214 protein-coding genes, 1 tRNA gene and 1 pseudogene (1 of these 216 running past the window's edge) are annotated in these 225,422 nt (G+C 70.6%); 67 read left to right on the forward strand and 149 right to left on the reverse strand.

Annotation, left to right across the window (positions count from 1 at the left end; translation table 11 throughout):
* Both FHS23_RS11675 and FHS23_RS11680 read left to right on the forward strand, forming a co-directional pair.
* Positions 1 to 481, forward strand: the 3' portion of a protein-coding gene (locus tag FHS23_RS11675; protein ID WP_183653046.1) for a GNAT family N-acetyltransferase. 80 nt of this gene lie to the left of the window's left edge; the window shows 481 of its 561 coding nt (coding positions 81–561); the start codon falls outside the window, past its left edge; the stop codon is at positions 479 to 481.
* 293 nt (positions 482 to 774) lie between these two features.
* Entirely contained in the window at positions 775 to 1,314 is a 540-nt protein-coding gene (locus tag FHS23_RS11680) for a hypothetical protein (protein WP_183653049.1), read from the forward strand.
* 92 nt (positions 1,315 to 1,406) lie between these two features.
* Here FHS23_RS11680 and FHS23_RS11685 read toward each other — a convergent pair whose 3' ends face one another.
* The 11 genes from FHS23_RS11685 to FHS23_RS11735 all read right to left on the reverse strand — a co-directional run bounded on the left by FHS23_RS11685 (position 1,407) and on the right by FHS23_RS11735 (position 13,029).
* On the reverse strand, positions 1,407 to 1,874 hold the full coding sequence (locus FHS23_RS11685; RefSeq protein ID WP_183653052.1) for a hypothetical protein: 468 nt from the start codon (positions 1,872 to 1,874) through the stop codon (positions 1,407 to 1,409).
* Positions 1,871 to 2,626, reverse strand: coding sequence for a 4-hydroxy-tetrahydrodipicolinate reductase (gene dapB, locus FHS23_RS11690; RefSeq protein WP_183653056.1), 756 nt, complete (start codon positions 2,624 to 2,626; stop codon positions 1,871 to 1,873). The genes FHS23_RS11685 and dapB overlap by 4 nt, the downstream gene beginning before the upstream one ends.
* Positions 2,623 to 3,984, reverse strand: a complete 1,362-nt coding sequence (locus tag FHS23_RS11695) for a M16 family metallopeptidase (protein ID WP_183653059.1) — start codon at positions 3,982 to 3,984, stop codon at positions 2,623 to 2,625. The genes dapB and FHS23_RS11695 overlap by 4 nt, the downstream gene beginning before the upstream one ends.
* Before the next feature lie 100 nt (positions 3,985 to 4,084).
* Complete coding sequence (locus FHS23_RS11700; RefSeq protein WP_183653061.1) at positions 4,085 to 6,328, reverse strand: polyribonucleotide nucleotidyltransferase; 2,244 nt, start codon at positions 6,326 to 6,328, stop codon at positions 4,085 to 4,087.
* A gap of 311 nt (positions 6,329 to 6,639) precedes the next feature.
* Positions 6,640 to 6,909, reverse strand: a complete 270-nt coding sequence (gene rpsO, locus FHS23_RS11705) for a 30S ribosomal protein S15 (protein WP_183653075.1) — start codon at positions 6,907 to 6,909, stop codon at positions 6,640 to 6,642.
* 98 nt (positions 6,910 to 7,007) lie between these two features.
* Positions 7,008 to 7,532 carry an RNA 2',3'-cyclic phosphodiesterase gene (gene thpR / locus FHS23_RS11710; RefSeq protein ID WP_343053843.1) on the reverse strand — a complete coding sequence of 175 codons (525 nt, stop codon included), beginning with the start codon at positions 7,530 to 7,532 and terminating at the stop codon, positions 7,008 to 7,010.
* A gap of 25 nt (positions 7,533 to 7,557) precedes the next feature.
* Entirely contained in the window at positions 7,558 to 8,040 is a 483-nt protein-coding gene (locus tag FHS23_RS11715) for a helix-turn-helix transcriptional regulator (protein WP_183653078.1), read from the reverse strand.
* A gap of 189 nt (positions 8,041 to 8,229) precedes the next feature.
* Complete coding sequence (locus FHS23_RS11720; RefSeq protein WP_183653082.1) at positions 8,230 to 9,189, reverse strand: bifunctional riboflavin kinase/FAD synthetase; 960 nt, start codon at positions 9,187 to 9,189, stop codon at positions 8,230 to 8,232.
* An 87-nt stretch (positions 9,190 to 9,276) separates the two neighbouring features.
* Complete coding sequence (gene truB, locus FHS23_RS11725; RefSeq protein ID WP_183653085.1) at positions 9,277 to 10,167, reverse strand: tRNA pseudouridine(55) synthase TruB; 891 nt, start codon at positions 10,165 to 10,167, stop codon at positions 9,277 to 9,279.
* Positions 10,168 to 10,192: 25 nt separating this feature from the next.
* Positions 10,193 to 11,506 (reverse strand): MFS transporter, encoded by a 1,314-nt coding sequence (locus FHS23_RS11730; RefSeq protein ID WP_183653088.1) that lies wholly within the window; start codon positions 11,504 to 11,506, stop codon positions 10,193 to 10,195.
* Between the two features lie 218 nt (positions 11,507 to 11,724).
* Positions 11,725 to 13,029, reverse strand: a complete 1,305-nt coding sequence (locus FHS23_RS11735; RefSeq protein ID WP_183653887.1) for an MATE family efflux transporter — start codon at positions 13,027 to 13,029, stop codon at positions 11,725 to 11,727.
* A 94-nt stretch (positions 13,030 to 13,123) separates the two neighbouring features.
* On the opposite strand from FHS23_RS11735, the gene FHS23_RS11740 reads away from it, so the two are divergent.
* The 3 genes from FHS23_RS11740 to FHS23_RS11750 all read left to right on the forward strand — a co-directional run bounded on the left by FHS23_RS11740 (position 13,124) and on the right by FHS23_RS11750 (position 18,145).
* Positions 13,124 to 14,662, forward strand: coding sequence for an SDR family oxidoreductase (locus tag FHS23_RS11740; protein ID WP_183653091.1), 1,539 nt, complete (start codon positions 13,124 to 13,126; stop codon positions 14,660 to 14,662).
* Positions 14,663 to 14,780: 118 nt separating this feature from the next.
* The gene (locus tag FHS23_RS11745) at positions 14,781 to 15,821 is read left to right on the forward strand and encodes a TRM11 family SAM-dependent methyltransferase (protein WP_183653094.1); all 1,041 of its coding nucleotides are present in this window, start codon (positions 14,781 to 14,783) and stop codon (positions 15,819 to 15,821) included.
* A gap of 53 nt (positions 15,822 to 15,874) precedes the next feature.
* Positions 15,875 to 18,145, forward strand: coding sequence for an alpha-glucosidase (locus FHS23_RS11750; RefSeq protein ID WP_183653097.1), 2,271 nt, complete (start codon positions 15,875 to 15,877; stop codon positions 18,143 to 18,145).
* A gap of 36 nt (positions 18,146 to 18,181) precedes the next feature.
* Here FHS23_RS11750 and rbfA read toward each other — a convergent pair whose 3' ends face one another.
* The 6 genes from rbfA to rimP form a co-directional block, all read right to left on the reverse strand.
* The gene (rbfA, locus tag FHS23_RS11755; RefSeq protein ID WP_183653101.1) at positions 18,182 to 18,628 is read right to left on the reverse strand and encodes a 30S ribosome-binding factor RbfA; all 447 of its coding nucleotides are present in this window, start codon (positions 18,626 to 18,628) and stop codon (positions 18,182 to 18,184) included.
* Positions 18,629 to 18,723: 95 nt separating this feature from the next.
* Entirely contained in the window at positions 18,724 to 19,020 is a 297-nt protein-coding gene (locus FHS23_RS23200; protein WP_183653891.1) for a DUF503 family protein, read from the reverse strand.
* A gap of 74 nt (positions 19,021 to 19,094) precedes the next feature.
* Entirely contained in the window at positions 19,095 to 22,028 is a 2,934-nt protein-coding gene (gene infB / locus FHS23_RS11765) for a translation initiation factor IF-2 (RefSeq protein ID WP_183653104.1), read from the reverse strand.
* A 147-nt stretch (positions 22,029 to 22,175) separates the two neighbouring features.
* On the reverse strand, positions 22,176 to 22,457 hold the full coding sequence (locus tag FHS23_RS11770; protein WP_343053845.1) for a YlxR family protein: 282 nt from the start codon (positions 22,455 to 22,457) through the stop codon (positions 22,176 to 22,178).
* A 25-nt stretch (positions 22,458 to 22,482) separates the two neighbouring features.
* On the reverse strand, positions 22,483 to 23,544 hold the full coding sequence (gene nusA, locus FHS23_RS11775) for a transcription termination factor NusA (RefSeq protein ID WP_183653107.1): 1,062 nt from the start codon (positions 23,542 to 23,544) through the stop codon (positions 22,483 to 22,485).
* Entirely contained in the window at positions 23,541 to 24,107 is a 567-nt protein-coding gene (gene rimP, locus FHS23_RS11780; RefSeq protein WP_183653110.1) for a ribosome maturation factor RimP, read from the reverse strand. Before rimP ends, nusA begins: the two co-directional genes overlap by 4 nt.
* A 307-nt stretch (positions 24,108 to 24,414) precedes the next feature.
* Here rimP and FHS23_RS11785 point away from each other — a divergent pair, with 307 nt between their 5' ends.
* Positions 24,415 to 25,338: a DUF4439 domain-containing protein gene (locus tag FHS23_RS11785; RefSeq protein ID WP_183653113.1), complete on the forward strand. Its 924-nt coding sequence runs from the start codon at positions 24,415 to 24,417 to the stop codon at positions 25,336 to 25,338.
* Here the strand turns inward: FHS23_RS11785 and FHS23_RS11790 are convergent.
* The 4 genes from FHS23_RS11790 to FHS23_RS11805 form a co-directional block, all read right to left on the reverse strand.
* A complete protein-coding gene (locus FHS23_RS11790) occupies positions 25,321 to 25,932 on the reverse strand; it encodes a hypothetical protein (RefSeq protein ID WP_343053846.1) in 612 nt (203 codons plus the stop codon). The genes FHS23_RS11785 and FHS23_RS11790 overlap by 18 nt on opposite strands.
* Positions 25,933 to 26,300: 368 nt before the next feature.
* Positions 26,301 to 27,341: an aminotransferase class V-fold PLP-dependent enzyme gene (locus FHS23_RS11795; RefSeq protein ID WP_183653116.1), complete on the reverse strand. Its 1,041-nt coding sequence runs from the start codon at positions 27,339 to 27,341 to the stop codon at positions 26,301 to 26,303.
* Positions 27,342 to 27,391: 50 nt separating this feature from the next.
* Positions 27,392 to 28,918 carry a PH domain-containing protein gene (locus tag FHS23_RS11800; RefSeq protein WP_183653130.1) on the reverse strand — a complete coding sequence of 509 codons (1,527 nt, stop codon included), beginning with the start codon at positions 28,916 to 28,918 and terminating at the stop codon, positions 27,392 to 27,394.
* Entirely contained in the window at positions 28,915 to 29,373 is a 459-nt protein-coding gene (locus FHS23_RS11805; RefSeq protein WP_343053847.1) for a PH domain-containing protein, read from the reverse strand. The genes FHS23_RS11800 and FHS23_RS11805 overlap by 4 nt, the downstream gene beginning before the upstream one ends.
* 183 nt (positions 29,374 to 29,556) lie before the next feature.
* Between FHS23_RS11805 and FHS23_RS11810 the strand changes: the two genes are divergently transcribed.
* The gene (locus FHS23_RS11810) at positions 29,557 to 29,958 is read left to right on the forward strand and encodes a VOC family protein (RefSeq protein ID WP_183653150.1); all 402 of its coding nucleotides are present in this window, start codon (positions 29,557 to 29,559) and stop codon (positions 29,956 to 29,958) included.
* A 131-nt stretch (positions 29,959 to 30,089) separates the two neighbouring features.
* On the opposite strand, the gene FHS23_RS11815 is transcribed toward FHS23_RS11810, so the two are convergent.
* Positions 30,090 to 31,169: an MBL fold metallo-hydrolase gene (locus FHS23_RS11815; protein ID WP_343053848.1), complete on the reverse strand. Its 1,080-nt coding sequence runs from the start codon at positions 31,167 to 31,169 to the stop codon at positions 30,090 to 30,092.
* A gap of 199 nt (positions 31,170 to 31,368) precedes the next feature.
* Positions 31,369 to 32,865, reverse strand: coding sequence for an aminotransferase-like domain-containing protein (locus FHS23_RS11820; protein ID WP_183653153.1), 1,497 nt, complete (start codon positions 32,863 to 32,865; stop codon positions 31,369 to 31,371).
* 83 nt (positions 32,866 to 32,948) lie between these two features.
* Here FHS23_RS11820 and FHS23_RS11825 point away from each other — a divergent pair, with 83 nt between their 5' ends.
* Entirely contained in the window at positions 32,949 to 33,164 is a 216-nt protein-coding gene (locus FHS23_RS11825; protein ID WP_246381945.1) for a hypothetical protein, read from the forward strand.
* A gap of 82 nt (positions 33,165 to 33,246) precedes the next feature.
* Here the strand turns inward: FHS23_RS11825 and FHS23_RS11830 are convergent, their stop codons facing one another.
* Together FHS23_RS11830 and FHS23_RS11835 are read right to left on the reverse strand one after the other, a co-directional pair.
* Positions 33,247 to 34,014, reverse strand: coding sequence for an NAD(P)H-dependent oxidoreductase (locus FHS23_RS11830; protein WP_183653156.1), 768 nt, complete (start codon positions 34,012 to 34,014; stop codon positions 33,247 to 33,249).
* A 63-nt stretch (positions 34,015 to 34,077) separates the two neighbouring features.
* Positions 34,078 to 34,302, reverse strand: coding sequence for a hypothetical protein (locus FHS23_RS11835; protein WP_183653159.1), 225 nt, complete (start codon positions 34,300 to 34,302; stop codon positions 34,078 to 34,080).
* Between the two features lie 107 nt (positions 34,303 to 34,409).
* Between FHS23_RS11835 and FHS23_RS11840 the strand changes: the two genes are divergently transcribed.
* The 4 genes from FHS23_RS11840 (at position 34,410) to ligD (ending at position 38,756) form a co-directional block, all read left to right on the forward strand.
* Positions 34,410 to 35,426: a GlxA family transcriptional regulator gene (locus tag FHS23_RS11840; protein ID WP_221219338.1), complete on the forward strand. Its 1,017-nt coding sequence runs from the start codon at positions 34,410 to 34,412 to the stop codon at positions 35,424 to 35,426.
* 34 nt (positions 35,427 to 35,460) lie between these two features.
* Entirely contained in the window at positions 35,461 to 36,504 is a 1,044-nt protein-coding gene (locus FHS23_RS11845; protein ID WP_183653165.1) for a sigma-70 family RNA polymerase sigma factor, read from the forward strand.
* A 138-nt stretch (positions 36,505 to 36,642) separates the two neighbouring features.
* Entirely contained in the window at positions 36,643 to 37,728 is a 1,086-nt protein-coding gene (locus FHS23_RS11850) for an ATP-dependent DNA ligase (RefSeq protein WP_183653168.1), read from the forward strand.
* Positions 37,725 to 38,756 (forward strand): non-homologous end-joining DNA ligase, encoded by a 1,032-nt coding sequence (gene ligD / locus FHS23_RS11855; RefSeq protein ID WP_183653171.1) that lies wholly within the window; start codon positions 37,725 to 37,727, stop codon positions 38,754 to 38,756. The genes FHS23_RS11850 and ligD overlap by 4 nt, the downstream gene beginning before the upstream one ends.
* Positions 38,757 to 38,772: 16 nt before the next feature.
* Here the strand turns inward: ligD and FHS23_RS11860 are convergent, their stop codons facing one another.
* The 8 genes from FHS23_RS11860 to FHS23_RS11895 form a co-directional block, all read right to left on the reverse strand.
* Positions 38,773 to 39,171, reverse strand: coding sequence for a ChaB family protein (locus FHS23_RS11860; protein WP_183653174.1), 399 nt, complete (start codon positions 39,169 to 39,171; stop codon positions 38,773 to 38,775).
* Positions 39,172 to 39,243: 72 nt separating this feature from the next.
* Positions 39,244 to 40,626 (reverse strand): phosphotransferase family protein, encoded by a 1,383-nt coding sequence (locus FHS23_RS11865; RefSeq protein WP_183653179.1) that lies wholly within the window; start codon positions 40,624 to 40,626, stop codon positions 39,244 to 39,246.
* A complete protein-coding gene (locus FHS23_RS11870) occupies positions 40,623 to 41,879 on the reverse strand; it encodes an acyl-CoA dehydrogenase family protein (RefSeq protein ID WP_183653182.1) in 1,257 nt (418 codons plus the stop codon). The genes FHS23_RS11865 and FHS23_RS11870 overlap by 4 nt, the downstream gene beginning before the upstream one ends.
* A 100-nt stretch (positions 41,880 to 41,979) precedes the next feature.
* Positions 41,980 to 42,825, reverse strand: coding sequence for a crotonase/enoyl-CoA hydratase family protein (locus FHS23_RS11875; RefSeq protein WP_183653906.1), 846 nt, complete (start codon positions 42,823 to 42,825; stop codon positions 41,980 to 41,982).
* A 2-nt stretch (positions 42,826 to 42,827) separates the two neighbouring features.
* Complete coding sequence (locus FHS23_RS11880) at positions 42,828 to 43,610, reverse strand: enoyl-CoA hydratase-related protein (RefSeq protein WP_183653185.1); 783 nt, start codon at positions 43,608 to 43,610, stop codon at positions 42,828 to 42,830.
* An 87-nt stretch (positions 43,611 to 43,697) separates the two neighbouring features.
* Positions 43,698 to 44,792 (reverse strand): acyl-CoA dehydrogenase family protein, encoded by a 1,095-nt coding sequence (locus tag FHS23_RS11885; protein WP_183653189.1) that lies wholly within the window; start codon positions 44,790 to 44,792, stop codon positions 43,698 to 43,700.
* An 8-nt stretch (positions 44,793 to 44,800) separates the two neighbouring features.
* On the reverse strand, positions 44,801 to 46,060 hold the full coding sequence (locus FHS23_RS11890; RefSeq protein ID WP_183653192.1) for an acyl-CoA dehydrogenase family protein: 1,260 nt from the start codon (positions 46,058 to 46,060) through the stop codon (positions 44,801 to 44,803).
* Positions 46,061 to 46,069: 9 nt separating this feature from the next.
* Positions 46,070 to 47,608: an acyl-CoA synthetase gene (locus tag FHS23_RS11895; RefSeq protein ID WP_183653195.1), complete on the reverse strand. Its 1,539-nt coding sequence runs from the start codon at positions 47,606 to 47,608 to the stop codon at positions 46,070 to 46,072.
* A 105-nt stretch (positions 47,609 to 47,713) separates the two neighbouring features.
* Here FHS23_RS11895 and FHS23_RS11900 point away from each other — a divergent pair, with 105 nt between their 5' ends.
* The 3 genes from FHS23_RS11900 to FHS23_RS11910 all read left to right on the forward strand — a co-directional run bounded on the left by FHS23_RS11900 (position 47,714) and on the right by FHS23_RS11910 (position 51,076).
* The gene (locus FHS23_RS11900; RefSeq protein ID WP_183653198.1) at positions 47,714 to 48,484 is read left to right on the forward strand and encodes a TetR/AcrR family transcriptional regulator; all 771 of its coding nucleotides are present in this window, start codon (positions 47,714 to 47,716) and stop codon (positions 48,482 to 48,484) included.
* A 203-nt stretch (positions 48,485 to 48,687) separates the two neighbouring features.
* Positions 48,688 to 50,250 carry a long-chain-fatty-acid--CoA ligase gene (locus FHS23_RS11905; RefSeq protein WP_183653909.1) on the forward strand — a complete coding sequence of 521 codons (1,563 nt, stop codon included), beginning with the start codon at positions 48,688 to 48,690 and terminating at the stop codon, positions 50,248 to 50,250.
* Between the two features lie 58 nt (positions 50,251 to 50,308).
* Positions 50,309 to 51,076 carry a tyrosine-protein phosphatase gene (locus tag FHS23_RS11910; RefSeq protein WP_183653912.1) on the forward strand — a complete coding sequence of 256 codons (768 nt, stop codon included), beginning with the start codon at positions 50,309 to 50,311 and terminating at the stop codon, positions 51,074 to 51,076.
* 97 nt (positions 51,077 to 51,173) lie between these two features.
* Here FHS23_RS11910 and FHS23_RS11915 read toward each other — a convergent pair whose 3' ends face one another.
* The gene (locus tag FHS23_RS11915; RefSeq protein ID WP_183653201.1) at positions 51,174 to 51,791 is read right to left on the reverse strand and encodes a class I SAM-dependent methyltransferase; all 618 of its coding nucleotides are present in this window, start codon (positions 51,789 to 51,791) and stop codon (positions 51,174 to 51,176) included.
* Between the two features lie 115 nt (positions 51,792 to 51,906).
* Complete coding sequence (locus tag FHS23_RS11920) at positions 51,907 to 52,629, reverse strand: vitamin K epoxide reductase family protein (RefSeq protein WP_183653204.1); 723 nt, start codon at positions 52,627 to 52,629, stop codon at positions 51,907 to 51,909.
* A 171-nt stretch (positions 52,630 to 52,800) separates the two neighbouring features.
* Here FHS23_RS11920 and FHS23_RS11925 point away from each other — a divergent pair, with 171 nt between their 5' ends.
* Genes FHS23_RS11925 through FHS23_RS11935 form a run of 3 tightly spaced genes read left to right on the forward strand, consistent with a single transcriptional unit; the run spans position 52,801 to position 56,963 of the window.
* Complete coding sequence (locus FHS23_RS11925; protein ID WP_183653207.1) at positions 52,801 to 53,931, forward strand: MBL fold metallo-hydrolase; 1,131 nt, start codon at positions 52,801 to 52,803, stop codon at positions 53,929 to 53,931.
* Entirely contained in the window at positions 53,928 to 56,312 is a 2,385-nt protein-coding gene (locus FHS23_RS11930; RefSeq protein WP_183653210.1) for an acetyl-CoA acetyltransferase, read from the forward strand. The genes FHS23_RS11925 and FHS23_RS11930 overlap by 4 nt, the downstream gene beginning before the upstream one ends.
* A 33-nt stretch (positions 56,313 to 56,345) precedes the next feature.
* Positions 56,346 to 56,963, forward strand: coding sequence for a TetR/AcrR family transcriptional regulator (locus FHS23_RS11935; protein ID WP_183653212.1), 618 nt, complete (start codon positions 56,346 to 56,348; stop codon positions 56,961 to 56,963).
* A gap of 94 nt (positions 56,964 to 57,057) precedes the next feature.
* On the opposite strand, the gene FHS23_RS11940 is transcribed toward FHS23_RS11935, so the two are convergent.
* Both FHS23_RS11940 and FHS23_RS11945 read right to left on the reverse strand, forming a co-directional pair.
* Complete coding sequence (locus FHS23_RS11940) at positions 57,058 to 57,294, reverse strand: hypothetical protein (RefSeq protein ID WP_183653215.1); 237 nt, start codon at positions 57,292 to 57,294, stop codon at positions 57,058 to 57,060.
* A 320-nt stretch (positions 57,295 to 57,614) separates the two neighbouring features.
* On the reverse strand, positions 57,615 to 58,352 hold the full coding sequence (locus FHS23_RS11945; protein WP_183653219.1) for a GAP family protein: 738 nt from the start codon (positions 58,350 to 58,352) through the stop codon (positions 57,615 to 57,617).
* An 86-nt stretch (positions 58,353 to 58,438) separates the two neighbouring features.
* On the opposite strand from FHS23_RS11945, the gene FHS23_RS11950 reads away from it, so the two are divergent.
* The 3 genes from FHS23_RS11950 (at position 58,439) to FHS23_RS11960 (ending at position 61,344) form a co-directional block, all read left to right on the forward strand.
* Entirely contained in the window at positions 58,439 to 59,047 is a 609-nt protein-coding gene (locus FHS23_RS11950) for a TetR/AcrR family transcriptional regulator (protein ID WP_183653222.1), read from the forward strand.
* Between the two features lie 205 nt (positions 59,048 to 59,252).
* The gene (locus tag FHS23_RS11955; RefSeq protein ID WP_183653225.1) at positions 59,253 to 60,740 is read left to right on the forward strand and encodes a hypothetical protein; all 1,488 of its coding nucleotides are present in this window, start codon (positions 59,253 to 59,255) and stop codon (positions 60,738 to 60,740) included.
* 73 nt (positions 60,741 to 60,813) lie between these two features.
* Complete coding sequence (locus tag FHS23_RS11960) at positions 60,814 to 61,344, forward strand: glyoxalase superfamily protein (RefSeq protein ID WP_183653228.1); 531 nt, start codon at positions 60,814 to 60,816, stop codon at positions 61,342 to 61,344.
* A gap of 79 nt (positions 61,345 to 61,423) precedes the next feature.
* Here the strand turns inward: FHS23_RS11960 and FHS23_RS11965 are convergent, their stop codons facing one another.
* The 16 genes from FHS23_RS11965 to FHS23_RS12040 all read right to left on the reverse strand — a co-directional run bounded on the left by FHS23_RS11965 (position 61,424) and on the right by FHS23_RS12040 (position 81,694).
* Positions 61,424 to 61,981 carry a TetR/AcrR family transcriptional regulator gene (locus tag FHS23_RS11965; RefSeq protein ID WP_183653233.1) on the reverse strand — a complete coding sequence of 186 codons (558 nt, stop codon included), beginning with the start codon at positions 61,979 to 61,981 and terminating at the stop codon, positions 61,424 to 61,426.
* A gap of 84 nt (positions 61,982 to 62,065) precedes the next feature.
* Positions 62,066 to 63,064: an NrfD/PsrC family molybdoenzyme membrane anchor subunit gene (gene nrfD, locus FHS23_RS11970; RefSeq protein ID WP_221219339.1), complete on the reverse strand. Its 999-nt coding sequence runs from the start codon at positions 63,062 to 63,064 to the stop codon at positions 62,066 to 62,068.
* Entirely contained in the window at positions 63,061 to 63,990 is a 930-nt protein-coding gene (locus tag FHS23_RS11975; protein ID WP_183653236.1) for a 4Fe-4S dicluster domain-containing protein, read from the reverse strand. The genes nrfD and FHS23_RS11975 overlap by 4 nt, the downstream gene beginning before the upstream one ends.
* Positions 63,987 to 67,352, reverse strand: a complete 3,366-nt coding sequence (fdh, locus tag FHS23_RS11980) for a formate dehydrogenase (RefSeq protein ID WP_183653239.1) — start codon at positions 67,350 to 67,352, stop codon at positions 63,987 to 63,989. The genes FHS23_RS11975 and fdh overlap by 4 nt, the downstream gene beginning before the upstream one ends.
* 76 nt (positions 67,353 to 67,428) lie before the next feature.
* On the reverse strand, positions 67,429 to 68,265 hold the full coding sequence (gene folP / locus FHS23_RS11985) for a dihydropteroate synthase (RefSeq protein ID WP_183653918.1): 837 nt from the start codon (positions 68,263 to 68,265) through the stop codon (positions 67,429 to 67,431).
* 199 nt (positions 68,266 to 68,464) lie between these two features.
* Positions 68,465 to 69,511 carry an ATP-binding cassette domain-containing protein gene (locus tag FHS23_RS11990; protein WP_183653242.1) on the reverse strand — a complete coding sequence of 349 codons (1,047 nt, stop codon included), beginning with the start codon at positions 69,509 to 69,511 and terminating at the stop codon, positions 68,465 to 68,467.
* Positions 69,512 to 69,624: 113 nt separating this feature from the next.
* Positions 69,625 to 71,019, reverse strand: coding sequence for a YjiH family protein (locus FHS23_RS11995; protein WP_221219340.1), 1,395 nt, complete (start codon positions 71,017 to 71,019; stop codon positions 69,625 to 69,627).
* Positions 71,020 to 71,128: 109 nt separating this feature from the next.
* On the reverse strand, positions 71,129 to 72,286 hold the full coding sequence (locus FHS23_RS12000; protein WP_183653245.1) for an acyl-CoA dehydrogenase family protein: 1,158 nt from the start codon (positions 72,284 to 72,286) through the stop codon (positions 71,129 to 71,131).
* 16 nt (positions 72,287 to 72,302) lie between these two features.
* Positions 72,303 to 73,487: an acyl-CoA dehydrogenase family protein gene (locus FHS23_RS12005; RefSeq protein ID WP_183653248.1), complete on the reverse strand. Its 1,185-nt coding sequence runs from the start codon at positions 73,485 to 73,487 to the stop codon at positions 72,303 to 72,305.
* Between the two features lie 272 nt (positions 73,488 to 73,759).
* Positions 73,760 to 74,719 (reverse strand): LysR substrate-binding domain-containing protein, encoded by a 960-nt coding sequence (locus FHS23_RS12010; protein WP_183653252.1) that lies wholly within the window; start codon positions 74,717 to 74,719, stop codon positions 73,760 to 73,762.
* A gap of 22 nt (positions 74,720 to 74,741) precedes the next feature.
* Positions 74,742 to 75,566, reverse strand: coding sequence for an HpcH/HpaI aldolase/citrate lyase family protein (locus FHS23_RS12015; RefSeq protein ID WP_183653255.1), 825 nt, complete (start codon positions 75,564 to 75,566; stop codon positions 74,742 to 74,744).
* A gap of 167 nt (positions 75,567 to 75,733) precedes the next feature.
* Positions 75,734 to 76,909: a CaiB/BaiF CoA transferase family protein gene (locus FHS23_RS12020; RefSeq protein ID WP_183653258.1), complete on the reverse strand. Its 1,176-nt coding sequence runs from the start codon at positions 76,907 to 76,909 to the stop codon at positions 75,734 to 75,736.
* 42 nt (positions 76,910 to 76,951) lie between these two features.
* Positions 76,952 to 78,403, reverse strand: coding sequence for a GntP family permease (locus FHS23_RS12025; protein ID WP_183653262.1), 1,452 nt, complete (start codon positions 78,401 to 78,403; stop codon positions 76,952 to 76,954).
* Between the two features lie 182 nt (positions 78,404 to 78,585).
* Positions 78,586 to 78,939, reverse strand: coding sequence for an AtuA-related protein (locus FHS23_RS12030; RefSeq protein ID WP_246381949.1), 354 nt, complete (start codon positions 78,937 to 78,939; stop codon positions 78,586 to 78,588).
* Positions 78,936 to 80,276, reverse strand: a complete 1,341-nt coding sequence (locus FHS23_RS12035; protein ID WP_183653265.1) for an acyclic terpene utilization AtuA family protein — start codon at positions 80,274 to 80,276, stop codon at positions 78,936 to 78,938. Before FHS23_RS12035 ends, FHS23_RS12030 begins: the two co-directional genes overlap by 4 nt.
* Positions 80,273 to 81,694 (reverse strand): CitMHS family transporter, encoded by a 1,422-nt coding sequence (locus FHS23_RS12040; protein ID WP_183653267.1) that lies wholly within the window; start codon positions 81,692 to 81,694, stop codon positions 80,273 to 80,275. Before FHS23_RS12040 ends, FHS23_RS12035 begins: the two co-directional genes overlap by 4 nt.
* A 94-nt stretch (positions 81,695 to 81,788) precedes the next feature.
* On the opposite strand from FHS23_RS12040, the gene FHS23_RS12045 reads away from it, so the two are divergent.
* Positions 81,789 to 82,727: a LysR family transcriptional regulator gene (locus FHS23_RS12045; protein WP_183653270.1), complete on the forward strand. Its 939-nt coding sequence runs from the start codon at positions 81,789 to 81,791 to the stop codon at positions 82,725 to 82,727.
* A gap of 11 nt (positions 82,728 to 82,738) precedes the next feature.
* Here FHS23_RS12045 and FHS23_RS12050 read toward each other — a convergent pair whose 3' ends face one another.
* Positions 82,739 to 83,494, reverse strand: a complete 756-nt coding sequence (locus tag FHS23_RS12050) for an SDR family NAD(P)-dependent oxidoreductase (RefSeq protein ID WP_183653273.1) — start codon at positions 83,492 to 83,494, stop codon at positions 82,739 to 82,741.
* Positions 83,495 to 83,655: 161 nt separating this feature from the next.
* The gene (locus tag FHS23_RS12055) at positions 83,656 to 85,065 is read right to left on the reverse strand and encodes an MFS transporter (protein WP_343053850.1); all 1,410 of its coding nucleotides are present in this window, start codon (positions 85,063 to 85,065) and stop codon (positions 83,656 to 83,658) included.
* A gap of 281 nt (positions 85,066 to 85,346) precedes the next feature.
* Between FHS23_RS12055 and FHS23_RS12060 the strand changes: the two genes are divergently transcribed.
* Positions 85,347 to 86,654: a CaiB/BaiF CoA transferase family protein gene (locus FHS23_RS12060; protein WP_183653276.1), complete on the forward strand. Its 1,308-nt coding sequence runs from the start codon at positions 85,347 to 85,349 to the stop codon at positions 86,652 to 86,654.
* Entirely contained in the window at positions 86,654 to 87,394 is a 741-nt protein-coding gene (locus FHS23_RS12065) for a FadR/GntR family transcriptional regulator (RefSeq protein WP_221219341.1), read from the forward strand. Before FHS23_RS12060 ends, FHS23_RS12065 begins: the two co-directional genes overlap by 1 nt.
* A 118-nt stretch (positions 87,395 to 87,512) precedes the next feature.
* On the opposite strand, the gene FHS23_RS12070 is transcribed toward FHS23_RS12065, so the two are convergent.
* The 4 genes from FHS23_RS12070 to FHS23_RS12085 form a co-directional block, all read right to left on the reverse strand.
* On the reverse strand, positions 87,513 to 88,316 hold the full coding sequence (locus FHS23_RS12070; RefSeq protein WP_183653279.1) for an amidohydrolase family protein: 804 nt from the start codon (positions 88,314 to 88,316) through the stop codon (positions 87,513 to 87,515).
* 5 nt (positions 88,317 to 88,321) lie between these two features.
* Complete coding sequence (locus FHS23_RS12075; RefSeq protein ID WP_183653282.1) at positions 88,322 to 89,071, reverse strand: SDR family NAD(P)-dependent oxidoreductase; 750 nt, start codon at positions 89,069 to 89,071, stop codon at positions 88,322 to 88,324.
* Positions 89,072 to 90,241, reverse strand: a complete 1,170-nt coding sequence (locus FHS23_RS12080) for an acyl-CoA dehydrogenase family protein (RefSeq protein WP_343053852.1) — start codon at positions 90,239 to 90,241, stop codon at positions 89,072 to 89,074.
* Positions 90,242 to 90,458: 217 nt separating this feature from the next.
* The gene (locus FHS23_RS12085; protein WP_183653287.1) at positions 90,459 to 91,607 is read right to left on the reverse strand and encodes an acyl-CoA dehydrogenase family protein; all 1,149 of its coding nucleotides are present in this window, start codon (positions 91,605 to 91,607) and stop codon (positions 90,459 to 90,461) included.
* A 175-nt stretch (positions 91,608 to 91,782) separates the two neighbouring features.
* On the opposite strand from FHS23_RS12085, the gene FHS23_RS12090 reads away from it, so the two are divergent.
* From FHS23_RS12090 to FHS23_RS12100, 3 genes are all read left to right on the forward strand, one after another.
* Positions 91,783 to 92,988, forward strand: coding sequence for a thiolase family protein (locus tag FHS23_RS12090; RefSeq protein ID WP_183653290.1), 1,206 nt, complete (start codon positions 91,783 to 91,785; stop codon positions 92,986 to 92,988).
* A 76-nt stretch (positions 92,989 to 93,064) separates the two neighbouring features.
* Positions 93,065 to 93,823: an SDR family NAD(P)-dependent oxidoreductase gene (locus FHS23_RS12095; protein WP_183653293.1), complete on the forward strand. Its 759-nt coding sequence runs from the start codon at positions 93,065 to 93,067 to the stop codon at positions 93,821 to 93,823.
* 76 nt (positions 93,824 to 93,899) lie between these two features.
* Positions 93,900 to 94,682, forward strand: coding sequence for a crotonase/enoyl-CoA hydratase family protein (locus tag FHS23_RS12100; protein ID WP_183653295.1), 783 nt, complete (start codon positions 93,900 to 93,902; stop codon positions 94,680 to 94,682).
* A 129-nt stretch (positions 94,683 to 94,811) separates the two neighbouring features.
* Here FHS23_RS12100 and FHS23_RS12105 read toward each other — a convergent pair whose 3' ends face one another.
* The 6 genes from FHS23_RS12105 to FHS23_RS12130 all read right to left on the reverse strand — a co-directional run bounded on the left by FHS23_RS12105 (position 94,812) and on the right by FHS23_RS12130 (position 100,146).
* On the reverse strand, positions 94,812 to 95,978 hold the full coding sequence (locus FHS23_RS12105) for an acyl-CoA dehydrogenase family protein (protein WP_183653298.1): 1,167 nt from the start codon (positions 95,976 to 95,978) through the stop codon (positions 94,812 to 94,814).
* A gap of 67 nt (positions 95,979 to 96,045) precedes the next feature.
* Positions 96,046 to 96,504: a MaoC family dehydratase gene (locus tag FHS23_RS12110; protein ID WP_183653302.1), complete on the reverse strand. Its 459-nt coding sequence runs from the start codon at positions 96,502 to 96,504 to the stop codon at positions 96,046 to 96,048.
* A 27-nt stretch (positions 96,505 to 96,531) separates the two neighbouring features.
* Positions 96,532 to 97,449, reverse strand: a complete 918-nt coding sequence (locus FHS23_RS12115; protein ID WP_183653305.1) for an HpcH/HpaI aldolase/citrate lyase family protein — start codon at positions 97,447 to 97,449, stop codon at positions 96,532 to 96,534.
* A 20-nt stretch (positions 97,450 to 97,469) separates the two neighbouring features.
* Positions 97,470 to 99,122: an AMP-binding protein gene (locus FHS23_RS12120; protein ID WP_183653308.1), complete on the reverse strand. Its 1,653-nt coding sequence runs from the start codon at positions 99,120 to 99,122 to the stop codon at positions 97,470 to 97,472.
* Positions 99,122 to 99,940, reverse strand: a complete 819-nt coding sequence (locus FHS23_RS12125) for an enoyl-CoA hydratase/isomerase family protein (RefSeq protein WP_183653311.1) — start codon at positions 99,938 to 99,940, stop codon at positions 99,122 to 99,124. The genes FHS23_RS12120 and FHS23_RS12125 overlap by 1 nt, the downstream gene beginning before the upstream one ends.
* A gap of 8 nt (positions 99,941 to 99,948) precedes the next feature.
* Positions 99,949 to 100,146 carry a ferredoxin gene (locus tag FHS23_RS12130; protein ID WP_183653314.1) on the reverse strand — a complete coding sequence of 66 codons (198 nt, stop codon included), beginning with the start codon at positions 100,144 to 100,146 and terminating at the stop codon, positions 99,949 to 99,951.
* A 181-nt stretch (positions 100,147 to 100,327) separates the two neighbouring features.
* Here FHS23_RS12130 and FHS23_RS23730 point away from each other — a divergent pair, with 181 nt between their 5' ends.
* Entirely contained in the window at positions 100,328 to 101,578 is a 1,251-nt protein-coding gene (locus tag FHS23_RS23730; RefSeq protein WP_183653317.1) for a cytochrome P450, read from the forward strand.
* Positions 101,575 to 102,723 carry an NAD(P)/FAD-dependent oxidoreductase gene (locus FHS23_RS12140; protein WP_183653320.1) on the forward strand — a complete coding sequence of 383 codons (1,149 nt, stop codon included), beginning with the start codon at positions 101,575 to 101,577 and terminating at the stop codon, positions 102,721 to 102,723. Before FHS23_RS23730 ends, FHS23_RS12140 begins: the two co-directional genes overlap by 4 nt.
* A gap of 260 nt (positions 102,724 to 102,983) precedes the next feature.
* On the opposite strand, the gene FHS23_RS12145 is transcribed toward FHS23_RS12140, so the two are convergent.
* The 23 genes from FHS23_RS12145 to FHS23_RS12255 all read right to left on the reverse strand — a co-directional run bounded on the left by FHS23_RS12145 (position 102,984) and on the right by FHS23_RS12255 (position 126,068).
* Positions 102,984 to 104,024 carry an LLM class flavin-dependent oxidoreductase gene (locus FHS23_RS12145; RefSeq protein ID WP_183653323.1) on the reverse strand — a complete coding sequence of 347 codons (1,041 nt, stop codon included), beginning with the start codon at positions 104,022 to 104,024 and terminating at the stop codon, positions 102,984 to 102,986.
* A 34-nt stretch (positions 104,025 to 104,058) separates the two neighbouring features.
* A complete protein-coding gene (locus tag FHS23_RS12150) occupies positions 104,059 to 104,823 on the reverse strand; it encodes an SDR family NAD(P)-dependent oxidoreductase (RefSeq protein WP_183653326.1) in 765 nt (254 codons plus the stop codon).
* A gap of 57 nt (positions 104,824 to 104,880) precedes the next feature.
* The gene (locus tag FHS23_RS12155; RefSeq protein ID WP_183653329.1) at positions 104,881 to 106,377 is read right to left on the reverse strand and encodes an aldehyde dehydrogenase family protein; all 1,497 of its coding nucleotides are present in this window, start codon (positions 106,375 to 106,377) and stop codon (positions 104,881 to 104,883) included.
* Between the two features lie 111 nt (positions 106,378 to 106,488).
* Positions 106,489 to 107,259, reverse strand: a complete 771-nt coding sequence (locus FHS23_RS12160) for an enoyl-CoA hydratase/isomerase family protein (RefSeq protein WP_183653333.1) — start codon at positions 107,257 to 107,259, stop codon at positions 106,489 to 106,491.
* Positions 107,249 to 108,940, reverse strand: coding sequence for an AMP-binding protein (locus tag FHS23_RS12165; protein ID WP_183653336.1), 1,692 nt, complete (start codon positions 108,938 to 108,940; stop codon positions 107,249 to 107,251). The genes FHS23_RS12160 and FHS23_RS12165 overlap by 11 nt, the downstream gene beginning before the upstream one ends.
* A complete protein-coding gene (locus tag FHS23_RS12170; protein ID WP_183653339.1) occupies positions 108,937 to 109,665 on the reverse strand; it encodes an ABC transporter ATP-binding protein in 729 nt (242 codons plus the stop codon). Before FHS23_RS12170 ends, FHS23_RS12165 begins: the two co-directional genes overlap by 4 nt.
* A complete protein-coding gene (locus tag FHS23_RS12175; protein ID WP_183653342.1) occupies positions 109,658 to 110,452 on the reverse strand; it encodes an ABC transporter ATP-binding protein in 795 nt (264 codons plus the stop codon). The genes FHS23_RS12170 and FHS23_RS12175 overlap by 8 nt, the downstream gene beginning before the upstream one ends.
* Complete coding sequence (locus FHS23_RS12180; RefSeq protein ID WP_183653345.1) at positions 110,452 to 111,372, reverse strand: branched-chain amino acid ABC transporter permease; 921 nt, start codon at positions 111,370 to 111,372, stop codon at positions 110,452 to 110,454. Before FHS23_RS12180 ends, FHS23_RS12175 begins: the two co-directional genes overlap by 1 nt.
* Positions 111,369 to 112,259, reverse strand: a complete 891-nt coding sequence (locus FHS23_RS12185; RefSeq protein ID WP_183653348.1) for an ABC transporter permease subunit — start codon at positions 112,257 to 112,259, stop codon at positions 111,369 to 111,371. The genes FHS23_RS12180 and FHS23_RS12185 overlap by 4 nt, the downstream gene beginning before the upstream one ends.
* Positions 112,260 to 112,305: 46 nt before the next feature.
* Positions 112,306 to 113,493 carry an ABC transporter substrate-binding protein gene (locus FHS23_RS12190; RefSeq protein WP_221219342.1) on the reverse strand — a complete coding sequence of 396 codons (1,188 nt, stop codon included), beginning with the start codon at positions 113,491 to 113,493 and terminating at the stop codon, positions 112,306 to 112,308.
* A gap of 45 nt (positions 113,494 to 113,538) precedes the next feature.
* A complete protein-coding gene (locus FHS23_RS12195) occupies positions 113,539 to 115,218 on the reverse strand; it encodes an FAD-dependent oxidoreductase (protein ID WP_183653351.1) in 1,680 nt (559 codons plus the stop codon).
* Positions 115,219 to 115,310: 92 nt separating this feature from the next.
* On the reverse strand, positions 115,311 to 116,771 hold the full coding sequence (locus tag FHS23_RS12200; protein WP_183653354.1) for an aldehyde dehydrogenase: 1,461 nt from the start codon (positions 116,769 to 116,771) through the stop codon (positions 115,311 to 115,313).
* Between the two features lie 251 nt (positions 116,772 to 117,022).
* Positions 117,023 to 117,454 carry an acyl-CoA thioesterase gene (locus FHS23_RS12205; protein WP_183653357.1) on the reverse strand — a complete coding sequence of 144 codons (432 nt, stop codon included), beginning with the start codon at positions 117,452 to 117,454 and terminating at the stop codon, positions 117,023 to 117,025.
* Positions 117,447 to 117,956 carry a MaoC family dehydratase gene (locus tag FHS23_RS12210; protein ID WP_343053854.1) on the reverse strand — a complete coding sequence of 170 codons (510 nt, stop codon included), beginning with the start codon at positions 117,954 to 117,956 and terminating at the stop codon, positions 117,447 to 117,449. Before FHS23_RS12210 ends, FHS23_RS12205 begins: the two co-directional genes overlap by 8 nt.
* Positions 117,953 to 118,441 (reverse strand): hypothetical protein, encoded by a 489-nt coding sequence (locus FHS23_RS12215; RefSeq protein ID WP_183653361.1) that lies wholly within the window; start codon positions 118,439 to 118,441, stop codon positions 117,953 to 117,955. The genes FHS23_RS12210 and FHS23_RS12215 overlap by 4 nt, the downstream gene beginning before the upstream one ends.
* Entirely contained in the window at positions 118,434 to 120,029 is a 1,596-nt protein-coding gene (locus FHS23_RS12220; protein WP_183653364.1) for an AMP-binding protein, read from the reverse strand. Before FHS23_RS12220 ends, FHS23_RS12215 begins: the two co-directional genes overlap by 8 nt.
* Positions 120,030 to 120,062: 33 nt before the next feature.
* Complete coding sequence (locus FHS23_RS12225) at positions 120,063 to 120,479, reverse strand: nuclear transport factor 2 family protein (RefSeq protein ID WP_183653367.1); 417 nt, start codon at positions 120,477 to 120,479, stop codon at positions 120,063 to 120,065.
* 78 nt (positions 120,480 to 120,557) lie between these two features.
* Positions 120,558 to 121,421, reverse strand: coding sequence for a nuclear transport factor 2 family protein (locus tag FHS23_RS12230; protein ID WP_183653370.1), 864 nt, complete (start codon positions 121,419 to 121,421; stop codon positions 120,558 to 120,560).
* Positions 121,422 to 121,433: 12 nt separating this feature from the next.
* Positions 121,434 to 122,552: an NDMA-dependent alcohol dehydrogenase gene (locus FHS23_RS12235; protein WP_183653373.1), complete on the reverse strand. Its 1,119-nt coding sequence runs from the start codon at positions 122,550 to 122,552 to the stop codon at positions 121,434 to 121,436.
* A 61-nt stretch (positions 122,553 to 122,613) separates the two neighbouring features.
* On the reverse strand, positions 122,614 to 123,069 hold the full coding sequence (locus tag FHS23_RS12240) for a nuclear transport factor 2 family protein (RefSeq protein WP_183653376.1): 456 nt from the start codon (positions 123,067 to 123,069) through the stop codon (positions 122,614 to 122,616).
* 1 nt (position 123,070) lies between these two features.
* Complete coding sequence (locus FHS23_RS12245; RefSeq protein ID WP_183653379.1) at positions 123,071 to 123,394, reverse strand: EthD family reductase; 324 nt, start codon at positions 123,392 to 123,394, stop codon at positions 123,071 to 123,073.
* Positions 123,395 to 123,413: 19 nt separating this feature from the next.
* Complete coding sequence (locus FHS23_RS12250; protein ID WP_183653382.1) at positions 123,414 to 125,030, reverse strand: flavin-containing monooxygenase; 1,617 nt, start codon at positions 125,028 to 125,030, stop codon at positions 123,414 to 123,416.
* A gap of 108 nt (positions 125,031 to 125,138) precedes the next feature.
* Positions 125,139 to 126,068 carry an alpha/beta hydrolase gene (locus tag FHS23_RS12255; RefSeq protein ID WP_183653385.1) on the reverse strand — a complete coding sequence of 310 codons (930 nt, stop codon included), beginning with the start codon at positions 126,066 to 126,068 and terminating at the stop codon, positions 125,139 to 125,141.
* A 328-nt stretch (positions 126,069 to 126,396) separates the two neighbouring features.
* Between FHS23_RS12255 and FHS23_RS12260 the strand changes: the two genes are divergently transcribed.
* From FHS23_RS12260 to FHS23_RS12270, 3 genes are all read left to right on the forward strand, one after another.
* The gene (locus FHS23_RS12260; RefSeq protein WP_183653388.1) at positions 126,397 to 127,146 is read left to right on the forward strand and encodes a FadR/GntR family transcriptional regulator; all 750 of its coding nucleotides are present in this window, start codon (positions 126,397 to 126,399) and stop codon (positions 127,144 to 127,146) included.
* A 113-nt stretch (positions 127,147 to 127,259) separates the two neighbouring features.
* Positions 127,260 to 128,093: an alpha/beta fold hydrolase gene (locus FHS23_RS12265; RefSeq protein ID WP_183653391.1), complete on the forward strand. Its 834-nt coding sequence runs from the start codon at positions 127,260 to 127,262 to the stop codon at positions 128,091 to 128,093.
* Positions 128,094 to 128,310: 217 nt separating this feature from the next.
* Positions 128,311 to 129,309 (forward strand): FAD binding domain-containing protein, encoded by a 999-nt coding sequence (locus FHS23_RS12270; RefSeq protein ID WP_183653394.1) that lies wholly within the window; start codon positions 128,311 to 128,313, stop codon positions 129,307 to 129,309.
* A gap of 7 nt (positions 129,310 to 129,316) precedes the next feature.
* On the opposite strand, the gene FHS23_RS12275 is transcribed toward FHS23_RS12270, so the two are convergent.
* A complete protein-coding gene (locus FHS23_RS12275) occupies positions 129,317 to 131,404 on the reverse strand; it encodes a xanthine dehydrogenase family protein molybdopterin-binding subunit (RefSeq protein ID WP_183653397.1) in 2,088 nt (695 codons plus the stop codon).
* Complete coding sequence (locus FHS23_RS12280) at positions 131,401 to 131,943, reverse strand: 2Fe-2S iron-sulfur cluster-binding protein (protein ID WP_183653400.1); 543 nt, start codon at positions 131,941 to 131,943, stop codon at positions 131,401 to 131,403. Before FHS23_RS12280 ends, FHS23_RS12275 begins: the two co-directional genes overlap by 4 nt.
* A 195-nt stretch (positions 131,944 to 132,138) precedes the next feature.
* On the opposite strand from FHS23_RS12280, the gene FHS23_RS12285 reads away from it, so the two are divergent.
* A complete protein-coding gene (locus tag FHS23_RS12285) occupies positions 132,139 to 132,420 on the forward strand; it encodes a hypothetical protein (protein WP_183653403.1) in 282 nt (93 codons plus the stop codon).
* Here the strand turns inward: FHS23_RS12285 and FHS23_RS12290 are convergent.
* Positions 132,398 to 132,835, reverse strand: coding sequence for a hypothetical protein (locus FHS23_RS12290; RefSeq protein WP_183653406.1), 438 nt, complete (start codon positions 132,833 to 132,835; stop codon positions 132,398 to 132,400). The genes FHS23_RS12285 and FHS23_RS12290 overlap by 23 nt on opposite strands.
* Positions 132,836 to 132,972: 137 nt before the next feature.
* On the opposite strand from FHS23_RS12290, the gene FHS23_RS12295 reads away from it, so the two are divergent.
* Positions 132,973 to 133,536, forward strand: coding sequence for a hypothetical protein (locus tag FHS23_RS12295; protein WP_183653409.1), 564 nt, complete (start codon positions 132,973 to 132,975; stop codon positions 133,534 to 133,536).
* Positions 133,537 to 133,745: 209 nt separating this feature from the next.
* Here the strand turns inward: FHS23_RS12295 and FHS23_RS12300 are convergent.
* Positions 133,746 to 133,818 (reverse strand) — tRNA-Asn (locus FHS23_RS12300).
* Between the two features lie 207 nt (positions 133,819 to 134,025).
* Between FHS23_RS12300 and FHS23_RS12305 the strand changes: the two genes are divergently transcribed.
* Entirely contained in the window at positions 134,026 to 134,226 is a 201-nt protein-coding gene (locus FHS23_RS12305) for a hypothetical protein (protein ID WP_183653412.1), read from the forward strand.
* Positions 134,227 to 134,270: 44 nt separating this feature from the next.
* Here FHS23_RS12305 and FHS23_RS12310 read toward each other — a convergent pair whose 3' ends face one another.
* From FHS23_RS12310 to dnaG, 3 genes are all read right to left on the reverse strand, one after another.
* A complete protein-coding gene (locus FHS23_RS12310) occupies positions 134,271 to 135,035 on the reverse strand; it encodes a trans-aconitate 2-methyltransferase (protein WP_183653415.1) in 765 nt (254 codons plus the stop codon).
* 124 nt (positions 135,036 to 135,159) lie between these two features.
* The gene (locus tag FHS23_RS12315) at positions 135,160 to 135,687 is read right to left on the reverse strand and encodes a hypothetical protein (RefSeq protein ID WP_183653418.1); all 528 of its coding nucleotides are present in this window, start codon (positions 135,685 to 135,687) and stop codon (positions 135,160 to 135,162) included.
* Entirely contained in the window at positions 135,684 to 137,582 is a 1,899-nt protein-coding gene (dnaG, locus tag FHS23_RS12320; RefSeq protein WP_183653421.1) for a DNA primase, read from the reverse strand. The genes FHS23_RS12315 and dnaG overlap by 4 nt, the downstream gene beginning before the upstream one ends.
* Positions 137,583 to 137,634: 52 nt before the next feature.
* Here dnaG and sigJ point away from each other — a divergent pair, with 52 nt between their 5' ends.
* Positions 137,635 to 138,570, forward strand: coding sequence for an RNA polymerase sigma factor SigJ (gene sigJ / locus FHS23_RS12325; RefSeq protein ID WP_183653424.1), 936 nt, complete (start codon positions 137,635 to 137,637; stop codon positions 138,568 to 138,570).
* Here sigJ and FHS23_RS12330 read toward each other — a convergent pair.
* The 6 genes from FHS23_RS12330 to FHS23_RS12355 form a co-directional block, all read right to left on the reverse strand.
* Positions 138,542 to 139,138: a carboxymuconolactone decarboxylase family protein gene (locus FHS23_RS12330; protein ID WP_183653427.1), complete on the reverse strand. Its 597-nt coding sequence runs from the start codon at positions 139,136 to 139,138 to the stop codon at positions 138,542 to 138,544. The genes sigJ and FHS23_RS12330 overlap by 29 nt on opposite strands.
* A gap of 90 nt (positions 139,139 to 139,228) precedes the next feature.
* On the reverse strand, positions 139,229 to 141,007 hold the full coding sequence (locus tag FHS23_RS12335) for a glycosyl transferase (protein ID WP_343053857.1): 1,779 nt from the start codon (positions 141,005 to 141,007) through the stop codon (positions 139,229 to 139,231).
* On the reverse strand, positions 141,004 to 142,131 hold the full coding sequence (locus FHS23_RS12340; RefSeq protein ID WP_183653430.1) for a serpin family protein: 1,128 nt from the start codon (positions 142,129 to 142,131) through the stop codon (positions 141,004 to 141,006). Before FHS23_RS12340 ends, FHS23_RS12335 begins: the two co-directional genes overlap by 4 nt.
* Positions 142,132 to 142,159: 28 nt before the next feature.
* Positions 142,160 to 143,602 (reverse strand): dGTP triphosphohydrolase, encoded by a 1,443-nt coding sequence (locus tag FHS23_RS12345; protein ID WP_183653433.1) that lies wholly within the window; start codon positions 143,600 to 143,602, stop codon positions 142,160 to 142,162.
* A gap of 88 nt (positions 143,603 to 143,690) precedes the next feature.
* Entirely contained in the window at positions 143,691 to 144,254 is a 564-nt protein-coding gene (locus FHS23_RS12350; RefSeq protein ID WP_183653942.1) for a YdcF family protein, read from the reverse strand.
* Positions 144,255 to 144,313: 59 nt separating this feature from the next.
* A complete protein-coding gene (locus tag FHS23_RS12355; protein WP_183653437.1) occupies positions 144,314 to 145,702 on the reverse strand; it encodes a glycine--tRNA ligase in 1,389 nt (462 codons plus the stop codon).
* Between the two features lie 263 nt (positions 145,703 to 145,965).
* On the opposite strand from FHS23_RS12355, the gene FHS23_RS12360 reads away from it, so the two are divergent.
* Complete coding sequence (locus tag FHS23_RS12360; RefSeq protein ID WP_183653440.1) at positions 145,966 to 146,397, forward strand: ArsR/SmtB family transcription factor; 432 nt, start codon at positions 145,966 to 145,968, stop codon at positions 146,395 to 146,397.
* Entirely contained in the window at positions 146,394 to 146,879 is a 486-nt protein-coding gene (locus tag FHS23_RS12365) for a Fur family transcriptional regulator (RefSeq protein ID WP_183653443.1), read from the forward strand. Before FHS23_RS12360 ends, FHS23_RS12365 begins: the two co-directional genes overlap by 4 nt.
* A 3-nt stretch (positions 146,880 to 146,882) precedes the next feature.
* Here FHS23_RS12365 and FHS23_RS12370 read toward each other — a convergent pair whose 3' ends face one another.
* From FHS23_RS12370 to FHS23_RS12460, 19 genes are all read right to left on the reverse strand, one after another.
* On the reverse strand, positions 146,883 to 147,629 hold the full coding sequence (locus FHS23_RS12370; protein WP_183653447.1) for a TIGR03943 family putative permease subunit: 747 nt from the start codon (positions 147,627 to 147,629) through the stop codon (positions 146,883 to 146,885).
* Positions 147,626 to 148,645 (reverse strand): permease, encoded by a 1,020-nt coding sequence (locus tag FHS23_RS12375; RefSeq protein WP_183653449.1) that lies wholly within the window; start codon positions 148,643 to 148,645, stop codon positions 147,626 to 147,628. The genes FHS23_RS12370 and FHS23_RS12375 overlap by 4 nt, the downstream gene beginning before the upstream one ends.
* Before the next feature lie 39 nt (positions 148,646 to 148,684).
* Positions 148,685 to 149,095, reverse strand: a complete 411-nt coding sequence (locus FHS23_RS12380; RefSeq protein ID WP_183653452.1) for a YbjN domain-containing protein — start codon at positions 149,093 to 149,095, stop codon at positions 148,685 to 148,687.
* On the reverse strand, positions 149,092 to 149,946 hold the full coding sequence (locus FHS23_RS12385; RefSeq protein WP_183653455.1) for an isoprenyl transferase: 855 nt from the start codon (positions 149,944 to 149,946) through the stop codon (positions 149,092 to 149,094). Before FHS23_RS12385 ends, FHS23_RS12380 begins: the two co-directional genes overlap by 4 nt.
* A gap of 14 nt (positions 149,947 to 149,960) precedes the next feature.
* Positions 149,961 to 150,926, reverse strand: coding sequence for a DNA repair protein RecO (gene recO / locus FHS23_RS12390; protein WP_343053860.1), 966 nt, complete (start codon positions 150,924 to 150,926; stop codon positions 149,961 to 149,963).
* Between the two features lie 444 nt (positions 150,927 to 151,370).
* On the reverse strand, positions 151,371 to 151,868 hold the full coding sequence (locus FHS23_RS12395; RefSeq protein ID WP_183653458.1) for a CD225/dispanin family protein: 498 nt from the start codon (positions 151,866 to 151,868) through the stop codon (positions 151,371 to 151,373).
* Positions 151,869 to 151,956: 88 nt separating this feature from the next.
* Positions 151,957 to 152,406, reverse strand: coding sequence for a DUF2752 domain-containing protein (locus FHS23_RS12400; protein ID WP_343053861.1), 450 nt, complete (start codon positions 152,404 to 152,406; stop codon positions 151,957 to 151,959).
* On the reverse strand, positions 152,403 to 152,792 hold the full coding sequence (locus FHS23_RS12405; protein WP_183653464.1) for a CD225/dispanin family protein: 390 nt from the start codon (positions 152,790 to 152,792) through the stop codon (positions 152,403 to 152,405). The genes FHS23_RS12400 and FHS23_RS12405 overlap by 4 nt, the downstream gene beginning before the upstream one ends.
* Positions 152,793 to 152,909: 117 nt before the next feature.
* The gene (gene era / locus FHS23_RS12410) at positions 152,910 to 153,833 is read right to left on the reverse strand and encodes a GTPase Era (RefSeq protein ID WP_183653945.1); all 924 of its coding nucleotides are present in this window, start codon (positions 153,831 to 153,833) and stop codon (positions 152,910 to 152,912) included.
* 86 nt (positions 153,834 to 153,919) lie between these two features.
* Complete coding sequence (locus FHS23_RS12415) at positions 153,920 to 154,255, reverse strand: cytidine deaminase (RefSeq protein ID WP_183653467.1); 336 nt, start codon at positions 154,253 to 154,255, stop codon at positions 153,920 to 153,922.
* Positions 154,248 to 155,582 carry a CNNM domain-containing protein gene (locus tag FHS23_RS12420; protein WP_183653470.1) on the reverse strand — a complete coding sequence of 445 codons (1,335 nt, stop codon included), beginning with the start codon at positions 155,580 to 155,582 and terminating at the stop codon, positions 154,248 to 154,250. The genes FHS23_RS12415 and FHS23_RS12420 overlap by 8 nt, the downstream gene beginning before the upstream one ends.
* Positions 155,579 to 156,130 carry an rRNA maturation RNase YbeY gene (gene ybeY, locus FHS23_RS12425; RefSeq protein ID WP_183653473.1) on the reverse strand — a complete coding sequence of 184 codons (552 nt, stop codon included), beginning with the start codon at positions 156,128 to 156,130 and terminating at the stop codon, positions 155,579 to 155,581. Before ybeY ends, FHS23_RS12420 begins: the two co-directional genes overlap by 4 nt.
* The gene (locus tag FHS23_RS12430) at positions 156,127 to 157,242 is read right to left on the reverse strand and encodes a PhoH family protein (protein WP_183653475.1); all 1,116 of its coding nucleotides are present in this window, start codon (positions 157,240 to 157,242) and stop codon (positions 156,127 to 156,129) included. Before FHS23_RS12430 ends, ybeY begins: the two co-directional genes overlap by 4 nt.
* A 120-nt stretch (positions 157,243 to 157,362) precedes the next feature.
* Positions 157,363 to 157,746 (reverse strand): histidine triad nucleotide-binding protein, encoded by a 384-nt coding sequence (locus tag FHS23_RS12435; RefSeq protein ID WP_183653478.1) that lies wholly within the window; start codon positions 157,744 to 157,746, stop codon positions 157,363 to 157,365.
* Between the two features lie 372 nt (positions 157,747 to 158,118).
* The gene (locus FHS23_RS12440; RefSeq protein WP_343053862.1) at positions 158,119 to 158,916 is read right to left on the reverse strand and encodes a 16S rRNA (uracil(1498)-N(3))-methyltransferase; all 798 of its coding nucleotides are present in this window, start codon (positions 158,914 to 158,916) and stop codon (positions 158,119 to 158,121) included.
* A gap of 2 nt (positions 158,917 to 158,918) precedes the next feature.
* Positions 158,919 to 160,085 carry a molecular chaperone DnaJ gene (gene dnaJ, locus FHS23_RS12445; RefSeq protein ID WP_183653481.1) on the reverse strand — a complete coding sequence of 389 codons (1,167 nt, stop codon included), beginning with the start codon at positions 160,083 to 160,085 and terminating at the stop codon, positions 158,919 to 158,921.
* A gap of 55 nt (positions 160,086 to 160,140) precedes the next feature.
* Complete coding sequence (gene hrcA / locus FHS23_RS12450; RefSeq protein WP_183653483.1) at positions 160,141 to 161,166, reverse strand: heat-inducible transcriptional repressor HrcA; 1,026 nt, start codon at positions 161,164 to 161,166, stop codon at positions 160,141 to 160,143.
* Positions 161,167 to 161,285: 119 nt separating this feature from the next.
* Positions 161,286 to 162,785 carry a CoA-acylating methylmalonate-semialdehyde dehydrogenase gene (locus FHS23_RS12455; RefSeq protein ID WP_183653486.1) on the reverse strand — a complete coding sequence of 500 codons (1,500 nt, stop codon included), beginning with the start codon at positions 162,783 to 162,785 and terminating at the stop codon, positions 161,286 to 161,288.
* Positions 162,786 to 162,835: 50 nt separating this feature from the next.
* Positions 162,836 to 164,152, reverse strand: a complete 1,317-nt coding sequence (locus FHS23_RS12460) for an aspartate aminotransferase family protein (RefSeq protein ID WP_183653490.1) — start codon at positions 164,150 to 164,152, stop codon at positions 162,836 to 162,838.
* Positions 164,153 to 164,261: 109 nt separating this feature from the next.
* Between FHS23_RS12460 and FHS23_RS12465 the strand changes: the two genes are divergently transcribed.
* From FHS23_RS12465 to FHS23_RS12490, 6 genes are all read left to right on the forward strand, one after another.
* Positions 164,262 to 165,917, forward strand: a complete 1,656-nt coding sequence (locus FHS23_RS12465; protein WP_183653493.1) for a PucR family transcriptional regulator — start codon at positions 164,262 to 164,264, stop codon at positions 165,915 to 165,917.
* Between the two features lie 36 nt (positions 165,918 to 165,953).
* Positions 165,954 to 166,355: an SSI family serine proteinase inhibitor gene (locus tag FHS23_RS12470; protein ID WP_183653496.1), complete on the forward strand. Its 402-nt coding sequence runs from the start codon at positions 165,954 to 165,956 to the stop codon at positions 166,353 to 166,355.
* Between the two features lie 186 nt (positions 166,356 to 166,541).
* The gene (locus FHS23_RS12475; protein ID WP_183653499.1) at positions 166,542 to 168,143 is read left to right on the forward strand and encodes an NCS1 family nucleobase:cation symporter-1; all 1,602 of its coding nucleotides are present in this window, start codon (positions 166,542 to 166,544) and stop codon (positions 168,141 to 168,143) included.
* The gene (locus FHS23_RS12480) at positions 168,094 to 168,936 is read left to right on the forward strand and encodes a nitrilase-related carbon-nitrogen hydrolase (RefSeq protein WP_183653502.1); all 843 of its coding nucleotides are present in this window, start codon (positions 168,094 to 168,096) and stop codon (positions 168,934 to 168,936) included. Before FHS23_RS12475 ends, FHS23_RS12480 begins: the two co-directional genes overlap by 50 nt.
* Positions 168,937 to 168,949: 13 nt before the next feature.
* On the forward strand, positions 168,950 to 170,347 hold the full coding sequence (gene hydA / locus FHS23_RS12485) for a dihydropyrimidinase (RefSeq protein ID WP_183653505.1): 1,398 nt from the start codon (positions 168,950 to 168,952) through the stop codon (positions 170,345 to 170,347).
* Between the two features lie 12 nt (positions 170,348 to 170,359).
* Positions 170,360 to 171,358 (forward strand): TIGR03842 family LLM class F420-dependent oxidoreductase, encoded by a 999-nt coding sequence (locus FHS23_RS12490; protein ID WP_183653508.1) that lies wholly within the window; start codon positions 170,360 to 170,362, stop codon positions 171,356 to 171,358.
* 84 nt (positions 171,359 to 171,442) lie between these two features.
* Here FHS23_RS12490 and FHS23_RS12495 read toward each other — a convergent pair whose 3' ends face one another.
* Positions 171,443 to 172,252: a siderophore-interacting protein gene (locus FHS23_RS12495; protein ID WP_183653511.1), complete on the reverse strand. Its 810-nt coding sequence runs from the start codon at positions 172,250 to 172,252 to the stop codon at positions 171,443 to 171,445.
* Between the two features lie 195 nt (positions 172,253 to 172,447).
* Between FHS23_RS12495 and FHS23_RS12500 the strand changes: the two genes are divergently transcribed.
* Both FHS23_RS12500 and FHS23_RS12505 read left to right on the forward strand, forming a co-directional pair.
* Entirely contained in the window at positions 172,448 to 174,130 is a 1,683-nt protein-coding gene (locus FHS23_RS12500; RefSeq protein ID WP_183653515.1) for a GMC family oxidoreductase N-terminal domain-containing protein, read from the forward strand.
* Positions 174,131 to 174,158: 28 nt separating this feature from the next.
* Positions 174,159 to 174,785, forward strand: a complete 627-nt coding sequence (locus FHS23_RS12505; RefSeq protein ID WP_183653518.1) for a TetR/AcrR family transcriptional regulator — start codon at positions 174,159 to 174,161, stop codon at positions 174,783 to 174,785.
* A gap of 34 nt (positions 174,786 to 174,819) precedes the next feature.
* On the opposite strand, the gene FHS23_RS12510 is transcribed toward FHS23_RS12505, so the two are convergent.
* The 3 genes from FHS23_RS12510 to FHS23_RS12520 all read right to left on the reverse strand — a co-directional run bounded on the left by FHS23_RS12510 (position 174,820) and on the right by FHS23_RS12520 (position 177,598).
* Positions 174,820 to 175,482 carry a histidine phosphatase family protein gene (locus FHS23_RS12510; protein WP_183653521.1) on the reverse strand — a complete coding sequence of 221 codons (663 nt, stop codon included), beginning with the start codon at positions 175,480 to 175,482 and terminating at the stop codon, positions 174,820 to 174,822.
* The gene (locus tag FHS23_RS12515) at positions 175,482 to 176,237 is read right to left on the reverse strand and encodes an SDR family oxidoreductase (protein WP_183653524.1); all 756 of its coding nucleotides are present in this window, start codon (positions 176,235 to 176,237) and stop codon (positions 175,482 to 175,484) included. Before FHS23_RS12515 ends, FHS23_RS12510 begins: the two co-directional genes overlap by 1 nt.
* Before the next feature lie 161 nt (positions 176,238 to 176,398).
* A complete protein-coding gene (locus FHS23_RS12520) occupies positions 176,399 to 177,598 on the reverse strand; it encodes a S8 family peptidase (protein WP_183653527.1) in 1,200 nt (399 codons plus the stop codon).
* A 223-nt stretch (positions 177,599 to 177,821) separates the two neighbouring features.
* On the opposite strand from FHS23_RS12520, the gene FHS23_RS12525 reads away from it, so the two are divergent.
* A complete protein-coding gene (locus FHS23_RS12525) occupies positions 177,822 to 178,733 on the forward strand; it encodes a hypothetical protein (protein WP_343053865.1) in 912 nt (303 codons plus the stop codon).
* A gap of 265 nt (positions 178,734 to 178,998) precedes the next feature.
* On the opposite strand, the gene FHS23_RS12530 is transcribed toward FHS23_RS12525, so the two are convergent.
* A complete protein-coding gene (locus FHS23_RS12530; protein ID WP_183653530.1) occupies positions 178,999 to 180,627 on the reverse strand; it encodes an acyl-CoA synthetase in 1,629 nt (542 codons plus the stop codon).
* 165 nt (positions 180,628 to 180,792) lie between these two features.
* Here FHS23_RS12530 and FHS23_RS12535 point away from each other — a divergent pair, with 165 nt between their 5' ends.
* Positions 180,793 to 182,481 carry a bifunctional 3'-5' exonuclease/DNA polymerase gene (locus FHS23_RS12535; protein WP_183653533.1) on the forward strand — a complete coding sequence of 563 codons (1,689 nt, stop codon included), beginning with the start codon at positions 180,793 to 180,795 and terminating at the stop codon, positions 182,479 to 182,481.
* A gap of 58 nt (positions 182,482 to 182,539) precedes the next feature.
* Here the strand turns inward: FHS23_RS12535 and FHS23_RS12540 are convergent, their stop codons facing one another.
* Genes FHS23_RS12540 through FHS23_RS12550 form a run of 3 tightly spaced genes read right to left on the reverse strand, consistent with a single transcriptional unit; the run spans position 182,540 to position 185,819 of the window.
* Entirely contained in the window at positions 182,540 to 183,532 is a 993-nt protein-coding gene (locus FHS23_RS12540) for a YncE family protein (RefSeq protein ID WP_183653536.1), read from the reverse strand.
* Positions 183,533 to 183,576: 44 nt separating this feature from the next.
* Positions 183,577 to 184,359: an SDR family NAD(P)-dependent oxidoreductase gene (locus tag FHS23_RS12545; protein WP_183653539.1), complete on the reverse strand. Its 783-nt coding sequence runs from the start codon at positions 184,357 to 184,359 to the stop codon at positions 183,577 to 183,579.
* Positions 184,356 to 185,819, reverse strand: a complete 1,464-nt coding sequence (locus FHS23_RS12550) for an aldehyde dehydrogenase family protein (RefSeq protein WP_183653543.1) — start codon at positions 185,817 to 185,819, stop codon at positions 184,356 to 184,358. Before FHS23_RS12550 ends, FHS23_RS12545 begins: the two co-directional genes overlap by 4 nt.
* A 413-nt stretch (positions 185,820 to 186,232) precedes the next feature.
* Between FHS23_RS12550 and FHS23_RS23545 the strand changes: the two are divergent.
* A pseudogene (locus FHS23_RS23545) lies at positions 186,233 to 186,370 on the forward strand (FCD domain-containing protein); the annotation flags it as partial.
* 26 nt (positions 186,371 to 186,396) lie between these two features.
* Here FHS23_RS23545 and FHS23_RS23735 read toward each other — a convergent pair.
* Complete coding sequence (locus FHS23_RS23735; RefSeq protein WP_246381954.1) at positions 186,397 to 186,555, reverse strand: hypothetical protein; 159 nt, start codon at positions 186,553 to 186,555, stop codon at positions 186,397 to 186,399.
* On the opposite strand from FHS23_RS23735, the gene FHS23_RS23550 reads away from it, so the two are divergent.
* Positions 186,496 to 186,633: a hypothetical protein gene (locus tag FHS23_RS23550; RefSeq protein WP_343053875.1), complete on the forward strand. Its 138-nt coding sequence runs from the start codon at positions 186,496 to 186,498 to the stop codon at positions 186,631 to 186,633. The two genes, FHS23_RS23735 and FHS23_RS23550, sit on opposite strands and share 60 nt — an antisense overlap.
* A gap of 349 nt (positions 186,634 to 186,982) precedes the next feature.
* Positions 186,983 to 187,753, forward strand: coding sequence for a GntR family transcriptional regulator (locus FHS23_RS23740; protein ID WP_183653545.1), 771 nt, complete (start codon positions 186,983 to 186,985; stop codon positions 187,751 to 187,753).
* A gap of 34 nt (positions 187,754 to 187,787) precedes the next feature.
* On the opposite strand, the gene FHS23_RS12565 is transcribed toward FHS23_RS23740, so the two are convergent.
* The 6 genes from FHS23_RS12565 to mrf form a co-directional block, all read right to left on the reverse strand.
* Complete coding sequence (locus FHS23_RS12565) at positions 187,788 to 188,957, reverse strand: alpha-hydroxy-acid oxidizing protein (protein ID WP_183653547.1); 1,170 nt, start codon at positions 188,955 to 188,957, stop codon at positions 187,788 to 187,790.
* Between the two features lie 205 nt (positions 188,958 to 189,162).
* Positions 189,163 to 189,987, reverse strand: a complete 825-nt coding sequence (locus tag FHS23_RS12570; protein ID WP_183653549.1) for an SAM-dependent methyltransferase — start codon at positions 189,985 to 189,987, stop codon at positions 189,163 to 189,165.
* A gap of 155 nt (positions 189,988 to 190,142) precedes the next feature.
* Complete coding sequence (ykgO, locus tag FHS23_RS12575; protein WP_183653551.1) at positions 190,143 to 190,265, reverse strand: type B 50S ribosomal protein L36; 123 nt, start codon at positions 190,263 to 190,265, stop codon at positions 190,143 to 190,145.
* A 2-nt stretch (positions 190,266 to 190,267) separates the two neighbouring features.
* On the reverse strand, positions 190,268 to 190,450 hold the full coding sequence (gene rpmF, locus FHS23_RS12580) for a 50S ribosomal protein L32 (RefSeq protein WP_183653553.1): 183 nt from the start codon (positions 190,448 to 190,450) through the stop codon (positions 190,268 to 190,270).
* The gene (locus FHS23_RS23560; RefSeq protein WP_281372472.1) at positions 190,450 to 190,572 is read right to left on the reverse strand and encodes a hypothetical protein; all 123 of its coding nucleotides are present in this window, start codon (positions 190,570 to 190,572) and stop codon (positions 190,450 to 190,452) included. The genes rpmF and FHS23_RS23560 overlap by 1 nt, the downstream gene beginning before the upstream one ends.
* Positions 190,569 to 191,834: a ribosome hibernation factor-recruiting GTPase MRF gene (mrf, locus tag FHS23_RS12585; RefSeq protein WP_183653555.1), complete on the reverse strand. Its 1,266-nt coding sequence runs from the start codon at positions 191,832 to 191,834 to the stop codon at positions 190,569 to 190,571. Before mrf ends, FHS23_RS23560 begins: the two co-directional genes overlap by 4 nt.
* A 117-nt stretch (positions 191,835 to 191,951) precedes the next feature.
* Here mrf and FHS23_RS23225 point away from each other — a divergent pair, with 117 nt between their 5' ends.
* On the forward strand, positions 191,952 to 192,353 hold the full coding sequence (locus tag FHS23_RS23225) for a hypothetical protein (RefSeq protein WP_246381957.1): 402 nt from the start codon (positions 191,952 to 191,954) through the stop codon (positions 192,351 to 192,353).
* A gap of 87 nt (positions 192,354 to 192,440) precedes the next feature.
* Here the strand turns inward: FHS23_RS23225 and FHS23_RS12595 are convergent, their stop codons facing one another.
* The 5 genes from FHS23_RS12595 to FHS23_RS12620 form a co-directional block, all read right to left on the reverse strand.
* Positions 192,441 to 193,160 carry a class I SAM-dependent methyltransferase gene (locus FHS23_RS12595; protein ID WP_183653557.1) on the reverse strand — a complete coding sequence of 240 codons (720 nt, stop codon included), beginning with the start codon at positions 193,158 to 193,160 and terminating at the stop codon, positions 192,441 to 192,443.
* A gap of 752 nt (positions 193,161 to 193,912) precedes the next feature.
* Positions 193,913 to 194,176, reverse strand: coding sequence for a DUF4235 domain-containing protein (locus FHS23_RS12605; protein ID WP_183653560.1), 264 nt, complete (start codon positions 194,174 to 194,176; stop codon positions 193,913 to 193,915).
* Complete coding sequence (locus FHS23_RS12610; protein WP_183653564.1) at positions 194,173 to 194,499, reverse strand: DUF3618 domain-containing protein; 327 nt, start codon at positions 194,497 to 194,499, stop codon at positions 194,173 to 194,175. The genes FHS23_RS12605 and FHS23_RS12610 overlap by 4 nt, the downstream gene beginning before the upstream one ends.
* Entirely contained in the window at positions 194,496 to 194,912 is a 417-nt protein-coding gene (locus tag FHS23_RS12615) for a phage holin family protein (protein ID WP_183653567.1), read from the reverse strand. The genes FHS23_RS12610 and FHS23_RS12615 overlap by 4 nt, the downstream gene beginning before the upstream one ends.
* A gap of 242 nt (positions 194,913 to 195,154) precedes the next feature.
* Positions 195,155 to 195,739 (reverse strand): helix-turn-helix transcriptional regulator, encoded by a 585-nt coding sequence (locus tag FHS23_RS12620; protein ID WP_183653569.1) that lies wholly within the window; start codon positions 195,737 to 195,739, stop codon positions 195,155 to 195,157.
* A gap of 110 nt (positions 195,740 to 195,849) precedes the next feature.
* Here FHS23_RS12620 and FHS23_RS12625 point away from each other — a divergent pair, with 110 nt between their 5' ends.
* The 4 genes from FHS23_RS12625 (at position 195,850) to FHS23_RS12640 (ending at position 199,640) form a co-directional block, all read left to right on the forward strand.
* A complete protein-coding gene (locus tag FHS23_RS12625; RefSeq protein ID WP_183653572.1) occupies positions 195,850 to 197,001 on the forward strand; it encodes an aromatic ring-hydroxylating dioxygenase subunit alpha in 1,152 nt (383 codons plus the stop codon).
* On the forward strand, positions 197,001 to 197,993 hold the full coding sequence (locus FHS23_RS12630) for a PDR/VanB family oxidoreductase (RefSeq protein WP_183653575.1): 993 nt from the start codon (positions 197,001 to 197,003) through the stop codon (positions 197,991 to 197,993). The genes FHS23_RS12625 and FHS23_RS12630 overlap by 1 nt, the downstream gene beginning before the upstream one ends.
* A 36-nt stretch (positions 197,994 to 198,029) precedes the next feature.
* Positions 198,030 to 199,364, forward strand: a complete 1,335-nt coding sequence (locus tag FHS23_RS12635) for an MFS transporter (protein WP_183653578.1) — start codon at positions 198,030 to 198,032, stop codon at positions 199,362 to 199,364.
* Between the two features lie 69 nt (positions 199,365 to 199,433).
* Positions 199,434 to 199,640, forward strand: coding sequence for an RNA-binding S4 domain-containing protein (locus tag FHS23_RS12640; RefSeq protein ID WP_183653581.1), 207 nt, complete (start codon positions 199,434 to 199,436; stop codon positions 199,638 to 199,640).
* Positions 199,641 to 199,745: 105 nt separating this feature from the next.
* On the opposite strand, the gene FHS23_RS12645 is transcribed toward FHS23_RS12640, so the two are convergent.
* Entirely contained in the window at positions 199,746 to 202,175 is a 2,430-nt protein-coding gene (locus FHS23_RS12645) for an FdhF/YdeP family oxidoreductase (protein WP_221219344.1), read from the reverse strand.
* Positions 202,176 to 202,449: 274 nt separating this feature from the next.
* Between FHS23_RS12645 and FHS23_RS12650 the strand changes: the two genes are divergently transcribed.
* Positions 202,450 to 203,664: a PucR family transcriptional regulator gene (locus FHS23_RS12650; protein WP_183653585.1), complete on the forward strand. Its 1,215-nt coding sequence runs from the start codon at positions 202,450 to 202,452 to the stop codon at positions 203,662 to 203,664.
* A 434-nt stretch (positions 203,665 to 204,098) separates the two neighbouring features.
* Positions 204,099 to 204,722: a GntR family transcriptional regulator gene (locus FHS23_RS12655; protein ID WP_246381959.1), complete on the forward strand. Its 624-nt coding sequence runs from the start codon at positions 204,099 to 204,101 to the stop codon at positions 204,720 to 204,722.
* 81 nt (positions 204,723 to 204,803) lie between these two features.
* Here FHS23_RS12655 and FHS23_RS12660 read toward each other — a convergent pair whose 3' ends face one another.
* Together FHS23_RS12660 and FHS23_RS12665 are read right to left on the reverse strand one after the other, a co-directional pair.
* Positions 204,804 to 205,967, reverse strand: coding sequence for an NAD(P)/FAD-dependent oxidoreductase (locus FHS23_RS12660; RefSeq protein WP_183653591.1), 1,164 nt, complete (start codon positions 205,965 to 205,967; stop codon positions 204,804 to 204,806).
* Positions 205,967 to 206,308, reverse strand: a complete 342-nt coding sequence (locus tag FHS23_RS12665) for a bifunctional 3-phenylpropionate/cinnamic acid dioxygenase ferredoxin subunit (protein WP_183653594.1) — start codon at positions 206,306 to 206,308, stop codon at positions 205,967 to 205,969. The genes FHS23_RS12660 and FHS23_RS12665 overlap by 1 nt, the downstream gene beginning before the upstream one ends.
* Before the next feature lie 349 nt (positions 206,309 to 206,657).
* Between FHS23_RS12665 and FHS23_RS12670 the strand changes: the two genes are divergently transcribed.
* A complete protein-coding gene (locus tag FHS23_RS12670; RefSeq protein ID WP_183653597.1) occupies positions 206,658 to 208,088 on the forward strand; it encodes an MFS transporter in 1,431 nt (476 codons plus the stop codon).
* A 228-nt stretch (positions 208,089 to 208,316) separates the two neighbouring features.
* Here FHS23_RS12670 and FHS23_RS12675 read toward each other — a convergent pair whose 3' ends face one another.
* The 6 genes from FHS23_RS12675 to FHS23_RS12700 all read right to left on the reverse strand — a co-directional run bounded on the left by FHS23_RS12675 (position 208,317) and on the right by FHS23_RS12700 (position 216,045).
* The gene (locus FHS23_RS12675) at positions 208,317 to 209,465 is read right to left on the reverse strand and encodes an aromatic ring-hydroxylating oxygenase subunit alpha (RefSeq protein WP_183653600.1); all 1,149 of its coding nucleotides are present in this window, start codon (positions 209,463 to 209,465) and stop codon (positions 208,317 to 208,319) included.
* Positions 209,466 to 209,741: 276 nt separating this feature from the next.
* Positions 209,742 to 210,611, reverse strand: a complete 870-nt coding sequence (gene purU, locus FHS23_RS12680) for a formyltetrahydrofolate deformylase (protein WP_183653603.1) — start codon at positions 210,609 to 210,611, stop codon at positions 209,742 to 209,744.
* A gap of 10 nt (positions 210,612 to 210,621) precedes the next feature.
* Positions 210,622 to 211,995, reverse strand: a complete 1,374-nt coding sequence (locus tag FHS23_RS12685; RefSeq protein WP_183653607.1) for an L-serine ammonia-lyase — start codon at positions 211,993 to 211,995, stop codon at positions 210,622 to 210,624.
* On the reverse strand, positions 211,995 to 212,912 hold the full coding sequence (locus tag FHS23_RS12690; RefSeq protein WP_425501116.1) for a bifunctional 5,10-methylenetetrahydrofolate dehydrogenase/5,10-methenyltetrahydrofolate cyclohydrolase: 918 nt from the start codon (positions 212,910 to 212,912) through the stop codon (positions 211,995 to 211,997). Before FHS23_RS12690 ends, FHS23_RS12685 begins: the two co-directional genes overlap by 1 nt.
* Before the next feature lie 5 nt (positions 212,913 to 212,917).
* Positions 212,918 to 213,538, reverse strand: a complete 621-nt coding sequence (locus FHS23_RS12695; protein WP_183653613.1) for a cyclodeaminase/cyclohydrolase family protein — start codon at positions 213,536 to 213,538, stop codon at positions 212,918 to 212,920.
* 41 nt (positions 213,539 to 213,579) lie between these two features.
* Complete coding sequence (locus FHS23_RS12700) at positions 213,580 to 216,045, reverse strand: GcvT family protein (protein WP_183653616.1); 2,466 nt, start codon at positions 216,043 to 216,045, stop codon at positions 213,580 to 213,582.
* Between the two features lie 444 nt (positions 216,046 to 216,489).
* On the opposite strand from FHS23_RS12700, the gene glyA reads away from it, so the two are divergent.
* From glyA to FHS23_RS12740, 8 genes are all read left to right on the forward strand, one after another.
* Positions 216,490 to 217,788, forward strand: a complete 1,299-nt coding sequence (glyA, locus tag FHS23_RS12705) for a serine hydroxymethyltransferase (protein WP_183653620.1) — start codon at positions 216,490 to 216,492, stop codon at positions 217,786 to 217,788.
* Positions 217,788 to 219,017: a sarcosine oxidase subunit beta family protein gene (locus FHS23_RS12710; protein WP_221219345.1), complete on the forward strand. Its 1,230-nt coding sequence runs from the start codon at positions 217,788 to 217,790 to the stop codon at positions 219,015 to 219,017. The genes glyA and FHS23_RS12710 overlap by 1 nt, the downstream gene beginning before the upstream one ends.
* A gap of 10 nt (positions 219,018 to 219,027) precedes the next feature.
* Positions 219,028 to 219,297 (forward strand): sarcosine oxidase subunit delta, encoded by a 270-nt coding sequence (locus FHS23_RS12715; RefSeq protein ID WP_183653623.1) that lies wholly within the window; start codon positions 219,028 to 219,030, stop codon positions 219,295 to 219,297.
* Complete coding sequence (locus FHS23_RS12720; protein WP_183653626.1) at positions 219,294 to 222,134, forward strand: 2Fe-2S iron-sulfur cluster-binding protein; 2,841 nt, start codon at positions 219,294 to 219,296, stop codon at positions 222,132 to 222,134. Before FHS23_RS12715 ends, FHS23_RS12720 begins: the two co-directional genes overlap by 4 nt.
* Positions 222,127 to 222,765, forward strand: a complete 639-nt coding sequence (locus tag FHS23_RS12725) for a sarcosine oxidase subunit gamma (protein WP_183653629.1) — start codon at positions 222,127 to 222,129, stop codon at positions 222,763 to 222,765. The genes FHS23_RS12720 and FHS23_RS12725 overlap by 8 nt, the downstream gene beginning before the upstream one ends.
* Positions 222,762 to 223,844, forward strand: coding sequence for an S-(hydroxymethyl)mycothiol dehydrogenase (locus FHS23_RS12730; protein WP_183653632.1), 1,083 nt, complete (start codon positions 222,762 to 222,764; stop codon positions 223,842 to 223,844). The genes FHS23_RS12725 and FHS23_RS12730 overlap by 4 nt, the downstream gene beginning before the upstream one ends.
* Before the next feature lie 175 nt (positions 223,845 to 224,019).
* A complete protein-coding gene (locus FHS23_RS12735; RefSeq protein ID WP_183653635.1) occupies positions 224,020 to 224,874 on the forward strand; it encodes a methylenetetrahydrofolate reductase in 855 nt (284 codons plus the stop codon).
* Positions 224,875 to 225,085: 211 nt separating this feature from the next.
* The coding region (locus FHS23_RS12740; protein ID WP_246381961.1) for a BCCT family transporter at positions 225,086 to 225,422 on the forward strand (337 nt) is incomplete at its 3' end.

Raw genomic sequence — 225,422 nt, forward strand, 5'->3', positions numbered from 1 at the left:
CGCGTACGCGGAGACCCTGGGCCAGGAGACGGTCGACGCGCTCGACGAGGCCGCGCTCGCCGATGAATGGACCCGCGCCGTCGACCACCCGGCGTCGACGGTCTACGTGGCCCGCGAAGGCGCGACGACCGTGGGGTTCTGCGCCGCCGGACCGGCGCCCGCCGACGACACGGCGGCCGCCGACGGTTCCCCTCCGGCCGACGCCGCCGAGGTCGCACTGATCGCCACGGTGCTCGTCGAACCGCGCTGGGGCAGGCGCGGGCACGGCGGCCGGCTGTTCGGCAGCGCCGCCACCGACCTGCGGTCGATGGGCCTCACCCGCGGCGTGACATGGGTCTCGCAATCCGATTCGGCGGCCCTGTCGTTCTTCCGCGGCATAGGCTGGAATCCGGACGGCACCGTGCGCACGCTCGACACGGGGCAGCAAACGGTGCGAGAACTCCGCCTCACCGGCGGCCTCGACGTCCGGTTCGACCACTGACGCCCGATCTCGGCGGCTCCGTGTCTCGAACCCCGCGGCCACGGAGCGCACCACACACGAAAACCGGCGGCCGATCGGTGCGACCCGTCACACGACGAGCGCGATGTCTGTCATAGTCGGACCGTCCGCGCCGCCGATCCGGTGACTCGTTCACCCGCCCGACACACGAAGCCTGCGATGCTGCGACCACCGAGGCGACGATGGTGGTGACGCCCCGGCGTCGCCGTCGCCCGGCCCACGGCCATCGCCGCCCGCCGGCTCCCGTCCACCGCCCCGACCGTTTCGGAGACACTGTGCTGACCTGGTTGTGCGTCGCCTTCGGTGTCGCCGTCGGGTCGGCGCTGCTGCCGGTCGTCAGCATCGAACTCTTCCTCATCACGCTGATGACCAGTGAGAGCGAGACCATCCCGTGGTTGCTCGTGGGTGCGGTCGTCGCGGTCGGCCAAATCATCGGCAAGCTGCCGTACTACCTCGCCGCCCGCGGGTCCATCCACCTGCCGCGTTTCCTGCACGACCGGCTGCACCGGCACCGCCAGGAGCGGCCGCCGACACCCCGCCGGGAACGCTGGCGCCGGCGGACGAAACGCCTCCGCGGCTGGTTGGAGGCGCTGCGCGAGCGGTGTCATCGGCACCCGCACTGGATGGCCAGCACCTACGGCATCAGCTCCGTGCTCGGACTGCCGCCGTACATGGCCACCGTCGTACTGGCCGGTTTCGTCAACATGCACCCGTCCTTGTTCGTGGGGGCGGGACTGGCGGGCCGGTTCGTCCGTTTCAGCCTGCTCGCCGCCTCCCCGGCCGTCGCGGCCGGGTGGTTCGGCATCCCGCTGTAGAGCATGTCGCGGGCCAGGGGGACGCCGGCGAAGTCCGACGCGCCCGCCTGCCTCAGCTCGCGCCCGCCTGCCTCAGCTCGCGCCCGCCTGCCTCAGCTCGCGCCGTCTGCGGCGCCGGCTTCGCGGGCTTCGAGCTCGACAGCCTTGTGCATCGTGGCGCGGGCACGCTTGCGGTCGCCCGCGATGTCGTAGGCGTAGGCCAGTCGGTACCAGCGGCGCCAGTCGTCGGGCTCCTGTTCGAGCTCGGCGCGGCGCTCGTCGAACCATGCATCGGCGGCCTCCCGGTCGACCCGCCCCGACGGCCGGCGCGGCAGGTCCGACACGTCGGGCAGCCCGCCTTCGGCCTCGAGCCGGCGCGCCAGCCGCTGGATCCGGTTCCCGGAGCGCCACGTCGTCCACAGCATCCAGGCGCCCAGCAGGGGCAGCACGAGCACGCCCACCCCGAGGAGCACGGCCACCGGCTTGCCTGTCCTGAGCAACGCGACGGCGCGGCCCGCCAACAGGACGAGGTACAGCGCCACCGCGGCTGTGAGCACGATGGCGACGTTGCGGGCCTTCACAGGTCGAGCACCTTCTCCAGCCCGACGGTCAGGCCGGGGCGCTTCGGCATCTCGCGGATGCCCAGCAGCACGCCGGGCATGAACGACGTCCGGTCCATGGAATCGTGCCGGATGGTCAGCGTCTCCCCCGCCGCGCCGAACATGATCTCCTCGTGGGCCACCAGGCCGGGCAGCCGCACCGAATGCACGCGGACGTCACCCAGGTCGGCACCCCGCGCCCCGTCCACTTCGGACACCGTCGCGTCGCCGCCCGGTTCGATCCCGGCCTCGGCGCGTGCCTGGGAGATCGTCCGTGCGGTGTGCGCCGCCGTGCCCGACGGCGCGTCGGCCTTGCGGTTGTGGTGCAGCTCGATGACCTCGGCCGAGTCGTAGAACCGCGCGGCCTGCTGCGCGAACCGCATCGCGAGCACGGCCCCGAGCGCGAAGTTCGGCGCGATGAGCACGCCCAGCTCGGGCCGGTCGGCCAGCCACGAACGCAGCTGGGCCAGGCGTTCGTCGGTGAATCCGGTCGTGCCGACCACGGCGTGCATGCCGTGCGAGAGCACGAACTCGAGGTTGCCCATCACCGTGTCGGGCCGGGTGAAGTCGACGACCACGTCGGCCTTCGCCTCGACGAGCGCCGCCGGGTCGTCGGAGGAGCCGACGGTCGCAACCAGGTCCATGTCCGGCGCGCCCTCGACCGCCCGCACGGTCTCCGCGCCCATCCGGCCCGTGTGGCCGAGAACGCCGACGCGAATCGGACTGCTGGTCATGCGATCACCTCGTGCAACTCGTCGGGAAGGTCCTCGTCGTGAGCGTACGGCCCGACGACCACGCCGCTCGTCACACCTCCCGGCCTGCGCAGGAGCGTCCGCGCCAGCTCGGCGACGTCCGCTCCGGTGACGGCGTCGATCCGCGCGACGTTGTCGTCGACGCTCAGATACCGGCCGTGGTTCAGTTCGTTCTTGCCCAGCCGGGTCATCCGCGCCGCCGTCTCCTCCATGCCCAGCACCAGCGCGCCGCGCAACTGGCCTTTCGCGCGCGCCAGCTCGGCGTCGCCGAGCCCGTCGGCGGCCACGTCCGCGAGCACGCCGGCCACGACGTCGGTGACCTCGCCGAGCCGGTCGGGCTGGCACCCCGCGTAGACCGACAGATGACCGCTGTCGGCGTAGGCAGCCACCGACGAGTAGACCTGGTACGCCAGCCCGCGGCGCTCGCGCACCTCCTGGAACAGCCGCGAGCTCATGCCACCGCCCAGCGCGGCGTTGAGCACCCCAAGCGCGTACCGGCGCTCGTCGTGCCTGCCCGGCGCCGGCATGCCGAGCATGAGGTGCGCCTGCTCGGTGTCGTCGCTGCACAGCTGCAGACTCCGGGTCCGGCGGGGCCGCGCACGGCCCGCACGCGGCGCCATCGGCGCGGTGTCACCGTCGAGCCTGCCGCCAAGGGCCTTCCGCACCAACCGCAGCACCGCACCGTGCGTGACGTTGCCCGCGACCGCGAGCACCATCCGGTGCGGCACGTACCGCGTGCGGTAGAACCCGCGCAGCGCCCGGCCCGACATGTGCCGGATGGACTGCTGGTTGCCGAGCACCGGCCTGCCGAGCGCGTGTCCGCCCATGACCTGCTCCACGAACGTCTCGTGGAGCAGGTCCTCCGGATCGTCGTCGCGCATGGCGATCTCTTCGAGGACGACGCTGCGCTCGGTCTCGACGTCGGCGTCGGTGCACCGGGCGGCGAACACGACGTCGGTCACCAGGTCGATCGCCACGGGCAGGTCCTCGTCGATGACCTGCGCGTAGTAGCAGGTGTGTTCCTTCGCCGTGAACGCGTTGAGCTCCCCGCCGACGGCGTCGACCTCCTCGGCGATCGTCGTCGCGTCACGGCGGCCGGTGCCTTTGAACAGCAGATGTTCGAGGTAGTGCGCCGCGCCCGCGACCGCGGGCCGTTCGTCGCGGGAACCGACGCCGACCCACAGGCCGACCGTCGCCGATCGCACGCCCGGGACCTGCTCGGTGATCACCCGCAGCCCGCCGGGCAGGACGGTGCGCTTGACCGGTCCGCCCGCGGAGCCCGGATCAAGGGTGCGGGTTGTGCCGACGGGCTGCTCGTGCCCGGGAATCTGCCGTGCCATCAACCTGCTTTTCGCCGATGTCACACGGCGACCCGCCGCGGCAGAATTGCCGTCGGCGGGTCGCCGTGGTGTCCGTTCGTCCGAGAAGAGCCGCAGCCGATCAGGCGTCGGCCGACTCGGCCTCCTCCTCCGACGCGGCACCCTCGTTGTCGCTCTCGCCGTCCTCGTCCACGACGACCAGGCTGATCTTGCCTCGCTGGTCGATGTCGGCGATCTCGACGCGCAGCTTGTCACCGACGTTGACGACGTCCTCGACCTTGCCGATGCGCTTGCCGTTGCCCAGCTTCGAGATGTGGACGAGGCCGTCCTTGCCGGGCAGCAGCGAGACGAACGCACCGAACGCGGCCGTCTTGACGACCGTGCCGAGGAAGCGCTCGCCGACCTTCGGCAGCTGCGGGTTGGCAATGGCGTTGATCTTGTCGATCGCGGCCTCGGCGGACGGGCCGTCGGCGGCACCGACGTAGATCGTGCCGTCGTCCTCGATCGAAATGTCGGCGCCGGTCTCCTCGGTGATCGTGTTGATCATCTTGCCCTTCGGGCCGATGACCTCGCCGATCTTGTCGACCGGGACCTTCACGGTCGTCACGCGCGGCGCGTACGGGCTCATCTCGTCCGGCTCGTCGATCGCCTCGGACATGACGTCCATGATCGTCAACCGCGCGTCCCGCGCCTGGTTCAACGCGGCGCCCAGCACGTCCGACGGGATGCCGTCGAGCTTGGTGTCCAGCTGCAGCGCCGTGATGACGTCCTTGGTGCCCGCGACCTTGAAGTCCATGTCACCGAACGCGTCCTCGGCGCCCAGGATGTCGGTCAGGGCGACGTAGCGCGTCTCGCCGTCGACCTCGTCGGACACGAGGCCCATCGCGATGCCCGCCACCGGCGCCTTCAGCGGCACACCGGCGTTGTACAGGCTCATCGTGGATGCGCAGACCGAGCCCATCGACGTCGAGCCGTTCGAGCCCAGCGCCTCCGAGACCTGGCGGATCGCGTACGGGAACTCGTCCCGCTTCGGCAGCACCGGCACCAGCGCACGCTCGGCGAGCATGCCGTGGCCGATCTCGCGCCGCTTCGGCGTGCCGACGCGGCCGGTCTCACCGGTGGAGAACGGCGGGAAGTTGTAGTGGTGCAGGTAGCGCTTGGACGTCTCCGGGGAGAGAGTGTCCAGCGTCTGCTCCATCCGCAGCATGTTCAGCGTGGTGACACCCAGGATCTGCGTCTCGCCGCGCTCGAACAGGGCCGAACCGTGGGCCCGCGGGATGACCGCGACCTCGGCGGCGAGCTGCCGGATGTCGGTGAGGCCACGACCGTCGATGCGCACCTTGTCACGCAGGATGCGCTGGCGCACCAGGTGCTTGGTCAGCGACTTGAACGCCGCGCCGACCTCCTTCTCACGGCCCTCGAAGGCCTCGCCCTCGCCGATGCCGATCTTCTCGAGCACCGCGGCCTTGACCTCGTCGGTGGCGTCGTCGCGGTCCTGCTTGCCGCCGATCGCAAGCGCCTTGGTGAGTTCGTCGGTCGCGATCGCGGCGACGGCGTCGTAGGCGTCCTGCTGGTAGGCCGGGAACAGCGGGTACTCACCGGTCGGCTTCGCCGCCACCTCGGCGAGCCGCTGCTGCGCCTCGCACAGCGCGCGGATGAACGGCTTGGCGGCGTCGAGGCCCTGCGCGACCGTGGTCTCGGTCGGCGCGGTGGCGCCCTCGGACACCAGGTCGAGCGTGTTCTCGGTGCCCTCGGCCTCGACCATCATGATGGCGACGTCGTCACCGACGACCCGGCCCGCGACGACCATGTTGAACGTCGCCTTCTCCAGCTGCGACCAGGTCGGGAACGCGACCCACTGGTCCTCGATCAGCGCGACGCGCACGCCGCCGATCGGACCGGAGAACGGCAGGCCGCCGATCTGGGTGGACGCCGACGCGGCGTTGATCGCCAGCACGTCGTACGGGTCCTCGGGGCTGAGGCTCTGCACCGTGATGACGACCTGGATCTCGTTGCGCAGGCCGTCGGCGAACGACGGGCGCAGCGGCCGGTCGATCAACCGGCAGGTCAGCACCGCGTCGGTCGACGGACGACCCTCGCGGCGGAAGAACGCGCCGGGGATACGGCCCGCGGCGTACATGCGCTCCTCGACGTCCACCGTCAGCGGGAAGAAGTCGAAGTGCTCCTTGGGCTGCTTCGAGGCCGTGGTGGCCGAGAGCAGCATGGTCTCGTCGTCCAGGTACGCCACGACGGAACCGGCTGCCTGCTTGGCCAGCCTGCCCGTTTCGAAGCGCACCGTGCGCGTGCCGAACCGGCCGTTGTCCAGTACGGCTTCGGTTTCGTGCACGGTGTCTGCGTCTGTCATGAAAGTGATTACTCCTCGTACTGCCGCACGCGACACGCACTTCCCCGCCCTTCGGGGCACGTCCGGGGTACGAGGCCGGCCATCGATCGAAGCCCACGGGAGGAACTCCCGGGAGCCACTACCGAGGACCGGCTGCGGCGTCCCCGCACGCGGCGCGCGTCGCCTGCGAAACTTCTGCCTGCGAAACTCTCTGGGGTTGTCTGCGGACGGCGGGCCGGGCGGTGCCCGTTCGCGCGTCCGTGGTGGAGCCTATTCCGGCTCCGATGGAGCGAAGGGGAGCGACCCGCGGGCCACTCCCCTTCGTCACGATGTCATCGGCGGAGGCCGAGTCGCTGGATCAGCGAACGGTACCGCGCGATGTCGACCCTCATCACGTAGTTGAGCAGCCGACGGCGACGGCCGACCAGCAGCAGCAGACCACGACGCGAGTGGTGGTCGTGCTTGTGGGTCTTGAGGTGCTCGGTGAGCCCGGTGATCCGCTTGGTCAGCAGGGCAACCTGAGCCTCGGGCGAACCGGTGTCCGACTCGTGCAAGCCGTACTCGGTGAGGATCGCCTTCTTCTCGTCGGTGGACAGCGCCACGCGTTCACTCCTTGTGTTCAGTGCCGTGTTCGTCATGTCGGTACCGGCCGCCACGGACTGCAGCCGGACTCGACTGTCCAGCCTATCAGCGGTCGCGGTCACCGCAGCGCACGGCCGAGTCCGAATCGCGACACCGGCGTGTACACGGGACCGGCCTGCCCGCGGTCGCTGCGCAGCAGGACGACGGCGGGTGGCCGCCAGGCGGGCCCGCGGTGGTCCGCCAGTTCCCGGGCCAGGGCGTCGAGCTCCGCAGCGGGGCCGCCGCGGGCCAATGTCACGTGCGCGCGGAACCTGCGGCGCTCACCCGGCGGCCGCACCGCCTCGGCGAGCGGGACGAGTTCGCCGGACTCGACCGTCACCCCCGCCCACAGCACCCCCGGGAAGACCCCGGCACCTGCCAGGCGCAGCACGGGTGCGGACAGGCCGTCGAGACGCCGGGCCAGCCAGTCGGTGCGGGCGTTCGGCTCGTCGTCGCCGTAGAAACCGAGCGTGATGTGCCATCCCCCGGGATCGGTCCAGCGCAGCCTCTCGTCCCGCGCCGCCTCCGACGAGGTCAGCCGCGCACGCAGCGGTGCCGCCGCCTCCTGCGGCACCGGCAGTGCGCTGAACAGCCGCACGCCCACGGCTACCGTCCTCGGCCGCCCGCCGTCATCGCGGATCCTTGCCCGCCCGCCGCAACAGGTCGGCGATCGCGGGGAAATCGGGGTCGAGGCGTTCCGCGGCGGCGATCAGGTTCTCGCCCTCGGCGACCTCGCGCAACGCCGTGAGCACGGGCTGGTCGTCCGTTCCCCCGGCGAGCGGCATGCTGTCGCGGCTCACCGTCGGCCGGGACTCCTTGACGTCCTCGAGCGCCGCCTGGATGGCCTCCTTGCTGCCGCCGGCCACCTCGGGCAGCAGTACCTTGCGCTCCAGCATGATCAGCCGCGCCAGCACGACCGGGTTGCCGATCTTGGCGCGCCTGCCACTCATCACCTGGCTGAGCATCGGCGCACTGATCCCCAGAACCTCGGCCAGGTACGCCTGTGACACGTCGAAGGCCACGACGAGCCTGCGCACGCGGTCGCCGAGCGGTTCCCCGTACCACTCGCGCTGCAACGAGACGTTGCGCTGGACGATCTTGTGGTCCTCCACGTCAGCCCCTGCTCCCCTCGAATGTCCGGCCCCCGGACGGCCCGGCGACCCCTGCCCGGCATCCTGCCAGGTCGCGCCCGGCATCCGGGCCGAAACGGACCGGGCGTTCACTATTGCACCCGCGCGAGCGCGCCCACCACCGCACGGTGTCCCCGCGGGCGCGGCTCCGGGGAGTGGCCGGCTGCGGCGTCAGGCCGTCCCGAGCAATCGCCTGGTCCGCTCGACGTCGTCGGCGATCTGTTCCACGAGGCCGTCCGGGCCGTCGAACGTGATCTGTCCGCGGATCCGCCCGACGAAGTCGAGCGAGACCTGCTGGCCGTAGAAGTCCTCGTCGACGTCGAGCACGAAGGCCTCGACGGTGCGTTCCCTGCCGGAGAACGTCGGGTTCGTACCCACCGACACGGCGGCGGGAAGCCGGGCGCCACCCGTGCGGACGAACCAGCAGGCGTACACCCCGTCGGCCGGGATCGCCGCGAACCGGGGCGGCGACAGGTTCGCCGTCGGGTAGCCGAGGTCGTGGCCCCTCCCGTCGCCGCGCACGACGATGCCGTCGAGCCGGTGCGGCCTGCCGAGGGCGTCCGCCGCGGCCACCACGTCACCCGCGTCGATGCAGGAACGCACGTACGTCGACGAGTAGGTGATCTCCTCGGCCTCACGGGCGCCGCCCGGCAACGCGGTGCCTTGCAACGTGGCGCCCTGGGCGGTGAAGCCGAACCGTTTGCCGAGCCGTTCCAGAGTCTCGACGTCGCCCGCCGCCTTGCGGCCGAACGTGAAGTTCTCCCCCACGATCACCGCCGCGGCGTGCAGCTTGTCGACGAGGATCTCGTGCACGAACTCGTCCGGTTCGAGCCGGGACAGCTCCGAGGTGAAGGGCAACACGCAGAACACGTCGACACCGCGCTGCTCGACCAGGTCGGCCTTGCGCCGCAGCGTCGTGAGCTGTGCGGGGTGCGACCCCGGACGCAGCACCTCCGAGGGGTGCGGGTCGAACGTCAGGACCACCGACGGCACGCCGAGCTCGGCGGCCGTCGCCACCGTCCGGTCGATGAGCACCTGGTGTCCCCGGTGCACCCCGTCGAACACGCCGATCGTGACGACGCACCGTCCCCAACCACCGGGAAGATCTGTCAAACCGCGCCAACGCTGCACAGTGCAGCAGCGTAACGACCGTCCGCGAGGACCGGATCAGCCGGGCGGGAGGGAGCGTCCGATCCGGACGCGCCCGCCCGCGTCCCGTCAGGCGGGCAGCAGGACGACCACGGGCTTGGCGACGCCGCCGCGGTCCTCCGCCAGCGCCAGCACCTCGCCGTCCGGCCCGAAGACGCCGTACGTACCGTCGATACCGGCCGCGGGCAGGCGCTGCCCGTGCCGGACGGCCCGCGCCTCGGCGGCGTCGGCGTCACGACGCGGGAACGCCGCGGCCACGGCCTCGCTCAGGTTCAGCGACAGTCCCGGCTCGGCATCCACGGCCTCGAGCGTGCGCGCGGCGGCCAGCGTGAACGGCCCGACCGTCGTGCGCCGCAGCTGCGTCAGGTGCCCGCCCACGCCGAGCGCGGCGCCGAGGTCGCGGGCGAGCGCGCGCACGTACGTGCCCGACGAGCAGTCGACCATCACGTCCAACGCGATCCGCCCGTCCGCGCGATGGGTTGCGAGCAGGTCGAACCGGTGGACGGTGACCGGCCGCGGCGGCAGGTCGACCTCCTCCCCGTCGCGCACCCGCGCGTAGGCCCGCTTGCCGTCGATCTTCACCGCGCTGACGGCACTCGGGACCTGTTGCAGCTCGCCGGTCAGACCCGCGATTCCCGCGGCGATCGCCCCGTCGGTGATCTCACTCGCATCCGCCTCGGTGAGGACGTCGCCTTCGGCGTCGTCGGTCGTCGTGGCGGCGCCGAGCGTGATCGTGGCGAGGTAGGTCTTGCGGTCGAGCGCGAGGTGGCCGAGCAGTTTCGTGGCACGTTCGACACCGAGCACGAGCACGCCCGTGGCCATCGGGTCGAGCGTGCCCGCGTGGCCGATCTTGCGGGTGCCGAGGAAACGGCGGGCCTTGGCGACGACGTCGTGGGACGTCATGCCTGCGGGCTTGTCGACGATCAGCAGGCCGGGAGGCGGCGCGGGCGGTCTGGACACGGCCGCCGACTGTAACGAGCGCCCGCTACGCGGTGGTGGCCAGGTCCCAGCGGGTGCGGGTGACCGGCACCGGCACGTACTCCCCGCGCTCCTGCGCGGCCAGCACCGCCGCCCGGGCGCGCCGGAACCACACCACCACACGCGACGTGCCGAACAGCAGCACCGCCACGATCGCCAGCAGCGCGATCCGGTAGTCGCCGCCGGTCACCTCCAGCAGCACGCCGACCAGCAACGAGGCCACGGTCGTGGCGCAGAACCCGCCCACGTTGACCGCACCCGTCGCAGTGCCGACGCGGGGCAGCGGGTTGTAGTCGCGCACGAGCGCGAACCCGACGGACGAGACCGGCGCACCCAGCGACATCAGGACGAAGGCCACCACCAGCGCCGCGATCGGCACCTGTCCCGGCCAGGCGAGCAGCGCCGCCCAGGTCACGGCCAGCAGCACGCCGTAGCCGAGCACGGTCGGCATGCGCAGGTCGGGCCTGCGGCTGAAGAAACCGCCCGCGAGCGGGTTGGACAGCATCGCGCCGACGACGAAGACCATCAGCAGCGAACTCGCGGTCGTGTCGGTGTAACCCAGCTCTTCGACCATGTAGGGCACGCCCCACAGCAGGGTCATCACGTTGAGGCTGAACGGCATCGAGAAGTGCGTCCAGAAGCCGAGCCGCGTGCCCGGCACACGCCACGCCTCGCGCAGGTCGCCGCCGACCTCGGAGAGGGGTTTGGCCGCCGCGGAGGCCGTCCGCCGCTCGGGGGTGTCGCGCACCGCGACCACCACCACGACCACGTAGACGAGCGTGACCAGGCCCGCAACGAGGAACGTCGGCGTCCAGCCCGGGCCGGACAGCAACAGCGCCAACGGCAGGGTCGCCGCGAGGTTGCCGACGAAGCCGAGCGACCCGGTGAGGGTCGTGACCAGGACGTACTGCCGTCCCGGGAAGTGGTTGGCCGCGAGCCGCAGCACCGACACGAACGCCAGCGCGTCGCCGACGCCCAGGATGCCGCGGGCCAGCAGGCCGAGCGCGTAGGTGTCGACGAGCGCGAGCAGCACCTGCCCGGAGCCGAGCATGACCGAGGCGGCGATCAGCACGGCCCGCGGGCCGAACCGATCGACGAGCAGGCCGGTCGGGATCTGCATCGCGGCGTAGACACCGACCTGCAGGACGGTGAACGTGCCCAGTGCAGCCGCACCGACGCCGAACCGCTCGGCCGCGTCCAGGCCGGCGACGCCGAACGAGGCCCGGTGGAACAGCGCGAGCAGGTAGACGAACGCCCCGGCGCCCCAGATCACCCACGCCCGGGCGGGCGCGGACGGATTCACCGGTCGGCTGGACTGCACCTGTCCTCCTGGTCACATCGCGTGGTGGACAGACGTCGGCGGCCGTCCGCTGTTCGTTCTCGTGCCGCTGTTCGTTCTAGTGCATCGCCCTCCCTGCCGGTACCCGCACCGGCCCCGGCGCAGCAGTGGAGTTGTTCACAGGCGGCTGGGTCGCCACCCGAGGTGCGGTTCGCGCGCCCGACGGTCGCGGCCGGTCGGGCGGGCCGCAGGAAGCATGGTCAGCCCCGCACCGCGCCGGTCACCGCCCACCGGGCACCGCGCCAGCGCACCACGACGAACACCAGGCGCAGCACCATGAACACCGTGAGGCCGGTCCAGATGCCGGCCAGTCCCCAGCCGAAGCCGAGCGAGGCCCAGATCAGCGGCAGGAAGCCGAGTAGTGCGCTGCCGAGGGTGGCGTTGCGCAGGTAGGCGGCGTCGCCCGCGCCGAGCAGTACGCCGTCGAGTGCGAACACCACCCCGGCCACGGGCTGCAACGCCACGAAGAACCACCAGGCGTGCGGGATCTGGCCGAGCACACCCGCGTCGGCCGTGAACGCCAGCGGCAGCACCTGCGACACGGCCGCGAACACGACGCCGAGACCGCAGCCCAATGTGAGGCCGTAACCGACGATCTGGCCCGCGATCCCCTGGGCCCGCCGTTTCGACTCGGCGCCCAGCGCGGCACCGATCAACGACTGCGCGGCGATCGCGACGGAATCGAGCACGAGCGACAGGAACGTCCACAGCTGCCACACCACCTGGTGAGCGCCGACCGCCTCGGTGGACGTCCGCGCGGCGACCGCCGTCGCCGACAGGAAGCACGCCTGGAAACCGAGGCTGCGCAGGACCAGGTCACGGCCGAGGATGAGCTGAGCCCACATCACACCCGGCCGCGGCCGCAGCCGCGCGTGTTCCGTGGCCAGCGCGCGCAGGAACAGGCCGCCCGCCACGGTCTGCGCGACGACGTTCGCGATCGCCGACCCCTCGAGTCCCCAGCCGAACGGGTAGACGAAGATCGGGCACAGCACGGCCGAGAGTCCGTTCCCGGCCAGCACGTAGCGCAGCGGGCGCACGGCGTCCTGCACCCCGCGCATCCACCCGTTGCCGGCCATCGTCACGAGGATCATGGGCGTGCCGCACAGCGCGATCCGCAACCAGGACACCGTCGCGTCGGTGATCCCGTCGTCGCCCGACATCAGACCCGCCACGGGCCGGGCCAGCAGCTGTCCGAGGCCCACGATGACGAGTCCGACAGCGAGTGCCAGCCAGGTCGCCTGCACGCCCTCCTCGACGGCCTCCCGTCGCCGACCCGCGCCGTGCAGGCGTGCCGTGCGCGCGGTCGTGCCGTAGGACAGGAACGTCAGCTGCGTCGACACGAGCGACAACAACGTGCCGCCCAGCGCCAGCCCCGCGAGTGGCAGTGCCCCCAGATGCCCGACCACCGCGGTGTCGACGAGCACGTACAGCGGCTCCGCCGCGAGCACGCCGAGCGCGGGGACCGCGAGCCCGAAGACCTTGCGCGCCGGGACGCGTTCCTCCATCACCTCGACCACGCACCGAGCCTAAAGGGACCCGCCGACAACCCGGTCACCTGACGGATGCCGTGATCGTCACAGGCGCCCTAGCGTCGCCTGCATGGCTGAGACGAACGAAACGGTGCTGGTGACAGGGGCGACAGGACATGTCGGCAGGCATGTGGTGGCCGGACTGCGGGACGTGGGGGTCCGGGTGCGGGCCCTGACGCGCGACCCGGCGGCGGCCGGCCTGCCGCCGGACGTCGAAGCGGTGCCGGGCAGCCAGCTCGAAGCGCCGGGCCTGCGGCGGCACCTCGATGATGTGTCGGCGGTCTTCTTCATGCTCCCCGGTTTCGACACCGACGCCCTCGCCGAGAGCGTGCGGGTCGTCGGCGACCACGTCGAGCGCGTGGTGCTGCTGTCCTCCGGCGCCGTGCACGACGGCGTGCCCGCTTCCGAACAGCCCGGGACCATCGCGCACGCACACGCGGTGGTCGAGGAGGCGATCCGCGCGACCGGGGTGTCGTGGACGTTCCTGCGGCCCTACGGATTCGCGGTCAACGCGCTGGAGTGGGCGGAGTCGATCCGGTCCCGGCGGCCGGTCGAGCTGGTGCGACCCGAGGTGGCTGCGGCTCCGGTCGACGAACGGGACATCGCCGCCGTCGCCGTCCGCGCGCTCACCGAGGACGGTCACGACCGGGCGCGTTACGAGCTCACCGGTCCCGAGCTCCTCAGCCCGGCGCGGCAGTTGGCGATCGTCGGGGAGGTCACCGGCCGGGACATCGCGTGGCGGGAGCGGTCCGCCGAGGCGTGGGCCCGCACACTCCTCGGACCGGACACTCCGGACGAGGTGGTGGCCGGCATGGTGGCCGGGCTGAACGACCGACCCGGAGCCCGCACCGACACGGTCGCTCGGGTGACCGGCCAGCGCGCACACACGTACCGGGAGTGGGTCGAGGCGCACACCGAAGACCTCACCGGCCCGCTGCCACCGGTCTCGCGGAAGGACACCGGCCACGTCCTCGTCGCGACCTGGCGGGTCGCCGACGCCGGCTCCCAACGCGCGGCCGCGGCGGCCGCGATCGACGATTGGCGCGACCGCCCGTGGCCCTCGGGCCTGCTCGCCCATTCCGTGCTGCTCGGCACCGACGGCCACACACTGGTGCACTATTCACAGTGGACCGACGAGGCGGCACTCGAGGACTTCCGCCGCAGCGGCTGCGGGGCCCGCAACGACGCGCTCGACGAGACGGTGCCCGGCATCGAACGGCTCGACGCCGTCGGCTACCGGTTGTATCGCGAGGCGCTGCCCGAGCGGCCGTTCGAACCGGGCGCCGTCGTGCTCGTGTCGTTCCGCACCGACTCCGCCGCCACGGGCGAACGGTTCGTCGACGAACTGCTGCTCCGGCACCCCGTGACCACCGGCGAGCAGTCGCCCGAGGGGATGGCGGGCAACCACTTCCACATCGCGGTCGACGGGAGCCGGATGCTCAACTGGGCGGAGTTCGCGACCGTCGAGGCGCACGAGCGTGTCGTCGCCGACCGGCTCCAGGCCGACGACGACGTCCCGCAATTGGTGGAACGGACCGAGGGGCTCGAACCGATCGGTTTCCAGCGATTCGTGCCCTATCGCACCGTCTACGGTCCGCCCGCCGACTGAGCCGCCGCCCGCCGGGCTCCGGCGCGCCGCTCGACCGTGTCACTACCGCGGCCGGGCCGGCCCCGCTCGCCCTGCCCGCAGCGTCCGGCGCGGGCAGGGCTCGCCTAGTCTTACGCCGATGTCCGAGTACGCGATTCTGATCCTGCCGTCGGCAAACCGGGTCTACACCGACACCTCGCCCCGCCTGCTGCAGGCCGAACTGACCGCGTTCGGCGACGCGGTGCTGTCCACGGAGGTGCGCGAGCCGGGTACGCGGTCGATCGGCGGCGCGTCCTACGTCACGTTCACCACCCCGGAACCGCTGACCGACGACGACATCGCGCTGTTGTCGAACCTGTCGTCGGCCTACGTGCTGTTCGAACTCACCGGCGAGCTGCTCCGGCCGCTGCCGCTGTCGCCCGCCGACGTGTTCGACTCGGACCTGCTGACGATCCAGAAGTACAGCGGCAAGACCAACGAGCTGTTCACCAAGCTGCTGCTGAACCTCACCGTGCTGGCCTCCGACCGGCCGCGCGGCGTGGTCGAGGGCGGGCTGCACGTGGTCGATCCGTTGTGCGGCAGGGGAACGACGCTCAACCAGGCGATGATGTACGGCTTCGACGCCACCGGACTCGAAACCGACGGCAAGGATTTCGAGGCCTACCAGCAGTTCATCAAGACGTGGCTGCGCACCAAACGTGTCAAACACAAGGCCGAGGCGGGGATGCTGCGCCACCGGAAGGCCCGACTCGGACGCAGGCTGGACATCGAGTACGCCGCGTCGAAGGAGCGATACAAAGCGGGTGAGACGCGGACCCTCTCGTACCTCAACTGCGACACGCTGCACACCGACGAGTTGCTGCGCCCCGGGTCGGCCGACCTCGTGGTCACCGACGCGCCCTACGGGGTGCAGCACGGGAGCCGCACGCCGGACCGCGTGCCCGCGCGGAGCCCGCGAGACCTGCTCGCCGCGGCGGTGCCGGGGTGGACGCGGGCGTTGCGGCGAGGGGGCGCACTCGGGCTGTCGTGGAACACGCACGTCGTGCCGCGGGACGAACTCGTCGACATTCTCGCGGGCGCCGGACTGACCGTCCGCGACGACGGCCCCTACGCGTCGCTGGCGCACCGCGTCGACCAGGCCATCGTGCGGGACGTCCTCGTCGCGACGAAGGACCGCTGACCGCTCCCGCCGAATCGCCTTCGCCGCGAACTCGCCTCTGACACGATGCGGGCGTGCCAGCATCGCGTTCCCGCCTGCGCCGGATCCGGATCCCGGCGGTGCTCACCGTCGTCGCCGTCCTCGTCGCGGCGGCGATCGTCACGTGGGCGCGCGTACCGCGCGACGACCTGGAGGTCCTCGAGCCCGGCGGGTTGCGGGTCTCCCCCGGAACCCCGGCCGCCACCACCGCGGGCGGGGTGACGGTGACGGTCCACTCCGGCGGCCCCTCCGGTGCGGGAGCACGGGTCGTCGTCGAGACCGAGCACGCCGCGGTCTGGAGCAGCGATCCCGGCCACGCGTTCCTCGGCGCGGGCCGCGGCACCCTCGAGTCCGAAGAGGACCGCGGCCATCTCTGGGTCCGCACCGGCCACGACCACCGGTGGACCGGCCAGCGGCTCGACCGCGTGACCACGAACGACCGCGGCGTCGTACTCACCGGGCGACTGGAGGATCTGGCGGGCACGCCGGGCCCGACCTGGCGCGCCGAGTTCACGGCCACCGAGCACGGGGTGAGGCTGGACGCACTGCTCGGCGGTGAGGGCGGCCCCACCTCGCTCGGGTTCTGGAGCGCCCGCGAGGGCCGGAGCGCGGTGCACGGGTTCGGCGAGCAGTTCACCGATTTCGACCTCGACGGGCGCGTCCTGCCGGTCGTCATCCGGGAACAGGGCGTGGGCCGCGGGGAGCAGCCGATCACGGCGCTGGCCGACGTCACCAACCACGGAGCGGGCGGCACGGAGGAGATGACCTATGCGGCCTGGGCGTCCTGGGTGACCGAGGACCTGCGCGGCGTCCGGCTGGACCCGACGCTGCGCACATCGCACGCGCCGGCCGTGGCCGACACGACCGCCGAGGGGCGGGTCGGGCTGGAGATCAGGGCCACGCGGCTGCGCGCCGAGCTGGTCACCGCAGACACGCCACTCGACCTCGTCGCCCGGCAGCACGCAGGGACCGACCGCCCCGCGCTCGCGGACTGGACCTCCGACGGTGCCGTCGTCGGCATCCAGGGCGGCACGGCGTCGGTCCGTCGGACGGTCGATTCGCTCCGGAGTGCCGGGACACGTGTCAGCGGCGTCTGGCTGCAGGACTGGACGGGACAGCGCACCACGTCCTTCGGCGACCGGCTGTGGTGGACCTGGCAGCTCGACCGGAAGCGCTACCCCCGCTGGGAGGAGCTCGTCTCCGACCTCGCCGCCGACGGCATCACCGTGACCACGTACGTCAACCCGTTCCTCGTCGATCCCGCGCGACAGCGCCCGGCGCCCGACCGGAACCTGTACGCCGAGGCAGCGGCCCGGGGATACCTGGTCACGACGGCCGGCGGCCGTCCGTACCCGCTCGACCAGGGCGACTTCGACGCCTACCTGGTCGACCTCACCGACGAGGCGGCCCGCGACTGGTACGCCGAGGTCATCGCCACCGAGGTCCTGACCGACGGCGTCCGCGGTGCCATGGCCGACTTCGGCGAGGGCCTGCCCCTGGACGCGGTGCTCGCCGACGGCGATGCCGTCACGGCCCACAACCGGTGGCCCGCGCTGTGGGCGGAGACCGTCCGGGACGCCTGTGAGCGCGCAGGCAAACCGGACTGCGTCACCTGGTTCCGCGCCGGATCGCTCGGGATGGCCGCGGACGCCCCGATGTTCTGGAACGGCGACCAACTCACCTCGTTCAGCGCTCACGATGGGTTGGCGTCAGTGCTGCGCGGCACGTTCTCCGCGGGCGTGTCCGGCTGGCCACTGGTGCACTCCGACGTCGGCGGGTACACGTCGATCGACGCGGTCGTGAAGGACTACGTGCGCTCACCGGAACTACTCGCCCGCTGGGCGGAGTTGGCCGCGTTCGGGGTCATGATGCGCACCCACGAGGGCAACCGGCCCGCGGCGAATGTGCAGGTCAACGACGCGCGGGTGCGCAAGCACTTCGCCCGGGCGACCCGGATCTACGCGGCGCTGGCCGACTACCGGCGCGAGGTCGTCGCCCATGCCACGGAGACCGGCGTTCCGGCGATCCGGCACGGGTGGCTGAACGTCCCGGGCACGGCGGCCGGCCGGGACGACGACCAGTTCTTCCTCGGATCGTCCGTCCTGGTCGCGCCGGTGATCACCGAGGGCGCCCGCGAGGTCGAGGTGACGTTGCCTCCCGGACGGTGGCGGCACCTGCTGACCGGGAAGGTCTACGACGGCGCCGCGACACGGACCGTCCCGGCGCCGATCGGCACCCCCGCGGCGTTCGTGGAGACCTCGGATCCGTGGGCGGATCGCCTCACCGACGCCGTGGCCTCCCGGTAGCGACCGTCCGGAGTGGACGCCGGCCGCCCGGAAGAGTCACTCCTCGTCGGCGTCCTTGGCAGGCTTGTACGGATCGGGCTCGCCCGCCGGCTCGGCGGTCGTGGCCTGCCGAGCGACCTCGGCGTCGGCCTCACGCGCCTTGGCGAGTAGCTCGTCGATGTTGCGCGCCTCGGACGGGATGTTGTCCGCGACGAACGCGAGCGTGGGCGTGTACCGCACTCCCGTGCCCTGTCCCACCTTGGTCCGCAACACCCCGCGGGCGGATTCGAGTGCTGCGGCGGCACCGGCGAAGTCCGGCGCCGCGTCGAGAGTTTCGCCGAGCACGGTGTAGTACACGGTGGCGTCGCGCAGGTCACCGGTGACGCGGGCGTCCGTGATCGTCACGTTGCCCAGTCGCGGGTCCTTGATCTCGTGTTCGATCGCGGACGCGACGACCTGTGCGATCCGCTTGGCCAGCCTGCGTGCCCGAGCCTTGTCAGCCACGGCCATCCCCTCACTCGTCCGAACGCCGGCACCTCACGACCCGGCGTACCACCCTGTTGTTCCGGCCCGGCCACCCGACGTCGGCGACCCGGCCGCTATTCATCGTCCGTGCCGTGCAGCCGCCGTCCGGCCGACAGCAACTCGACCTCCGGAAGCTCGGCGACGAACCGTTCACAGCCCTCCAGCACGTCACGTACGTGCGCGGCGTCGGCGGCGACCGCCGCGACACCGATGGTGACGCGGCGGTAGAGCTCACGCTGCCCGGCCTCGGCGACCGCGACGTCGAAACGCCTGCGCAGCTCGGCGAGGATCGGCCGCACCACGGAGCGCTTCTGTTTCAGTGAACGGACGTCCCCGAGGAGCACGTCCAGCTCCAGCGAACCCACGAACACCGCCACACCGCCCCACCGGAACGGACCACGCCGGTGGGGCGGAGCCGTGCCCCGCCCCACCGGCCGTGTCCGTCTTACACGCGCGGCTTCTCGCGCTGCTCGTACGTCTCGACGACGTCGCCGACCTTGATGTCGGAGAACTTGCCGAGCGTCAGACCGCATTCGTAGCCGTCGCGGACCTCGGTCGCGTCGTCCTTGAACCGCCGCAGCGACGCCACCGGCAGTTCCTCGCTGACCACGACCCCGTCGCGCAGCAACCGCGCCTTCGAGTTGCGCCGGATGATGCCCGAGGTGACGAGGCAACCGGCGATGGTGCCGAACTTCGAGGACTTGAAGACCTCGCGCACGTCCGCCTTGCCGAGCTCGACCTCTTCGTACACCGGCTTGAGCATGCCCTTCAGAGCCTGCTCGATCTCCTCGATGGCCTGGTAGATCACCGTGTAGTACCGGACGTCCACGCCCTCGCGGCTGGCCCGCTCGGTCGCCTTGCCCTGTGCCCGCACGTTGAACCCGATCACCACGGCGTCGGACGCCGTCGCCAGGTCGATGTCGCTCTCGGTCACACCACCGACACCGCGGTGCACGATGCTGAGCTCGACCTCGTCGCCCACGTCGATCTGGTTGAGCGAGCTCTCGAGCGCCTCGACGGTACCCGAGTTGTCACCCTTGATGATCAGGTTGAGGCTGTTGGTCTCCTTCAGCGCGGAGTCCAGGTCCTCCAGGCTGACGCGCTTGCGCTTGGCCGCGTTCTCGGCGTTGCGGATGCGGGCCTGGCGGCGCTCGGCGATCTGCCGTGCCACCCGGTCCTCCTCCACGACCAGGAACGTGTCACCGGCACGCGGCACCGACGTGAAGCCGATGACCTGCACCGGACGCGACGGGTCGGCCTCGGTGACGTCACGGTTGTGCTCGTCGACCATGCGGCGCACGCGCCCGTAGGCATCGCCCGCCACGACGGAGTCGCCGACCCGGAGCGTGCCGCGCTGCACCAGCACGGTCGCCACGGGACCACGGCCACGGTCGAGGTGCGCCTCGATCGCGACACCCTGCGCCTCCATCCGCGGGTTGGCCCGCAGATCCAGCGCCGCGTCCGCGGTCAGCAGGATCGCCTCGAGCAGCCCGTCGATGTTGACGTTCTCCCGCGCGGAGATGTCGACGAACATCGTGTCGCCGCCGTACTCCTCGGCCACCAGCCCGTACTCGGTGAGCTGCTGGCGGATCTTCTGCGGGTTGGCGCCTTCCTTGTCGATCTTGTTGACCGCGACCACGATCGGCGACTTGGCCGCCTGCGCGTGGTTGATCGCCTCGATCGTCTGCGGCATCACGCCGTCGTCGGCCGCGACCACGATCACCGCGATGTCCGTGGCCTGCGCACCGCGGGCACGCATGGCGGTGAACGCCTCGTGACCCGGGGTGTCGATGAACGTGATGGTCCGCTCGTCGCCTTCGAGTTCGGTCTCGACCTGGTAGGCACCGATGTGCTGCGTGATGCCGCCGGCCTCGCCCTCGGCGACCTTCGACTTCCGGACGGTGTCCAGCAGCCGGGTCTTACCGTGGTCGACGTGACCCATCACGGTCACGACCGGGGGCCGCACCTGCAGGTCCTCGTCGGTGCCCGCGTCCTCGCCGTAGGTGATGTCGAAGGCTTCGAGGAGCTCGCGGTCCTCTTCCTCCGGGCTCACGACCTGGACGTTGTAGTTCATCTCCGTGCCGAGCAGCTCGAGCACGTCCTCGGAGACCGACTGCGTCGCGGTGACCATCTCGCCGAGGTGGAACAGCACCTGCACCAGCGACGCCGGGTTGGCGTCGATCTTCTCGGCGAAGTCGGTCAACGACGAACCGCGGGGCAGACGGATCGTCTCGCCGCCGCCCTTCGGCAGACGCACGCCACCCACGGACGGCGCCTGCATGTTCTCCATGTACTCCTGGCGCTTCTGCCGCTTCGACTTGCGGCCCTTGCGCGAGGGGCCACCGGGACGCCCGAAGGCACCGGCCGTGCCACCGCGGCCACCACCACCGCGGCCGCGGAAACCGCCGCCACCGGGAGGGCCACCGGGACCGCCGCGGCCGCCACCGGGGCCGCCGCCTGCGGGGGGACCGCCGGGTCCACCGCGGCCGCCACCGGGAGGGCCACCGGGTCCACCACGACCGCCGCCGGGGCCACCACGACCGCCGCCGGGTCCACCACGACCACCGCCGGGACCACCACGACCGCCACCGGGACCGCTCGGGCGGGCCGGACGCGACGGCATCATGCCCGGGTTGGGACGGGGCGGCATGTTGCCGGGGCTCGGCCGATTACCGCCACCCTGCTGCTGACCGCCCTGCTGGCCGCCTTGCTGCTGGCCGCCCTGCTGACCGCCCTGCTTCTGGCCGCCCTGCTTCTGACCGCCCTGGCCACCGCCCTGCTGGCCGCCACCGGGACGGGGCTGGGCCGGGCGCGGCGTGGGCGAACCCGCACCGACGCCGAACGGATTGTTGCCGACCCGCGGCTGCTTCGGGCCGGGCTTGGGACCGGGCTTGGGACCCTGCGGCTTCGGCGGAACCACGGAACCGCCGGAGTCGTCCTGCTTGGGCGCCTCCTGCTCGGGGCTCGCCTTCGCGGCCGGCACCTGCTCGGCCGGTTCGGCGGGCTGTGCCGGTTTCGGACCGGGCTTGGGGCCCGGCTTCGGCCCCGGCTTGGGACCGGGCTTCGGCGCGGCCGACTGCGCCGCGTCCTGCTTGTCCGCCTGCTGCGGCGCGGACTGCGCCGGCGCGGCGGGCTGTGCCGGCGATGGCTGCGATTCGGTCGCACCACTGCCGGCGGCGGACTTGCCGCCACCCTTGCCGCCGCTCTTGTCTCCGGCCGCGCCGCCGTAGGCGTCGCGAAGACGCCGGGCGACCGGTGCCTCCACGGTGGACGACGCGGACTTCACGAACTCACCCTGCTCCTTGAGCTTGGCGAGTACTTCCTTGCTCGTGACACCGAGCTCTTTCGCGAGCTCGTGCACGCGGGCCTTGCCTGCCACTGCTCTCCTCAACTGAGGCCAGGCAGGCAGAGTACCCGCTGACCTCGTCTTATCGTCGCGCGTTCATGGCTTCAGCTTCACGGCTGACTCATGACGGGTCGACCTGCTTCCTTGTTTCCGACCAGGGCCCGGGGAGATCCCGGACCCTCATTCCTCGGTGGCGAACCGCTTCACGACACTCCGCACACCGGACGTGTCCAGCGGACCGGACACGCGCAGCGCACGAGGAAACGCTCGTTTCCGTTCGGCCTTGGCCAGGCAGGCCGGGTCGAAGTGCACCCAGGCCCCTCGACCGGAGAGGCGCCGCCGTTCGTCGGCGACGAGTTCTCCACCTGCCACGACCAGCCGAAGCAGCTCGTCGCTGCACGCCCGTCGACGACAACCGACGCACGTACGAACCGGGCCGGTCATCGACGTCGGGCGTTGCACCGATCCCAGTTTAGCCCCTGGTCTGTCACTCGGCGGAACCGGTTACCGCAGTGTGTGGTGAGTCCTCCGGCTGGGGGTCCGGAGAGGCCTCCTGCTGGGGGCCGGCATCGGGGGCGGCGTCGCTGCGGATGTCGATCCGCCACCCGGTCAGCCGGGCCGCGAGCCGGGCGTTCTGCCCCTCCTTGCCGATCGCCAGCGACAGCTGGAAATCCGGCACGACCACGCGCGCCGTCTTCGTCCGCTCGTCGACGACCGTGACCGACACGGCCTTCGCCGGGGACAGTGCGTTGCCCACGAAGTGGGCCGGGTCGTCCGAGTAGTCGATGATGTCGATCTTCTCACCACCGAGCTCGCTCATGACGTTGCGCACCCGTGCGCCCACCGGTCCGATGCAGGCACCCTTGGCGTTCACGCCAGGCACGGTCGAGCGGACGGAGATCTTGGACCGGTGACCGGGTTCCCGGGCGACGGCCGTGATCTCCACCGTGCCGTCGGCGATCTCGGGCACCTCGAGCGAGAACAGCTTGCGCACCAGGTTCGGGTGCGTGCGGGACAGCGTGATCTGCGGTCCACGGGCGCTGCGGGCGACCTGCCACACGTACGCCTTGATCCGCCCGCCGTGCGGGTAGTCCTCCCCCGGCACCTGCTCGGCGGCGGGCAGTACTCCCTCGGTGTCCCCACCGATGTCGACGACGACCATGCCTCGCGCGTTGGCGCGGGCGTCGCGCTGGACCACGCCGGCGACGATCTCGCCCTCCTTCGCGGAGAACTCGCCGTAGGTCTTCTCCTGCTCGGCGTCCCGCAGGCGCTGCAGGATGACCTGGCGCGCGGTCGTCGCGGCGATCCGCCCGAAGCCCTCGGGCGTGTCGTCCCACTCCTCGGCGATCTCGCCGTTCTCGTCGAGCGTGTGCGCCAGTACCCGCACGTAGCCGGTCTTGCGGTCGATGTCGATCTTGGCCCGGGGCTGGTGGCCCTCGGTGTGCTTGTAAGCCGTGAGCAGTGCGGACTCGATCGCCTCGAGCACCGCTTCGAACGGAATGTCCTTGTCCGCCTCGATGGCCCGCAGCGCGGCGATGTCGACGTTCACCTCGGCTCCTCCTCCGGTGCTGCCGCCGCGGCACCCTCGCTGTTGTCGTTGTCGCCCGCGGTGGCCTCACCTGCGTCGTCTTCCAGCAGCTTCAGCTCGCCTGCGGGCGGTTGCTTGAATTCGACCTCGAGCACGGCCTTCGCGACGTCGGCGTAGCGCACGTCGCGGATGGTGCCGGCGACGAGCAGCCGCACCGCGGTCTCGTCGGCCCGGCCCACCCGGCCGGTGAACTCGGCTCCCTCGGTCGGGGTCACCCTCACCTGGCGGAACTTCGCGCGGCGCCAGTGCCGCTGCGTGGTCAGGGGCCGGTCGACGCCCGGCGAGGTGACTTCCAGGGTGTAGGCGCCCGCGATCAGATGCTCGTGCTGGTCGAGTTCCTCGGACAGGACGCGGCTGACCTCGGCGACCTCGTCCAGGCCGACCCCGTCGTCGCTGTCGACGACGACCTTGACGAGCTTGCGCCGTCCGGCCTGCTGCACGTCGAGCGCGTCGAGATCGAAACCCGCGGCCGTGACGGCCTCGGCCACGATGGGCTCCAGCCGACTGGCGAGTTCGTTGGGCACCGTGATGCTCCCGTGAGTTGCTGTTGTCTATGGGTCTTGTCGGTATGAGGTTGTCGGTAGGGGTGTCGTGGATCGGGTACGGGTTGTCGTCGGGGACGGGGTTGTGGTCGGTGTCCTGCGGTGTCCGAGGTGGTGGTCCGTTCTCGAGGTCGTCCGAATGTACGGGTGCCGGCGCCCGTACGCTCGTCCGGACAGGGGTGGTCCAGCTTATCGTGTCGGGGCCGCCGTCCGCCGACCAGCGGGGTACGCGCGAGCCGCCGGGGCGAAGCGCCTGGCAGGATGACGTTCCGTGACCTCCCGTCGACCCGTGACTCCGCCGAACCGTCGTGCCGTGCTCCGTGCGGCCGCACTGGCCGTCCCGGCGGCAGTGGGCCTCGGGACGGTCGCGGGCTGTACGGACTACGACGACAGCCCGGACCCGCTGCTGCCGCTGCTCGACGCCGCGGAGGCCGACGCCCGGGCCGCACGTGACCTGGGCGGTTCCGAGGCCGAGCAGGTCGCCACCGTCCGCTCGGCGCACGCCAGGGCGTTGCGCCGCGAGGTGGACCGGCTCAACCGGCCTCGGCCGACGGCCACGTCGGCGCCACCCGCCACGGTCGCCGGCGCGGAGGCACTCGGGCAGCGACTCGGCGACGCGCGTGCTCAGGCCGCCCGCCTCGTACCCGAGCTGCCCACGCACCGCGCGGGCCTGGTCGGCGCGGTCGCCGCTGGCTGCGCCGCCGCGCAGCAGCTGGACGACGCGTTCGGCAAGGGCCAGCCGGAGCCACTTCGGCGGGTGTCGGCGGGGCCGCTCGACGACCCGGCCGTCGAGGCACTCCAGCAGGCCCTCGCGGCGGAACACGCCGCGGAGTGGGTGTACACGACGGTGACGGCCTTCCTGCCCGGGAGCTACGACAACGGACTGACCGAGGGCGGCGAGGCGCACCGGGACCGCAGGCTGGCGTGCGAGACGCTGCTGCGCAGGGCGGGCGCCACCCCGCGCGACGCCGAGGTCGCCTACCGCAGCCGCGCCGCGGACACGGTCTCCGACCAGGATTCGGCGACGCGGCTCGTGATCACCGCCGAGACGGACGCGGCCCGCGCCTGGCACGGCGTGCTCGAACGGACCGACGTGACCGGACTGCGGGATGTCGCCACGCAGGCTCTCGTCGGCTCGGCGACCCGCTGCACGAGCTGGCGGCTCGACGCGGGTGAGAACCCCGCGGTCGTCCCGCTACCGGGTCGCGGCTGACAGTCGCAGCGCATCATGGGCGATCTCGCCCAGGAGGTCCGGGGACCCGGGCGTGTCCGAGAAGAACTGCGTCTCGACGACCGTCAGGCGATTGCCGACGACCCGGGATGCGTATTCGCCCGTGGCCACGTTCGGCGCACCCGGCAGGTTCGCGGTGCCGTCACGGACGAGGTCGTTGACGTTGCCGGTGCCGTCGGTGTCGGTGGTGACCTTCAACTGCTGAGCGCCGGTTTGCCCCGGCATCGTCACGACGACGACCGACACGAGCGCACGGGCGTCCTGCGAGCGCGTCTCGTACAGCGACCGGTGCACCTGTTCGCAGGGATGCTCCCGGAACCAGCCGACGAGGTCGCCGTAGGAGTTGGCCGCGCAGCCCGCTGAGATCTCCGGTCCCGCCACCCGGGTGTAGTCGAACTCGCCACTCGTCAGCGGGTCCTCCTGCTGCGCCGTGGGCTGCGGGTCGTCGCCCACCGGTTCGTACCGGATCAGCCACCACACGAGCCCCGACACGAGCGCGATCGCGACGAGACCACCGCCGCGCAAAGCGGTCCGCAGCCGCGGCGACATCCCGGAGCCGGCGGAGCCGCCAGGCACCCCTGGCGGCTGTGACCGCGGGGATGGCGCCGGCGGTGCCGCCCCCGGCTGCGGCGCTGTGAATCCCGCCTGCGGCCCTGTGAATCCCGGCTGCGGCCCTGCGCCCCCGGCTGCTGCGGGGCCTCCGCGCACCGCGGGCCGTCCGGGCGCGACCGGCGGTCCGGCTGCTGTGGGCGTTCCGCGCGGAACACCGCCGGAGGGAGCGGCCGGGCCGGACGACCCCGACGGGCCCGCGGGAGCGGCCTGCGGTCCGGACCGCTGTGGATGCGGTCCGTGATGCCCGTAGACCGGTCCAGGCTGTTGTCCACTCGATCCGGGTAACTGCGGCTGCTGTCCTGGCACGGCCCGTGACGGTAGCCGATCCGGCGTCAGCGGAGGGCCGCAACCGCCAGATCGACGTCCTCCCACGTGTTGTACAGGTGGAATCCCAGACGGAACCTGCCCGCACGCATACTCCCGCGCAGGCCCGCGCGGGAGAGCCGCTCCGGCGTGGCACGGACGTCCACGGACACGATCGCACTGCCCGCGGGCGGCAGGCCGAGCTCACCGCGCAACGCGTCGGCGAGCCCGATGCAGTGCGCGTACACGGCGTCCCGGTCGAGCGAGGCGAGGTGGTCGAGCGCCGCTGCGGCGCCGATGAACGCCAGCCACGCCGGTGAGGCGTCGAACCGCCGAGAACCGGCGGCCAGGCGCAGCGGCAGACCGTACACCGTGTCCCACGGGTTCTCCCCCGCGTACCAGTTGGCGCCCACGGGCCTGCCGCGGTCGAGCGCCCGCGGATGCACGGCGAGCCACGCCGCACCGCGCGGGCTCAACAGCCACTTGTAGCCCGCACAGACGACCCAGTCGGCCCAGTCCAGTTCGAGCGGCAACCATCCGGCCGCCTGCGTGACGTCGAGCGCCACGGCGATCCCGGCCTCGGCGGTGGCGGCGCGCAACGCGGCGAGGTCGGCGACAGTACCGTCGGCGGACTGGACCACGGCGACCACCACGAGCTCGTGCCCGTCGACGGCCTCGGCGAGCTCGGCGACCGGCACCGTCTCGACGGTCACGCCGCGATGCTCCTGTGCGGCGAAGGGGAACGTCACGCTGGTGAACTCGCCGGTCGCGGCGAGCACCCGCGCCCCGTCGGGCAGACCCGCCGCCACCGGGGCGAGCAGCCCCGCGACGGTGGCGCCGACGGCGACCCGATCGGCCGGAACGCCCACCAGGTCGGCGAACGACGCGCGCGAGGCGTCGACGGCGGCGGTGAAGTCCGGCGGGTCGTCCGCGCCCGTGCGCCAGCGGTCGACGGCGGCCGCGACGGTGTCGGCCACGGTGGCGGGCGGAATGCCGATGCTCGGCGTGTTGACGTACCCGACGGGGACGTCGAACGCGGCGCCGAACGCGTGACGACGGGTAGCGCTCATGATCGTCACGCTACTCCCGCCGGGCGTCCGGTCCCACCGATGCGAACCGGTCAGGCGTGTTCGAGCAGCGGACCGAGCAGCCCCGGAACGGCCTCGTCCGCGAAAGCGAGGCCCTCGGCGGCGCCCACGTCGTGGACGGAGTATGCGCCGGAACCCGCTGCGGTCGTGGTGGTGATCGTCATCAGCCCGCGGCGACGCTGGAAGAGCGACTGGCGAGCGTTCAGTCCGATCACGCCACGGCGTTGCAGGGCGACGGTGCTGCGGCGCACGCTGCCGTGCCGTGCCACGAGGTAGTCACCGTTCAGGCCGTGGCCGAGGTTGCGATACGCGTCTACGGCGAGCGCGAGGGCTACCGGCACGCCGAGTACCGCACTGATCCACGCCAGGTGCAGCAGGACCGCCGACGACAGCAGTCCGCCGAGCACCGTCAGCGTGAGCACCGGGACCGCCGCACCGGCCAGCGCCCAACGGATGCGCCTGCCGCGTGCGGCCCGCGGATGCGGTGTCAGCGCAGCCGACGTCGGGCCGGTGCGCTCACGCAGCACGGCCGCGGCCACCCGGTCGGCCTCGCCACGGGGCGCGGCGGGGAGCAGGGTCTTACGGTCGGCCTTGTCGTCGTCGCCCCCTGACCGCAGACCGGTCGCGACCGCGTCGACCCGCGCCGCGCCCGCCGTGCGCACCCCGAGCGGTTCGACGAGCTCGACCCCACGGAGGCGTTGCTCCTCGAGGGAGATCGACCGCACCGTCAGCAGGCCGCGGCGGACCCGCAGCGTGCCGCCGGGTTCGCGGTCGAGGCGGAAGTTCCACCACATCTCGACGAACAGCGCGAGCGAGCCGACCACGCCGATCACCACACCGGCGGCGACGACCACGGCCAGGGCGCCGACGAGACCGAGTCCGCCCAGCAGACCCGCCGTCCAGGTGATCACACCCGCCTGCAGATCGAACCATTGCGCGACCTGCAACACGGCCCCGTAGGCGCCGGCACCGAGCGCGGGCGTGAGGACCGACAGCGGCGCGTACCGCACCCAACGGGGAGCGAACGTGGCGAGCCGTCCGTCGGCGGCGGGTTCGCCGTCGCCGCGTCCGCGGTCGAGGAGCTCGGCGCGCAGCCGCTCCCCCTCCTCGCGTCCCACGGCGTAGAGCGACACGGAACCGCCCGCGGATCCGCCCTCGCCGGTGTCGATCTTCACGGTGACGATGCCGAAGATCCGTACCTGTGGTCCCGCGGTGAGGTCCACGGTGCGGATGCGCTCACGGGACACCGACCTGCGGCTGCGCACGACGATGCCCTTGACGAGTTCGACCCGGTCGGCGGACACGCGATAGCGGGTCCTGCGCAGGCGCACGCGCTCGACGACCACCGTGGCGACCAGGGCGGCGGCCGAGGCGGGCAGCACCGTGACGAGTGCCCAGAACACCGACGCCGAGGCGATCCCGAGGCCGGTCGGCACCCCCGCGGCCACGCAGATCCCGGCGACGGTGACCACGCTCGCCCGGACGGTGCGGGCGTCGAGCCGTCGCCACCCGTACCGGGACGCGGGGTCGTCGCGTGCGGGGTCGTCGCGCCCGGTCATGTCGCGTCGCCCGGTGTCGCCTGGGTCGTCTCGGTGAGTTCCTGCACGAGGTCGGCGGCGACGCCGTGGTCCAGACCGGGGATCCGCAGCGCACCTCTCGCCGACGCGGTCGTGACGGTGAGGGTGGCCAGGCCGAAAAGCTGCTCGAGGGGTCCGCGATCGCTGTCGACCGTCTGGATGCGCGACATCGGTGCGACGCGCCACTCCTGCCACAGCGCGCCCGTCCGGGTGTAGACCGCGTCGCCGGTGACCTCCCAGCGGTGCACGCGGTACCACCACGCCGGCATCCCCACGGCCGTCACCACGGTCACGACGGCGAACCCGGCCGCGGGCACCAGCAGCCACGGCCGCACCACTCCGGGAAGCAGCACCGCCGCCACGACAAGCGCCGCGACGACCACCGCACCGGCGAGCAGGATTCGCGCACGCCACCACGTCACGGCGGTTCGATGCACGCGGTGTACCGGCGGCCGCAACCGCAGCTCCCCCGACCTGCTGCCCGATTCCCCCACGATCGCCCGCCTCCACACCCTGGACAGCCTGCCGCGCCGGACGCTAGCAGTATCTCCCCACCCGCGTGTCCTGCACTCGGGCACGCGCCCGCCGCCACGCTCCGGAGGACGGCCTAGCCTCTGCGCATGAGGTTGGGACTCGTGTCGCTCATCGTCGACGACTACGACGAGGCGATCGACTTCTTCGTGCGCGCCGTGGGATTCGACCTCGTCGAGGATTCGCCCGCGACCACGAACGACGGCAGGCCGAAACGCTGGGTGGTCGTGCGCCCGCCGCACGCGGAGACCGGCATCCTGCTCGCGCGCGCCGACGGCACGGAACAACGGGCCGCGGTCGGCGAGCAGTTCGCCGGCCGGGTCGGCCTGTTCCTCGACGTCGACGACGCCGAGGCCTTCGACGCGGCCTACGAGCGCATGCGTGCGGCCGGCGTCGAGTTCGTGCGTCCTCCTCGGACGGAGCCGTACGGCCGGGTGGCGGTGTGGCGTGATGTGTCCGGGAACCTCTGGGACCTCCGCAGCCCCGGGTGACCACGGGACCGGCTCCGGACGCGACGCCGCGGCACGCCGGCCCCGGAAACCACAACACGGTCCCTCGGAACTGCACCACGATCTCCCAGAACTGCAACACGGCTGTCCGGGTGCAGAACACGCGCGGCGGATCAGGCGAGGGGTTCCCACCACGGGTCGAGCTCGGGCGGGGACGCGACGTCGACGCGCTCGCCGGGTTTCGGCACGACGAGTGCGACGCCGCGCGCCACGGCCTCCTTGCGGGCGCGGTCGACGGGTTCGGCCCAGCCGTGCGGAGCGAGCTCGAACGTGCCCCAATGCACGGGCACGAGGAGCCTGCCGCCGACGTCCACGTGCGCGGCCACCGCCTGCTCGGGCGTCATGTGGATGTCCGGCCAGCTCGGCGCGTAGGCGCCCACCTGCACGAGGGTCAGGTCGAACGGGCCGTGGTCCTCGCCGATACGGCCGAAGCCGTCGAAGTAGCCGGTGTCCCCGCTGTAGAACACCCGATGCCGCTCCCCCGCGAGCACCCACGACGCCCACAGTGTGTTGTTGCGGGAGAAGGACCGCCCCGAGAAGTGCACGCCGGGCGTAGCCGTGATCCGCAGGCCCGCGAGGCGCGTCTCGTCGTGCCAATCGAGTTCGGTGACCCGCTGGGCAGGCACGCCCCACCGGCGCAGGTGCGCTCCGACGCCGAGCGGCACGACGAACACCGCGGTGGTCAGTCGCGCGAGATCGCGGACGGTGCGCATGTCGAGGTGGTCGTAGTGGTCGTGGGAGATGAGGACCACGTCGGGCTCGGGCAGCTCGGTCAGTGGCTGGGGCGGTGCGAACAACCTGCGCGGGCCGAGCCACCGCGACGGCGAGGCGCGGTCGCTCCACATAGGATCGACGAGCACGCGCGCGCCGTCGAGTTCGACGAAGGTGGAGGCATGGCCGAACCACGTCACGTACAGCCGGTCCTCCGGAGCGGGCCCGGAGAGGCCCCTGCGCGGCACGGATCCCGCCGGGCGCCGACTCCTGCGGCCGCGGATCATGTCGCCGACCGCCTCACGCACACTGCCCGGCGGCACCCAGTGCACCGGTTCGGGGTTGCGGAACGCACCGTCACGGAACTGCGGTGACCCGGGATAGCGACCGGGCTTGCCACCGAACGCGACGACGAGGTCGGCGGCGACGGCGGTCAGTCCGGCCGCGAATGCGGACACCGTCTGACGAGCGATTCTCGGCACCGGGCGGCTCCTCGAAGGCGGCGGGCGGATGTCGGGCGGCGGGCGCGTTCCCGCACCGGCCGGGACCAGGGTGCCCGGCGGGCCCTCCCGTGCAACGTCGCCGACCGCCCCACAGTTCCCTACGGCCTCGTGCGCGGCGCGAAACGGCCCGGCAACATCGCGGCGTTCGAACGGCGACGTCGACGACGGCGCCCGGGGCTCACACGATGGTGCGGGCGCGGGGCTCCTCCTCGCCGGGGCCGTGGCGCATCAGGTCGCCCCACGCGTCGGCGAGGCGGCGCACGAGCTCGTCGAGCACCTCGGGCTCCTGCATGAACGGCAGCCGCAGATAGTTGTCGTGCGCACCGGTGGGGTCCATCGTCGACCCCGGGATGACCTCGACCCCATGGCGGAGCGCGATCTGGGCGAACACGTCCGCGTCGCGCTCCGGCAGAGCGAGCCACAGCGACGACCCGCCGTCGGGCGTGCGCCACGTCCACCCGGGCAGGTGCTCGGCGAGCAACCGCTCGGCGTGGTCGCACCGCTCGGCGCGTTCGATCGAGCCGGTCTTGACGATCTCGGGCAGCCGCGGAAAGAGGCGTGCCGCGACGGCCTGTTCGATCAGCGGGCCCCCGAGGTCGGCGAGCGCCTTACGGCGGGCGCACCGCTGCAGCAGGCCGCGCGGTCCGCGGATCCAGCCGATCCGCAGGCCGCCCCACACCGCCTTCAGCGACTCCACGACGACCGATTCGGCACCCGCGGGCAGGTACGCCGACAGCGGCGCCGGGATCTCGGGTGGGTTCTCGCGGGCGAGGATGCAGCCTGCGTAGGCGTTGTCCTCGATGACGGCGACGTCGTACCGCGCGGCGAGCTCGGCGACGCGGCGGCGCCTGCGATCCGACATCAGCACACCGGCGGGGTTGTGGAAGGTCGGCATCACGTACAGCACCGACGGCCTGTGCTCGGCCAGCACCGCGGCGAGGCGGCGTTCGTCGATCCCTTCGTCGTCGAGCGGCACCGGCACGACGCCGGCGCCCGCGTCGCGGAACACGTCGAGGCACGGCTGCCAGCTGGGCGCCTCCACCGCGACGGTCGCCGCGCCGCGCAGGTACACCTCCGACAGCAACACGAGCGCCTGGTGAGCGCCGGTCGTGATCATCACTTCGTCCGGCGCGGTGGGCAGGCCCTGGCCGGTGTAGTACTCGGAGACGGCTTCGCGCAGCGCGGGCAGGCCGCGCACCTGGTAGCCCGGGTCGCCGAGCAGCGAGGGCAGGTCGTAACGGGCGACCTCCTCGAGCGCCTCGGCGACCTCGGGCACGCCGGCGTCGGCGGCGCAGGCGAGGGAGATGACCGAGCCGGGACCGTCGATGAGCCGCTGGAACGTCGCCGCCGCCCGGCCGCCGCTCACCCGACCGTCGGCCGGGACCGCACGGGCCGCCGCGCTGATCCGCGTGCCGCTCCCCTGCTTGCGTTCCAGCAGCTCGCGAACTTCGAGCTCCTCGTATGCGGCGACGACCGTGGCCCGGCTGACGGCCAGTAGTTTGGCCAGTTCGCGCTCCGACGGCAGCCGCCGTCCGGCTGCCAGCGCACCCTCGTCAACGGCGTGGGCCACCGCGTCCGCGAGTTTGCGGTACAGCGGCCCGTCGCCGGCAGTCCAGTCACCGAGCACGGCGACCAGCTCGCCCCCGCGAGAAAAACGGTCCAATTCTCGTGCCATTGGTACTTACTCCAGTCCAGTATTCGGAGCATTCTAGTCCATGACACCCCTATCGAGTACGACCCGCGAGGAGACGAGACGCAATGGTGACCACACTCCTGTTCATGCTGGGACTGGTCCTGGTGCTGGCAGGGATCGGGCGGACGGTGCGCTACCCGGGACTGCCGTTCGACGTGGAGCCGGCGTTCGCCCGCCACGTCGTGACCGGCATGGTGATCCTGTGGCACATCGGCCAGGCCAACGCGGACCGAATGGACCGGACGGCCGGAACCGTCGACCGCACCCCGATCGCACACTGACGTCCGGAACGCCTGCAGTGGCAGGCCGGCCCACTGGGATCCGGCCTGCCATCGACGCGGCCACCGTCTCTCCCGGAGGCGTTCACCGGTAGTGGACCGCGAGGCCGGATCGACCCGGGCTGAGTTCGGGCCGGAGCACCAGATCCTCGTCGTAACCACCGCCGTGTTCGCTCCGGTACGGCAGCGGCTCGTCGCAGGCCAGCCCGGCCAGGCGGCGCCGGAGCCGGGTCGCGGCGCGAGCCGCGGCGCCCTCGTCGGCGCGGTCGGCGCCGTGAATCGCCAGCGGCGGCAGAGCCGCCATGCCCGTGTACCAGAACACGCCGTGGTGCAGGGGGAACAGCACGTCCTCGAGATCGCCGTGAATGCCACGGGGACCGAACGAGCTCTCCCTGGCACCGATCGTCGTCACGACGAGACCACGTTTGCCCGCCAGCTCGCCGTCGCCGTAGCGACGGACACGGCCCGTCGCCGGGTCGGCGACCCCGAATCCGAAGCCGTGCACCAGCACGCGGTCCAGCCAGCCCTTGAGGATCGCGGGCGGCCCGAGCCACCACAGCGGGAACTGCAGCACGACCGCGTCCGCCCAGCGGAGCTTCTCCTGTTCGGCCGCGATGTCGGCACTGAGTTCGCCCGCGTCGTAGGCACGCCGGGAAGCCGAGCCCACCCGTAGCCGGCGGGCCGGGTCGTGCCCGAAGTCGGCCGCACCGACCACGGGGTTCCACTGCATCGCGTACAGGTCGGACACGGTCACGGCGTGGCCGGACTCGACGAGCGCATGCCTGCCCTCGGTGGCGAGCATGCCGCCGAGCGACCGCGGTTCGGGATGAGCGTGAATCCACAGTACGTTCATGCCCCCAGCCTCGACCGGTCCACTTTTCCAGTCCAGTGGCTGATCGGTCATCCCTCGAAAGAATCAAGCCATGTCGTCGGGGGCGACACGCCGTCGCGTCGCCTCGCCGTCGACCCGGTCGTGGACCTCGCTGCCGGCCAGCCCGATGCGCCAGAGGACCGCCACACCCGTCACGACGTGGCGGGCGAACGCCGGCTCCACAGCCACCGGAAGCCCAGGATGACGTACTGCCCGCCCGATCCCCGCCAGTACCAGGACCAGGCCCGCCACGAATAGAAGTGTGATCACCGTGTGTCTCCTCAGGAATCGTCGCCAGTAGGTGCGCCGGGCCAGAATGCGCCGGATTCGACGACGGAGTAAGTGACCCGAAGGCCACTATGTGGAAGAATCAGGCCATGTCAGCTGATGCGGAGCTCCGCCGCGATCGGCCGCACCGCGTCGCCGTACTCGTGCGGCCCGGAGTCATGCCGCTCGAACTCGGCCTCGTCCACCAGTTGTTCGGCTCGGCCCGCCGCCAGTCCGGCCCGGGCGCGGGCTCGCTGCTGTACGACGTCGTGACGTGCGCGACCGAGCCCGGCCCGGTTCCGACCAACGCCGATTTCCCCATCCACGTCTCGCACGGGCCCGAGGTGATCGACGCCGCGGGCACGGTGGTGGTGCCCGCGGCGGAACAGCCGGGGCAGCCGGAGACGGGTGGCCCGCTGGGCCCGGCCCTGGCGGCCGCGCTCGCCCGCGTCCGGCCCGGCGCCCGGATCGCCTCGATCTGCACCGGCGCGTTCGTGCTCGCCGCCGCGGGGCTGCTCGATGGCCGCCGCGCCACGACCCATTGGCAGTCCGCCGACGCCTTTCGCAGGCGGTTCCCGCACCTCGAACTGGATCCCCACGTGCTGTTCACCGACGGCGGCGACGTCCTCACGTCCGCGGGCGAGGCCGCCGGCATCGACCTGTGCCTCCACCTGATCCGGCGCGACCACGGCGCGGCGGTGGCGGCCGACGTGGCCCGGCGGACGGTCGTACCGCCGCACCGCGAGGGCGGGCAGGCCCAGTACGTGGCGCAGCCGGTGCCCGAGGCGGCCGGCGCCTCCACCGCCGCGGCGCGGGAGTGGGCGCTGGAACATCTCGACCGGCCCGTGTCGTTACGCGAGCTGGCGGACCGCTCGTCGATGAGCGTGCGCACGTTCACCCGCCGCTTCCGTGCCGAGGCCGGTTGCTCGCCCGGTCGGTGGCTCACCCGGCAACGTGTCGAACGCGCCAGGGTGCTGCTCGAGGAGACGGACCGGCCGGTCGACGTGATCGCCGGGGACGTGGGCTTCGGCACGGGCGCCTCGCTGCGGGCGCACTTCCGTGATGTGGTCGGCGTCTCCCCCGGCGTGTACCGCGCCACGTTCCGGGGCGGAATGCCACACGACTGACAAGCGTTGTCATAACGGAAAGAGGTGACAACGATTGGCAGAAGCCACCAAGACCCCGACCCGCCGCACGCGCGCAACGGGCAGCGGCGAGGCAGACGCCGACCTGGTCCGTGTCTACCTCGACGAGATCGGTAGGACGCCGCTGCTGACCGCCGAGCAGGAGATCGACCTGGCCAAGCGCATCGAGGCAGGCGTCTACGCCGCGGAACTGCTCCGCCGGGCCGACCGTGGTCACGACGACCGCGGCACCGCCGACACCTCGACGAGCCCGGACGGCGCCGCCACCCCGACGGCGCCGTCCGGGTCCACGGAGCTGCCCGCCGACCGTCGTGATCTGGAGCAGATCGTGCGGGACGGCGAGGCGGCGAAGGACCACATGGTGCAGGCGAACCTACGGCTCGTGGTCACGGCTGCGCGTAAGAACCGCAACTCCAACCTCTCCCTCCTCGACGCCGTGCAGGAGGGCAATCTCGGCCTGATCCACGCAGTCGAGAAGTTCGACTACGCCAAGGGCTTCAAGTTCTCCACGTACGCCATGTGGTGGATCCGGCAGGCGATTCAGCGTGGCAACGCGTTCTTCAGCGGCACGATCCGGCTGCCCATGCACACGGCCGAGCAGATCGCCAAGCTCGACCGGTTGCAGCGCACCCTCGAGGCGCAGGGGCGGCACAACCTGTCGGTGGAGGAACTCGCCCAGGCGGCGGACATGTCGGTCGAGCGTGTCCTTGCGCTGCGGCAGGCGGGACAGAGCACGGCCAGCCTCGACGTCCCGGTGGACGACGAGGGTGAGCTGACCCTCGGCGACCTGGTCACGGCGGGCTCGGTGCCCGGCGTCAGCGAGTCACTCGAGCATTCGTCGATGGTCGGCGAGCTCAACGCCGCCCTCGAGGCGCTGCCCGCCCAGGAGGCCACGGTGCTGGCGTTGCGGTACGGCCTCACCGACGGCGATCCGCACACCGTGCCGGACATCGCCCGGAGGCTGGGGCTGACGCGCAAACGGGTCCGCTCGCTCGAGGAGCGCGGCCTGGCGCAGCTCCGCTCGGAACACCACGGGTCGTTACTGGCCTGGGCCGGCTGACGCCCGGTTCGCCACCGGCCGCCTCCGGCGCACACCCACGCGCCGGAGGCGGCGGACCTGCCCCGCACACCGCCCGCCGCTCACCGCGTGCCGGCGGAACACCGTGCCGGACGGGCCCGGCGGTTCTACGATCGGTGCGTGCAGCTGCCCGTGATGCCGCCGGTCCGGCCGATGCTCGCCACGTTGGTGCGTGAGCTCCCCCGCGAACCCGGCCTGTACTACGAACCCAAGTGGGACGGGTTCCGGTGCGTCGTGTTCCGCGACGGCGACGAGATCGAACTCGGCTCCCGCAACGACCGGCCGTTGACGCGGTACTTTCCGGAGCTGGTCACGCTGCTCGGCGAGGCGTTGCCGCCGCGCTGCGTCGTGGACGGCGAGATCGTGATCGTCGGCGAGGGCGGGCTGGACTTCGATGCCCTCCAGCAACGCCTCCACCCTGCGGCCTCCCGGGTGCGCAAACTCGCGGCGGAGACGCCCGCCGGGTTCGTGGCGTTCGACCTGCTGGCGCTCGGTGACGAGGATCTGACCGAGGAGCCGTTCTCCCGACGTCGCGCGCGGCTGGAGGACATCCTCGACACCGCGCAGGCGCGCGTGCATCTGACTCCGCTGACCGGCGATGCCGACGTCGCGGAGGACTGGTTCACCCGCTTCGAGGGAGCCGGCTTCGACGGGGTCATGGTCAAGGCGGGAGACGGTCCGTACCGGCAGGACAAGCGGACCATGCGCAAGGTCAAGCACGAACGCACGGCCGACTGCGTCGTGGCCGGATTCCGCTGGCACAAGGACGGCGAGGGCGTCGGCTCGTTGTTGTTGGGCCTCTACGACGAGGCGGGCACGCTGCACCACGTCGGCGTGGCGAGCAGTTTCACCGCGGCGCGCAGGCGCGAGCTGGCCGACGAGCTGGAGCCGCTGCGGCCTGGCGCGCTGGACGGACATCCGTGGCGTGACTGGGCCGACCCCGCTGCGCAGGCCGCTCACGGTGGTCGGATGCCGGGCGGCCAAAGCCGGTGGAGCGCGGGCAAAGACCTGTCGTGGGAGCCGCTGCGGATCGAACGGGTCGCCGAAGTGCGCTACGAGCACCTGCAGGCAGGGCGGTTCCGCCACGGCGGCAGGCTGGTGCGGTTCCGGCCCGACCGCGACCCCGCCTCGTGCACGTACGCCCAGCTGGAGGAAGTGCCGCCCACCGAGCTGACGGCGCTGTTCGACGAGGCGGCTCCGGCATGAGCCCCGCCGCGAAGGACTCCGTGACCGTCGAGGTCCCGGGCCCGGACGGGCGGACCACGCCGGTCACGATCTCCAGCCCGGGCAAGGAGTTCTTCGCCGAACGCGGCGAGACGAAACTCGACCTGGTGCGCTACTACCAGTCGATCGCGGAGCCGCTGCTGGCGACGCTCGGTGGCAGGCCGCTGCTCATGGAGCGTTACCCGAACGGCGCAGGCGGCAAATCGTGGTTCCAGAAGCGCGTTCCCGCCTCGGTGCCGGACTGGCTCACCACGACGGTCGTGGCCACGCCGAACGGCACGACCAGTGACGCGCTGGTGGCCGCCGACCTCGCCCACGTGCTGTGGGCGGTGAACCTGGGCTGTCTGGGTTTCCACGTCTGGCCGTACCTCGCCGCGGCCCCGGAGGTGGCCGACGAACTGCGGATCGACCTCGACCCCTCCCCCGGTGTCACGTTCGCCCAGGTGCGTGAGGCGGCCGTGCGGGCACGTGCCCTGCTCGGCGAGCTCGGCATCGAACCGGTCATCAAGACGACGGGCTCGCGCGGACTGCACCTGTACGTGCGCCTGGAGCCGCGGTGGGACAGCTACGCCGTGCGCGCCGCCGCCGTGGCCCTCGCGCGTGAACTGGAACGGCGCCATCCCGAGCTGATCACGGCGCAGTGGTGGAAGGAGGAGCGAGGGCAGCGCGTGTTCGTCGACTTCAACCAGAACGCACCGCACAAGACGGTGTTCGGTGCCTGGTGCGTGCGTCCGGCTGCCCACGCCCCGGTGTCGGCGCCGATCACCTGGGACGAGCTGGCGAACGTCGACCCGCGTGAACTCACGATCGCGACGGTGCCCGGCATGGTGGCCGACCGCGGTGATCCGTGGGCCGGTGTCGGCGAGCGGCCGCAGTCTCTCGAACCGCTGATGGAGCTGTCGCGGCGGGACCTGGCCTCGGGTCTGATGGACGCACCGTGGCCCCCGGTGTATCCGAAACAGCCCGGCGAACCGCCCCGAGTGGCGCCGAGCCGAGCGAAGAAGACCTGACCCACCGCATCGCCGGTCACCGGGAGCGGGTGCGGCGTCCACTCTCCTTCTGGAGCGCGTCGACCAGCTCGCTCTTGCTCATGGTCGAACGGCCTTCGACGCCCAGTTCCTTGGCGCGTTCGTAGAGATGCTGCTTACTGGCGTTCGCATCGACGCCGCCCGCGGTCTTGTACTGCCGCTTCCGGCCCGCGCCACCCTTGTCGGCCTGCTTGTCGGACGGACCCTTGCCGCTCTTGGGCTTCCACCGGTCGCCGACCTTCTCGTAGCTGTGCTTGAGCGCGGCGAACGCCGTCTGATGAGCCCGCCTGCCCTCGCCGTACTCCTCGACGGCCGAATCGTGCGCCTTGATCCACGTGCGCTGCGCCTTCTCCGGCGACCGCCGCACCGTGTCGGGAAGTTCCTGACGTCCGGGCATCACCGCACCTCCTTGCCGTGTCCGTCCCGAGTTCTACCCGTGCCACGCCGGAGCAAACGTCCCGATCACACGTCACGGCCGGTCTCGGTATCGGGGGTTGGCCACGGCGAGCCGGTCGGCGACGTCACGGCGGACGACGTCGACCACGGCGTCGTCGAACGGGTCCAGGTCCCCGCGTCGCAGCGCCGCGGCGAACCCGCGGGAGTCGGTCACTCCGAGCGTGGCCAGCCTGCGGTCGTGGCGCTCCTGCTGCGCAGCGCCCAGGGCGAGCTCGCGCTGCACCATGCCGAGGACGTTCGCGGCCACCCGGGCGTGGTAGCCGCCGTCGGCGCCGAGGTACTCGCGCACCGCTTCCAGGAGTTCGGACGCGGTCGGCCTGCCGTGCAGGTCAGGCGCCGCGGACGAGGCCGCCGAACCGGGTTCGGCAGGGTCGGATTCGGCACGGTCGGATTCGGCGGCGCCGACGCCGAGGAGGAGCAGCAAGTCGTGCTCCTGTTCGCACACCCGGCGTCCCACCGCGGCGAGTTCGACCGATCGGGTGCTGCCCGACAGATGCCGCCGGGCCTGCACCCCGCACAGGACCGCCCACTTGGCCGTGCCGTAGACCTCCCACCAGTGGAGGGTCTGCTCGTCCGGCCTGAACCCGGCGACCTCGGCGTAGCCGTCGAGCAGCTCCGCGCGGGAGCCGAAACCGCCGACGGGGTGCGGCGCGCCGAAGCGCCACGCCTTGACGCACAGCCAGCCGAGGTCCTCCATCGGGTCGCCGCGGTGCACCAGTTCCCAGTCCAGTACGGCGCGGAGTCCGTCGGGGCCGACGATGAGATTGCCGTTGCGGAAGTCGCCGTGCACGAGCGTGTCCCCGGTGGGCGCGGGCCGGTGACGGTGCAGCCACCGCAGGGCGATCTCCACGGTCGGCAACGGTTCGTCGAGCGCGTCGCACTGCTCGGTGAGCCAGTCGAGCGGATCCGGCGCGGGCAGCCCGGGAACCTCGCCTGCCGGGACGCGGTGGATCCGCGCCAGCACGCGGCCCAGTTCGGCGGCCAGCCCCGCCCGCGCCCGCGCGTAGTCGTCGCCGCGCAGCAGCCGCCGCGGAATCGTCTCGCCGTCGACGTGGTCGGTGACCAGGTACGGCGTGCCCAGTCCGGTCCCGTCACCGCCGTCGATCCCAACGCCGCCGCTGCCGTGGTCGACCACTGCGGGCACCGGAACGCCCTGCCGCCGGGCCGCGGGCAGTACTGCGGCCTCCCGCGCCATCGTCTCGGGGTCCGGCCGCCCCGGCGGGTCGCGGCGCAGCACCAGCCGCACCGGTCCGGCGCCGGACGTGGTGGCGTCGAACGTCCACGTCTCGCGGCTCGCGCCGGTCGACAGCCGCCGTGGTTCACCGACCTCCACGTCCTCGGCCCAGACGGCCTGGAGCCGGAGCGCGAGCCGAGCGGCGAGGTCCTCCGGAGTCATGCCCGCCTACGCGGGCCCGCGTAGCCGAACAGGTACCCGGCGACCTTGCGCATCTGCACCTCCTCCGAACCCTCGGTGATGCGGTACCGCCGGTGGTGGCGGTAGATGTGCTCGAACGGCGTGTGCCGCGTGTATCCGAGCCCGCCGTGCACCTGCATCGCCCGATCGGCGGCCTCGCACACCAGGCGGTTCGCCCGGTAGTTGCACATCGACACCTTGTCACTGATCTCGGCCGCGGGCATCCGGTCGAGCTCCCACGCGGTCTTGTAGACCAGCGTGCGCACCAGTTCGGCGTCGGTCTGCAGCTCGACGAGCGGCCACTGGATGGCCTGCCGGGAGGCGAGCGGCCTGCCGAACGCCACACGTTCCCGGGCGTAGCCGACGCTGGCGTCGATGCAGTACTGGGCCGCGCCGACCCCGGAGGCCGCCTGCCGGATGCGGTTCTCGTGCACGAAGTGCTGCGCCAGCGCCAGACCCTCGCCGACCTCTCCGAACACCGCGTCGCCGGGCACCCACACGTCCCGGAGCGTCACCTCGGCGTGGTCGGTGGGCATGTTGAACGTCCACCAGTGGAAGTCGACCGAGAAGCCCGGGGTGCCGGTGGGGACGATGAACGCCGTGATGCCGTGGGCCGAACCGTCCTCACCGGACGTGCGGGCGAAGATCACATCGTGGGTGGCGGTGTGCAGTCCGGTGTTGAACCGCTTCTGCCCGTTGAGGATCCACCCACCGTCGCTCGGGACGGCCGTCGTCTCGAGCCACGTGGCGTCGCTGCCGTGTCCCGGTTCGGTCAGGCCGAACGCGATCCGCGCCTCACCGGTGATGCCGGCCTCGAGGAACGCCTCCCGCTGGGCGTCGGTGCCGAACTCGAGCAGCATGTGCACCAGCGGGAAGTTACCCACGACCGACGACTCGTTCTGGAGGTCGTTGTGCAGCCCCAGACCGGTGGCCGCGAGGTGCTCCCTGATCACGGCCATGTCCAGATTGGACCCGCCGCTGCCGCCCGCCTCCTGCGGCAGGCCGTACCGCAGCCACCCCGCCCGGTCGGCGCGGCGGGCCATCTCGGCGAGCAGTTCCTCCCACTCGGGGTTGGGTGTCCCGCCCGCCTCCAGGTCGGTGCGAGCGAACTCGCGGCGGTGGTCGAAAAAGCGTTCGTTGTCGTCGCTGTGCTGCAGGGGTGCGATCTCGTCGGCGACGAACTCGTCGAGTTCGGCCAGGAGCCGGTGCAGCCGCTCCGGCAACGCGAAATCCATGACGCTCCTTCGTGTCTCGGTGGGGTGTCCACAGGGGTGCCGTTGGCGATCGCGCAGGCGGAACGGGGTTGGCACGCACCGCTCGGATCCCACCGCCTGTTCAGGCCGGGTCGGTGAAGGCGGGCGCGCGCTCGGAGAGTTTGGCGCGCACGGCCTCAACCTGGTTGGGACTGCCGATGAGACGCCGGATCGCGGTCTGCTCGGCGGCGAATCCCTCGGCGAGTCTGGTCCGGCCCGCCAGGTTCACCAACCGCTTGGCGTGCCGGACGGCGTCGGGGTTCTTCCCGGCGACGTCCTCGGCCAGTGCCAGTGCCGCGGTGAGTGGATCGTCCTCGGTGCTGGTGACCAGGCCGAGCCTGTCGGCCTCCGCGGCGTCGACGACACGGCCGGTCAGTGTCAGCTCCATCGCGACGTCGCGGCCGACGAGTTCCGGCAGCACCTGGGTGCCGGTCATGTCGGGCACGAGTCCCCAGGCGATCTCCATGACCGACAGCAGCGTGCCCGGGGCGGCCAGCCGGATATCGGCGCCGAGCGCGATCTGCAGTCCGCCGCCGTAGGCGTGGCCGTGCAGCGCGGCGATCACCGGCACGGGCAGCTCCGTCCACACGTGGGCCGCGCGCTGTCCGAGCGCCTGGGCCGGCCCGCCCGCGGGACCCGCGGCCTCGGGCAGGGTGTGCTCACCGGTCGTCATCTCGTCGAACGCCGCGACGTCGAGTCCTGCGCAGAACGAGCGACCGGTGCCGGACAGCACGACCGCGCGCACCGACGAGTCGGCCCGCAGCGTCTCACCCACCCGCACGAGGCCGGTGAACATCGCGGGATCGAGCGCGTTGCGCTTGCCCGGCCGGTCGAGGCGGACGTCGGCGACGCCGCCGCGGACGGTGCACGACACCGGTTCGCCCGGCTCGTGCCCCGCCCCACCGTGGGCCGTCGGGTCGTCACCCATCGTCACGGACCTCCCCACTCGCCGGTGAACTCGGGGTCGGTCTTGTTCCGGAACGCCTCGAACGCCGCGCGCGCGTCGGTCGTCCCGAAGTTGACCGCCTGCGCCCGCGCCTCGCTCTCCAGCGCCTCGCGGAGCGTCGCATCGGCGCCCTCGTTCAACAGCGCCTTCGTCTGTGCGAGCGCGACCGGCGGTCCCGCGGCCAGCGCGGCCGCCGTGTCGTCCACGAACGCGTCGAGTTCGCCCGCCGGCTTGACCCACGTGACCAGCCCGAGCCGCTCGGCCTCCTCCGCTCCGACGAAATCGGCCAGCAGCGCGATGCGTTTCGCCTGCTGCAGCCCGACGAGTTTGGGCAGCAACCAGGAGCCGCCGAAGTCGAGGGAGAGACCGCGCTTGGCGAAGATCTGGCTGAACCGTGCCCGGTCGGAGGCCGCGACCAGGTCGCAGCCGAGGGCGAGGTTCCAGCCCGCGCCGACGGCGACGCCGTCGACCTTCGCGATCGTCGGCGTCTCCAGCTCGTGCAGCGTGACGGCCGTGCGGTTGACCAGGTGCATGCGCCGCAGCGGATGCAGTCCCGACTCCACCGACAGGTCGGCGCCCGCGCAGAAGTCACCGTCGGCACCCGTGAGCACGATGGCCCGGGTGCGCTCGTCGGCGTCGGCCTCCCGGAGCCGTTCGGCCAGCAGCGGCCACGTGCCCGCGTCGATCGCGTTCTTGCGGTGCGGGCGGTTGAGCGTGATCGTCGTGACGGCGTCACTGTGGGACACCAGTACGGTCGGTTCGTCCACGGATTTCCTTCCGGTACTCGGGTCGGGCGATGCGGCCCGGCTGCCGCTCCGCCTGCCCGGCCGCGGCCACGCCGCCGCCGGTCCGTCTCAGAGGGACAATGCGTCCGCCAGGCGCGCGCGGTGGTCGGCAGGGGTGCCCAGCAGCAGTTCGGAGGTCTTGGCGCGCTTGTAGTACAGGTGCGCGTCGTGTTCCCAGGTGTAGCCGATGCCGCCGTGCAGTTGCAGCCCGGAGGCAGCGGTATCGAACGCGGCCGGGCCGAGCACGACCTGCGCCAGGGCTGCAGCCTCCGGCAGCGCGGCCGGGTCGTGGTCCGCCGTCCACGCCGCGTGCCACAGCACCGCCTCGGCCTGCTCACACGACGCGTACAGATCGGCGCAGGCGTGCTTGACGGCCTGCTGGGACCCGATGGGCCTGCCGAACTGCACGCGCACCGTCGCGTACTCGACCGTGTCGTCGAGCACCCGCCGCATGCCGCCGAGCTGTTCCGCGGCGAGCGCCACGGCGGCGCGTTGCCACACCACCTCCAGGACCGCGGCGGGGTCGTTGCACGGCACCTGCCGCGCCGACGTCCCGGCGAACTCGGCCCGCGCCATCCGCCGGGTCGGGTCGAGTGTCCGCGACGGCCGCCACGACACCGCACCTCCGTCGACGACGAACCAGCCGTGGTCGGTGTAGACGAGAACATGGTCGGCGGTGCCGCCGTCGACCACGAACGCCGCCTCACCGGCGAGCCGCCAGTGGCCACCGTCCCGCGCCGCGCGCACGCTCTCGGCCGCCGAGCCCCACCGGCCGCCTGCGTCCGCCGCTGCCACCGCGGCGGTCTGCCGCCCCGCCGCGATCCCCGGGAGCAGCTCCTCGGCCAGGGCATCCTCCCCCAGTGCCAGCACGACGTCCGTCGCCAGTACGGCCGACGACAGGTACGGCACGGGTGCCAGCACGCCGCCCAGTTCGGCCAGCACGACACAGCGTTCGACGTGCCCGGCCTCCGACCCGCCGAACCGGTCGGGTGTGAGCAGCCCGGTCACGCCGAGCTTCGCCAACTGTGTCCATAAGGGACGATCGATGCCCGGACCGTCGTCGGCCATGACCTCACGGACCCGCTGCGGTGGGCAATGATCGGCGAGCAGGGCCCGGACGCTGTCAGCCAGCCTGGTCTGTTCCTCGTCGAGCAGCAGTCGCATCGCCGGATTCACCTCGCCTGCGTGCCGACGCGCAGCTCCCGGAACGGCACGTCGCGGTCGACCTGGGGTTCCTTCGGCATTCCGAGCACGCGGTCGCCGATGATGCCGCGTTGGATCTGATTCGTGCCGCCCGCGATACTGGACGCAGGCGTCGCGTTGATCGCCAGGGCCAGTTCGTCACCCGACGCGTCACCGGGTTCCCAGGCGATCGCGCGAGGGCCGACCACGAGGCCCGCCACCCGCACCGCCTGCCACAGCAGCTGCGCGCCCGCGAGCTTCGCCACCGACCCGCGCGCACCCGGCGCGATGCCGGCGTCGCTCTGCTGCCGCAGGCGGGAGTTGAACAGCGCCAACTTCCGTTCGGCCGCGTACAACTCGGCCAGCTCCGCGCGGACGACCGGATCGTCGGCCACACCCCGTGCACGGGCGGCCCGGCGGAGGTTGTCGAACGTCATGGGGTCGTACCGGCGGCGGACGGCACCGCCGATGGACACGCGCTCGTGCCCCAGCATCGTCACCGCGGCCGACCAGCCCGCGTCGACGTCGCCGATCACCGCGTCGGCCGGGATCCGCACGTCGTCGAAGTACACCTCGTTGAACGGCGCCGAGCCGGTCATGTCCTGCAACGGCCGGACGGTCACGCCGGGGGCACGCATGTCGACGACGAACATCGTCAGCCCCCGGTGCTTGACGGCGTCCGGGTTCGTGCGGGCCAGCAGTGCACCGAAGTCCGCGTACTGCGCACCCGAGGTCCATACCTTCTGGCCGTTGACGACCCAGGAGTCACCGTCGCGAACGGCGCGCGTTTGCAGGCTCGCCACGTCCGAACCGGCGCCGGGCTCGGAGAACAGCTGGCACCAGATCTCGTCGCCACGGAGCAACGGCGGCAGGTACCGCGTCTTCTGCTCGTGGGTTGCCAGATCCACCAGGGTCGGTCCGCACATGCCCATACTGATCAGGAACACGCCGGTCGGCAGGTCGTACCCGGCCGCCTCCTCCTGGAAGATCTGCTGCTCGGCTGCGGTCAGCCCCTGTCCGCCGTACTCGGCGGGCCAGGTGATCCCCGCCAGACCCGCGTCGTACAACGCTGCCTGGAACCGTCTGGCGGCGGCGAGTTGCTCCTCGGTCGGCGCGCTCTCACTCGCCTCCGGGACACGGTCGTCCCCGGAGGGCGCGTGTCCGGCCAGCCAGTCGCGGACACGGTGGCGAAACTCCGTCGTCCGGGAAGTCGTCGCCCGGGAAGCTGTCGTCCGGAACTCCCTCGTCATCGCCCTCCCTCATCCCGCGGCGACGGCGTAGCGTGCCGTGAGCTTGTGCTTGACCAGTTTTCCGGTGGGCGTGCGCGGCAGCTCGTCGATGAAGTCGACCGACTGCGGCGCCTTGTAGTGCGCGATCCGTTCCCGGACGTAGGCGAGCAGCTCGTCGGCGAGCTCCGGGCCCGCGTCCACTGTGGACGCCGGTTGGACGACGGCCTTCACCTGCTGGCCCATCTCGTCGTCCGGGACGCCGATGACCGCGACGTCGTAGACGGCCGGATGCAGCGTGAGCACGTCCTCCACCTCCTGCGGGTAGATGTTGACGCCGCCCGAGATGATCATGAATGCCTTGCGGTCGGTGAGGTACAGGTAACCCTCGGAGTCGACGTACCCGACGTCACCGCTGGTCGCCCAGTTGGGATGTTCGGGGTGTTGGGACTCGCGGGTCTTGTCCGGTTCGTTGTGATAGGTGAACGACACCTCGTCGCGTTCGAAGTAGACGGTGCCGATCTCCCCGGCGGGCAGTTCGGCGCCCTCGTCGTCACAGATGCGGACGACGCCGAGTCCCGCGCGGCCCACCGATCCCGGACGCTCGAGCCACTCCTGCGGCGAGATGAAGGTGATGCCGGCACCCTCGGTGGAAGCGTAGTACTCGTAGAGAATCGGCCCCCACCATTCGATCATCGCCTGCTTCACCTCGACCGGGCACGGCGCCGCCGCGTGGATCGCGACCCGGTGACTGGAGAGGTCGTAACGGCCGCGGGACTCGTCGGGGAGCTTGAGCATCCGCACGAACATCGTCGGCACCCACTGGCTGTGGGTGACGCCGTAGGTCTCGATGGCGCGCAGTGCGGCCTCGGGCTCGAATTTCTCCATCATCACGAGCGTCCCGCCCACCGCGTGCACGCACGCGCCGTACCGCAGCGGCGCCGCGTGGTACACCGGCGCGGGCGAGAGGTACGTGATCGTGTCGTCGAAGCCGTACATCAGCTGCAGCAACGGCAGCAGCGGGTTGCCGGGCTCGTCGATCTGCCGCTCCGGCAGTGTGACCTTGATGCCCTTCGGCCTGCCCGTCGTGCCGGACGAGTACAGCATGTCCGCACCGGCAGGCTGGTCCGCGGGCCGTTCGGGCGACGCGGCCGCCAGCGTGGCGTCGTAGTCGTCGTATCCCGCCGCGGCTCCTCCGTAGGCCAGCCGCAGCGGGACGTCCACCCGCTCGACGACCCGCGTGACGAGCTCCCCCAGCGGGGCGGACACGATCAGCGCCTTCGCGCCGGAGTCGGTGACGATGTAGGCGATCTCGTCGGCGGTGAGATGGCTGTTGACGGCGGTGATGTACAGACCGGAGCGCACGGCGGCCCAGTACACCTCGTAGGCGCGCAGCGAGTTGTCACTGAGCAAGGCGATGGTGTCGCCGCTGCGGAATCCGGCCCCGCGCAAGGCATTCGCCAGCCGGACCGAGCGCTCCTCGAGTTCGGCGTAGGTCAGCCGTTCACCGGAGCCCGCCATGATCACGGCGGGCTTGTCCGGTTGGGTGGCGGCGAAGGTACCCGGATACATGACGGCTCCTCCTTGAACCGAGACGTTGCCGTGAGCCTGCCCTGCCTCACCGCGAACAGTCAATGCCGACTGTTCCCGAACGCCGGCCGGCCTTACGCTGCGGACATGACCGATCGCGCCCGCCCTCCGGATGGAGGAACGCCTCGCGACCCGGCGCCCACCGCGACCCCCGGCCCGGGCACCGGCTCGCTGACAGCCCCGCGCACCTCCAAAACCCCGCGCGCTTCCAAGACACCGCGCACTTCCAAGACGGAGCGCGACCCCGACGGACCGCGCAGCCGTGAGGAACGCAGTGCGGGCAGCCGCGAACTGATCCTCGACGCCGCCGTCGACTGTCTCGTCGACAGCGGCTACGCGGGCGCGTCGACGCTCGCGATCCAGGCCAGGGCGGGCGTGTCCCGGGGCAGACTGCTGCACCACTTCCCCTCACGGGACGGGTTGCTCGTCGCCGCGGTACAGCACCTCGCCGGCCGGCGCCTCAGGGAGACCGAGATCCGCGTGTCCGATGCGCTGTCCGGCCATCCCGACGGTCCCGAACGTGTGGACCGGTGCATCGAACTGCTCTGGGCGACGTTCCACGAGCAGCATTTCTGGGCCGCGGTGGAACTGTGGACGGCCGCGCGCACCAACGAGGCGCTCGCGAACGCGTTGCGCCCGGCCGAACGGCAGCTGCGCGAGTCGATCCGCGCCGTCACCGATCGCATCTGGAGCTCGTCGGTCCGCGACCATCCGCGCTACGACGAGTTGCGCGAACTGCTGTTCACCAGCATGCGCGGCGCGGCGCTGCCGTACTCCTTCGAAACCCGGAACCCGGCCCACGACCGCCACGTCGCCGTCTGGAAATCCACCGCCCGGGCGCTGCTGTACGGCGAATAGCGATTAACCGTCACCTTGACCGTGACCGCCACGCCGGGCGACTATGGCGCCGGTCACAACGTGTCACCGTCACGCACTTCCGCGTCGCCGACGACGGCGACCCACCCAGGATGGCGAGGTCAACGATGTCCGCACCGTCTGCAGTCACCCCGGATTCCCGCCCCGCCCCGGCGATTCCCCGGATGCTGGGGCGGGGCATGACGATGGGCGACCAGCTCGCCCGGCACGCACGCACGATCGGTGACGAACCCGCGTTCGTCTTCGAAGGGACGGTGCGCACCTACCGTGAGCTCGACGCGCGCGTGAGCCGACTGGCCAACGCCCTGCGCGACAGCGGCGTCGGACAGGGCGACCGGATCGCCGTGCTGGGCCTGAACACGCTCGAGGTGATCGAGGCGTTCTTCGCCGCCACACGTCTCGGGGGCATCTGCGTACCCGTCAACTTCCGCCTCGCCGCCGGGGAGATCGCCTACGTACTCGGCGACAGCGGTGCCGCAGCCGCTGTGGTGCACGCGCCCCTGGCCGAGACGTACGCGCAGGCGGCGAGCGACCTCGCCGATCCGCCGGCGGCCCTCGTCTACGGCGACGACGCTGCCGCGGTCGGATCCGTGCCGGACGCGGTGGACTACGAACAGGCACTGGACACCGCATCGCCCGAGTTCGACGAGCTGCGCGTCGACGAGCACGACCCGGCGTTCATCATGTACACCTCCGGCACGACGGGGAAACCGAAAGGCGCGGTGCTGACGCACTTCAACCTCGTCATGCACGCGTTCAGCAATATGGCTACGGTCGGCATCACCGGCGAGGACCGCGTGTGGATGGCCGCCGCTCCCCTGTTCCACATCGCCGGGATGTCCGGCCTGCTGCCGACCCTGCTCATGGGCGGGCGCACCGTGCTGTCCCCGTCGGGACGGTTCGACCCGGTGGCCATGCTGGACACGTTCGAGCGCGAACGCGTGTCGTCGGTGTTCTTGGTGCCCGCGCAGTGGCAGGCGATTGTCTCGGTGCCGGACATCGACCGACGTGACCTGTCGTGCCTGAAGAAGATCTCCTGGGGCGCGGCTCCCGCCTCGACGACCCTGCTGCACACGATCATGGAGAAGTTCCCGCAGGCGGAGCTGTCGACGGCGTTCGGGCAGACCGAGTGCAGCCCGATCACGACGCTGCTGCGCGGCGAGGACTCGCTGCGCAAGATCGGCTCGGTGGGCACGCCGATGCTGGGCGTCGAGGTGCGCGTGGTGGACGACGACATGAACGACGTCCCGCGCGGCGAGGTCGGCGAGATCGTCTACCGCAGCCCTATGGTGATGAAGGAGTACTGGAACAAGCCCGCGGAGACCGCGGAGGTGTTCCGCGGCGGCTGGTTCCACTCCGGTGACCTGGTCCGGCAGGACGAGGACGGCTACTTCTACGTCGTCGACCGTAAGAAGGACATGATCATCTCCGGTGGGGAGAACATCTACTGCGCCGAGGTCGAGGACGTGCTCGCCGGCCACCCGAAGATCGCCGAGGTCGCGTTGATCGGCATGGCCGACGAGAAGTGGGGCGAGACGCCGCTGGCCGTGCTCGCGCCGCGTGAGGAGGGCGACCCGCCGACGGCGGCCGAGCTCGAGGAGTGGTGCACGCAACGGCTGGCCCGGTACAAACGGCCGCGGAAGCTGGCGGTCCTGCCCGCGTTGCCGCGCAATCCCAGCGGCAAGGTGCTCAAGACGACGCTGCGTGCCGACCGCGACTCCGGGGCGCTGCCGATCGAGTCGGTGTGAACGCCGCTCACGTTCTGGAAGACTGGACGATGTGACGCATCTGGCGAACCCCGAAGGCATCCTCTGGCTCGAACTCGACGGCGCGGTCAACATCCGCGACGTCGGCGGCATCCCGACCACCGACGGCACCACGACCGCCCGGAACCGGCTGCTGCGGGCCGACAACCTGCAGGACCTGTCGGCGGCCGACCTCGGCCTGCTCGTGGACACCATCGGCCTCGACACGGTCGTCGACCTGCGCACCGCGCACGAGATCGACTCCGAAGGGCCGGGGCCGCTGCGCGCCTACTCACGCGTGCGACACGTCCACCACTCGCTGCTGCCCGACGGCGGTGACGACGCCCTGCTCGCCCGCGCCGACGGGGACTCCGACTCCGATTCCGGCGACGTGGCCGGGTTCGACCGGGTGGTCGCGCACTACCTCGGGTACGTCGCCCACCGGCCGGACAGCATCGTGGGTGCGCTGCGGACGATCACCGACGCGCCGGGAGCCGCGCTGGTGCACTGCGCGGCCGGCAAGGACCGGACGGGCGTCGTCACGGCGTTCACGCTCGAGATCGCAGGCGTCGACCGGGAGGCGATCGCGGCCGACTACGCCGCCACCGCACACCGGATCGAGGCGATCATCGGCAGGCTGCGCCGTTCCGAGACCTACCGCGAGGACGTCGACCGCAAGACGATCGACGAACACCGGCCGCGCGCCGAGTCGATGGAGCGATTCCTCCGCGAGGTCGACGCCCGGCACGGCGGGGTGCGGCCGTATCTGCACACCCACGGTTTCGGCCGGGACGAGGCCGAGCGCCTGCGCGCCAAGCTGCGCGACTGACCTACCTGAGGCCGACCTACCTGCGGCTGACGGGCCCGCGGCTGACGGAGGCCGCGCCGCACAGTGACACCGGCCGCCCGGCGCACCCGCCGGTGAGTCAGAGGGGTGCGCGGGCGAGCAGCCGTGTCGTCGTGTCGGTCGCCTGTTCGGCCAGCACCGTGAATCCGGCGGGCAGGCGAGCCGACAGGCCCCCGTGCCGGACGCGGTACGGATGTGGCGATCCCGCACCGCCTTGGCCCGGCGGCTGAGCCTGCCGCGCCTGGTCGTGCAGCGGTTCGTCCTGCCGCAGCGCCTCCCAGCCGAGCAGTCCGCCCGGCGCGACAGCGGCCGCAGCCGCGGTGAACGCCGCCTCGTCCCAGAACCGGGTGGCGAGCACGAGCGCCCATCGTCCGGTGTGCGCCTCGCCGGTGAGCGTGGCCGTCGCGTCGGCGCACACGCGGTCGATGCGCGAGCCCAGTCCGCGCCGGGCCGCCTCGTCGCGCAGCTGGGCCAACGCCAGGTCGGAGACGTCGACGACGGTCACCGCGCGGCCCTGCCCGGCCAGCGCGAGCGCGCTTCCGGACCGGCCGCCGGCGAGTTCCAGCACCGGCCCACCGGGCAGCTCCGCGGCGAGTGCGTCCGCGACGAGCGGGTGCGGGGTGAAGGAAGGCCGCCGCGCCGCGTACCGCTCGTTCCACCGGCTCCGGTCCGCCGCGACGGCGTCGGCGTCACTCATGGCCCGCTCCTCGCTCATACCGGCCCCTCACGCCCCCTGACTCCGCGCTCAGCGTGTTCCGAGGACACCGCGGTTGAGGACACCGCGGTTCCGAGGACACCGCGATTCCGAGAGCTCACAGCAGGTCCGAGAAGTAGTCCCAGAAGCGCTGTACGACCAGGAACACGACGAGCGCCAGCCACAGCGCCAGCCCCCACAGGTGATGACGCACCGGCCTCGGAGCGATCCCCGGCAAGTGCCCGGCCGCGACGTTGTGGGCCGTCGTGTACCAGAAGACCGGGATGGTCACCGCCCACACGACGAGGCAGTACGGGCACAGCGCTCCGATCTCGTACAGGCTCTGGGTGATCAGCCAGTGCACGAACCCGACGCCGAACAGGGTGCCGGCCTGCATACCGAGCCAGAACCACCGCGGCAACCGAACCCGCGCGAGCACGGCCACGCCGACGGTGACCACGACAGGGAACGCCACCAGGCCGATCAGCGGATTCGGGAAACCGAACGCCGCAGCCTGGTCGCTCTGCATCACCGATGTACAGGAGACGGTCGCATCCAAGGTGCAGCTCGGCCGGTAGTCGGGATTCTCCAGCAGCGCGAGCTTGTCGAGCGTGAGCGCGAACGCGGCGGCCAGGCCGAGCAGTCCGCCGATCGTCAGCACCCAACCGGTGATGCTCCGCAGCCTGCCGCCCACCGGGCCGTCGGTGTCGCCCGACCCGCCTGCGATGTCGCCGTCCGGTCCGTCGGCCGCCCCGGCGTCACCGGCCGGACCCCCCGGGGTGTCGTCGACACCGACCGCTCCGGCCCGATCTCCGCTGTCGTCGCTGTTACTGCCGGACATGCCCCCGGTTTCCCCTTTCTCGACCCTTCCTGCCCGCACGGTACTCACCGCCGGGTGCGCCGCGCGTGAACGGGACGTGATCAAGCACTCGTTGAGTGGTGCCGACACAGCGGGATACGTTCGACGCGGCACTTGTGGACGACGACCGTCTAGGAAGCCGGTGAGTCAGCGTTGACGGACCCGACCAGCCGAACGAGCCCGCCCGAGGGCGTCACGGTCCTCGGCACCGCCCAGTGGACGGCGTGGCAGCGGCGCACGCTGCCACCGGTCGAGCGGGTGTCCGGCGGAATCTGGTCCGTGCCGGTGCCCATCCCCCACAACCCGCTGCGCTACACGCTCAGTTACGTCATGGAGGGCGACGGCGGGCTGCTCGTCGTCGACCCGGGCTGGGATTCGCAGGAGGGCTGGGACGCGCTGCAGGCCGGGCTCGCCGCGGCGGGCGCGGTGCCCGGCGACGTGGCCGGCATCGTGGCCACGCACATCCACCCCGACCACCACGGCCTGTCGGAACGGCTCCGCGAGCTGTCCGGCGCCTGGATCGCGATGCACCCGGCGGAGCGCGACACACTCCCCCAGCGCATGTCCGGTGTCCTCGGCGCGCACGGCACGCTCACCGCGTGGCTGCGGAACCGGGGTGCGTCCGACGAGGACGCCCACGCGCTCGGCGGGCCGTTCGACGCCCGCGACCCGGAGGCCGCCGCGATGGCCGAGCCGGACGTACTGCTCGAGGACGGGGACCTCGTCCCACTGGCCGGGCGGACGCTGCGGACCGTGTGGACGCCGGGGCACACCCCCGGCCACCTGTGCCTGCAGGCGGTCGACGAGCGATTGCTGCTCACCGGTGACCACGTGCTGCCACGCATCACCCCGAACATCGGGCTGTACCCGGGCGGAACCGGCTCTCCGCTGGCGGACTTCTTCACCTCGCTCGCGCGCACCAAGGACTTCGACGACCACGACGCGCTGCCGGCGCACGAGTACCGCTTCCGCGGACTCGGCGAGCGCACCCGCTTGCTGGCCGAGCACCACGAGCGGCGGTGCCAGGAGATCGTCGACGTGGTGGCCGGGCTGGGCACGCCGACGCCGTGGGAGGTCGCCACGCACCTGACGTGGTCCCGGCCGTGGGCCGAGGTGGGGCACATGCGGATCAGCGCGCTCGCCGAGACCGAATCGCACCTCGACCACCTCGTCACCGAGGGCAGGCTCGCGTGGCACGGCAGTCCCGGAAACGGTCCCGCACCGCCGGCCCGCGTCCGTCTCGCCGCATCCCCCACGCCGACCACCGCAAGGAGTACGACATGACCGCCGCGCCCACCGTCGACGATCTGGACCCCGCCACGCCGGTGCTGGTGGGCGTCGGCCAGGCCGCCGAACGCATCGACGACGCCGACTACCGGCGGCTCTCCGCCGTCGACCTGGCCGCCGAGGCCGCCCGTGCCGCACTGGCCGACACGGGCGCCGACGCCGACGCGGTCGCTGCGGCCGTCGACACCGCGGCGGGGATGCGCCAGTTCGAGCACTCGACACCCGGCGCGTTCCCTCCGCTGGGCAGTTCGGACAACTATCCGCGATCAGTCGCCGGGCGCGTGGGCGCCGACCCGGGCCGCGCGATCCTCGACGTCGTCGGCGGGCAGGGGCCGCAGCACCTGGTGAACGAGACGGCCGCCGCGATCGCCGCGGGCGAGGCCGAGGTGGCGCTGCTGTTCGGCTCCGAGGCGATCTCGACGGCGCAGCATCTCGCGTCGGCTCGGGACAAGCCCGACTTCACCGAGCACGTCGGCGGACAGCTCGAGGACCGCGGCCGCGGCCTGCAGGGCCTGATGACCCAGGAGCTCCTCGCCGCGGGGCTGGCCGATCCGGCGAGTCAGTACGCGCTGTTCGAGAACGCCCGCCGCGGCAGGCTGAAGTCGTCCCGCGAGGAGTACGCCCGCGCGATGGGCGAGCTGTTCGCTCCGTTCACGTCCGTCGCGGCGCGCAATCCGTACGCCGCGGCGCCGGTCGAACGTTCGGCCGCCGACCTGACGACGGTCACCGAGTCGAACCGGATGATCGCCGATCCGTATCCGCGCTACGTCGTCTCGCGCGACAAGGTCAACCAGGGCGCGGCCGTGCTGGTGACGTCGGTCGCGGCGGCCCGGCGGCTCGGGGTGCCGCGGGAGAAGTGGGTGTTCCTGCACGGCCAGGCCGATCTGCGCGAACGCGACCTCGTCGACCGGGCCGATCTGTCCGCCTATCCGGCGGCGGTCGCGGCGGTGCGGCACACGCTCGACGTCGCCGGGATCGGACTCGACGACGTCGCCGCGTTCGACCTCTACAGCTGCTTCCCCGTCGCCGTGTTCGCACTCTGCGACGGCCTCGGGATCGCGCCGGACGACCCGCGCGGGCTGACGCTCACCGGCGGGCTGCCGTTCTTCGGCGGCGCGGGCAACAACTACTCGATGCACGCGATCGCCGAGGCCGTGACGCTGCTGCGCGACCGGCCGGGCGAGTTCGGCCTCGTGGGCGCCAACGGCGGCATGCTCAGCAAGTACTCGGTCGGGGTGTACTCGACGACACCTGCGCCGTGGCGGCCCGACGACAGCGCCCGACTGCAGGCCGAGCTCGACGCCGCCGAGAAGCCGGGCCACGCCCGCTACGCCGACGGCTGGGCGACGATCGAGACGTTCACCGCCGTGTACGGCAGGTCGGGTTCGCCCAAGGGCGTCGTGGTGGGACGGCTGGAGTCCGACGGCACCCGGTTCGTCGCCAACACCCAGCGGGGCGACGACGAGCTACTGGACCTGCTCACGACCGGCGACCCGGTGGGCACCCGCGTGTACGCACGCTCGTTCGGCTACGGCAACCGCGTCACGGTGACCGAGGAGCGGATGAACGAGTTCCATCCGCCCCGCAGGCCTGCACTGCGCGAGTCCTACGAGCACGTGCTCGTCCGGCGCGACGGGCACGTGCTCGAAGTCACGATCAACCGGCCCGAGGCACGCAACAGCCTGCACCCGGACGCGAACGCCGAGCTGGACGAGATCTTCGACGCCTACTTCGCCGACCCCGACCTGTGGGTCGCGATCCTGACGGGCGCGGGCGACAAGGCGTTCTCGGCGGGCAACGACCTGAGCTACACCGCGTCCGGGAATCTGCCGTGGACGCCGAAGAACGGGTTCGCGGGCCTGACGCATCGTGAGCACCTGCCGAAGCCGGTGATCGCGGCCGTCAACGGATACGCCATGGGCGGCGGTCTGGAGATCGCGATGGCGTGCCACGTCATCGTCGCCGACGAGACGGCGCGGTTCGCGCTCAGCGAGGTCCGGGTCGGGCTCATCGCGGCGGCAGGTGGTCTGGTGCGGTTGCCGCGGACGATCCCGCCGAAGCTGGCGAACGAGATGATCCTGACCGGCAAACGCCTCGACGCCGACGAAGCCGCTCGACACGGGCTCGTGAACCGGGTGGTCGAAGCGGGCGGCGCCGTCGACGGTGCCCGTGAGGTGGCGGCCGAGATCCTCGCCGGATCGCCCACCTCGGTGCGCGCGTCGCTGCAGTTCATGGCCGAGACCGCGGGCGTGGCGGACACGGTGGAGGCCGTCAACCGGCCGTCGTCGGTCATGGACCATCTGCTGGTCGCCGAGGACACGATGGAGGGCATCATGGCGTTCACCCAGAAGCGGGAACCGCAGTGGAAGAACCGCTGACACCACGCCGACGACGCTGATCGGAGCCCGACGATGTCGGCACCCTCGCACCACGACCGAGCACACGCGAGCACCGGCAGGCCACGCGACCCGGAGGTCGACCGCCGGATCGCGCTGGCCGCCGTCGCCGTGTTCGGCGAGGCCGGCTGGGCGGGGTTCAGCGTCGAATCGGTGGCCCGGCAAGCGGGTGTCGGCAAGGCGTCGATCTACCTGCGCTGGGAGACGAAGGAACGGCTGCTGCTGGACGGGCTTGCCGCGCACGTGGCGCCCGTGGTCGACGCCGACACCGGCTCACTGCGTGGAGACCTGACGGCGCTGGCGCGACAGCTGGTCGAGCTGTACGCCGGTCCGAGCAGGCAGGCCGCGTTGCGGATGATGCTCGAGGCACCGATGATCCCCGGCCTCGCCGAGCGGTGCGACGAGCTGCGGCAGGCGCAGGTGAAGGCGGCGCGCGCCATGGTGCGCCGCGGCATCCGGCGCGGCGATCTACCCGACGACAGCTCGGTCACCCTGCTGCTCGACACGCTGTGCGGCGGCGTCATCGCGCACATCCTGTCGACTCCGCAGCACCTGGAGGACGCCGTCCAGGCCGGGCTGGACGAGTTCACCGAGAACCTGGTCGGCTTCCTGCTCGGCTCGACCCGCCCGTAGGGACACGGCCGGATCGGCGGCGGGCCGGGCAAACCCGGAGCGGACCTCTTCCTACCAGTGGTGCGCCTATCGGCGCCAGCAGTGACCGTCAGTGTCATCCCTCGGCCCAGTCGTCGGACTTTGCGGTTCCTCCTTGGCGCTGCTTCGCGTTCTTTCGTCCCAGCAGACTTCCACCGATCAGCGCCGCACCTACAGCGGCTGCTCCTATGTGGAGTGTCGTGAGGGCCGCACCGTCTGCGAAGCGGGACAGCAGCCCGAAGTCATCGTTCCACAAACCACCGATTCCGTTGATAACCAGAATTACTCCGACGATTTCTATTGCTGCCCGCATCAGATCTCACCTTTCGTTGATTGATTTTCGTTCCGACCCGGACTGCCGGTTACCTTCGGCCGCGCATTGGGAACACGGGTGATGTGCGCCTGATGTGGCCGCGGGGCCTGACTTCCCGGACATCGGGGTTCGAGGCCTCGTCGTTGGTTGCAATGACATGAGTGGCAACTTCGTTGGCCCTGAGGCTCAGGTTTCGCCGGTGCAGGCGAAGGACGTGGGTCTCTGTCATGGAACTCTCCAGAACTTCGGTGGGATTCAAGAGAAAAGGGAACGGTTCCGGCCGAGGAGCGCGGCGACAGCTGACGGCTGCGTGTTGCCCATCAGCCGATCCACTCCAGCGCGGATATGGCTCGCAGGGCGAGGATCGCGCCCACGATGCCGATGATCCATGCGGTCGTGGAGTGCGCATGCTTGGTGAGCCAGTGATCCAGCCTGCTCAGCGGCCTCGCAAGCACGGAGTGGGCGACGATACGTCCGAACGTCAGCACGAGGGCTGGGATGATCATGACGAGGCAGTACCCCGCCAACAGGACAGCGTCGCCGGGCCAGCCCGGCCCCCGGGTGGTGATGATTCCGATTGCCGCGAGGTAGGGGATCATCGTCGCGACTTCCACCAGAACCGCAGTGACCGCGAGCGCCATCAGGGCCGCTGCCGACCCGATCGAGACTGCGCCGTCACCCATCGCCGTCGCCCGCCACCGAGAGATGCGTCCTTCACCGTTCGCTGCACGCTCAGCAGCCCGCGCCCTCGCGCCCGTGTTGTCCATCCGGATGCTGACGACGAACAGGCCCAGTCCGATCGCGAGTTGGCCGATCAGGAATGCATCCGTCTCCCGGAGACCGTTGAACGTGTCGATCAGGGCGATGGCACCCACGAGCAGAGCCAGCCCGATGAGAAAGTAGGTCGCCGTTACGACGAGCAGGAACAGCAGGACGCGTCCCACTCGCACCCGACCCGGTGCCATCAGCAGCCAGACCGGGATGAGCAACGTGCCAAAACTCATCGAGTCGACCAATGCGAGCACGATCAACGTGCCCAGGCTCATGGTGTCGGGCATGAGCGCATGCCCTCACTTTCTGGTTTTAGTACGAGTGTGCTTCTATCTTTGACAGCAGCGTAGCACGACCGTGCTAGTATGTGTCCATGCCGCGAACGATGGACAGGGACGCACGTAAGGCTCAGCTCGCGGAGGCGGTGTGGCAGGTGATCCTCGACCAGGGCATCTCGGCGGTTTCGGTTCGTACGGTCGCCGAACATGCGGGTGTCGTCGTCGGTTCGCTCAGGCACGTCTTCCCGACGCGCTCGGAACTCGTGCAGTTCTCCGCCGAGCTCATGATGGAGCGCGTTACTGAGCGGCTTCTCACCGCTACGCCCCACGATGACTCACGCGAGTATGTGGTCGCGAAAATCAAGAACGTCCTTCCCCTCGACCCGGACAGCCGAGCCGAATACGAGGTGAATCTCGCACTCCTCGCCGAGCGTGCCGCAGTGCCGGGACTGCTGCAGGTACGCCTCGACGCACATCACCAGCTCGCCAAACTCTGCGTCCGCCTCGTCGAGATCCTGACAGGACAGTCCGGAACGCCGGCTGTGGCCTCACGGGCGCACCGACTTCACGCACTGATCGACGGGCTCGCATTCCACCTGTTTCATCAGCCCGTCGAGGCCGATACCACCTGGGCACTCGACATCGTCTGGAGCGAGGTGTCGGCTATCGCTGCCGACACGAACAGCGGCGAGATCACGCGCTGAGTCGACTATCCACGATTCATACTCCTGCCACGAGTCGCGAGCGGCTGTTACGTCGCGTCGATCTTCGTGACCTACTTGGACCTGTGGTCCGGGTGGCCTTTTTCGCCGGATCTTCTCAGACCTTTTCCCAGTCCATAATCTTCACATGAATATTAGAAGTCCGTAACCCAATGAGTGCGTCATATTCTCGAACACAGGAGAAAACATGTCCGAGACCACAAAGCTCACCCCCCACGCTTCGCTGCCCACGATCCCCGTTTCGCCCGACTGGTCCGCCGAAGGCCGCGCGGTGCGCACAGTCCTCACGACGCACGCCTGGACCGCGCCGCCCCTCGAGCGCGGCGCACCCGCGCACGACCGCGCTTTCGCCGCACTCAGCGACCTCCGGGTCGACTACGCGCGCTTTCTCCCGTGGTTCTCGCACCCACACGTCTCCGTGCCGGCGCTCGAGGAGCCGACGGACACGGCCACCTCGTGGGACTTCAGCCGGCTCGACCCCTACGTCGAGGATTTCGTCGACGCCGCGCAGGGCCGGCCCGTGGTGGCGAACTTCGCCACGATCCCGCATTGGATGTTCGTCGGCAGCGACGAAGTCTCGATCGGTGACGACCCCTATGAGATCCACTGGAATTACGAACAGGGCACGGTCTTCCGCGACGAAACCCTCGCCGAGGTCGCCGACTACTTCTACCGCCTCGCCAGTTGGTTCATCGCCGGCGGCTTCCACGACGAGCACGGCGCTTGGCACGAATCCGGCCACCACTACCGGTTCGCCTACTGGGAGGTGCTCTGCGAGCCTGACCTGAGACCCATGAGCCCCGAGCTGTACACACGCCTGTACGACGCCATCGTCGCGCGGCTCCGTCCCCTCGATCCCGAAATGCGCTTCATCGGGCTCTCCCTCAGCCACGTGCACCACAACCCGGAGTACTTTTGGCACTTCCTTGATCCCGCCAACCACGCGCCGGGCACCCCGCTCGACGCGGTCTCGATCCACTTCTATGGTGCGCCCGACATCGTGAACCCCTTCAGCTCGGAGGGTAACCCGCCGCCACAGACGTGGGCATCGACGTTCTTCGCTCAGGCCGACGGGTTTCTCGACCAGCTGCGGCTGATCTCCTCCATCGCGCGCCGGCTGTCCCCTGAGACGAGACTGCTCGTCAACGAGGTCGGCACCTATCCTCCGGATCTGATGAACCCGGCTCCGGAGATCCCCGAGGATTACTGGGCGCTCAGCGCCACCGTCCAGACCTACCTATGGGCTCGATGCCTGACGGAGGCGGTCGATCTTGTCGGGATCGCGGAGTTCGCCGGGTATCCCGAGATGATTCCAGGAGTCTCCCTTGTCGATTGGGACAGCGGCGAACCAAACGCTCGCTACCACGCGCTCAAGCTCATGGTCGATCACGTCAAGCCCGGCGACCGGCTCGTACCGACCACAGCAGGCTTTCCCGGCTACCCCGACGCACGCGTGCACGCGCAGGCAGTCGAGACCGCAACCGACCGGCGACTACTCGTACTGGTCAACAAGCGCGACCATCCGATCGATCTTCAGATCGCGGGCTGGGACGGAACCTCCACGCTCCATTCCGTCGAAGCATCGAACCCTGAAGGCACGCCGGTCAGTTACGCCGTACACGACGGCTACCTCACATTGCCCGCCCATTCGTCGGCCGTGCTGATCGACTCGTGAGACTTTCCGACGATTCGTGGAACTCCAACGCGGACACCGACCACGCTGACGGCACGGAGATGGCGACGAACGTATGTACTTCACGCTGAACGACGCCAAGATGGCCGCGCGAACACTGCAACACAATCTGACCGCGACCGAAGCAACCATCAGCCATAGCCGCGCACTGGAGATCGTCTCGCAACAACTCGGATTCACCGACTGGAACACGGCATCAGCACGGCTATCCACAGTCAACCCTGGTACGGGGTCACCAGTCCCGGTGCTGCGCATCCTCGACGAGACCCTGGCAAGGGAATTCTATCTGAACTATCTGGGCTTCAATGTCGAGTGGGAACTCCGTCTCGAACCAGGTATGCCTTCGTACCTGCGAATACGACGTGACGAGACGATCCTCGACCTCTCCGAACATCACGGTGACGGTATACCGGGAACCGTAGTCTGGGTGCCCATAGCCAACGCCGCCACCTTCCTTGCCGACATCTCCAGGCGATCGCACCCACGGCTCAACCCCGGCATCGACCACGACGCTCCCGGCGGGGCCACGATCGAAATCACCGACTCTTTCGGGAACGTCCTCCGCTTTTGCGAAACGCACGACTAAACGGAGTTCCACCGACCGGTTTCTCTGCCAGTCTGCCGATCCGCTCCGCGAGTCGAGAACCGCCCACACCACCTCGCACTCAGGGGGCGGCGCGGAGTTGCGCCGCGATGGTGGCGGCCAACTGCCTGCCCGTGGCCTCGTCGACCTCGGCGTGGCCGATCAGGAGCCGGTACCAGAGCACGCCGTAGACCTGGTCGACGGCGAGATCCGCCGCCACGTCGGGCAGCCATCGCTCGATGATCAGGTACAGCTGCTCCCGCCGGTCGGCGGTGAATTCGGCCAGCACCGCCGCGGCGTGCTCGTCCCTCAGCGCCTCGGACACGATCCCTCGTAGGGTGGCGGTGTACTCGGGCGTGCCCGCGGCGGCGAACGTGGCCGCGATGAACGCCTCGAGGTCGCCTTCCAGGTACCCGGTCGACGTCGTCGGAGCGAGACTCCGCGCCCGTTCGGTCATCGCCTCGAGCACGACCGCACCTTTCGACGGCCACCAGCGGTAGATCGTCTGCTTGCCGACCTGCGCCCGACCCGCGATCGCCCCGAGCGTCACGGGCTCGCCCGCGGCCAGCAGATCGGTGGCCGCCGTCAGGATCGCCGCCCTGGCCTCGTCGTTCCGACGGCGTCCGGTGTGTACACGCATGGGTTGACGGTACCAACGGTCTCGCCTACCCGGCGATCGGTGGCCGAGACCGTCGGTGTCGGCAGAAGCGCAGCCCGCGGCCCGTCAGGCCTGTTCGCCGCGGTCGACGCGCCGCCGCTGCGGCACGACGACGTACTTCGGGTCCCGGGTCGATTCGACACCGGCCTCGAAGATCCCGAACCGCTGCAACGCGCTCCCCGCGAGCAACGCCAACCCCGAGACGACCCCCGCCGTACGGCTCCGGCCGGCGAGCAGACTGGCCAGCGCTCCACCCGCGGTCAGATACTCCGACCACTGCCGCAATCGGTGCGCCTTGCCCGTCCGGTAGGCCTCGCTGACGATGCCGAGCCGCTCGTCCAGCTGGCGGGACGTGACCAGTTCGGTGACGGCGCCGACCGCGGCCAGTCTCCGCGCGGGTTCCGCCTCGTCGACGGGTGCGCAGACCATGCCGAACCCGCCGCCTGCCGCCGCGGCCGAGCCGGCGAACACGAAGGGCAGCCGGTCCCGGGCCTCGTTCCAGGCGGGCACCGCCGTGTGCGACAGCAGCACAGCCGTGTACGACGCCACGCCCGGCGCCAGCGCGGCCGACGCCAGACCGGCCGGGCGGGCCAACGCGCCCAGCAGTTTTCCGAGCCACGTCCGCCGCAGCCGGGACGGTAGAACCTCCGCCACCGCCGCGGCGCCGACACCCGGACCGTAGGCCACGAGCAGCCACGTGCCGACGCTCATCGGGGAGCTCGGCTTCGCCACGCGCAGCATGTGATGGAAGCGTTCGGGCCTGCCCAGATCGGCGATCAGCAGGTACGTGCTCGCGCCGAGACCGCCCAGCGCACCGAGGCGCGTGGCCTTGCGCAGCCGCGGCCGCCGCGTCAGGTCGGCCCCCGCGGCGAGCTCGGCGCACGCCGCCGACAATCCACCCGTGAACAGGTACGCGGGCACGAGCCACTCCCATACCGGCTCCTTCAGCACCCGCCTGCCGTAGTAGGAGCGGAAATCCCCGTCGGAGGCTGCATCCGACGCCGCGGCGGGCGCGGTTCGCTGTTGCGCTGCGTCGGCGCTCATGCGGCCCAGCGACCGGCTCATCGGCGGCTCCGTCCGAAGAAGACGGACACGGCCGTCGCGGCGAACGCCGCAGCGGCCACGCCCGCACGCGCCCACATCGACCCGGCGTCCCGCGTCGGCACCACCGGGTCGGGAGGCAGTCCGTACACCTCGGGCTCGTCCAGCAGCAGGAAGAACGCCCCGTCGCCACCGACGCCGTCGTTCGGGTCCTCGCCGTACAGCCGCGCCTCGGTGATGCCGCGATCGTGCAACGTCGCCACCCGCTCGCGCGCCCGCTCCCGCAGTTCGTCCAACGGTCCGAACTGGATCGAGTCGGTCGGACAGGCCTTGGCGCAGGCCGGCTCCAAGCCGTCGCCCAGCCGGTCGTAGCACATGGTGCACTTCCACGCCCTGCCGTCGTCCTCCCGACGGTCGATCACGCCGTAGGGACAGCCCGACACGCAGTACCCGCAGCCGTTGCAGATGTCGTCCTGCACGACGACCGTCCCGAACTCGGTGCGGAACAGCGCGCCGGTCGGGCAGACGTCGAGACAGCCGGCGTGCGTGCAGTGTTTGCACACGTCGGAGCTCATCAGCCACCGGAAGTCGGTTCGCGTCTCCTCGCCCGTCCCGGCTCCGGGCAGGTCGAACGACGGGAGTCCGAGGTCGACCGCGTCCGCCTCGCGCGCCGGGGCCGACTCGCGCGGAGGCGCGGGCTGTTCGATGAAGGCCACGTGCCGCCACGAGTTCGCGCTCAACTCGCCCGTGTTGTCGAAGGACATGCCGAGCAGGTCGAAGCCGTCGTCCGGGAGGAGGTTCCACTCCTTGCACGCCACCTCGCACGCCTTGCAGCCGATGCACACCGACGTGTCGGTGAAGAATCCGACCCGCTCCGGGTGCTCGGTGTACCCGGCATCACCCGAGACGTCGTCCAGCGGCCCGTAGAAGCTCTCCCGCGAGACGGTCATGCGTCCTCCTCCCGATCGGTCGTGCCCTGTGCTGTCGTGTGCGATCCGGTACTCCCCGGCGCCGTCGTGTCCGAAGTCGCCGCAGCATCCGACGCGGTCGTGTGCGCCGTCACCACGTGCGTGCCGGTCTCCACCGTCACCCCGGCACGCCTGCGGTACTCCGCCAGGTACTCCAACAGCTCGCATCCCCGTGGCCGCCTGCCGGGACGGATGTCGCACGTGGCGACCTTGCTCTCCTGGATCATCGTGTTCGGATCCAGGACCACGCCGAGCAGATCGTTGACGACGTCGCCGTCGACCTTGCCGCTCGGCCCCCAGTGGTACGGCATCCACACCTGGTGCACCACCCGGCCGTCGAGCCGCAACGGCCGCATGCGCTCGGTGACGAGCACCCGCGCGTCGACGGCCGCGCGGCTCGTGACCACGTGGGCCCAGTCGAGGTTCTCCAGCCCGCGCTCGGCCGCCAGCTGCGGCGAGACCTCCACGAACAGCGCGGGCTGCAGCTCCGACAGGTACGCCAACTGCCTGCTCATACCGCCGGCCGTGTGGTGTTCGGTCAGCCGGGCCGCGGTGAACACGAACGGGAACACGTCACCGCCGCCCTCCGGAGGCGCCGGGTTCGACGGGTTGTCCTCGCGCCCGTACACCTTGCGCGCCGGACTGCCCTGCTGGCCGTAGAGCAGGTTCGGCATCGGCGACTCGTGCGGTTCGTAATGCGTGGGTAGCGGGCCGTCGACGACGCCGCTCGGCGCGAACAGCCACGCCTTGCCGTCGGCCTGCATGATGAACGGATCGTCCCCGGCGAGCGCACCCGGACCCGCCTCGCCGTACTCGGGTTCGAACTCGGGCGGCGTGGTCTTCGGGAAGTCCGGCACGTCGTGGCCGGTCCACTCGCCGCGCTCGGCGTCCCACCAGACGAGCTTCTTGCGCTCGCTCCACGGCCTGCCCTGCGGGTCGGCGGAGGCGCGGTTGTAGAGCACCCGCCGGTTGGCGGGCCACGCCCAGCCCCATTCGAGCGCCGTCTCGTCCTGCTCGGTCCGCGCGGTGCGGTTGCGGGCGTGGTTGACACCGCCCGCGTAGACGCCGCTGTAGATCCAGCAGCCCGCGGCGGTCGTGCCGTCGGACGTGAGCTGTTGGTAGCTGTCGAGGAGTTCGCCCGTCGTCAGGTCCACCCCGTTGATGCGGCGCAGCACGTCGTCGGCCGAGGGTTCGGGGAACTCGCCGTCGCCCTCGGTGCGGTAGTCCCACGCCAGGTCCAGCAACGGCCGGTCCCGCTCGTCGGTCGAGGTGGCCAGCTTGCGCCGCAGGATCCGACCCAGGTGGTAGATGAACCACAACTCGGAACGCTGATCACCGCGCGGCTCGAGAGCACGGTCGCGCCACTGCAGCATCCGCTGGGTCTGGGTGAACGTGCCCTCCTTCTCCACGTGCGAGGCAGCAGGGAAGAAGAACACCTCGGTGCGGCACTGCTCGGCGGTGATCTCGCCGGTCTCGATCTCCGGCGCGTTGCGCCAGAACTCGGCGCTCTCGATCATCGTCAGGTCACGCACGACGAGCCAGTCGAGGTTGGCCATGCCGAGCCGCTGCAACCGGCCGTGCGCGGAGCCGACCGCGGGATTCTGACCGAGCAGGAAGTAGCCGAACACCTTCCCGTCGATCATGTCCATCACGGTGCGATACGTGCCGTGGTCGCCGTCGATGCGCGGCAGGTAGTCGAACCGGTAGTCGTTCTCCTCCGTGGCCGCCTCGCCCCAGTACTCCTTGAGCAGCGAGACGATGTAGTCGTCGGCGTTGTGCCAGTAGCCCTTCTGGTGCGTGCCGCGGATCGACTCGACGTAGTCCCGCTTGTCGGCGTGCCGCGCGTCGGGCATCGGCAGGTAACCGGGCAGCAGGTTGTAAAGCGTCGGGATGTCGGTCGAGCCCTGGATGCTCGCGTGCCCGCGCAGTGCCAGCACTCCCCCGCCGGGCCTGCCGATGTTGCCGAGCAGCAACTGGATGATCGCGCCCGCGCGGATGTACTGGGCGCCCATCGAGTGCTGCGTCCAGCCGACGCTGTAGACCAGCGCCGCGGTGTGTTCCCGTCCGGACGCGCTCGTCCATGCCCGGCACACTTCGAGGAAGTCCTCGCGGGAGACGCCGCAGATGCGCTCCACCATCTCCGGCGTGTACCGGGAGAAGTGGCGTTTCAGGATCTGGAAGACACAGCGCGGGTGCTCGAGCGTCTGGTCCGTCGCGATGCCGGTGCCGCTCTCGAGCTTCGGCCCGCCCGACCCGTGCTGCTCGCCCGCGGACTGTTCCCGGTGCCGCTCGCTCTCGACCGAGTCCTCGGGGAAGCCGTTCTCGTACTGCCACGTCGACGTGTCGTACGTGCCCGTCTCCGGGTCGTAACCCGAGAACAGTCCGTCGAGGTCCTCCGTGTCGACGAACTCCTCACCGACGAGGAACGACGCGTTCGTGTAGGCGCGCACGTACTCCCGGAAGTCCAGGTCGTTCGACAGGATGTGGTTGATCACCCCGCCGAGGAACGCGATGTCCGAACCCGCCCGCAGCGGGACGTGCTTGTCCGCGAGCGCGCTCGTCCGCGTGAACCGCGGGTCGATGTGCAGCACCTTGGCGCCGCGCGCCTTCGCCTCCATGACCCACTGGAAACCCACCGGATGGGCTTCGGCCATGTTCGAGCCCATGATGACGATGCAGTCGGCGTTGGCCAGGTCCTGCTGATAGTCCGTCGCGCCACCGCGACCGAAGGAGGCTCCCAGACCGGGAACCGTGGCGGAGTGTCAAATACGCGCCTGGTTCTCGATCTGCACCGCGCCGAGCGCCGTGAAGAGCTTCTTGATCAGGTAGTTCTCTTCGTTGTCGAGGGTCGCCCCTCCCAGGCTGGCGATGCCCTGCGTCCGCCGGAGCGGCTTGCCGTCGGCGTCGGTGTCCTGCCAGCCCTTGCGGCGGGCGTCGAGCACGCGGTCGGCGAGCATGTCCAGCGCCGTCGGCAGGTCCAACTCCTGCCACTCCGTGCCGTACGGCGCCCGGTACAGCACTCGCTCCTCACGGTGGTCACCGGTGACGAGCTGCTTGCTGGCCGACCCCTTCGGGCACAACCGCCCCCGTGAGATCGGACTGTCCGGGTTGCCCTCGATCTGCAGGACCCGCTCACCGCCGTCGTCACTGCCGACGTAGACGTTCTGGGAGCAGCCGACCGCGCAGTACGGGCAGACGGACGCCGTCACCCGGTCGGCGTCGGCGGTACGCGGTTCGCGCTCGCGGGACTGCGGCGACGCCGCGGCGTCGCCCCTGCCGAGCCGGTCGGCACCCGTGAGCTGGCGATAGACCGGCCAGGACCGGATCCAATCGCTCACACCCATGGACAATCCTCCACTCGGCCTCGTCGCTTACCCGAAGATCGTACCCCTCGTGCGGGGCTGCGTCAGCTCCGCACGATCACACCAGGCCGCGAATCACGTGAGCGGGTGGCCTCGTCCCCCGGATCACCGACACCATGTCGAGCGCCTGGCACGTCTCGGCCACGTTGTGCGCACGGAACACCGCCGCGCCCTGCCACGCACACACGGCCGTGGCGGCGAGCGTGCCGTACAGGCGCTGATCGACCGGCAGGTCGAGCGACTCACCGACGAAGTCCTTGTTGGACAGCGCCACCAGCACCGGCCACCCGGTGTCGACCAGCCGTCCCAGCTCGCGGGTGAGCGTCAGCGAATGCCATGTGTTCTTGCCGAAGTCGTGCGTGGGGTCGATCAGGAGCCCCTCGGCGGGGACGCCGATCTTGACCAGCGCCTCGGCCCGGTCGGTCACCTCGGTGATCACGTCGGCCACCACGTCGGGGTAGTTCACCCGGTGCGGCCGCGTGCGCGGTACCGCCCCGCCGGTGTGCGAGCAGACGTAACCGGCGCCGTACTCGGCCGCGACCTCCGCGAGGCCGGGGTCGGCGCCCGCCCACGTGTCGTTGAGCAGGTCGGCGCCCTCCTCGCACGCGAGCCTGCCGACCTCCTGACGCCAGGTGTCGACGCTGATCACCGCCTCCGGGAACCGCTCCCTCAGGCGCGCCACGAACGGCACCACGCGCCGCGTCTCCTCGTCGATGTCGACGTCCGCACCCGGCCCCGCTTTCACCCCGCCGACGTCGATGATGTCCGCACCGTCGGCGAGCGCCCGCTCGGCCGCCGCGACGGCCTCGTCGGCCGCGTAGGTCGCACCGCGGTCGTAGAACGAGTCGGGCGTGCGGTTCACGATGGCCATGACCAACGGCCGGTCCCGGCGCATCGCCCTGCCCCGGAAGCGGATCACGGAACCTGCGGAAGTCTCACCGGTCTGCACGCCTCCAACCTATCGCCTCCCGCTGCCCGGAATCGCGCACTCGCTCAGCCGCGGAATCACAGAGCCGCTGAATCACGGAGGCGCGGAAACACGCGGGGGCGGAAACACGCGGGGGCGGAATCACGCGGGGCGAAGTCGCGGACGCTCAGCGCGGCGGGGTGCCCGCGACCGTGCCGGCCCCGTGGGCGCCGTCGACGCCGTACCGGAGCCGGTCCTCCCCGGACAGCGACGCGGTGATGCCCCACTGCGCCTCGGGCGGCAACGTGTGCAGGAGCGACATCACCCGGTCCTTGCGCCGGATCGCCCCTTGCCGTTCCGGTAGGCCGGGTGTGGGCTGCAGCTGTGCGACGACGCCGCGGACGTCGTCGACCGAGCCGTCGTGGTGCCCCGCGGCGGCGTGGGCCTCCTCACGGGCGATCTGGGCCGAGTCCTTCTCCTCGCTCATTCCGATGGGCCCGCGCACGCGGCCGTTGAGGAACTGCTCGACGACCGGTTCGTCGGAGGTCAGCAGGACCTCGCGCGGGCCGAACATGACGAGTTCCTTGCGGAACAGCATGCCGATGTTGTCCGGCACCGTGCGCGCCACGTTGATGTTGTGCGTGACGATCAGGATCGTCGCGTCGATCTGCGCGTTCAGGTCCACCAGCAGCTGCGAGATGTAGGCGGTACGTACCGGGTCGAGGCCGGAGTCGGGTTCGTCGCAGAGGATGATCTCCGGGTCCAGCACGAGCGCCCGCGCGAGACCCGCGCGCTTGCGCATGCCGCCGGAGATCTCGCCGGGCAGCTTGTCCTCGGCGCCGGACAGACCGGTCAGCTCGAGCTTCTCGAGCACGATCCTGCGGACCTCGGTCTCCGACTTCTTCGTGTGCTCGCGCAGCGGGAACGCCACGTTGTCGTAGAGGTTCATCGACCCGAACAGCGCACCGTCCTGGAACAGCACACCGAACAGCTTGCGCGTCTCGTAGAGCTTGCGCTCCGAACAGCGCACGATGTCGGTGCCGTCGACCGTGCAGGACCCCTGGTCCGGTTTCAGCAGTCCGATCATCGACTTCAGGAACACCGACTTGCCGGTGCCGGACGGGCCGAGCAGGACCGACACCTCCCCCGGCGGCAGCGTGAGCGTCACGTCCCGCCAGATCGGCTGCCTGCCGAACGACTTGGACAGGCCTTCGACGACGACTTCGGCACCCACGTTGCCTCCTCGGAACCGCACCCCGATGAGCAGCTCATTGGAACACGTTCCACCCTGACACCGCAGTACAGCCTGGTCAAGCGACGCGAATTCCGATTAACAGCCACTCGGCGTCAGTGCAGCAGCAGCGCCACCGGGGTGGCCAGCAGGATCGTCAGGGCCACGCGCTGGAACCAGATGACGATCATCCGCGGCACGGAGATCGGGATGTCGGTCGCCAGCACGCACGGGACCAGAGCCGAGAAGAACACGATCTCCGAGACACAGACGACGGCCACGACGAACTTGACCACCGCCGTCGACCCGGCGACCACCAGTGCGGGCAGGAACATCTCGGCGATGCCCACGGCGGCCGCCTTGCCGATCAGCAGCGGCTCCGGGGCCTGCGCGATCCACGCGAACGGGTAGAAGAGGTAGCCGAGCCAGTCGAACAGCGGCGTGTACGTCGCGAGGACGAGGCCCAGCAGGCCGATCGAGAGGATCGACGGCAGGATCGCCATCGTCATGCGCATGCCGGAGGCGACGTTGACGGCGATGTTGCGCCCCAGCGACGGTGCCGCGGCCACCGTGGCACCCGCCTCCCGCCAGGCGAGCGCGAACCGGCGGCCGTCGGCGTCCTGTTCCGGCTGCGGGGTCACGCCGTCGGCACAGGTGTCGGGAACCCGTGACAGGGGCGGGATCCGGACGGTCACGGCCGTCACCACGAAGGTGATCACCAACGTGGTCCAGAAGTACGTGTTCCAGCTGCCCATCAGGTCCAGAGTGGACGCCACGACCACCATGAACGTCGCCGACACCGTCGAGAATCCGGTCGCGATGATCGCGGCCTCGCGGCCGGTGTACTTGCCCTGCCGGTACACCCGGTCGGTGATCAGCAGGCCCAGTGAGTAGCTGCCGACGAACGAGGCGACCGCGTCGATCGCCGAACGTCCCGGGGTGCGCCACACCGGCCGCATGACGGGGCGCAGCAGTACGCCGATGAACTCGAGCAGGCCGTAGCCGACGAGCAGTGCGAGGAACACCGCGCCGATCGGTACCAGCAGTCCCACCGGGATCACGAGGCTGTCCATCAGGAACGGCCCCATGTCCTCGTCGAACAGCCAGGCCGGGCCGAGGTGGAACACCAGCATGGCGCCGACGACGAAGCCGGCGACCTTGGCGATGGAGAACACCACCGACATCGCCGACCGGTTCCATGTCCGGGATGCGAAGGGATGTATCGCGCCGGCGAGGATGATGGCCAGCATCAGGTACGGCAGCGCTGCCGGGACCGCGGCCTCGACCGCGGTGACCAGGTGGTCCAGCAGGATCGAGCTCTCGCCACCGATCGACACCGGCACGAAGAACACGAACGCGCCGGCGACGCTGTAGACGAAGAACTTCCACATCGGAACGCGGCCGTGGACGTCGGCGCCGGGGCCCGGAAGGCCGGTACCGCCGCACGCGGTACCGCGGCCTTCCCGGCCGTGGCCGTTCGGATCGTCGCCGTGTCGCTGTTCGGTCGCCATCCGCCACCTCCTTTGGTGGCAGGCAGCGTCGCACCGCGCCGGGCCGGCCTGAACAGGTCAGCCCGACGAACAGTCTCGGATTTCAGACCGCCGGAACCGAGACCCGCCCCTACGCGTTGTTGAGCAGGGCGCTGGGAGCGCGCAGAGCGGACTCCGCGGCGACCGCCCTGCGCCGGGCCGCCGCCAGCCCACCGAAGCTCTCGGCGATCGCGGTCAACCGCGCGGCGTGGTGGGCGACCTCGGCCTCGTAGGTCATGCCGATGCCGCCGTGCAGTTGCACGGCCTCCTCGGCCACCGCCGTCGCGGTGTCACCGACGAACACGAACGCGTCGTCGGCGATCGCGGGGAGGTCGACGTCGGCACCACCGTCGATCGCCTCGACCGTCGCCGTGGCCCACAGCGCCATCGACCGTGCCAGTTCGACACGGGCGTACATGTCGGACGCGCGGTGCACGAGCGCCTGGAACGTCGCCAGCGGGACGCCGAACTGCTTGCGGTTCTTGAGGTATTCGACGGTGTGGCCGAGCGTGGACTCCATCAGCCCGACGGCCTCGGCCAGCACAGCCACACGCGCCCGCGCGACCGCGGCCTGCAGCGCGGCCGTCGCGTCGGTGCCGGTCGCGCCGAGCAGCGTGGCGGGGGTGCCCGCGAACTCGACCTGCGAGGCACGGCTCCAGTCTGCACTGCGCCCGTCGGTACGGGTGATGCCCGCGGCGGCCGCCTCCACCACGTACACGCCTGCGGTGTCCCCGTCCACGGCCGTGACCAGCAGCGTCGAGGCCTGGTCCGCGTGACGCACCGGTGACTTCACGCCGGACAGGACCACCGAACCGTCGCCGGAGTGGGCGGCCGCGACTGACGGCGCGCTTCCCCACGGCCTGCCGGGCTCGGCGTGGGCGACGGCGATCGTCGTGGCGCCCTCGGCGAGGGCGGGCAGCAACTGCTTGGCCTGCTCCCCGGTGCCCAGCGCGGCGATCAGCCACGACGGCAGGAACACGCCGTCCAGCAGCGGTTCGGCCGCGGCGTGCTTGCCCATCGCCTCCAGCGTCGCGTACACCTCGACCGGCCCTGCGCCGACGCCGCCGTGGTCGCCGTCGATCGTCAGCCCGGTCAGCCCCAGCTCGGCCAGTGTGTTCCACACGTCGTCGTTCCAGCCGCGCTCGGTGCTCGTCGCCTCGCCGCGGGCGCCCGCCGGGTAGCCGCGTCCCACGGCCGCGTCGACGGTCTCGAACAGCAGCTTCTGGTCTTCGTTGAACTCCAGGTTCATCGCCTATGCGCCCTTCTCACAGTCCGAGGATGGTCTTGGCGATCACGCCGCGCTGGATCTCGTTGGAACCACCGAAGATCGACAATTTGCGCTGGTTGAGGTACTGCGCCGCGGCGATCGTCGCGGCCTCGTCGGAGTGCAGCGACTCGGCCGCGTCGCCGTCCGGGGGCAGCAGCATGCCGTCGTCACCCGCGGCCCGCATGCGGAGCTTGCTCAACTCCTGCAGCGCCTTCGTGCCCTCCATCTTCAGTAGCGACGACACCGGGCTGGCCTGGCCGTTCTCCGACGCGCCCGTCACGCGCAGCTGCGTGGCCTCGAGGGCCAGCAGCGTCGTTCTCGCGCCGTGCATGGACGTGCGGAACTGCGGGTCGTCGGCGAGCGTGCCGTTCTCGGTCGGGATGCCTGCGGCCGCCTCGGCCAGGTCGGCGAAGACGCGCCGGCTCGTGCCGACCTGCGCGATGCCGTTGCGTTCGTTGCCGAGCAGGAACTTGGCGTAACTCCAGCCCTTGTTCTCCTCGCCGACGAGGTTCTCGACCGGCACGCGCACGTTGTCGAAGAAGAACTCGTTGACCTCTTCGCTGCCGTCGATGAGCGTGATCGGGCGGCGTTCGATACCCGGCGTGGTCATGTCGAGCAGCAGGAACGACAGGCCCTGCTGCTTACGCGGTGCGTCGGGGTCGGTACGGGCGAGCACGAACATCCAGTCGCCGTACTGGCCGAGCGTCGTCCAGGTCTTCTGGCCGTTGAGGACGTAGACGTCGCCCTCGCGGCGCGCGGTCGTGCGCAGCGAGGCCAGGTCGGAACCGGCCTCGGGCTCGGAGAAGCCCTGCGACCACCAGATGTCGAGGTTCGCGGTCGCGGGCAGGAACTGCCGTTTCTGCTCCTCGCTGCCGAACTCGGCGATGATCGGGCCGACCATGCTCACGTTGAACGCCAGCGGCTGCGGAACCGAATTGCGCTGAAGTTCCGAGGCGTAGATGTGCGATTGCGTCGGCGTCCAGCGCTTGCCGCCCCAGTCGACGGGCCAGTGCGGGACCGCGAGGCCGTGGGAGTTGAGGATGCGCTGGCTCGCGACGATGTCGTCGCGGGTCGTGCGGCTCAGCGCGTTCCGCCTCCGGATGTCCTCCGGAATCTCACGCGTGAACACCTCCCGCACACCGTCGCGGAATTCGATGTCCTCGGGGGACAACTCCAGATCCATGCAGTCTCCGTTCTCTCCGTCGTCGGCTCGAGCCCGCCCGCGCTCCGGCACCGCCACACGGCCCCCGCGCACCGGACGACTCCCACCATGATCATCCGGCGGCATCCCGCTGTCGAGCGGTGGGGTTGTCGAGCCACGAGGTTGTCGAACGGTAGGGCTGTCGGCCTGCGTACCTGCCGACCCACGCCGGGTCGACCGGCGTCTTCCGCGACTCTACGACCGATCGCCGGTCACCGGGCAGCGACGGCACCCGGCGAGCATCCGCACGGTGTTCACCCGATACCCGGCCACTGCCCTTCCGCGGCGAGCCGCTCGGTGACCTCGACGACACCGCGGCGCACCGCCACGACCGCCTCCCGCGGTTCGTAGGACTCGGTCGTGGTCCGCACGGCCACGTACCGGCGCAGGCCCGGTTCGACGATGCGGCGGACACCGAGGGCTCCGGCTTCGCGGTGTTCTCCGGCTTCGCGGTGTTCTCCGGCTCTGCCGTGGCCGGCGACCACCGACAACGGCAGGATCGTGCACGCCTGCCCACCCGCCGCGATCCGCAACATCGTGCCGAGCGACTCCACGTCTCCGACAACGGCGGGCCGTAGCCCCGCGGCGGCGAACGTGCGGTCGATCAGCGCGCGCAGGTGACTGTTCGGACCAGGGGTGACGAGCGGCACGGCATGCAGGTCGGCCAGGGCGACCTCGTGGTCCGACGGCGGTCGCGGCTCGGGCTGGCCCACCAGGTAGAGCTCCTCCGAGTACAGCGGCACCTCGCCGGCCCGTGGCGCGTCGTCCTCGCGGAACACCGCGGCCAGGTCGAGCCTGCCCGCCAACAGCAACTCGTGGATGTAGCCGCTCATCGACTCGAACAGCTGCAGGTGGATCCCCGGGTAGTGGTGCTTGACCCAGCCGAACAGGGCCGGGGCCAGCGGCGCGGCGACCGTGGTGGGCAGGCCGACCGCGACCGGCCCGTGCACGTGGTCGCGTTGGTCGGCGACGTCGTGGGCGAGCCGGTCGAACTGCCGCACGAGTTGCTGGGCGTCCCGGTAGAGCGCGGTGCCGGTGGGCGTGGGGCGCACGCCCCGTGGGCCACGAACCAGCAGCTGCACCCCCAACCGGGTCTCCAGCTGCGTCATGCGCTGGCTCAGCGCGGGCTGTGACACGTGCAGGCGGCTCGCGGCCGTGGACAGGCTGCCCGCCTCCACCACGCCGATGAAGTCCCGCAGGTGCGCGATGTCCACGTTCGCCCCGTCGCCGACCGCCTCAGTTACCGTCCCGTCGCCGCCGCCGCGCGATCCGCCGCGCACGTTCGACGACAGGCCGGTCGATCATCTCACCGTCCACCATGACGGCGCCGTCCGACTCGACGGCGAGTACTCGTTCGGCCCACTCCAGCTGGTCGGCCGAGGGTTCGAACGCGGCGTGCACGAGGGGCACCTGCGTGGGGTGGATGCACAGCTTGCCGCCGAATCCCCAGGCGAGTGCCCGCTCGGCGGAGCGGCTCACCGCGCCGGTGTCCCGGATCGCGGTGCTGACGCCGTCCACCGGCTGCGGCAGCCCGTGGGCCGCCGACCATCGGACGAGATCGCTGCGGGCGGTGTCGAGGGCGGCGTCATCGCTCACGCCGAGATCGAGCGCCAGGTCGACGCTGCCGAACAGGAGCCGCACGGTGTCGGCCGCGCCCGTGATGTCGGCGACGGACACCAGGCCGCGTGCGGTCTCGACCAGCGGCAGTACCGGCGCGCCCGATCGCTCCGCCGCCGCACGGACGTCGTCGGCGCTCTCGGTCTTGGGCAGCACCACCGCGTCCGGGCCGAGCCGCCGACAAGCCGCCAGGTCGGCGTCACCGTGCTCGGTGCGAAGATCGTTGACACGCACCACGACGACCCGGTCACCGCCCGGCCAGTGCCGCACCATGTCGTCCCGGGCCGCCTCCTTCTCCCCGGGACCGACGGCGTCCTCGAGGTCGATCACCACCACATCCGCACCGGCCTCCATGGCCTTTCCGAACCGGTCGGGGCGGGAAGCCGGCACGAACAGCCAGCTCACCGCCTCCTCGATCGCCGTCTGCTCGTCAGAGTCGCTCATCATTGTCCTCCACACCGCCTGCCGGTCCCACGACCCGGCGTACAAGCCTCGCCCTACCACAATCCGCTGCACGACAACCCGCCGTACGGCGGTCCGCAGGCGCGGATCCGGTCGTGCCCAGTCCTGTCACCGTGCCCGCGTGCGGTCCCGTCGTCGCGGGCGGGCCGTCACGCCACACCGTCGGCGACCAGGTCGTCGATCTCGTCGCCTGCCATGCCCAGTTCGCCCAGGATCGGCCGCGTGTGCTCACCGAGCGCGGGCACCGGGTCCATCCTCGGCGCGGGATCGGTGAGGCCCGGCGGCGCGGTCGCCCGCACGGGGCCCGCGGGCGTCGTCACCTCGTGCCACCGGCCGCGCGCCTCCAGCTGCGGGTGCTGCCACACCTCATCCACCGTGTTGACCCGGGCGTTGGCGACCGGGATCTCGTCCAACAACGCCATCACGGCGTCGCTCGACAGCTCGGCGAAGCGGCCGGAGACGATCCCGCCCAGCGCGTCCCGGTGCGCGTTGCGGTCGGCGTTGGTGGCGTAGTCCGGGTGGTCGGCCAACTCCGGACGCGCGAGGAACCGTTCGCAGAACGAGCGCCACTCGCGCTCGTTCTGCACGGCCATCATGACGACTTTGCCGTCGCCCGCGGTGAACGGCCCGTAGGGGTAGATCGTCGCGTGCGCCGCGCCCGCCCGCGGCGGCGGCTCGGCACCGTCGTAGGCGTAGTACATCGGAAATCCCATCCACTCCACAGTGGACTCCAACATCGAGACGTCGATGTGCGTGCCGACGCCGGTGCGGCCGCGTTCCAGCAGTGCCGCCAGCACGGAGCTGTAGGCGTACATGCCGGCGGCGATGTCGGACACCGAGATCCCCACCTTCGCCGCTTCCTCCGGCGTACCGGTGACCGAAACCAGGCCCGCCTCGCTCTGCACCAACAGGTCGTAGGCCTTGCTCGTCTCGTACGGCCCCGGCGAGCCGTACCCGGAGACGTCGCACACGATCATCCTGGGGTCACGCTCCCGCAGTGCCTCCGCGCCGAGTCCGGCCCGCTCCGCCGCGCCGGGTGCCAGGTTCTGGATGAACACGTCCGCCCCGTCGAGGAGCCTGCGCAACACCGCCATGCCGCGCGGATCCTTGATGTCGAGGGTGAGCGACTCCTTGTTCCGGTTCACCCACACGAAGTGCGAGCTCAGCCCCCGCACGCGCGAATCGTAGGAACGGGCGAAATCCCCGACACCGGGACGCTCCACTTTGATCACCCGCGCGCCCAGATCCGCCAGTTGCCTGCTCGCGTACGGAGCGGCGATCGCCTGTTCGAGCGATACGACAGTCACACCGCGGAGGGGTTGCATACCTGTGCCTTTCGCTGTTCGCCACCGGCTCCCGGCGGCACCTCAGACGACCACGCTCAGGATCATGACCAGCACCAGCGACAGCACCGACGCCAGCGACGTCACGAACGTCAGTGCCTTGAGCGCACCGCGGGTCGTGACTCCGAGCAGGGTCTGGAACATCCAGAAGAAGTTGCTGTTGAGCTGCAGTGCGAACAGCGCGCCCGAGCCGATCGCCAACGCGAGCACCTCCGCGGGAATGCCGAGGCTGCCCATGATCGGCGCCAGGATGCCGGCCGCGGCGATCCCGGCGACCGCGATGGAACCGATGGCGAGGTGCAGCACCGCGGCGACGAGCCACGCCAGCAGCACCGTCACCAGGGCGGGAATCCCGGCGCCTGCCGAGAACATGCCGGACAGCACGTCGTCGAGGTTGGTCTCACCGATGACGGCGCCGAGCGACCCGCCCACACCGGTCACGAGCAGGATCTGTCCGGTGGAGTTGAAACCCGACGTCATGGTCTCGCCGAGGGTCTCGGCGCCGAGTGCCCGGCGCGCGAGGACATAGGCCCCGACGAGGCCGGCGAACAACGCGAAGACAGGGTCACCGAGGAAGGCGAGCACATCGGACTCGACTCCTGCCGCCTTGGTGATCGCACCGGTCGCGATGAGCAGCAGCGGTACGACGATGGGCAGCAGCGAGACGGTCAGCGGAGGCAGGGCGCGTTCCCGGGCCACCGCGGTGGTGGTCGCACCACCCGCCGGCGCCGCGTCACCCGTCTCGCCACCGGGCTTCGGGGCGGCACCGGGGTCCGGGGCGGCACCGGAGACGTGGTCGGTCGCCCCCGCGTCCTCGGCGCCCGCCCGACCGTCCGGTGCGGACTCGACCTCGTCCTTCTCGGCGTTCCAGAAGCCCCGGGCCAGCATGCGGCCGTAGACGAACACGGTCAGCAGCGCCGTCACCGGGCCGAGGACGAAGCCGTAGAGCAGCATCGTGCCGAGCGGCACGTCGAGCAGGCCGGCGATGGAGATGGTGCCGAGTCCGGGCACGACGAACACGTACCCGACGAGGATGCCCGCGGTCAGCGATCCGGCCATCATCGCGAGGCCGTTGCGGCCGAGATGGGGTGCGGCGGACCGGGCCAGCGGAGCGGCGAGCACGAGCTGAACGTCGACGTAGATCGAGGGGAACACGGAGCTGAGGGCCACGGCGAGCGCGTACGGCAGCCGCCGCGGTCCCAGCGCCCGCAGCAGCTTCTCCACGACCTTCTGCAGCGCGCCCATCGCGTGCAACAACCCGCCCAGCAGCACGCCGAACCCGATGAGCAGCCCGACCTCGGCCATGATGTCGCCGAAGCCCGTGGCCACGGTTGTGATCGTCTTCTCGAAGCCGAGGCCCGACGCCAGGCCGAGGTAGAGCGACCCGACGACGAGCGCGATGACCGGCTCGACCTTGACGATCAGGATCAGAGCGATGACGGCGGCGATCGCCACCGCCGCGTGCAACACGACCATTGTGTTCCCGTTCTTCCCGGCTCAGCACTCGTCTTCTCGGCTCAGCACTCGCAGTCCGGCGCCCCGGAACCCTCGTGAGGTCCGAGCGTCCGGACGTGATCCAAACACGACGGCGCCGGTCCCGGTAGCCGGTGATCGCCGAGGCCCGTATAAGCGAGCCTTATAGCCGGCGGACGCGGTCGTCAGCCGAGCTCGAGTGTCAGCAGGCGGTAGCTCAGGGTCTTGCCGTGCCCGTCGAGGACGGCCGAGCCGGTCACTCCCCCGCCGAGCACGCCGGGCAGGCGGAAGACCAGTGCTGGAAGCCCGGGCACGACGCTCCTGCCCACCTCGCCGGTGACGAGCGGTGCGAAGTGTGCTGCCACCACGTCGGCGGTGAGGCGTCGTTCGAGCACGGTGAAGGCGACGTCGTCGCGGGGCAGCACCGCGAGCATGAGCGTGTCGCCCTTGTCGCCCGCCCGCACGTCGGCAAGCTCGTCCACCGTCATCGTCGCATCGTCCCCCGTCGCGCTGTCCGTCGTCCCTGTTCGCTCCGTCATCCGAGCACCGTCACCCGCGGGCGCACGTGCTCACGCGGCACCACGCACGAACGCACCGCCACGATCTCCGTGGCGCTCCTGCGTGCCCCGCCCCCACCTGCGGGACCGTTGGTGTACAGAGCCTCCACTTCCCAGCCGACGGCCTCGGCCGCCTCTGCGGACGGCACCCGCGCGGACACGCGCAACCGCACCTCCGTCGGATCGGACGCGGGGGCCAGGCCGCGGAACGCGGCGCCCGCACCGATGTACTCGACCTCCACGGCGTCCTCCGGCAGTCCGTGCACCGCGACGAGCCGCTCGCGCACGATGTCGGCTGCCATACGGGCCCGGTCGATGCAGCGCGGCCCGGCGTAGGTCAACTGCCCCTCGCCCAGCCAGCCTCCCCGGAAACCGAGCGTCACCTTGAGTCCGTCCGGGCGCGGCCCGCCCGTCGCGCCGCGCGCCGCGACCCGGTCCGTGCCGGCGTCGGTGAAGGTGACGCCGCTGAAGTCGGCGACCACGTCGGGGGTCACGTAGGCGCCCGGATCGTCCACTTCGTACAGCAATTGCTCACCGCAGGTCCGGCGGTCCAACCTGCCGCCAGAGCCGTCCGGCTTGCCGAACACGGCAGCGCCGTCAGGCCTGACGTCGGCGAACGGGAACCCGAGCCGGGCGGGGTCGGGCACCGGTTTGGTGACCGGGTCGGCGAAATAGCCGCCGGTGAGCTGGCCCGCACATTCGAGCAGATGACCCACGAGCGTCCCCTTGCCGAGCAGGTCGTGGTCTCCGACCCGCCAGCCGAACTCGTGGACGAGCGGGCCGAGATACAGCGCCGGGTCGGCGACCCGGCCGGTCACCACGACGTCCGCACCGGAGCCGACGGCCTCGGCGACCGGTTCGGCACCGAGGTAGGCGTTGGCGGAGAGCAGCTCGTCGCCGACCTCCGACAGCGGCGTGCCGGTCTCCCACACGACCGGGTCGAGCGTGCGTACCAGCTCGAGTACGTCGTCGCCGGTCACGACCGCGATCCGTGATCCGAGGCCCAGCTCGCCCGCCTCGTGCCGTGCGCACTCGCCCGCTGCTTCCGGGTTGGCCGCACCGGAGTTGGTGACGACCGTCGTCCCCGCGCTGTGACAGTGCGGCAGCACCGCCCGCAGTCGGGCCGCCAGCAGCGGATCGAACCCGGCGGCCGGGTCGGCGAGTCTGCGGGCGTGCCCTGCGGCGACGGTGCGCTCGCCGAGACATTCGAACACGAGGTAGTCCGGCCGGGCGCGGCGCGCGAGTTCCACGGCGGGGTCGATCCGATCCCCGGCGAATCCCGCACCCGCGCCGAGCCGCAGCGTCCCCGGCGCCCTCATGACGCCCACACCGGGATCGCACCGGTCGCCAACGCGACGGCCAGCATCACGAGACTGGCCAACCACGCCCAGCCGATGAGCGCGCGGATGTGCTTGCCGATCTCGACGCCTGCGAGACCGACCAACAGGTAGAAGGATCCGGTGAGCGGGCTGATCGGGAAGCCGAGCGTCTCCTGGCCCAGCAACGCGGCCTGTGCGAGCTCGGTTCCGGTGATGCCGAACTGCTCGCCGACGCCCGTCAACACCGGCAGCACGCCGAAGTAGAAGGCGTCGGGCCCGAACAACAGGCTCAACGGGACGCCGAGCACGCCCACGATCAGCGGCAGCGCCGGTGCGGCTCCGGCCGGAATGGCCTCGGCGGCCGCGGTCGCCATCGCCTCGATCATGCCGCTCGCCTCGAGAATGCCGAGGAACACACCCGCGGCCAGCAGCGTCGTGACCATGAGCATGGCGCCCTTGGCGTGCGCCTCGATGCGGTCGGTCTGCGCCTTGAGCCCCGGGTAGTTCACGATCAGTGCGATCACGAGTCCGGCCAGGAACACCGCCTCGGCGGCCGCGACGCCCGCAACGAGCCCGCCGATCACGGCGACCGTGAGCGCGATGTTGAACCAGAACAGCTTCGGCCTGCGCAGCGCCCCGGCATCGGTGTCGTCGCCGGCCGCTCCCGGCGAGACCGTCACGCGGCTCTCGTCCCGGTCCGTCGCGTCCGCGGTGTCGGCCGTGGTGACGTCGCCGCCCACCGCCGGGGTCGCACCGGGCCGATCCGGCCCACCGACGGCCGCGACGGCGACCGGCTCGGCCGCGGTGAGCCGCTTGCTCTCCCGCCTGCCGAGCCACCACGCGATCACCAGCACCGTCACCACACCGGCGATCTGGGCCGGGATCAACGGCACCCAGAGGTCGTTGACCGGCACGTCCGTCGTGCTCGCCGCACGGACCGCGGGACCACCCCACGGCAGCAGGTTCATCACACCCGCGCCCAGGCCGACGCAGGTGGCGAGCAGCAGCCGTCGCATGCCGAGTCCGTCGAACACCGGCAGCATCGCGGGGATCGTGATGAGGAACGTCGTCGCCCCTGCACCGTCCAGGTGCACAGCGCAGGCGAGCGCGGTCGTCGCCAGGCACACGGTGGCGGGCGCGTTGCCTGCGAACCCGACGATGCGATCGATGATCGGGTCGAACATGCCGGCGTCACGCAGCACGCCGAAGAAGGCGATGGCGAACACGAACATCGCGGCGGTGCCCGCGACATCGGCGATGCCGGCACCTGCGAACTCGCCGACCTCGGCGGGGCCGAACCCCGCGACGAAGGCAGCCACGATCGGCACACCGGCCAGCGCCACGACGGCGGCCACCCGGTTGGTCAGCAGCAACGCCAGGATGACACCGACGGTTGCAAAGCCCAGCCAAGACAACATTGTCCCAGGACCTCTCCACGGTTTCGGATCTGCCGAGAGTCTGGTGCCGCAACCGACTGTCGTCCAGCATTGATTCCGCATAGATTGATGCACCATGAGCATAGACATGTCGATCCGGCAGTTGCGTGCGATCGTCGCCGTGGCGGATGCGGGCGGCTACAGCGCCGCGGCGCGCCAGCTCCACATTGCACAGTCCTCTTTGAGCCGGTCGGTGCTGGAGATCGAGCGGCGGGTGGGCGTGTCGCTGTTCGAACGCACCACGCGCAGCGTCGTGCCGACACCGGACGGCGCGGAGTTCCTGACGATCGCGCGTGGGTTGCTGTCCCATGTCGACGCGGCGCTCAACCACTTCGAGGGATACCTGGCGGGCACGCGCGGTTCGGTCACGGTCGCCGCGCTGCCCTCACTCGCAGGCAGTATGCTCCCGGCGGCACTGGCCGATTTCCGCCACGACCGACCCGACGTGGCCGTCTCGGTGCGCGACGGCCTGGCGGACGAGGTGCTGGCACACGTGGTCGACGGCACGGCCGACATGGCGATCACCGTGGCGCCTTCCGTACCCGCCGGACTCAGCGCCCCGCGCATCGCCGTGGACCGGTTCGTCTGTGTCTTCCCTCCGGGCCACCGGTTCGGCGGTCGGCAACGGGTCGCGTGGCGGGACCTGGCGGGCGAGCCGTTCGTCGCATTCGACCGGGACACCAGCATCCGTACCTACGTCGACCGCACCCTCGCCGACGTCGGTGTCGAGGTGGGGCCGATCACCGAGGCGCGCAACATCGGCGCCGTCGCGGGCCTCGCGGCGGCGGGCCTGGGAGTGTCGATGGCCCCGGCGCTCGTCGTGCCCATGATGGGATTCGCCGGACTGGAGCACGCGACGGCGAGCGGGCCCGTGGTGGAGCGCGACATCCGGCTCGTCCACGACCCCGCCCGCCCGTTGTCACGTCCCGCCCGCGCCCTGATGGACACACTGCTCGGCGCCGCGGCACGCGAACTCGAACTGCCGGCCGGAGCACGGTGGACGACCGACGACTGAGGGGCGTCGCGTCAGCTCGCCGTGTAGCCGCCGTCGACGAGGTGGTAGCTGCCCGTGACGAAGCCGGCCGCGTCACCGGCCAGGAACGCGACGAGATGCGCCACCTCCTCCGGTTCGGCCATGCGCCCGAGCGCGTGCCGTCCGGCCAGGTCGCGCTGTGTCGCGTCGTCGAGCGCATTCGCCACGGCAGGGGTGTTGACGAACCCGGGTCCGACGGCGTTGACGCGAATCCCCCGTGCGCCGTACTCGAGCGCGGCGTTCTTCGTCAGGCCCTGCAGGGCGTGTTTGCTCGTCACGTACGCCGAGTTGCCGGGGAACCCGACCGAGCCGAGCATCGACGACATGTTCACGATGCTGCCGCCGCCGTGCGCCAGCATCGCGGGAATCTGCGCCTGCAGTCCGTGGAGGACACCGCCGAGGTTCAGGTCCAGCACGGCGTTCCACGAGTCCAGCGAGTAGTCGGCCAGCTCGGCGGCGCCTCCGCCGATGCCCGCGTTGTTGACCGCGATCCGTAGCGGCGCGAGCTTCTCCGCCTCCCCCACCGCGTCGACGTGGAGGTCCGCAACGGAGGCGTCGCCGACCAGGACGGCCGCCCTGCCGCCCGAATCGGAGATCTCCCCGGCCACGGCCTGCGCGGCGTCGCCGTCGAGGTCGGCCACGACGACCGCCGCCCCGTTGGCCGCCAGCAACCGCGCCACCGCACGTCCGATTCCACTACCTGCGCCGGTCACGATCGCCGACCGGTTCGCCACGTCGTAGGTCGCCATCGGTCCTCCCGTTCCCGGTGCGCGCACCGGATCGTCGGCTGTCACGTCGCGGCCGGCCCGGTGCCGATCACGGCGCCGTTCACCATGCCCGCCCGCGACGCGACGCGCCAGTGCGACCAGACGTCCCCCGGTACAGGCGTGCCGTGACGGAGCCGGCCGCGTCAGGCCGCGGACGTGACGGTCTCCACCGTGCGCGGTGCGGGGGTGACCAGCGCGATCGCACCGGCGAGCGCCGCGGCCCCACCGGCGATCAGGAAGATCACGGTGTACGCAGTGATGCCGGGATAGGTGGCGTCGCCGACCCGGACGACGATGCCCGCCGTCACCGTGGTGACGATGGCGCTGCAGCTGGACGTGCCGATCGACCGGCACAGGGCGTTGAGACTGTTGGCGGCGGCGGTCTCCGACTGCGGCACGGCACGCATGATCAGCGCGGGCACGGCGCCGTAGGCCAGAGCGGCGCCGACCGCCGGGACGGTGACGACCACGATCACGGCAGCGAGCCCGTCGTGGACCGTGACGCGCGCCAGGTTGCCCACCGCGAGCAGCGACGTGCCGAGCACGACCGTCACCTTCGGCCCCCATCGGCGGGAGATGACCGCCGACAACGGCGAGAAGGCCACCATAGCGCCGCCCACCGGCAGCAGCGCCAGCCCGCTGGCCACCAGCGAGAGGCCGAAGCCGTAGCCGGTGGCCGCGGGCGCCTGCAACATCTGCGCGCTGACCATGAACGAGGCGAACATGGCCACACCGATGAGCACGGAGGCGACGTTCGTGAGCAGCACGGCGGGCCGCGCCGACACCCGCAGGTCGACGAGCGGGCCGGTGGGCAGGCGCAGTTCGTACCAGCCCCAGCCGACGAAGATCACCAGAGCCGCGGGCAGCAGGAGCAGCACTTCCGGGCTGTCCCAGCCCCAGGTGCTACCCCGGGAGACGGGAAGCAGCAGGCACAGCAGGCCGGCCGACAGGCCCACCGCACCACCGAGGTCGAACCGGCCGCCGCTGCGCACCGGCGATTCCGGCACGAGCGCCGTCACCAGCACCAGTTGCAACGCCCCGAACACGGCCGCACCGGCGAACAACCAGTGCCAGTCGGCGTACTCGGCGACGAACCCGGTCAGCGGCAGTCCGATGGCGCCGCCGGCACCCAGGGTGGAGCTCATGACGGCGATGCCCGTACCGACCCGTTCGGGCGGCAGTTCGTCGCGCATGATGCTGATGCCGAGGGGGATGACGCCGATCGCCACGCCCTGCAACCCGCGCGCCGCCAACGCGAGGAGGAATTCGCTGCTCACCGCGCCGAGCGCGCTGCCCACGGTCATCGACGTCAACGCCACGAGCAGCATGCGCCGTTTGCCGTACATGTCGCCGAGCCTGCCGAGCACGGGCGCGCAGACGGCTCCGGTCAGCAGGGTGATCGTGATCAGCCACGCGGCGTTGGACGGTGTCGTGTCGAGCAGGCGCGGGAACGCGGGCAGCAGTGGCACGGCCAGCGTCTGCATCAGCGAGACGGCGATACCCGACGCGGAGAGCACGGCGACCACGGACCACGGCGCGGACGTTCGGGCCACGACCGGCGTCCTCCGTTTCACTCGATGGCCGGCGCGCGCACGACACGGTGCGCTCCGGCGAGGTCAGCCGACCGAGTAAACAGGTTCCGGCACGAGCGTGCAAGAAGAGTGGGGTGGACCACAACCCCGACAATGATGCTCATCATCCTGAGAGTTACCGTGGACCGTCTCGTGAAACCGTGGCTTGTAGGTGAACCTGACTGGGAACTCTGGACAGAATCACCTGTCGACCGGGTATCGTTGTGCTAATCTATCATCACCATTCGCATAGAGGAGACGACATGGCCACGGACACCGTCCCCTCCGACGCGCGGCCGCTGGCCGGTGTACGGGTGATCGAACTCGGCTCGATGTACGCGGCGCCGACCACCGGCCGTATGCTCCGCGACTTCGGTGCCGACGTCGTGAAGGTCGAGGACCCGTCCGCCGGCGATTTCGCCCGGCAGTGGCAGCCCGCCCACAACGGCACCGCCATCGGCTTCGCCCGGCTGAATTCGGGGAAGCGCTCCGTCGGGATCGACCTGCGCACGCCCCGTGGCCGTGAGGTCGTCACGCGGCTGATCGACGAGGCCGACGTCCTCATCGAGAACTTCCGTCCCGGACGACTCGAGAGCTGGGGCATGGGCTACGACGACCTGGCCGCCCGCAATCCGCGCCTGGTGATGACGCGGGTCAGCGGGTTCGGTCAGACCGGCCCCTACCGGGAGCGACCCGGTTTCGGCACGGTCGCCGAGACCGCCAGCGGCTACGCGTTCCTCAACGGCTGGCCCGAGACGCCGCCGACCGCTCCCCCGTTCGGATTCGCCGACTCGATCGCCGGCATCTCCGCGGCCTTCGGCACGGCCATGGCGCTGTACCGGCGCGAGCTGTCCGGCCACGGTTCCGAGGTCGACGTCGCACTGTACGAGCCGTTGATGTTCATCCTCGGCGACGCCGTGCTGAACTACACCTCGTCCGGCACGATCATGCAGCGGCACGGCAACGCCTCCGGTGCCGCCTCACCACGGGGCATCTATCAGGCCGGCGACGGCGGCTGGCTCTCGATCGCAGCGTCGAATCAGGCCATCGCGATGCGCCTGTTCGACGCCATGGGCAAGGCTGAGCTGAAGACCGACGAGCGCTACGCCACCAACACGGCACGCATGGCCAACAACGACGCACTCCAGGCGATCGTGCGCGAGTGGATCGGCGCCCGGTCCCGCGACGAGGCGCTGGCGATCCTCGACGAGTACGAGGTCGTGTCCGCGGCCGTCAACGACGCGAGCGACATCGCCGCCGACCCGCACTTCCTGCAGCGCACTCTGGTCGACCTGGCGGGCAGCGCACTCGGACCCGCCCTGATGCCGGGACCGGTACTGCACGTGCGCGACATGGAACGACCCGTGTACCAGGGCGTTCCCGAGGTCGGGGAGCACACGGGCCAGGTGCTGGCCGGCGAGCTGGGACTGCCCGCGGGCGAGCTGACCGCGTTGGCGGCCGACGGGGTGATCGGCGCCGTGGACGGCGACAGCGGCTCGACGGACCCGGCCGGCGCGTCCGTGGCGGGCACCGACGTCGGCACCGGGAGCAGGACCACCGGAGCGGCGTGATGACACAACCACCACTCCGGCCACGCAAGACGGCCATGCTCGTCGCCCAGCGGATCGTCGCCGACATCCACGAACGCGGTAACACGGTCGGCGAACGCCTGCCGCCGGAACGGGTCATGCTCGACGAGTACGCCGTGGGCCGCGGGACGCTCCGCGAGTCGCTGCGCTTCCTCGAGCTGCAGGGAGTGATCTCGCTACGGCCGGGTCCCGGCGGTGGCCCCGTGGTGGAACAGCCGGACGCCTCCAGCCTGGCGACGGCACTCACGCTGTTGCTGCAGTTCGAGAACGCGCCGTTCCGCACGATCGCGGAGGCCCGCACCGGCCTGGAACCGATGATGGCGCAGCTGGCGGCCGAGCGGATCGACGACGAGTCGCTCGGCCAGCTGAAACTCAGCGTCGACACGATGTACGACCAGCTCGACGACCAGCACGTCTTCCTGGCCGAGAACAAGCGGTTCCACGACATCATCGCCCACGGCAGCGGCAACGCGATGTTCGGCTACCTCGTCGACGCCCTGCTGGGGATTCTCGACGGCTCGGCGATCGGCATCGACTACCCGAAGGTGCGGCGCACCGCCGTGCACAAGGCGCACCTGCGCATCTACGAGGCGATCGCGACGCGGGACCCGCAGGCGTCGTCGACGGCGATGGCCCACCACATCGAGGAGTACGTCAAGTACGCCGAGCGGAAGTTCCCCGACATCCTCGCCGCGCCGATCACCTGGACCCATCTGACCTGAGCCCGGCCACGGTCCACGACCGCGCCGTGGTGGCCCCGCGTTCCGTGACGGCACCGGGGCCACCGCCTCCCCGCGCGGACCGCGTCACGGGCCCCGCGCCGGACTCCCCGCCGGTCCCTCAGCGCCAGGGTGAGTCGATGTCCAGCACTCGGGCGAGGGTGCCGCCGAGCACGGATTTGGTCTCGTCGTCGGTGAGGCCGAGGGCGTCGACGGCGGCGATCTCGTCGCCGGGATCGGCCATCGGCCAGTCCGAGCCGAACACGATGCGCTCGGCGCCGTGGTTGCGGATCAGCCGGCGGACCCGTTCCGGGCGCAGCGTGTTCAGCCCCGGTGGCCACGACGTCTCCAGCACCACGTCGGCACCGGAGAGCATCTCCTCGGCGTCGTCGAGAATCTTGTACCCGCCGAAGTGGCAGGCCATCAGCCGCAGGTCGGGGAACTGCGCCGCGATGTCGGCGATCATCCGCGGACTGGAGAGGCTGTTGGTCCGGGCGTCGGAGCTACCGGCGCCGACGTGGGTGATCACGGCGATGTCGGAGCCGAACGCCTCCAGAATCGACCACAGCCGCGGGTCGTCGAGCGCGTAGTTCTGGAACAGCGGATGGATCTTCACGGCACGGATGCCGTGCCTGCGCAGGCTCGCCAGGTTCTCCTCGACGGGCAGGTCCACGTGCACCGTACCGACGGGATAGTGCCGGTCGCTGGCCGTCCCGGCGACGAACCGGTTCACCGAGTCGACATGTCGCGCCTCGGCCGCGATGCCGAGGCAACAACTCATGTCGACGCCGCTGCCGGTCATGGTCGACGTCAGGCCGCCGACGGTGCCGTCGCCGCGGGCCGTCAACCCGGGAAGCCGATTGCCCGCGAGCGCCGCCGCGGCGATCTTGTCGGGCCAGACGTGCGTGTGCGCATCGATGATCATGGCTGTCACAACTTTCCGGATTCGCCGCCGTCGACCACGAAGACCGAGCCCGTGGTGAACGGCGAGCGGGCGGACACGAGCAGGCAGACCAGCGGCATCAGCTCCTCCGCATCGGCCATGCGGCCCGCGGGGATCTTCTTGACCCGCCGGGCCAGCAGATCGGGCGATTCGAGCACAGCGCTCTGGGCGTCCGTCGCGAACGCCCCCGGCGCGATGCAGTTCACCTGCACACCCTTGCCCGCCCACTCGGCGGCCAGGGACTCGGTCATCCGCACGACGGCGCCCTTCGACGTCGAGTAGCCCACCAGGTGCGGTTTGCCGCGCACACCGGTCGTGGAGGCGATGTTGACGATCCGGCCGCTGCCCTGGGCGAGCATGTGCCTGCCCGCCGCCTGAGCCAGCAGCATCGGCGCGATCACGTTGACCGCCATCGTCTCCTTCCACACGCCCGGATCCTGGTCGACGAACGTGCCGGCGGGCGCGATACCCGCGTTGTTGACGAGCGCGTCGATCCGGCCGTGGCGGGCGACCACGGTGTCGACGAGAGCTGTCACCGCGGCCTCGTCACGCATGTCGACGGCTTCCGCCGTGATCCGCCCCTCGCCCCGTGCGGCCACCTCGGCGAGCGCGTCCTTGGTGCGTGCCGCCGCGACGACCGTGGCTCCCTCCGCGGCGAGTGTCGTGGCCATCGCCGCGCCGAGCCCGCGGCTGGCGCCGGTGACGAGCACGACGGTGCCGTCCAGTCCGAAGTCCATTCAGGACACCTTCTTCCCGGCCTGCTTCTTCGCGGCCTCTTTTCCGAGCCTGCGGGCCAGCGAGTCGAGCAGCACCTCGGTCGCTCCCTCGTACACGCGCAACGGGCGCGCGTTGCGGTACAGCCGTTCGATCTTCGACCCGCGCACCAGGCCGAATCTCCCCATGCTCTGCACCGCCCGGTCGGCCGCACGGCCCGCCGCCTCGGTGGCGACGACCTTCGCGATCGACGAGTGGTCCAGATGCGACAGCGGATCGGTCCGGGCGAGCGACGCAGCGCGGTAGGTCATCGCCCGCGCGCTCTCGACGTCGGCCCACGAGGAGGCGATGTTCTGCCCGACCGCGCCCAGTTCCAGAAGCGGCCTGCCGAACTGGGTGCGCGTCGTCGCGTGCGCGGTCGCCTCGTCCACCGCGGCCTGCCCGAGCCCGACGCCCGAGCCCGCGACGGTCACCCGGAACACGGCGAGGGTCTGCAGCATCAGTGAGAACGCCTTGCCGGGTTCCCCGAGCCGGTGGGTCTCCGGCACGACCACGTCGTCGAACGTCAGCTCACCGAGGATGTGCGGCGCGATGATGTCGGCTCCCTGCTCGGCCGTCAGCCCGGCCGACGACGCGGGCACGAGCACCATCGAGTAGCCGTCGTCCTCCTTGCCGAGGACACAGTAGAACGACGCCGCACCGCCGTTGGTGATGAACGATTTGCGGCCGCGGACCACGAGGTCGCCGCCGCGACGTTCGATCGTCGTCGTGATCGCACGCAGGTCGGAACCGACGTCGGGTTCGGTCAGGGCCAGCCCGGCGATCGCCTCCAGCGCCGCCACCTTCGGCAGCCATTCGGCCTTCATCTCATCGGAACCGCCGACCGACAGCGAGTAGCTGCCCACGCCCTGCATACCGAACAGCGAGTCCAGGTGCGCCGAGCTGTACATGAGCGCTTCGCGTACGACGGCGAGCGCCAGCGGGTCGAGCGTCTCGGACTCCCCGCCGTACCCCGCGGGGACGACCTGCCGGGCCAGACCCGACTCCCGGAGCACGGCGGCGGTCCGCTCGTGCACGCCGGAGCTCTCGTCGGCCTCGGCGGCGAACGGTTCGACCGCCGCGGCCACGTCCCGGGCCACCTTCTGGATCGCGCGGTGCCCGTCGGACAGATCGAACAACTGCTCGGAAGCCACTGTCTTTCGCCTTTCTCTAGTGCGCACGTGTTGTGGGCAGTGACGACGTCGCTGTCGCCTGCCCGTCCGCCAGCCCGCACCACCGCAGGTTCTCAGCGTGGCTCTGGCGAGGACAGCGACGTGGTGAATCGGCATTCATGCGGAGGTGATCCCGGAGCCAGAGCCTCGGTGAGGTTCTGTCACCCGCGCCGCTGTGCAAGCCTGGCACGACATTCCGTCAGCGGCGTTGGTCGAAACGGCGGCCGAGCAGCTCGGACACGATGCGGGTGCGCTGCATGGCCGGTGTGCCACCTGCGATGGCCCAGCCGTGGGAGTCGCGGTGCAACCGTTCGAGCCCGTACTCCTCGGTGTAGCCGTTGCCGCCGTGCAGTTGCATGCCCAGATCGGTGACCCGTTTGGCCATCTCGTTGGCGGTGCACTTGGCGAGCGAGACCTTGAACGGGTCGGGCAGTCCGGTGTCCGCGCTGTCCGCGGCCTTCTCGAGCAGCGCCCTGGCGGCTTCCACCTGCAGGACCATGTCGGCCAGGTTCGTCTGCACACTCTGGAACTCCACGAGCGGTTTGCCGAACTGCTCGCGTTCCTGCACGTAGGCCGTCGTGCGGTCGAGCGCCGCCTGTGCGACGGCCAGGCTCATCGTGGTGTTGCCGAGCCGCTCGATGGAGAAGACGCCGAACAGCTTGCCGAATCCGCCCGCAGGCACGACGACGTTGTCGGCGGGCGCCACGACGTCGTCGAAGATGACGTCCGCCGAGGGGATGCCGCGGAAACCCATCAGTTTCTCCTGGGCGCCGAAGCTCAGTCCCGGTGTGCCCTTCTCGACGACGATGCCGCCGATGCCCTTCGACCCGGGCGCGTCGGACAGCCGGGTGTAGGTCAGGTACAGGTCGGCCTCGCCGCCGTTGGAGATCCACCGCTTGGTGCCGTTGATGACGTAGGTGTCGTCGACGGGCTTGGCCGAGGTGCGCATGTCGGTGGCCGCCGACCCGGCGTCCGGTTCGGAGATCGCGACCGCCATCGTCTTCTCACCCGCGACGATGTCCGGCAGCCAGCGCCTGCGCTGCTGTTCGGTGCCCAGATGGTTGATCACCTGGGCGGGGCCGGTGTTGGACTCGAAGACCTGGAAGGCCGCGGGCCGGCACACCTTGCCGAGTTCTTCGATGACGGCCAGCGCGTGACTGATCGGCGCCCCGGAACCGCCGAACTCCTCGGGCAGCGCGATGCCCAGAAAGCCCAGTTCGCCGAGACGCTTGCGTTCCTCGACCGGCAGCGGCCTGCGCTCGGCGTCCAGCTCGTCGGCCATCGGGGCGTAGACGTCCGCAGCCACCTGCGCGGCGAGCCGGCGGATCTCCCGGATGTCATCGGTCATCGTCGACCTCCTTGGTTGTAATCATTATCCTGGTTTATCCACCGCAGTTGTCAACAGGCGACCGGATGACGCCACCGAGACCGCCGAGAAACGGCCTCGACTCCGGCATTCCACCCACGTCCTCGCCGACGGCGAGCATGGACGTAGACATGCATATCATGATAAGTAATTAGTCATGATTCCAGCGCGGGAAGTCAGCGACGTCGTCATCGTCGACGCAGTCCGCACCCCGATGGGCAAAGGCAAACCCGGCGGCGCACTGGCCGGCGTGCACCCCGTCGATCTGCTGGCTCAGACACTCACCGGGCTCCTCGACCGCACCGGCGTCGACCCCGCGACCGTGGACGACGTGCTCATCGGCTGCGTCTCGCAGGTCGGCGAGCAGTCCGCCACCCCCGGTCGCATGGCCTGGCTGGCGGCGGGCCTGCCCGAGCAGGTTCCCGCAACGACCATCGACCGCAAGTGCGGCTCCGGCCAGCAGGCCGTCCACTTCGCCGCCCAGGCCATCATGGCCGGTTCCTACGACATCGCCGTCGCGGGCGGTGTCGAGTCGATGAGCCGCGTGCGTATGGGATCGGCACGCCTCGACGCCGACCCGTACGGCGACCGTGTCGCCGACCGCTACTCCCCCGGTCTCGTCTCCCAGGGCGTGGCCGCCGAACTGGTCGCCGCGACATGGAAGCTCGACCGGGCCGAGCTCGACGAGTACTCGGCACGCTCGCACCACCGGGCGGCGGCCGCACGCGAGGCCGGCGCGTTCACGCGCGAGATCGTCCCGATCGTCACACCCGACGGCACCGTCACCGAGGACGAGACGATCCGCCCCGGCAGCTCGGCCGAGAGACTCGGCGGCCTCGAACCGGCGTTCCGCACCGACGCGACGAGCGCCCGCTTCCCCGACATCGGCTGGCACATCACACCGGGTAACTCCTCACAGATCACCGACGGCGCGAGCGCACTGCTGCTGATGAGCTCCGAGAAGTGCACGCAGTTGGGCCTCACCCCGCGGGCACGCATCCGCGCGATGCACGCCTGCGGCGACGATCCGCTGCTCATGCTCACCGCCCCGATTCCGGCCACCCACCGCATCCTCGAGCGCTCCGGCATCGACCTCGCCGACATCGGCCACGTCGAGCTCAACGAGGCGTTCGCCCCGGTCCCGCTGGCCTGGTTGCGGGAGTTCGCCGGCTCGGGCGCCGACGAGGCACGACTCAACCCGCGTGGCGGGGCGATCGCCCTCGGACACCCGCTCGGAGCCTCGGGCGCCCGCCTCATGACGACGATGCTGTCCGCACTCGACGACGGCGGTCACCGCTACGGCCTGCAACTCATGTGCGAGGCGGGCGGCATGGCCAACGCCACCGTCCTCGAACGACTCTGACCCTCCGCCCGTGGCGTCCCGAGCGCCGCGGCCTCCCGGACAGCGCAGCTTCCCGCACGCGACAAGGAGAATCACCGTGGACCTGACCGACAGCTCCGTCGTCGTCACCGGCGGCGCCTCCGGCCTCGGACTGGCCAGTGCCACCCGGCTCGCAGACCGCGGCGCCCACGTGGTGGTGCTCGATCTGCCCTCCTCCGACGGAGCGGCGGTCGCCGACAAACTCGGCGGCACCTTCGCGCCCGCCGACGTGACCGACGCCGACCAGGTGGAGGCGGCCGTCGACACCGCGGCCGCTGCGGCACCGCTGCGCGCCGTCGTGCACTGCGCCGGGCGCGGCGGCGCGCTGCGGCTCGTCGACCGCGACGGCAACCCGGGGTCGTTGGACATGTTCGACACGGTCGTGAAGACCAACCTCTACGGCACCTTCAACGTCCTCCGGTTCGCCGCCGCACGGATGGCGCGCAACGAGCCGGTCGACGGGGAGCGCGGCGTCTGCGTCCTCACCGCGTCCGTCGCGGCCTACGAGGGCCAGATCGGGCAGCTTCCGTACGCCTCCTCGAAGGCGGGCATCGTCGGCATGACCCTGGTCGCGGCGCGGGACCTGGCGTCGAAGCAGATCCGCGTCACGACGATCGCCCCCGGCCTGTTCGACACGCCGATCCTGGCGCGCCTGCCCGAGGAGGTACGCGACTCCCTCGGCAAGACGATCCCGAATCCCAGCAGGCTCGGGGTCCCCGGTGAGTACGCTCAGCTGGCGGAGCAGATCATCGACAATCCCATGCTGAACGGCGAGACGATCCGCCTCGACGGTGCCCTCCGCATGGCACCGCGGTGACCGACCGAGCGGTGATCGACCTGGCAGTGATCGACCCCGCCGGCCGACCCGGCACCGAACACCTGTGGAGCGTGCAGTGACCGATTCCGTGACCGACGAACCCGAACTGCGGGTGACCGAGCGCGGCCGCGTTCTCGTGCTGACGATGAACCGGCCGAAGGCGAAGAACGCCGTGTCGCTGGCCATGGCCCGGCAGCTCGCCGAAGCCGTCGACGAACTGGACCGCAGGCCGGATCTGTCGGTCGGCGTCATCACCGGCGCGGGCGGCATGTTCTGCGCGGGCATGGACCTCAAGGGCTTCGCCCGCGGGGAGATCCCCGTCGTCGAGGGCCGGGGGTTCGCGGGCCTGGTGCAGCAGCCGCCGAAGAAGCCGCTCATCGCCGCCGTCGAGGGCTACGCCCTGGGCGGCGGGTTCGAGGTCGTGCTCGCGTGCGACCTCGTCGTCGCCTCCGACGAGGCCACCTTCGGCCTGCCCGAGGTCAAGCGCGGCCTCACCGCCGGTGCGGGCGGACTACTGCGCCTGCAGGAGCGGATTCCGTACCACCTCGCCATGGAGCTGGTGTTCACCGGCCGGATGTGGCCGGCCGCGGAAGCCGCCGACGCCCGGCTCGTCAACAAGCTCACCGGCGCGGGCGGGGCCCTCGACGGCGCGTTCGAACTCGCCGACACGATCGCCGAGAACGCGCCGCTGGCGCTGGCGGCGTCCAAACAGGTGCTCGTCCGTTCTGCGGACTGGCCGCTCGACGAGAAGTTCAGCAGGCAGAACGAGTTCCTCGACCCGGTCCGCAGGTCCGCGGACGCCAAGGAGGGGGCGACGGCGTTCGCGGAGAAGCGCAAGCCCGTGTGGAAGGGCGAGTAACGACCCACCACGAGGCCGAGACGACACGTCGTACCCGCGGCGAGCCGCCGATCCCAGCGGATCGGCGGCTCTTCCAGCTGTGGGCCCCCGCCCGCCGGCGTGCGGACCGCGGGCCGGCGGGCGGGGGTCTCAGTAGCTGCGGGGCAGGCCGAGGACGTGTTCGGCGACGTAGTTGAGCACCATTTCCTGGCTGATCGGCGCGATCCGCATCAACCGCGCCTCCCGGAAGTAGCGTTCGACGTGGTACTCCTGGGCGAAGCCGTATCCACCGTGGACGCTGATCGCCACGTCGGCCGCGTGGAACCCCGCCTCGGCGGAGAGGTACTTGGCCTCGTTGGCCTCCTTGCCGCAGGGGATGTCGTTGTCGATCATCCATGCGGCCTGCTTGCACATCAGGTCGGCGGCGTCGAGCTTGATCTTCGCCTCGGCGAGCTGGCCCGAGATGAGCTGGTTCTTGCCGATCGGCCTGCCGAACACGACCCGCTCGCCCGCGTAGTCGCACGCGCGAGCGAGCGCCGCACGGCCGAGGCCGATCGCGGCGTTGGCCGACAGCACGCGCTCGGCGTTCAATCCCGCCAGGATCGCCTTGAACCCTTCGCCGACCTCGCCGATGACGTCCTCGTCGGCGACGAACAGGTCGTCGATGAACAGCTCGTTCGTGTCGACGGCGTTGCGGCCGAGCTTGGGGATCGGCTTGATGTCGACGTGGTCGCGATCGACCTCGGCGAACATCAGCGTCAGCCCACGGGTGCGGCCCGAACCCTCCTCCCGCGGCGAGGTGCGGCAGAGCAGCATCATCCGCTCGGCCTCCTGGGCCTTGGTGATCCACACCTTCTTGCCCGACACACGGAAGCCGCCGTCGACCTTGCGCGCCGTGGTCGACAGGTTCAGCGTGTCCGTACCGGCGTCCGGTTCGGTCACCGCGAACGACGTGTGCAGGTCCCCGTCGACCAGCCGCGGCAGGAAGCGCTTCTTCAGTTCCTCACTGCCGTGCCGGATGAGCGGCTCGAAGCCGAAGATACCGATGTGGACACTGCTGCAGCCGTTCATGCCCGCACCGGAAGCGGAGATCTCCTGCTCGACGATCGCCGCCTCCGTGACGCCGAGCCCGCCGCCGCCGTACTCCTCGGGCACGGTCAACCCGAGCCACCCGCCTGCCACGACGGCCCGGTAGAACTCCCACGGGAACTCGTGCGACCGGTCGCGTGCGGCCCAGTACTCGTCACCGAAGCGGCCGCACATCTGCCGCACCGCCTGCCGGATGTCCTCGTGCGTCTCGTCGTAACCGAATCCCATCATGGCCTCCTGAGCCGGCAGCCGCGATCCCCGTTACCGCGGTCGTGGAAAGTCCGAAATGGACGAGTCACGCCTCCGCCGGGCGTTTCATCATCATGCCGGCGCGTTCGCACAGACAGACGACCTCGTCGCGCTGGTTGATGCCGCGATGCTCGAACCAGACGATGCCCGCGTCCGGCCGCGACTTCGACTCGCGCTTACGCAGGATCGTGCTACTGGCCCGGATCGTGTCGCCGTGGAACACCGGGTTCGGGAACTCGACCTTCTCGTAGCCGAGGTTGCCCAAGGTGGTGCCGTAGGTCAGGTCGTACACGATCATCCCGCCGACCAACGCCATCGTGAACAGGCTGTTCACCAGGCGGTGGCCGTGGATCGTGGTTTTGGCGAACTCCTCGTCCAGGTGCAGCGGCTGCGGGTTCATGGTGAGCGAGGTGAACAGGACGTTGTCCATCTCGGTCACCGTGCGCGTCATCGGATGGTCGTAGACCTCCCCTTCGACGAGCTCCTCGAAGTACAGTCCCGGCATGGTCGCTCCTTGCGCTCGGGTGGATGCTCACGCACGGCCGGTCACGCGGCGGGCGTGGGCGAGCCACTCCCGCGCCGTGTCGGCGTGCGCCTTGTCGATGTGGATGCCGCGATAGCGCACGGCGCCGTCGCCCCGTGCCGCCGCTTCCTCGAACGCGGCGACGAGACCCTCGCGGAACTCGATCTCCTCCGCGGTCGGTGAGAACACCTCGTTGATCGTCGCCACGTGGGAGGGGTGGATCGCGATCTGGCCGCGGAATCCGAGCTGCAGTCCGTAGTCCGCGAAGGCCTTCAGGCCATCCAGATCGGACAGGTCCTCCCACAGTCCGGTCAGCGCGTGCAGACCGTGCTCGCGGCAGGCCAACAACACGCGACTCCGCAGGTACAGCGTCTCGGTACCCTCCCGGCTCCACCGGTAGCCGACGGCGCGGGCGATGTCGGCGTGTTCGGCCGTCGGGCCGATCATCGCGCCCACGCGCGGCGAGGCGCCCGCGATCTCCCGGCAGTTCTGGATCGCCTCGACCATCTCGACCGGCACGATCAGCTCGAGGCCGGAGCCCGGTCCGACACCGGTTCCGGCGCCGGTCCCGGCACTGTTGCGGAGTTCGAACCAGTCGACCAGCGTCTCCCAGCGCAGGATGTCGTCACGGTCGCGCACCTTGGGCACGAACAGTCCGGTCAGCCCGGGGCACACGACGGCCTCGAGGTCCGCACCCGCCAACCCGGTGTCCAGGGCGTTCGGCCGGACGAACAGCCCCACCTCGTGACCCGCCTCCCGCACCCGGCCGACCGTGTCGGCCACGAGGCCGCGGGCCTCGGCCTTGCGGTCAGCGGGCACGGAGTCCTCGAGATCGAGGACGACGGCGTCCGCGCCGCTCGCGATCGCCTTCGTGACCCACTCCGGCTTGTGCGCGGGCACGAACAGCACGGATCGATAGGGATGCATCGGTGGTTCCCTCTTTCCGCTCAGCCCGCCGTCGCGGCGAGCGCGGTACGGTCGACGGTGTCCGCGGTGATACCCAGCTCGCGCAACTTCGCCTTCTGTACCCGCTGACTCGGCGTCTTCGGCAGCTCGTCGACGAACCGCAGGAACCGCGGCACCGCGAAGGCGGGCACCTTGCTGCCGCACCAGTCCCAGATCTCCTCCGCACTCACCGGCTCCTCGGTGATGAGGTACGCCATCACCTCGTCCTCGCCGGCCTCGGCGTCCGCGGGCACGGCGATGACGGCGCATTCCAGCACCGCGGGATGGCTCAGGAACGCCGTCTCCACCTCGTAGGAGCTGATGTTCTCGCCGCGTCGGCGCAGCGCGTCCTTGAACCGGTCGACGAAGTAGAACCACCCGTAGGCGTCCCGCTTGAGCGCGTCACCGGTGTGGAACCACAGGTTCCGCCACGCCTCGACGGTGCGGTCCGGCATGTTGAAGTAGCCCATGCTGCAGATCCACGGCACCCGCGGGCGCACGACCAGCTCGCCGACCGACCCGGCGTCGACCTCCTCGTCGGTGTCGGGATCCACCAGGCGCACGTCGAACCACTCGTCGGCCGCCAGGCCCGCGGCCCCTGCCGGCCGGTCCTCGCCGTAGGGCGAGAGGATCGGGGCCGACGTCTCGGTCAGGCCGAACACCTCGACGAACGCCTCGATGCCGTAGCGGCTCCTGAACTCGTCGACCAGCGACGCGGCGGTCGGCGCGGCGAAGACGCACCGCAGTACGTTGTCGGCGTCGTCCGGTCGCGGCGGTTGCTTCGACAGGAAGTCCATCATCACGCCGATGAAGTTGGTGACCGTGGCGCCGCTCTCGCGGATCTGGTCGATCCAGTTGCTGGCGCTGAACCGCGACCGCACCACCGCCCGCGCACCCGCCACCAGCGCCGGGTACACCGCCATGAACTGGGCGTTCCCGTGGAACAGCGGCGTGACCGTCATCCACGCGTCCTCGGCGGTCAGGCGCGTCAACGACACGCATTCGTCGCCGAAGAAGTACATCTGGCCGTGGGGCATCGCGACGCCCTTCGACGGCCCGGTCGTGCCGGAGGTGAAGAACACCGACGCCAGGTCGCCCGGTGACACCTCGGGCAGGTCGGTGGCTGCGCCCTGTTCGAGGGCCTCCCACGGTTCGGCCTCCCAGCCCGCGCCCCGCAGCGTGGCCACCGCGGCGTCGCGGTAGCCGGTGTCGATGACGTAGAACCGTGTGATGTCGGCGGCGGCGTCGGCCACGGCGGCGAACCGCTCGGCGTGCACGTCGTCGATGACGGCGATGCGCGCCTCGACGGTCCGCACCTGGTGGGCGAGGAAGTCGTGTTCGTAGGCCGTGTTGATCGGCACCTCGACGAGGCCGGCCACCGCGGTGCCGAGCCAGGTCCGGACGAAGCGCGACGAGTTGGCCGCCATGATCACCACGCGGTCTCCCGGCACGGTGCCTGCGGCGAGCAGGGCCCGACCTATCCGCTCGGCGGCCGCGAGCGTGTCGGCGTAGGTCCAGGTTGCCGACTCCTCCGGGGTGTCCAGGAACACCCGGTCGGGGGTGGTCTGCGCCCAGTGCCGCAGCACCGTCGGCAAGGCCCACTGCCCGCGGTCCGCGAACGTCGGCCGCAGCTCCGTGTAGTACCGCCGTGTCATCACGACCTCCGTGTTCCGGTGCCCGGGGGCGGGAACTCCGGGCGCCGCTTCTCGATGAAGGCCCGCGCACCCTCCCGCATGTCGTCGCTGCCGACGGCCTGCGTCAGCATGGCCAGGCCGCTGGACATCGAGTCCTGGCCGGTGTTCCACCACAGGTTCGAGCTGACCTTGCTGATCTCGAGGTACAGCGGACTCAGGGCCTTGAGCTCGTCGATCCACTCGCCGACACGCCGCTCGAGTCCGGCCACGACGTCACCGCCGTCGGCGGGCTCCTCGACGACCTCGTTGATCAGTCCCATCCGCAGGGCCTGCTGCGCGCTGTAGCGGCGGCACAGCAAGGTCAGTTCCTTGGCCTTCTTCTCGCCGATCTGCACCGCCATGTGGTTCGTCGCGCCGAGCACCGGCGCCGACCCCACCCGTGGGCCGGTCTGCCCGAACGTGGCGCGCGGGGTGGCGATCGCGAGATCACAGGCCACGACGAGCTCGTTGCCGCCGCCCGCCGCCGCGCCGTCGACGGCCGCGAACACCGGACGCGGGCAGTCGCGCACGGCCTGGAGCATGCGCGCCGAGGTGTGGAACAGGGTGCGCAGCAGATCCGGGTCGGGATCGTCGAGCTGGTCGAGTGCGCCGCCGGCGCAGAAACTGCCTCCCGAACCGGTGATGACGACGGCGTGGAGTTTCGTCGCCCGCTCGAGCGTCTCGATGATCGTGTGCGCCATGCCGATGTCGTAGGCGTTGCGCCGATCCGGGCGGTTGAGGCGGATCCACAGCGCCCCGTCGTGCTCACGAACCTCGACGTCGGAGGTGTCGTCTGCCATGCGGGCGCTCACTCGTCCGTGACCGACAGGGCGAGCTCCGGGCACGCCTCGGCGCCACGGACCGCGTCGTCCTCCAGGTCCGGCGGCACCTCCGGCGTACGAACGACGACGTGCCCGTCCTCGTCGGACAGGTCGAAGACATCGGGTGCGGTCATGTTGCAGAGACCGTGTCCCTGACACCGGTTCTCGTCAGCTCGGACCTTCATGACTGTCCTCCGTGCGACGCTGCTTCGGGAACGAACCGGAACCGCGCGGGCTCCGGGTGAGCACTCCGGCGTGCTCACGTTGTTCACATATAACCATTATCAGAGAACAGGCGAAAGGTCGAGCCTTGACTGGGGCAGTCATATAACTATTATCAGAGAAAGCCCAAAGGAGGGATGCGCTGTGACCGAGCAGGCTCGTAGTCCGATCGCCGCGTTCGACCACCACTCCCCGGAACACGCGGCGGATCCGGTCGGCACCTACCGCGCACTCCGCGCCGAACATCCGGTCGCCTGGACCGAGGCGCACGGCGGGTACTGGGTCCTCGGCGACTACGCCAGTGTCTTCGAGGCCTCGCGCGACGACGATCTGTTCTCCTCCGCGCGGCACGAATCCGGCGGCGAGGGGCTGGCGATCGTCATCCCGAAGGCCCCGACGGCGTTCCACATCCCCATCGAACTCGATCCCCCGACGTTCCGCGGCTACCGCAAGATCGTGAACAAGGTGACGGCCCCCGCGGCGGTCAAGAAGCTCGACCCCGTGATCGACCGCTTCGTCACCGGGTTCATCGACGAGATCATCGAGAGCGGAGAGGCCGACCTCGCCTTCGTCGCGGGGGTGCCCGCCGCGGTGACCGTCGACTGGCTGGGCCTCGACGCCTCGGAGTACAAGCGCTACGTCGACGCGATGCACACCCTCGTGTCGGCGGCGCCGGGATCCGAGGAGTACAACCACGCGCGCGACGTCGCCGTGCCGTGGGTCGAGAAGACGGTCCGCGCCCACATCGCGACGCGGCGCCGGAACCCGACCGACGACGCCACGAGCGAGTTCATCCGCGCCGAGATCGACGACAGGCCGATGACGGACGACGAGATCTACTCGATCCTCGAACTCCTCATCTCCGGCGGCGTCGGCACGACCGCCTCACTGGTGACACAGTCACTGGTGTGGCTGTACGAGCACCCGGAGCAGCGGCAGCGGCTCATCGACGACCCGAGCCTGCTCGACGTCGCGGTGGAGGAATTCCTCCGGGTCTTCTCCCCGACGCAGGCGCTCGCGCGCACGGTCACGCGCGACGCCGAGTTCCAGGGCGTCCACGTCCACGCGGGGGACCGCGCGTTGCTGAGCTGGGCGTCGGCCAACCGCGATCCCGAGCAGTTCGACGAACCGGACCGGGTCGACATCACGCGCTGGCCCAACCGCCACATGGCGTTCGGCCTCGGCGTGCACCGCTGTGCCGGTTCGCACCTCGGCCGGGCGATGGCGCGCGCGATGATCAGCCAGGTGCTGGAGCGGATGCCGGACTACGAGGTCGACCTCGACGGGCTCGTCACCTATCCGGATCAGGGCACCAACGCCGGGTTCCACTCGATCCCGTGCCGATTCACGCCCGGGCAGCGCCGCGGGGAGCCGTTGTTCGGCCCTGGCCGATGACCCGGATCGTCGTCGCCGGTGCCGGACTGGCGGCCGCCCGTGCCTGCGCGACCCTGCGACGCAAGGGATTCGACGGCGAGCTCGTCGTGCTCGGCGCGGAGCGGCATCCGCCGTACGACCGGCCCCCGCTGTCAAAGGCCGTGCTCAGAGGCGACCGCGACGACGTCCCGCTGCCGTTCGACGTCGACGCGCTCGGCGTACGGTTCCGGGCGGGCGTGACGGCCACCGGCTTGGACACCGCGGAACGCGTCGTGCGCACCGACAGCGGCGACGAGCCGTACGACGGTCTGCTACTGGCCACCGGCGCCGAACCGGTGCGCCTGCCCGGCGACGGTGAGCAGCTGACCGTGCGCACACTCGACGACGCGCTCGCGTTGCGCGCCCGGCTCACCGCGGGAGCACGAGTCGTGGTCATCGGGGCGAGCTGGATCGGTGCCGAGGTGGCCACTGCTGCCCTCTCGGCCGGCTGCCGGGTGACCTGCCTCGAGGCGGGCCCCGCTCCCCTCTCGGCCGCGCTGGGCGGTGAGGTCGGCGCCCTGTTCACCCCGTGGTGGTCCGACGTCGACCTGCGGCTCGACACCAAGGTCGCGTCGGCCGACCGCGGCGGCGTGCTGCTGGCCGACGGGTCGGTCGTGGCCGCCGACGTCGTGGTCACCGGCGTCGGCGTGCGGCCGGCGACCGGCTGGTTGACCGGGTCCGAGCTCGAGATCGGCAACGGAGTGCACGTCGACGAGCATCTCCGTACCTCGGCGCCCGGCGTGGTCGCCGTCGGCGACCTCGCCGCACGCTGGTCACCGCGCACGGGTGCGCGTTTGCGGGTCGAACACTGGGACGAGGCGGGCGCGGCCGCGTCGGTCGCGGCCCAGGTGCTGCTAGCCAGCGCCGCGGGAAGTTCCGATGCGGAGCTGCCCGTCCACGACCCGGTGCCGTACTTCTGGTCCGACCAGTTCGGCCGCAAGGTGCAGTACGTCGGCCACCACGGCCCGGCGGACCGCGCCGAGATCGACCCGGGCGACGACGGGACACCGGCCGTGCACTGGTACTCGCCCGGCGGCAGGCTCACGGCGTGGCTCGGCGTGAACCGGGTGAAGGAACTCGTCCCCGCCCGGAAACGAATCGCCGAGGCGACGCCCCCGATCCCCTGACCGCACCGCATGGCCTGCGCCCGGCCGTCCCCCGGTGTGGTCGTCAGCGTCCGAGGTCGAGGATCGCGTAGCCGAACCCGTCGACCGCCAGCCCGCGGCCGTTGACCCGCACAGCGTGGGCACGAACGGCCAGGTGAGCAGGAACGTCCACCCCGTGGGGAACTCCTCCGGTGTGCGCACACCGTCGTTGATCCGCGTGGCACTGTCGTGGTTGGCGATCGGCATCGTCGTGTACCCGGCGTCGCCGATCGTGTCTTCGCTCACCCGGCAGGCCGCTCCAGGAAGTCGGCGAACGACCGGGATTCGAGACGCCGCAGCGGTTGCACGATCTCTCTACCGACGTGGTCGAGGTAGGCCTCGGTCTGCTCGGCGTCCATCCCGGGCCAGTGCGGGCGCACCAGCAGCGGGCCGACCGGGAGGGCCGCCGCGATGTCGGCGATCTGCTTCCGGCACGCCTCCGCGTCGCCGAGGATCACGTGGTCGCGCACGGTATCGCCGAAGTTGCGCACCTCGTCGTCGCCGAGCAGTGTCATGCCGCGTCCTGCGTAGGCCTCGTACTTGCCCCGGGCGACCGCGGCGAACCGCGACACCGCGTCGTCGAACCCGTCACCGATCATCAGTTCCCGCCGCAGCGGCAGCGGGTTCAGCGGCAGTCCGCGGCTCCTGCGTTCGGCGGCGTAGGTGCGGATGAGCGCGTCGACCTGGTCCATCGTCTGCTGCGGCGTGATCGTCCAGACGTCGCCGTGGCGTGCGGCCCGCCGCACGCCCGTCTCCCGCATCGCCCCCAGCCACACCGGCGGCCGCGGTTGCTGCAGCGGATGCACGTGCGTCGGCAGGTCGTCGATCTGCCAGAACCGGCCCTGATGACTCACGCGGTCGGACGACCACAGTTTCGTCATCACCTCGATCAGCTCCTCCAGCAACCGATAACGCTGATCGAACGGCACGCCCATCGTGGCGTACTCCTGCGGCAGGTAGCCGGTGCCGAGCCCGACGACCAGTCGTCCGCCGGTGACGACGTCCAGTGTGGCCAGTTCCTCGCCGAGCACCACCGGATGGTGCACGGGTCCGATGAGGACGGTCGTACCGATCTTGACGTGCTCGTCGAGCTCGGCGGCAAGGCGCGCCAGCAAGGGCACGGGCTGGAACCAGCGGAACCCGTCGTAGAGGAAGTGCTGGCCGATCGTCAGATACGTGAAACCCGCCCGCTGCGCCGCCTCGGCCTTGCGCAGCATCAGGTCGAGGTGTTCCCGGGCCGACGACGCGACCGGCTGGTCTCCCATCAGGATTCCGAACTCCACGGTTCCTCCTTCGGTTGCCGCTGCTGCGGATTCGCTACTTGGCCGTCATGCCGCCGTCGACGGGGATCGTCACACCGGTCACGAAGCTCGCCATGTCGCTGGCGAGGAACAACGCGACCTGGGCGATCTCCTCCGGCTGGGACGGGCGGCCCATCGGGATCTGGGCGAAGAACGCCTTCTTCCGCTCGGCCAGCTCCTCCTCGGTGCTGGTGCGGAAGAACGCGGGCAGGCCCGGTGTGTCGACCGACCCCGGAGCGATGGCGTTCACACGCACCCCGTCCTGGGCGAACGCGAGCGCCAGCGAGCGCACCAGCGCGATGATGCCGCCCTTGGTGAACGAGTACAGCGGGCTGTACGGCGAGCCGACCAGTCCCGAACTGGAACTGGTGAAGATCACCGACGCGTTGCCCGACGCGCGCAACGCGTCGGTGAGGTAGTTGGTCAGGTAGAAGCTCGCGCGGGCGTTGATCTCGATGAGCGCGTCCCAGTCCTCGACCGACAGGTCCGTGCCCGCGGCGCCGGGTATACCGACGTTGTTGTACAGCACGTCGAGCGACCCGTGGTCGGACTGCACCCGCTCGGCGAGCGACTTCAGCGCATCCAGGTCGCGCACGTCGATGACCTCGGCACGCGCGCTGCCGCCTGCGTTCTCGACGGCGCCCACGACGTCCTTGGCGGCACCTTCGTCGACATCGACGACGATCACGTGCGCGCCCTGAGCGGCGAAGGCCTCCGCCGCGGCACGGCCCATACCCGAGCCGCCCGCGGTGATGAGCGCGGTCCTGTTCTTGAGCAGCATGACGAAAACTCCGATCTACGGCAGATGGTCCACTGTGGAATGTCGGGTCGGCGGCGGTCAGGTCCCCGGCGGGCGCGTCACGCCCGCGAGCGGCCACTGGATGTGTTTGACCTCGAAGAACTCGGCGAAGCCGTCCTCGCCGAGCTCGCGGCCGACGCCACTGCGGCCGGGGCCGCCCCACGGCGCGTCCGGGCGCATGCCGGCCCCGCCGTTGATCGTGACCGTTCCGGAGCGCACTCGTTCGGCCACGGGCATCGCCTCGTCCAGCGGACCGAAGACGTTGGCGGCCAGACCGTACGACGTCGCGTTGGCGATCCGCACCGCCTCGTCCACGTCGGAATACGGCAGTGCGATCGCGATCGGGGCGAACAACTCGGTCTGCGCGATCGGGGCATCGACGTCGACGCCGGTGAGGATCGCCGGGTTGAGGTAATGGCCGGTCGGCAGGTCGGGCCGCCCACCGCCCGCGACCACCGTCGCGCCCGCGGCCACGGCGTCGGACACCAGTCCTTCGACCTTCGCCCGGTGTTCGGCCGAGATCACCGGGCCGACGACCGTGTCGTCCTCCTGCGGGTCGCCGACGGCGATCGTCTTGATGAACGCATCGGCCTTCTCACAGAACTCGTCGAGGCGGTCCCGGGGTACGAGCACCCGGCTCCACGCCGCACAGCCCTGGCCCGCGTTGCGCGCGAACCGCAGGATCGACGGACCGACCGTCGAGTCCAGGTCCGCACCGGGCAGGATGATGTTGGGGCTCTTGCCGCCGAGTTCGAGGACGGCCTTCGACAGCGACCCGAGCGCGGACTGCGACATGACCTGCCCTCCGACCGCGTCCGAACCGGTGAACGACACGAGGTTCACGTCGGGGTGGCCGGTGAGCCGCTTGCCCACGTCCGGACCCCCGACGACGAGGTTCACCACGCCCGGCGGCAGGTCGAGTTCCTCGATCAGCTCGAACACGCGCAGTGTCGTCTGCATGCCCTGCGGCGACGGCAGCACGACGGTGGTGCACCCGCTGGCGAGGGCCCCGCCGAGCTTCCACGCCAGCAGGTTGATCGGATAGTTGTACGCGGGCAGCGCAGCCAGCACACCGGCCGGTTCGTACCGCAGCAGGCTCGTCGACAGCACCGGCTTGTCGTAGAGCGGCAGCGCGTGCGAGTACCCGCCGCGCGGGCCCCGTTCGGCCATCTCTGCGTACCACCGCAACGCCTCGACCGGGCCACCGACCTGCATGCCGCGGGCCGCTCCGATGGGTGTGCCGACCTCGTCGGCGATCAGTCGGGCCAGCGGCTCCGTGTTCTTCTCGAGCAGGTCGGCCAGCCGATTGACCACGCGCGCGCGGTCCTTCGGCCCGTACGCGCGCCAGGCGTCTCCCTCGAACGCCGCCCGCGCGCTCGCGACCGCGGCGTCCACCTGCTCCGGCGAACTCAGCTGCGCGGTGCCGACCGCCTGCTCGGTCGACGGGCTCCACGAGGTGTAGGTCTCGCTGGACTCCCCGTCGCGCCACGCGCCGTCGATGTAGGTGCTCTTACTTCGCGTGTCCAGGCCACTCATGCCGGCTCCTTCGTCCTCGTTGACAGCCGCTGACCGCCGGATGGATCGTAGGCACCCCGCGCGGCCGCGCGATAGTTGTTGTGTTGCTGGAAGAGCTCGGGTATGTGCGCATCACCTGCCTCGCGTTGCCCGGAACGTCCGCACCGCTGCCCTGTGGTCGTCGGTGTCGAACAGCAGGGCGGTCGCCTCCACCGACTCGGCGAAACCACCTGCCGTGTCGCGGTTGACGAACGCCTTGCCGACGCGCACCGCCAGCGGCGGATGCGCCGCCATGTCGCAGGCCAGCTCCACTGCCCGGTCGCAGAGCTCGCCGTCGGGGTGCACCTCCTGCACCAGGCCGATCCGCTCGGCCGTTGCGGCGTCGACGTCCCGGCCGCTGAGCGCCAGGTAACGCGTCCAGTGTCTGCCGATGACATCGGGACCGCGCACGATGCCGAAGCCCGGCATCAGCCCGACGGTGGGCTCCTTGAACGCGAACCGCGCCGACTCGCCCGCGAGTACGACGTCGCTCGCGAGTGCCAGTTCGGTGCCGCCGCCGTAGGCGACGCCGTTCACCGCGGCGATCACCGGCACCGCGCACCGTTCCACGGCGTGGAACGCGTCGTAGACGAGCCGCAGGTGGGGCCGCACCCGCGCGACGTCCCCGTCCAGGCCGGCGAACATGTCGATGTCGCCGCCCGCGGAGAACGCCCGACCCGACCCCGTCAGCACGACCGCCCGCACGTGGTCCTCGTCGCCGTGGCCGAACGTGTCCATCACGTCCCGCAGCTGCCGGAACCACGACTGGTCCATCGCGTTCAGTTTCGCCGGCCACGACATCGTCAGCACGACGACGCCGGGCCGCGGTTCGGTGCGCTCGAAGCGGGTGAGCTCAACGGCCATCGGGTCCCGCCTCCCGGTCGAACGTTCCCGGGGTCACGCCGTCGGCCCGTAGCTTGTACTTCTCCACCCGTTGACTCGGCGTGAGTGGCAGGCCCTCGACCACCCGCACGTACCGCGGGATCGCGAACGACGTCAGCCGCCCTGCGCAGTGCCGGAGCAGCGCGACCGGGTCCACGGTCGCGCCGTCGGCGGGCACCACGGCCACCATCACGTCCTCTTCGGACAGTTGTGACGGCACGCCGTACGCCGCGACGCCCGCCACCGACGGGTGCTCGGCCACGACGCGTTCCACCTCCCACGACGAGATGTTCTCCCCGCGCCGCCGCACCGTGTCCTTGAGCCGGTCGAGGAACGTCAGGTACCCGTCCTCGTCGAGGTAGCCGCGGTCCCCGGTGTGGAACCACAGGTTGCGCCAGCTGCGCGCCGTTTCGGCGGGCATGCCGTGGTAGCCGTCGAACATCCAGCCGGGCCTGCGTGGCCGCGCGACGATCTCCCCTGCCCGGCCGGGCGGCAGCGGCTCGTCACGCTCGTCCACGACGGCCACCTCGTAGTTGGCCGACGCCCGGCCGGAGGTGCCGATCCGGCGCCGCTGCGGTGGCATGTCGGTGACGATCGAGACCTCGGTGCTGCCGAAGATCTCGGTCAGCCGGACGTCGAACCGTTCCTCGAAGGCCGCGAAGATCTCCTGCGGGCACGGAGCGCCGAACGCCGCCCGGACGGGGTTGTCGGCGTCGTCGGGCCGCGACGGCTGTTTGAACAGGATGCTCATCATCGCGCCCTGGTAGTTGAACGCGGTGATGCCCTGTTCCCGGCAGACGTCCCAGAACCGACTCGCCGAGAACCGGCGGTGCATCACCAGCTCCGCGCCCGCCTCGAGCGCGGCCATGACGCTGCAGTACCGGGCGTTGCTGTGGAACAGCGGGAACACGCTGTAGAGCCGGTCGGCGGGGCTGTATCCCATGAGCGCGACCGTGTGCCGGGCGAGGTTCACGTTGGCCTGATGGCTGAGCACCACGCCTTTCGGCGGCCCGGTCGTGCCGGACGTGTACAGGATCACCGCGGGATCGCCCGGCGACACCGCACCCGGCGGCGGCGCGGCCGTCGTGCCTGCTTCCTCCAGATCGGACAACCGGTGCCGCGTCACCCGGCCCGGCATCGCTGCCGCGTCGTCGCCGGTGGTGCCGCCGTCGGTGGTGCCGTCGGTGGTGCCGTCGCCGGTGGTGCCGCCGTCGACCACGACGACGTGGCGCACCGATTCGGGCAGGCAGGCCCGCACGGCGGTCTCGTGGCGCTCGCCGCAGACCACGGCGGCGGCGCCGGAGTCGGCCAGGTAGTAGCCCAGTAGGTACCGGCCCGCCTCCGGGTTCAACGGCACCTCCACGATGCCGCGTCGGGCCAGGCCGAACCACACCGTGAGGAACTCGGGACAGGCGTCCAGTACGACACACACCCGCTCACCACGGCCGATGCCGAGTTCCGCGAACCCGGCCGCGACCCGGTCGGCGCGCGCGTCCAGCTCGCGGTACCCGATCCGGTCACCTTCGATCAGCACGCCGGCTCCCTCGGGCGCCGCGGCGGCGGCCTCCCCGAGCCACTCGCCCAGCGTGCGCGCGGCGGTCCGAGGGCGAGCGGCGACGTCGGCGGATCCGGAGCGTCGGGCGGGCCGGGCGGAGGCCGTCATGCCGTGCCCTCCTCGGCGAGTGCAGCATCCCCGAGCAGTGCGTGCACCACCGAGGCGTCCTGCCGCAACTCCTCCGCATCACCGCTGCGCACGACCTCGCCGCGCGCCACGATCGACACCGTGTCGGCAACGGCCAGGCCCGCGTCGACGTTCTGCTCGACCATCAGCACACCGATGCCGGAGTCGGCGATGGCGCGGACACGGTCCAGCACCGTGTCGACCATGCCCGGTGCCAGGCCCATCGACGGCTCGTCGAGCAGCATCACCCGCGGCTGCGCCATCAGCGCCCTGCCGAACGCGAGCATCTGCTGCTCACCACCCGACAGCAGGCCCGCGGGCATGTCCCGGCGCTGCGCGAGGATCGGGAACCGGTCGTACACCCCGTCGGCGAGGGCAGCGACCCTCGACCGCCCCGCCGTGTACCCCCCGATGCGGAGGTTCTCGGCCACCGACAGCGGCGCGAAGATGCGTCTGCCCTCCGGGACCAGACTGACGCCTTCCCGCACGATCCGGTGGGGCCGCTTCCCGAGCAGCTCCGCACCGTCCAGGCGCACCGAGCCACCGCCCGCGGGCTGCAGACCGCAGATCGCACGCAGGCTCGTCGACTTGCCCGCACCGTTGGCGCCGAGCACCAGTGTGATCCGCCCGGCTTCGGCCAGCAGCGACACGCCGCGGACCGCGTGCACCGGCCCGTAGCTGACATGCAGTTCGGAGACGTCAAGCATGTGCCCTCCCCTGCTTTCCCAGGTAGGCCTCCTGCACGGCCGGATGCCGCACGACCGCCTCCGGCTCGCCGTCGGCGATCAGCTCGCCGAAGTTCATGGCGAACAGGTGATCGCAGGCATCGACCATCATCTGCACGTCGTGCTCGATGAGCAGTTGGGTCAGCCCCTCGCCGCGCAGGTCGCCGAGCAGGCCGGTGATGTCGTCGCGCTCCTGCCGGTTCATGCCGGCCGTCGGCTCGTCCAGCAGCAACAGCGTCGGTTCGCTCGCGATCGCGCGTGCGATCTCCACGCGCCGCTGGTAGCCGTACGACAGTTCGTCCGGGCGGTGACGCTCCTTGCCCGCCAGCCCCGTGCGCTCGATCGCCGTCCGTGCCCGCTGTCGGGCACGACCGCGTTCCGCCTTGCCCGCCGAGCCGGCCGACTCGGCGCCGAGTGCGACGTTGTCGAACACCGTGCGACCGGGCAGGATCCGCACCGTCTGGAACGTCCGCGCGACACCGCGCGCGGCGATCGTGTGCGGCCGCACCGTGTCGTAGCGCCTGCCTTCGAACTCGAGGCTGCCCCGCGTCAGCGGGACGAGCCGGGTCAGCGCCGCCAGCAGCGTGCTCTTGCCCGAGCCGTTCGGACCGAGGACGCCGAAGATCCGTCCCGGGGTCAGTTCGATCGACACACCGTCGACCGCCTTCACACCTCCGAAGTGGACCGCGACGTCGTCGGCGCGCAGCACGCTCTCCGTCGCAGCGGTGTCGGCGGCACCGTCGACGTCCTCGATCGTGCCGGATGCCATCACGAATCACCTCCCACGCCGGCCGCCACAGGCTGCGGTGGCGGCCCGTCCGGCGGCGCGTCGGCCGCCTCCCGCCGTTTCCTGCGGTACGTCCGATAGCCGGCGACGGCGGCACCGGTGACGCCGCCGGGCAGGTACACGGCCGCCGCGGCCACGAGCACGCCGTACACGACGTCCTCCCATTCGCCCACGAACGCCAGCACCTCGGGCATCCACACGAAGATCACCGTGCCGACGAGCGCGCCGAGCCACGAGCGTGACCCGCCGACGATGATGATCGTCAGTGCCAGGACGACGAGATGGAAGTTGATGTCGTCCGGGGTGACCGTCGACCGCAACAGGACGGTCATCGATCCGGCCAGTCCGCCGAGCACCCCGCTGACGGCGAACGTGGCGCGCCGGTACCGGGCGACGTTGATGCCCATCGCCGAGGCCAGTTCCGGATCCTCGCGGACCGCCTCGACGCGCCGGCCCAGCGGGCCGATCTCGGTGAACGTCAGCGCGGCGACGACCACGACTGCGACGGCGAGCAGGTGCCCGGTGTCGAGCATCCCGAGCGCACCGAACAATCCCGCCGCGCCACCGGTGAGGTCGCCGCCGTTGACCACGAGAACCGAGATGATCAACGTGAACGCCACGGTCGCCATCGCGAGGTACAACCCGGTGAGCCGCTGGATCAGCAGGCCCAGCGCGTACGCCACGACCCCGCCGACCACGGCGGACAGCAGGATCGCCGTGGCGGTCGACAGTCCGTAGTGGACCATTCCGATCGCCGCGATGTAGCCACCGATGCCGTAGCATCCGACCCCGGCGAACGAGAACACCCCGGCACGCAACGGGACCTGCACGCTCAGAGCCAGTAGCAACGTCGTCAACGTGCTCTGGACGAGCACGATGTGGGAGAAATACCAGTCGATCATGTTCGCCGCACCTCCTTCCTGCCGAACAGGCCCTGCGGCCGCAGCAGGAGAACGACGAAGATCAGTCCGAAGGAGACGGCGTCGACCCAGGTGCCCTGGTTCATCGCCAGCACGAACGTCTCCGCTCCCGCCAGTACGAACGCTCCGACGATGACGCCGCCCATACTGCCGAGACCGCCGAGCACGACGATCGCGAACGCCTTGATGAGCAGTTGGTCGCCGCTCGCGGGCGAGATCGCGCCGAGCTGGAACGTCAGCAGTGCACCGGCGAGTCCCGCGAGTGCGCCCGACGTCGCCATCGTTCCGAGCGCGAGCGTCGACCGGTCGACACCCATCAACGAGGCCGTCTCGGAGTCGACACCGATCGCCCGCAGGGCAAGCCCCTGCCGCGACGTCGCCAGCCAGCGCCACACGCCGACTCCGATACCGATGCCGGCGACGACGATCACCAGCACGGTCGTCGTCATCCGCAGGCCGAAGACCTCGAACACCTGCGCCTGGTAGGTGCTGCCGCGGAACCCGAAGGGAGCGCTCGCCGTCACCCGCTCGGCGATCGCCAGTGGGATGGCGGCGACGCCGATCCCGCCGATGAGGATGCGCAGTTCCGCGGACCGGTGGTCGGTGGCTCTGCGCATGATCGGCCCGAACGCGAGCAGCTGGGTCAACGTCGCGATCAGCGCGCCCGCCGCGACCGCGATCAGCACCACGGCCGGCATCGGCAACGCGGCATGCTGGGTCACCACGTGGGCGGTGAACGCCGAGAACATGAACGTCGCACCGTGGGCGAAGTTCAGGATCCCGATCGTGCTCCACGACAGCGCCATGCCGAGCGCGAACACGAGGTACACCGACCCCAGGGCAACGGCGTTCAGGATGTGCTGTGCCACGGCCGGCACCTCCCTCCGGCGTGCGCGTGGTGTCCGATGCGGCCGGTCATGACGCACCGCCGTCCGACACGAGTTCCTCGCTCCTGCCGTTCCAGCGCACGAGTACGCCCGGCACGCGCATGTCGTTGCCCTCGAAGGTGAGCTCACCCATCACACCGTCGAAGCCTTCCTTCGCGACCTGCTGCAGCCCGCGCTTGATGCCCTCGCGGCTCGCCGATCCGGACGCCTTGATCGCCCGCGCCAGCCACCACATGCCGTCGTAACCCTCGGCGGCGTAGACGTCCGGTTTCTGCCCGAACCGCTCCCGGAAGGCCGCCACGAAGTCGCGGGCCTTCTCGCTCCTCAGCGCCGGGGAGAAGTCGGTCGGGTAGATCACGCCTTCGCCGTGTCTGCCCGCCTCCGTCAGGTTGCCGCCGCCCTGCACCGAGGTGCCCATGACCTGGCCGTCGTAGCCGGCCTGGCGCAGCTGTGTCAGCGCGGTGACGGACTGCGGTTCGGTCAGCAGCATCACCACCGCCTCCGGGTTCTCGCCCGCGATCGACCGCACCGGGGTCGTGAAGTCCTGGGTGGTCGACTGGACCGGCGTGCTGGAGACGATGTTCAGCCCGTGCCGGTCGGCCTGTTTCGGGAACGCTCCCTCGCCGATCTCCGCGAACGTCGGGTACGTCGCGTTGTAGAGCACGCTGACGTCGCGGAGTCCCTTCGCGGCGAGGTACTCGGTCGCCAGGTGGTAGTAGGAGGCCATCGGGGCCGTCGCCCGGAACGTGTAGTCGTTGATGACGACGCCGTCGGAACCGGCCTGTGTGAAGATCGTCGGCACCTGGGCGCGCTCCACCATCGGCGCGACCGTAGCGGCCTGCTGACCCTGGGTCGGCCCCATGATCGCGTGCACGGTCCGGTCGGCGGTCGCCTGCGCCATCTCGGCCGACGCCGTCTCGATCGATCCGGCGGTGTCGATCTCCTCGATGGTGAGCTTCACGCCGTCGCCGAGGAAACCGGAGCGGTTGATCTCGGTGATCGCGAGCTTGCCGCCGCGGGCACCGCCGATGCCGGCGTAGGCGACCGGTCCGGTCTGGTCACGCACGCCGAGGAGTTTGATCTCCTGCGGAATGCCTTCCTGGGTGGCGATGCCGCCCTCCGCCGCGTCGCAGCCGCTCATCACGACCGCGGCCACGGCCACGAGGGCACATGCGGTGGCGCGCCGCAGCCGGCGCCACCGGTGGGGAACCCGCATGCTCGTCCTCCTGCCTGTGTCGGTGGGGATGTCCGTGCCGAGGAACTACGGGACCGGGTGGCCGCTCAGTTCGCCTGCGACGAGGTAGGCCAGGGTCACGCCGCGGCCGAGGGCGAACCCGCTGTTGTAGCCGGTCCCGGTCGTGGTCAGCGCGGCGCACGAGCCCACCGCGTAGAGCCCGTCGATCACGGCGCCGTCGGGGTCGAGAACCCGCCCGTCGCCGTCGATGCGCACGCCGCTGGACCCGATTCCCGTGCCCACGAACTTCAGCCGCAGCCCGTGGAACGGCGCCTCGGTCAGCTGCCCGAGGACCGGACTCGGCGTGTTCTCCGGGTCGCCGGCGAACTTGTTGACGTAGGTGACGGTGCCGCGGCCGAAATCGGGGTCCTCGCCCCGGGCGGCGTAGTGGTTGAACCGCTCGGCCGTCCGGGTCAGCTGAGCCCCGTCGATGCCGAGCCGCTGGCCGAGCTCGGCGAGCGTCGGGGCGGACGTGACCCAGCCTTCGGGGTACTCGCCGCCCGGCGGGGTGGCGGCGAGGCCGTACTTCTGCCGATGCTGGTCGTCCCACACGAGGAAGAACGGCAGGTGCCGATCGCCGGGCGCGAGCGTCTTGGCGACGATGTCGACCCAGTAGGAGTCGTTGCAGAAGCGGTTGCCCGCCGCGTCGACGATCATCGTGTGCGGCATGGCGTACTCGGGGCCGTAGCCGTACCCGGTGCCGACCTGGGATCGCCATCCCGGCAGCATCGGCACGCTCGTGGCCGGGATCTTCGCGATGTCCGCGCCCACCCCACGCGCGAGTGTGATCCCGTCCCCGCGCAGCGACTCCGGCGCGACGCTGCCGAAGTCCTCCGGTTCGAGGTCGACCATCTCGCGGACGAGGTCGGAGTCCCAGTCGTAGGTGCTCGTCGCCAGCACGACGGGGCCGCGCACCTCGACCGGACCGCCGGGGCCGTCGGCGCGCACGCCCACGACCCGATCGCCTTCGGCGAGCAGGTCGGTCACTCGGTGGGAGGGGCGGATCTCGATCCGGTCCTCCTCCAGCACGCGGCGCAGGAAGCTCGCCACGACGCCGGTCCCGAACGTCAGCGGGTCGGTGCCCTCGGCCGCGTCGAACTCACGACCGTCGGCGATACCGAACGCGGGCACTCCCGCGTGGTCCGCCTTCTCCGGCCTCGACTCCTCGGAGTCCACATAGGTCGCCCGGCGGCCCTTCTCCATGAGTTCGTCGTAGGTCGTGCCGACCGGGAAGTACGGGCTGACGCGGAGCTTGTCGCGCCACGGGCCGAGCACGCTGCCGTCGATCACCTCGTTGGTGAGGTACCTCCCGACGGGCAGCGCACCGTCGGCCTCGTTGTGGTAATCGGCGAGACCGGGAATGACCTTCCAACGGATCGCCCCGAGTTCCTCCCAGTAGCGGATCGCGTCCGGACCGGTCCGGATCCAGCGCAGCATCGCCTTCTCGTCGAGCACTTCGGGTGCGTCGTGGGCGATGGCGCGGACGTAGGTCTCGGTGAGCTCCAGCGAGTCCTCGATGCCTTCCCGTGCGGCGACCGGGTTGGCGCCGATCCACACCTGGCCGCCCGAGTAAGCGGCCGCACCACCCACCTGGTCGGCCGCCTCGAACACGATCACGTCCCGGCCGCGAACCGCGACCCCGAGCGCCGTGGCCAACCCGGACAGTCCAGCACCGACGACGATCACCGGTTCGTTCGCATCAACCATCGGTCGTCCTTCCTTTCACGAGGTGTGGCCGCGGCGCGTCGGTACCGAGGTCGCAGCACGGGCGGCCGATCGGGCTTCCGGTCGGCGGTCGGTCAGGGACGCTGGATCAACTTCGTTTCGAGGTAGGCACCGAGACCTTCGACGTTGCCTTCACGACCGAGGCCCGACTGCTTGTAGCCGCCGAACGGCTGCACCACGCACATGTCCCAGCCGTTGACCGACACCTGGCCGCTGCGGATGCGACGGGCCATCCGCTCCCCCTCGGCGGCGTCGCGGGCGTACACCGCACCGGAGAGGCCGTAGTCCGAGTCGTTGGCGAGCGCGACGGCCTCGTCGACGTCGTCGAACGGGATGACGCAGATGACGGGGCCGAAGATCTCCTCCTGCGCGATGCGCATGTCGTTGCGCACGTCGGCGAACACTGTCGGCTCCACGAACCAGCCCCGGTCACGGCCGTCGGGCCTGCCACCCCCGGTGACGAGCCGCGCGCCCTCGTCGATACCGAGCTTGATGTAGCTCTCCACCCGGTCCCGCTGTCGCTCGGCGGCCAGCGGTCCCAGCACGGTGTCGCCGTCGGTCGGATCGCCGACCTTCAGGCCTTCGAACATCGGCACGAGGGCCGAGAGCAACTCCTCCTGGCGGCGGCGCGGCACGAGGATGCGGGTCAGCGCCGCGCACACCTGGCCGGAGTGGCCGATCCCGGCGAACGCCAGCGTCGGCAGCACCTCGTCGAGCGGCACGTCGTCGGCGATGATCGCGGCCGACTTCCCGCCGAGTTCGAGCGTCACACGTGTGATCCGCTCGCCGCACAGGCTCATGATCCGCCTGCCCGCGGCGGTACTTCCGGTGAACGCGACCTTGTCGACACCCGGGTGGGTCACCAGGTGCTCGCCGACCTCGCGGCCGCCGGGCAGCACACTGATCACGCCCTCGGGCAGGCCCGCGGCCTCCAGCGCCTCGGCGAGCAGGTACAGGCTCACCGGCCCTTCCGGGGCGGGCTTGAGCACGACCGTACAACCCGCCGCGAGCGCGGGGCCGATCTTCAGCGACGCCGTCGCCACCGGCCCGTTCCAGGGGATGATGGTGGCGACGACGCCGACCGGTTCACGGACCAGCACCCCGTGGCCGCCCTCCCAGGAACGCTCCTCCTCGAACGCGAACCGCTCGTGGAGGGTCGACGCGTCGGCCCACATCTTGAGCGCGTTCTGGTGGAAAGCCTCGCTCACCGCGGACGGGGCGCCGATCTCCGCGGTGAACGAGGCAGCCATGTCGCCGAAGCGCTTCTCGACCTCGGCGCCGACCCTGCGGAGCACCTCGGCGCGTTCCGCGGGCGTCATGCGGGGCCACGGCCCGTCGTCGAACGCCTTCCGCGCCGCGGCCACCGCGGCGTCGACATCGGCCGCCGTCGGGTCCGGCACCGTCGCGAGTCGCTCTTCGGTCACCGGCGACACGACGTCGATGACGCCCTCGCCCGCCGGATCGACCCATCGGCCGCCGATGAACAGCTTCGAAAAGCTCCGCACGGTCTCGGGTGCGTGCATCGTCGAGGTCATGGACGCGCTCCTTTGCGGTACCGAACCTGGCCGTCACCGGCGTCCGCGCGCGGTGACGTCGCTAACAACCTTGACCCGCGACCATGTCCAAGTCAATGCCTTTCATAGGATTTATTGTCATGAATTGCCGACCATGTCGAGCAGCGGTCCGAACCCGCCGGCACCGTGGCCCGCACACGAAAACGCCGCCGCGGTGGGGAGTTTCTCCCCACCGCGGCGGCGTGGTCCCGGCCCGGTTTCCGGCCGTCCCGTCACGACTCCGGGACGTCGAACCTCGGTGACGGCAACGTCCGCAGGACGCCGGCGAGCCGATCCGGCACGGGCGCCTTCGTGAACGACGAGTCCCGGCAGGCGTACGTCATGAACCCCCTCGTGACGAGCTCGTCGTCGCACGTGAACTCGTAGCCGACCGTGTACGACGAGGTGCCGATCCGGTCGAGCACCGCCTGGCAGACGAGCTCGTCGAACACCTCCGCCGTGCGGTGGTAGGTCGCGCCCGAGCTCACGCCGACCGTCACGATCCCCAGGTCGGGTTCGAGATCCCCGCTGCGCAGGCCGTGCGAGTACAGCCACGAGGTGTACGTGCGTTCCATCCACCGGTAGTAGATGGCGAAGTACGCGATGCCCACCGCGTCGCAGTCCCCGTAACTGAGCTGGAACACCAGCCGGTCCCGGTCACTCATCGTCGCTCCCCTCCTCCGGCAGCGCCACGGTCGCGGTGCCCGTCAGCACCGTGTCGCCGTCCACTACGGACAGCTCGATGTCGCAGTCGCACAGGGTCTCCCCGCTTGAGCCGTGCTGACGCGTGCGCACGCCGGTGACGACGCCGCCCGCCCGCAGCCGATCCCCCGCGCGCACGTTGCCGCGAAAGCGCACGCGCAATCTGCGCACCCGGTCGTGCCCGCCCGCGAACCCGGCCAGCATGTTCATCACGTACGCCATGTTCAGCGGCCCCTGGTTGATCGCACGATCGCCCATGCCGAGCGCCCGCAAAGCCGCGGTGTCCCAGTGGATCGGCGTGGGATCACGCAGCAGCGCCGCCGTAGTCTTCATCTTCTCGGCGTCGACCTCGGGCACCTCCCACTCGGGCAGCCGCATGCCCGCGGCGAGGGGCCCACCGCGATGAGCCACGGCAACGCCGTCTCCCGGATGCACCCCCACGCCGTCGTCACCCCGACCGCTCACGAGGACCTCCTCGGCAGGATCAGCGAGTTCCAGCAGTCGGCCACGTGGGCGCCGTTGTCCTCGTCGTGCAGCCGAAACGCATAGCCGATCACGTCGAACACCCCGCTACGGCCGGACTTGCGGTCGGCCGAAGTGATCTCACCGGACACGAGATAGGTGCGGCCCACGCGCATCGGCGCATGCCACACCGTCTCGTGCTCACCGAACATCGGCCCGTCGTCGGCGCTGGAACCGAACCACGCGAACAGCTCGTCCCACGTGACACCCATCGCCTGGGTCGCCGCCGTCCACGCCAGCAGCGGATGGGCGAGCTCGTCGCCCGCTCCGTCCGGCGCCGACGCGTGCGGCTGCTCCAGCGCCGCGTCGGCCAGCAGCCACGCGAACCACCGCTCGACGGTGAACCGCCCGCCGGGCAGCGCCCGGCCGACCTGCGCGGCGACGTCGTCGGCCGTCGTTGCGGCCGCCCCGCCCACCGGCTCAGACATCCCGCTCCCTGCCTGCCCAGTACGGCTCACGCAGCTCCCGTTTGAGGATCTTGCCCGTCGGCGCCTTCGGCAGCTCGGTCACGAAGTCGACCGACTTCGGCTTCTGGTACCCGGCCAGATGTGCCCGCGCCTGTTCGATGATCTCCTCCTCGGTCACCCGTTGCCCCGATTTGAGCACGACGACGGCCTTCACCGACTCGCCCCACTCGTCGTCGGGCACGCCGATCACGGCGCACTCCAGCACCGCCGGATGCCGCGCGATGGCCTCCTCGACCTGCACGCTGAAGATGTTCTCGCCACCGGAGATGATCATGTCCTTCGAGCGGTCGACGATGTAGACATAGCGATCCTCGTCCCACGTGGCGATGTCGCCGGTCCACATCCACCCGCCCCCGGCGGCGACGCCCCTGCTGTCGGGGGTACCCGCGCCCCGCAGCGTCTCGGCGGTCAGGTCGGGCCGGTTCCAGTAACCGAGCATGTTCGCCTCGGACCGGACGATGATCTGGCCCGGCGTGCGCCCGTCCTGCGGCACGTCCCGGCCGGTCTCGTCGACCACCCGCACCTGCGTGCCGAAGCCCTCCCGGCCACAGGACTGCAGCCGCTCCGGGCGGACACCCGCGACAGCGGACGCGTGATCCTCCTGCGACAGGAAGCACATCGTCGATCCCTCGGTCTGCCCGTAGCCCTGGATGAGGGTGCAGGGGAACGCCTCGAGTGCCTGGCGCACGATCGCCGAGGGCATCGGCCCACCGCCGTACTGGATGTTGCGCAGGCTCGAGAGGTCGTACCGCTCGAACCCCTCGACGGCCATCATCCAGTTCAGCATCGTGGTGATGCCGAGCAGTGCCGACACCCGTTCGGCCTCGATCACCTCCAGCGCCCGCTTCGCCTCGAAGTTCATCATCACGAGCGGGCAGCCGTGCTTGAGGTAGTTCATCGCGAGCACGACGGGAATGTGGAACAACTGCCCGGTCAGCAGGTACACGTCGGACGGCACGATGCGCTCGGCCACGGTCTGGTTCAACATCCCCGCGGCCGCGCTCCGGTGCGAGTGCAGGGCGCCCTTCGCCTGCCCCGTCGTGCCGCCGGTGTAGAGGATGAAGAACGGATCGGTGTCGCCGATCTTCGCCGAGAAGGCGGGTTCCTCGTCCGAGGCGGCCTCGACCAGCTCCTCCAGCCCGCCGTCGCCGTCCGGCCCGAACCGCAGCACGTGCGGCACGTCCACCGTCCGGCACAGTTCGTCGACCACGCCCGACCACTCGGCCTCGGCGACGAGCGCCCGCGGTGCGGCGTCGGCCACGATCGCGGCCAGCTCCGGCGCGGCGAGCCGCCAGTTCAGCGGCTGCAGCACCAGCCCGGCTCGGCCCGCGGCGAAGTACAGCGCCTGGTACTCCACGCAGTTGCGCGACAGCACGGCCACCCGGTCCCCCGGCGCCAGCCCACGGGCGAGCAGGCCGTTGGCCAACCGCCGCACGAGGTCGTCGAACTGCCGCCAGGTGAGCCTCCGCTCGGCGGTGACGTCGTAGATCGCCTGCCCGCCGGGCGTCAACGCCGCCCACTTGGCGGGGATCAAACCCTGATTGGCCACGGTTCCTCCGATCCGTCCCTGGACGCGGCCACGTCAGTACGGCAGGTCGAGCTGGACGTGCCGCCGGGCGAACCGCCAGGCACCGTTCTCACGGGCGAGCTCGTCCTCGTACCGCGCCGTCGACAGCACGGTCAGCGTCTGGCCTGCGATGGAGATCAGCGTCAGGTACGAGGTCACCGTGGCGGTGTCGTCGGTGAGATCACGTACGACGACGTTGGACACCAGGTGCCGCCGCTGGTCGTCCTGCGACGCGAGCGACTTCTCCATCAGGCCGACGATCTGGTCCCGGCCCTCGAACGGGCCGACCAGGTCGCCGTCGGCGACCCGCATCGACATGACGGCGTCGGCCGTGAAACAGCCGGCCATCGCAGTCATGTCGTTCTCGTCGTAGGCGAAGGTGTACACGCCGAGCAGGTTCTCGATCTCGGTACGTTCGTCGGCGATTCCCATGTCTTCGGGCCTCCTGGTTCTGGTGGGGACACGGAGTTCTCGAGCGGATGCGGGCGCGGACCGGACCGCGCACCTGCGTCAGAGCCCGGCCGGAGTGACCGAGCCCCCGAGCGCGACGACGAGCGGAATCGGGTCGAAGAACTCCGCGAAGCGGGCGATCCGATCGCCGCGCACCGTCACCCTGGCGATGTAGGCGTTGCGATACGGCAGCCCCGTGGTCCGCACCGAGGCGTCCGATGTGTACTCGGCGACGAACTCGCCCGGCACGTCGAGCTCGTTGATCCGGTACGACGCGAAGTTCATGGGCGTCACCAGGTCCGGCAGGCCCGAGTAGAACTCCGCGATCGCCGCGCGGCCCTGCAACGTCGTCGGGATGCCCTCCGGGGCGTACGGGATGTCGAGCACGCCGTCCTCGTGGAACAGGTCCGGAATCGCCGCGACGTCCAGGCTCCCCACCGCGTCGAGATACGACGTGATGAGCCTGCGCCCGATGTCGGTGTCGGCCGCCTGCGGTCCTGCCTCGAATCCCTCCAGCTCCGGCGGGGTGAGTGCGGAGATCACCCGGGAGGAGATCCGCCACCCGGCCGCGGTGCGGACATAGGTGTCCTCGTTGAGCGCGGCGGCCCGGAACTTCGCGCCCGAGGCCGAATGTCCCTCCGAGAACACGTAGTTCGTGCCGTGGGCGGTGTCCGGCCCGTCGAACTCGACGATGTGGTTGGTGATGATGTGGAATTGGTCGGCCACCGAGGCGGCGTCCCGTTCGAAGAAGCCGCGGATCGCCTCCCTGCCCTCGAACCGCTCGAGCCCCACCGGGGTCGCGTCCCACACGGCGTCGTCACTGAAGGCCGACAACGCCTCCGCCGGGTCGAAGCGGTCGAGACCGCGGGCGTACCGGTGGGACAGTTCCATGATCTCGTGCCGCGCGGCGGCCTGCTCGTTCATCGTCGGCCCGGCTCAGTCGTAGACGATGACGCCGCGGATGTTCTTGCCCTCGCGCAGGTCCTGGAAGGCGGTGTTGATGTCCTCCAGGGCGTAGGTGCGCGTGACCAACTCGTCGAGCTTCATCTCGTCGCGCCGATACAGGTCGGCGATCAGCGGGATGTCGTTGCGCGCGTTGGTGGAGCCGTAGAGCGTGCCCTGCAACCGCTTGCCCGACATCGCGAACGTGAACATGTCGAACTGCACGTCGCGCTGCAGGACGGGTGCGGCCGCGGTGAGCACCAACACTCCGCCGCGCCGCGTCATCGCCTGTGCGGGCTCGAGGATGGAGCCGTACGCGACGCCGACGGTGACGATCACCCGGTCGGCGCCCTGGCCGTTCGTCATGTTCTCGACGAGCTGCGCGGCCTCCGCCGCCGTGGCGGCGGTGTGCGTGGCACCGAACTCCGGCGCGCGATCCCGCTTGTAGTCCACCGGGTCGACCGCGATGATGGCCTTCGCGCCGCGGTGCCGGGCGCCCTGGACCGCGTTCATGCCGACGCCGCCGACACCGAAGATCACCACGACGTCGCCGAGCTGCAGGTCGGCCGCGTACATGGTCGATCCCCATCCCGTCGGCACGCCGCATCCGATGAGCGCTGCCTTGTCGAGCGGAATGTCTTTGTCGATCTTCACGAGTGCGTCCGTGGGCACCGTGACGTACGGCGCGAACGTGCCGAGGTACGACATCGCGCCGACGCCCTGGCCGCGGGCGTGGATCCGATGCGTACCGTCGGGCGAGGTGCCGGCGAGCACACCGGCGCCGAGCGCGCACATGTTGGCCTTGCCCGCGACGCACATCGAGCATTTGCCGCACGAGGGCAGGAACGAGCAGACGACGTGGTCGCCGACCTGCAGGTCGGCCACGTGGTCCCCGACCTCGGTGACCACCCCGGCACCCTCGTGGCCGCCGAGGATCGGCGCCCAGTCGAGCGGGATGTCGCCCGTGTCGAGGTGGTCGTCACTGTGGCAGATGCCCGACGCGGCGAGTTTCACCGTCGCCTCGCTCCTCTTCGGCGGGTCGAGTTCGATCTCCTCGACCGACCAGCCCGATTGTGTTCCCGGCTCCCACAGGAGCGCACCCTTGGTTTTCATCGATATCCTTTCGGTCCGGTGTGGAGAGTCGCCGACGACGGCGGCACGGGCCGCCCACGGGTCAGCTCGCGGGGTCCGCGACGGGGACGGCGCGGTGGATGTCGGTCTCGCGCTTGGCGATGCGCCAGCGGCCGTCGACCCGGCGCAGCAGGTCGCGGTAGGTCGCCGCGGTCTGCGCCCAGCCGTCGGCGGTGCCCGCCATCGCCAGCACATCGGTCACGGACGTGGCCGTGCCGCCGACCACGTCGACGTCGATCACCGAGTTGACCGACCAGTGGTGGGATGCGGGCACGGCCTCCCACAGACCGGTGACACCGGTGCGGATCCCGTCGCGACCCTCGAACACCGCATCGGGCCCGGGCGACCACGTCGCATTCTCGGCCCACAGCGAGAGGAACCACGGCAGGTCCCGCTTGTCGAACGCGTGCCCGTAGCCGTGCAGCACCCGCCGGATCTCTTCGAGCGCCTCCACGCGGTCCAGCCGGACGGCGAGGTCGTCGTCGATCGCGGTGCCCATGTCAGGCCCTCCCCGTCGGCTGGACGTCGACGACCTCGTGGAAGTTGACGTCGACGCCCGCTCCGGCGAAGTTGGCCATGTCCGCCTGGGCCGCCTGCCCCTCGGGCGAGGCGAACGCAGCGGCGCAGTCGTCTCGGCCGTCCCACTCCATGACGGCGACGAGAAAGTGCTCCGGCTTCGAACCGTCGAAGGTCGTCGCCGCGCCCCAGCCGTAGGAGCGCAGCCCCGGCAGCTTCGCAGCCAGCACGGCGTGCGTGGACCGGTAGTGCTCGAGGAACTTCTCCGGATCATCCGGGTGGTTGTAGTGCACGGTGATGCGGAACATCGATGTCTCCTCCCGGAGGTCACGCACTCAGTGCGAAGCCCTCGTAGTCGTTGGCCGCGACCTCCTGGCACTTCTGCCAGTACGGGCCGACCCCGCCGAGATAAGCCATGAGCAAACGGGGCTTACCGGGCACGTTCGCCCCCATGTACCAGGAATCGGTCTTCGGATAGAGCGTCATGTCGCCGACCTCGCGCACGTGGTCGGTCCACTCCTTCTCCGCCGTCTCGGTCGCCTCGACGGTCCGCAGCTCGCTGCTCCGCATGTGGTCGACCAGGTCGGTGATCCATTCGACGTGCTGCTCGATGGAGACGATCATGTTCGAGAGCACCGACGGGCTGCCGGGGCCGGTGATCGTGAACAGGTTCGGAAAGCCCGCCGGGTTCAGGCCCAGGTACAGCGCGGGCCCGTCCTGCCACTTCTCCCGGAGCGTCTGGCCGCCCCGGCCGCGGACGTCGATGTTCAGCAGCGCACCCGTCATGGCATCGAAACCGGTGGCCAGCACCAGACTGTCGACCTCGTACTCCCGGTCGCTGGTGCGCACGCCGCTGCCGGTGATCTCGACCAGCGGGGTTTCCTTGAGGTCGACCAGCTGGACGTGGTCGGAGTTGAACGTCTCGTAGTAGCCGGTGTCCAGGCACGGCCGCTTGGTGCCGAAGGCGTAGGTCTTCGGGCACAGCTTCTCGGCCGTCTCCGGGTCGTCGACGATCTCGCGGATCTTCCCGCGCACGAACTCGGCGGCCGTCTCGTTGGCCTCCTCGTCCGCGAGCAGGTCGGTGTAGGCCTGGAGCACACCGGTGAGGTTGCCGCGCCGCCAGCGCTCCTCGTAGTTGTGGTGCCGCTCGTCGGGGTCGACCTCGAGCGCCGACCGGGTGGGCGGTTCGATCGCGACGCCGAACCCGGACTGCCTGCTCTCCTCCCGGATCTCGCGGTATCGCGACTTGATGTCGGCGACCATCCCCTGGTCGATGGGCCCGTTGAACGTCGGCAGGCTGAAGTTCGGCGTCCGCTGGAACACCGTCAGTTCGGTCGCCTGCTTCGCGATGATCGGGATCGCCTGGATACCGGACGAGCCGGTCCCGATGACGGCGACCCGCTTGCCCGTGAAGTCCACACCGGACTCCGGCCAGTCGCACGTGTGGTACCAGTCGCCGCGGAACCGTTCGAGTCCGGGAACCTCCGGCTTCTTCGGCACGGACAGACAACCGACGGCCATGATGCAGTACCGCGCGCCGACCTCGTCACCGGACTCCGTGCGCACGGTCCACAGTGCACTGTCCTCGTCGTAGTGCGCTGCGGTGACCTTCGTGTCGAGCACGACGTCCTTGCGCAGGTCGTGCCGGTCGGCCACGTGGTGGATGTAGGACAGGATCTCGGGCTGGCTCGGGTACTTCTCCGTCCACTCCCACTCCTGTTCGAGCTCGGGGTCGAACGAGTAGGAGTAGTGCATGCTCTCGACGTCGCAACGGGCACCGGGGTACCGGTTCCAGTACCACGTGCCGCCGATGTCGGAGCCCGCTTCGACGACCTTCACGCGCATGCCCAGGTTCCGCAGCTTGTACAGCTGATACAGGCCGGAGAACCCGGCACCCACGATGACGGCGTCCAGCTCGGTCGGCAGTTTCCTGGTAGCAGACATGGAGCGATGTCCTCACATTCGACGGGAAGGCGGACGGAAGAGCAGCGGACAGGCGCCCGCGGGGGCGCTTCGAACCGGATCGGGGAAGTCGCAGGAACGGTCGCGGCGTCAGGCCGCGGCGGACAGGTGGCGGTCGATCTCCGAGGCGATGTAGTCGATCGCCTCCGCACTGCCCGGCAGCACGTTGACCATCGTGAAGAAACCGTGCATCTGGCCGGGGAACCGCCGGTGCCGGACCGGGACGCCCGCCGCCTCGAGCGCCTTCGCGTAGGCCTCGCCCTCGTCCCGCAGGACGTCGTGCTCGGCGGTCACCACGACCGCGGGGGCCTGGCCCGAGAGGTCACCGGCCCTCGCCGGGCAGGCGTCGGGGTTCGCGCGCTGGTCGGCGTCGGCGTAGTGGTCCCAGAACCAGATCATGGCGTCCCGGCTGACCATGAGCTGGTTCTCGGGATCGGCGTAGGAGGAGTTGTCGAAGTCGCAGTCGGTGACCGGGTAGACGAGTACCTGCTGGGAGATCTCCGGTCCGCCGGAGCGGGCCTTCTGGGCGACGATCGCGGCGAGGTTGCCGCCCGCACTGTCGCCCGCAGCGATCAACGGCACCCGTTTGCCCGCGATCTCCTCGAGGTGGGAGTCGACCCAGCGGAGCGAGTCCCACGCGTCGTCGGCCGCCGCCGGATAACGGTGCTCGGGTGCGAGCCGGTAGTCGACGAGCACCACGGCACACCCGGTCTTGTCGGCGAGCTGCCTGCCGAGGGTCTCGAACTCCTCGATCCTGCCGATCACCCAGCCGCCGCCGTGGTAGTAGACGATGACACCGCGCGGCGAGGCGTTCGGTACCAGGATCTGCACGGGAACCGAGCGGCCGGGAAGGTCGATCGAGCGAGTCTCGGCCCGCGCCATGTCCGGCCCGGGGCCGTACATCTCCCGCAGGGCCGCGGTGATGCCGCGGGCCTGCTCCGGATCCATCTCGTGGATCGGCGGCTGCCCGGATTCGGCGAGCTGGGCGAGCAGTGAACTGGTGGCCTCGTCTAGAGCCATGGGGCACCTCTTTGTGCTGCTGGCGAACGTTGGGACCGGCGGACGCGAGGCGAACCTCGTTCGAGGTGAGAGACCTGCGTCACATGCTCAGCAAGTATGCGGTGCCCCCATAATTCATGTCAAGGATTAGCATGGTCTCGGACGCAAAGCGGACAACGCGGAAGTCTGCGACCCAGGGCAGCGTCCCGTCGACCGACACGGAGGACCACCCCGCGGGCGCCAACCGAACGCGAATCATGCTCAGGAAATGACCGGCTGTCGACACGACACCCGGCGCTCGAGCAGGTCCTGCGCAGGGATTCAGGATCATCATCGGTATCGTCACCCCATGGACCAAGACGCGCTGGAACCTCGCCAGCGGCCGTACAAGCGGGGCGACAAGGTCGCGCAGGCCGTGGCACGGAGCATCATGCGGAAGATCCGCGCCGAGGGGCTCGAACCGGGCGCCCACCTGCCCTCGGAAGCGCACATGCTCAAGGAGTACGGCATCGGGCGCGGATCGCTGCGCGAGGCGCTGCGCATCCTCGAGGTCAACGGCCTGATCTGGCTCAAACCCGGGCCGGGCGGTGGGCCGATCGTCAGCGGCGCCCAGCCCGACCACTTCGGACAGATGGCGACGCTGTACCTGCAGGCACAGGGCACCACGTTCCGCGAGCTGATCGAGGCGCGACTCGCGGTCGAACCACTCATGGCACGGCTGGCCGCACAGCGCCAGGACCCGGCGTACATGGACGAGCTACGACGCGTCAGCGGATCGCTCAAGGTCGACGACGATGCCGCCTACCTCGAGTACACGGGCGATTTCCACCGGCTCGTCGCCGAGATGTCCGGCAACGGCATCCTCAGCCTGCTCGGCCAGTCGCTGTCGGACATCTTCCGCGACCGGGTCAGCGGCATCGTGTTCCCCAAGTCGCGACGCAAGGAGGTCTCCGACGCACACGTGGCGATCGCCAAGGCCATCGAGGACGGCGAGCCCGACGCGGCGCACGACCTGATGTACGAGCACATGGCCAAGTACGTCAACTACGTCAAGCGGGGACACCCGACGCTGATCAACGAGGTCGTCGACTGGCGCTGACGGGCACGCCCGCCTCCCGTCGCCGTCCGGCTCGCCGCGCGGCGCCGCTCCGCGCGGGCCGCCCGGCCGTGGTGGGGCCGCCCTCACCGGCGGCACCACCTACGATCACCTCCGTGCCTTACGCCCACGCGGCCGACGGGGTCGCCCTGTACTACGAGGTCCACGGCCCCGACGAGCGCCCACCCGACGCCGGCGGTCCCGAGTCGGAGCACGCCGGCCCGCCCGCGTTACTGCTCATCGCCGGGCAGTCCAACAGCAGGCGCTGGTGGGATCCGGTGCGTGGCGACTTCGAAGGCGCGTTCCGGGTGATCACGATGGACCATCGCGGTATCGGCCACAGCGACAAGCCGGACGACGACTCGTACAGCACTCGCGGATTCGCTGCGGACGCGGTCGCCGTACTCGACGCGGCCGGGGTGCGGCGCGCCCACGTCTACGGCACGTCGATGGGCGGGCGGGTCGCGCAGTGGCTCGCCGTCGACCATCCCGCGCGGGTCGACAGGCTGGTGCTGGGCTGCACCTCGCCCGGCGGGCCGCACGCGGCCGAACGGAGCGCCGGGGTGACCCGCAGCCTCGCCCAGCACGACGCCGCCGCGGTCCGGCGGGCACTGCTCGAGCTGATGTACACCCCGGAGTGGCTCGCCGCGCATCCCGGGCCGTACCGGACCATCGGCGAGCGCGGCACACCGCCGCACGTGCTGCGGCGGCACCGGCTCGCCAGCCACCGGCACGACGCGTGGGACGCGCTGCCGGCCATCACCGCGCCGACCCTCGTCGTGCACGGCGAGGACGACGTGTTCAACCCGGCGGCCAACGCTCCCCTGCTCGCCCACCGCATCCCCGGCGCGGCGCTGCAGCTGATTCCGGGTGCACGGCACGCCTACTTCGAGGAGCGCCGCGACGTCGCGAGTCCGCTCGTGCTCGGCTTCCTCACCGGGGCGACATAGAGCTCCGCGGGGCGCCTCGCACGCCGTCGGTCCGTCGAGGCCTGTCCGACCGCGCGGTCGGCGAGGGCGGTTCCGACCGGGAACTCGGCCGGCGTGCGACACCACCGCCCGGGGTACTCGCCGTTTAGCGCGGTGGCGGGGCGGGAAGGCCGGACAGGCGCGAGGCGCGCAGCCGCCCCGGCGCCGACCAGGGCCGTCACCGGAAAGGAAGACACCCGTGATCCCGTTCGAGTACCGGCGTGCCGACGACGTGTCGGCCGCGGTCGACACCGTGGCGCGGAACCCGACCGCGTCGTTCCTCGGCGGCGGGACGAACCTCGTGGACCATCTCAAGCTCGGCGTGGCCACCCCGGAGCACCTCGTCGACGTGTCTCGCCTGCCACTCGACGACATCGAGCCGGGCCCCGACGGGGGCCTGCGGATCGGCGCCACGGCGCGCAACAGCGACACCGCGGCCGACCCCGACGTCCGCTCGCGTTACCCGGTGCTGGCCGAGGCCCTGCTCTCGGGCGCCTCCGGCCAACTCCGCAATCTCGCCACGGTCGGCGGCAACCTGCTCCAGCGGACACGCTGCGCCTACTTTCAGGACGTGACCACCCCGTGCAACAAGAGGGAACCGGGCACCGGCTGCTCCGCACTCGAGGGATACCAGCGCTACCACGCGATTCTCGGCGCGTCCCGCCACTGCGTGGCCACGCACCCGTCCGACATGGCCGTGGCGATGGTGGCGCTGGACGCGACCGTCCACGTGCAGGGGCCGAACGGATCGCGGAGTCTGCCTGCCGAGGAGCTCCACCGGCTCCCCGGGGACGAGCCGGAACGTGACACGGTGCTCGAGCACGGCGAACTCATCACCGCCGTCGAGCTGCCACCGCTGCCGTTCGCGGCGAATTCGGCCTACCGCAAGGTGCGTGACCGCGCCTCGTACGCCTTCGCTCTGGTGTCGGTCGCCGCCGCGCTCGACGTCGACGACGCCGGCACGGTCCGCGACGTCCGGATCGCGTTCGGCGGCCTCGCGCACAAGCCCTGGCGTGCGCACCGCGCGGAGGCCGCGCTCCGGGGCGGACCCGCCACCGACGACCGCGCCGCCCGCGCCGCCGAGGCCGAGCTCGAGAATGCGGAACCGTTGGCCGGCAACGCCTTCAAGATCCCGATGGCCCGCGGCGCCCTCACCGCGACGCTGCGCAGGCTGAGCCCGCTGCCGACGACGCGGTGACGGCCGACTACGCGGTGAGGAACCGGTCGGCCGTGACCGGCAGTTCCCGCACGCGGACGCCGGTTGCGTGATAGGCGGCGTTGGCGACGGCAGCGGCCGTGCCGACGATCCCGATCTCGCCGATCCCCTTCGTACCCATGGGGTTGACGTGCGGGTCGTGCTCGTCGATCCACTCGGCCTCCACCGACGGGACGTCGGCGTTCGTCGCGACGTGATACTCGGCGAGGTCGTGGTTGACCACCATGCCGAGACGCTCGTCCATCACCCCCTCCTCGTGCAGAGCCATCGACAACCCCATGGTCATCCCGCCGAGGAACTGCGAGCGCGCGAGCCGCGGGTTGACGATCCGGCCCGCCGCGAACACGCCGAGCAGCCGGGGCACCCGAATCTCTCCGGTGTCCGCGCTGACGTGCACCTCGGCGAACTGCGCGCCGAACGCGTGCATGGCGAACCGTTCGGTGTCGGGATTCTCCGGGGCGCTCTCGGTGTGCTCGGAGCCCGCGGGCGGGTCGTCGTCGCCGAACCGCGCGCGGAAACCGTGCGCTGCGGCCACGATCGCCGACCCCCAGTTGGTCGTGCCCGACGATCCTCCCGCCACCGAGGCGAAGGGCAGAGCGGTGTCGCCGACCGTCACGACGACGTCCTCGCGGTCCACACCCAAGGCGTCCGCCGCGATCTGGCCGAGCACCGTCCACGCGCCCGTGCCGATGTCGACAGCGCCGACGCCGACGTGGTACCGCCCGTCCGCCCGCCGTTCGATCCGCGCAGCGGACCCGGGCGCATGGTGCACCGGGTACGTCGACGACGCCACCCCGGTGCCGATCCACCACTCCCCCTGCCGTGTCTGCCGGGGCGCAGCGGGCCTGGCATCCCACCCGAACCGGCGCGCGCCCCCACGCAGGCACTCCGCAAGGTTGCGCGTGGAGTAGGGCTTCCCGGTCTCGGGGTCACGGTCCGGCTCGTTGCGTAGGCGAAGCTCGATCGGGTCCAGACCACACCGCTCGGCCAGCTCGTCCATCGCGACCTCGGGGCCGAACATGCCGGGACACACTCCCGGGGCCCGCATCCACGAGGTCACCGGCACGTCCAACGCGGCCATCCGGTGGGTCGTGCGGCGGTGGGGAGCGGCGTACATCGTGCGCGAGGGAAGGGCGGTCTGCTCGGCGAACGCCTTGACACGGGAGGTCTGCTCCACCACGTCCACCGCGAGTGCATCGATCCGGCCGTCGGTGTCGGCACCCAGTGCGACCCGCTGCACGGTGGGCGTGCGATACCCGGCGAGCGTGAACGTCTGCTGGCGGGTCAGGGCGAGTTTCACCGGCCTGCCCGACATGCGTTTGGCCGCGAGCGCGGCCAGCACGACGTGAGCGTGGGCCGTGCCCTTTGACCCGAACCCACCGCCGACGTACGGCGCGAGGACGCGGATCCGCGACTCGTCCAGGTCGAAGACCTCGGCCACGGCGCTGCGCAACGAATGCACGCCCTGCGTGGAGTCGTAGAGCGTGAGCCCGTCGGCGTCCCACACGGCGACGGTCGTGTGCGGTTCGAGTGGATTGTTGTGATTCCGCGCGGTGCGGTACTCGGCCTCGACCCGCGCGGCGGCCCCGGCCAGCGCGGCGTCGACGTCCCCGTCCTCGGTGTCGGCCTCGTGACTCACCTCTCCCGGCCGGTACAGGTCGGGCCGGTCGCTCGCCAGGGTCACGTCGTGGTCGCGGCGCTCGTAGTCGACGGCCACGAGGTCGGCCGCGTGCCGCGCGGCCTCCGGGGTGTCGGCGACGACGCATCCGATGATCTGGCCGCGGAACGCCACGTCCGGGGCCTGCAGGATCTCGAGCTCGGCGTCCTGGCCCCGGCGCAGCGGCGGAGCGTTGTCCGGGGTCAGCACGGTGTGCACCCCGTCGACCGCGAGCGCTCGTGCGGTGTCGATCCCGCGGACCCTGCCCGCGGCGATCGTGGCCTGGATCGGGTGTGCGTAGGCGGGCCGTTCGACCGGATGTTCGTAAGCGTACGGGGCTTTCCCGGCGACCTTGGCCCTGCCGTCGACGCGTTCCGGAGCCGTGCCGACCGCGGCGACACGTTCGATCGACCGGGTCATCGGTTCGCCACCTCACCGCCGGCACGGCTGCCGTCGTGCTCGGCGACCTCGCGGACGGCCTCCACGATGCCGGCATAGGCGCCGCAGCGGCACAGGTTCCCGCTCATCCGTTCCCGGATCTCCGCCTCGTCGAGCTCCGGCTCGGCGCGGACGTCCTCGGTGACGGCGCTGGCCCAGCCGGCACCGGCCTCGTCGAGCATGCCGGCGGCCGAGCAGATCTGACCGGGGGTGCAGTAGCCGCACTGGAACCCGTCGTGATCGAGGAAAGCCTGGTGCAGCGCCTGGCCACGCTCGTCGGCCGCCAGTCCTGCGCTGGTGGTGACGTGGGCACCGTCGTGGGCGACGGCGAGTGCGAGGCAGGTCGTGGCTCTCCGCCCGTCCAGCAGCACCGTGCACGTCCCGCACTGGCCGTGGTCGCAGCCCTTTTTGGGCGAGAACACGCCGAGTCGGTCCCGCAGGGCGTCCAGCAGTGTCGTGCGCGTGTCCGTGACGAGCCGGTGCTGCTCACCGTCGACGGTGATCGTGATGTCGGCCTCCATGCTCGGAGCACGTACCCGTGTCCCGACCGCCGGAAACGTCCGTGCCCCCGTACGCGCGTGCCCCCGTACGCGGCGGCGACCCCGGGACGAAACACCGCGACGAAGTCCACTTCGGACACCCGTGGGTTTGTCGACGGTGGGGGTGCGGGTACGGCGGGCAACGAAGCCGACCGGACTCGAGGAGGAAGAACCGCGATGACACCCGAGACTCGCACCACGAAGGACCACGACGAGATCCGGCAGTGGGTCGAGTCCAACGACGGTGTGCCCGCATCCGTGCGCGGCACCGAAGACTCCGACGCGGCGGGCGTCCTCCGCTTCGACTTCCCGGGCGGCGCCGGCGAGGACGAACTCGAGCACATCACGTGGGACTCCTGGTTCGACAAGTTCGACAAGGAGGGCCTGGCGCTCGTCTACCAGAAGACCCGTGCCGACGGCGGCGGCAGCACGTTCTTCAAGGTCGTTGCCGACGACTGACATGCCGCCGCCCGCCACCCTGGAGAACCGCGCCGTACAGGATGTGATCGGCCGCGAAGGCGACCCGCTGTCCGACGCTTCCGCCGTGCCGGAAGCGGAGGCCGCTGAGTGGCACGACGAGGAACTCGAACCCGAGCCACAACACCACACCGTAGGCCGGCCCCGCCCCGGGGCGACTCCGCACGCGTTCCGGGATTCTGTCGAACACCACGCCGCCGGTGGCGCCGTAGGCCCAGTGGGCGACCACCACCAGCACGTCCCGGCCGCGGCGTGGCAAGCGCCGCACGGCGGCCGGAGCGTGCTCGTCGGTGATCATCTCCGGGGGTGTCGCCTCCACCAGGCCCGCCCGGACGGTGAGTTCACGCATGCCGCTCATGCACATCGCGGCGACGGCCCCGCGTACCGCCGCGACCATCGGCTGTCCGTCTCCGTGTCGATCCCGCATGTCCCGCGGGCTTGCCCCGACCGGCACCACCGAAACCGGGTCGGGGCCCGGCACCACGGGCACCGGCACCTGCCTTGTCCAAGACCCTGTCCGAAGGGAGCACCGTCATGACCGCGACCGACAGCGCCGCAGTGCTGGAGAACTGGCCCGACGAGTCGAGGGAAGCCGCGGAACTCGTCATCGACACGTACGGCCGACCCCACGAGAGCACACCGACCCTGCTGCGATGGTTCGACGTCGGGCCGTGGAAGCGGACCGAGGCGTCCAAGGAGTTCCACCGGCACCGGTTTCCCGTTCCGCACATCGACTCCGTGGAGTCGTTCCTCGACTACGACGTTCCGGTCGAGAAAGTGGAGACGCTCGCGCGGTTCGACGGAAGCGTCGTCGTCGACCGCACGATCGGGGAACTATCCGCGCGCTGCCACGACGAACAGGCGAACTTCCTGGCACTGAACCTCGCCCACGATCTCGTCACCGGACAGCGCACGGTCGACGGCGCGCGCGAACACTACGCCCGCGAGTTCCTCGACGTTCGGCGAGACAACCCGACTCCGTACATGGACGGGTTGGCGTTCGGGCCGAGCAGCTCCCGTGGCGACCCCGACACCCGCGTACTGTCCGATGAGGACCTCGAACGGGCCCAGCGGGAAGGTGAGGCCGGCGGCTCGTGACGGCCGCACCGCACCGGTGGACCATCCACCCGTGTGCCGCCGCATCCGGGGCGCGGCACCCGGGTGAGCGCCCGGCCGACGAGCCCTGCGCAGTGCTACGCGCCATCGCCGGGGTTCGGGGCCGCTCGGCGACGAGGAGACGTCCTGGCGAGCGAACCTGCGCATCACTCATGAAAACGAAACGCCCAGGCCTATGACCTGGGCGGATGCTCCCCCAGTTGGATTCGAACCAACAACCCTCCGGTTAACAGCCGAATGCTCTGCCGATTGAGCTATGGGGGAATGTTCTGTTGTCGCCGGATCTCTGCCCTCCGACGGATACCAACTATAGACCATGTCGGCGAGGCCGTGACACGGGGGTCCTGACCCCTGGGACCGCACCGAGTTCGCCCAGGTAGCGGACGCTGCACCCGGGTATCGCCCCGCCGATTGTCCGGACGGTGGACAATGGCCTCTTCAGTGAAACAGCCACGAGGAGGCTCACCCGCCATGAACAAGTTCCTGCTGGGCGCCGCCGTCGGCTATGTTCTGGGCGCTCGCGCCGGGCACGCCCGGTACGAGCAGATCGTGCGGACCTACCGCAAGGTCGCCGATCATCCCGCCGTGCAGGGCGCCGCGGGCGTCGCGCGTGCCAAGCTCGGCGAGAAGATGGGCGAGCGCGTGCCGTTCGGACGGTCGGCGCAGCGCTGAGCCGATGCCGGTCCGCCGTCGGCGCCGACGGCGGACCGATCCGGTCACGGCGTTCGCGCGACGACGAACACGCGCCGGAACGGGAACCACGTCGTCCCGTCCGCGCGCTGTGGGTAGGCCTCCGCGAGCAGCTCGGCGAGCTCACCGCGGAACGTCTCCCAGTCCGCGTCGGCGAGCGCCGCCCGGATCGGCCGCAAGGCCGTGCCCGAGATCCATTCCAGGACCGCGTCGTCACCCTCGAGTCGCTGGACGTACGTCGTCTCCCAGGCGTCGACCGTGCAGCCGGCGTCGGCGAGCAGGTCGGCGTAGTCCTCGGGGGCGCCGACCGCGTCCGCGCCGCGCAACGAAACGTCTGCCAACCTCGTGCGCCAGCGCTCGCTCGCGGCGAGCCTGCGCGTCAACACGTGGGAGGGCGCATCGAAGTTGCCGGGCACCTGCATCGCCAGCCACGCCCCCGACGGCAGTAGGCCGGCCCAGCGCCGCAACAGGTCCGCGTGGCCGGTGATCCACTGCAACGTCGCGTTGCTGACCAGCACGTCGGTGTCGGGCTCCGGCGTCCAGTCGACGACATCGGCGACCGTCGCGGCGATCCCCTGGGCCCGCGCCGCCTCCACCATCTCCGGCGAGCTGTCGAACGCCTCGACCCGCGCCGACGGCCACCTTCGCGCCAGCGTCACGGTGAGGTTGCCGGGCCCGCATCCCGCGTCGACCACCCGCCGAGGCCGCTCTGCCGGGATCCGCGCGACCAGTTCGTGGAACGGTCTTCCGCGCAGGTCGCCGTAGGTCAAGTACGCCGCAGGGTCCCACATACGGTACGACCGTACTGCTACAAGGGTGCGCTCACAACAGGCCCCCATCTCGACGGCCCGTCCTCTCGACGGCCCTGTCTGGACGGCCCTGTCTCGACGGCTCGTCTTCCCGACGACGCCGGACTCAGGAACCGCCGGACAGCTGTTCGGCGGCCTCCCGGGCCATGGCGCGCACCGCCTCGACGTCCGTGCCGGGGTCGGGTCGCGCCTGCAACATCACGCCGTCGGCTCCGGGCACCTTGCGCAGCACGAACCACGCTCCCCCGCCGTCGGCGAGGTCGGTGCGGTGGCGAGCACGGATCGATCCTTCGACCCGCCTCCGCACGAGCTCGGGGAGCCGCCCGGCACGCGGGACCGCCACTCGCACCGGCGGCAGGTCGCGCAGCAGCACCGCACCGCCCGCCTCCTCGGTCTCGACGGCCTCGACCACCGTGAGCGTGTCCGCGTCCCACGCGGCCTTGCTGACGAGGTGCCAGTCCACCCGTCGCGGACCGGTCTCGCCGGGCAGCCACAGCCCGAGTCGGGTCACGACGACGTGACCGTGGTCGGCCTCCGCGGCCGCGACGACGTCCTCGTCCGGATCCAGCGCCCCGCGCACGTCGTCCGGCACCGCCGGGCCGGAGATCCGGCGCCACCACCGCGACAGCGTCATTCGAATCCGCCCGCGGCCTGGCCCTTGAGCGCCTTCCGGTACTCCTCGAGTGCCACGAGGTCCCCGAACAGGTCTCGATACTCGTCCGGGGAGTCCACAGGCGACAGTCGCTGGAGTTTCGACTTCAGCTCGCCGACCTGCCGTCCGACGAGGTTCTCCTGCACGGCCGAGAACATCGACTGCACGTACCGCGCGTCGGCCTCCCCGACCGACTGGGGCGGTTCGACGGCCAGCTCCGACAGCAGCGACGTCACGCCCGGGTTCTCCGCGTGCTGCGCCGCCGCCTCGAGCAGCGCAGAGCCGGACAGGCCCGCGCTCGTCCCGCCCGCGGCCAGCACCGCACGGTGCACCGCCACGTAGGCGGGGTGGGTGAAGGCGTCCTCGGGCAACGTGTCGTACTGCGGGCCCGCGAGGGCGGGCTCCTGCAACGCGGCCTTCAGCACCTCACGCTGGGCCGTCCGCTCCGGGTCACGCGGGTCGGGCCGGGCGAACGCGGGAGCCTGCCCGTTCTCGGAGCCGGTCTCGCGCGACGGCGGCTTGCGCCCGGCCGCCTTCACCGGGGCGCCCGCGCTCTCGCGCACCCGCCGCACGACCATCGCCTCGTCCTGCCAGCCGGTCCACCAGGCGAGCTTCGTCGCGTAGCCGTCCCGTTTGGCCCGGTCCTTGATCTGCGCGACCAACGGGACGGTGCGCTGCAGCGCGGCGACCTGCCCGTCGACCGAGTCGAGGTCGTACTCGGCCAGCAGGCTGCGGATGGCGAACTCGAACAGCGGGATCCGCCGCGAGACCAGGTCGCGCACGGCCGTGTCGCCCTTGTTCAGCCGCAGCTCGCACGGATCCATGCCCTCGGGCGCGATCGCGATGTAGGTCTGGCCCGCGAACGTCTGGTCGCCCTCGAACGCCTTCAGCGCCGCCTTCTGCCCCGCCTCGTCACCGTCGAACGTGAAGATGACCTCGCCGCGGAACGCGTCGTCGTCCATCATCAGCTGGCGCAGCACCCGCATGTGCTCCTCGCCGAACGCGGTGCCCGACGACGCGACGGCGGTGGGCACGCCCGCCTCGTGCATCGCCATCACGTCGGTGTAGCCCTCGACGACGACCACCTGGTGCCGTTTCGCGATCTCCCGTTTGGCCAGGTCGAGGCCGAACAGCACCTGCGACTTCTTGTAGATCGGGCTCTCGCTCGTGTTCAGGTACTTGGCCTGGATCGGGTCGTCGTCGAACAGCCGGCGCGCGCCGAACCCGACGACGTCGCCCCCGCGGTCCTTGATCGGCCACACCAACCGCCGGTGGAACCGGTCGATCGGCCCGCTTCGGCCCTCCTTGGAGATCTGCGCCTTGTACAGTTCCGCCAGCTCGAAGCCCTGGTTCAGCAGATGCTTGGTGAGCTTGTCCCAGCCACCGGGGGCGAACCCGCAACCGAACCGGGCGGCCGCCGGCTGGTCGAAGCCGCGCTCCTTGAGGAACGTCCGCGCCGTCTCCGCCTCCGGCGTGGCGAGCTGCTCGGCGTAGAACGCCTGCGCCGCCTTGTGGACCTCGACGAGCCGCAACCGCGTCCCGCGGTTCTCCCTGCGCACGTCGCGGCCGCCGCCCTCGTAGGTCAGCTGCAGCCCGATGCGGTCGGCCAGCCGCTCGACCGCCTCGACGAACGGCAGGTGCTCGATCTGCATGATGAACTTGATGGCGTCGCCGCCCTCACCGCAGCCGAAGCAGTGGAAGGTGCCGTGCGTCGGGCGCACGTTCATCGACGGTGTCTTCTCCTCGTGGAAGGGGCACAGGCCCTTCAGGGCACCGCCGCCCGCACGCCGGAGCGCCACGTACTCGCCGACGACATCGTCGATCCGATTGCGTTCGCGTACCTGCGCGATGTCGCTGTCCCGGATCCGTCCCGCCACGCCCCCACTTTAGGCCAGGACCGCAGCGCCTCCGATCGGGCATACTCTGCGCATGTCCGACACTCCGGCGGAGGCGCCCGACGAGGCCGCCCGGTTCACCGAAGCACGCACCCACCTCATCGGCGTGGGATACCGGCTGACCGGCTCACTCGCCGACGCCGAGGACGCCGTGCAGGACGCGTGGCTGCGGCTGACCTCCCTCGACGAGGAACGGCGCGCGGAGATCCGCGACCTGACGGCGTGGCTGACGACCGTCGTCGCCCGGCTGTGCCTCGACCGCCTCCGGTCCGCGGTCTCCCGCCGCGAACGCTACGTGGGCCCGTGGCTTCCCGAACCGGTCGTCACCGCCACCGACGGCAGGCCCGATCCGCTCGACGCCGTCGTGGCCGACGACGGCGCCCGAATGGCCGCGATGGTCGTGCTCGACACACTGCCGCCCGAGCAACGGGTGGCGTTCGTGCTGCACGACGCGTTCGGCGTACCGTTCGCCGAGATCGCCGGGATCCTCGGCTGCGGCTCCGACGCCGCCCGGCAGTACGCCTCCCGGGGCAGGCGCGCGGCGCGCGAGGCGGATGCACCTGCCCGCGCGGGCGACGAACAACGACGGGTCGTCGAGGAGTTGCTGGCCGCCATGGCGACCGGCGACGTCGGGGCGGTCGCCCGGGTGCTGCACCCCGACGTGGTGCTCATCGGGGACTCCGACGGCAAGGCCCGCACCGCGCGGCGCGTCATGTCCGGTGCCGACCGGATCGCCCGGTTCTTCGCGGGCCTGCTCACCGTCTACCGGCCGGGGGCCTTCGCGGCCGCCCGGCCGGTGCTGGTCAACGGCGACCTCGGCATGCACCTGCCGCCCTCCCCGGGCGGCGACGGTTACCGCGACCTCGACGCCCACGTGCAGACCGTCGCCGTCTCCGGCGGCCGGGTCGTGGCGATCTACGACCAGGCCAACCCGGACAAGCTCACGCGCCTGCCGTTCCCTCCGGCCTGACCTCGCCGAGTTCTACCCGGCAGGCGTCGCCGGAGGTGAACCCCTGGTCGACGATCCCGAGCGCGGCGTTCGACCGACCGCGCATGTTCTCCAGGCCGATCTGCAGCGACAGTTCGACCACGCCCGCCCGGCCGAACTCGCGTTCCAGCTCGGCGACCTGCTCGTCGGTCACCGCGATCGGGGTGTCGGTCATCGCGTCGGCGTAGGCCAGGGCCAGCCGTTCGGGCCGCGTGTACAGCGGCGACTCGGCGTAGTCGTCGATGGCTTTCAGCCGGTCGATGTCGAGCCCGTCGTGCTGCTGCAGCATCGTGCCGAAGTCGATGCACCACGAGCAGCCCAGCCGCACGGCGACCCGGTAGACGGCGAGTTCGCGCACACTGGTCGGCAACACGGTGGAAGCGCGTTCGGCGAGCACCTCGAACACGCCGTAGGCACGCATCAGTTTCGGGTGATGGGCGGTGACGGCGAACGGTTCCGGCACGGCGCCGTACCGGCGTGCGACGACGCGGTACAGCACGCGGGTGACCGGACCCGCCTGGTCGGCGGTGACGACGGGAATGCGCGGCATGACGAATCCTCCTCGGAGTGCGATCGGTTCTCACCCGGAGGACGAGACCGCGCGCGGCGGTGTGACAGGACCCGCTTCCCGCTCCGCGGGTCAGGCGGACGTCAGTGACCGCACGTCCCAGATCCACATGTCGCCGCGGAGCCGTCCGGGGGTGCCGATCAGCCCCTCGACCGTGGTGCGCAGCGCCTCCACGTCGGGGTGGCCGGTGTTGAGCACGACGAGGTCGGTCCGCCACTGCCGCAGGTCGGCCACGGCCTGGCTGCGCTCGGCCCGCCCGACACCGACGGGGCGGCCCGTCTCGTCCACTTCGTCGAGGATCGACGACAGCAGCGTGCGCTGCGCCCCGTAGATGCCGGAACGGTCGTCGCCGGGGCCGACGAAGTAGCCCTCCGCGAGGGGGAAGCCCAGTCCTTGGCTGACCTGCCAATGCAGCGGGTCGGCGTAGCCGGTGTCGGGCAGCGGCACGACAGCCACGGATCGGCCCTCCCGCACGTGGTCGGCCCACTGGCCGGATGCGAGGAACTCGGGCACCGGATCGCGCTCACCCGTGGGCAGCTCGGTGGGCATGATCGGCACAAGGGCGACCAGCAGCGCGCCGAACCAGCCCACCCGCGCGAGGTAGGCCCATTCCCGCAGCCACGGCAGGCGCAGCACACGGTCGGTGGCCAGCGCGAGCAGGATCCCGCCCAGTGGTGCGCACGCCATCGCCAGCCGGGATTCCAGCACGGACGACACGAGCGGGGCGTCGACGAGAAGCATCCACGGGCCGGGAACCGACGTCGCCACACCGTTCACGACGAGCAGGACGCCCATCGACAGCCACGCCATCACCAGCATCGACACGGCGACGGCGCGCGCGGCCGCGACCCGCCACAGCGCGACCGTCACCGCCAGCAGCACCAGCACGAGTGGCCAGCCGAAGAACGCGTTCTCCTCGGTGCGGTTGAGCGACAGGTCCGCGGCGGAGGAGTCGCTGCCGGCCAGCGACGCCGTCGCGTACCCGGTGAACGCGGCGAGGTCGTTGCCCTGGAAGCCGTGCTCGATGCCCGTGTAGCTCTGCGGGCCCGCGAACTGCCACCACAGCGGTACCGCGACGAGCACGCCCGCGACGAGCGCTCCGACGCCGATGCCGGTGCCGAGCGGGCGCACCATGGGGCCGATCTCCGCCGGCCGCGACAGGGCGTACACGAGGGCGAACACCGTCAGCGCCAGCGCCGCGATCAGCAGCGGCTCCTCCCCCAGCAGCACCTGGTACGCCGCCAGCAGGCCGAGGATCACGCCGTTCACCACCGGCCGTTCACCCCGGGCCAGCAGGAGCAGGCGGTGCACCAGCAGCGGCACCAGCAGCAGTACGACGAAGTTGGGATGCGCGTTGGCGTGCGAGATGATCGGCGGGGCGAACCCCGCGAGTGCCGCACCGATCGCTGCGGCGCCACGGGAGGCGACGACATGCCGCGACAACAGCCAGTACCAGGCCACAGCCGTCCCCGCGAGCCCGCCGGTGAGCGTCAGCGCCCACGTCACGGTCGGTCCGAACAGGACGGTCACGGGAGTCAGCGGGATGCCCACTCCGAGCATCACCGTGTTGGCCATGAGATTGACGCCGAGCGGATGGTTCTGCAGGTCGGTGTGCAGCGGATTCGACAGCGTGAGCACGTTCTTCGCGGTGACGGCGAAGAACCACTCCCACATGTTCTGGTCCTGGCCGCTGTCGAGCAGGTAGCCGGAGTCGAGGTTCTGCCACAGGCCGCGGTAGATCAACAGCGCCGCGGCGAGACAGCCCAGCACGACGAGGACGTCGGCGATCCGGCCGCGGGCACGCGTGTCGAGCCGCACCCCGGCAGGGGCGGCGGAGGACGCGCGTGTCACGGCGTGACCACCCGCGCGGCGAAGTAGACGGCGCCCGTCGCGGCGTGACGCACCAGCAGCAGGAAGGGCCGGTTGACGTCGACCACGACGGGGTCACCGGTGGGCATCGCCACGAGGCGCATCGTGGCGGCCGTCGCCGCGGCACCCTCCAGGCCGTGCTCGTCGAGCCGCAGCACCGCCTGGTGCAGCACGTCGGACACGTGCAACCGCGCATCGCCGGAGAGGCCGCCGAAATCGGCCTGCGGGGTGAACATCCGCCGCACCCCCAGGCCGCGCAGCGCATCGCCCAATGGCACCGGCACGTCGAGCGACACCCGCGGCATCGTCAGCCGCACCTGCTCCGGGGCCAGCGACGCGAGCAGCTCCGCCAGCGCCGCGGCGTCCAGGGTCGCCTCCGCGTCGGCGAGCCTGCGGTCCGGCAGCAGGACGACCGCTTCGACCCCGCCGACCGCCGGCACCGCGACCGCCCGCCAGCCCGACGCCTCGCCGTAGCGCAGCCGCGCCGTCTGCCGCATCATCGGCACCGGCAGCGGGCCGTCCGGACCGTGGAAGTCGCCGTCGGCCGTCGCCTCCGCCGGGAACGGGTGGCGCCAGGCGCTGCGCAGATAGAGCGCGTTGACCAGGGCGGCGACCGTGTCCGGTCCGACCGCGCCCGGCGGCAGCAACTCGGGGATCAGGTTCCGGGTCGTGGCCGCCACGTCGGCGTTGATCTCGGTCCGGGCCGCCTCGGGGTCGTCAACGAACGGCGCCGCGGCGACACGTCCCGACGCCCGGCGTTCGAGGTCGGCGGCGTAGCCGTCGTCGACGGCCAGCCCGTCCCACGCCCACAACGTGTTCGACACCGCGAGAACCGGTTCGTCCTGCCCGGCGCGGGTGTCCAGTGCCGCGGAGGCCTCCAGCAGCCGGCGCTGTTCGGCGAGCGTCGACTCCGGCCCGGCCAGCACTGCAGCGATCTCGTCGGCGGTCTCACCGCGCGCGCCGTCGGCCACAAGGCCGAGCGCACCCGCCGCCGAGTATGGGGACACGCAGGCGTCGTCGGTTCCGGCGCCGGACGCGGTCGCACGATGCACGGCGAGCACGAACGTCAGATGTGCAGTTTCCGCCGGGTCCGTCGTGACCTGCATTCCGTGACCGTATCGTCATCCGGGGCGGTTACGCGTGCCGGCCCGTGTGCCAGGCGTGCCACGCGTGCGCCTGGGCGTCGGTCAGGGTCGCCACCTGGTCGATCACCGCACGCAGTCGCTCCGCGTCCCCCGCGGCGTCCGACCAGGCCTGCCGGAACACGGGTTCGAGCGCCTCCGGGGACCGCGCGAGCAGCACCTCGATCAGCTCGGCGAGCAGCTGTCGCTGACCCTCCTGCAGCGCCAGCCTGCGCCGGTCGCTCATGACGTAGCGCAGCGCCATCGCCTTCAGCAGCGCCACTTCCGCTGCTACCCGGGCGGGCACCCGCAGGTCGGCCTCGTAGCGGCGCACCGGGCCGTCGCCGTACTCGGCTTGCGTGGCGGTCACGGCCGCGGACGCGAACCGCCCGACGAGCTCGCTGGTGAGCCGTTTCAGCGCGACCTGCGCCCCGAGGGTCGAGTCGTAGCCGCGCGCGGCGAGCTCGGCCACGACCGGCAGGGTGAGCAGCTCGGCCGCCGCGTCCTCGACGGCCGACACGGGCTCGGCCGTGAAGTGCTTCGCCGCGAGTGCCGCGACGGCGACGCGTTCGTCCGGGTCGGCGAGCACCCCGAACGAGACGCGGCCCGCCCTCACCGCGTCCTCGACGTCGTGCACCGAGTAGGCGACGTCGTCGGCCCAGTCCATGATCTGCGCCTCCAGGCATCGCCGGTCGCCGTGTCCGGCGGTCCCGCCGTCGGTCCGGGTGCTGTTCGGGTGAGCGACTCCGGGGTGAGCGCCGCCGGGGTGAGCACTGTCGGGGTGAGCGCCGCCGGGGTGAGCACTGCCGCGGTGGGCACTGTCGGGGTGGGCACCGTCCACATCGGAGTCGCCGCCCCTGAGCCAGGTGAACACCGCCAGGTCGTCGGCGTAGACGCCGAACTTGGCCGTGCCGGGGCGCCGCGGCCACGGGTACTTGGTCGCCGCGTCGAGGCTGGCGCGCGTGAGGTTGAGCCCGCCGGTGATCTCGGCGGGCTCCGGGTCGCCGAACGGCCCCGTTCCCAGGATCTTCGGTTCGAGCCGGGTGAGGATGCGCAGCGTCTGGGCGTTGCCTTCGAACCCGCCGCACGGCTGCGCGGCGTCGTCGAGGGCGTGCTCGCCGTTGTGACCGAACGGCGGGTGGCCGATGTCGTGGGCCAGCCCCGCGGTGTCGACGATGTCGGGATCCGCGCCCAGATCCTCGGCGATGCCCCTGCCGATCTGCGCGACTTCGAGCGAGTGGGTCAGCCGCGTCCGCGGCACACCGCTGACCTCGGCTCCCTCCCCCGGCCCGACGACCTGGGTCTTGCCCGCCAGCCGCCGCAGCGCCGCCGAGTGCAGCACGCGGGCCCGGTCACGAGCGAACGGGGAGCGCGTGTCCGGCCGCGCGCCGCTCAGCGCACCGCCCTTGGCCGGTTCGGGATGCAACCGCGCGCGATCCTGCTCCGTGTACGACACCCGCGTCAGTCTACGAACCCGGCGGGCCCCGTCACGGGGGCTGTGACCCGACAGGCGGTCGCGCACCGGCTCGGGGCGGGGTCGCCGGTCAGGGCGACATGCTCTCCGCTGCGAACAGGTTGTGGTACAGCAGCGCGGCCGTCTCCCGCGCGATGTACCAGGCCTGCGTCTCCCGTGTCTGCACGATCGGCCCCGAGTGCGTCGGCGAGGTCCACGCCTCCAGGCCCGCGTCCTCGGCCATCGTGCGCGCCCGCAGCGAGTGCCACGGGTCGCTGACGACCACCGTCGTCGTCCACCCCCGGTCCCGCATCTCCTGCGACACCGCCCGCATCGAGTGCAGGGTGTCCGCGCCCTTCGGCACGACGAGGGTGTGCGACTCGGGGACGCCGTTCTCGGTCAGCCACTTGGCACCCGATTCGGCCTCGCTGTAGGTATCGCCGTCGGCACGGCCGCCCGTCGTGACGATGCGCGGCGCGACCCCCTGGTCGTAGAGCTCCTTGGCCTGCCCGAGCCGGTGCGCGAACACCTCCGACGGCCTGCCGTTGTACTGCGCGGCACCGAGCACCACGATCGCGTCGACGTTCGGCCGTTCGTCGGCCCGAGCCACGTACCAGACCCGCAGTGCCGTACCGCCGACCAGCACGAGCGCCATGATCACGGCACCGGCGACGGCGCGGCGGATCCACCGCGTCACCCCCACGGCAACGCCCCTCAGCAGCCGATGAGGCGGGCGGCCAGATAGGACTCCAGCTTGTCGATGGCGATGCGCTCCTGGTTCATCGTGTCGCGCTCGCGCACCGTCACGGCGTGGTCGTCGAGGGTGTCGAAGTCGACCGTGATGCAGAACGGCGTCCCGATCTCCTCCTGACGCCGGTAGCGCTTGCCGATGGACTGCGCGTCGTCGAAGTCGACGTTCCAGTGCTTACGCAGCGTCGCGGCGATGTCCTTGGCCTTGGGCGTCAGGTCCGAGTTACGCGACAGCGGCAGCACCGCGACCTTGTACGGCGCCAGTCGCGGGTCGATCTTCAGCACGGTGCGCTTGTCGACACCGCCCTTGGCGTTCGGCACCTCGTCCTCGGTGTAGGCGTCGAGCAGGAACGCCATCATCGGACGGCCGACACCCGCCGCGGGCTCGATCACGAACGGGCGGTACCGCTCGCCGCCCGCCTGGTCGAAGTACGACAGGTCGACCCCCGAGTGGTTCGAGTGCGTCGTGAGGTCGAAGTCAGTGCGGTTGGCGACGCCTTCGAGCTCGCCCCACTCCTGGCCCGCGGAGAACCGGAACCGGTACTCGACGTCGACGGTCCGCTTCGAGTAGTGGGAGAGCTTCTCCTGCGGGTGTTCGTACAGCCGCAGGTTCTCCTCACGGATGCCCAGGTCGACGTACCAGGCCTTCCGCTGCTCGATCCAGTACTCGTGCCACGACTCGTCCTCGCCCGGCTCGACGAAGAACTCCATCTCCATCTGCTCGAACTCGCGTGTGCGGAAGATGAAGTTGCCCGGCGTGATCTCGTTGCGGAACGACTTGCCGATCTGGCCGATGCCGAACGGCGGCTTCTTCCTGGCCGTGGTCTGCACGTTGAGGAAGTTCACGAAGATGCCCTGCGCGGTCTCCGGACGCAGGTAGTGCAGCCCTTCCTCGGACTCGACCGGGCCCAGGTGCGTCTTGAGCATCATGTTGAACTCGCGCGGCTCGGTGTACCGGCCGCGGTTGCCGCAGTTGGGGCACGGCACGTCGGAGAGATCGTTCTCGTCGATCTCGCCGCCGGTGCGCTCGGCGTAGTCCTCGGCGAGTTGGTCGGAACGGAACCGGCGGTGACACTCCAGGCATTCGACCAGCGGGTCGTGGAACGCGTTCACGTGCCCCGAGGCCTCCCAGATCTGGCGCGGGAGGATGACCGACGAGTCGATCCCGACGACGTCCTCACGGCCCTGCACCACGGTCTTCCACCACTGGCGCTTGATGTTGTCCTTCAGCTCCACGCCGAGCGGTCCGTAGTCCCACGCCGACCGGGTACCGCCGTAGATCTCCCCCGAAGGGAAGACGAAGCCACGACGTTTGCAGAGGTTGACGACGGTCTCGATGTTGTTCGCGGGCACTCCACGCTCCGTGGGAACTATCGCAGTGGTGGTTCGAAATGATGTGAGGCACCAGCCTAGCCTCACGCCGCGGGCGTCCCGCGAGGGGCGTCCGCGGCGCACCTCGACCGCCGCGCCGGGCGACCCGCAGGTGTCCGCGTGGGCCGGTACGCCCCGGCGGCGCACTAGGATGGAACGGCGGACGACAACCGGATCCGACCGCACGAGGAGATCATCAACGGCCGTGTGCCCGCACACGGCGGACGCAGGCTGGAGCATGCGACATGCCGACGGCGAGCTCGGACGCGGCGCACGCGGGCCCACCCGGCCCCGAGGAGGCGGGCGGGGACGGCCACGTCGACACCGGCCACGACCCGGCGGTGCACGACCACCCCGACGGCGCGGTGCCTCCCGCGCCGCCTCCCTCGCAGACCGCGCTGACCGACGCGGGTGAGCTGCTGCGGGCACTGGCCGCGCCGGTGCGCATCGCCATCGTGCTGCAGCTGCGCGACGGCGACCGGTGCGTGCACGACCTGGTCGATGCGCTGGACGTGGCCCAGCCGCTGATCAGTCAGCACCTGCGGGTACTCAAGGCCGCCGGCGTTGTACACGGTCAGCGACGCGGCCGTGAGGTCGCCTACCGGCTGGTCGACGATCACCTTGCCCATATCGTGGTTGACGCCGTCGCACACGTGCAGGAGGAGGCGAAACGATGAGCACTTCGACGAGCAGCTCGTCGGCCGACAGCACCTCGGCGGGCTCCACGGGGACCAGGGCGCCCGGCACGCCCAAGGCTCCCCTGCCGGGCCGGAGGGCGACCCGGCAGCGGGCCGCGGTCGTGGAGTTGCTGGCCGAGGTGGACGATTTCCGGTCGGCGCAGGAGCTGCACGACGAACTGCGCAACCGCGGCGAGGGCATCGGGCTCACGACCGTCTACCGCACGCTGCAGTCGCTGAGCGAGGCCGACGAGATCGACGTGCTGCGCACCGACTCCGGCGAAGCCCTGTACCGGCGCTGCTCGGAGCACCACCACCATCATCTGGTGTGCCGCAGCTGCGGTTACACCGTCGAGGTCGAGGGGCCGGCCGTCGAACGCTGGGCCGAGTCGATCGCCTCCGGCAACGGGTTCTCCGACATCAGCCACATGATCGAGATCATGGGCACCTGCTCCACCTGCGCCGCACAGCAGGCGAGCTGACACTCACGTCTCGTACGGCTCGTCGGGCCGGGGGATCTCCCGCAGGGTGCGCACGGCGAGGTCCGGTACGTAATCGCGTGCGCGCGTGTCGTCGGCGGGCACCAGCCTGCCGGTGACCTCGACCCAGGTGTCCGACGGCACCAGGTCGGCCCGCCCGCCGGTGAGTCCGGTGCGGACGGCGAACGCGTCGGCCGCGCAGCAACTGATGGTCAGCCTGGCCAACTGCGGACCACCGGTGGTCTGCACGACGAATCCGGTGAGCCGCACGATGCGCCCGTCGAGCGACTGCCGCTCGTCCCAGCCGGCGCGGTCGACGAAGTCGCTCATCGACAGCGACACGACGTCGCCGGGCGGGAGCGGGCCGAACTCGGTGTTGCCGGGTTCGGTGTTCTTCCTGGTCCGCAGCACCGAGTCGGCCCCGAGCGCCGGGGGCGCGACGAGCAGCACGGCGAGCACGGGCACGACGATCAGCCACGCCGAGCGCGCGGTGTGTCCGTGGTCGCCCTCCCCCGCGCACGCGTCGGCCGGGCCGGAGCGGTCGCGCCCGGTGTCGCCGGCCGCGGCACGCGCGCCCGCCCGGACGTCCCGCACGATCGCCACGCCCGCGAGCACGAGCACGACGAGGCCCGCACCGAACAGCCACGGCAGGTGGGAGGCCTTGACATAGCGCAGGTAGTCGCCGGTCACGGCGATCTTCAGCAGCGCCCCGCCGAGCAGGAGCAGGAGGATGTTCTGGGTCTCGCGCTTCATCGGACACCTCCCAGGAAGAGCAGCCCCGCCGCCACGCCGCATCCGATCGCCACGACGAACGTGACCGGCGCGAACCGCAGCGCGAACGCTCGCCCGAAGGTGCCCGCCTGCAGGGCGAACAGTTTCGCGTCGATGGCCGGTCCCACGACGAGGAACACCAGCCGCGGCAGCAGCGGCAACGCCGACAGCGACGCGGCGACGAACGCGTCGGCCTCGCTGCACAGCGACAGCACCACGGCCAGCACCGCCATGACCAGGATGCCGAGCACGATCTGCTCCCCGAGCGAGGAGAACCAGTCGCCGGGGATCACCACACCGAAGACCGCGGCGACCAGGGCACCCAGTACGAGGAAGCCGGCCGCGTCGACGAGGTCGGCCCTGGCGGTCTCGGCGAACACGCGCCACCGGTCGCGGCCCTCGGTGTCGGGCAGCCGCCGCAACGCCCGTTCGGCGATCCACTCGAGTTTGCCCCATCGCAGCCACAGCCAGCCCATGATCAGCGCCGTGGCGAGCGACCCTGCGAACCGGGCGGCGACCATGGCGGGCTCACCGGGGAACGCCACGGCCGTCGACACGAGCACGATCGGGTTCACGGCGGGGGCGGCCAGCAGGAACGCGAGCGCCGCGGCCGGAGCGACGCCCTGTCCGATCAACCGGCGTGCCACCGGCACCGAGGCGCATTCGCACCCGGCCAGCACCACGCCCGACATGCCGGCGACGCCGACGGCCGCCGAGTCGCGCCGTGGCAGCACGCGGCGCAACGCCCGCGCGGGCACGAAGGCGGCGATCGCACCGCTCAGCAGCACGCCGAGCACGAGGAACGGCAGGGCCTGGACGCAGATCGCCACGAACACCGTCGCCGCCGTCTGCAGCACCGGGGCGTCGAAGGCCTCGCGCAGCAGGTCCTGCCCGAGGATCGCCAGCACCAGCAACGCGCACAGCACCTGCATCGAGGTGATGCGCCACCGCCGGCCCGACCGACCGGCCCGGCCCGTGCCGTCGACAACGGTTTCCATTAGTGCGCCATCATGCCAGGCGCCGGCGCGGGTCCTTCCTCAGGCGTCGACGAGTTCCGAGCGCACCTGTGAGGCCGTCGAGACCACGAGCATCAGCAGCGTGCCGAGCGGTCCCGGGTCGAGCCCCTGCGCGGGGAACGCGTACCGCAGCGTGACGTCCATGCCGCTCTCGTTGTGCACGATGCCGAGCGTGCCGAACAGGCCCTGTCCGGCGCGCTCGGCGACGACCGCGGCCAGTTTCGGGTCGTCGGGCAGGTCCCACGCCACGACGCACGTCAGGCTCAGCACCAGCAGGCCGTCGGCCAACTGCATCGCCTGCACCACGCAGGGCACCTCGGAGTGCCGGAACGTGAGCGTGCCGTCGTCGTCGACCTGCACGTCGAGGTAGTTCTCGAGCGCTTCCTTGGCGGCGGCGAGCAGTTCGGCGGTGTCGGCGGCCTCGGAGGTCATGCGGTGTCCTTCCCGGGTTCGGCGGTGGTGTCGCTGGCGTCGGTGCCGTCGCTCTGGTCGACGGCGGCGCCGAACCGGCGGTCGCGCTTGGCGTACTCGAGACACGCGTCCCACAACTGGGTGCGGTCGAAGTCGGGGAACAGGGTGTCCTGGAAGACGAACTCGGCGTAGGCCGATTCCCACAGCAGGAAGTTCGACGTCCGTAGTTCGCCGGAGGGCCGCAGGAACAGGTCCACGTCCGGCATCTCCGGCTGGTACAGGTACTTGGCGACGGTGCGCTCGTCGACCTTCTCGGGGTTGATCCTGCCCTCGGCGGCCAGTCGCGCGATCCGCCGCGCCGCGTCGCCGATCTCGGCGCGGCCGCCGTAGTTGACGCACATGGTCATGTTCATGCGCGTGTTGTGCTTGGTCTTCTCCTCGGCCGCCTCGAGTTCCTTGATGACGCTCCGCCACAGCTTGGGCCTGCGGCCCGCCCAACGGATGCGCACGCCGATGGAGCCGAGATAGTCCACCTGACGGCGGATCGTGTCGCGGTTGAAGCCCATCAGGAAGCGCACCTCGTCGGGGCTGCGCTTCCAGTTCTCCGTCGAGAACGCGTACACCGACAGCCACTTGACGCCGAGTTCGACCGCGCCGCTGGCGACGTCGATCATCACCGACTCGCCGCGCTTGTGCCCTTCGATGCGCGGCATGCCGCGCTGATTGGCCCACCGGCCGTTGCCGTCCATCACCAGGGCGACGTGGTTCGGCACCAGCTCCTGCGGGATCCGGGGCGGCCGGGCGCCCGACGGGTGCGGGTCAGGGGCCCGCACCTCCTGGATGCGTTCCGCTTCGCGAGCCTTCCGCCGCACCTGTCACCTCCGCCTCACCGGGCGCACTGGCCCGTGCCGTGTCCGTCCACGCTCGTCGCAGCCGTCCCGGGCGTCGCTCCGCCGGTCGCGGATGGCTCGCCGCCGGCGTCCGTGTCCCCGGCGTCCTCGCCGCTGTCCACGCCGCTGTCCACGTCGCTGTCCACGTCGCTGTCCACGTCGCCGATGTCCGGTTCGCCGCCGTCGGGATGCGGGTCCGACCCTAACGCGGCGGTCAGCGGTGCCTCGCGGGCACGGCGTTCCACGAACGGCAGGGACCGCAGTCGCCGTTCCAGATGCCACTGCAGGTGGGCGGCGACCAGGCCGCTGACGTCGCGGCGCACGGTGTGGCTGCTGTCCTCGGCCAGGGGCCAGTCACCGTGCAGCAGCGCGGCCATCACGGCGAGCACCTCCGGGGCGGGATGCACCGAGCCAGGGATGCGGCAGCGCGGGCACAGCAGGCCGCCCGCCTGCACGTTGAACGCCGCGTGCGGACCGCGTTCGCCGCAGCGGGCGCACTCGGTGAGCGCGGGTTCCCAGCCGGCGAACGCCATGGCGCGCAGCAGGAACGCGTCGAGCACGAGCGACGGGTCACGCTGCCCACCCGCGAGCGCGCGCAACGCACCGACGACGAGGAGGTACAGCTTGAGCGCGGGCTCTTCCTCCTCGGCGGCCAGCCGGTCGGCGGTCTCCACGATGGCGGCGGCCGCCGTGTAGGCCTGGTAGTCGCCGACGATCGGTAGCGCGAAGGCGTCGACCGTCTGTACCTGGGTGACGACGTCGAGTGTGCGGCCCGTGTAGAACTGCACGTCGACGTGCCCGAACGGTTCGAGCCGGGCGCCGAACCGCGAGGTCGTCCGGCGCACGCCCTTCGCCACCGCGCGCACCTTGCCGTTGCGGCGCGTGAGCAGCGTGATGATGCGGTCGGCCTCGCCGAGCTTGTGCACGCGCAGCACCACGCCGGTGTCCCGATACAAGCTCACCGGTACATGATCCCACGCCGCGCCGACACGCCGTCACCAACGGCGCCGAGGCGTGGCCCCCGTCGCCGCGCGAGGCGCCGTGACCGCCGCTGCAGCCGGCACTCCGCACCCGGGTCAGCACGTCGGCTCGATGGAGATCACGTAGGTCTTCGCGTGTGCACCGTGCCGGCCACGGGCGTCAGGAACGCACGACGGTGGCCTGACCCGCCAGGAGCCCCGGTCGTGCACGTGGCCGGGCAACGACACGCGAAGGAGGCGCGTGCGGGGATGCGCGCGAGGGAATGCGCGCATCGGGAAACTGCCCTACTCCCCTCGATTCCACACCGGACTCGTCCACATCGGAGCCTGGCGTGACGGCGCCGTTCGGCGGGCGGACCCTACGGCCCGAATCGGAACACCGTCGACGCGGGCCGCTCGGACCCGGATCGACGGTGAGCCGTGTGATCAGTAGCCGTACGTGCCGACGTACGAGTCCACCGTGACGATGGAGATGATGACCATGATGATCGTGATGGCCCAGCCGATGGCACCGATGATCGTGGCGATCATGCACATCGTCTTGGTGCTGTTCGAGGCCTCCTGCGCGGCCGGGAGGTTGCCCATCCGCACGTTCGACTTGACCTCGTTCGACTTGATGATCGCGAAGATCGCGAGCGGCCAGAACAGGAAGATGCAGCCGATCGCCCAGCCGAAGTAGTCCTTGATCTCCTGGCCCATACCCGGCTGGCCCATGCCCGGCTGGCCGTAGGGCTGGCCGAACTGGCCGGGCTGCTGACCGAACTGGCCGTATGGCTGCTGACCGTATGGCTGCCCGTACGGCTGTTGCCCGTACGGCTGGGGTTGGCCCTGCGGCGGCTGGCCGAACTGGCCGGGCTGCTGAGCGGGCATACCGCCGGACGGCGGCTGGCCGTACCCCTGTTGATGTCCGTACGGATTGGTCATGGCGTGAGTCCTCCCCCGAACCGGGAACGTTGTCGCGCCGGGACTGTACCGCGCGGACCCGGCGTACGACGGCCGGACCCGAGAACCGCTAGACCGCCAGCGCGGAAAACGGACTTACCGGAATGTTCCGAACGACGAACCACGCGGCTACCACCGCGCCGGCGGCGACCGGCGCGAAGCGCAGGTCCTGCCAACTCCGCACCCGCCTGCCACGCCAGCGACCAGCGGTCCACGCGACCAGGCTCCACAGCAGCAGACCCGAGGCGACGAGCGCGACGGCGTTGTACCGCACCGCGGCACCGACATCCCCCTGCAGCAGGGTGTAGAGCATGCGCAGCGCGCCGCACCCCGGGCACACGACACCGAACAGGGCCTTCGTCGGGCACACCGGGATCGGACCGCCCGGCGTCGTCGGCTCGGCCCACAGCACCACGCACGACGCACCGACGACCAGGGCCGCGACGGCGGCGGGCGGACCCAACCGTCGCAGCAGGCCCGGCCGAGCCGGGGTCGCCGAGCCCGCGCGGGGCGGAATCACGTGGGTGTGACCTCGTCCAGGGACAGCCCGATGATCAGCAGGGCCACGACGACGAACAGGATGTAGAGGGCGAAGAAGATGCCCATGCTGATCGCCGACCACATCGCCCATTTCTTGGCCTGGTCGGCGGACTCCTGCGCCTCGGCGTACATGCCCTGGGCCCAGAGCGTCGTGACCTGGTTCGCCTTGACGATCGACACGATCCCGAGCGGCAGACAGCACAGGATGGTCGTGAGAATGCCCCACACCAGGTGGTTCTCGGGCGGGGGCGGCGGATACCCGTACCCGGGCGGCTGGCCGTACGCCGGCGGATACCCGTACTGCGGGTACTGCGGATGCGGCTGCTGCGGGTAGTCACCCGGATACGGCGGATACGGCCCCGACACTGTCCCCTCCTCGACACGGCGCCATCCTCGCGCTCCCCGCAGGATGACGGCGGGCCGAGGCTACCCGACATCCGTCGCCGCGCGTCGGCGAATGCCCGCGGTCGGTCCCCGGACGGACTAAAAGCCCAGGCGGCCCAGTTGTTTCGGGTCGCGCTGCCACTCCTTGGCCACCTTGACGTGCAGGTCGAGGTAGACCTTCGACCCGAGCAGCGCCTCGATGTGCTTGCGGGCAGTGGCGCCGACCTGTTTGAGCCTGCTCCCCTTGTGGCCCAGCACGATGGCCTTCTGGCTCGGCCGTTCGACGAACAGGTGCGCGTAGATGTCGACCATGTCGTCGCGGCCCTCGCGCGGGATCATCTCCTCGACCGTGACGGCGATCGAATGCGGCAGTTCGTCCCGCACGTCCTCCAGCGCGGCCTCGCGGATGAGCTCGGCGACGAGCCGCTGTTCCGGTTCGTCGGTCAGGTCGCCGTCCGGGTACAGCTGCGGCCCCTCGGGCAACTGACTCACCAGCACGTCGGCGACCGTGTCGACCTGGTAGTCGCCGGTGGCCGACACCGGCACGAGGTCTGTCAGCTCCATGACCTGCTGCAGCTCGAGGAGCTGCTCGGCGACGACCTCCGGCTTGACGAGGTCGGTCTTCGTGACGATCCCGACGACGGGTGTGCGCCGCGCGACCTTGGCCAGTTCCGCCGCGATGTACTTGTCACCGGGACCGATCTTCTCGCCCGCGGGCACGCAGAACCCGATCACGTCCACTTCGGACCACGTAGCGCGCACGACGTCGTTGAGGCGCTCCCCCAGCAGCGTGCGCGGCCGGTGCAGGCCCGGAGTGTCCACAATGATCAGCTGGGCGTCGTCACGGTGCACGATCCCGCGCACGGCGTGCCGCGTGGTCTGCGGCTTGTTCGACGTGATCGCGATCTTCGTGCCGACGAGCGCGTTCGTCAGCGTCGACTTGCCCGCGTTGGGCCGCCCCACGAAACAGGCGAATCCCGACCGGTGGTCGGCGGGAGTCTCCCGCCAGCCCGTGTCCTCGATCCCGGCCGCCCGCAGCTTCGCGGCGAGGTCGTCGCCCTCCGCCTCGTCCGTGCCGCCGTCGCTGCGACCGTGGTCGCCGGACTCGGTCACCGGAGGATCTCCTGCACGTCCCCGGCGAGGTCGGCGCGCAGCACCGGAGCCTCGGCCGTCAAGTCGCGCACAGCGTGCATCGACGCCTCCACCACGAGCGGTTCCGCCGTCACCACGGCCGCCGCCTCGAGTCCCTCGGCCCCACTCGACACCGCGGCCGCGACCGCGGCCTGCATCGCCGTGAGTTTCAGTGACGGCAGGTCGACGGTCGCCGCCGCGTAGGTCCGCCCGTCGGTGTCCCGCACCGCGGCGCCCTCGGCGGCCTGGATCCGCGCCCTCGTCGAGCGGGCCAGGATGACGATCTTCTCGTCCTCCGGGTCGAGGTCAGGCATGTTCGACGCTCCTATCGCTGTCGCTCTCGTCGCTTCCGTTGGTCCGCTGCGGCCGGTCGGCGTTCTCGTCGGTGGACCGCACGACGACCGTGGTGATCCGCATCCGGCCGCGGCGGTCCTTGCCGCCCTCGGCGCGCAGTCGCAGCTCGCCGATCTCCGCTTCGGCGCCGGGCAGCGGCACACGGCCCAGGCGCTGCGCCATCAGCCCGCCGACCGTTTCGACGTCGTGGTCGGACAGGTCGACGTCGAACAGTTCGCTCAGGTCGTCGACGCCCAGCCGCGCCGACACCCGCACCGCGCCGTCGTCCAGCTCCTCCACGTCGGGGCGTTCCTCGGTGTCGGACTCGTCGGTGATGTCCCCGACGATCTCCTCGAGGACATCCTCGATCGTCAGCAGCCCGGCCGTGCCACCGTACTCGTCGACCGCGATCACCAGGTGGTGCCGGGAGACCTGCATCTCCTTGAGGAGGCTGTCGAGCCGCTTCGAATCGGGCACGAACGCGGCCGGGCTCATGACGGCCGAGACCGGCCGGGCGTTGCCGCCTTCGGACATCGCGGCCTGCACCAGGTCCTTCAGGTTCACCACGCCGACGACGTCGTCTGCCGTGTCGCCGATGACCGGCAGCCGCGTGAACCCCGTCCGCATGGACAACGCCAGTGCCTGGCGCACGGTCTTGCCCTGCTCGATCCACACGATCTCGGTGCGCGGCACCATCACCCCACGGGCGACGGTGTCACCGAGCTCGAACACCGAGTGGATCATCTCCCGCTCGTCGGTGCCCACGACGCCGCGTTCGCCTGCGAGGTCGACGAGCTCACGCAGCTCGGCCTCGGTGGTGAACGGGCCTTCGCGGAACCCCTTGCCGGGAGTGATCGCGTTACCCAGCACGATGAGCAGCCTGCTGAGTGGCCCGAGGACCTTCCCCAGCACGCGCACCGGACCGGCCACGACCAGTCCCACACGATAGGGATGCTGCCTGCCGATGGTGCGCGGACCGACCCCGACCAGCACGTAGCTGACGACCACCATGATCACGCCCGCCCCGGCGACGGCGAACCAGTCCTGCTGGAACCAGCGGATACCGACGACCGTGACGAGCACGGTGGCCGTCAGTTCGCAGGCCAGCCGGAGCAGCATGAGCAGGTTGATGTGCCTACTGCGTTCGCCGATGACGGCCACGAGCTGGCGTGCGCCGGTACGGCCCGCGCGGACCATGCCTTCGGCCCGGGCCTGCGACACCGCACTCACCGCGGAGTCGGCCGCGGCGAACACCCCGCCCAGCAGTACCAGCACGACGGCCAGCAACAGGGCCGCGGTACTGCTCACGGCGTCTCCTGGTTCGTCCCTCCGTCGAGCCCGGCCGCGCCGAGCAGACGGTCGTCGACGCTCCGCTGCGCTTCCCGGCGGGACTCCTCCAACTGCGCCGCCTGGAAGTCGGCGAGGATGCGGTTCTGCAGGCCGAACATCTCGCGTTCCTCGGCGGGCTCGGCGTGGTCGTAGCCGAGCAGGTGGAGCGTGCCGTGAACGGTCAGCAGGTGCAGCTCGTCCATCAGCGAGTGGCCCGCCTTCTTGGCCTGGTCACGCGCGAAGGCCGGGCACAGCACGATGTCGCCGAGCAGCGCGGACGTGTCGTCCGGCGCGTCGGGCCTGCGGGTGCCCTCCATCTCGTCCATGGGGAAGGCCATGACGTCGGTCGGCCCCGGCAGATCCATCCACCGCTCGTGGAGGTCCTCCATCACGTCGAGGTTCACCAGCAGTACCGACAGCTCGGCGAGCGGGCTCACCTCCATCCGGTCCAGTGCGAACCGGGCCGCCGACACGATCGACTCCTCGTCGACGCCGACCCCGGACTCGTTGGCGATTTCGATGCTCACGCGCGATCCTCGCTGTGCTTGCCGTTGCCCGCGGCCCCGTCACGGCCGCGCCCCTCGCGACCGCCGTCACCGCGCCTGCCCGCGGCGCCGGAACCGGACGTCTCGCCCGCCTCGGCGTCCTGCGTGGCCTGCCACTTCTCGTAGGCGTCCACGATGTCGCCGACGAGCTTGTGCCGGACGACATCGGTGCTGGTCAGTGTCGAGAAATGCAGGTCGTCGACGCCGTCGAGGATCTCGCGCACGATCCGCAGTCCGCTGCGCTGCCCTCCCGGCAGGTCGACCTGTGTGATGTCGCCGGTCACGACGACCTTCGACCCGAACCCGAGCCGGGTCAGGAACATCTTCATCTGCTCGGGCGTGGTGTTCTGGGCCTCGTCGAGGATCACGAACGCGTCGTTGAGCGACCGGCCGCGCATGTAGGCCAGCGGGGCGATCTCGATCGTGCCCGCCTGCGTCAGCCGGGGGATCGACTCCGGGTCCACCATGTCGTGCAGCGCGTCGTACAGCGGCCGCAGGTACGGGTCGATCTTCTCGTTGAGGGTGCCGGGCAGGTAGCCGAGCCGCTCGCCCGCTTCGACGGCCGGGCGCGTGAGGATGATGCGGTTGACCTGCTTGGCCTGCAGCGCCTGGACGGCCTTCGCCATCGCCAGGTACGTCTTGCCGGTACCGGCGGGGCCGATACCGAACACGATCGTGTGCTGGTCGATGGCCTCGACGTAGCGCTTCTGGTTCAGCGTCTTCGGACGGATCGTGCGCCCGCGCCGCGACACGATGTCCATGCTCAGGACCTCGGCCGGCGACTCCGCGTTGCCCGCCGACAACATGCCGACGGTGCGGCGCACCGCGTCCGGGCCGAGCTGCTGGCCCTTCGAGGCGAGCGTGACGAGTTCACTCAGCGCACGCTCGGCGAACGCGATCTCGGCGGGCTCGCCGGTCAGCGTGACCTCGTTGCCCCTGACGTGCACATCGGCGTCGAGCAGCTCCTCGATGACGCGCAGGTTCTCGTCGCTCGACCCGAGCAGCGCCAGGGTGGCGGCGTCAGGAATCGGGAACTTCGAGCGCGCCTGGTTGCCGCCGGTCTCGGGGGTCTGCTGCGGAACGGTTCCGGCCACGTGGCCTCTGGCCTGCCTTCTGCACTCGTCGTGCCGGTCGATAACGGATGTCTACCTGTCATGCTAACGGCCGCACCGGCTCGAAGGCTCCCGGATTCCGGGCGCCCCACGGCCGGCGGGTCAGCCCGCGTCGGGCCCGTCCCCGTAACGCCCGAAGAAGCCGAGCTGTTCCCCGCCCAGCACGTGGGCGTGCACGTGGAACACGGTCTGCCCGGCGTCGGCGCCGGTGTTGAACACGACGCGGTAGCCGCTGTCGGTGAGGCCGTCGAGTTCGGCGACCCGGTGCGCGGTCGCGATCACGTCGGCCAGCAGCGCCGGGTCGGCGGCCGCGAGCTCGCCGACGTTGCGGTAGCGCGTCTTCGGCACGACCAGCACGTGGGTGGTCGCCTGCGGGGAGATGTCACGGAACGCCAGCGTGGTGTCGGTTTCGTGGACGATCTCGGCCGGGATCTCGCGCGCGATGATCCGTTCGAACAGGGTTTCCGAGGGGTCGGGCTCAGTCATGCGGGAACTGTAGCGGGCCGGGCGCGAGGGCCGGGGCCGTCCGGAGGGCGGGAGAACGAACGCCGGGGCGGTCGGAGGGCGCGAGCACGCCCGAAACGGAACCGCGATGAGCGGCTCGTCCGAGCGGGACCTGCCCCGTGGCGTGATCCGGGTGGAGTGATCCGGTGACCGAAACACCGCGGCGCAGGTGGAACGTGGGGGACGCGCGCCACCCGCGCCGCGGCTCCGCCGGGCCGAGGGGGAGGTGCCCGGCGTGGTCTCGGCAGATCGACCGCATGCAGGCGATCCGATCGATCGTTAACCAGCGTAACTGTTTCCGCGCAAACGAGCGACCGCCGCAACCGCTCGTCGAGTGAGCGTATCGGTGAGCGGTCACCAGCGTGCGGTCAGCGCGCCGAGTGTGCCGAGTGCCACCGCGCCCGCGGTCGACGTCCGCAGCACGGTAGGGCCGAGGCGCACGCCGACGGCACCCGCGGCCGTGAGTGCCGCCAGCTCCTCGCCGGTGACGCCGCCCTCGGGGCCGACGATCAGATACAGCTCGCCGCGTTCCGGCAGCGACACCTCCTTCAGCCCCGTCTCGGCGGTGGCTTCCAGCAGGTAGGCACCGTCGGCCTCGGCCACGCGCGCGGCCAGCCCGGCCGTGTCGACCGGCTCGGGCACGTCGGGCACGCGGCCGCGCCGGGCCTGTTTCGCCGCGGACCGCGCCGCCGTGCGCCAGCGGGCGAGCGCCTTCGCACCCCGCGGGCCGTCCTCCCAACGGGCGACGCTGCGGGCGGCGCGCCACGGCAGCACCGCGTCGGCACCGGCCTCGGTCGCCAGTTCGACGGCGAGCTCGCCCCGGTCCCCTTTCGCCAGCGCCTGCACGATCGTGACCCGCAGTCGCGGCGGCGGATCCTCGCGCCTGCCGCACACCGTCACCTCGAGCGAGGGATGCCTGCCCGGAGTGACAGCGTCGACGACGCAGTCGGCGAGCCCGCCCGCGCCGTCGGACAGCATCAGCCGCTCCCCCGCACGCGTGCGGCGCACGGTCACGGCGTGCCGCGCCTCCTCGCCGTCGAGCACGGCGCGGTCCCCCGGCGGGAGCGCGTCGACCAGGAACACCGGCGGTGTCGACCCCGGCGCCGGCTCCTGCCGTCCGGTGTCACCGCCGGCGTCGCCACCGCCGGCCACGGTCACTTCTTGGCGCGCAGCTTGGAGAACAGCCCACCGCGGTGGGCGCTGCTGCCCGCGAGCTCGGGCGCCTCCTCGCCGCGCAGCTTCGCCAGCTGCCGCAGCAGGTCCGCCTGCTCCTCGTCCACCTTCGACGGGACGACGACGTCGACGTGGACGTGCAGGTCACCGCGCCCGTCGACGCGGCCGGACGAACGCAGCCGCGGCATGCCCTTGCCGGTGAGCACCAGCTCCGTCTCGGGCTGCGTGCCCGGTTCGATCTCGACGTCGACCTCGCCGTCGATGAGTGTCTCCAGCGGCACGGAAGCACCGAGGGCGGCGCTGGTCACCGGGATCCGCAGGCGGCAGTGCAGTTCGTTGCCCTGACGTTCGAAGACCTCGTTCGGCTCCTCGTCGACCTCGACGTACAGGTCACCCGCGGGGCCACCGCCCGGTCCGACCTCACCCTGACCGGACAGCCGGATTCGCATACCGTCGCCGACACCGGCCGGGATCTTCGCCGTGACGTTGCGGCGGGCGCGGACGCGACCGTCGCCGCTGCACTTGCGGCACGGGTCGGTGATCGTCTCACCGAGTCCCTGGCACGCGGGGCACGGCCGGGCCGTGACGACCTGGCCCAGGAACGAGCGCTGCACCGACTGCACCTCGCCCTGACCGCCGCACGTGTCACACGTGGCGACCGAGCCGTTCTCGCCCATGCCGGCACCGCGGCACTCGTCGCACAGCACGGCCGTGTCGACGGCGATCTCCTTGTCGATACCCGTCGCGCACTCTTCGAGCGTCAACCGCAGCCGGATCAGCGCGTCGGAACCGGGCTGGACCCGGCTGCGCGGCCCCCGTCCGCGGCCACCGCCCGCGGCCGCCCCGAAGAAGGCGTCCATGATGTCGCCGAGCCCGCCGAAGCCGCCGAACGGGTCACCGCCGCCACGGGCACCACCCGCACCGGCGCCGCCGTCCATCGGGTCACCGCCCAGGTCGACGACCTTGCGCTTCTGGGGGTCGGACAGCACCTCGTAGGCCGTCGTGACCTCGCCGAACTTCTGTTGCGCGTCCTCGGACGGGTTGACGTCGGGGTGCAACTCACGCGCGAGCTTGCGGTAGGCCCGCTTGATCTCCTGGTCGCTCGCGTCTTTCGACACGCCCAGAGTTCCGTAGTAGTCCCTCGCCACCGTTTCGACGTCCTCCTAGTACCGCACCTGTCACCCGGACGGCTGCCATTGCGGATCAGCCGCCGGCCAGGATCCGGCCCACGTAATTGGCCACCGCGCGTACCGCGGCGATCGTCCCGGGGTAGTCCATCCGTGTCGGACCGACCACGCCCATGCCACCCAGCAACAGATCGTCGGACCCGTACCCGATCGACACGACCGACGTGCTCCGCATCTGCGCGTCCTCATTCTCCTCACCGATGCGCACCGTGACCGAACCGGGGTTGCGGGCGGCCGCGAGCAGCTTCAGCACGACGACCTGTTCCTCGAGCGCTTCGAGCACCTCGCGCAGCGAGTCGGGAAAGTCCGCGACACTGTTGGTCAGGTTCGCCGTCCCACCGAGCACGAGGCGGTCTTCGGGGTCCTCGACCAGGGATTCCACCAGCGTCGTCGCCACCCTGGTCATCACGTCGCGCAGCTCCGCCGGGCCCTGCTCGGGCAGGTCCGACACCTTCGCCGCCGCGTCCGCCAGTTTACGTCCCGCCAGTGCGTTGTTGAGCTGGTCACGCAGCATGGCCACGGATTCCTCGCCGAGGACATCGCCGAGGTCGACGTTGCGCTGGTCGACCCGCCCGGTGTCGGTGATCAGCACGAGCATCAGCCGCGCCGACGTGAGCGGCACGACCTCGACGTGCCGCACGGTCGAGTTGGTCAACGTCGGGTACTGGACGACGGCGACCTGCCGCGTGAGCTGGGCCAGCAGCCGCACCGACCGGCGCAGCACGTCGTCCAGGTCACTCGCGCCGTCCAGGAACCGGTGGATGGCCCTGCGCTCGGCGGTGGAGAGCGGTTTGATCTCCGAGAGCCGGTCCACGAACAGCCGGTACCCCTTGTCGGTGGGGATCCGGCCCGCACTCGTGTGCGGCTGGGTGATGTACCCGTCTTCCTCCAGCGCGGCCATGTCGTTGCGCACCGTGGCGCTGGACACGCTGAGATTGTGCCGGTCGACCAGAGCTTTGGAACCGACCGGCTCCTGCTCGGAGACGTAGTCGGCGACGATCGCGCGCAACACCTCGAACCGCCGCTCGTCCGCGCTGGCCACCGAGCACCTCCTCGCCCGTCGGGGAACCGGTTCGCTCCGGTGTCGCCGGCGGTTCACCCGCCGACGACACCGGAGCCTCTCATCCCTCCGAGTTTACGGTGCCCGAGCCGCCGAGCGGATCACGTGTTGCCGGGGAATCGCAGGTTGACACCGCCCGCCGCGGCGGTCGACGGGGACGGCCAGCGTGTGGTGACGACCTTACGGCGGGTGAAGAAGTGGAAGCCCTCGGGGCCGTAGGCGTGGCTGTCGCCGAACAGCGAGTCCTTCCAGCCGCCGAAGCTGTAGTAGCCGACCGGCACCGGGATGGGCACGTTGACGCCGACCATGCCGACCTCGACATCGCGTGTGAACCGCCGGGCGGCCGCGCCGTCGCCGGTGAACACGGCGGTGCCGTTGCCGTAGTGACCGGCGTTGATCAACTCCAGGGCCGCGTCGAGCGACTCCACCCGCACCACCGACAGCACCGGCCCGAAGATCTCGTCGGTGTAGATCGACATCTCCGGCCGGACGTGGTCGAACAGGGTCGGCCCGAGCCAGAACCCGTCGCCGTCGATGCCGGGCTCGCGTCCGTCGACGGCCAGCGTGGCGCCCGCCTCGGCGCCCGCATCGATATAGGACGCGACCCGTTCCCGGTGCGCGGCGGTGACCAGCGGCCCCATCTCCGAGTCCGGCTCCCTGCCGTCCCCGACCCGCAGGCTGCGCATCCGATCGGTGATCTTCGCCACGAGCTCGTCGCCGATCGGGTCGACCGCGACGAGCACCGAAACGGCCATGCACCGCTCCCCCGCCGAGCCGAAGCCCGCCGACACCGCCGCGTCGGCCGCGCCGTCGAGATCGGCGTCGGGCAACACGGCCATGTGGTTCTTCGCACCACCGAGAGCCTGGCACCGTTTGCCCGCGGCGGTCGCCGTCTCGTAGACGTACCGCGCGATGGGCGTGGAGCCGACGAACGAGACGGCTTCCACGTCGGGGTGTTCGAGCACCGCGTCGACCGCGACCTTGTCGCCGTGGACGACGTTCAGCACGCCGTCGGGCAGCCCCGCCTCGGCGAGCAGTTCCGCGATGAGCAGCGACGCCGACGGGTCCTTCTCGCTGGGCTTGAGGACGACGGTGTTGCCGCAGGCGATCGCGCCCGGCACGAACCACAGCGGCACCATCGCCGGGAAGTTGAACGGCGAGATCACACCCACGACCCCGAGCGGCTGGGGTGTCGAATGCACGTCGACACCCGTCGAGGCGTTCTCGCTGAACTCGCCCTTCAGCAACTGCGGCGCGCTGCAGGCGTACTCGACGTTCTCCAGGCCGCGGGCGACCTCGCCCGCGGCGTCCGAGACGACCTTGCCGTGCTCGGCGGTGATCAGCCGGGCGAGGTCGTCCTGCCGCTGCGCGAGCAACTCACGGAACCGGAACAGCACCCGCGACCGGCCCGCGAGCGAGGTGTCCCGCCACGCCGGGAAGGCCGCGGCGGCGGCGCGCACGGCCTCGTCGACCTCAGCGGGTCCCGCGAAGTCCACGTGGGCCTGCACCGTGCCGGTCGCCGGGTCGAACACCTCCCCGGTGCGCTCGGCGGTTCCGGTCCACGGCTTGCCCGCGATCCGGTGGGTGATGTGCTCGGTCACGGTGTACTCCTCGGCGTTCGTCGAGTGCGGTGTTTTCGTGTCGAGTGCGGTCACGCGGCGGCGATCGATTCGCCGAGGATGCCGAGCGCCTCGGTGGTCTCCTCGTCGGTGAGCGTCATGGGCGGGGCGAGGCGCAGCACGTTGCCGTGCAGGCCGCCCTTGCCGATGAGCAGGCCGCGCGCCTTGGTCTCCTCCAGGACTCGGCCCGCCGCGGCGGGGTCGGGCTCCTCGCCGCCGGGCCGCACCAGTTCGACCCCGATCATGAGGCCCTTGCCCCGGACGTCGCCGACCAGGTCGTGACGGCCCTGGATCTCCCGGAGGCCCGCCATGAGCGTGGCGCCCTGTTTGGCGGCGTTGCCCTGCAGGTCGTGGTCGAGCACGTAGTCGAGGGTCGCCTGCGCGCCGGCGGTGGCCACGGGGTTGCCGCCGAACGTCGAGATGGAGTTCGCACCGAGGCAGTCCATGATGTCGCCCCGTGCGACGACGCCGCCGATGGCGAGGCCGTTGCCCAGGCCCTTGGCGAAGGTCATGACGTCGGGCGTGACGCCGTGCGCGTCGATACCCCAGAAGTGTTCGCCCGTACGGCCCCAGCCGGTCTGCACCTCGTCGGAGATCAGCAGGATGCCGTGCTCGTCGAGCACGTCCTTGAACGCGCCGAACATCCCGTCGGGCGGCGTGGAGAACCCGCCGACGCCCTGGATGGGCTCGGCGATGAGTGCGGCCACGTCACCGGAGGTGGTGGTGCGCAGTACGTCGCGCAGGTCGTCGGTGCAGGCACGGATGTAGCCGGCGTCGTCGAGGCCGGCGAACGGGCCGCGATACCGGTATCCGCCGTGCACGTAGCTGACCTTCACCGGGGACAGCGAGCTGGCCGACCAGCCGCGGTTTCCGGTGATGCCGACCGTGCCGAACGCCCTGCCGTGGTACGAGTTCCGCAGCGCCAGGATCTGGTTGCTGCGGCGGTACTGCGTGGCGAGCATGAGCGCGGTCTCGTTGGCCTCGGTCCCCGAATTGGTGAAGAACACCTTCGCGTCCGGGATGCCGGAGAGCTCGGCGATCCGCTCGGCGAGCTCGACCTGCTTGCGGATCAGGTACAGGGTCGAGGTGTGCAGCACGCCCGTGTCGAGCTGCCGCCGCACCGCATCGGAGATCTCGGCGACGTCGTAGCCGATCGCGTTGGTGAGAATGCCGGCGAAGAAGTCGAGGTAGGTCCGGCCGTCGCCGTCGGTGACCCGCCTGCCGTCCGCGCTCGCGATCTCGATCGGCTCGTCGTAGTAGAGGGACATCCAGCTCGGCAGCACGGCGCGGTGTCGTTCCAGCAGGGGGCGCTCGGGCTGGTGGCTCTGCGGCACGTCCGGTTCCGTCATGGCTTCGAGTTTCGGGGCGCCACGGGCACCGGGGCCACACACAATCTGTACGGACTCCCCGCGCGGCCCGTACAGTCTGCCGTTCCGGCAGGTCCCTCGTGGAGGTGCCATGTATCCGACGGTCGGCGACGTACTCGCACTGCCCGTGATGCGACAGGGCGGTCCCCACGTCGTGGCGGGCGCCGACGGTCTCGACGCTCCGGTGCGGTGGGTCCACGTCGCCGAGATCGCCGAGATCGCTCCGCTGCTGAAGGGCGGCGAACTGGTGCTCACCACCGGGGTCGCGCTGCCGGACGACGACGCCGCGCTGGCCCGCTACGTCGACGACCTGGCCGCCGTGGGCGTGGTGGGTGTGGTCGTCGAACTCGTGCGGCACTGGCACGACCGGCTGCCCCAGGCACTGGTCACCGCGGCGGACAAGCATCGGTTGCCGCTGGTGACGCTCTCGCGGGAGACCCGGTACGTGACGGTGACCGAGGCGGTCAACGGGCTCATCGTCGACGCCCAGGTGGACGAACTGCGCGCGGCGGCACAGGTGCACGAGACGTTCACGGAGCTGACCGTCGCAGGTGCGGAACCGCACGTGGTGCTGCGCGAGGTGGCGCGGCTGACCGGGCACGCCGTCGTGCTGGAGACACTCGCCTACGAGGTGCTGGCCTACGACGCCGCGGGCACCGACCCGGCCGAACTGCTGGCCGACTGGCAGGCCCGGTCCCGGCGGGTGCGGACCGGCGAGCGCACGGGCTACGACCGCGCCTCGGGCAGGCTGGTGGCCGTCGTCGGGGCGCGGGGACGCGACTGGGGACGGCTGGTGCTGCTGTGCGGGCAGCAGCCGCCGCACCGGCACGTCGTGGTGGCCGAACGTGCGGCGTCGGCGCTCGCGGTCCATCACCTGCTGGCGGCCGGAGGCGACAGCCTGGAGCGGCAGGCCCATCGCGACGTGCTCCGGCAGCTGCTCGCCGCACCGTCGACGGTCACGCCGCTGGCCGAGCTGGTCGCACGCGCCGAGGCGTTGCACGTACCGCTGGCGGGCCACCGGCTGATCGGCGCCGCGATCCGGCCCCGGCTGTCGGACCTTCCCGGCCCGCCGACGGCCGCCTCCACGGGGCCACTGCTGCGGGATCTCGCCGAGGCCACGGCCCTCGCGACCCGCCGTGCCCGGGCCGCCGCGCTGGTCGCCGACCTCGACGGCGTCGGCGTGCACGTGCTGCTGGCCCTGTCGCCACGGGCGGACACCGACGCGGTGCTGCGCCGCCTCGCCGCTGAGGTACGGCAGGCGAAGCAGGCGGTACCGCTCGTGTTGGCCGTCGGCACCGCGGTGGAGACGCCCGCCGACGCGGGCCGCAGTCTCGCCGAGGCGGGGCACGTCGCCTCGGCCGCACTGCACCGTGACGAGCGGCCGCCCGCCGGCTACCACCGGCTCGACGACGTGCGGCTGCACGGCCTGCTGCACCTGCTGTCGGACGACGACCGGCTCGCCGCGTTCGCCCGGCGCGAGCTCGGTCCCCTGTTGACCAAGGACGCCGCGTCCGGGAGCCGCCTCGTGGAGGCACTGCGTCGGTTCTGCGACCACGGCGGCAACAAGTCGGCGGCCGCCGCGGCGTCCCACACCTCACGCACGGCGTACTACCAGCAGCTGGCGCGGATCGAGCAGGCGCTCGACGTCTCGCTCGAGGACCCGGGGTCACTCGTCTCGTTGCACGTGGCCCTCCTGATCCACGACGTACTGGCCCTATCGGGGGACAACGACCACTCGACGGGGTAACACAGTCGGGCAGGCGGACCTGCCGATAGTCAGGACATGCGTACGTTCAGCGCCCGCTTGTCCCGGACCGTCACGGCCGCCGCGTGCACGCTCGCCGTGCTCGTCCTGGGCGGTCAGGCGGCCGCCGCGCCGCCGGAATCGTCCCTGGCCCTGTCATTGCGGCACAGCGACGGCACGGTCGCCTTGACACAGCTGCTGTGCGACCCGGCAGGCGGCTCGCACCCCACGAGCGCCCAGGCCTGCGCGGCACTGGCCGACGCGGGCGGCGAGCCCGCGGCCCTCGACTCCACCCGGCCCGGCACCGCCTGCCCCATGATCCACGCACCCGTGCGCGCGTCGGCACACGGACACTGGAAGGGCAAGCCGGTGCACTTCACGACGACGTACAACAACGGTTGCCTCGCCGACGTCGAATCCGGCGGCGTGTTCGGGTTCTGATCGCGGCGGTGCCCACCCACCGCCAGCCGTGACGATCGGACCCGATATTCTGTTTCAGTACGGTTTCGTACGTGGTATCGGGCGCGTTTCCGCGCATCGCGCAATCGACATTCTGTTGCCGCGATCACACATCTTTGAACACTCTGCCAATCCCGGCGGCTGCGCCGCGGCGCGCACGATGCGCCAATGGCGTCGACGACCGCACAACTCCGCCACCCTGACGGCCGGGTGGAACTACGCGATCCGTCGTCACTTCACGGAAGCCGGTTCTTCAACGACGAACTAGCCCCGGTACCCGTCGAGCGACGAACCTGGACCACGTACAACTACTTCGCACTGTGGAACGGAATGGCCTTCAACCTTCCGTCCTATCTGCTCGCGTCCGGCCTGATCGCCATCGGCATGAACTGGGTGCAGGCCTTCATGACGATCGCGATCGGTAACGTGATCGTTCTCCTGCCGATGCTGCTCAACAGCCACGCGGGAACCAAGTACGGCATTCCGTTCCCCGTTTTCGCTCGCGCGTTTTTCGGTGTCCGCGGTGCCAATCTGGCCGCGCTGCTGCGCGGGCTCGTGGCCTGTGGCTGGTTCGGCATTCAGACCTGGGTCGGCGGCCAGGCCGTCTTCGTCATCCTCGGGAAACTGCTCGGCGACAGCTGGACGGGCGCGGCCGAGTTCTACGACCAGCCGTGGACCCTGTGGCTGTGCTTCGCGGCGTTCTGGGCGCTGCAGATGGCCATCATCTGGCGCGGCATGGAGGCCATCAAGCGGCTCGAGAGCTGGGCCGCACCGCTGGTCACCGTGGGTTTCGTGATCCTGCTGATCTGGATCCTCGTCAAGGCCGGCGGCTTCGGCCCGATCTTCTCGCAGGAGTCGCGACTGGGTTGGGGCACGGAGTTCTGGTCGGTGTTCGCACCGTCGCTGACCGGCATGATCGCGTTCTGGGCGACCCTGTCGCTGAACATGCCGGACTTCACGCGGTTCGGTCAGGGACAGCGCAAACAGGCCTGGGGCCAGGTGCTCGGACTGCCGACGACCATGTCGTTCATCGCGATCATGTCGATCATGATCACCTCCGGCGGCATGGTGGTCTACGGCGAGGCCATCTGGGACCCGGTCGAGCTGGCCGGCCGCTTCGACTCGCCCGTCGTCGTGATCACCGCGCTGCTCGGCATCGTGCTCGCCACCATCACCACCAACCTCGCGGCGAACACGGTCAGCCCGTCCTACGATTTCTCCAACGCGTTCCCGCGCCGCATCAGCTTCCGCGTGGGCGGGCTGATCACCGGCGTTATCGGCATCGTGATCCAGCCGTGGCGGCTCATCTCCGATCCGAGTATCTACATCTACGCGTGGCTGGGTTTCTACGGCGGTGTGCTCGCGACCATCGCCGGTGTGCTTGCCGCGGGGTACTGGGTCCAGGCCCGCCGAACGCTCTCGCTGACCGACCTGTTCGCCGACGGGACCGGGCGCTACTGGTTCACGCGTGGCTGGAACTGGCGTGCACTCGTGGCCACGATCGTCGGTGCGGTGTTCGCCGTCGGCGGTGCGTACTCCGCCCCGGGCGAGGGCCCGTTCCCCGCCGACGGCCTCATCCCGATTCTGCAACCCCTGTACGACTACAGCTGGGTCGTCGGCCTCGTCGCCGCGTTCCTGGCATTCCTCGCCCTCTCGCTGCCCGGTCGCAGCGGGTCGGAAAACCCCAAGTCGCACAACCCGATTCCGGAGGAGGAGACAGGTGAACGAAGTGGTGAGGGCCGCCCTGGTCCAGCAGCGGTGGACCGGTGACAAGGATTCGATGATCCAGACGTCCGTCGACGCCATCGCCTCGGCGGCCTCGCAGGGCGCGCAGGTCGTGTGTCTGCAGGAGCTGTTCTACGGTCCCTATTTCTGTCAGGTGCAGGACACCGAGTACTACTCCTACACCGAGGCCGTTCCGGACGGCCCGACGACCCGGCTCATGCAGGAGGTCGCCGAGCGGCACGGCATCGTCGTCGTCGCACCGCTGTACGAGCAGGAACAGCCGGGCCTGCTGTACAACACGGCCGCGGTGATCGACGCCGACGGCACCTATCTGGGCAAGTACCGCAAGAACCACATCCCGCAGGTGAAGGGATTCTGGGAGAAGTTCTACTTCCGGCCCGGCAACACCGGCTACCCCGTCTTCGACACGGCGGTCGGCCGGATCGGCGTCTACATCTGCTACGACCGGCACTTCCCCGAGGGCTGGCGGGCACTGGGCCTGGCCGGCGCGAAGATCGTGTTCAACCCGTCGGCCACGAGCCGCGGCCTGTCGCAGTACCTCTGGCACCTCGAACAGCCCGCCGCGGCCGTGGCCAACGAGTACTACGTCGGCGCGATCAACCGGGTCGGCGTGGAACCACTGGGCGACAACGACTTCTACGGCCAGACCTACTTCGCCGACCCGCGGGGGCAGCTGGTCGGGGACGCGGCGTCGGACACCGACGACGAGGTCGTCGTGCGGGACCTGGACATGGGCAAGCTCGCCGAGGTGCGGGATCTGTGGGCGTTCTACCGCGACCGCAGGCCCGACTCGTACGACTCGCTGGTGAAACCCTGAGGAGGCCGATCCGATGCGCACTCTGATCAAGAACGGCACCGTGCTCAGCACCACCGGGGCCGTGACCGCCGACGTGCTCGTCGACGGCGAGACGATCGCCGCCGTGACCGCCCCCGGCATGCTGGCCGAGCAGAACGTCGTGTTCGACACCGAGTTCGACGTCACGGGCAAGTACGTCATGCCCGGCGGGATCGACGCCCACACGCACATGGAGATGCCGTTCGGCGGCACGTTCTCGGCCGACACGTTCGAAACGGGAACCCGGGCCGCTGCCTGGGGCGGCACCACGACGATCATCGACTTCGCCGTACAGCCCAAGGGGAACTCGCTCTTGTCCACGCTGGACACCTGGCATGAGAAGGCCGACGGCGACTGCGCCGTCGACTACGGCTTCCACATGATCGTCTCCGACGTCAACGACGCCACGCTCAAGGAGATGGAGTCTTGCGTGGCCGCGGGCGTGAGCAGCTTCAAGATGTTCATGGCCTATCCCGGCGTCTTCTACTCCACCGACGGGGAGATCCTGCGCGCGATGAACAAGGCCGCCGACATCGGCGGCACCATCGCGATGCACGCCGAGAACGGCATCGCGATCGACGAGCTCGTCGCACAGGCGCTGGCCCAGGGCCGGAGCGAGCCGTACCAGCACGGTGTCACCCGCCCGCCGGAGCTGGAGGGGGAGGCGACGTCACGCGCGATCACCCTGGCCGGGGTCACCGGTGCGCCGCTCTACATCGTGCACCTCTCGGCCGCACAGGCGTTGTCGGCCGTGGCCGAGGCACGCGACGAAGGACAGAACGTCTTCGCCGAGACGTGCCCGCAGTACCTGTATCTGTCCATCGAGGACCTCGGCAAGCCGGACTTCGAGGGCTCGAAGTACGTGGCCTCTCCACCGTTGCGCGAGAAGCACCACCAGCCCGATCTGTGGCGGGGCCTGCGCACCAACGACCTCTCGGTGGTCTCCACCGACCACTGCCCGTTCTGCTTCAAGGACCAGAAAGAACTCGGCCGCGGCGACTTCACCAAGATCCCCAACGGCATGCCCGGCGTGGAACACCGGATCGACCTGCTGCACCAGGGCGTGGTGGCCGGCGAGATCTCCCTCGCCCGCTGGGTCGAGGCCTGCTCGACGACGCCTGCGCGCATGTTCGGGTTGTACCCCCGCAAGGGTGTGATCGCCCCGGGTGCCGACGCCGACATCGTCATCTACGACCCCGCGGCCGAGCACACGATCTCAGCCGAGACGCATCACATGAACGTCGACTACTCCGCGTACGAGGGCATGACGGTCACCGGCCGGTGCGAGACCGTGCTCTCCCGCGGCAGCGTCGTCGTCGATCGCGGCACCTACCACGGCCGCGCCGGTCACGGCCGGTTCCTCGAACGTGACCTGTGCCAGTACCTGAACTGAGAGGAGCCGGGTGTGGAGTTCGGAGTGGTACTGCAGACCGACCCGCCCGCGCGGGACATCGTGCGGCTGGCGAGCCTGGCCGAGGACGAGGGCTTCCGTTACGGGTGGACGTTCGACTCGGTGGTGCTGTGGCAGGAACCGTTCGTCATCTATTCGCAGATCCTGGCCGCGACGTCGTCGATGACGGTGGGGCCGATGGTGACCAGCCCGGGCACGCGGGACTGGTCGGTCATGGCCTCGCTCTTCGCGACACTCAACGAGATGTACGGCAACCGGACGGTGTGCGGCATCGGACGTGGGGATTCGGCCCACCGCGTCATCGGCAAACCTCCGTCCACATTGGCCACGCTGCGGGACTGCATGGCCACCGTGAAGGATCTGGCCGAGGGCCGGGAGACGACCCTGCACGACACCGCGGTGCGCATGCCGTGGGTGTCGGGCGGCAGGCTCGAGATGTGGATGGCCGGGTACGGGCCGAAGGCGCTGCAGACCGTCGGGCAGCACGCCGACGGCTTCATCCTGCAATGCGCCGACCCGGCCATCGCGCGGTGGACGATCGGCGCCGTACGCGACGCGGCGAGCGCCGCGGGCCGTGACCCGGAGGGCATCACGATCTGTGTCGCGGCCCCCGCGTACGTCGGCGACAACGTGGCGCATCAGCGGGAGCAGCTGCGTTGGTTCGGCGGCATGGTCGGCAACCACGTCGCCGACCTCGTCGCCCGCTACGGCGACTCCGGTCCCGTTCCGCACGAGCTGACCGACTACATCGCGGCGCGGGAGGGTTACGACTACGCCCACCACGGCCGCGCGGGCAACCCGTCGACGGATTTCGTCCCCGACGAGATCGTCGACCGGTTCTGCCTGACCGGCCCCGCCGAGGCCCACGTGCAGCGGCTGGAGGAACTCGCCGAGCTGGGCGTCGACCAGTTCGCCGTCTACCTCATGCACGACCGGAGGGAGGAGACGCTGCGGTCCTACGGCCGCGACGTCATCGCCAAGCTCGCGTCGTGATCCCCGGGAGGGTGCCGGGTCGTTCCGGTGGCGGATGTGCCGCCGCCGGAACGACGACCCCGGTCCGACGGCCTCTCCCGCACGTCAGCCGGCGGCGGCCTCCTCGGCCGCGCGTTCGGCGGCCTTCTCCGCGCGCCACGTCTCGTCGTCGGCCCCGCGGCGCCAGTATCCGGAGATCGACGCCCGCTCGCGATCGACGCCGCGCTCGCCCAGCAGGTATCGGCGCAGATCACGGACGAAGCCCGCCTCGCCGTGCACGAAGGCATGGACGTCGCCCGCGGGGAACTCGAGCTCGCGCACCGCGGCGACGAGGTCGTCGGAGCGGGAGCGGTGCAGCCAGCGCACCTGCGCATCAGCCTTGGTGACGAGCGGGAGGTGTTCGTTCTCGTCCTCGACCAGCACGAACACCCGGGCGTCGGCGCCGTCCGGCATCGCCTCCAGTGCGTTACCGATGGCCGGCAGCGCGCTTTCGTCGCCGACGAGCAGGTGCCAGTCGGCGTCGGCCGACGGCGCGTAACCACCGCCGGGGCCGACCAGCAACACCTCGTCGCCCTCGGTCAGCCGCGCCGCCCACGGGCCCGCCAGCCCGCGGTCTCCGTGGTGGACGAAGTCGAGGACGAGTTCGCGTGCCTCCGGGTCGAACCCGCGCACGGTGTAGGTCCGCATCCGGGGCCGTTGCTCCGCGGCCAGATCCGCCAGGTCGAGCGGGTGCGGGTAGGTCACGCCGTCGGGAGCGAACAGCACCTTGACGTAGCTGTCGGTGCACGTGTTCGGTTCGAACGCGGCCAGTCCCTCGCCGCCACAGACCACCCGGATCAGATGGGGCGTGAGACGTTCGGTGCGGCGCACCTCCGCCCGCATCACCGGCCTGCTGCGACCTCGCTTGTCGGCCATCCGTGCGCTCCTCACCTACGTCGTTCCCCCGAAAGTAAGGCTACCCTTAGGCTGCTCCGGACGCACACGCGCGTACCACCGGCCGGGACAGCGCTCGTCCCACGGCCCCACGACCCCGCGACCCGCCGCGCACGCCGCACCTCGACCGTGCGAACACTCTTGACACCTTGCCAACAAGCGGCGAACCTGTCCGCCATGACGCGGTTCGACTATGATGTCCTGGTCATCGGCTCCGGCTTCGGCGGCAGTGTGAGTGCGCTCAGGCTGACCGAGAAGGGCTACTCGGTCGGTGTCCTCGAGAGGGGCCGCCGGTTCGCCGATCACGAGCTCCCCAGGACGTCGTGGCGACTCCGGGACTACGTGTTCGCTCCCGCGCTGGGCTGTACGGGCATCCTGCGCGTCACCCCGCTCAAGGAGGCGATGATCCTCTCCGGTGCGGGCGTCGGCGGCGGATCACTGGTCTACGCCAACACGCTCTACCAACCGCCGGACGCCTTCTACGCCGACCCGCAGTGGGCCCACATCACCGACTGGAAGGCCGAACTCGAGCCGTACTACGACCAGGCCAAGCGCATGCTCGGCGTCGCGAGCTACCCGTGCACGACCCCCGCAGACGAGGTGATGCGTTCGGTCGCCGAGGACATGGGCATCGGCGACACCTACGGCCCGACCCCGGTCGGCGTGTTCTTCGGCGACGAGACCACGAAACCCGGCGTGACCGTGCCCGATCCGTACTTCGGCGGCGCGGGACCGCAGCGCCGCACCTGCACCCACTGCGGCGAGTGCATGACCGGCTGCCGCCACAACGCCAAGAACACCACCGTCAAGAACTACCTGTATCTGGCCGAACAGGCAGGCGCGCAGGTGCACCCACTCACCACCGTCACCGGAGTGCGCCCCCTGCCCGAAGGCGGCTACGCCGTCGACACGACCACCACCGGGAAACCGTGGCGGAAGCGGACGCTGCATGCCGAGCAGGTCGTCTTCTCGGCCGCCGCCCTCGGCACCCAGCGGCTGCTGCACGCGATGCGCGACCGCGGCGTCCTGCCACGGCTGTCGGACAGGCTGGGCGTGCTGGCGCGCACGAACTCCGAGGCGATCCTCGCCGCCCGGTCGGTGCGGCCTGACACGGAGTACCACCGCGGCGTCGCGATCACCTCGTCGATCCACCCCGACGAGGTCACGCACGTCGAGCCGGTGCGCTACGGCAAGGGCAGCAACCTGCTGGCCCTGCTCGGCGCCGTGCTCGTCGATCCGAAACCCGGCAGGCCGCGCTGGCTGCTGGGCCTCAAGGAGATGTGGCGCAGGCGGCGCGAGCTGCCGAAGCTGCACAACCCGAAACGCTGGTCGGAACAGACGATCGCGCTGCTGGTGATGCAGACGCTCGACAACTCGGTCACCACCTACACCAAGCGGGGCAGGCTCAAGACGAAACAGGGCATCGGCGAGCCCAACCCGACGTGGATCCCGGCGGGACACGAGGTCACCCGGCGCGTCGCCGACAAGATCGACGGGCTGGCCGGCGGTGGCTGGAACGACCTCGCCAACGTGCCGTTGACCGGCCACTTCATCGGCGGCTGCGCCATCGGCGAATCCCCCGAGACCGGCGTCATCGATCCCTACCAGCGTCTGTACGGCCACGAGGGACTGCACGTCGTCGACGGCTCGGCCATCTCGGCGAACCTCGGCGTCAACCCGTCGCTGACCATCACCGCGCAGGCCGAACGGGCGATGGCGCTGTGGCCCAACAAGGGCGACGCCGATCCGCGGCCCGCGCTGAGCTCCGCGTACCGGCGGGTCCGCGCGGTGCCACCGAAGAACCCGGTCGTGCCCGAGGCCGCCCCCGGCGCGCTGCGACTCCCCCTGTCACCGGCATGATTCCGGAGCTCGTGCGAGACTGCCCCGCATGACAGCCGGATCCGCGCCGAAGTGGCGCAGGCTCGAGCCCGACGAGCGCAGGGAACAGATCTTCACCTGTGCCGCCGAGCTGTTCGGCGAACGCCCGTACGCAGCCGTGTCCACGGCCGACATCGCGGCACGCGCCGGCGTCGCCCGCGGGCTGATCAACCACTACTTCGGCACGAAACGCGCGCTGTACCTCGCCGTCGTCCGGCGGGCGCTGACCCTGCCGCCGGACGCGGTGACCACGCTGCCCGACGGTCCACTGGCCGAGCGCACCGATGCGGCCGTCGACTGGTTCCTCGACATGGTGAGCAAACAGCAGAAGACGTGGCTCGCCGCGATCACCCCGGAGGGCATCGGCCGGGACGAGGAGGTCGAGCGCATCCTCGACGAGGCCGACCGCGACGCCGCGGGCCTCGTACTGGAGGCCATGGGATTCTCCCGGGACGACGATCGCTGGGAACAGCTGATCGCCGTCGTCCGCACCTACGCGGGCATGGTCAAGGCCGCCAGCCGCGAATGGCTCGACCGCGAGACGCTCAACCGCAGCCAGGTACACACCGTGCTCTCGCGCGTGCTCCACACCCTCGTCGCCGACGTCATTCCCCGCGCGCGCAACCAGTCCTCGTGAGTGCCGCCGGACGCGGCGTGCCGGGCGGAAGGACTCAGCGGTAGGTCAGGTAACCGGCAGCCGGACCGTCGAAATGGCCGTGTTCGTTGAACGACACGAGCGTCAGGCCCGAGCGGCCGGTGGCGAGCTTGCTGATGCCGGCGTTCACCGCGACGCGGCTGAGCGTCACCAGGTGCGTCTCCGGTGCGCCGAGCAGCAGCCCGCACAACGTCGCGATCACGCCGCCGGAGGTGAACACGACCGCCTGCTCACCCTTGCCGAGCGCGCCGGCCGCGTCGGCGGCCGCCGCCTCCACCCGGTCGCGGAACGCCGGCCACTGCTCCGCCGCGTCGCTGCGCTCCCCCGCGGCCGCCCACGCCGCGAGCGCCGACTCCAGCACGCGCTGGAACCCACGCGGGTCGCCCGCGTCCTGCGGCCTGCCACCTCCGTGCGCGCCGACGACGTCGGTGTCGGCGTACTCGTTCCACCGCGGGTCCTCTTTGGCCGTGACGCCCGGCGCGCACTCGGCCAGAGCCAGTTCCGCGGTCGCGCGTTGTCGGGACAGCGACCCGCACCACGCGTGGTCGACCCGCACCTGCCTGCGCGCCAGCTCGGCACCCACCAGCCGCGCCTGCTCCCGGCCCAGCTCGGACAACCGGTCGTAGTCGGCGGCGCCGAACGACGCCTGGCCGTGCCGCACCAGGTGGATCGCACCCATCAGACGAGCTTCCGGAAGACACCGACGGGCAGCGCCTTCAACAGCACCGACAGCGGCGTCCACGGCCACGGGGGCACGTATGCGGTTCCGCGTTCGGATTCGATGGCCTTGACCAGCGAGTCCGCACCGCGGTCCGCGCCGGCGACCAACGGGGTGCGGCCGCCGGAGCGCGACGTCATCTCGGATTCGATGAAGCCCGGCAACACGGTGCTGACGCGGATCGGCGTGCCGTGCACGTCGGCACGGATGCCGTCGGCGAGGGCCGCCGCCCCCGCCTTCGACGCACCGTAGGCCGTCATGTTCCGCGGCATGCCACGGATCGCGCTGAACGACGACACGACGACGAGGTGTCCCGCGTTCTGCTCCCGGAACAGCTCCATCGCCGCCTCGCACTGCGCGAGCGCAGCGACCAGGTTGGTCTCGACCGTCTGCCGGTTCGCGGCGAAGTACCCGGTACCGATCGGCTGCCCCTTGCCGAGACCGGCGTTGACGATGACGCGGTCCAGCCCACCGAGTTCGTCGGCGAACGACCGGAAGACGGTGAACACGTCGTCGTGGGCGTTGACGTCGAGACAGGCCGTGGCCACGCGGATACCGGGGTGCCGTTCGGTCAGCTCGGCGGCCAGCGTGTCGAGCCGGTCGGTGCGGCGCGCGCACAGCGCGAGGTCACGGCCCGCGGCGGCGAACCGCCGCGCCATCCCCTCGCCGAGTCCCGAACTGGCACCGGTGATCAGGATCCTCTTCCGGGTGGTCATGGCCCGACTCTGCCACGTCCACGGCGGTGCGCGGAGTGTCGGTCGCACCACACCGCAGCGGCCTGCCCCGCCCGACGCCCGACGACCGGTGGCCCGGCGCCGTCGGGCGCCGGGCCACCGGTCGAACCACCCGCTCGGCGCGGGTGCGAATCAGCGGTCGATCACTGCTGGCCCGTGTTCAGCAGCAGGTTCGGCGTGGCGCCGGTCGGGTCGGTGATGACGTCCGGGGTCGCCGACGTCGTCAGCGCCTCGGACACCTCCGCCGGGGTGGCCTCCGGGTTGTCCGCCAGGTACAGCGCCGCGGCACCGGCCACGTGCGGAGCGGCCATCGACGTGCCGGACAGCGCGGTCTCACCGCCGCCCATCTGGGCCGACACGATGTCCACACCCGGGGCGTAGATGTCGACGACCTCGCCGTAGTTGGAGAAGTCGGCCTGCTCGTCCTGCTCGCCCGAGGCCGCCACGGTGATGGCGTCCTGGACCCGCGCCGGGGAGCTGCCACTCGCATCGGAGCTCTCGTTGCCCGCGGCGACGGAGAACGTCACGCCGGCGTCGATGGCACCCTGCACCGCGGTGTCGAGGGCCTGGTCGGCGGTGCCACCGAGGCTCATGTTCGCCACCGCCGGGCCGGAGGCGTTCTCGGCGACCCATTCGACACCGGAGATCACGCCGTCGGTCGTGCCCGAGCCGTTCTCGTCGAGCACGCGCACCGGCACGATGTCAGCGCCCTTGGCGACGCCGTAGTCGGTGCCCGCCACCGTGCCGGCGACGTGCGTGCCGTGCCCCTGTTCGTCGTCGGCGTCGGTGTCACCGTCGATGAAGTCCTGCCCGGGCTGCACACGGCTGCCGAAGTCGGGGTGCGACGAGTCGACACCGGTGTCGATGATGTACGCGGTGACGTTGTCGGCCTGCGTGTTGTAGGTGTAGGAGTCGTCCAGCGGCAGCGCCGTCTGGTCGATCCGGTCCAGCCCCCAGGACGGTGTCGGCGACTGCGTCTCGGTCGCCCGCACCCGCTGGTTCTGCACGACGTAGTCGACCGACGGGTCGGCCGCCAGCCGCTTCGCCTCCGCCTCGTCGGCCTTCACGGTGAAGCCGTCCAGCACCGTGTCGTAGGTCGTCGACACGTTCGCGCCGTACTCACCGGCCAGCTCCGTCGCCGCCGTCGAGACCGACGCCGTCCCCATGTCGTCGTTCAGGACGACGATGTAGCTGCCGTCGACCGCGTTGGGCGTGTTCGCCGAGAGGATCTTCCCCTCCGGCGCCGCAGCAGCGGACCCCAGGCCGGCCGCGACCAGTCCGGTCACACCGGCGGCCACGACGCCCACGTTCAGGCTCCGCCTCAGCTTGCGAGAGTTACCCATTCGGATTCCTTCCGTTATCCCGGCAGGTTCGGGACTCATGCAAGCGGCGCGGGAAGCCGTGTGGCAATGATTCACAGTTACCAGTTGTGGCCCGCTAACCGTAATGAGCGATGCTCCGAATGGTCTAAATGTCACTGTGTGCAGCCATGCCCTCACGCGTTACAGGATCCTGCTAGCGTTGTCCATATCGTTATGGGCTCGGCATGGGGAGGCGATTCGGCACGTGGGTAGCACCGCGTTCTCGGCGGCACTGCGCTCCGCCATCGCCGCCAGCGGACTCGGTCTGGACCGCATACAGGCCCGCCTCCAGGACCACGGCATCACGATCAGCGTCACCGCGTTGAGCTACTGGCAGTCCGGGAAGCGCCAGCCCGAACGCCAGAGTTCGATCTCGGCGCTACGCGCACTCGAGGAGATCCTCGATGTCCCGGCGGGAACCCTGCTCGGCCTGCTGCCCCCGCCTCGCCCGCGCGGCAGCACGTCCCGGCGCAGACTCGAGGACCGGTCCGCCCGCCCGCTCAGCCTCGACGACGCGCCCGAGGTCACCCTGGTCGGCCTCTACGACCACTGCATGGTCGCCACCGAGCCGGCCGCCGTCACACCCGGCGGTGACAACCACGGTCGTCCGGCCCCGGACGTGGTCACCACCAGCACCGTGACGGCCAAGGCGATCTTCCGTGCCCGCGCCGACGGCCAGGACCGCTGGCTGCTGGCCTACCGGCAGGACGGCGCGGGTGGCGAGACCGGCCCACCGGAGCTCACGGCACTGCGGAACTGCACCGTGGGCCGGGTCGAGGTGGACCCGGCCGCGAACCTCACCCTCGCGGAACTGATCTTCAGTCGCGCGATCGACACCGGCGAGACCCACCTCGTCGAGTACTCGCTGTCCTATCGCCACAACCCTCGGGACGACACCAGGAAGGCACATTTCCGCGAGTTCCGGGACCCGATTCCCGAGTATCTGCTCGAGGTCGATTTCGACCCGGCGTGTCCGCCCGGCCAATGCTGGCGGTATTCCTACCGCAGCCACGGCGGCACGGCCGATTCCGAGGACGTCATGCTCGACGACCAGGGGCGCGCACATGCCGTCGCCGTCGACTTCGGACCCGGCGTCTTCGGCATCGGCTGGCTGTAGCGACTTTCGTCGGTGTCGTCACGGCGCGTGACCGCCGGGGTGTGATCGCCGCACCCGAGTTTCGTCTCCGCCGCTGTGCCGGTTATGACCGCACATATCCGATTCTTCCGGCCTCGCCCGATTTCGAGGGGAACTTCCGTCGGTACGTGCGCCGACAGCCACAGGGCCGCAATGGCGCACGGGGCCGGACCGCGCGCACGAGAACGGTGCCGGAACCACGCGGTTCCGGCACCGTTGTCGATGAAAGGCGCTTCGATTCGGCTCGTCAGCTCGTCAGCTCGTCACGCAACAGCTTGCCGGTGGCGTTTCGCGGCAGCGCCTCGACGAACTCGACGTCGCGCGGCACCTTGTACCGGGCGAGGTTCTCCTTGACGAACGACCGGACTTCGTCGGCGTCCAGTGTGGACCCGCTCGCGCGTGCCACGACGGCCTTGAGACGCTGACCGAACTCGTCGTCGGGCACGCCCACGACGCCTGCCTCGAGGATGTCGGGATGTTCGACGAGCAGGTTCTCCACCTCGATCGGATACACGTTCTCGCCGCCGGAGACGATCATCTCGTCGTCCCGGCCGTCGATGAACAGCAGCCCGTCCTCGTCGAAGTGGCCGACGTCGCCGCTGGCGAGCAGCCCGTCGATGATCTCCTTGTTCCGGCCGTCGGTGTACCCCTCGAACGCCAGCCCGCTGCCGACGAAGACGCGGCCGGTGACGTGTGGTGCGGTGATCCGCGCGCCCCGCTCGTCGTAGAGCGCCACCCGGCAGCCGACCGGCGGCCTGCCGACCGTGCCCGGCGCCTTGCCCCAGTCCTCGGGTGTGGCGACCGCCGCGACGGCTACCTCGGTGGAGCCGTACAGATTGTGGATCACGGGACCGAAGATCTCCGTGGCGCGATTGCCGATGTCCGGCGGCAGCGCGGAGCCTGCGAGGAAGATGATGCGCAGGCTGGAGGTGTCGTACTTGCCGATGATCTCGGGGCCGAGATCGATGATCCGCTGGAGCATCGTCGGCACGAGCACCAGCGCGGTGCAGCCGTACTGCTCGACCCCGCGCAGTGCCTCTTCCGGATCGAACCTGCGCCGCACCACGACCGTGTTCCCCAGCGCGAGCGACAGGATGAACTGGGAGATCCCGGTGCCGTGGAACAGGGGCGCGCCCATGTAGGTCGCCTCGCCGACGCGCAGCGGGATGCGGTCGAGAAACTGTGCCGAGTCGAGTCCGGAGATCTTCGGCCGCGGTGCGCCCTTCGGGGTCCCCGTGGTCCCACTGGTGAGCAGCACGAGACCGCCCGGCTTCGGCGGCGCCTCGGGGGCCGTGTCGTCGGACCCGTCGATCAGCTCGTCGAGGGTCGTGACGCCGCCGGTCGCCGCAGGATCGTCGACCCAGCCGAGGTAGCGGTCCACACCCTCGATACCGCTCAGCAGGTCGGTGAACTCCTCGTCGTAGACGAGCACTCGCACCTTCTCCCGTGCGGCGACGTCGGTCAGCTGGGGGCGGGCGAAACCGGTGTTCATCAGCAACAGCGCCGCACCGAGCTTGTTGGCCGCCAGCATGGTCAGCACGAGGCCCCTGTGGTCGCGGCAGAGCGCGGCGATGCTGGACCCGGGACCGACGCCGCGGCCGGCCCACGCCCGCGCCAGCGCGTTCGACTTCCGCTCCAGCTCGTCGAAGGTCAGCGGGCCGCGCTCATCCACCAGGCCGGTGTCCATCGGATTCCGGCGCGCGGCGATGCGCACCGCACCGGCGATCGGGCCGTACGTGCTCGTCAGAACCAGCGAACGCACGCCCTCGTCCAGCCGGGGAAACGGCAGCAGGCCCGCCCGCCACATGACCCCGACACTGCGCGCCTTCTCCGTCACGCGCGTGACCAACTCTGATACCACCGGCGGCGTCTTCATCCGGGCACCTCCTCGGGCTCGTGCGCCACAACCTACCGGTTAGTAGGGCAATCGGAGCAACCCTCGTACCGGTGAACGCGGCCGTGGAGTAACGGACGTCTCATCACCGTCCCGGACGCCACCGCGGGCGCGACGGCGTCGGTGGCGCGGAGCAGAATCGGCCGCGTGCATGTGATCGTCACCCGGGATCCCACCGGCCGCTTCTCGGTACGCATCCCGGACGGCGAGCGGGACGCGGACGTGGCCGCCATGACCGACGACCTGCCCGCGACGCTGTCGGCCGACCAGCTGGCCGCCGTCGCCACGCGGTGGGAATCCCGGCGTCCACGGTGGGTGCTGCCGTCGGTGGAGCGCGACTATCCGGCACTGGTCGACCGCGGCGTCCGGCTGCGGCGGTGTCACGATCTGTCGCTCGTCGAAGGGCTGCTACTGGCGTTCGCGGGCGAGCACGACCGCTCGCGCACCCTCGCCGCGGCGTACGCGCGCGTGCGCGGCCTCGCACCTCCGGTCGAGTCGGTGCACGTGGCCGCACCGGACGAACAGCCCGCCCTGTTCGACCCGCAGAGCTCGGGACTGCCCGCCGACGTCGACGCGACCGAGGCCGCCGAGGTGGTGCTGGCCGACCAGCGGACACGGCTGGACCGGCTCGACACGTCGGGGCGGCTCCGGCTGCTGGTGGCGGCCGAGTCGGCGAGCGCACTCGCGGCCGTGGAGATGTCGGCCGACGGGCTGCCGTGGCGCAGCGACCGCCACGAGGCGTTGTTGACCGAGGTGCTCGGACCGCGGGTGCCCGCCGGTGCGCGGCCCGCCGCCCTCGCCGCGCTGACGCAGCGGATCGACGAGGCGTTCGGCAGGCCGGTGAACCCCGACCACCCGGAGAGCATCGTGCGTGCGTTCGGCAGGGCCGGGATCTCGGTGCCGTCGGCGCGGGCGCACGTGCTGCGGCGGATCGACCACCCCGCGGTCGCCCCGCTGCTGGAGTACAAGGAGCTGGCGCGGCTCCACGCCGCGCACGGGTGGGCGTGGTTGGACCAGTGGGTCCGGGGTGACCGGTTCCGCCCGGTGTACGTCGTCGGCGGCGTCGTGTCGGGTCGCTGGGCGAGCCGCGGCGGTGCGGCGCTGCAGATTCCGCGGGTGCTCCGCGGATGCGTGACCGCCGATCACGGCTGGAAGCTGGTCGTCGCGGACGCCGCGCAGCTGGAACCGCGGATCCTCGCGGCGTTGTCCGGGGACCGCCGGCTGGCCGAGGTCTCCCGATCGGAGGACCTGTACTCGAGCCTGGCCGCCGAGCTGCATCCCGGCGCTGTGGAGCGGCACCGGCCCGACGCGAAGATCGCGATGCTGTCGGCGATGTACGGCGGCACCGCGGGCGAGGCGGCGGCCACGCTCGCCCTGCTGCGGCGCCGCTTCCCCGACGCGGTGTCCTATGTGGAGCACGCCGCCACGGTGGGCGAACGCGGGGAGGCTGTCCGTTCCCGGCTGGGCCGCACGTCTCCTCCTCCGTCCGAGGCGTGGCGCGAGCTCACCGGTGGCGACGGAGCCGAGGACGCGGCACGACGTGCCGCGCGCGACTGGGGCCGGTTCACGCGCAACTTCGCCGTGCAGGCCAGCGCGGCCGATTGGACGGCGGTGCTGCTCGCGACGCTCCGCACGCGGCTGCCGGAGCCTGCCCGGCTGGTGTTCTTCGTGCACGACGAGGTGCTCGTGCACACCCCCGCCGGCCTCGCCGACGCCGTGGTCGCATGCCTCGAGGAGTCGGTCGCCGATACGACCCGTCTGGTGTTCGGCGCCGCGTGCCCGGTGCGATTCCCCATGCCCGCCGGTGTCGTCGACTCCTACGCCGACGCCAAGTGAGGGTCGTACCGACCGGGGAGGTCGCCGTCCCACGCCACCGCCGTGTCGGCGCACGCTCTCAGATCAGCGCCGTGACGTCGGGTTCCGAACCGGTCGAGATGGTGCCGGTCGTCTCGAACGTCTCGAGGTCGAGGATCGCGACCGTGTCGATGTCCAACAGGGTCACGAACGCCGTCGGCTCCGTGGGGTGGAACGAGATGCCCGCGGGAGTGCCGTCGAACGTGACGGACCGTTCCTCCCGCAGCTCGGCGTCGTACCGGGTGACGGTGCGGTTCTCGATGTCGGTGGTCAGCAACCTGTCCTGGCCCGGGACGACGTAGACGCGCAGCGGGTCGCCGGGCACGTCCTGCCGCTGGTGTTCCTTCAACGTCCGCGCGTCGAGCGTGACGAGTTGTTTGTCCCGGCGGGCGCCGACGTACAGCCACTGCTCGTCGCGGCTGAGCGCACAGCTCTCCGGCAGCCGTCCCGGCGATGCGATCACGGGCGGCTGGGCGGCGTCGTGCGGGTCGACCCGGCTCACGGTGTGCGACAGCAGGCCGGTGACGTACGCCAGGGACCCGTCGTGGTTGGTCACCACCATGTGGGTCTTGATCCCGCCGGTGGGTACGGCGGCAGACGGGGCCTCCGCGTGCGCCGGATCGTCGACACGCAGCAGAACCGCCTTCTCCTCACTCAGGACGTAGAGCCGGTCCTGATCGTCGATCGCGATGCCGTGCAGGCGGTTGAACGGGCTGAGGTCGATGGTCCGGACGAGTCGCCGCGCCGCGAGGTCGACGACGAACACGCTCGAGCCGCCGGTGCCCACGTCGCCGGACATCCGCACGCCGTAGTGTCCGATGTAGGCCAGCCGCCGCGCGCCGTCGACGACCATCTCGTGCGGATACTCGCCGAGCTCGATCCGCTCGAGCAGGGTGCCGCCGGCAACGTCGTGGAAGGACACGGCGTGGCCGCTCTTCTCCACCACGACCAGCGTCCCCTCGACCCGGCTTCCCCGGTCAACCGTCTCGTCCGTCGCCTGTCGCCCCACGTCGATCCGCCTCTCCCTCGTCACCCGGGTGTTCCCGGCGCCAGGCTATGGGAGGGAGCGGCCCGGGTTCAGGCGGGTGGGGTGAAGCGGCCGTCGACGGCGGTCCAGCCGCCGTCGACCATGACGGTGGAGCCGGTGACGTAGCTGGCCGCGTCGGAGGCCAGGAACACCACGGCGCCGGCGAGTTCCGACGGTTTCGACCAGCGGCCCATCGCGCTCTTGGTGGCGTAGGCGCGGTACCAGTCGGGATGGGCCTTGATCTGGTCGGTCAGCGGAGTCTCGACCACGCCCGGAGCGATCGCGTTGACCCGCACGCCCGCCTCCCCGAACTCGGAGGCGGCGGTCTTCACCACCTGGATGGCGCCGGCCTTGGTGGCCGCGTAGACGGACTGACCCGGTTCGACGACCTGGGCGCGCACCGAGGAGAACACGATGATGCTGCCGGAGCCCCGGTCCACCATCCACCGGCCGAACGCCTGCAGCACGGTGAAGGTGGCTTTGAGGTTCAGTGCCACGACCCGGTCGAACTCCTCCGACGTGTAGTCGAGGATGCGTTTGCGCACGTTCATCGCCGCGGTGAGCACGAGAACGTCGACCGTGCCGAGGTCGGCGGCCGCCCGGTGCACGGCGTCGACATCGGTGACGTCCAGTTCCAGCGCGTCGCCGCCGATCTCGTCCGCGGTGGTCTTGGCCGTGGCCGCGTCCTTGTCGGCGCAGATCACCCGGGCGCCCTGGGCGGCGAGGGCCAATCCGGCCTCGCGGCCGATGCCACCGGCGCCGACGAGCAGCGCGCGCTTGCCGTCCAGGCGGAACAGGTCGGTGTACGGGTTCGCTGTCATGGGATCGCTCATTCCGGCCGGATGACGGCCATGCGGGTGACGGTGAGCTCTTCGATGGCGAACCGGGGGCCTTCGCGCCCGATCCCGGAGTCCTTGACACCGCCGTACGGCATGATGTCGGAACGGAAGCCCGGCACCTCGTTGATGACCACTCCCCCGACGTCGAGTTCCTCGATCGCCCGAACGGCCGTCGCGAGCGAGGCGGTGAACACGCTGGCGTGCAGGCCGTAACGGGAGCGGTTGACCAGCTCGATCGCCGCGGGCAGATCCGGAACCGATCGGACTGCCACGACCGGGGCGAAGATCTCCTCACACCAGGCGTTCTCGGACTCGGGAACGTCGAGCAGAACGGTCGGCTCCACGGTGCGTCCGCAGGTCCCCCCGCCGTGCAGGATCGTCGCGCCCGCGGCCTCCGCCGAGGCGATCCAGTCGAGCACGCGCCGTGTGGCCGACTCGTCGATGAGGGGTGCGACTCGGGTCCCGGGATCGCGCGGATCGCCGACGGTCAGCTCGTCGATGCGTGCCGACAGGCGGGCCGCGAACTCGTCGCGCACCGCCTCACAGACGATCACGCGTTGCACCGCGATACACGCCTGCCCGTTGAAGTAGAAACCGCCGCGCAGCACGGCGTCGACGGCCTTGTCGAGGTGGGCATCGACGTCGACGACGAGAGCCGCGTTGGAACCGAGTTCCAACAGCACCTTCCGGGGTGCCGCCTCCCGCGCGATCCGGTGTCCCACGTCGGCCGAACCGGTGAACGACACCGCGGCGACTCGCGGATCCGTCACCAACGTGCGGCCCACGTCGGCATCGCCGGTCACGACCTGCACGATCTCGGGCGGAGCACCGTGCCGTGCCGCGACGGTCCGCACGATGTCGGCCAACTGCAGGGTCGCCAGCGGGGTCGCGGGCGCGGGCTTGCAGACGACCGGGCAGCCCGCGGCGATGGTCGGTGCGATCTTGTGGCTGGCCAGCAGCAGCGGCGCGTTGAACCCGGCGATGCCCACGACGAGCCCGATCGGCTTGCGGGTCCAGAAGCCGATCATGCCCGCACCCGATGCCTGGGCGTCGAGCGGAACCGTCTCCCCGTGGATGTGGGCGACCTCCTCCGCGGTCGCCGACCAGGTGAAGAGGGTGCGTGCGAACTCGACCTCGCAGTCGCCCCGGGTCTTGCCCGTCTCGGCGATGAGCAGTTCGACGAACTCCTCCGACCGTGCCCGCAGCTCGCGTTCGACGTCGAGCAACAACTCCCGACGGGCCGCCGACGTCAGCTTCCCGACCGGCCGGACCGCTGCGGCCCCTGCCTCCAACGCCGCCTCGGCGTGCTCGACGGATCCGACGGCCGCGTGTCCCACCACCGATCCGTCGTAGGGGAACACGACCGGCGCGGTGTCCGCGCCGGTGAGCAGACCGGACCCGATCGGCAACCCGGATCTGATCTCGGGCAGTGCGAAGCCCGCGTTCGAACCCATCAGCGACTCTCCTCATGACCGCGTCGTCACAGGTGTGCCGCCAGCACGACCGGGGCACCTTCGGGAACCGGTTACTGGTCGGACCAGCACGCGACGGCACGAGCCTGCCGAATTCCCGGAATGCGGTCAAGGAGCCCACGGAACATCGCAGCTCGACCCGGCTCGCCTGCCACGGATCATCCGGTGAGCGCTTCGGAACTTGACGTAGGCCGCTGGGTGCGCGACTCTGCGCATCGCAGTATCGCATCGCTGTATCCAATCGCTGTCCATCCAGAGCACGACAGCCGGGCTCGACGTCCGGAACTCGGACATCCGATGGCTCGACCGAGAGGCGGCGGCGTGGGCCGAGGTACACATACGGACAGGGCGGCGCGCATTCCGCTGGCCGACGAGGTCGCGGACTCGCCGCGCGCCTGGCAGCCGAGCGGTCGTCCGCGGAGTGGGTACGCGGCCTCCGCAGAACGATCGACGTCCAGCGCGCGGCCGTCGATCCGTGGTCGGCACGGGACTACACCCAGTCCAATGTGGACTTCCACGAAGAGATCATCCATCTCGCCGGCAACGAGTTCGTCCTGAATCAGCTCACCCTCCTGCGCATGACGGCCCAGGTGTTCGCGCCGGTCGCGTTGATCCGGCCGGACAGCGCGCGCTGCGTGCCATCGCCGAGCACGCCGCGATCACCGACGCCGTCGAGGCGGGCGACGGTCCGGAAGCGGAACGCCTCGCCAGGGCGCACATCGAAACGACCATCCGCCAGCTCAAGGGGCACCGGGCGGCATCGACCGCGACCGCGGAGTCCGCCGCCGTCTCCTGAACACCGTCCGGCTCTGCGCACCGTCGTCGACAAGGAGACCCCCGCATGCGTACCCACCACGTGGCCGTCCGTGCTGGCCGAGCTGCCTGCCCTTTCCGGGCCGGAGATGGGCGGGCGACACCGCCGGAATCGGCCGCCGGATCGCCGACCCCGACATGTCGCTGATGAACGCGCTCGCCGCGCTCACCCCGGCCCCGCGGACACGACTGACGTCCGGTGAACACCGCCGGACGACGCCCTCGCCCGGGTGCCCTCCAGCGCGCCGGACGGACGCGTCACGTGCCGTGGTCGTTATCCTCGGCGGATCATCTCCGAGCGGCCCGCCGTGAGACCGGGAAAGGCAGCGCATGTGACCGGCACAGCCGACTCCCCCGACGACCGCGTCTTCCAGCGGGTCATCGACTGGGTGCAGCACGGCATCGCCGTCGGTGAACTCAACCCCGGCGACCGCCTGCCGAGCGAACGGGAACTCGTCGACAAGTTCGGCATCGGAAGGGCCTCGATCCGCGAGGCTTTGCGGGTGCTGGAGAACATGGAGCTCATCCGGTCACAGCCCCGCGACCCGCGCGGTCCCTTGGTTCTGCCCGTCTCGGTCGGCCCGATGCGGCGCTCGATCGCCATGCTCACCTCGACGGGCGGACTCGGACTCGCCGACCTGGTGCAGTTCCGGATGATCGCCGACGCCTCGGCCAATCTGCTCGCCGCAGCGCGGCGCAGCGACGAACAGCTCCTCGGTCTCGAACGGAACACGGCCCGCATGCGCGAATGCATGAACCTGGGCTACGCCGAGTTCAGCCAGGCCGACATGGAGTTCCACGAACTCGTCGCCGAAGCGGGCGGCAACAAGCTCGTCCAGGTCTACGGCGACGTCACACGCGAGGCGGTCCTTCGGTTGATCCGTCGGACGATTCTCGACGCCGCCGACCAGACGGCGTTGATGCTGCAGTCCGTCCGCCACCACCGCGCCGTCTTCGCCGCCATCGCCGACCAGGACGGGCTGCGCGCGTCACGCCTCGCCCGCGAGAGTCTCTACTCCTACTACGCGGACCACGTCTCCCCGGCGGACCGGGCGATCATGGCCGACCTGGTTCGCGAATGCGGGGGCACGGTCTCCTCCTGAGACTCCGGCAGCAGCCGGCCGCCGCCCCGGCCCGTCAGAGGACGCGTTCCAGACCGGCCGCGCGGAGGCGCTCCAGGGTCGGATAACCGTCGATCGCCATCAGCAGGTCAGCCTCGGCCAGGAACGAACGCAGGTGGTGCACCACGCCGTCCTCTCCGCCGACCGCGAGCGCGTGCACGTAGGGCCGTCCGGTGCCGACGAGCGTTGCCCCCATTGCCAGCGCCTTCACCATGTCCGAACCACTCCGCACGCCCGAGTCGAACAGCACGGGGATCTCGTCGTCGGCCGCTTCGACCACCCTGGGCAGGGTCTGCAGTGCGGGTAGCCCTCCGTTGGCCTGCCGACCACCGTGATTGGAGCAGTAGACACCGTCCACCCCGAGGTCCTTGGCTTTGCGCACGTCATCGGGATGGCTGATGCCCTTGAGCACGATCGGCAGCGACGTCGCCTCCCGGATCCAGTCGAGGTCGGACCAGGACGTCGCGTAGCCGAACACACTGGCCCACAACGCCGCCGTGGCCATCGGATCGGCCTCCGGGTCGCCACCGAGGCGGGACCGGAAGTGTTCGTCGGTCACGTAGTTGGCCAGGCAGTACCCGCGCAACTGCGGGAAGTTCGCCGTGTTCAGGTCGCGGGGACGCCAGCCGGTGACCCAGGTGTCCAAGGTGACCACCAGAGCCGAGTATCCCGCCTGCTCGGCCCGCCGGATCAGGCTCAGTGCCAGGTCCCGGTCGTTGGGCGGGTACAGCTGGAAGAAGCCCGGTGTGTCACCGAGTTCGGCGGCGATGTCCTCCAACGGGTCCTGCGACAACGTCGAAGCGACCATCGGAACCCCGGTGCGCGCGGCGGCACGGGCGGTGGCCAGGTCGCCGTGGAAGTCCTGCGAGCAGATCCCCAACACGCCGATCGGGCAGAGGAACAACGGGTGCTCGAGCTCGATGCCGAACAGGCTCGTCGACAGGTCCCGCTCGTAGGCGCCTTCCATCATCCGCGGGACCAGCCCCCACCTGGAGAACGCCTCGACGTTGGCCCGCTGCGTGCCCTCGTCCCCGGCACCCGACTTCACGTACGACAGCACCCACGGTGGCAGCGCCTCGGCCGCGCGGTGCTCCATCGTCGCCGCATCCGCCGGGAACCGAGGCTGCACACCCCGCATCCCGTTCAGGTAGATCTCCAGCTGGTAGTCGCCGTAACGCGGGGACATGACCCGACCTCCCGAGCACACAGCCCACGAACGCGGGCGAACGAACCGTCGTACCCACGGCCGTGCGGGCCGCGGTGCCCACCAAGATCGCCGGTGACATGCCGCCCGTCAACCGGGTCCATGCCGGCAACGACGCAGCCGTGTCGGCCAGTCCGCATCCGCACTGCGCCACGCGAGGCCGTTCACCGCCGGGCCGGGGTTTCGATCACGGCTTGTAGCCGACGGCGGCGAGGACGCCGGACAGTGCGGGTTCGTCGCCCACGTCCCCCGGGGAGTCGGGGTGCCATTGCGGGGTGAACACGACACCGGGGTCGACGAGCTCGAACCCGGCCATCAGCTCGCGGACGTCGTCGCGGCTGCGCAGGTGGATGGGTTCGGTCGTGTCCTTGCTCAGCTCGACCGCCCGGAACATCTCCTCGTCCTGCTGATCGCCGGTGAAGCTCGACAGTGCCAGGTAGCTGCCGGAGGCCAGCGCGCCGCGGTAGCGGGCGATCATCGCGGCGGCGTCCCGCTCCTCCGGGGAGAAGTAGTGCACGAGCGCCGACATCAGCACCATCACCGGCTGGTCGAAATCGAGCAGTCGCCGCGTCGTCGGGTGACCGAGGACCTCGTCGACCCGCTCGGCATCGGCACCGATCATCTCGGCGCGATCGTCGCCTTCCAGCACGATCTCGCTGTGCGCCACGGCGATGCGCTCGTTGTCGACGTAGACCACCCTCGAGTCCGGATCGACCTCCTGGGCGATCTCGTGTACCTGCCCCACGGTCGGCATACCCGATCCCAGGTCGAGGAACTGCCGGATCCCCTGCTGCGCCCCGTAACGCACCACACGACGCAGCCAGTAGCGATTCAGCAGAGCGGTGTCGCGGGCGCGGGGCATGGCCGTCATGAGCTCGTCCACGAGCTGCCGGTCCATCGCGTAGTTGAGGTCGCCGCCGAGCACATAGTCGTACATCCGGGCAGGATTCGGCTTGTCCAGGTGGAGATCCTTACCCGCGAGCTTCCCGACCTCGCTGTCACCCGCAGTCATCGCACACCCCAGCCCTTCGAATCCGGCACTTCGTCGCCGTACATCGTAGGGATATCACCCGGACGCGTCGGCACCCCGCGGGCCGGGGCTCCGTAGCCGTCCCGGCGGGCTCGGCGCACCGCGGGACGGTTACGGAGGCGTGCTGTCCGGACCCGTCAGCCCTGGCGCGCCTTGAAGCGCGGATTGCTCTTGTTGATGACGTACAACTTGCCTCGGCGGCGCACCACCTGCGAGCCGGGCTTGTTCTTCACCGACCGCAACGACTTCCTGACCTTCATGTCTACGACTCCTTCGTTCGGATGTGGCCGCGGCGAACGGCGTTGGCGAACTTCCGAGGCACCGTGATCTTCCGCCCGTCGGGGGCCGTCACCTCGACGAGATCGGGCGCTGTCGGCTTCGCCACCCACCGCGCGCGGCGACTGCGCGTGCGGGAGCGGGAGGTACGGCGCTTGGGGACCGCCATCAGTGACCAGCCTCCCCCGCGCCGAACGCCGCCGGCGGCACCATGCCGCCGGTGCCGAACTCCGCCGCGGGCCCGGCGTCGGACCCGGCCTGCCGGTGGCCCGTTCGTTCTTCCGTTGTCATGCCTGGTCCTTTCGACTGTCCGCCGTCGTCGTGTCGGTCGATTCGAAGTCGTCGCAGGGGTCTGTGTGCCACGCCCCGAACGGGTCGGCGTAGCCGCGCCAGGCGTCCTCCCCCTCTGCCAGTTCGGCATCGGTGAGCAACGCCCCGCGCAGCGCGTCGGTGATCGCCTCGGGCGAGACCTGATGGGTGAGGATCAGCAGTTCCTGCGTGCGATCGCCGAACCGGGGGTGCCAGTCCAGTGCCGCTTTCGCCCGACGTTGTGCATCGACCCGGTCCCACTCGGCGTCGTCGGCGCCCGCGAGCCAGCCGCCCGCGTGCCCGATCCGCAGCGAACCACCGGCGGATTCCACCCACAGCGCGACGTCCGGCTGACTCGCGACCCACGCCCGGCCACGGGTGTGGACGACGCCGTCGAACAGCACGTCCATCGCATCGTGCAGGCGCTCCGGATGGAACGGGCGCGGATCCGCGAACAGCGTGAGTGCGACGCCGGCATCGGCCCCCAGCGGCGGGGTTCCCCTGAGGAGCGGGGCGTGCGGATCGTCGATCACGCCGCGGCGCGCCGATACCGGCACAGCCTGGAGCACGGACGGCAGGTCGTCGCCGAACGTGGCGCGCGGCGCGCCGGGAGCGAGCCGGTCGAGCACGGCCGCGAGACGGACGGCATCCCAGCCGTCGTCCGCCCGGCCGGTGATCACCAGCGCGTCGGCGAAGGCGACCTGCCCCACCGCGACCTGCGCCAGTGTCCGGTCCTCGTCGGGAGTGACGGCGAAGTCCCTGCCATGGCACTCGGACAGGTCACCGTCGCCCGTGGCGTCGGCGAGCCAGGTTCCCTCGTCGACCACGGCCGTCACCGCCTCGACGTCCAGTACGTCGGTAACGGTCCCCTCGCCGACCACCACGTTGGCGAGGGCCCAGCACACCGGCTCCGGCTCCAGTACCGGATCGAGATGCAGCACGATCCGCCGCACCTCCCCCCGGCCCGCCAGGCGCCGCAACAGCGGCAGCACGTCCTCGCGGAGCGTGCAGGAGACGCAACCGTGGGCGAGTTCCAACACCGTCGACGACTCGGCCGGCGCCGACGACTCCGCCGTCGCCCACCGCACGTCCCGGCGCACGATCCCTTCGGTGAGTCCCCGCAGATCGTGGTGCACGACGATCGCGTCGGGGTCGTCCGCCAACAGCCTGTCGCAGACGCCTCGCGTCGACGTCCTGTCCAGACCCGTGACCACCACGAGACGCGTGCGCTCGTCCTCTTGCACGTAGCAACCTCTAGCTTATTGACAATGATTTCCAACTAGAGGCTAGACTAACTGAAAACGACTTTCAACAAGGCACCGGGTCGTGCCACGTACCGGCCGACGAGGAAGTGGACCGAGATGCAACAGACACCGAGCACCGGACAGCACACCGATTCCGCCTTCACCGTCGTGCTGTGCGACGACTGCGGGGGCGACGAACCCGCGGCGGCACTCGACGCCTTGCGCGACGTCGTCCGTCGCAGTCCGCACGCTGTGCTCGTCCGCGCGCACTGCCCCCTGGGGCGCCTGTGGTGCCGAGCGAGGACGAAGGCCCACACCGCAGGGCGCGTCGTACTCGTGCAGCCGTGCACCACGGACCGGACCCCGACGGGCGCCACCGTGATCGTCGGCCCTGTGCGCACGGCCGGCGACGTGGCGGCGTTGACGCATTGGCTCGAGTCGACACCACTCACGCCCGGTGCCCTTCCAGCACGGCTACGGCAAGTGGAGAACCGCCGACGACGCACCGGGCTCAACTGACGCCGACTTCGAGGTTCACACAAGGCGGTTCCGCCGGCCCGTCCACCGTGGACAGACTCGTGGTGCTCACTCCGCCGGCGACACGGGTCATCCGCGGCGGAGCGCGAACGTGGTCAGCTCGGGACTGCCCACGGCGGTGAGCGCGAGGTCGTGCTCGGCGGTCTCGCCGCGCAGAACCGATTCGGTGACCAGGTGCCAGCCGTAGGACACACGGCGCTCGTCGACCAGGCCCTCCCCCGCGTAGGTGCGATACGTCATGTGCCAGGTGACGGCCTCGTCACCAGCCGGCTCGGCGCGGGCCAGGCCTTCGTAGTACAGGCGACCGACACGCGCCGTGGACGCGACCGCCTCGGGCACGTGGACCGGCTCCGACGGCGGCTGCAGGTTCACCACCGCGACACCCCCGGACACGAGACGTCCGGACAGCAGCGACCACAACGCGGCGCGCTGCGCACTGTCGAAATGCCCGAGCACGTTCATCGCGACGAGGCCGCCGATCCGCTCCGGCAGGTCGACCCCGGGGAATGCAGCGGGCAGGACCGTGACACGTTCCCGCAGTCCGCGGTCGGCGTTGACCTTCGCCAGCAACGCGGCTCGCAGACCGGGCGAGGGCTCGACGGCGAGGATCTCCGCGTCGGGCAGGGCCTCGGCGAGTAGCACCGTGCCCTGCCCGCTGCCCGCCCCGAGGTCGACGACGGTTCCCGTCACCCCGGTCAGCGCGCCGGTGACCACGGGGCCCAACGCCGTCCAGAACGGACCGATGAGCAGGTCGACGAACTCGGCGGACTCGGCGTATTCGTCGTTCATGCGTGCCTTTCGATGGTGAGAACGTCCACGAGCGGGTCGTCGCCGAGCACGACGCCGACGGAGTTCGGAGGGCTGGAGGGCTGCACCCCCAACCCGAACACATGATAACGACAATCGATGTCAATTATCAGCGGCGAACCGGTGATGTCGAGACGGTCAAGGGCGGCCACCGCTATGAGCCGGTTCGCCCGCGACCGCGAGGCCGAGGTTGCTCGTTGTTGCCGGCAGGGGCGACGAACCTCGACGTGTACAGCGCGCGACCAGGGGAAGCCGAGGGGCATGACCGACGATCGCAACGAGTTGACGACGTTCGTCCGAACCCGCCTGGACGAGGACGAGCAACGACACGCCCGGCACCTGCTCCCGTACCTGGACGAGGCCGAACGCCGCGGCCGGATCCGCATCATGCGCACCGACGACGGGCAGGGGCTGCACCTGGCGGCCGGCCCGTTGGCAGCACAGGAGGAACGCGTCCCCGTTCCGTTTTCCCGAGAAGGTGACCTACCTGCGCCGCGAGATCACCGAGCGCGAGGACTCCGACACGCTGAAACTGATCGCGTCGGTGTACGCCGGGCACGCCGACTGGCGTCCCGAATGGCAGCTGTGAGCAGGGAGGCACCCGACGCGTGTGGCGGGGCGGCGTCCCGTTGAGGTCGCCGCCCCGCCACACAGCGTTATGTCACACGAAACAACGTTCTCGCACCACGAAATCGGGCCCGGCGGGCACCAGAGTCCTCAGTGGACCGGTCAGACTATTCGTCACCGGGCCATGTCCCGCTCGCGTGCTCATAACCCGAGGCACCGGCACGATCCACAGCCGCCTTGACGGCGCCGAAAACGGCGCCCTGGAGCGCGGCGGCGAGTACCACCTGCCATGCGGGGTACCGTCGATCCGTGGCCTGCGGCGCGGTGTCCTGCCCGCTGACGCGCTTCCACACCTTCCCGAACAGTGTCGTCGCCAGCATGCCACCGGCGGCACCGATCGGAATGCTGAGTGCCTTGTACAGCAGTTTCATCGCCTAGTCCTCCAGACGATCATGCCTCCGCCCACGAGCACGACGAGCGCCCCGACGACGACCGGCCCGCGTGCGTGCGTCGCCGACGCCCACAGCCGATCGGCGGTGCCTTTCGCCTGCGCCGCAGCGGCGAGCGCCACAGCCGTCAGCCGACTGCGCGCCGACGCGGTGTGCTCGGCGGCGAGCCCCTTGGCGCGGTTCGGTACGTCCAACTTGTACGCGAGCGCCCGCGCCGTCTGCCCGAGTTCCTTGCGGGTGAGCTCGATGTCCATTCGAGCCTGATGGGGGTCCTTGGGAAAGGACGACTCCTCACGTTCGTTCATCGGCGCAACGACTCCTTCGCACTCGCCACATCGGCACGCACGCTCTCGGCGGCTTCGGTCGGCACCGGCGGCCCCGCCTTCGCCACCGATTTCCGTCCGGCCAGCGCGAGCGCACCCGCCGTGAGCAGCAAGCCGCCGCCGACCACGAGAGCAGCGGTCCATCCGGGCACGATCAACGCCAGCGCGAGGATCGCGGCGGCGACGAGCGCTCCGCCTCCGAACAACGCCGCCACGGCGGCCGCGCCACCGAGACCGGCGCCGACGCCATAACGCATCCCCTTGCTGCGCATCTCGGCGACCGCAAGGGTCAGTTCGTCCCGGACGAGCCGCTTCACCTCGGCGGAGAGCTCCTCGATCAGCTCCGCCACCGACCGGTCGTCCGTGCTCGGTTCGCGGTGATCGTCGTAGACCATGACAACCTCAATCCCCCTTCGCCGGGCCGACTCGCGGACACCTGCGCCATGGCTAGCACGGCCGGGCGCCGGCGAAACGTTCGCCGGCGCGGCCAGGGCGGGGGCTGCCGAGGCAGGCACCCGCTGCGTTCCCACGCACGGCGGGCGAGACGTCGCTCGCGTCCGCCCTGAGAAACCGCCTGACCCGCTCCGGGTGGGAAGTGCGCCGCCTGCTCGGCGGCCTGCACTCGGGTTGCCCGCGCTCAGCAGCCGTCGAGTTCGTCGACCAGCGTGAAGCCGTCGTCGATCCACGCCAGCTCGGTGCGCGCACGGGCGATCAGCCCGTCGTAGGCGTAGATCTTGTAGCGGACCGCGAGTTCGGCCTCGCGCTGGTTCAGCTTCTCGATTCGTGCCGCCAGGGTGGGGTGGCTGCGGTCGACGAGGCTCGCCCGGGTGCGTTCGAGCATCGCGAGGTGTTCTTCCCAGTAGGACCGCTGCTGGCGCAGTTGCTCACGCACGGCCGCCGGGTCGGCGAAGTCGAAATACGCGGCCTTCAGGTAGGCCGGGTCCCGCTGCCGCTGCGGCACCAGGGGCGACTCCATCCATGCCCGGAACGCGGCCAGCCCCTCGTCGGTGACGTGGTACTCCTTCTTCGTCCCCTTCTTCCCCCACGGGACTTCGACCGAGGTGAGCAGCCCTTCTCGCTCCATCCGGTTGAGCTCGGGGTAGATCTGGGAGTCCGGAGCGTGCCAGACGTGCGCGACGGACGTACTGAAGCTCTTCGAGATGTCGTACCCGGTCATCGGACGCCCCGTCAGCAGCGCGATCAGCGCCCATCGCAGCGACACGTTCCCCTCCTCTCCGAACCGGTCACGCTATCGACCCTTGCCAACTCACTATATCGATAGCTAGTTTGTGGCTCGAACCGCACATACCTCTCTCCATAGGGAGTTGGCCAATGACGCTCACCTCTCCTCCGACGGCCGCACCCGCGACGCCCACCGGGTCCGCGGCGCCCACCACGGCCGCGGCCAAGATCTTCAACCACCCGCGCAACGCCTGGTACGTCGCGGCCTGGAACCACGAGGTCACCGGCAAACAGCCGCTGGCACGTACCGTCGCGGGCGTTCCGCTCGCCCTGTGGCGCAACACCGAGGGACGCGCCGTCGCGCTCGCCGACGCCTGCTGGCACCGGCTCGCGCCGCTGTCGAAAGGCAAGATCCTCGGCGACGAACTGCAGTGCCCGTACCACGGCCTGCGCTACAACTCGACCGGCCGCTGCACCGCCATGCCCGCCCAGGAGACGCTCAATCCGAGTGCGGTCGTGCCCTCGTACCCCGTCGTCGAGCGCTACCGGTACGTGTGGGTCTGGGTGGGCGATCCCGACCTGGCCGATCCGACGACCGTGCCCGACATGCACCAGATGGACGACCCGTCATGGGCCGGTGACGGCGAGACCATCCATGCCGACTGCAACTATCAGCTCGTCCTCGACAACCTGATGGATCTCACCCACGAGGAGTTCGTGCACTCCTCGAGCATCGGCCAGGACGAGCTCTCCGAGGCCGAATTCGACGTGACGCACGACGGCGACACCGTCACCGTCACGCGCTGGATGCGCGACATCGACGCTCCGCCGTTCTGGCTGAAGAACATGCGCGACAAGTTCCCCGGTTTCGAGGGCAGGGTCGACCGCTGGCAGATCATCACGTTCCAGGCGCCGGGCACGATCTGCATCGATGTCGGCGTCGCCAAGGCAGGCACCGGTGCGCCCGAGGGCGACCGCAGCCAGGGTGTCAACGGCTTCGTGATGAACACGATCACGCCCGAGACCGACCGCAGCTGCCACTACTTCTGGGCGTTCATGCGCAACTACTGCCTGGACAGCCAGACCATCACCACCCAGCTCCGCCAGGCCGTGCACGGCGTCTTCGGCGAGGACGAGGACATGCTGCGCGCCCAGCAGAGTGCGATCGACGCCAACCCCGGGCACGAGTTCTACAGCCTCAACATCGACGCGGGCGGGATGTGGGTACGCCGGATCCTCGAGCGGATGCTGGCAGCCGAGGGACGGCCGTCGGCGGTCTCCGCAGCGGGGCGGGATGCCTGATGGTGGTTCAGGCCCAGTCCCGCCGGCAGCAGGCACGGGTCGTCGAGGCCGGTGACGTCGCGGACGGCGTCCGCCGGATCGTGCTGGAGGTCGCCCACCCCGAACACGCGGCGCCCGGTACGCACCTCGACGTCGAGCTGTCCACACGCGACGGATGGTTCAATCGGTCCTACTCCATCGTCCACTCCGAGAACGGCGGCCGCCTGCTCACCCTGAGCGTGCAGCTCTCGCCCAGCTCTCGTGGTGGTTCGAAGGCGATGCACGCGCTGACCGTCGGTGACGAACTCACCGTCACCGGCCCGCTGCAGAACTTCCCACTCGCGGTCGGCGCCGGTCGTTACGTGCTGGTCGCCGGTGGAATCGGCGTCACCGCACTGGTCGCCATGGCCACCGCACTGCGCCGCCGCGGCGCCGACTACGAACTCGTGCTCGTCGGCCGCAGTCGCCGGTACATGGCGTATCTGGACGAGCTGTGCGCCGAGCACGGCGACCGCGTCCGTGTTCACGTCGACGACGAGGGCACGCCGTTGTCGGTTCCCGAGCTCGTCGGCGACGTCGCCGCAGGTCCGACCGGCAGCGAGGTGTACATGTGCGGCCCGATCGGACTGATGGACGCGATCAGGGCGAGCTGGACCGAGCACGCGCTGCCGGAGGCCAACCTGCGGTTCGAGACCTTCGGCTCCAGTGGCCGGTTCGGCGCCGAGGAGTTCCGAGTGCGCATTCCCCAGGCCGACCGCGAGGTCGTCGTGGCGCCCGACACCTCCATCCTGGACGCCCTGGACGCGGCCGGAATCGACACGCTCTCGGACTGCCGTAAGGGCGAATGCGGGCTCTGCCTGGCCAAGGTCGTCGAGGTCGACGGAACGATCGACCACCGCGACGTCTTTCTCAGCGAGACGCAGAAGGAGCGCTGTGCCAACCTGTGCCTCTGCGTCTCCCGCGCGGTGGCCGGCGACGGCGACCGCGCCACCGTCACCCTCCGGGTCCCCTGAACGGGCCTCCCGGTCCCCTCACCTTTGGACACCTGAATGAACATCACTGAACGCATCGGCGCGGCACCGATGTCCGGCTATCAATGGCTGATCGTCGCGCTCTGCACCTTCATGAACTGTCTCGACGGCTTCGACGTCATGGCGGTCGCTTTCACAGGTCCGTCCGTCACGGACGAGTTCGGACTGAACGGTTCCGAGTTCGGACTGCTGGTCTCCGTCGGACTGATCGGCATGGCGCTGGGTTCCATGCTGCTGGCACCCTTCGCCGACCTCATCGGACGTCGCCCACTGATCCTCATCAGCCTCGCTCTCGGCACGATCGGCATGTTCGGCGCCGCGATGGCCCCTTCCGCGACGGTGATGGGCGTGTTCCGCCTCGTCACCGGCATCGGTGTGGGTGGCATTCTCGCGAGCTCCAACGTGATGACCAGCGAGTTCTCCAACGCCAAGAATCGCGGGCTCGCCATCGGTGTGTTCACCGCCGGGTACGGCGTCGGCGCCACGGTCGCGAGCATGGTCGCGAAAACCGCGGTGGGCGGTGATTGGCGGATCGTCTTCTACGCGGGCGGGTTCGCCACGCTGCTCGCACTCGTCGTGATCGCGCTGCTTCTCCCCGAATCCACCGCTTACCTCGAGAAGCGTCGCCCACAGGGCGCCCTGGACCGCATCAACCGGACGCTCGCACGAATGGGGATGGATTCGGTCAGCTGGGCCGACCTCGACGAGGCCGCCTCCGCTCGGGCAGGGGCGGGAAAGACGAACTCGGGTTGGCTCAAGCAGCTACTCACCCCCACGCTACTGCTGTGGGCCACCTTCATCACCATCATGTTCGGCTTCTACTTCGTCAACAGCTGGACTCCCACCCTGCTGGTCGAGGACGGGCTCTCGGAGAGTGCCGCGGTCACCGCCGGGATGGCGATCTCGATCGGCGGCACCGTCGGCTCGGTGCTCTACGGCGTCGCCGCCCGGATTCGTACGCCCCGAGTCGTGCTGATCGGCTTCTCGCTGCTCGCCGCCGCGATGATGATCGCCTTCATCGTGAGCACCTCGGTGCTGTGGCTCGGGTTCGGGATCGGCGTGCTCGTCGGTGCGCTGATCAACGGCTGCATCGCCGGTGCCTACACGGTCGGGCCACCGCTGTATCCGGCTCAGCTCCGCAGCGTCGGCATGGGCTGGGCGCTCGGCATGGGCCGGATCGGTGCCATCCTGTCCCCGACCATCGCGGGGATGCTCAAGGACGCGGGCGCCTCGGCCACCCAGCTCTACGTGGGCGCCGCCGCAGTGGTCGCGATCTGCGCGATCGTCCTGGTCGGGCTGCGCCGCCACGACCCGGAGTCGACACCCGCGGTGGAGGAGCCCAAGGCGGCCTGAGCGCCGGAGACCGCCTCCTGCGACCGGCCCGGGTGAGGGCCGGTCGCAGGAGCGCGGGATGATGACGGGATGCAGGACGTTGCTGTCAGTACCGATTCCATCCGACTCGGCCAGTTCCTGAAGCTCGCGGGCGTGGTCGACGCCGGTTCCGACGTGCGGTCGCTGTTGGAGGACGGTCGCGTCGACGTCAACGGCGAGGCCGAGCACCGCCGGGGCAGGCAGCTCGTGCGCGGCGACGTCGTCGCCGTGGACGACACCGAGCTGCGCGTCGGCTGACTGTCGAGCGCGGGCTGCGCGTCCCGACCCTCGACGCCGACACAACCGTCCGGCGCCGGTCCTCGAAGCCCGCGCAGTTCGCTACCGCACCACCTTCCCCTGGATCTACGGGTTCGCCGAAGCCGACGGCGTGACGCGGACACGGATGTTCTTCATCAGCGGCTGATCGCTTTGCACGCTGTAGTCGGCGGCGCCGATGAGTTCGTTCATCTCGGGCATGTAGCCCGCGGCGCTACCGCGAGGCAGGTTGTACGAGATGGCGCGGTACTCGCGCAGCGAGCGCCGCGATCCGTCCTTGGACGTGGCGACGATGTCGACCGGCGTCCCCTCCTCGAGGCCTCGCTCACGCATGTCGTCGGCGTTCATGAAAATCAGCTCGCGCAGGTTGCGCACGCCGCGGTATCGGTCGTTGTTCGAGTAGATGGTGGTGTTCCACTGATCGTGCGAGCGCATCGTCTGCAGCACGAGAACGTCGGCGGAGTCCGGGATGACGTCCGGCAACGCCGCGTGGCAGAACTCGGCCCTGCCGGAACGGGTGTGGAAGCTGCGGTCGCGCGCCGGCTGCGGAATCCGGAACCCCGAGGGTTGCCGGACCCGCGTGTTGAAGTCCTCGAAGCCGGGCAGGACGCGCGCCATCACGTCGCGGACCCGGTCGTAATCCTCGACGTACCACTCCCACGGTGTTGTGCTGTCCGGCAACGTCGCCCGTGCCATGCCGGCGATGATGGCCGGTTCGGACAACAACTGCGGCGAGGCAGGCCGCTTTCTCCCGGTGGACAGGTGGACCATGCTCATCGCGTCCTCGACGCTCGTGCTCTGCAGGCCGCCGCGTTGCTCGTCCAGTTCGGTACGGCCCAGGCACGGCAGGATCAAGGCCTGCTTGCCGTGGACCAGGTGACTGCGGTTCAGCTTGGTGCTGATCTGCACGGTCAGCTCGCACCGTCGCAACCCTTCGGCGGTGTACTCGGTGTCCGGAGCTGCGCGCACGAAGTTGCCGCCCATGCCCACGAACACCTTCAGCTCGCCCGCATGCATCGCTTCGATCGAACGAACGGTGTCGAGGCCGTGCTCGCGGGGCGGATCGATCCGGCACACCTCGGCCAGCCGGTCCAGGAACTCGGCACCCGGCTTGTGGTCGACACCGCAGGTGCGGTTGCCCTGCACGTTGCTGTGCCCACGTATCGGCGACGGGCCTGCGCCCTCGCGTCCGATGTTTCCGCGGAGCAACAGGAGGTTCACGATCTCCCTGACGGTGTCCACGCCGTGTTCGTGCTGGCTGACGCCGAGGCACCAGCTGATCAACGCGCGTTCGGAGCGCAGGTAGATGTCGGCGGCGCGCCGGATGTCGCTCTCCTCGAGCCCGGACTGGACCGCGAGGTCGTCCCAGCTCGTGGCCTCGACCAGCTCCCGGTAGTCCTCGAACCCGTGGGTGGAGGATTCGAGGAAATCGCGGTCGAGGATGTCGGGGCTCTCGCGTGCCCGTTCGAGCACCACCTTGGCGATGCCGCGGATGAGGGCCAGGTCTCCGCCAGGACGGACCTGCAGGTTCAGGGTGCTGGTCGGGGTCGACTTGAACCGCGCCATGTCGGCGAACTCGTGGGGCACGATCGTGCGGGTGGCACCGGCCTCGACGAGCGGGTTGACGTGAACGATCTCGGCGCCACGCGCGTACGCCTCGGCCAGCGCCGTCAGCATGCGCGGCGCGTTCGACGCAGCATTGACCCCGAGCACGAACAGCGCGTCGCACTGCTCCCAGTCGTGCAGATCGACGGTGCCCTTGCCCGTCCCGAGCGAGGCCCGCAACGCCCGACCGGAGGCCTCGTGGCACATGTTGGAACAGTCCGGCAGGTTGTTGGTGCCGTACTCGCGAACCATCAACTGGTAGAGGAAGGTCGCCTCGTTGCCGAGCCTTCCGGAGGTGTAGAACGTCGCCTGATCAGGACTGTCGAGGGTGCGCAACTGCCCGCCGACGAGCTCGAACGCCTCGGACCAGCTGATCGGCACGTAGTGGTCGGTCGCGGCGTCGTAGACCATCGGCTCGGTGAGCCGTCCCTGATTCTCGAGGTCGAAGTCGGTCCACTCGGCCAGTTCGGAGACCGAGTGGGCGGCGAAGAACTCCCGGTCGACCCGCTTACGCGTCATCTCCCACGTGACGTGCTTGATGCCGTTCTCGCAGATGTCGAGCTTGAGGCCCTTGGCGTCATCGGGCCAAGCGCACCCAGGGCAGTCGTAACTCCGCCCCTCGTGGTTCATGTCGAACATCGCGCGGGTGCCCCGCACCGGTGCACGCTCGCGACCCAGTACCCGCATCACCGACGCCGCCGCGCCCCATCCGGCAGCGGGGTGGTGGTACGGCCGTTGCGACCAGCGTCCGTCGGTCAGCGGCCCGGTTCCACCCTGCCGCCGTGTGTCCGACATGAGGCCCGGGACGGTCGATTCCTCCGATGCCGCGGCGCTCTGCGCGGACTCCGCCTCGGTACCGGGCCCGCCTTCGGCGGTCGTCTCGACGCCTTCAGCCGTGTCGTCGCTGCCCATGCCGGCTCCTGTTTCGTCGATGTCATCAGCGTGCCGAGTCCGTGTTCGACCGCTCCGTGCCGGCCGGCGCCCGACGTCGGTGGGATCGGGCCGCGGGGACGGACGGGACGCGGGGACCGGGTCGACGGTACTGTTGCCGCGGTTGTCGATGCAGACAAAGCTCGTTGTGACGCGGGACCTCGATGCGACCCATCGGATACGACCCCCGTCCGATACGACAACCGTCCGATACGACAACCGCTTCTGACGCCGGGCCGGAACGAAACGATGATCGATGAACAACGGTGAGGGCTCACTCGCGGAGCTGGCCGACCTGGCCGACGCGCGGCTGGCGGAGCTGGCCGGCGGCGTCGTCGCCGACTGCGTCGACCGGATGGACGTCTACCGCACGGTCGTGCCGCGCGAGGACCTACGCCGTTCGATCGAGCACAACCTGCGTTACATCGTCGCCGCACTTCGCGACCCCGGCGGCTCCCGCGACCTCAGCGCACCCCGGGAGACCGGACGGCGCCGCGCGCACCAGGGCGCGCCGCTGCCCGAGGTGCTGCGCGCCTACCGACTGGCCTTCACCGCCGTGTGGGACATGCTCATCCGGCACGCAGGCGAACGCCACGAATCGTCCCGCACCACGCTCCTCGGCGCCGCCACTCTCCTCTGGCAGCTCGCGGACGAACACGCCATCGAACTCACCGAGGCCTATCGGGCCGCCACCGCAGAACTACTCGACGAACAACACCAGCGCCGTGCGGCCCTGCTCGAAGCGCTGTTCACCGGGCAGGTGGGTCCGGACGCCAGCCCGTGGGAGATCGCCAAACTCCTCGATCTGCAGCCGAACGCGGACCTGGTCGTGGTCGCCGCCGAGAACGGCGCGCTGGCCGACGCCGGCCTTCCCCGGGTCGAACGACGGCTCGCCGAACGGGGCATCGTCTCGGCCTGGCGCCTCACTCCGACACTGCACACCGGGCTCGTCTCGTTACGTCCCGGACAGCGGGACGAGCTGTTCGTCGTCCTGCGCGAGGTGGTGACCACCCGTACCGGTGTCAGCCCTCCGTACCAAGCACTCCGGGACACGCCGAGGGCGCTGCATCTCGCCGGCGTCGCGCTCGCGGGGATCCCCGCGGGCCGGCCCGACGTCCGCGCGTTCGGCACGAGCCCGCTCGCCGCGCTGGTCGCCTGCGAGCCCGAGGAGAGCGAACGCGTCGCCTACCAGGTCCTGGGCGCGGTGCTCGAGCTCCCCGCCGAGGACCGCACCAGCCTGTTGGACACCCTGCACGCCTGGTTCGACCACGGTGGTTCCGCCGAGCAGACCGCAGAGCAGCTCTACTGCCACCCGAACACCGTTCGCTACAGACTGCGCCGCATCAATCAGCTCACGGGCCGGTCGCTGACCCAGCCGTTCGATGTCGCCGAACTCGCCACCGCGCTCCACTCCCTCGACCTCGGCAGGAACCCGGTTCAGACCGCACCGAGCACGTCCGGGGCCGACTGACCTGCACGAAGCTGACACGCACGTCCACTCGGGCGGCGCGCCGCAGGTCCGGCACGGAGTGTGCGATCCGACACCCGCAGCCGGACGCCCGAGAGTCACACACCCGTTCGGTCACCACGACCACGGGACAATTCCCGTGTCACATCACGGACGGATTCGAAAAACGAATGCCGCGGCGAATCCCGCCAGGCCGCCCACCTCGTACGACGACGCCCCGGCCGGCATACGCCCCTGCCCGTGCGTGCGAACCCGGCCGAGCTCTCGACGTGTTCGCAGGTCACGACCGGGAACCGGGACGGTGACACCCAGCACACATCGGTACCGCAATGGAAATCTGCTATACTAGTCGAGTATCAGAATTTCGAGGAGATTCGGGGATTGGCGATGCAGTCGGGGGCACGATGAGCGCTACTACCGAGGATCAACCGATTTCCATGGCCGAGAAGGCCTACCAATCGATCCGCGATCGGCTGATCATGCTGGACATCCCGCCGATGGAGCCGATCGACGACGCGGCACTCGCGCAGTCGCTCGACATCGGCAGGACTCCGGTGAGGGAAGCACTCAAGCGCCTCGAGATCGACCGCTTGGTCGTGTCCTACCCGCGCCGGGGAACCTTCGCCACGGCCGTGGACATCACCGACCTGGCCTACATCTCCGACCTGCGCGTGCACCTCGAACCGCTCGCAGCGCGCCGCGCGGCCGAGACCCTCGGCGACCCGGAGGCCGGAGAGTTCACCGAACTCGCCGACTTCCTCGACGACATGGACTTCCGCTCCCTCACCCGCGACGAGGTGATGCGGTGGGACCTGCATGTCCACCGCGCGATCTACCACGCCGCGGGGAATCCGCATCTGGAAGACACGCTGATCCGCTACGACAACCTCGCGACGCGAATCTTCTGCGTCTTCCTCGACCGCATGGCGGATTTCGACAGTCACGTCATGGAGCACTCAGGGCTGCTGCGGGCGATCAGCTCCCGCCAGCCGGACAAGGCTGAACGACTCGCACGCGAGCACGTGCTGAACTTCGACAAGGCCATGCGCTCGTTGGTCTGAACCGTTGGTCTGAACCCCTTTCCGGCCGGACCCTGTCGGATCCGGCCGACCCGCGCGGCTGGCCGGACGACGGCCCGCCGATCACCGGCTCCTGGCCAGTTTTCTCCGCCATTGCCCGAACGGACGGGCTCGGTCGATCGCCAGGACACCCACCGGACGCTCCTCGGAATCGAGGTAGAGGGCGAGGAAATCACCGGAGTCCGGATCGCCCTCCTCGATCTGAACCGTGCAGTCGGCCGTGCGGTGACCCGCGAACTGGATCTTGTGGCCGTACTGGTCGGACCAGAAGTAGGGAACCGAGTGATGCGCCGGGGCGGAATGCTCCCGACCGAGCAGCGCGGCGACCGCGGCCGCCGGTTGCTGCAACGCGTTGGTCCAGTGTTCGAGGCGCAGCCAGCCTGCCGTGTAGTCACGGTAGGAATGGGCACAGTCGCCGACTGCGAGAACCTCGGGGACGGCCGTACGTCCCTGCTCGTCGGTGCGAACGCCGCCGTCGAGGTCCAGACCCGATCCGGCGAGCCACTCGGTGTTCGGCTGTGCGCCGATACCGACCACGACGACATCGGCAGGCAGTTCGCGCCCGTCGGTGAGCCGCACCGCCTTCACCCGGGTCTCCCCGACCAACTCCGCGAGACCGGTGCCCGCGTGCAGTCGTGCCCCGTTGCGCGCGTGCAGCCGGCCGCACACCGCGCCCATCTCCGCGCCCAGCGGTCGCTGCAAGGGGACGTCCGCGGCCTCGACGATGTCCACCTCGCAGCCGAGCCCCGCTGCGGTGGAGGCGATCTCCGCTCCGATGAAGCCCGCTCCGATGACGACCAGCCGCGCACCGGGAACCAGCTCGGTGCGCAGCGCCCTGGCGTCGTCGAGGGTGCGGAGGGTGTGCACACCCTCCGGGCAGTCTCCGGGGAGTTCACGCGCTCGGGCACCGGTGGCGACCACGACGGCATCGGTCTCGATCCGAAAGCCTCCGGCGAGCTCGACGGATTTCCCCGCGGTGTCGAGCGAACTGGCCGGCTGGCCGATGACCCACTCCACGTCGAGCTCGGCGTCGTCGGAATGAGTCAGCCCGATGTCGTCCTCGCTGACGGTTCCGGCGAGGTACTCCTTCGACAGTGGGGGACGATCGTAGGGCTCGTGCCGCTCGTCGCCGATCAAGGTGATCCGACCTTCGAACTCCTGCGCGCGCAGCGCACGGACGGTCGCCAGCCCCGCAAGCGAAGCACCGACGACAGTGACGCGTTCCATCAACCGACCTCCTCGGCAACCGCGCCACCGACGGTGACCCGGGTCGACTCGTGCACGTAGATCACACCGTCTTCGATCGAAACCGCGTGCGTGCGCACCGGCTTCTTCGCAGGCGGCCCGCTGGGCTGACCGGTCCGGAGGTCGAAGCAGGCGGCGTGCAGCGGGCACTCCACCGCGCAGCCCTCGAGCCATCCGTCTGACAACGACGCGTCCTGATGCGAGCAGGTGTCGTCGATCGCGTAGAGCTCACCGTCCACATTGAACACAGCGATCGCCACCTCGCCCTGAACCCGTACCGACTCCCCGGGCGGCAGGCCTGCCAACTCACCAACCAAGATCATTACGGCCCCTGTTGCTCATAGAGGAACGAGTAGTGCATTACGCAACTCACAGGATGGGGTTCGACACCCCACGAGTCAACGGTCAAATTCGGTCGAAACACGCGCATTTCATGCGGCACGACCAGCGAAAACGATCGTGGACACGCCGTGATCGCGGAGCCGCACCGAGCGATGTGGCGGCCCCGCGGGCGTCCGCGAAGAGGGATGGATTCTTGCTTCGAAGAGCACTGAACGGCTACGTTGTAGCCAATAGATATATCAGTATTCGAACGCGGTCCACAACCGTTATGCTGCCCCGGCGTCGCGCCAACGCCGCTCGCCACCTCACATCGCACCTCCGGGGAGCTCCATGACCGACAAGTTCAGGCGACCGCGCCGGGGCCTGACGCCACCCGTGGTGCAGGAGGAACGCACGGTCCACCGCGCCACCGCCGCCGCCGCGGTCGGCAACGTCGCCGAGTGGTACGACTTCGGCATTTACTCGTACCTGGCGGCGGTCGTGCTGGACCAGGTCTTCTTCCCGCAACTCGGGGAATGGGCGGCGGTCTACACACTCGGCGCGTTCGCCGCCGCGTTCGTCATGCGGCCGTTGGGCGGGCTGATCTTCGGCAGGCTCGGCGACCGCTACGGCCGCACCAAGGTCCTGTCGGCCACCATCCTCCTGATGGCCGTGGCCACGGTGCTGCTCGGCCTGGTGCCCAGCTACGGCGCCGTCGGGATGCTGGCCCCGGTACTCGTGCTGATCATCCGGATGTTGCAGGGCTTCTCCGCGGGCGGGGAGTACGTCGGGGCGCTGACCCTCATGGCGGAGTACGCCCCGGACCGCAGGCGCGGATTCTTCGGCAGTTGGCTGGAGTTCAGCACGATCACCGGCTACACCCTCGGCGCGAGCACGTGCGGTGCGGTGATCGCGTTGTTGCCCGACGAGGAGCTGTTCACCTGGGGCTGGCGCGTGCCGTTCATGCTCGCCCTGCCGCTGGGTATGGCCGGGCTGTACCTGCGCATGCGACTGGAGGACACACCGGCGTTCCGGCAGCAGATGGAACGCTCCCCCGCGCTGGCCACGATGTCGACCAAGCGCGCCGTGCAGATCGTGCGGCGTCACTACCGCACCGCGGCGCTCGTGGCCGCAGGCGTGATCGTCACATGGAACGTGACCAACTACGTGCTGACCAACTACGTCCCGACCTACCTGACCGGCACGCTCCCCCGTTACGGCGAGAGCGGGACGAGCAGTGGCGTGGCCACCGGGATGCAGGTGGCCGTCATGCTCGTGATGCTGTGCGCGATCGTCAGTGTCGGGAGACTCAGCGACCGCATCGGCCGAAAACCGGTGTTGATGACCGGAAGCGTGGCGCTGGTGCTGCTCGGGTTGCCGGCCGTGTGGCTGCTGCGCGCCGGGACGGCAGGCCAGATCACCGGGCTGCTGATCATCGGGCTGTGCCTGATGTGCTTCGCGGCGGTCTCACCGTCGACGCTGCCCGCACTGTTTCCGACCATGATCCGGTACAGCAGCCTCGCGGTGATCTTCAACCTGTCGGTCTCGCTGTTCGCCGGGACCGCGCCGACGATCATCGAGGCCGCCGTCACCGCCACCGGCAACCTGGACTGGCCGGGCTACTATCTCATCGGCGCGGGCGTCATAGGCATGATCGCGACGCGACATCTACGAGAGCACGCCGGTAAACCGCTCGACGGCGCCGCTCCGCTGACCTCCAGCGCCGAGCTCCCGCCTCCCCCGCTGTCCGAGGACGGCGTCCCCCTGGAACCGCCTCGCTAGTTCCGGCGTGCCCGGAGCGCTCGTGCCGGCGTGTCCGGAACCGGCCCGGGTGTGGTGACAGAACCTCGATGTCCGGAGTGTCCGGCCCGCAGAAACCGCAGCGGTGACAGCAACCGGAGACGCGGGCGCTGCCGGCCGAGGACGGCGGTGGCACGGGCGTAGGGACTCGCCACGGGTATGCGAAGGGGCCTCGCGCCGTACCGACGCGAGGCCCCTGTCGAGACCGGATCAGCCGATGCGCTCGCGGACCCAGTCGTGGAACTCGGAGATGTGGTGCTCGCTGGGCACCAGGACGCCGCCGTCTGCGTAGGCGCGGGAGTCCATGGCCAGCTGACAGCGCTCGCAGGCGTCGAAGTCCTGCTGGTTGACCCGGTGGAACAGCTCCACGGACCGGTCGATGTCGGCGCCGGAGTCCACCACGTCCGGAAGATACAGCCAGTCGCACCGCACCAGCGTGCGCTCGGCGGTCAGCGGGAACATCCGGTGGAACACCACGTGGTCGGGCACCAGGTTGATGAACACCTGCGGCCGCACGGTGATGGCGTAGTAGCGACGGTCCTGCTCCTCGCTCACCCCGGGAAGCTTCTCCACACCGGCCGAACCGTCCACCGTGAAGCCCTGGACGTCCTCGCCGAACTCGGCGCCGTGTCCCACGAAGTACTGCGCGGCGAGTCCGTCGGCGAACTCCGGGAGCACTTCGGTGAGCTCGGGGTGGATCGTGGCGCAGTGGTAGCACTCCATGAAGTTCTCGACGATCTGCTTCCAGTTCGCCTTCACGTCGTACTCGATGCGCCTGCCCAGCTTGAGGTCGGCGACCTGGTAGCCGACGATCGCGTCGGGAGTTCCCAGCCGCGCGTTGACGTCGCCGACGACGGTGTCCTCGAACGACGGTGGCTCCTCGGCCAGGCACAGCCACACGTACCCGAGCCACTCGCGTATGTGCACGTCGTGCAGCCCGTATTGGGTGCGGTCGATGTCCTCCATCGCACCGAGGTTCGGCGCGGCGATCAGCGCGCCGTCGAACGAGTACGTCCAGGCGTGGTACGGGCACTGGAAGGACCGACGGACCTCGCCCTTCTCCTCGGTGCACAGCCGCGCGCCGCGGTGCCGGCAGACGTTGAGGAAGGCCTTGATCGCACCGTCGCGGCCCCGCGTGACGAGCACGCTCTCGCGTCCGACCTGGATAGTCTCGAACTGGCCGGGCTTGGCCAGATCCGCACTGAGCACGGCGCAGAACCAGCCTGCTTCGAAGATGTGCTCCTGTTCCAGGCGGAAGATCTCGGGGTCGGTGTAGTAGTGCCCGGCCAAGGTCTCACGCAGGCTTTCGGGGAGGTCGCCTGCCTGCTCCTGTGCGGTGGGAAGCTCACCGGTCGTCATGGGTAACGCTCCTCGTCAGTGAGGTGGCGTCTCGCTGCGGCGCGAACGCAGCGGGCGCCGGCTCTGATTCGATCGTGATGTGGCAAAGGGGGGGGGTCAGTGGTCCTGATGTGATCGCTGGGGGGGCGGAATCACTCGGGTGTGCGGCCACCGGCGGTGGTCCTCGGCCGCGGAACCACCGAGCGATACGCGCGTGGCGACGATGCGGTGTGCTCCCGGGAGTGCCGGGAGGAACGCAGTGCGCCGACCAAAGTACTCGCACTTCTGGCCTCGCGGCTAGCCGAACACCACGGTGCTGTTGCCGTTGAGCAGCACGCGGTTCTCGCAGTACCACCGCACGGCACGGGACAGCGCCAGTGCCTCGGCGTCCCGGCCCACGGTCTGCAGCGCCCGCGGGTCGTAGGTGTGATCGATACGGATCACCTCCTGCTCGATGATCGGGCCCTCGTCGAGGTCCGGGGTGACGAAGTGGGCGGTGGCGCCGACCAGCTTCACTCCCCGGTCGTAGGCCTGGTGGTAAGGCTTGGCGCCCTTAAACCCGGGTAGGAACGAATGGTGAATGTTGATCGCCCTGCCGTGCAGCGCCTTGCAGGTCTGGTCGGAGAGCACCTGCATGTACCGGGCGAGCACCACCAGATCGGCCTCGTAGTCGTCGACCAGCTGCAGCAGCTGCGACTCGGCCTCGGGCTTGGTCTCCGGACTCACCGGGATGTGGTGGAACGGCAGGCCTGCGGCGTCGGCCATCGGGCGCAGATCCTCGTGGTTGGACACCACGGCCACGATCTCGGCGCCCAGAGCCCCGGCCCGCCATCGGTAGATCAGGTCGTTGAGGCAGTGGCCCAGCTTGGAGACCATCACGACGACCCTGGCGTCACGGTCCTGGTGCAGTGCGAAGTCCATCTCGAAGTCGGTGGCCACCGGAGCGAAGTCGTCGGCCATCGTGTCGAGGTCGACCTCGACGTTCGCGGCCGCCTGCACCCGCAGGAACAGGCGCCCGCGAACCGGGTCGTCGAACTGCCGGTACTCGACGATGTCGCAACCGTGCTCCACGAGATAGGAACTGACGGCCTGGACGATCCCCGTGCGGTTCGGGCAGCTCAAGGTGAGCGTGAACGACCGGGCTTGTACGCTGAAACTCCTGGTCAAGGGATTCTCCTCAGCATTCCACGATGTTGAGCGCGAGGCCGCCGCGAGCGGTCTCCTTGTACTTGTCCTTCATGTCGGCCCCGGTCTCGCGCATCGTCTTGATCGCCTTGTCCAGGGACACGTGGTGCCGGCCGTCGCCGCGCAGCGCCATCCGGGCTGCGGTGATCGCCGTGATCGCGGCCACCGCGTTGCGCTCGATGCACGGGATCTGCACCAGTCCGCCCACCGGGTCGCAGGTCAGCCCGAGGTTGTGTTCGATACCGATCTCCGCGGCGTTCTCCACCTGCTCGGGGGTTCCGCCGAGCACCTCGGCGAGCCCGGCTGCGGCCATCGAACAGGCCGATCCGACCTCGCCCTGGCAGCCGACCTCGGCACCGGAGATGGAGGCGTTCTCCTTGAACAGCACGCCGATCGCCCCGGCGGTGAGCAGGAAACGCACCGCGGCGTCGTCGTCGAAATGTGGCAGGTAGCGGTGCGCGTAGTGCAGCACGGCAGGCACGATCCCGGCTGCGCCGTTGGTCGGTGCGGTCACCACCCGGCCGCCCGCCGCGTTCTGCTCGTTGACAGCCAGGGCGAACAGCGTCACCCACTCCATGGCCTGCGCCGCGTCCCCCTCCCCTGCGCTGTCCTCGAGGCTGGCTCGCAGTTCGCGAGCGCGGCGGCGAACCTTGAGCCCGCCTGGCAGCGTCCCGCCGGTGCGGGTGCCCTGCTCGACGCACTCCTGCATCACCGCCCAGATGTGCAGCAGTCCGGCACGTGTCTCGACCTCGGTGCGCCAGCTGCGCTCGTTGGCCAGGACCACGTCGCTGATCCGCGACCCGGCGGCGGTGGTGTGCGCCAGCAGCTGCTCGGCGGTGCTGAACGGGTGGCGCACCGGGGTGTCGTCCTCGACGAGCACCGGCCGCCCCGCCTCGTCCTCGTCGACGACGAAGCCGCCGCCGACCGAGTAGTACTCGCGGCGATCGAGCCGAACCCCCGCCTCGTCGAAGGCCTCGAACATCATGCCGTTGCTGTGGAAGTCGAGCCGGGTGTTGCGGTGCAGCACCACGTCCCCGTCCACGTCGAAGGCGATCTTGTGGGCACCGCCGAGACTCAGCCGGGCTTCCTCTCGAGCGGCCTGCACCAACGGTTCGGCCGCCACCGGGTCGACCAGGTGCGGCTGCTCCCCTGCCAGCCCCAGGACCACGGCCTTGACGCTGCCGTGCCCGTGCCCGGTGGCGCCGAGCGAACCGAACAGCTCACAGCGCACCTGCGTGACGCGCTGCAGCAACCCGCTCTCACGCAGATGCTGAACGAACAGGTAGGCGGCTCGCATCGGGCCGACGGTGTGCGAACTCGACGGCCCGATGCCGACCTTGAACAAGTCGAATACGGAAAGGCTCATCAGTGCTCCGAACTGGTTCGCAGCTGGGACTCGGCGGCGTGCCGGGGCCGGCGGGCGCTGCGGACCGCCGACCGCACGGTGTGCTGCAGTAGCAGCGCGGTGGTCACCGGGCCCACGCCCCCTGGCACCGGGGTGAGGCCGGCGACATGCACGGACGGATCGACGTCGCCGACGAGCCCGCCGTCGGTGGTCGGGTTGGTGCCGACGTCGACGACGATCGCGCCATCCCTGACGTGTTTGTCGGTGATCAGGTCGGGCTTGCCGACCGCGACCACCAGCACGTCGGCGTCCGGGGTGAACGCGGTCAGTTCCGGGGTGTGCCGGTGGCAGATCGTGACGGTCGCGTCGCGCTGCAACAGCAGCCGCGCGACCGGCTTGCCGACCACGTTCGAACGCCCCACCACGACGCAGTTGCGCCCGGCGAGCTCGACCTCGTGGTGATCGAGCAGTTCCAGGACCGCAGCGGCGGTCGCCGGCGGGTACGCGGGCAGGCCCGCGGCCAGGTTGCCGAGCGAGACCGGGTTGGCCCCGTCGACGTCCTTGCGGGGATCGATCGCCGAAGCCAGGTCTTCGAAGTGCGCGCCGGCAGGCAGCGGAGTCTGCAGGATGATGCCGTGCACCGACCCGTCGGCGCTGAGTTGCTCCAGCGTGGCGCGGATCAGCTGGGGGTCCGCGCCCGCACCGAGATCGACCGTCCGGCAGTCGATTCCGGCCTTGCCCGCGGCGCGGGCGATCGATCGCACGTACCAGGCACTGGACTCGTCGTCGGTGGCCACCACCACCGCCAGCCCCGGGGTGGTCCCGGACTCGGTGAGCTCCGCGGCGTCGACCGCGGCCCGCGTGCGGATCTCGCGGGCCAGTCCGGTGCCACCGAGTTCTCGGACGGCGTCGTCGGATCGGATTTCGGTGGGCTGCATCGTGGTCATCGCAGGATCTGCTCCCGAACGGCGGAGGTGACGGAGTCGGCGCGCAGCAGGGTGTCGTCGGTCTTGACGATCGCCTCGTCGAGTTCGGCGTGGACGTCGGGATCGGTGATTCCGGCGAGGTTGATCTCGACGTTGACCCGGGCGGTCGAGATGGCCGCCCGTGCCGCGACCGCGGCTGCCGCCACGTCGCTGATCACGTTGGGGTTTCCGATCGGCCGCAACAGCTCGGCGAGCTCGACGAGCTGGGCGGCCAGAGCGGCCACCCTGGCCGGGACCCGCCCAGCCTCGGCGAGTGCAGCCGCGATGGCCGAGGAACGCTGCTGCTTCTCCTCGGCGGTCTGCTTGGGCAGTGCATAGGCTGCGGCGACCGCGCCGAAGGCCTCCGCATCCTGCTCCGCCAGATCGAGGCAGAGCCCGCGCAGCTCATCGGCGGCCTCACACGCCTCCTGCAGGGTCTCGGCCTGCTCGGCGTACTTCTCGCCGTCGCTGTAGCGGGCGACCATGGACAGCAGCGCCGCGGCCTGCGCGGCGTGCAGCGCTGCGGCCGCCCCGCCACCGGGCGCCGGCACCCTGGCGCCCAGCTCGTGTAGGTAGTGTTCGATCGTCTCGGTGCGCATGGACGTCCTTCGCGGTCGTGCGCCCGCGGGCGCAGTGCTGGTCACCGGCGGATCCGGTGCATGTCCGGGTCGACAAGGGGCTCGGCCGCGACGGTCGCGGCCACCATGCGGTCGAAGTACTGGATGCGCACCTGCGTGCCCTCGACGGCCTCGGCGGGCAGCCAGGCGTAGGCGATCGGGGTGCCGAGGGTGTGGGAGAAGGCCGCCGAGGTGACGTATCCGGAGGCCACACCGTCGACGAACACCGGCTCGGAGCCCAGCACCACGCTGCGCTCGTCGTCGATGGTCAGGCAGCGCAGCTTCCGGGTGACCGACTCGGGGTCGATCGCCTCGAGGGCCTCCCGGCCGACGAAATCGCCCTTCTGCATCCGCACCGCGAAGCCGAGCCCGGCTTCGAACGGGTTGTGCTCGGTGGTCATGTCCGCGCCCCAGGCGCGGTAGCCCTTCTCCAGCCGCAGGCTGTTGAACGCCGCTCGCCCGGCCGCCACGACACCGTGCTCGCGGCCGGCCGCGTAGAGCACGTCCCAGAGCCGCTGGCCGTACTGGGCGCTGGTGTAGAGCTCCCAGCCGAGCTCACCGACGTAGGACACCCGCATCGCGGTGACCGGGATACCGGCGATGCGAATCTGCTTGCAGCGGAAGAACTTCAGGGCCTCGTGCGAGAGGTCCTCCCGGCTCAGCGGCTGCACCAGGTCGCGGGCCCGCGGGCCCCAGACTCCGATGCAGCAGGTGCCGCCGGTGATGTCGCGCAGGTGCACGCTGCCGTCCTCGGGCAGCTCGCGGCGCATCCGATCGAAGTCGAGGTTGCCGTTGGCACCGACCTGGAACAGCTGCTCCTCCAGCCGCGCCACGGTGAGGTCGCTGCGCACGCCGCCCGCCTCGTCGAGCATCAACGTGTAGGTCACCGACCCGACGGACTTGTCGAGCTTGTTCGTGGTGAGCCGGTCCAGGAACGCCAGCGCGCCCGGGCCGCTGACCTCGAGGCGCTTGAGCGAGGTCATGTCGAACATGGCGACGTCGGTGCGCGTCTTCCACGCCTCGACCGCGGCGATCGGGCTGTGGTACATCGCCGCCCACGCGTCCCTGGCCGGTGGCTGCCACTCCATCGGCAGTTCCTTGACCAGCGGCGCGTTCGCCTCGTACCAGTGGGGCCGCTCCCAACCGTGGGCCTCGAGGAACACCGCGCCCAGTTCCTTCTGCCGTGCGTGGAACGGGCTCACCCGCAGGTCACGCGGTGAGAACTTGGGCTGCAGCGGGTGCTTGACGTCGTAGACCTCCACGAAGCCCTGCGAAGCCGTCTCCTCGACGTACTCAGGGGTCGTCTCGATCTCGTCGAAGCGGTGCACGTCGCAGCCGTGCAGCTCGATCTCGCTGCGCCCGTCCACGAGCAGCTGCGCCACCGACCGAGCCACGCCCGCGGAGTGGGTCACCCACACAGCCTCGGCGATCCAGAAACCCGCCACGTCCGGCGACTCACCGACCAGCGGACCGCCGTCGGGAGTGAACGACATGACCCCGTTGAAGCCGGTCTCGACGGACGCCGACTCCAATGCGGGCAGCAACCGCTGGGTGTGCTCCCAGGAAGGCGCGAAGTCCGCGTCGGTGAACGGCAGCACCGAGGGCATGGCCGACTCGGAGGGATCGTCCACTTCGGGCAGATCGCTCAGGCGCACCGGCATCGGGCGGTGCGCGTAGGTGCCGATGCCCAACCGGTCCACGTGCTCGCGGTAGTAGAGGTCGCGATCCTGATGGCGCAGAATCGGCAGTTTGGCCTCGGTGAGTTCGTCGTTGCGACCCGCGAGTTCGGGAAGCTGGTCGGTCTTGGCGTACTGGTGCGCCATGGGCAGCAGCGGGACGTTCATGCCGGCCATCTCACCGAGTTGCGGACCCCAGAACCCGGCGCAGGACACCACGATGTCGGCGGGCACCTCGCCCTGGTCCGTTTCCACCCCGGTCACGCGGCCACCCCGCTGGTTGATCCCCAGCACCCGGGTCTCGCCGCGGAACCGGGCCCCGCGAGCGGCCGCCCGCCGCGTCAGCGCCAGCACCGCGCGGGGCGCCTTGGCCAGACCGTCGGTGGGTGTGTGGAACCCGCCGAGGATGCGATCGGCCTCGAGCAGCGGATGCAGCTTGACGCATTCCTCGGGCGAGATGACTTCTCCGGGGACGCCCCAGGAGGTGGCCAAGCCCTGCTTGCGGTGCAGATCGGCCAGCCGCTCCGGGGTGGTCGCCACTTCCAGCCCGCCGACCTGGTTGAAGCACCAGCCTTCGTCGGCGTGCAGGCTCTTGAACTTCTCGACGGTGTAGGTGGCGAACTCGGTCATCGTCTTCGACGCGCCGGTCTGGTACACGAGGCCGGGCGCGTGCGAGGTCGAGCCGCCGGTCAGCGGCAACGGCCCCTGATCGAGGACGGTGACCTCGTTCCACCCGCGGCTGGTGAGCTCGTCGGCCAGGTTCGCACCGACGATCCCGGCTCCGACGATGACGACGCGAGGGGTCGTGCTCATGCAGGTCTCCTTACGGGACGGCGAGATTTCGAACTGAGGAGCGATACCGCCTTCGGCAGGCGGTTCTCGTTGCGGAGAAGGGCTTCGGAATGTGCGGCGCCGCCGGGCCGCGCCGGAAGGGTGGATGCTCACCCCTCTGACCGAGGACTGATATATCAACTACACAACACGGTAGGACGGCGGGTGTGATCCGGTCAACACGTAGCCGAAAATCGCTGGTAAGCCGACTGCCTGAACGCTCCCGATGAGGCGTTCGACCGCTTTGTCCGGGCGCGCGGAGCCGCGGTGCGCGGGTTTCAGACCGAACTCCGGAATCCCTTGACCGCGCAGCACGCGGTGTTACTGTGACCTACATCTGATATTTCAGTTGACTTTCAGGCGAGCCGAGCGTTCGGCCTTGCCAACCCTCGATCCCCTGCTGCGTGCCAGCGCGGAAGGAGTCCCATGAATTCGTCCACCGATGATCTGTTCGACCATCCACTCTCGGCGGTGGACCCGGAGGTGGCGACGGCGGTCGGCGCCGAGTTGGGCCGCCAGCGGAACACGCTGGAGATGATCGCGTCGGAGAACTTCGCTCCCCAGGCGGTGCTCGAGGCCCAGGGCTCGGTGCTGACCAACAAGTACGCCGAGGGCTACCCCCGTAAGCGCTACTACGGCGGCTGCGAACACGTCGACGTCGTCGAACAGCTGGCGATCGACCGCGTCAAGGACCTCTTCGGCGCCGACTACGCCAACGTCCAGCCCCACTCCGGCGCCCAGGCCAACGCCGCGGCCATGTTCGCCCTACTGAAGCCCGGCGACACCATCATGGGCCTCGACCTGGCCCACGGCGGGCACCTGACCCACGGCATGCGGATCAACTTCTCCGGCAAGCTCTACAACGTCGCGGCTTACACCGTCAGCGACGACACCCACCGCGTCGACATGGACGAGGTGGCGCGACTGGCCCGCGAGCACAAGCCGCAGCTGATCATCGCAGGCTGGTCGGCCTACCCCCGCCGGCTCGACTTCGCCCGCTTCCGCGCCATCGCCGACGAGGTCGGCGCCTACCTCATGGTCGACATGGCCCACTTCGCCGGGCTCGTGGCCGCCGGACTCCACCCCAACCCGCTGCCGCACGCCCACGTCGTCACCACCACCACGCACAAGACTCTCGGCGGCCCGCGCGGCGGCGTCATCCTGTCCAACGACACCGAGTTCGCCAAGAAACTCAACTCCGCGGTCTTTCCCGGCCAGCAGGGCGGCCCCCTCGAACACGTCATCGCGGGCAAGGCCGTGGCCTTCAAGATCGCCGCAGGCGAGGCGTTCGCGGAGCGCCAGCGCCGCACCGTCGAAGGCGCCCGCATCCTGGCCGAACGCCTCCGGGCCGACGACGCCCGCGAGGTGGGTGTGCGGTTGGTCTCCGGGGGTACCGACGTGCACCTCGTGCTGGTCGACCTGCGCGACGCGGAACTCAACGGCCAGCAGGCCGAGGACCGCCTCCACGAGATCGGCATCACCGTCAACCGCAACGCGGTGCCGAACGACCCTCGACCGCCCATGGTCACCAGCGGGCTGCGCATCGGCACCCCTGCGTTGGCCACCCGCGGCTTCGGTGCCGCCGAATTCACCGAGATCGCCGACGTCATCGCCGAAGCGCTCCAGCCCGGGTTCGACGGGGCCACCAGCGCCGAACTCCGCGCCCGCGTCGAAGCGCTCGCCACCAAGCACCCCCTCTACCCGAACCTGATCGGAGGGTTCTGATGCCGCGTACGCCCGGTGCCGATCTGCCGGACCACCCGGACTGGCTCTGGAACTCCCCTGAACCGAAACACTCCTACGACGTCGTGATCGTGGGCGGTGGTGGTCACGGCCTGGCCACCGCCTACTACCTGGCGGTCAACCACGGCATCACCAATATGGCGGTGCTGGAGAGCGGGTGGCTTGCCGGCGGGAACATGGCGCGCAACACCACGATCATCCGCTCGAACTACCTCTGGGACGAGAGCGCGGGGCTGTACGAGCACGCGATGAAGCTCTGGGAAGGCCTGGAGGACGAGCTCGACTACCCGCTGCTGTTCTCCCAGCGCGGCGTGCTCAACCTCGCCCACTCCCTGCAGGACGTGCGCGACAGCAAGCGGCGGGTCGGTGCCAACCGGCTCAACGGCATCGACGCCGAATGGCTCGACGCAGACCAGGTCGCCGAGATCTGCCCGATCCTGAACACCTCGGAGGACCTGCGTTACCCGGTGATGGGTGCGACCTGGCAGCCGCGGGCGGGCATCGCCAAGCACGACCACGTCGCCTGGGGCTTCGCCCGCGCGCTGGACCGCATGGGCGTGGACCTGGTGCAGAACTGTCAGGTCACCGGTTTCGACCGGATCGGCGACCGGATCACCGGCGTGCGCACCACCCGCGGTGACATCGCCGCAGGCAAGGTCGCCCTCGCGGCTGCCGGCTCCACCTCGGTGTTGACCGACGAACTCGGGTTGGCGCTGCCCATCCAGAGTCACCCGCTGCAGGCGCTGGTCTCCGAACTCCTCGAACCGGTGCATCCCACCGTGGTCATGTCCAACGCGGTGCACGTGTACGTGTCCCAGGCACACAAGGGCGAACTCGTGCTCGGTGCGGGCATCGACGCCTACAACTCCTACGGCCAGCGCGGCGCGTTCCACACCATCGAACGGGAGCTGACCGCCGCGGTGGAACTGTTCCCGATGTTCTCCCGCGCCCACGTGCTGCGTACCTGGGCCGGCGTCGTGGACGTCACTCCCGACGCCTCGGCGATCATGGGCCTGACGCCGTTCGAGAACCTCTACGTCAACTGCGGCTGGGGAACCGGCGGTTTCAAGGCCACGCCAGGGGTCGGCTGGTGCTACGCGCACACGATCGCCCATGACGAACCCCACCCGCTGAACGCACCCTTCAACCTCGACCGCTTCGCGACCGGCGCCCTGGTCGACGAACACGGCGCCGCCGGCGTCGCCCACTAGGAGAACCGCCATGATGCTGATTCCGTGCCCGTGGTGCGGGCCACGCAACGAGACCGAGTTCCACTACGGCGGCCAGGCCGACGTGCCGTACCCGGCCGAACCACAAGAACTGTCCGATGTGGAGTGGGCGCGCTTTCTGTTCTACCGCGCCAACCCCAAGGGCCTCTTCTCCGAGCGGTGGAACCACCAGGCAGGCTGCCGCCGCTGGTTCACCGTCCGCCGCGACACGACCACCAACGAGATCTTCCAGGACGACTCCCACGAGGCGGTGACGAGGTGACTGGCGAGTACAGGCTTGCCGAAGGCGGCCGGATCAACCGCGACCGCCCGGTCCGGTTCCGGTTCGACGGCCACGAGTACGAAGGGTTCGACGGCGACACGCTCGCCTCGGCGCTGCTGGCGAACGGCGTGCATCAGGTCGGCACCAGCATCCGCTACGGACGGCCGCGTGGCATCGCCTCGGCGGGCCCGGAGGAGCCCAACGCGCTGGTGCAGATCGAGGAGCCCTTTCCCGAGCCGATGCTGACCGCGACCACGGTAGCGCTGCACGACGGTCTGGTCGCGTCCTCGCTGCCCGGGCAGGGGCGGCTGGCGACCGACCCCGACCCGGCTCGCTACGACGCGATCAACGCGCACTGCGACGTGCTGGTCGTCGGCGCGGGCCCGGCGGGGTTGGCCGCCGCGCTGAGCGCGGCCCGCAGCGGAGCCCGGGTGATCATCGCCGACTCCGACACCGAGTTCGGCGGCAGCCTGCTCGGCAGCGACGAGGAGCTCGATCACGCTCCCGCGGGGCGCTGGATCGACCGCGTCACCGCCGAGCTGCGGGCGACCCCGGAGGTCACGGTGTTGCCCCGCACCACCGTGTTCGGCTGCTACGACGACAACTATCTGGTGGCCGTCGAACACCGGGGCGAGGACACATTCACCCGGCAGCGCACCTGGCACGTCCGCGCCCGCGAGGTCGTACTCGCCACCGGCTCCCACGAGCGGCCCTTGGTCTTCCCCGGCAACGACCGTCCCGGCACCATGCTCGCAGGCTCGGCCCGCACCTACGTGCACCGCTACGGCGTGCTGCCCGGTCACCGCGCCGTCGCGTTCACCACCAACGACAGTGCCTACGCCGCCGCCGTCGACCTGCACGACGCCGGGGTGGAGATCGCGGCCGTGGTCGACGTACGTCCCGTGGCCACGACCTTGTGGACCGCACGGTGTGTCGAGCGGGGCATCCAGATCCTGACCAACTGCGCGGTCACCGGCACCTCGGGCACCGACCGCGTCAGCGGCGCTCAGATCTCCCCCGTGCCCTCCGGCGATTCGGCTCCGACCGTTGCCTCCGAACTCGACTGCGATCTGCTGCTCGTATCGGGCGGCTGGAACCCTGCGGTGCACCTGCACAGCCAGGCACGCGGAACCGTGCGGTACTCCGAGGAGATCTGCGCGCTCGTCCCCGACCGCGCCACCCGCGGTGTGCGCACGGTGGGCGCTGCCGCAGGCACCTTCACCACCGGCGAGTGTCTGCGTACCGGGTCCGAAGCGGGCAGCGCCGCGGCGCGCGCGACCGGGTTCGACGCCGACCCCGCCGAGGTTCCCAGCTCCCCGTCCGGCCCCGTCACACCGCCGCAGCCGACCTGGCTGCTGCCGGGCCTTTCCGCGGACTCCGACCACGATCAGTTCGTCGATCTGGCACGGGACGCGACGGTCGCCGACGTGCGCAAGGCCGTCGGGGCCGGGATGTCGTCCGTGGAACACATCAAACGGTTCACCACCATCGGCACCGCCCACGACCAGGGCAAGACCTCCGGCCTGCTGTCCTCCGGCGTGATCGCCGAGCTCCTCGGCGTCGAGGTCGCGCAGGTCGGCGCCACCACGTTCCGCCCGCCCTACGCACCGGTGGCGTTCGCCGCGCTGGCCGGTCGCGACCGCGGCGACCTCTACGACCCCATCCGGGTCACCGCGATGCACGACTGGCACCTCGCGCAGCAGTGCCCGTTCGAGAACGTCGGCCAGTGGAAGCGGCCTTGGTACTACCCGCGGCCCGGGGAGGACATGGATTCCGCCGTACTGCGCGAATGCCACGCGGTGCGCACCGGCGTGGGGATGCAGGACGTCTCGACGCTCGGCAAGATCGACGTGCAGGGCCCGGACGCGGCCGAGTTCCTCGATCTCGTCTACACGAACAAGATGAGCACGCTCAAGGTCGGCCGCATCCGTTACGGCCTGATGTGCCACGCCGACGGCATGGTCTTCGATGACGGCACCGTGATGCGTACCGACGAGCACCGCTACCTCATCTCCACCACCTCGGGCGGTGCGGCCGGCGTACTCGAATGGCTCGAGGACTGGTTGCAGACCGAATGGCCGCACCTGCGGGTTCACTTGACCTCGGTCACCGAGCACTGGGCCACCATCGCCCTTGCCGGTCCCCGCTCTCGCGACGTGCTCGCCCGCGTGACCTCGGACATCGACCTCGCGGCCGACGCCTTCCCGTTCATGTCCTGGACCGACGGCACCGTCGCGGGCCGGGCCGCGCGGGTGTGCCGGATCAGCTTCTCCGGCGAACTCGCCTTCGAGATCAACGTCCCCTGGTGGCACGGCCGCGAGGTCTGGGATGCGCTGTACGAGGCCGGTTCCGATCTGGACATCACGCCCTACGGCACCGAGACCATGCACGTGCTGCGGGCCGAGAAGGGTTTCCCCATCGTCGGGCAGGACACCGACGGCACGGTCACCCCGCACGATCTCGGGATGAGCTGGGCGGTGTCGAAGAAGAAGGACGACTTCCTCGGCATGCGCTCGTTCAGCCGCGCAGACACCGTCCGCTCGGACCGCAAACACCTCGTCGGGTTGTTGCCACCGGCCGACTCCGCCGTCGTGCCGGAAGGCACCCAGTTGGTGGAGCTGTCCGAGCTGCCCGAACCGCCGGTTCCCATGCTCGGGCACATCACCTCCAGTTACCGCAGCGCCGCCCTCGACCGCCCCTTCGCCCTCGCCTTGGTGAAGAGCGGCCGAGACCGCATCGGGCAGACCGTCTACGGCCACGTCGGCGACCGGCTCGTGCCCGTCGAGATCACCGAACCGGTCTTCTACGACAAGGAAGGAAACCGTCGCGATGGCTGAGCTCCACGGCGAGTCCCCGCTGGCCGCCCGCGCCGAGACACTGGCCGGCTCCTCGGTGCCCGGTGCCGTGCAACTGTCCGAAGTGGCCTTCACCGCCCAGATCACGCTGCGCGTCGACCCGAAGAGCCCGGCAGCCGAGCGCATCGGCACGGCCGTGGGCACGATGCTGCCCAATCAGCCCGGTCAGGTCGCCCGCACCGAACAGCTGCAGATCCTCTGGATGGGTCCGGACGAATGGCTGCTGGTCGGCCCGGAGGGCAGCGCCGGGCGGATTCAGGCAACACTCGCCGAGGCCCTCGGCGAGGACCACGGCTCGGTGGTCGACGTGTCCGGCAACCGCACGATCGTCGAGGTCACCGGCCCGAGATCCCGGGAGCTGCTGGCCAAGGGCTGCGCGCTCGACCTGCATCGGCGCAGCTTCACCTCCGACCAGTGCGCACAGACGCTGCTGGCACGCGCCGGAGTGGTCGTGCTGTGCCGGGACGCCGACGAGCCGAGCTTCTGGATTCTCGTCCGCGCATCCTTCGCGCGCTATCTCGCCGACTGGCTTGCCGACGCGGCCGCGGAGTACCGGGACCGAACCCGACAAGCAGCATCCGTCCGTACGCTGGCGAATGGGAGCGACCGGTGACCGAAGTGCGCGCCGTGGTGGCCATGGGCGAGGGTAAGCCCGTGGAGGTCACCACGATCCATGTCCCGGATCCCGGCCCGGGTGAGGCCGTGGTCGACGTGCAGGCCTGCGGTGTCTGCCACACCGATCTGCACTACCGGGAAGGCGGCATCAACGACGAGTTCCCGTTCCTGCTCGGTCACGAGGTGGCCGGCAGGGTGGCTGCCGTCGGCGAAGGTGTGCACAACGTCGAGCCGGGCGACTTCGTCGTGCTCAACTGGCGCGCGGTGTGTGGCAGCTGCCGGGCCTGCAGGCGCGGCCGCCCCCAGTACTGCTTCGACACCCACAACGCCGACCAGCCGATGACCCTGGCCGACGGTACCCCGCTGTCACCCGCACTGGGGATCGGCGGGTTCGCCGAGAAGACTCTGGTGCACTCGACGCAATGCACCAAGGTGGGGCGATCGGGGCGTCCGGCGGTGGCCGGCCTGTTGGGTTGCGGCGTGATGGCCGGTATCGGCGCCGCGGTGAACACCGGTCAGACCGGGCCTGGCGATTCCGTGGCGGTGATCGGCTGCGGCGGCGTCGGCGACGGGGCCGTGGCCGGGGCGGCGATGACAGGGGCGCGGCGGATCATCGCGGTCGACACCGACCCGAAGAAACTCGACTGGGCGTGCCAGTTCGGCGCCACGCACACCGTCAACGCATCCGAGGCCGACACGGTCGAGGCGATCCGTGAGCTCACCGGCGGCAACGGTGCGGACGTGGTGATCGACGCGGTCGGGGTGCCCAAGACCTACGAGCAGGCGTTCTACGCCAGGGACCTGGCGGGAACCGTCGTACTGGTCGGCGTTCCGGACCCGACGATGCGGCTGGACCTGCCGTTGCTGGACGTGTTCGCCCGCGGCGGCGCCTTGAAGTCCAGCTGGTACGGCGATTGCTTGCCGGAGCGGGACTTCCCGATGCTCACCGAGCTCTATCTGCAGGGCCGGTTGCCGCTGGAGAAGTTCGTGACCGAGGAGATCGCGCTGGACGGGGTCGAGGCTGCGTTCGAGAAGATGCACCGCGGTGACGTGCTGCGTTCGGTGGTGACCTTCTGATGGCGACCCGAGCAGGCCACGCCGTCGTCCCACTGACGTTCTCTGTGGACGGCGAGGCGATCTCGCAGGTCGCCGAGTGGGTCGAACGGGGCCACTAGCCAGTCCGCCGGAAGCCACGCCTCCAACCGGAGGGGCTTTCAGCACGCGTCTCATCACCCGCAACAGGGAGTCCGCGATGTTCTCTCAACCTTCCGCGCATCACCGGGTCGTGCTGGCCGGAGCTCTGCGGCACGCATCCTACGAGGTTCTGCCGTTCCGCAGCACCGAGGACAAGGTGCTCGCCCACGTCCCGCTGGACGTGCCGCTGACGGTCACCGCCACCGAAGCCAAGGGCATCGAGGCAACCGTCGAGCTCGCCGTCCGGTTGAGCAAGAACGGATACCACGCCGCACCGCACCTGCCCGCCCGGCTGATTCGTGACCGCGCGGAGCTCGACGACGTCGCCGCACGACTGGTGGAGTCCGGAATCGAGCGGATCTTCGCTATCGGCGGGGACGCAGCCGAACCCGCCGGGGAGTTCGCTGACGCGGAGAGCCTGCTGCTCGCCCTCAGCGAGGCCGGGCACTCTTTCCGCAGCGTGGGCATCGCGGGATACCCCGAGGGACACGGCAAGCTGCCCGACACGGTGATCGACGACGCGCTGCACGCCAAGGCCGGCCGCGCGCACGAGATCATCACCCAGCTGTGCTTCAATCCCGATAGCACGATCGGCTGGGCCCGCAGACTGCGCGCCGAAGGTATCCACACGCCGATCCGGGTGGGCGTGCCGGGTTCGATAAACCGCCAGAAGCTGATCCGCGTGTCGGCCGGCCTCGGACTCGGGCAGTCCGCCCGCTTCCTGGCCAAGCAGTCCACCATGCTCTGGCGGTTCTTCCTGCCCAGTGGTTACCGTCCGGACAAGCTGATCACCGCGTTGGCCGACCAGATGGGCCGTCCCGACAACGAGCTCGCCGGCTTCCATCTGTTCACCTTCAACGACCTCGCCGGCACCGAGCGCTGGCGGCAGCAGTGGCTCGCCCGACTGTCGTGACACAGGATCGTCCGATACATCCGGCCGGCGCACGCCGGCCGCAATCCCGCCCTTGCTCGGAGCTCGGAGCCGGGGCGTTCGAACAGGAGTTGTTGTCGTGGCTTCGGAGGTAGAAGCGGAATCGGGTGCGGCGGATGGGTCGCGTGGGGTTCCGCGGGCGCGGTTGTCCAGGCCGGTGTTCGTGCCGGCTGTGGTGGTGATCGTTGCTGCGTTGGGGTTCGCGACGTGGTACGGCGCGCGCTATGGCGATGGTGCGGCCGAGGCGTTCACCGAGTTGCGTGATGTCATCGGCACGCATGTGGGCTGGTGGTACATCATCGTGGTCACCGCGATGTTGGTGTTCTGCCTGTGGGCGGCACTGTCGAAAGTGGGCACCATCCGGCTCGGCAGGGACGACGAGCGGCCGGAGTTCTCGCTGTACTCGTGGTTCGCGATGCTCTTCTCCGCGGGAAAGGGCATCGGCCTGGTCTTTTCCGGGGTGTCCGAGCCGCTGAACCACATGGTCAACCCGCCGGAGATGGCCGGGGTGCAGGCCGGCAGTGACGAGG

The organism is Prauserella isguenensis (genome assembly GCF_014191605.1).
GTDB lineage: Bacteria > Actinomycetota > Actinomycetes > Mycobacteriales > Pseudonocardiaceae > Prauserella > Prauserella isguenensis.

Excerpts from the sequence above, each read along its gene's own strand:
- FHS23_RS12625 (WP_183653572.1), top strand. The coding sequence starts at position 195,850 with ATGACGCTCACCTCTCCTCCGACGGCCGCACCCGCGACGCCCACCGGG.
- FHS23_RS12195 (WP_183653351.1), bottom strand. The coding sequence starts at position 115,218 with ATGGTTGATGCGAACGAACCGGTGATCGTCGTCGGTGCTGGACTGTCC.
- FHS23_RS12125 (WP_183653311.1), bottom strand. The coding sequence starts at position 99,940 with ATGGCAGACGACACCTCCGACGTCGAGGTTCGTGAGCACGACGGGGCG.
- ykgO (WP_183653551.1), bottom strand. The coding sequence starts at position 190,265 with ATGAAGGTCAGGAAGTCGTTGCGGTCGGTGAAGAACAAGCCCGGCTCG.
- FHS23_RS12495 (WP_183653511.1), bottom strand. The coding sequence starts at position 172,252 with ATGGCCGACAAGCGAGGTCGCAGCAGGCCGGTGATGCGGGCGGAGGTG.
- FHS23_RS12470 (WP_183653496.1), top strand. The coding sequence starts at position 165,954 with ATGCGTACGTTCAGCGCCCGCTTGTCCCGGACCGTCACGGCCGCCGCG.
- FHS23_RS11885 (WP_183653189.1), bottom strand. The coding sequence starts at position 44,792 with ATGCGACTGCTGCTCGACGAGGAACAGACCAGGCTGGCTGACAGCGTC.
- FHS23_RS12715 (WP_183653623.1), top strand. The coding sequence starts at position 219,028 with ATGATGCTGATTCCGTGCCCGTGGTGCGGGCCACGCAACGAGACCGAG.
- FHS23_RS12505 (WP_183653518.1), top strand. The coding sequence starts at position 174,159 with ATGACAGCCGGATCCGCGCCGAAGTGGCGCAGGCTCGAGCCCGACGAG.
- FHS23_RS12175 (WP_183653342.1), bottom strand. The coding sequence starts at position 110,452 with ATGGCATCCGGCACGATCGAGGACGTCGACGGTGCCGCCGACACCGCT.
- FHS23_RS12645 (WP_221219344.1), bottom strand. The coding sequence starts at position 202,175 with ATGGGCAGCGACGACACGGCTGAAGGCGTCGAGACGACCGCCGAAGGC.
- FHS23_RS12110 (WP_183653302.1), bottom strand. The coding sequence starts at position 96,504 with ATGCCGGGACTGTACTTCGAGGAGCTCGTCGAAGGGGAGGTCTACGAC.
- FHS23_RS12415 (WP_183653467.1), bottom strand. The coding sequence starts at position 154,255 with ATGCCTGACCTCGACCCGGAGGACGAGAAGATCGTCATCCTGGCCCGC.
- FHS23_RS12280 (WP_183653400.1), bottom strand. The coding sequence starts at position 131,943 with ATGGAGGCCGACATCACGATCACCGTCGACGGTGAGCAGCACCGGCTC.
- FHS23_RS12295 (WP_183653409.1), top strand. The coding sequence starts at position 132,973 with ATGACCGCGACCGACAGCGCCGCAGTGCTGGAGAACTGGCCCGACGAG.
- FHS23_RS12685 (WP_183653607.1), bottom strand. The coding sequence starts at position 211,995 with ATGAGCCTTTCCGTATTCGACTTGTTCAAGGTCGGCATCGGGCCGTCG.
- FHS23_RS12565 (WP_183653547.1), bottom strand. The coding sequence starts at position 188,957 with ATGTCCCCGCGTTACGGCGACTACCAGCTGGAGATCTACCTGAACGGG.
- FHS23_RS11870 (WP_183653182.1), bottom strand. The coding sequence starts at position 41,879 with ATGGATTTCGCGTTGCCGGAGCGGCTGCACCGGCTCCTGGCCGAACTC.
- FHS23_RS12225 (WP_183653367.1), bottom strand. The coding sequence starts at position 120,479 with ATGGGAATCGCCGACGAACGTACCGAGATCGAGAACCTGCTCGGCGTG.
- FHS23_RS23560 (WP_281372472.1), bottom strand. The coding sequence starts at position 190,572 with ATGACAACGGAAGAACGAACGGGCCACCGGCAGGCCGGGTCCGACGCC.
- FHS23_RS12180 (WP_183653345.1), bottom strand. The coding sequence starts at position 111,372 with ATGATCGACTGGTATTTCTCCCACATCGTGCTCGTCCAGAGCACGTTG.
- FHS23_RS12465 (WP_183653493.1), top strand. The coding sequence starts at position 164,262 with ATGTATCCGACGGTCGGCGACGTACTCGCACTGCCCGTGATGCGACAG.
- FHS23_RS11695 (WP_183653059.1), bottom strand. The coding sequence starts at position 3,984 with ATGGCACGGCAGATTCCCGGGCACGAGCAGCCCGTCGGCACAACCCGC.
- FHS23_RS12615 (WP_183653567.1), bottom strand. The coding sequence starts at position 194,912 with ATGGTCTACGACGATCACCGCGAACCGAGCACGGACGACCGGTCGGTG.
- FHS23_RS12675 (WP_183653600.1), bottom strand. The coding sequence starts at position 209,465 with ATGACGACCGGTGAGCTTCCCACCGCACAGGAGCAGGCAGGCGACCTC.
- FHS23_RS12085 (WP_183653287.1), bottom strand. The coding sequence starts at position 91,607 with ATGACCGATGACATCCGGGAGATCCGCCGGCTCGCCGCGCAGGTGGCT.
- FHS23_RS12530 (WP_183653530.1), bottom strand. The coding sequence starts at position 180,627 with ATGAAGACGCCGCCGGTGGTATCAGAGTTGGTCACGCGCGTGACGGAG.
- FHS23_RS12330 (WP_183653427.1), bottom strand. The coding sequence starts at position 139,138 with ATGCCGCGCATTCCCGTCGTCACCGCCGACCAGGCGGGTCCGGTCACC.
- FHS23_RS11865 (WP_183653179.1), bottom strand. The coding sequence starts at position 40,626 with ATGACTCCGGAGGACCTCGCCGCTCGGCTCGCGCTCCGGCTCCAGGCC.
- FHS23_RS12205 (WP_183653357.1), bottom strand. The coding sequence starts at position 117,454 with ATGAGTGACCGGGACCGGCTGGTGTTCCAGCTCAGTTACGGGGACTGC.
- FHS23_RS12710 (WP_221219345.1), top strand. The coding sequence starts at position 217,788 with ATGCCGCGTACGCCCGGTGCCGATCTGCCGGACCACCCGGACTGGCTC.
- FHS23_RS11895 (WP_183653195.1), bottom strand. The coding sequence starts at position 47,608 with ATGTATCCGGGTACCTTCGCCGCCACCCAACCGGACAAGCCCGCCGTG.
- FHS23_RS11900 (WP_183653198.1), top strand. The coding sequence starts at position 47,714 with ATGACCGATCGCGCCCGCCCTCCGGATGGAGGAACGCCTCGCGACCCG.
- sigJ (WP_183653424.1), top strand. The coding sequence starts at position 137,635 with ATGTCCGACACTCCGGCGGAGGCGCCCGACGAGGCCGCCCGGTTCACC.
- FHS23_RS11795 (WP_183653116.1), bottom strand. The coding sequence starts at position 27,341 with ATGAGCGCTACCCGTCGTCACGCGTTCGGCGCCGCGTTCGACGTCCCC.
- FHS23_RS12630 (WP_183653575.1), top strand. The coding sequence starts at position 197,001 with ATGGTGGTTCAGGCCCAGTCCCGCCGGCAGCAGGCACGGGTCGTCGAG.
- FHS23_RS12655 (WP_246381959.1), top strand. The coding sequence starts at position 204,099 with ATGGCCGAGAAGGCCTACCAATCGATCCGCGATCGGCTGATCATGCTG.
- FHS23_RS12700 (WP_183653616.1), bottom strand. The coding sequence starts at position 216,045 with ATGAGCACGACCCCTCGCGTCGTCATCGTCGGAGCCGGGATCGTCGGT.
- FHS23_RS12695 (WP_183653613.1), bottom strand. The coding sequence starts at position 213,538 with ATGCGCACCGAGACGATCGAACACTACCTACACGAGCTGGGCGCCAGG.
- FHS23_RS12475 (WP_183653499.1), top strand. The coding sequence starts at position 166,542 with ATGGCGTCGACGACCGCACAACTCCGCCACCCTGACGGCCGGGTGGAA.
- FHS23_RS12510 (WP_183653521.1), bottom strand. The coding sequence starts at position 175,482 with ATGGGTGCGATCCACCTGGTGCGGCACGGCCAGGCGTCGTTCGGCGCC.
- FHS23_RS12670 (WP_183653597.1), top strand. The coding sequence starts at position 206,658 with ATGACCGACAAGTTCAGGCGACCGCGCCGGGGCCTGACGCCACCCGTG.
- nrfD (WP_221219339.1), bottom strand. The coding sequence starts at position 63,064 with ATGAGCCGGTCGCTGGGCCGCATGAGCGCCGACGCAGCGCAACAGCGA.
- FHS23_RS12070 (WP_183653279.1), bottom strand. The coding sequence starts at position 88,316 with ATGATCATCGATGCGCACACGCACGTCTGGCCCGACAAGATCGCCGCG.
- FHS23_RS11905 (WP_183653909.1), top strand. The coding sequence starts at position 48,688 with ATGGGCGACCAGCTCGCCCGGCACGCACGCACGATCGGTGACGAACCC.
- FHS23_RS12040 (WP_183653267.1), bottom strand. The coding sequence starts at position 81,694 with ATGTTGTCTTGGCTGGGCTTTGCAACCGTCGGTGTCATCCTGGCGTTG.
- FHS23_RS23225 (WP_246381957.1), top strand. The coding sequence starts at position 191,952 with ATGCAACAGACACCGAGCACCGGACAGCACACCGATTCCGCCTTCACC.
- FHS23_RS12735 (WP_183653635.1), top strand. The coding sequence starts at position 224,020 with ATGTTCTCTCAACCTTCCGCGCATCACCGGGTCGTGCTGGCCGGAGCT.
- FHS23_RS12230 (WP_183653370.1), bottom strand. The coding sequence starts at position 121,421 with ATGAACGAGCAGGCCGCCGCGCGGCACGAGATCATGGAACTGTCCCAC.
- FHS23_RS12640 (WP_183653581.1), top strand. The coding sequence starts at position 199,434 with ATGCAGGACGTTGCTGTCAGTACCGATTCCATCCGACTCGGCCAGTTC.
- hydA (WP_183653505.1), top strand. The coding sequence starts at position 168,950 with ATGCGCACTCTGATCAAGAACGGCACCGTGCTCAGCACCACCGGGGCC.
- FHS23_RS11700 (WP_183653061.1), bottom strand. The coding sequence starts at position 6,328 with ATGACAGACGCAGACACCGTGCACGAAACCGAAGCCGTACTGGACAAC.
- FHS23_RS12255 (WP_183653385.1), bottom strand. The coding sequence starts at position 126,068 with ATGGCTCTAGACGAGGCCACCAGTTCACTGCTCGCCCAGCTCGCCGAA.
- FHS23_RS11740 (WP_183653091.1), top strand. The coding sequence starts at position 13,124 with ATGGCTGAGACGAACGAAACGGTGCTGGTGACAGGGGCGACAGGACAT.
- FHS23_RS12360 (WP_183653440.1), top strand. The coding sequence starts at position 145,966 with ATGCCGACGGCGAGCTCGGACGCGGCGCACGCGGGCCCACCCGGCCCC.
- FHS23_RS12130 (WP_183653314.1), bottom strand. The coding sequence starts at position 100,146 with ATGAAGGTCCGAGCTGACGAGAACCGGTGTCAGGGACACGGTCTCTGC.
- FHS23_RS12275 (WP_183653397.1), bottom strand. The coding sequence starts at position 131,404 with ATGACCCGGTCGATCGAACGTGTCGCCGCGGTCGGCACGGCTCCGGAA.
- FHS23_RS12605 (WP_183653560.1), bottom strand. The coding sequence starts at position 194,176 with ATGAAACTGCTGTACAAGGCACTCAGCATTCCGATCGGTGCCGCCGGT.
- FHS23_RS11955 (WP_183653225.1), top strand. The coding sequence starts at position 59,253 with ATGTCCGAGACCACAAAGCTCACCCCCCACGCTTCGCTGCCCACGATC.
- FHS23_RS12240 (WP_183653376.1), bottom strand. The coding sequence starts at position 123,069 with ATGGGCACCGCGATCGACGACGACCTCGCCGTCCGGCTGGACCGCGTG.
- FHS23_RS12635 (WP_183653578.1), top strand. The coding sequence starts at position 198,030 with ATGAACATCACTGAACGCATCGGCGCGGCACCGATGTCCGGCTATCAA.
- FHS23_RS12045 (WP_183653270.1), top strand. The coding sequence starts at position 81,789 with ATGAGCATAGACATGTCGATCCGGCAGTTGCGTGCGATCGTCGCCGTG.
- FHS23_RS12545 (WP_183653539.1), bottom strand. The coding sequence starts at position 184,359 with ATGAGCGATCCCATGACAGCGAACCCGTACACCGACCTGTTCCGCCTG.
- FHS23_RS12610 (WP_183653564.1), bottom strand. The coding sequence starts at position 194,499 with ATGAACGAACGTGAGGAGTCGTCCTTTCCCAAGGACCCCCATCAGGCT.
- FHS23_RS12350 (WP_183653942.1), bottom strand. The coding sequence starts at position 144,254 with ATGGCGCTCGTGCTGGTCGGCGGTACGGCACTGCGGGTCTGGTACGTG.
- FHS23_RS12020 (WP_183653258.1), bottom strand. The coding sequence starts at position 76,909 with ATGCAACCCCTCCGCGGTGTGACTGTCGTATCGCTCGAACAGGCGATC.
- FHS23_RS12115 (WP_183653305.1), bottom strand. The coding sequence starts at position 97,449 with ATGCATCCCTATCGATCCGTGCTGTTCGTGCCCGCGCACAAGCCGGAG.
- FHS23_RS11745 (WP_183653094.1), top strand. The coding sequence starts at position 14,781 with ATGTCCGAGTACGCGATTCTGATCCTGCCGTCGGCAAACCGGGTCTAC.
- FHS23_RS12435 (WP_183653478.1), bottom strand. The coding sequence starts at position 157,746 with ATGACTGAGCCCGACCCCTCGGAAACCCTGTTCGAACGGATCATCGCG.
- FHS23_RS12170 (WP_183653339.1), bottom strand. The coding sequence starts at position 109,665 with ATGCTTGACGTCTCCGAACTGCATGTCAGCTACGGGCCGGTGCACGCG.
- FHS23_RS12285 (WP_183653403.1), top strand. The coding sequence starts at position 132,139 with ATGACACCCGAGACTCGCACCACGAAGGACCACGACGAGATCCGGCAG.
- FHS23_RS12520 (WP_183653527.1), bottom strand. The coding sequence starts at position 177,598 with ATGGGTAACTCTCGCAAGCTGAGGCGGAGCCTGAACGTGGGCGTCGTG.
- FHS23_RS12015 (WP_183653255.1), bottom strand. The coding sequence starts at position 75,566 with ATGAGCGACTCTGACGAGCAGACGGCGATCGAGGAGGCGGTGAGCTGG.
- FHS23_RS12290 (WP_183653406.1), bottom strand. The coding sequence starts at position 132,835 with ATGGTCGCGGCGGTACGCGGGGCCGTCGCCGCGATGTGCATGAGCGGC.
- FHS23_RS12120 (WP_183653308.1), bottom strand. The coding sequence starts at position 99,122 with ATGACACGGCGGTACTACACGGAGCTGCGGCCGACGTTCGCGGACCGC.
- rpmF (WP_183653553.1), bottom strand. The coding sequence starts at position 190,450 with ATGGCGGTCCCCAAGCGCCGTACCTCCCGCTCCCGCACGCGCAGTCGC.
- FHS23_RS12200 (WP_183653354.1), bottom strand. The coding sequence starts at position 116,771 with ATGACCTCGACGATGCACGCACCCGAGACCGTGCGGAGCTTTTCGAAG.
- FHS23_RS12500 (WP_183653515.1), top strand. The coding sequence starts at position 172,448 with ATGACGCGGTTCGACTATGATGTCCTGGTCATCGGCTCCGGCTTCGGC.
- FHS23_RS11960 (WP_183653228.1), top strand. The coding sequence starts at position 60,814 with ATGTACTTCACGCTGAACGACGCCAAGATGGCCGCGCGAACACTGCAA.
- FHS23_RS12305 (WP_183653412.1), top strand. The coding sequence starts at position 134,026 with ATGAACAAGTTCCTGCTGGGCGCCGCCGTCGGCTATGTTCTGGGCGCT.
- FHS23_RS11820 (WP_183653153.1), bottom strand. The coding sequence starts at position 32,865 with ATGGCACGAGAATTGGACCGTTTTTCTCGCGGGGGCGAGCTGGTCGCC.
- FHS23_RS11945 (WP_183653219.1), bottom strand. The coding sequence starts at position 58,352 with ATGCCCGACACCATGAGCCTGGGCACGTTGATCGTGCTCGCATTGGTC.
- FHS23_RS12105 (WP_183653298.1), bottom strand. The coding sequence starts at position 95,978 with ATGGGATTCGGTTACGACGAGACGCACGAGGACATCCGGCAGGCGGTG.
- FHS23_RS11935 (WP_183653212.1), top strand. The coding sequence starts at position 56,346 with ATGTCGGCACCCTCGCACCACGACCGAGCACACGCGAGCACCGGCAGG.
- FHS23_RS11830 (WP_183653156.1), bottom strand. The coding sequence starts at position 34,014 with ATGAACGTACTGTGGATTCACGCTCATCCCGAACCGCGGTCGCTCGGC.
- FHS23_RS11930 (WP_183653210.1), top strand. The coding sequence starts at position 53,928 with ATGACCGCCGCGCCCACCGTCGACGATCTGGACCCCGCCACGCCGGTG.
- FHS23_RS12315 (WP_183653418.1), bottom strand. The coding sequence starts at position 135,687 with ATGACGCTGTCGCGGTGGTGGCGCCGGATCTCCGGCCCGGCGGTGCCG.
- FHS23_RS11975 (WP_183653236.1), bottom strand. The coding sequence starts at position 63,990 with ATGACCGTCTCGCGGGAGAGCTTCTACGGGCCGCTGGACGACGTCTCG.
- glyA (WP_183653620.1), top strand. The coding sequence starts at position 216,490 with ATGAATTCGTCCACCGATGATCTGTTCGACCATCCACTCTCGGCGGTG.
- FHS23_RS11965 (WP_183653233.1), bottom strand. The coding sequence starts at position 61,981 with ATGCGTGTACACACCGGACGCCGTCGGAACGACGAGGCCAGGGCGGCG.
- FHS23_RS12595 (WP_183653557.1), bottom strand. The coding sequence starts at position 193,160 with ATGAACGACGAATACGCCGAGTCCGCCGAGTTCGTCGACCTGCTCATC.
- FHS23_RS12155 (WP_183653329.1), bottom strand. The coding sequence starts at position 106,377 with ATGAGTGGCCTGGACACGCGAAGTAAGAGCACCTACATCGACGGCGCG.
- FHS23_RS12160 (WP_183653333.1), bottom strand. The coding sequence starts at position 107,259 with ATGGCCGTTGAGCTCACCCGCTTCGAGCGCACCGAACCGCGGCCCGGC.
- FHS23_RS12665 (WP_183653594.1), bottom strand. The coding sequence starts at position 206,308 with ATGATCTTGGTTGGTGAGTTGGCAGGCCTGCCGCCCGGGGAGTCGGTA.
- FHS23_RS12365 (WP_183653443.1), top strand. The coding sequence starts at position 146,394 with ATGAGCACTTCGACGAGCAGCTCGTCGGCCGACAGCACCTCGGCGGGC.
- FHS23_RS12380 (WP_183653452.1), bottom strand. The coding sequence starts at position 149,095 with ATGACCTCCGAGGCCGCCGACACCGCCGAACTGCTCGCCGCCGCCAAG.
- FHS23_RS12245 (WP_183653379.1), bottom strand. The coding sequence starts at position 123,394 with ATGTTCCGCATCACCGTGCACTACAACCACCCGGATGATCCGGAGAAG.
- dapB (WP_183653056.1), bottom strand. The coding sequence starts at position 2,626 with ATGACCAGCAGTCCGATTCGCGTCGGCGTTCTCGGCCACACGGGCCGG.
- FHS23_RS12570 (WP_183653549.1), bottom strand. The coding sequence starts at position 189,987 with ATGACTGCGGGTGACAGCGAGGTCGGGAAGCTCGCGGGTAAGGATCTC.
- FHS23_RS11825 (WP_246381945.1), top strand. The coding sequence starts at position 32,949 with ATGGTGACCACACTCCTGTTCATGCTGGGACTGGTCCTGGTGCTGGCA.
- FHS23_RS12075 (WP_183653282.1), bottom strand. The coding sequence starts at position 89,071 with ATGGACTTCGGACTGGACGGCACCGTCGTGCTCGTCACCGGCGCCAGC.
- FHS23_RS12025 (WP_183653262.1), bottom strand. The coding sequence starts at position 78,403 with ATGGTCGTGTTGCACGCGGCGGTGGCGATCGCCGCCGTCATCGCTCTG.
- FHS23_RS12165 (WP_183653336.1), bottom strand. The coding sequence starts at position 108,940 with ATGACGGCCTCCGCCCGGCCCGCCCGACGCTCCGGATCCGCCGACGTC.
- FHS23_RS11940 (WP_183653215.1), bottom strand. The coding sequence starts at position 57,294 with ATGCGGGCAGCAATAGAAATCGTCGGAGTAATTCTGGTTATCAACGGA.
- FHS23_RS12065 (WP_221219341.1), top strand. The coding sequence starts at position 86,654 with ATGACACAACCACCACTCCGGCCACGCAAGACGGCCATGCTCGTCGCC.
- FHS23_RS11995 (WP_221219340.1), bottom strand. The coding sequence starts at position 71,019 with ATGGCGACCGAACAGCGACACGGCGACGATCCGAACGGCCACGGCCGG.
- FHS23_RS12035 (WP_183653265.1), bottom strand. The coding sequence starts at position 80,276 with ATGAGGGCGCCGGGGACGCTGCGGCTCGGCGCGGGTGCGGGATTCGCC.
- FHS23_RS12140 (WP_183653320.1), top strand. The coding sequence starts at position 101,575 with ATGACCCGGATCGTCGTCGCCGGTGCCGGACTGGCGGCCGCCCGTGCC.
- FHS23_RS12370 (WP_183653447.1), bottom strand. The coding sequence starts at position 147,629 with ATGAAGCGCGAGACCCAGAACATCCTCCTGCTCCTGCTCGGCGGGGCG.
- FHS23_RS11950 (WP_183653222.1), top strand. The coding sequence starts at position 58,439 with ATGCCGCGAACGATGGACAGGGACGCACGTAAGGCTCAGCTCGCGGAG.
- FHS23_RS12150 (WP_183653326.1), bottom strand. The coding sequence starts at position 104,823 with ATGCTGCTCAAGAACAGGACCGCGCTCATCACCGCGGGCGGCTCGGGT.
- FHS23_RS12235 (WP_183653373.1), bottom strand. The coding sequence starts at position 122,552 with ATGAAAACCAAGGGTGCGCTCCTGTGGGAGCCGGGAACACAATCGGGC.
- FHS23_RS12090 (WP_183653290.1), top strand. The coding sequence starts at position 91,783 with ATGATTCCAGCGCGGGAAGTCAGCGACGTCGTCATCGTCGACGCAGTC.
- FHS23_RS11920 (WP_183653204.1), bottom strand. The coding sequence starts at position 52,629 with ATGTCCGGCAGTAACAGCGACGACAGCGGAGATCGGGCCGGAGCGGTC.
- FHS23_RS11840 (WP_221219338.1), top strand. The coding sequence starts at position 34,410 with ATGTCAGCTGATGCGGAGCTCCGCCGCGATCGGCCGCACCGCGTCGCC.
- FHS23_RS12260 (WP_183653388.1), top strand. The coding sequence starts at position 126,397 with ATGGACCAAGACGCGCTGGAACCTCGCCAGCGGCCGTACAAGCGGGGC.
- FHS23_RS12340 (WP_183653430.1), bottom strand. The coding sequence starts at position 142,131 with ATGCAGGTCACGACGGACCCGGCGGAAACTGCACATCTGACGTTCGTG.
- ligD (WP_183653171.1), top strand. The coding sequence starts at position 37,725 with ATGAGCCCCGCCGCGAAGGACTCCGTGACCGTCGAGGTCCCGGGCCCG.
- FHS23_RS11875 (WP_183653906.1), bottom strand. The coding sequence starts at position 42,825 with ATGGGTGACGACCCGACGGCCCACGGTGGGGCGGGGCACGAGCCGGGC.
- FHS23_RS11890 (WP_183653192.1), bottom strand. The coding sequence starts at position 46,060 with ATGACGAGGGAGTTCCGGACGACAGCTTCCCGGGCGACGACTTCCCGG.
- FHS23_RS12550 (WP_183653543.1), bottom strand. The coding sequence starts at position 185,819 with ATGGGTTCGAACGCGGGCTTCGCACTGCCCGAGATCAGATCCGGGTTG.
- FHS23_RS12030 (WP_246381949.1), bottom strand. The coding sequence starts at position 78,939 with ATGACGGAGCGAACAGGGACGACGGACAGCGCGACGGGGGACGATGCG.
- FHS23_RS12650 (WP_183653585.1), top strand. The coding sequence starts at position 202,450 with ATGAACAACGGTGAGGGCTCACTCGCGGAGCTGGCCGACCTGGCCGAC.
- FHS23_RS12050 (WP_183653273.1), bottom strand. The coding sequence starts at position 83,494 with ATGGCGACCTACGACGTGGCGAACCGGTCGGCGATCGTGACCGGCGCA.
- FHS23_RS12310 (WP_183653415.1), bottom strand. The coding sequence starts at position 135,035 with ATGTGGGACCCTGCGGCGTACTTGACCTACGGCGACCTGCGCGGAAGA.
- FHS23_RS12250 (WP_183653382.1), bottom strand. The coding sequence starts at position 125,030 with ATGTCTGCTACCAGGAAACTGCCGACCGAGCTGGACGCCGTCATCGTG.
- FHS23_RS12190 (WP_221219342.1), bottom strand. The coding sequence starts at position 113,493 with ATGCGGGTTCCCCACCGGTGGCGCCGGCTGCGGCGCGCCACCGCATGT.
- FHS23_RS11810 (WP_183653150.1), top strand. The coding sequence starts at position 29,557 with ATGAGGTTGGGACTCGTGTCGCTCATCGTCGACGACTACGACGAGGCG.
- FHS23_RS12460 (WP_183653490.1), bottom strand. The coding sequence starts at position 164,152 with ATGACGGAACCGGACGTGCCGCAGAGCCACCAGCCCGAGCGCCCCCTG.
- FHS23_RS11860 (WP_183653174.1), bottom strand. The coding sequence starts at position 39,171 with ATGCCCGGACGTCAGGAACTTCCCGACACGGTGCGGCGGTCGCCGGAG.
- FHS23_RS12690 (WP_425501116.1), bottom strand. The coding sequence starts at position 212,912 with ATGCAGCCCACCGAAATCCGATCCGACGACGCCGTCCGAGAACTCGGT.
- FHS23_RS12000 (WP_183653245.1), bottom strand. The coding sequence starts at position 72,286 with ATGAACCTGGAGTTCAACGAAGACCAGAAGCTGCTGTTCGAGACCGTC.
- FHS23_RS12725 (WP_183653629.1), top strand. The coding sequence starts at position 222,127 with ATGGCTGAGCTCCACGGCGAGTCCCCGCTGGCCGCCCGCGCCGAGACA.
- FHS23_RS12515 (WP_183653524.1), bottom strand. The coding sequence starts at position 176,237 with ATGACCACCCGGAAGAGGATCCTGATCACCGGTGCCAGTTCGGGACTC.
- FHS23_RS12215 (WP_183653361.1), bottom strand. The coding sequence starts at position 118,441 with ATGTCTGAGCCGGTGGGCGGGGCGGCCGCAACGACGGCCGACGACGTC.
- FHS23_RS12375 (WP_183653449.1), bottom strand. The coding sequence starts at position 148,645 with ATGGAAACCGTTGTCGACGGCACGGGCCGGGCCGGTCGGTCGGGCCGG.
- folP (WP_183653918.1), bottom strand. The coding sequence starts at position 68,265 with ATGCGCCGGGACCGGCCGTTGGTCATGGCCATCGTGAACCGCACGCCC.
- FHS23_RS12395 (WP_183653458.1), bottom strand. The coding sequence starts at position 151,868 with ATGACCAATCCGTACGGACATCAACAGGGGTACGGCCAGCCGCCGTCC.
- FHS23_RS11735 (WP_183653887.1), bottom strand. The coding sequence starts at position 13,029 with ATGGAGGAACGCGTCCCGGCGCGCAAGGTCTTCGGGCTCGCGGTCCCC.
- FHS23_RS12660 (WP_183653591.1), bottom strand. The coding sequence starts at position 205,967 with ATGGAACGCGTCACTGTCGTCGGTGCTTCGCTTGCGGGGCTGGCGACC.
- FHS23_RS12005 (WP_183653248.1), bottom strand. The coding sequence starts at position 73,487 with ATGGATCTGGAGTTGTCCCCCGAGGACATCGAATTCCGCGACGGTGTG.
- FHS23_RS12060 (WP_183653276.1), top strand. The coding sequence starts at position 85,347 with ATGGCCACGGACACCGTCCCCTCCGACGCGCGGCCGCTGGCCGGTGTA.
- FHS23_RS11915 (WP_183653201.1), bottom strand. The coding sequence starts at position 51,791 with ATGAGTGACGCCGACGCCGTCGCGGCGGACCGGAGCCGGTGGAACGAG.
- FHS23_RS11800 (WP_183653130.1), bottom strand. The coding sequence starts at position 28,918 with ATGACCGGGCGCGACGACCCCGCACGCGACGACCCCGCGTCCCGGTAC.